Raw genomic sequence first — 176,363 nt, 5'->3', positions numbered from 1 at the left:
TGCCTGAGTGGCTGGAGTTGCTTGAGTTGCTTGAGTTGCTTGAGTTGCTTGAGTTGCTTGAGTTGCTTGAGTTGCTTGAGTTGCTTGAGTTGCTTGAGTTGCTTGAGTTGCCGAGGCGGTTGAGGCGGTCCTGTCGTTCACGTCGGCTGCGCCGGCGTCCGCATCGGCCGGCTGCGCGGCCATCTCCGCGTCGAACGCGGCGGCCTCCGCCGGCTGCGCGGCCGCATGGCCGGCCACATAGCCCGCCGCGCCGGCCCATACCCCGGCCGTCGCGAAGCGCCGCACCGCGTAGCCGTCCGCGACTTCGTCGGCCTCGCGCTCGACTCGCGCGGCGCGCGCGTGCAGCGCCTTCTCGCCGGCCTTCTCGAGCTTGTCCTCGGCGGCCTTCGCCTTGCGCGCGGCACGCTGCAGGTCGGCGAGCGTCGCCTCGTGGCCGCGATGCACGTGCGCGGCCTCGCTCACCGACGCGTTCGCGGTACCGATGTGCCGGTCGAACGTGCGCGTGTCGGCCGCCGCGTTCTGCAGCGCCCGCGCCTCGCGCACGTCGTCGGCGAGCCGCGTCTGGATCGCGGCCTTTGCGGCGACCTGCTGCGCGAGCTGCGCATGCGCGGCCTCGAGCGCACGGCGGCTCTGCGCGGCGATACCCTGCTGGCGCGCGGCCGCGACGCGCGCGATCTGGCTGCGCATCTCGCGCACGCGCTTCAGGCGCGCAAGCGTGGCGAGCACGAGGCGGTCGTCGGCTTCAGACATGATCGTTCGCCAGCTTCGTCAGCTTCGCGAGCAGCGCGTCGAAATGCACGTCCTCATGCGACGCCTGCGCGCAGAACGCGCCGATCGCGTCGCGCGCGCGCAGCGCGAGATCGCCGAGCCGGTCGCTGCCTTCGCGATACTCTCCGATCTGCACGAGCAGCTCGATCTCCTGGTACTTCGCGATCAGCTCGCGCACACGCGCGGCCGCATGCTGGTGCACGCGGCTCGCGACGAGCGGCATCACGCGCGACAGGCTCGCGAGCACGTCGATCGCCGGATAGCGGTTCGCGAGCGCGATCTTGCGCGACAGCACGATATGGCCGTCGAGGATCGAGCGCACTTCCTCGGCGATCGGGTCCGATTCCTCGTCGCCTTCGACGAGCACCGTGTAGAGCGCGGTGATCGATCCGTTCGCGCCCTGCCCCGCGCGTTCGAGCAGGCGCGGCAGCACCGCGAACGTCGACGGCGGGAAGCTGCGCCGCGTCGGCGGCTCGCCGCTCGCGAGGCCGACCTCGCGCTGCGCGCGCGCGAAGCGCGTCAGCGAATCGACCAGCAGCAGCACGCGCTTGCCCGCATCGCGGAAGTGCTCGGCAATCGCGGTGGCGACGAGCGCGGATTTCACGCGCTCCATCGCGGGGCGATCGGACGTCGACACGACGACGATCGAACGCGCCCGCACCTCGGGCGACAAACCGTGCTCGATGAATTCGCGCACCTCGCGACCGCGTTCGCCGACCAGCGCGATCACGTTCACGTCGGCCTGCGCGCCGCGCGCGATCATCCCGAGCAGCGTGCTCTTGCCGACGCCCGACGGCGCGAAGATGCCGACGCGCTGCCCGACGCCGAGCGTCATCAGCCCGTCGATCACGCGCACGCCGGTCGGAAACGGCGTGTCGATCATCTGGCGCGCGAGCGGGTTCGGCGGATCCTGCTGCGTCGACACCCACGCGGCGCCCGTCACCGGCCCGCGATCGTCGAGCGGCCGGCCGAGCCCGTCGAGCACGCGGCCGAACAGCCCTTCGCCCACCGGAAACACATGCTCGCGCCCGGACGGCACGACGGTCGTCTCCGGCGACAGCCCGGCCACGTCGCCGAGCGGCGTGAGCAGCGTCGTCTGCCGCGAAAACCCGACCACCTCGGCGAGCAGCGTCGGCTGGTTCGGCGTGCGAAGTTCGCAGATCTCGCCGAGCCGCGCGCGGATGCCCGTCGCATTCAGGATCTGCCCGACCGCGTGGTTGACGCGGCCCTGCACCGACACCGGCGAGAAAAACGCGAGCCCCGCGTCGAGTTCGCCGACGAGGCGGCCGCGATCGAACGGCGCGCCGTCGTCGTCGCCGCTTCCGAACGGCTGCGTATCGTCGAGTGGCGCGTTCATCGCGCGGCGCCCTTCAGCGCGTCGCGGCGGATCGCCTGGCGCAGCGCATCGATCTGCAGGTCGAGGCTCGCGTCGATGCGCCCGGACGGCGTCTCGACCGTGCACGCATGGCGTTCGAGCTGCGCATCCTCGACGATGCGGATCTTCTGCCGGTTCGATTGCCCCGCGAATGCGCCGTCGAGCGCGTCGCGCATCTCGTCCTTGCGGCCGGGCGCGACATGCACGACCAGGAACGCCTCGTCGCGCACGAGCGGCGCGATCCGCGCCAGCGCGGCCTCGTACAGCTTCTGCGTGCTCATCTCGCCGACGATCGCGCGCACGGCCTTCACGACGATATCGGCCATCGCGTCCTTCATCGTCTCCATCGTGCGCGCGGCGGCGAGCGCCTGCGTGTATGCGTGCGCGGCCTGCTCGCGCTGCGCGCGGCGCATCCCCTCGTCGTAGCCGGCCGCCTGCCGCTTGTCGAATTCGCGCTGCGCGTCGGCGACGATGCGCGCGGCCTCGTCGTGCGCGGTCGCGATCACCGCGGACGCGTCGAGCAGCGCCGCGTATTCGCGCTCCTTGAGCACCTTGCGCTCCGACAGCAGTTGCAGGTTGTCGCTCGTGATCAGAAAAGCCAATCCCATGACGCAAGCCTCTCGGGAATCAGAAACAGGAACATCAGTTCGCCGAACTGATCGCGCTGCGCGCGGTTCAGCCAGTACGGCGCTTCGTCGTCGATCGCGCGGTTGAACTTCAGGCGCGCGCGCCGCGCGACCGCGTCGCCCGCCACGCCGATGAAATCCGCGAGCAGCCGTCCGCCGCGTGCGCGGATCACGACGGGCAGCGCGGCGGGATCCGCGCGCCACGGTTCGAGCGTGTCGGCGAGCGCGCCGAATTCCGGCGCGCGTTCGAGCGCGAGTTCCAGCGCATCGCCGCCGAGCCGGGCCGCGACTTCCGCGCGAATGCGCCGCACGGTCAGCGCATCGCGCAGCCAGTTGCGATGCAGCAGCAGCCCCGCATACGACGCCAGTTGCTCGAGCGCCGCGCCGGGCAGCAGCGCGAGTCGTGCGCACGGGTTCGCGAGGTCGAAGTCGTGCCGGTCGGCCACGCCGTTCGCATCGAGCAGGTGCCGCGCGAGCAGCTTGCGGCCGGCCGCGCCGAATGCGTCCGGCGAGCGGTAGCGCGCGGGCCAGTCGGCCGGCACGCGCGTCACGTGCAGATAACGGTCGGGCCGCAGGTTGAAGTCGCAGACGAGCGCGTGAAACGCGGCACGGCGCGCGGCGGGCGGCGGCGCGAGCGGCTGCAGCCACGGCAGCGGTGCGGCGTCGGGCCCGTCGCCCGGCGGCAGCGCATACGGATCGCTCATGCGCCGTCGCGCGCGCCGTCCGGCGTGCGCAGACCTCCACCGGCCGGCTGCGCGGACGCCGGATGCCCGGATGCCGGATGCCCGGACGCTCCGCTTCCGCCATTCGCCCCGCACGGCGCGCCGAGCAGGCCGGCCAGCCGCGCGCCGAACATCCCGCGCCGCGCGGCCGACAGCGCGATCACCGCGCAGGTCAGCAGGACCAGCGCGAACACGAGCCAGCCGAGCGGCGAGCGCAGCCGCACGATGTCGGTCACGGCGCTGCCGATCCCGTCCACGCGCGTCGCTTGCGCGGCGGCCGGTTGCAGGAACAGCGATACGTTGTCGTACTGCAACCCTTCGATGCTGTGCGCGACGAGATCCTTGACCATCGGCGCCATCGCGCGCAGGTCGACACCCGGCCGATAGCGGATGTACACGGCCGCCGACGACGGCTTGATCTTGTCCGCGAGCGGGTCGTTCTCCGGAATCACGACCTGCACGCGCGCGACGACCACGCCCTCGATGTCCTGCAGCGTGCGCGACAGGTCCTGCGACACGCCGTACAGATAGCGCACGCGCTCCTCGGCCGGCGTCGACACGAGGCCCTGCTTCTGGAACAGCTCGCCGAGGCTCGCATAACTCGGCTTCGGCAGCCCGTTCGCCTGCAGCACCGTGAGCGCCGACTGCATGTCGCCGTCCGCGACGCTGACCAGCCATGCGTTGCGGTCCGACGTGTCGCGCGCGTCGTTGTCCTTCGACGCGCTGATGCCCGCGTCGCCGAGCACCGCGACCATCTGGTTCGCATCGCGCTCCGACAGGCCCGAGTACAGCTCCTTCTGGCACCCGGCCAACAGCACGAGCAGCCCCGCGAGCAGCGCGCGCGCCGCCCGGCTGCGCCACGCATGCGCGCGCGGCGTCGAATCGATCGTCGTCATCGTTTGTCCGCTTCAGGGTGCGTGAGGTTGAATTCAACCTGCACGCACGCTTTCACTCCTGCGTCTTCAGCACGGTGTGCGTGAAGCCGTTCGCCGCCTGCGCGACCGACAGGCTCAACTGGTATTCCGAAATCGTGGTGGTCGCCGTCCACTGGAAATCCATCGCCTTCACCATCGTCATCATCGGATCGCTGCGGCTGTCCGCCATCGACGTCAGCATTTCGCTGCGATGCTTGTCGATGTTCGCGTACCGCGTGTCGAGATCGTTGCCGTAGGTGCGCAACCGCTCGACGAGCGACGACTGGTTCGCCTGCGCGGGCGTCATCTGCACGGCCGGCGCCGCATCCGCCGGCGCGCGCGACATCGCGACGCCCGACGAAGACGCCGCGGCCGGCGATGCGCCCGGCTGCATCAGCGCATCGAACTGGCGCACCTGCGCCGGATCGGATGCCGAGCCCGTTTGCTGCGCGGCACCCGCGAGCGCGGCCGCGCCCGGCGGCGCCGCGCCTACGCCTGTCACTGACATATCCATGCCCTCCTTGGCTGGCAGGCGCCGGACCGGATCGGTCGGGCCCGCCCGGAACAAGCCGGCCGGCACGCGCGCGTCCGCGGCCGGGCGCCCTTCGCGGGCAAACCCGGCGCGCGCCGTCGCGCGGCGCGGCCGGCGACCGGCTTCATGCGCGGCCGGCCGAGCTCAGGTGTTGCGCGACCTGGGCGTTCGCCGTCCCCTCCTGCGCGGTCACTGCGTTGCTGGTTTCGAACGTCGCGGTCGACTGCTGGACCTGGAAGTTGATCTTCGTCAGTTCGAGCTGCGTCTTGGTCAGGTCGTCGGCCTGTTGCTGGACCTGGTTCGTGTTGGTTGCACCACCTGCTGCCGAGGCACCCATGTTTCGCTCCTTAACGTGAACTTCATTCACCTTCCGGCGGCAGCCCCATGCCCCGCCGGCGACGTGAGCCGCCACACCGATGCGACGCCCCGCGTAATGCGCGCATCGCCTGTCTGCGATGCGCATGACCTGTCGCGGCGCTAGTGCGCCGCCTCCTTCGTCGATGCACCGGCCGCCCTGGCGCCCGCTTGCGGTGCGTCCGGCAACAGCGTCGGCCCCGGCACCGGCTGCGCGACCCCGGCCGCCGCACCGCTCGCGAGCGGCGCCACGGGCGGCGCCGGCGCCTGCTCGGGCGCGTTCGCCGACGCGCCGCCGAGCGGCATCGTGATGCGCTGGCCGTTGCGTTCGAACACGACTTCGTCCGCGCCGATCGACACGACGGTCGGCCCGCCCTTCAGCCGCGCGCCCTCGAAATAGCGGCTGCCGTCGACCGTCTCGATATAGCGCTGGTCGCCGTCGCCGGCGAACACGGTCGTGATCTCCGGAATGCCGGCCATCCCGCCGAGCGTCGTCGTCGAGCGCGGCGCGGCCGGATCGGCATCGCGCACGTGATCGACCACCTCGAGCGCCGGGCGCGCGTCCTTCATGTAGTTGCGGATGCGCGGCTCGATCTGCGCGCGCGCGGCCGCGCCCGTCAGCTCGATCCGGCCGCGGCCGAGATACGCGACCGTCAGCGCCGTATCGCTGAAATAGGTCTGCGCGGTCGCCACCAGATCGCTGACCACGTAGATGTTGCCGAGCGCCGCGTTGTCGACGCCCGCGACGATCTGCGCGACGCGTTCGCGCGCGGCCGGGTCGCTCACGTAGCCGGACACGATCACGCCGTCGTCGCGCGGCGCGACGGCCAGCTCCGGATACGCGTGCAGCAGCTGCTGCAGCCGGTGCGTGCGCGCGAGCACCGATTCGTGCTGCCACGGCAGGCGCCCCGACCACGCGACGAAGCCGTAGCCGAGCGCGCCGAGCAGCACGCCGATCCACAGCGCGACCAGCGCGATCACGAGCCGCCGGCTGCCGAGGCGGCGCAGCCCGCCCGTGAGCCAGCCGAGCCACGCGGCCTCGCGCGCGGCGTCCGGCGCGTCGGTTTCGTCGGGCACCGCGACGCTCGCCTGCGCGTGCCGCGCGATGCCGAGCCGGATCGAGCCGACCGTCACGACGTCGTGCGGCGTCATCGAGCGGCGGCCCGCGCCGAGCGGTTCGTCGTTGAACAGCACCGGCGCACCGGCGTCGCCGCCGTGGTTCTGCACGGTCACCGCGAGCGCGCCGACCTGCAGGCACACCTGTTTCGCACCGATCTCGCGATCGGGCAGGATCACTTCGCAATCGGCCGCCGTGCCGACCCAGTTCGCGCCGCGCGCGAGCGACATCGTGCGGCCGTACATCGGCCCGCTCAGGAAACACAGGTTCCACGGCGACGCGAGCGCGGCCGCGCCTGCCCCCGCGCCTCCCGCGCCGCCGGGCAATGCGCCGTCGCCGTGCGGATCAATGATGGTCGTCGACATGGGTGGTAGCTCCTGCGGTCGTCGCCGCCGGCTGCGACGCCGCATCCTTCGGCGGCGGCAGTGCGGGCGGGCCGAACTTCGTGCCGGGCAGCGGCTTCGGCGTCAGCGGCACCGCGACGTCGTTGTCCGGCGGCCGATACATCGACATGCCTTCCTGGTTCGCCGGCCTGTCGGCGCCCGGGTTCACGGGCGAGCCGTCCGGCGCGTACATCGACGCGGTGGTCACCACGCGCGGCGTCAGCAGGTAGAACCGCTCCATGTGGTTGCCCGACTTGTCGGTGTACTTGAACAGGTTGCCGATCAACGGAATGTCGGACAGCCAGGGCACGCCGCTCTTGTTCAGCTTCACCTCGTCGTCGTTGAAACCGGCGATCAGCAGGCTCTTGCCTTCGTCGATCATCGACTTGGTGACGATATTGCGCTGCTGGATCACCGGAATGTTCGACACGGCCTGCCCCTGCACGACGTTGCCGTCCTGGATGTCGATCGACATCATCACGCTCTGCGGATTGCCGGATACGGCGGCCGCGTTGCGGATCGCCTCGTCGACGATCATCGGCGTCACCTTGATGCTCGTGCCGGTCGTCACGCTGTACAGCGACGAATCCTGGTAGCCCTGCACCTGCACGTAGAACTGCGTGAGGTTCTCGAGGATCGCCTCGGTGTTGTCGAGCGCGAGCACCTTCGGTTTCGAACGCAACTGCGCCTGCCCCTTCTGCGCGAGCGCGTTCACGCGCGTGAGCAGGTAGTTGCGCAGCGAGCCGCCGATCGATGCGGTCAGCGCGATGCCGGTCGGCAGGAAGGTGCCCGTCTGCCCGGTTTCCGACGTGCCGACGCCGAACGTCAGCGGCGGATTGCCCGAGCCGTTGTATTGCGTGTTGCCGTTCAGCGGGTTCTGGCCGTTGCCGATCTGCACGTCGCCGTGCGTCGTGTGCAGGCGCCAGTCGATCCCGAGACTGTCGAGCGAATCCTCGTTGATGTCGATGATCGTCACGTTGATCTCGACGATGCGCGGCCGCTCGTCGAGCTGGTTGATCAGCGACTGGTAGCGATACATGTTCTCCGGCAGGTCGCGCACGATCACCGCGTTGATCGCCGGATCGGCGACGATCTGCGGCAGCGCGTCGCCGCCGCCGGCGTTCGAGAACGGCGAGAACCCGCTGGTCGCGCTGCCGTCGCCGGCATAACCGCCCGAACGCGGGCCGCCGGAGATATCGGGGAAATCGAGGCGCGGCACCGCGATCGTCAGCCCCGAGCCGAGCTTCACCTGACGCGCGGCCTGCCCGAGCGACGTGCTCGACGGCAGCGCGTTCGTGCCGCCGCCCTTGCCGAACAGCCGGCTCAGGATCGTCGCGACACCCGGCACGGTCACTTCCTTGCCCGAGCGGTTGATCGTGAAATCCGACGCCCAGCCGTATTTCAGCCGGAATGCGCGGATGTCCGCATGCGCGCCGTTCGCCGACGGATCGCCGACCGAGCCGACCGCCTGCCGCACGAGCTCGACGTAGCGGCGCGGGCCGGCCACGTACACGCTGTTCGCGCGGTCGTTGATCACGAGCGTGTAGCGCTTGTCGGGAATCTGCATCGCCTGCAGCGCGCGGCCGATTTCGCCGGATGCATTCGGCGGGATCGGGATCATCTGCGTCTGCGACTGATCGGCCGGATCGACGTACAGGAACGAGCCGTCGTAGTACCACGTGAGCCCGTAGGTCGAGCAGATCGTGTCGAGCGTCTGCTGCGGCGTGCCCGAGAAGCGGCCGCTGATCACGCCGTCGACCTTCGGGTCGACCACCGCCGTCACGCCCTGCGACGATGCGAGTTCGCGAATGAAGTCGCCGATCTTCTTGCCGTTCGCGACGATCGTGAACGGCTTGTTGCGCCAGCGCAGGTCCGCGGCGCGGGCCGGCTGCGCGGGTGCCATGCACAGCGACGCCGTGAGCAGCGCGGTCGCGCACATGGCAAGCGCGGCCCGTTGCAGGCTGCGCGGTTGAAACCGGATCGAGGCGACGCGTCGACGCATCAAAGGACTCCTGTGGAAGAAACGAACATGCGTTCCAGCGCCTGCTGCGCGAAGCGCAGCACTTCGCCGCCGAGCCAGCCCGACAGCAGCACGAGTGCGACCATCACGGCGATCAACCGCACCGCGATGCCGATGTTGGCGTCCTGCACCTGCGTGACGGCCTGCAGGATCGCGACGATGAGGCCCGTGACGGTGGCGATCAGCACGATCGGCAGCGACAGCAGCAGCACGAGCATCAGCGCCTGGCGCGTCAGGTCGAGGATCGTCGAGCTCGTCATTGCACGGCTCCCGGCACGCGCACGTCGGCGCCCGCGCCGACCGTGCCGTCGTCCGGCGGGTTCTTCACCCAGCCGATCGTGTGCAGCTGCACGTCCTCCTCGACCTCCTGGTACGACAGCACCGCCAGCTCGGGCAGCATCGGTTGCAGGATCGTCTTCACGTAGCGACGCGCGCCGAGCGCGACCATCACCGCGAGCCGCGCCGCGCCCTGCGCGTTGCCGTGGCCGCCGGGGCCGGCCGCCTGCGCGGCCTGCACGATCGCGCGCACCTGTTCGCCGATGTCCTGCTTGATCGCGCTCGACAGCGCGAGGAAATTGCCCTGTTTCGTGCGCATCACCGCGCTCTCGATCCGCTCCTGCAGGTTCTGCTCGAACAGCACGACCCGCAGCTGGCGCGTCGTGCCCGCATGACGGTCGGTAATCATCCGGCGCAGGTCGACGCGCACGAGCTCGACCAGCGCGATCACGTCGTCGGGTTCGTTCGGCGCCCACGTGATCAGGCTCTCGAAAATCACGCGCAGGTTGCGGATCGGCACCTGTTCGGCGAGCAGCCGGCGCAGCACTTCGGTCACGCGCTGCAGCGGCACGAGCCGCGTCAGCTCGCCCACGAGTTCCGGGTGTTCGCGGCGCACGAGATGCACGAGCGCCTGCGTCTCCTGGATGCCCAGCAATTCGTCCGCATGCTGGCGCACGATCTGCTCGACGTGCGCGGCGAGCGCGCTTTCGCTCGACAGCCACTTGCCGTCCGGCGCGGCGCCGTCGGGCTTGATCCACAACGCGGTCGCGAACGGGCCGAACGCCTCCGCCGGCTGGCGCTCAGCACGCTCGGGCAGCGGCGCGACGCCGTCCCACAGCAGCCACCCCGGCTTCAGCGCGCCGTGCGCGGCGAGCACGTCCTGCAGGTAGATCCGGTAGGTGCCGGCCGCGGCACCCTCGTCGTCGTTCAGCGTGATGCGCGGGAACACCGTGCCGATATCCGCGTCGACGCGCGCCTTCGCGCTCGACAGCGCGGCCTGCAGCTGCGCGAGGTTCAGGCTCGTGCGCAGGTCGTCGGACAGCGACACCGCGATCAGCGACGTGACGCCCGCCGCGTGCGACACCTTCGCGGGCTGGCCGTCGTCGGCCGCGCCGACGCGCCCCGCGATCTGAATCAGGTTGAAGCTCGGCGCGGTCGTCTTGTGCCTGATCTGCGAGAACGCGAACGCGCCGAGGCCGAGCGCGATCAGCGCGAACGACCATTTCGGAAAGCCCGGTACGACGAGGAAGCCGGCCAGCACCAGCGCCGCGATCAGCAGCGCGCGCGGATGCGCACCCAGTTGCTCGCCGAGCTGTTCGCCGAGCTGGCGCTGCCGCGCATCGCGGGTCGCGACGCGCGTCGTCACGATGCCGGCCGCGATCGACACGAGCAGCGACGGAATCTGCGACGCCATGCCGTCGCCGACCGTCAGGATCGCGTAGCGTTGCAGCGCCGCGCCGATATCCATCCCGTGCATCAGCGTGCCGACCGCGATCCCCGCGACGATATTGATGAAAGCGATCACGAGGCCTGCGATCGCGTCGCCCTTCACGAACTTCATCGCGCCGTCCATCGCGCCGTGCATCTGCGATTCCTGCTCGAGCTTCTCGCGGCGCTCGCGCGCTTCGTCCGCGCTGATGATGCCCGCGCGCAGGTCCGCGTCGATGCTCATCTGCTTGCCCGGCATCGCGTCGAGCGAGAAGCGCGCGCCGACTTCGGCGACCCGCTCCGACCCTTTCGCGATCACGATGAACTGCACGACGGCGATCACGAGGAACACCACGCCGCCCACCACGACGTTGTTGCCGACGACGAGCCGCCCGAACGCGTCGATCACGTGGCCGGCGTTCGCGTGCAGCAGGATCAGCTTGCACGACGCGATGTTCAGCGCGAGCCGGAACAGCGTCGTGAACAGCAGCAGCGCGGGAAACGACGAGAAGCTGACCGCCGACGGCACGTAGGTCGACACCGTCAGCAGCACCACGCTCACGGCGAGATTCAGCGAGATCATCCCGTCGAGCGCGGCCTGCGGCAGCGGCAGGATGAACAGCGCGACGACCGCGACGATGAACACCGCGATGAACAGGTCGGCGCGCGGCGACGCGCCCCCGAGACGCCGTCCGGACACGCCGCGGCCAGCGGAAAACAACCGCTGCCAGTCGCGGGGGAGCGCCTTCGGTTCTGCCATCGTGCCGGTGTCCTGTCGTCGTTATCGCCGGCTGGCACGGGCAACCCTGCCCCGTGCCGCACGGACCGTTGAATGGGACGAGTGTAGCGACGCGAACCGATGGAAAAAGGGATGCACCTCGTAGCGCGAAAGCGCGTTTCCCGGCGGCGATCGGATCGGACTACGAAACCCGGCGACGCGTTCGGGCACGCACCGCCGGAACCGCTTCCATCGCTCGGCGGCCCGCCGGCGCGTGCGTCAGGTCAGGGCAGAAAGCGCCGCGCGGCGAGGTACGCGAGCTGCGCGCGATTCTGCACGTTGAAGAGTTTTTCTAGCGAACGGATGTGGTGGCCGACCTTGTGCAGCGACGTGCGCAGCGCGCTCGCGATCTCCTGGTCGGACAGCCCGTGCACGAGACGGTCGAGCACCTGCTGCTGCTCGTCGCCGAGCGCGAAGCCGCGCATGCGCGCGATGCGCGCCTCGAGGAACGGCAGCGCGACGCGATGCACGGCGAGGCTCACGGCCAGCGCGCCGCCGATCACGCGATCGTCGATCCATTCGGTGCCGTGCGTCTCGGACGTCACGTTCACCGCGACGCGCAGGTCGAGGCGCGGCGCCGACAGGCTGAAGATCACGCCGCTGTTCATCGCGTGCGCGCGCAGATGGCCGGCGAGCGCCAGCACCTTGCGGTCGCCGCTGCCCTGCGCGGCCGACTCGATCTCGTCGAGCCGCCACGCGACCGGAAAGCCGCTCTGCCGCACCTGCGCGAACCGCGGGTCGCTCTCGTACAGCATCCCTTCGATAAACGGCTGCATGAAGGTCGCCGGCGCGAGGTCGCGCAGCAGATGCGCGCACAGGATGCGGCGCCCGATCATTTCATAGGCGCCGTAACCGAGCGTACTGAAACCGATTTGCCGCAATCGCGCATGGCATTGCGCGAAATCGGCCGGAGCAAGGTCGGTTTTACCGGGTGCAATTTGAATACCGGTAAAAATATCGCGATCGATTGCCTGATATTCGTTCGAATAAGCGGCGGCGGCCGCTATATCGGCTTGTGAAAACCACTCGACGCGTGGTGCGCCGTCAGCATGTGTCATGAGGAGCCCGCCCTTTCCCAATATGTGAAACTGCGCCCCGTCACGATCTGGTCTTTTCTTTATGATTTTCTGGTCGTCGTTATATGCGTGCGAATATGAACCTTTCGCTGCATTTAGTATTACGGCATATTACGCGCACACCGGCATTTTTTGTACAATGCCCCCGCGTTTCGTCAGGGATGACGATCGGCGCATATCAAAAACTAAGCTCGATCGCACCGCCGCGAATGCCGTACAGATTACGGCCGCCGCCAGGCGATGCGCGTCGATTCCGAGGGATGGCTCATGTCCGATATTGCATTGCAAGAAGAAGCGGTCGCCCCAACCTTTTCCCGCCCGTCGCGCGGGCTGAGCGCATGCGCGGACGCGCTGCGGGAGCGTACCGTGCAGGTCGTCTGGTGCGACGACGCCAAGCGCGGCGAAGTCGCGCAGCCGCACGCGCCGACGCTCGGCGTCGCCGATACGCTCGCGCATGCGCAGAGCACGGCCGAGCGCAACCGGATCGTCACGAGCCTGCTGCACCTGACAGGCTTCTCGACGTTCGCGTACTTCGCGCTCGAATTCGCGCGCGAGCGCGTCGAAAGTCTCTACCTGCACGAAGCGTTCACGCCGGCCACCTATCGCGGCGACTACGTGCGGCACAACCATCACGACGTCGATCCGCGCACGCTCGGCGCGCGCGTGTGCAACATGCCGATCGTGTGGGACCTGCAGCAGTTGCGCCGCGAACACCGCGAGCGCGACACCGGCCCGTGCGTGACGCCGGCCGCGCTCGACGGTTTCCTGCAGACGATGCAGGACGACGGGATGTGCAGCGGCATCATGTATTCGATGGCCGTGCCCGGCACGCGGCTGCATGCGTTCATGAGCTTTACCGCGCCGCGCCGCACGCGCGAATGGATCACGCCGGCGACGATCGAGCAGGCGCTGTCGATCGGGCTGTCGGTGCACAAGTTCGCGTCGCCGCAGCTGATCGCGACGTCGCGCGAGCGTACGGTCAACGGGCTCACGCCGTTCGAGCAGGAACTGCTGCTCGGCATCGCCGAAGGCGCATCCGACAAGGAGATCGGCCGGCGCCTCGACACCAGCGCGCACAACGTCGACTATCACCTGCGCAAACTGCGCAAGCGCTTCGGCGTCGCGAACCGGATCCAGCTCACGTACCTGACGTCGAAGCTCGAGCTGATCTGACGGCAGCGCGGCGCTTCGCGTCACGTGAGCGAGCGTGTATACGCACATGCCGGCCTCAGGGGCCGGCATGTGCGGGTTGCGGCGCGGTGCCGGGTCCGGCGCCGCTTCCTGGCAGACGATCCGCGTTACTTCAGCAGCGTCATCTGCACGACCTTGACGATCACGAGACCGACCGCGATCACCAGATAACCGCGCAGTACGGCCATCCAGATCCGCGTCGCGAGCGTCATGTTCTGCGGCTCGAGCGTGTCGAGCGGCGGCATGCGCCACGTGTCGCGCAGCGAGCGATCGACGCCCGGCTCGACGACGCGCTTGTTGCGGCGGATCAGCACCGTCGCGAGATAACCGGCAATCGCGAGCACGGTGCCGCCCACCAGCACGTCGACGATCGCTTCGCCGCTGATGTCCGGATACATCACCGACGCGGTCAGGATGATCGACAGCAGCACGAGCACCCAGATCACCGCGCCCGTGAACACGTTGAGCTTCGTCGAGTTGACCCAGGGCCCAAGCACCTGGCGGTCGTTGCACAGCACGAGCAGGAACACCGTCGCGCTCGGCAGCAGCACGCCCGCGAGCGTCTGCACGGCTTCGGTCAGCAGGCCGAGCGGGCTGCCCGGGATCAGCACGAGCGTGGCCGCGGCCGCGACGATGCCGAAGTACACGAGATAGAAGCCCTTCGCGTCGGATACGCCGCGATGCAGCGAATGGCGGATCTTGAACACGTCGCCGATCGCATACGCGGTCGACAGCGACACGGCCGCCGCGCCGATGATGCACGCGTCGAGCAGCGCCACCGCGAACAGCGTCGCGCCCGTGCGGCCCGCATACTTCTCGAGGCCCGCGATGATGCCGCCCGCGTCGGTGAAGTTGCCGGCTTCCGGATGGCCGCCGAACAGCGCGGCGCTGAAGCCGATCATCGCGACCGCGCCGACCAGCACGAATGCGATGCCGATCCACAGGTCGACCTTTTCATACTTCATGAAGCGCGGCGTGATGCGCTTGTCGATCACGTAGCTCTGCTGGAAGAACAGCTGCCACGGCGCGACCGTCGTGCCGACGATGCCGATCACGAGCAGCATCACGTCCGACAGCTTCGCGTGCGCGGGCCAGTTCGGCACGAGGAAATCGCGCGTCATCTGCGCGACGGGCGGGTGGATCGACACGAGCACCGGCACCAGCAGCAGGCTCAGCACGCACAGCCCGATCGCAAACCGCTCGAAGCGCCTGAAATCGCCGGTACTCACCGCGGCCATCGTCAGCGCGGCGGCCACGCACACGCCGGCCACCTTCGGCAGCCCGAAGAAATCCAGCACGAACGTGATGCCGATGAACTCGGTGACGATCGTCAGCGCATTGAGCAGGAACAGGTCGATCACGCTGAACGCGCCCCAGAACTTGCCGAAGCGCTCGAAGATCAGGCGTGCATGGCCGACGCCCGTGACCGCGCCGAGGCGCAGCACCATTTCCTGGTTCACGTACAGCACGGGCACGAGCAGCAGCAGCGTCCACAGCAGCGTCGTGCCGTAGTTCTGGCCGGCCTGCGTGTAGGTGCCGAATGCGCCGGCGTCGTTGTCGCCCACCATCACGATAAGGCCCGGGCCGATGATTGCGAGCAGCGTGCGCAGCCGCGCCCACCATGTGCCGCGCGCGGCGGTGTCGTGATGCGCGATCGTGCCGAGCGCGCCGCGGATGTCGCCGACATGGGCTTCGTCGAGCACGGCGCTGCGTTCCGCGACGATCGGTGGAGAGACGTTGGATGGCGTGGACATGATTTATTCCGTACGGCTAATGGTTATCCGATGAGCGTGTGACCTTGGGATGCGTACGCGGGGCCTGCCCGCAGGCAGCCGCGCGTGCGCATGCCGAGGCGCGCTCGGCGCTGCTTCAGCGGATCAACGATTTCAGCTGGTTCAACAGGCGGGAGAACACCCGCGGACGGGCCTCGAGCGTCAGCATCGCGTCGTAGTGATTGCGCGATTCCGTGACGTGCGGAAGGTTCGACAGCAGAAGGCCGAAGTTCATGGTCTGGCTCCGTGCGGCGACGGCAGGCGTGCCGGCCGCGTGGTGGGCGCGGGGCCAGTCCGGGGCCTGAACGACGTGTCAGGCTAGTCGGCCGGAGTGTCCCTGCGACCCGGGTTCAAAAGGGTCGGTGCGTGCAACGGGCATATGGGACAACTGTCACTGTCGTTCACGGCGGCTCCTGTACGGTGTTCCGGGGAACACGGTTGACCGCCGTCCGGCTTGCGGGCCGCCGTTCGCGCGCATGAAAAACGCATACGCGAACGCGGCCGCATACCAGGCGGCGGCATTTCCGGACGGCGCATGCGAAAACGCATCACGCTAACCGGCGCGAATCAGGGTGCACGTAGGGAGTTACTGCGGAATACTGCTGCGCGCACCGTTTGCCTGGGAGACAAACGGCGGCTTCGATGAGGCGCGGACGTCGGTCGCTCAGGCGGAAATTTCGGTCGAAGATCGACTACTGCAGGCGTCCAAGGCGGCGGCCCCAAGAGTGAAGATGCCGAATTCTATGAACCGCCCGAAAGTGAAGTCAACCCCTCCAAACCCCATTTCCCGAAATAAATTTCCCGCCTTGCGGCGCTGAAAGATTTGCCCTTGAAATGACGTACCGAAACCTTTCAGCACCTCACGAAGCGGCCACGCGCCGATGCATTCGAACAACGGCGGGCGCCCCGCAGCGCCCTCTGCTTGCCGAGCGCGTGCCGGCGCGACTCGCATGCCACATGCATCGTCTTTTCTGCGTTTTTTACTTGCACCGCAGCAAAAGTCGCGACTACAATCCGCCCCAATTCATCAAGGGAGTCCCTCCGTGGACACATGCTCTAGTTGCAGTTCGATGCCGGTCCAGGCCGGCCAAGCCATCGCGAGATAGCAGCCAGACGCATGTCTTTCGCCGCTAGCTCGCATTCGCCGGGTTAGCGCGCCTCCCCCCGGGCCGGTCATCGCCGGTTCGTCAGTCGCACGCTCCGTTATGTTCCAACCTCCGATCGCAGGCCGCGTCATGCACCCGCGCTCGATCATGTCGTCCGGCATCCGCCGGACCGGACGGAGGCAGCGTCATGTTCTTTCAATCGTTCGCGGTCAGACTCAAGCACATCGTGCACGTCGCGTGCGACCGCTCGTTCGTTGCCGGCCTCTCGCCGCTCGCCCACGCGCTCGGCAACTGGCGCGGCGCGGCACTCGCCCACATGCCGGCGGCACCGCGCCCGCTCGACTGCGTACTGGTCGCCGCAATGGCGGCCGCGGTCGCGCTCGCCGCGCTGCTTTGCTCGGCTGCCTCGCGCCTCGGCTTCGCGCAAGTGTGGCGCGTCGGCGGCTGGCTGCCGTAAGCCCTCGACGCGCGGGGGCGCCACGCGCCCTGCGCCGCCGCGCGACTGCCTCGCCACGCGTCCCGCATCACGTATTCTTTTCTTCAGTCTAACTAATCAAATCGCCAACGGAATCCGCATGAAGAACCATCTCGAACCCGTTCCGCGCAAGCCGCGCGTCAATGCGCTCGCCGCGCTGCTGCTGTCGTTCGCCGCCGCGCCCGCGCTCGCGCAATCGTCGCCGCCGGCCGCGGCCGAACCGGCGGCCGGCGCGAGCGACGCCGCCGCGCCCGCACAACAGGCCGCCGATGCTGCCGCGCCCGCTCCCACCGGCCTGTGGGAGCGCTCGAACCTGCTCGGCAACATGGGCGGCCTGCGCGACCTGCTCGGCGATCACGGCGTCACGCTGAGCCTGCAGGAAACCAGCGAGTACCTGTACAACACGTCCGGCGGCACGAAGCGCGGCGGCGCCTACCAGGGGCTCACGCAATTCGGCTTCAACGTCGACACCGGCAAGGCGATCGGCCTGCCGGGCGGCACGTTCAACGTGTCGGCGCTGCAGATCCACGGCACCAACGCCACGCAGCGCTACCTGCAGACGCTGCAGACCGCGACCGGCATCGAGGCGAATTCGACCACGCGCCTGTGGGAGCTCTGGTACCAGCAGTCGTTGCTCGACGGCAAGGTCGACGTGAAGGTCGGCCAGCAGAGCGTCGACCAGGAGTTCATGGTGAGCCAGAACGCGGCGACGTTCATGAACGCCACGTTCGGCTGGCCCGTGCTGCCTTCCACCGACCTGCCGTCCGGCGGCCCCGCGTATCCGCTGTCGTCGCTCGGCGTGCGGCTGCGCGTGAAGCCGGCCGACGCATGGACCGCGATGGTCGGCGTATTCGACGGCAACCCGGCCGGCCGCACCGACGGCGACGCGCAGGTGCTGAACGCGCACGGCACCAACTTCAACCTGCGCAGCGGCGCGTTCGTGATCGGCGAAGTGCAGTACGCGCTGAACGCGCCGCCGGCCGACCCGAAGGCGCCGCAACCGGCCGGCCTGCCGGGCACCTACAAGCTCGGCTTCTGGTATCAGTCGCAGCATGCGAACGATCCGCGCTACGGCACCGACGGCCTGTCGCTCGCGAATCCGGCGAGCAACGGCATTCCCGCCACGCATCGCGGCAACTACGGGTTCTATGCAGTCGCGGACCAGATGGTCTGGCGGCCGTCGGACGACAGCCCGCGCTCGGTCGGCGTGTTCGCGCGCGTGATGGGCGCGCCGGGCGATCGCAATATCGTCGATTTCGCCGCCAATGCAGGCGTGACGCTGAAGGCGCCGTTCAAGGGGCGCGACAACGACGTCGCGGGCATCGCGGTGGGCTACGCGAAGATCGGCTCGCATGCGCGCGGCCTGGATGGCGACACCGGCACCTACACGACGCCCGGCTATCCGGTGCGCCGGGCGGAGACGGTCATCGAGGCGACCTACCAGTACCAGGTCGCGCCGTGGTGGCAACTGCAGGCCGACTTGCAGCACTTCTTCCGTCCGGGCGGCGGCATCCCGAACCCGAACGCGGCAGGTGCGCGCATCGGCGACGAAACGGTGGTCGGCGTGCGCACGACGATCACGTTCTGACGCAAGCCACATACGAAAGCGGAAACGAAAACGGGCCGGACGGCCGCTTGCGCGACAGTCCGGCCCGTGCGTTCGTTTGCAGCGCGCGGTGCGCCGCCGTGCGTCACTCGCCGTGCATCACTCCCCATACAGCCCGAGCAGTTTCAGCGTGACGCCGTTGGTCCAGCCGAAGCCGTCCTGCAGCGGATATTCGCCGCCACCGCCGCCGCCCGTGCCCGCGCCTTCGACCACGTACTTCTCGACCAGCTTGCCTTCGGTTGCATACACATGCTTCACGTCGGACAGGAAACGCGTGCCAATGTCCTTCGCGAGCGCCGGTTCGCCATAACGACGCAGCCCGTCGATCGCGATCCACTGCAGCGGCGCCCAGCCGTTCGGCGCGTCCCACTGCTGGCCGGTATTCTCGGTTGTCGTCGCGAGGCCGCCCGGTTTCAGCAGCGTCTTGCGCACCTCGCGCGCGGTCGCCTTCGCGCGCTCGGGCCATGCGACGCCCGCGAACAACGGATACAGCGTGGCCGCCGTCACGCCGTCGCGCGGCTTGCGCAACTGCCAGTCGTAATCGCCGTAATAGCCGCGACGGTTCCACAAATAGTGGTTGATCGCGGCCGCGCGCCGCGCCGCGCGCCCCGCGAAATCGGTCACGCACGCGACGTCGCGCGTCACCGTGCAACCCTTCACGATCGTCGTCTCGAGGTGGAACATCAGGCTGTTCAGGTCGACCGGCACGATCGACGTCGTGCGGATCGTCGCGAGCGTCTTGCCGTCGCCGAACCAGCGCGAGCTGTAGTCCCAGCCGCTTTCCGCGCCTGCGCGCAGGTCGCGGTACACGTCGTTCGCAGGACGGCCGGGCGCCGACTTCGCGGTCGTCACGTCCTCGAGATAGGACTCGTCGCGCGGCGTGTCCCTCGCATCCCAGTAGCGGTTCAGCACCGCGCCGTCGGGCATCGCGACCACGTTGCGCGCGGCCTGCCCGCGCGGCGTCGTGGTTTCGCCCTGCATCCAGTACGCATGCTCCTTGCGCAGTTGGGGCAGGTATTTCTGGTAGACCTTGTCGCCTTCGGCCTGCGCCGCGAGCGTGACCATGTACGCGAAGAACGGCGGCTGCGAACGGCTCACGTAGTACGTGCGGTTGCCGTTCGGGATGTGCCCGATCGTGTCGATCAGGTGCGCGAAGTTGTCGAGCATGTCGTCGACGAGATCCTCGCGCCCCGACACCTGCAGCCCGAGCATCGTGAAATAGGTATCCCAGTAGTAGCCTTCGCGGAAGCGGCCGCCCGGCACGACGTACGGCTTCGGCAGCGGAATCAGCGAACTGTACTGCGGCACCGTTACGCTGGTGCGCGTGAGCTGCGGCCACAGCCAGTCGATGTGCTGGCGCAGCGTCTGGTTCGGCGGCGGCGTCACGCCGCCTTCCGGGGGCGGCGTGAAGTGCTGGCCGACGAACGCCTTCAGCGAGAAGCCCGGCTGCGATTTCTGTTGCTGATACAACTGCACGATCGTCGCGGGATCGGTATCGGGCGTCGCGTCGACGAAGGTCTTCTGGTCGGGATAGATCTGTGCGGTCTGCACCGCGACGAACAGGTCGCCGTAGAGCTGGCTCGGCGGCGGCGGCAGCGTGCCCGATGCGGGGCCGGCAATCGCGGCCGCGGCCGGCACGGCCGACTGGCTGGCTGCCTGAGCGGCGGCCTGGTTCGCATTGTCGGCCTGCGCGGCGCAGCCGGCGACGGCGAGATATGCAACGGCCAGTGCGGCGGCCCAGCGAAGACGCGGCGCGGGCAGTGCGAGATGCGGTGCGTGATGACGCGGGAAGCGAGATGCAATCGATGCGGCACGACGTGACGTCATGGCGTGTCCCCTCCTTTCGATGGTGAGTGGCTCGGCACGAGGTCTCGTTCGCGCGCGCGCTCGTCTCGATGGCCGTCGATCGATGCGCGTCGTGTTGTGTTGCGAGTGGGTCCGACTGTCGCATGAAACGCGCACCGCACGCAAGTTTCGCGGTCGCTGCGACCGGGCGATGTCATGTGTCGTGTCATGCGCCGCGGTCGTCTCTTCTTTCGCGCGCGGGAACAGGAACGACTGTTGCAACATGCGGAACAACCGGTGTCGCGCGTGACGCAACGACCACATTGTGGGCATAATGGCGTCTTTACCGCGCGCCCAGCCCATGTCGCCCGTCTTTCTAGCACCGCTCATCGTTGCCTGTGCGTTGTTCATGGAAAGCGTCGACGCGAACATCATCGTCACCGCACTGCCCGCGATGGCGAGGGACTTCGGGCACAACCCCGTCACGCTGAACATCGCGATCACGGCCTACGTGGTCGGGCTCGGCGTGTTCATCCCGATCTGCGGCTGGCTCGCCGACCGCTTCGGCGCGCGCTCCGTCTTCCGCACCGCGATCGGCATCTTCGTCGTCGGCTCGCTGATGTGCGCGGCCTCCAATTCCCTCGGCGTGCTCACGTTCGCGCGCTTCATACAAGGTGTCGGCGGCGCGATGATGGTGCCCGTCGGCCGCATCATCATCTTCCGCGCGGTGCCGCGCTCGGATCTCGTGCGCGCGATGAACTATCTCGCGATTCCCGCGCTGTTCGGGCCCACGGTCGGGCCGCTCGTCGGCGGCTTCATCACGACCTACCTGCACTGGCGGATGATCTTCTTCATCAACGTGCCGATCGGCATCTACGGGATCTATCTCGCGAGCAAGCACATCGCGAACACGCACGAGCCCGATCCGGGCCCGCTCGACTGGTTCGGCTTCCTGCTGTCGGCAAGCGGCGCCGCGTCGCTGCTGATGGGCCTCACGCTGCTCGACGGCTCGCTCACCTCGCGCTCGAACGCGATCGTCATGTGCGTGGCGGGCATCGCACTGCTCGCGCTCTACGTGCCGTACGCGCGCCGCAAGGAGCGCCCGGTGCTCGATCTCAGCTTCCTGAAGATCCCGACCTACCATGCGAGCGTCGTAGGCGGGTCGCTGTTCCGCATCGGCCTCGGTGCGGTGCCGTTCCTGCTGCCGCTCGCGCTGCAGGAAGGGCTCGGCATGAGCGCGTTCCATTCGGGGCTCATCACGTGCGCGTCCGCGCTCGGCGGCGCGATGAGCCGCTCGACGGCCACGCATACGCTGCGCCGCTTCGGCTTTCGCACGGTGCTGATCTACAACGCGGCATTCGCGGGGCTCGCAATCGCCGCCTACGGCGTGTTCCATCCCGGCATGGCAACCTGGGCGATCTGGCTGATCGTGCTCGTCGGCGGCATCTTCCCCGCGCTGCAGTTCACGAGCCTGAACTCGATGATCTACGCGGACATCTCGCCGCGCGACGCGGGCCGCGCCACGAGCCTCGGCAGCGTGGTGCAGCAGATGTCGCTCGGGCTCGGCGTGACGGTGGCCGGCATCGTGCTGCACGTGTCCCACTGGCTGCAGGGCCACCAGACGATGGTGTGGTCGGATTTCTGGCCGGCGTTCGTCGTGGTCGGGCTGTGCTCGTTCGCATCGATTCCGATCACGCGGCGGCTGCCGCCCGGCGCCGGCGACGAAGTCGCGCGCGGCAAGCGGCAATAAGCGGGAAGCACTTCGGTTCGCCGCGTTGCGGCGCGGCAAGTCACGACGACCTGTTCCGCGCGTGCGGCCTGGGGAAACGCGCGCCGCGGCATCACACGTCGCGCGGCAGCCTGCGAAAAACCGGAAAAACAAAAAAATCAGCGGACATCCACACGGGGCCGGTGCTCAGCCGCATGGATGTCCGCTCAGGGCTCCGGGTCTCCCGATGGGGGTTGAGAATCCCGGATTCGCTTCCTGCGTGCCATGGACGTATGTGCGTCGGAAGCGGAATCGTTGCGCGCACTTGTCGTCGCGCCATGTCCTGCACTATAGGGAAACTTGCGAAACGCATCTGTCAAGCATTGTCAGATGCGTTGCATCGGTGCGTCGCACGCGCGCGCCGCTTTCGCGCTAAAGTGATCGCCGACCGCCACCACCGCCGCCATCCCGATGCTTACGCTCTCGCCCGCCGCCGCCCGCGCGCTGCATCTCGCCGCACAGGGCCTGCTGACGCCGCCCCGCCGCAAGGCGACCAAGGCCGACGTGCTCGACACGATCCGCCGGATGGCGCAGTTGCAGATCGATACGATCCACGTCGTCGCGCGCAGCCCGTATCTCGTGCTGTTCAGCCGTCTCGGCGATTTCTCGCCGCAGTGGCTCGACGAGCATCTCGCCGAAGCCCGCCTGTTCGAATACTGGTCGCACGAAGCGTGCTTCCTGCCGGTCGAGCAGTTCGGCCTGATGCGCTACAAGATGCTCGATCCGTCGGGGATGGGCTGGAAATACGCGGCCGAGTGGCACGCGCAGAATCGCGACGAGATCGAGCGGTTGCTCGCGCGGATTCGCGACGAAGGCCCGGTGCGATCGGCGGACTTCGTTCGCGAGGATGGCGCGAAAGGCAACGGCTGGTGGGACCGCAAGCCCGAGAAGCGTCACCTGGAAGTGCTGTTCACGACGGGCGACCTGATGGTGTCGGAGCGCCGCAATTTCCAGCGCGTGTACGACGTGCGCGAGCGCGTGCTGCCCGGCTGGGACGACACGCGCGACCTGCCGCCGCGCGACGCCGTGCTGCCCGCGCTGCTCGACTACACGTGCCGCGCGCTCGGCGTCGTGCGCGCGGACTGGGTGGCCGACTATTACCGGCTGCCGCGCCGTTCGTACCGCGCGGAGCTGGAGCGGCTCGCGGACGCGGGCGACCTGATTCCGGTGCAGATCGACGACTGGAACGAGCCTGCCTACGTGCACCGCTCGCTCGACGCATTGCTGCCGGCCGCCGCGGCCGACGCGCTGCGCTCGACGGTCACGACGCTGCTGTCGCCGTTCGATCCCGTCGTATGGGACCGGCGGCGCGCATCGACGCTGTTCGGTTTCGACTACACGATCGAGTGCTATACGCCCGAGCACAAGCGGCGCTACGGCTATTTCTGCCTGCCCGTGCTGCATCGCGGCCGGCTGGTCGGCCGCGTCGACGCGAAAGCGCATCGCACGCTCGGCACGTTCGAACTGAAGGCCGTGCATGTCGAGCCGGGCGTGCGGTTCGGCACGGGGCTCGCGGCCGACGTCGCGAAGGCCGTGAAGAAGCTCGCGGCGTGGCACGGCACGCCGGAGGTCACGGTCAGGCATGCGCCGCCGGCCCTCGTGCAGGCATTCGCGCAAACCTGACGCCGCATGCCGCCGGCGCACTAGCCGAGCATGTGCATGCCTGCGTCGATATAGTGCGTGCCGCCCGTGATCGCCCGTGCGCCGTCGCTCGCAAGGAACGCGCAGAACGCGCCGACGTCGTCGATGTCCAGCACGTGATGCAGCGGCGCCCGGCGTGCGGTGTCGTCGAGCAGCCGGTCGAAGTCCGGCAGGCCCGACGCCGCGCGCGTCGGCAGCGCGCCCGGCGAAATCGCGTTGACGCGAATGCCCGTGCCGCCGAGTTCGGCCGCCAGGTACCGCACGCTCGATTCGAGCGCGGCCTTGACCGGCCCCATCACCCCGTAGTTCGCGACGACCTGCTCCGCGCCGAGATAGCTCATCGCCATCAGGCTCCCGCCTCGCGCCATCAGCGGCTCGGCGAGCCTCGCCATCCGGATGAACGAATGGCACGAGATATCCATCGCCAACGAGAAGCCTTCCGGCGAACTGTCGACCACGCGGCCTTGAAGATCGGCCTTCGATGCATACGCAACCGAATGCAGCACGAAGTCGATCGCGCCCCATTGCTCCGCGATCGCGTCGAACACCGCCGCCATCTGGTCGGGCCGCCCGACGTCGAGCGGCATCCGGATCGGCGCGTCGAGTTGCGCGAACAGCGGCTCGACGTGCGGCAAGGTCTTCTCCGACTGCCAGGTCACCGCGAGCGTGGCCCCCGCCCGGCAAAACGCACGCGCGCATCCCCACGCGATGCTCTGCTCGTTCGCGATGCCGACGACGAGCCCCCGCTTGTATCGCAACGTCATGCCGCCCCCCGTGTCGATCCGCGCCGGACTAGCGCGGCGCCGCGATCCAGCGCGCGATGTCCGGCCACACCGTCTTCAGCGTGCGCGACCCCATGAACAGGCCGATATGGCCGCCCGGCACGAGCCGGCTCTCGATCCGCGACGCGGGCGTCCCGAGCCGGTCGCGCGCGCCGAACACCTGCTCCGGCGTCGTGATGTCGTCGGCCTCGCCGGCAAGCAGATAGGCCGGGCACGCGACGTCCTTCAGGTCGAGCGTGCGCCCGAGCGCGACGAACGTGCCCTTCGCGAGCCGGTTCTCCTTGAAGATCTGCACGATCGCCTGCAGGTACCAGCGTCCCGGCAGGTCGATCGGGCTTTCGTACCAGTTCGCGAACACCTCGCGCTTGCGCAGGTATTCGGGATCGTCGAGATGCTCGTACAGGTCGACGTGCTCGGCAAGATAGTGCTGGTCGGGATGCATGTTCTTCCAGCCGCGCAGCATGAAGCGCCCGCGCATCAGGCCGCCGCCCATCGCAACGAGTTCCTCGTAGAACGACGTCGGATACATGTGCACCATCCGCTTGATCGGGCCGTCGCCCGCGTCGGTGTCGATCGGCGAGCCCGCCAGCACGAGGCTCGCGACCTTGTGCGGGAAACGTGCCGCATACATCGCGGACATCCAGCCGCCCTGGCACAGCCCGACGAGATTCACGCGGCCGCCGAGTTCGTCGACGCACACGTTCAGCTCGGCCAGGTACTGGTCGATCTCGAGATCCTTCATGTCCTCGGTGGCCGAGCGCCAGTCGGTCAGGTACAGGCGCGTCACGCCGTGCTCGCGCAGCGTCTGCATCAGGCTCTGCCCCGGCTGGTAGTCGGCGATCATCGCGCTGTGCCCCGCGTACGGCGCATCGACGATCGTCGGCAGCCCGTGCGCCGGCGCGGCCGAATAATCGCGAAGCGTCATCGTCCGCAGTTCCAGCAACGGCCGGTTCGCCGATGCCAGCGCCGGATGCACTTCGAAATGCAGCTTCTCCTCTTCCGCGAGGAAACGGAGATTGCGCGCGGCGATCTCGGAGCCGGCCGCGAACATCGCCGTGGCGGCGGCCATCGGCCAGAACATCGGCAGCGCGGGGGCGCTGACGGCGGGGGAAGACGTGTCGCGTGCTGTCATCGAAGGTTTCACCGGGTCGAATACGGCGTGGAAGGGATCGCGTCGTCCAGCACGCGGCGCGTGTGCCGCGCGATCATCAGGTTCTCGTCGGTCGGGATCACGCGCACCGTCACGCGCGACGCGTCGCTCGAAATCACCGGCAGGCCGGCGGCGTTCGCCGCGTCGTCGAGCGCGATGCCGAGCCACGCCGCGCGGCTGCAGATCCGTTCACGCACGCGCGGCGCGTGCTCGCCGATGCCCGCCGTGAACACGAGCGTGTCGAGACCGCCGAGCACGCCGGCCAGCGCGGCGAGTTCGCGAGCCGCGCGGTACGCGAACAGCTCGACCGCGTGCGCGGCCGACGGTGCGTCGCTCGCGAGCAGCGTGCGCATGTCGCTCGACATCCCCGACACGCCGAGCAAGCCCGATTCCTCGTAGATCAGATGCTCGACCTCGTCGAGCGAGCGGCCCTCGTGACGCTGCAGGTACAGGATCACGCCCGGGTCCAGCGCGCCCGTGCGCGTGCCCATCGGCAACCCGTCCACGGCCGTGAACCCCATCGTCGTCGCCACGCTGCGGCCGTTCGCGAGCGCGCACAGGCTCGCGCCGTTGCCGAGGTGCGCGACGACGGTCCGGCGCTGCGCCCAAGACGGATCGAGTCCCGCGAGTGCAGTCGCGATGTATTCGTACGAGAGCCCGTGGAAACCGTAGCGCACGATCCCCTGTTCGGTCAGCGCGCGCGGCAACGCAAACTCCCGTTCGAGCGCCGGCATCGTCGAATGGAACGCCGTGTCGAAACACGCGACCTGCGGCAGGTTCGGCGCGACCGCGGCGACCGCGCGGATCGCGTCGACGTGATGCGGCTGGTGCAGCGGCGCGAGCGGCGAAAGCGACGCTATTGCATCGAGCACGCGCGTGTCGATCCGCACCGGCGCGGTGAAATACGGGCCGCCGTGCACGACCCGGTGCCCGACGCCGTCGAACGCCGCCTCCCGCCCGACGTGAGCCGAGAACCACGCGTGCAGCGCTTCGATCGCGCCTTGGTGCCCCGGTCGCGCGACGGGGCTGTCGGCGAGCGTCGCGCCGTGCGCGTCGGCCACGAACAGATGCGGGGTGCCGTGCAGGTTCTCGACCTGCCCGTGCAAGCCCGCGTCGAGCGAACGATCCTCGCGCGTGTCGTAGACCGAGAACTTGAGGCTCGATGAGCCGGCATTGAGTACCAGCACCGGATATCGCATCGCGGCCCCGTCAGTGTGCGTCGGCCGCAACGGCCGGCGCAGCTACGGATGCCACCGTGGCACGCGCCGCCTCCGCGACGAGCGCCGCGACCGCGCAGCTCGCGAGACGCGTGCGTTCGCTGTCGGCGCGACTCGTCAGGATCACCGGCACGCGCGCGCCGAGCACGATGCCGGCCGCATCGGCGTTCGCCAGGAACGTCAGCTCCTTCGCGAGCATGTTGCCCGCCTCGAGGTCGGGCGCGAGGAGAATGTCCGCATCGCCCGCGACCGCGGAACCGAGATGCTTGAGCCGCGCGGCTTCGGGGCTGATCGCGTTGTCGAGCGCGAGCGGCCCGTCGAGCAGCGCGCCGGCGATCTGGCCGCGCTCGGCCATCTTGCACAGCGCGGCCGCGTCGAGCGTCGACGGCAGCTTCGAGCTGACCGTCTCGATCGCCGACAGGATCGCGACCTTCGGCCGGGCGATGCCGAGCGCGTGCGCGAGATCGATCGCGTTCTGCGCGATGTCGGCCTTCTGCTCGAGCGTCGGACGGATATTGACCGCCGCGTCGGTAATGAACAACGGCTTGTGGTAAGTCGGCACGTCCATGATGAACACGTGGCTCAGGCGCCGCCCGGTGCGCAGCCCCGTATCGGCGCGCACCACTTCCTCCAGCAACTCGTCGGTATGCAGGCTGCCTTTCATCAGCGCCTGCGCGTCGCCCGAGCGCACCAGCTCGACGGCGCGCGCGGCCGACGCGTGACTGTGCGGCGCATCGACGAGCCGATAACCGGACAGGTCGACGCCGAGCGTCGCGGCAAGTGCGGTGATGCGCGCCACCGGGCCGACCAGCACGGGCACGACGACGCCGGCCCGAGCGGCGGCGACGGCCGCGTGCAGCGATACCTCGTCGCAAGGATGCGCGACCGCGACCGTCACCGGGCGTAATGCGCGGCAACGTGCAATCAGCGCGTCGTACTTCTGGTGCTGGCGGAAATCGGTCATCGAATACCCCTTCGCGAGGATCACGTGAACGGATTCTGGTGCGGGACCGGGCGAAATCGTTTGACGCTCGTCAATCGTTTCAGGTGAAGTCCCGATAGCATGAATCCACACGATGACATTCGGATGGCCGCGACGCCCACTCTGCCATGCACATACGCGAAATCCGCTCGAAGATCGCCAGTACGTCGTCCACGCGTACGATCACCAAGGCGATGGAAATGATGGCGCGCACCAAGATGGCGAGCGCGCAGCGGCGCGCGCGCGAGTTCCGCCCGTATGCGGCGCGCATCGGGGCGATGGCCGAACGCGTGCTGCGCGACCGGCCCGACCACGTGTCGGCGCTGATGGCGCGACGCGATCCCGTGCGCCGCATCGGCCTGATCGTCGTCAGCACCGATCGCGGGCTGTGCGGCCCGCTCAATGCGCGGCTGCTCGTCGCATGCGTGGATGCGCTCGAACGCTGGGACCAGGCCGGCGTCACCTGCGAACTGAGCGTGATCGGCGCGCGCGGCATCGCGCCGCTGATGCGCCACGGCGCGACCATCGCGGCGCGTGCGAGCGGCCTGGCCGCCGAGCCGCACTTCGACCAGTTGCTCGGTGCGCTGCTCGTGCCGCTGACCGCGTTCGTCAACGGCGAGCTCGACGAAGTGCACGTCGCCTACAACCGGCTGACGAGCCCGCTCGCGTATGAGCCGCGCATCGATGCGATGCTGCCGGTCGCGGGGCTCGACACCGGCGCGCCGGCCGTTGCCGCGGAAGCATCCGACTATCTTTACGAGCCCGCGCCCAAACCGGTCGTGGACACGTTGCTGCTGCGCTACGTCGAGGCAATGCTCTATCAGGCCGTCGTCGAGAACTACGCGTGCGAGCAATGCGCGCGGATGTTCAGCATGCAGACCGCGACGGACAACGCCGATCGCGTGCTGCGCGAACTGCGGCACCTGTACCAGAAGACGCGACAGGCGCAGATCACCACCGAGCTGTGCGAAATCGTCGCCGGCGCGGCGGCGGTCTGAAGGGGGCACGCATGACGACATCGATGAGGCTCGACATCCTGAGCGTGGAAGCGGTGCTGTATGCCGGCGACGCACATTTCGTCGTCGTCCCGGGGGAAAGCGGGGAACTGGGGATCTACCCGCACCACGCGCCGCTGCTCACGCGGATCCGGCCCGGCGTCGTGACGCTCGTCGATGCGCCGACCGGCGAGCATCGCCGCCTCCTCGTCGCGGGCGGCGTGCTGGAGGTCAGCCGCGACGGCGTGACGCTGATCGCCGATCACGCGCTGCGCACGCCCGAACTCGACGATCTGCGTGCACGCGAAGCGCGGCATGCGGCCGACGACTGGCGCCGGCGCTATGCGCACGAAAACCGGCGCGCGATCGATTTCGCGTCGGCCCGCGCGGAACTGATGGATGAAATCCGGCGCTTCTTCGCGATGGCGCTGCGGCAACACGCGTCGCACGAGAAACCGGGCGGCGCCGGCTAGACGCCGGCTCCCGTGTCGCCCGCTCAGTCGCGCAACTTGCGAAAACGCGGCGTGCCGTCTTCGAGGTTGCCGTTGAACATCGCTTCCGGCCGCACCCACAGCCCGCGCGCATGCGGCCACAGATGCTCGTACACGACCACCGATTCCTCGGTTTCGGAATGGCGGGCGACGCCGATGTAACGGTACAAACCGCCCTTGTAGTGGCGATGCGTCGCGAGTTGTTCGGCTTCCTGTTCGGTCATGATGTGCTTCTCTTCGGCAAAAACGGAAAGCGCATATTGTATGCGCTGCGCCGCGCGTCAGCGTTTCGCGTAGATGTCGGGGCGGCGGATCTCCATCAGCCGCTCGGGATTCGCGGACGGCCCGAAGCCGACCGGCCGGTACAGTTCGTGCGCGTCGGTCGTCACGAGCATGATGCGGCGCAGGCGCTGCACCATCTCCTGCGCGAACACGTGGTCGATCAGCGCGCGGCCGTAGCCGTTGCCGCGTTCGGCCGGCAGCACGAACACGTCGCACAGGTACGCGAACGTCGCGTAATCCGTGACGAGCCGCGCGAAGCCGACGAGCCGGTCGCCGACATACGCGCCGAAGCACAGCGAACCCTCGATCGCCCGCTCGACCACATCGCGCGGAATGCCCTGCGACCAGTATGCGTCGCGATGCAGGAAGTCGAAGATCGCGTCGATGTCGAGTTCGCGCTTGTCGGTGGAAAATCTCAGCGTGGCGGGGGTGGCTGCGGGCACGTCTGTTCTCCGGTGGGGGGCGGAAGGCGGAGCATCGACGATACCGCGCTGCGCGGCGGGCTACAAGCGGCACCAACACGCCGCTGCTGCACGACAGGTGAGAATCCTCTTGCCGGACGGTGCCGCGCAACCACATACACTCACCCGGCAACTTGTACGGTAACCCGTACATATTCATCAACCGCGCTATATTTGTACGGTTATATGTACAAGTGAGGCAAATCATGCGCACGATTCATTTCTCGGATGCCCGCGGTAATCTGAAGACCGTCATCGACCAGGTTGTCGACGATGCGGACGTGACGCTCATCACGCGCCGCGATGCACCGAACGCCGTCATCATGTCGCAGGATTACTACGACAGCCTGATGGAGACGGTTCACTTGCTGCGCTCGCCGGCCAACGTCGCCCATCTCGAACGTTCGATCGCGCAACTGCGCAAGGGCAAGGCGAAAGAACGCAAGCTCGCCGAGGATGGTGAATGAGCGTACGCCGCGTGCTCGTTACTTCCGACGCGTGGGACGACTATGTCTATTGGCAGGAGCGGGATCGCAAGACGCTCAAGCGCATCAACCAGCTCATTCGTGAAGCCCAGCGAACGCCGTTCGAAGGCATCGGCAAACCCGAACCTTTGAAGGCCAATCTCTCCGGCTTCTGGTCGCGCCGTATCGACGACACGAACCGCCTGGTCTACGAGGCTGACGACCTTCAGATCAGCATCGTGTCCTGTCGCTATCACTACGAGTAGCTCCCCCGAAGCACCACCCTCTCTGCCTGCCTCACGGCGCCGGCAGCGCCCGATCGGCCTTGCAACGCTTCAGCGGAAACGGCCGGGCTTTCGTGCGTCGCGCGCCGGCCGGTAACGCTCGCGGCACTCACCCGCTTAACGGCACACGCATTTCGGTGGATGATGTAGCCCGTGCCGGCCTTTCACAATCGCGCTCGCGTCCGCGACGCTGCCGGCCGAAGCGGACGATGCGAAGAAGCTGCTCGACTTTCTCGCGTCGCCGCAGGCGCAGCCGGTCGTGCAGGCGACGGGCCTCGATTCGGTGACAATGTCGCCTGCTCCATAAACTCGTCACGTCGTGTCATGCCCTACCGCCTCATCGCCTTCGACTTCGACGGCACGCTCGCCGATTCGCTCGACTGTTTTCTCGCGGCGCTGTCGGAAGCGTCGCGCCTGCACGGCTTTCGCGACGCCACGCCCGAGCTGCGCCCGGCGCTGCGCGGCATGTCGGCGCGCGACATCATCCGCTCGCTCGACGTGCCGATGTGGAAAGTGCCGCGCGTGACGATCGACATGCGCCGCCTGATGCGGCCGCGCGTCGCGCAAGTGATGCTGTTCCCCGGCGTCGACGAAACGTTCGCCGCGCTCGCCGCGCGCGGCATCCGCATCGCGATCGCGACGTCGAACAGCGAGGACATCGTGCGCGATCGGCTCGGCCCGCATGCCAGCGGCCGCGTCGATACCTTCGCGTGCGGCATTCCGCTGTTCGGCAAGGCACGGCGTCTGCGCGCGCTCGTTCGCGAGGCCGGCGTGCGCGCCGATGAAGTGCTGTACGTCGGCGACGAAATCCGCGATGCCGACGCGGCACGACGCGCGCACATCGCATTCCAGGGTGTCGCGTGGGGCTACACCGCACCCGACGCATTGCAGGCGCATTGCGCGACGCCGTTGCTGCCACGCCTCGATGCACTGCTCGATCGCGTGTGACGCTTTCGAGCGAATCGCACGCTCGAATCCGCACGTCGCTCGATGCACACGACACTACAACAACCGCACGACGATGAAATGCAGATGACACGCACGTGCATCCCACACGCCGCATCCACGCAAAAATTGCCGCCACTACGCGTGCACCAGGTACGCAATACCGGTACGCGCACCTGCCAATCGATGCGTCTTACCAACCGTTACACAAACCACAGCGCGGTTGCACCTGCTACCCGACCGCTCTCCTAGAATCAGTCGGGCCGGGAAACACTTCGACCGGCGCCGCGGCAGAGCGGCGGTCGAATCCGGCCCGGGCGCGCCCGGTCTCTCGCACAGCTACGGATCACGTCATCCGTTTTTTAACCAGAGCCCCGATCGAAAGGAGGTCCCATGAACCGCTTTCCCCACATCTCGCGCCTTGCCTTGTCTGCCGCCGGCCTGCTTCTCGTCGCCGTGACCGCGACCGCACAAACCGCGCAACCGGCGCCCGCAGCACCCGCCGCGCCGGCCGCTGCCGCGCCGCGCATCCACGAAGCCGACCAGGCCTTCATCACGGACGGCACGAAAACCGTGTCGACGCAGCACGACGCAGCACGCATCGCCGATTCGCGCACGTCGGACAGCCAGGTGAAGGCCTTCGCGCAACGCGTGTCGACCGAAGATGAAAAGATCATCCAGGCGATGCGCGCCGCAAGCCCGCGCGGCGTCGACGTGCCGGCCAACGACCCCGACACGGCCGTGCTGAACAGCATCAAGAGCCTGCGCGGCGCCGAGTTCGACAAGGCGTATATCGAGCAGGTCGCGCTCGCCGGCGAGCAAAAGGCGATCTCGGCCTTCCAGGCGGAAATCGCCGAGGGCCGCGACACGAAGCTGAAGGAAGTCGCACGCCAGGCGCTGCCGATCCTGCAGAAGCACTACGCGGACGCGCAGAAACTCGCGGAGCGTCACCACCTCGCATCGGCGCAGTAACGATGCAGCGCCGCGCCTCGTGCGCGGCGCACCGCTTCCCCTGTCGTCGCGCAGCCGCCTCCCCTGCCGGCAGCGCGATGCACGTCTGACCAGCCGACCCGCGAATACGCGCGCCGCACGTCACGCGTTATGCGTTACGTCGCGAGCTTCGCCATCAACCGCTCATGCACGTCCGGCCATTCTTCGTCGATGATGCTGAAGCGCACCGAATTGCGCTTGCGGCCGTCCGGCATGATCCGTTCGTGGCGCACGATCCCTTCCTGCTTCGCGCCGAGCCGCAGAATCGCCGCGCGCGATTTCTCGTTCAGCTCATCGGTCGTGAACTGCACGCGCACGCAGTGCAGCGTGTCGAACGCATAGGTCAATAGCAGCCACTTCGCCTCGGTATTCGCGCGCGTGCGCTGCGCCGATTCGCCCAGCCACGTATGGCCGATCTCGAGCTTGCGATTCTTGCGATCGATCTTCCAGAAACGCGTGCTGCCGATCACGCGGCCCGACGCGCGATCGACGATCGCAAACGGCATCACGGTGCCGGTCGCGCGCCCCTGCAATGCCATGTCGATATAGGCGTCGATCGTCTCCGCACTCGGCACGACCGTTACCTTCAGGTTCCACAACTGGCCGTCGGATGCGGCATCGAGCAGCGCCTGCCGGTCGGATGCTTCGAGCGGCCGCAGTTCGATGCGCTCGCCGGTGAGGGTCGGTTGTTCGATGGAAGGCGAGGCGTCGGTCATCACAGGGTTCCGAAAAGCAAGGACGATGGCGGCGAAACAGCCATCATACGGCGCCGCTAGCCGAGGTGCGCGGCGAGCCGGCGGCGGATCGCCTTCGCCTCGCCGCGCAGCGCGTCGGCGAACGCATCGACGAGCAGGTTCTTCGGCCGGTGCTCGGGCACGATCATGCTGACCCGATACGGGAACGACCGCGTGAGCGGCCGCACGTGCAGGTCGCGCCCGACGAAATCGAGCGCGGTCAGCGGATTGACGATCGCGGCGCCGAGCCCCTGCCGCACGAACGCGCACACCGACACGGCCGACGGCGTGTCGACCACCGAGCGCGGCGCGACGCCCAACTGCGCAAACGCCTCGTCGATCAGGATGCGGTACGGATCGTTCAGCGACAGGCTCACGAACGGGCGATCGGCGAGATCCAGCAGGTCGATCGCGTCCTGCGCGAGCAGCGGATGGCCGTCGGGCAGCACGCACACTTCATCGACTTCGAGCAGCGGCGTAAGCAGCGTGCCGGCCGGCGCAACGTCGTGCTCGGTCAGCCCGAGGTCGTAACGCTGCGCGGTCAGCCACTCCTCGAGCACCGGCGATTCCTGCGTCGCGACCGACACGCTGACGCCCGCGTGGGCCACGTGAAAGCGCCGGCATGCGCCGGGCAGGATCGCGTGCGAGAACGCCGGCAGCGCGATCACCGAAAGCTGGCCGTCGCGAAACTCGCGCAAGCGCGCGGCCGTCGCGGCGACGCGTTCAAGCCCCACATAGGCGAGCCGCACTTCGTCGAACAGCGCGAGCGCGGCCATCGTCGGCCGCAGCCGGCCGTGCGCGCGCTCGAACAGCGCGAAGCCGACGACCTGCTCCATCCGCGCGAGCTCGCGGCTGATCGTCGGCTGCGACGTATAGAGCATCTCGGCCGCGCGCGTCGTGCTGCCGGTGACCATCAGCGCGCGAAAGACCTCGATATGGCGGTGCGTGAGCATGATCGGCTATATCAGGAATGAATCGAATGTCGAATAACAGGCATTTTACCGTATAGCCGAACAGGCGCATCATTCACGTTATCCGTTCATTCGACCCGATTCATCCGCCATGTCCCTCGATTCCCGCCAACTCGCGACGCTCGCGCAGCAATACGGCACCCCGCTGTGGGTGTACGACGCCGACGTCATCCGCGACCGCATCGCCCAACTTCGCCAGTTCGACGTGATCCGCTACGCGCAGAAGGCGAATTCGAACATCCATATCCTGAAGCTGATGCGCGACGAAGGCGCGTGCGTCGATGCCGTGTCGCTCGGCGAGATCGAGCGCAGCCTCGCGGCCGGGTTCAGTCCGGCCGGCGAGCCGGAAGGCGTCGTGTTCACGGCCGACCTGATCGACCGTCCGACGCTCGCGGCCGTGCTGAAGCACGGCGTGACCGTGAACGCGGGTTCGCTCGACATGCTCGCGCGCATCGGCGAGCATGCGCCCGGCCACCGCGTGTGGCTGCGCGTCAACCCCGGTTTCGGGCACGGCCACAGCAACAAGACCAACACCGGCGGCCCGCAAAGCAAGCACGGAATCTGGATCGACGACGTGCCGCGCGCGATCGAGATCGTGCGCCAGTACGGGCTCAAGCTCGTCGGCATCCACATGCACATCGGCTCGGGCGTCGACTACGGCCACCTGTCGCAGGTGTGCGATGCGATGGTCGATCTCGTCACGTCGCTCGGCCACGACATCGACGCGATCTCGGCCGGCGGCGGCCTGTCGATTCCGTATCGCGACGGCGAGCCGCGTGTCGACGTCGGTCACTACTTCAGCCAGTGGGACGCCGCGCGCAAGCGGATCGAACGGCATCTCGGCCACCCGGTGCGCATCGAGATCGAACCGGGCCGCTTCCTCGTCGCCGAAGCCGGCACGCTCGTCACCGAAGTGCAGGCCGTCAACCGCCGGCCGAAGCACGATTTCGTGCTGATCGACGCGGGCTTCAACGACCTGATGCGCCCGTCGATGTACGGCAGCTACCACGCCGTGTCCGTGCACGCGCACGACGGCGCGCTGCCCGCCGGCCGGCCGCTCGTCGACCTCGCGATCGCAGGGCCGCTGTGCGAATCGGGCGACGTGTTCACGCAGGACGCGGGCGGCGTGGTCACGCACCGCAAGCTCGCGCAGCCGCAGATCGGCGACCTGCTGTTCCTGCACGACGCGGGCGCGTACGGTGCGTCGATGTCCTCGAACTACAACAGCCGGCCGCTCGCGCCGGAAGTGCTCGTCGATCGCGGCACGCCGCGGCTGATCCGCCGCCGGCAGACGATCGGCGAACTGCTCGCGCTCGAGACGTTCGAGTAACGCGCTTTCGGCGTGACGAAGGCCAACGGCCTGGCTTGCCGGTAGCGGCACGCCAGGCCGTTTTGCTTTTCGGCGTGCCGCCGGTTCACCCGGCCGCGGCCCGGAGCAACCGCACGATCGCACCGTAGCACCTGATGCTTCGCATCATGCGCAACCGCAGCAGATCGCTTGCGCCACCTTTCGCACGCAGAGAAAAACATTCCACGGCGCGTAGAAAGTGCGTGCATCTTTGGAAACACTTTCCTTTTTGACAAACCTAAGATTGCCCTCAGTCGCTCAGCATTCGTGTCACCGGATGCGCATCGTCGATGCACCCGGTCCACCACTCTCCCAAAGCCGCACGGGCAATCATGAACAACATGCTTGAACTCTTCGCCGCGCACCGGAACACGTTCGACACGTATGCCGCGCGGCCCGCTCACGCATCACCCTGCGAGCGCTCGCGCTTCTCGCTCCTCCATCCGCACGCGCGCCGATCCTCCGTCGCGCGCGAACGCATGCCGTAACGCACGGCATCACGCACGGCGGCTAACGACACACGCCGCCACGCGCTCCACCGATTTCCCGCCCACGGCGACGCCGCCCGTCGCCGCGGCTTCGCACATCCTGAATTTTCGACAACAACCAAGGAGACAACCATGAAGCACTTCACCCCGACGCTCAAGCAAGGCATCGCCGCCGCCCTCCTCTGCATCGCGGCCACGGCGTCGCACGCGGCAGACCTGCTCGACACCGTCAAGCAGGCCGGAGTCCTGAAGATCGCGCTGGAAGGCACCTACCCGCCGTTCGACTACCGCAACGCCGACGGCCAGCTCGAAGGCTTCGACGTCGACGTCGCGAAGGCCGTCGCCGCCCGCCTCGGCGTGAAGCCGCAGTTCGTCACGACCGAATGGAGCGGGATTCTCGCCGGCCTGCAGGCCGGCAAGTTCAACGTGATCGTCAACCAGGTCGCGATCACGCCGTCGCGCCAGCAGGCGCTCGACTTCAGCGCACCGTACGTGTATTCGTCCGCGCAACTGCTGCAACGGCAGAACGACACGCGCGCGTTCAAGTCGCTCGACGAACTGAAGGGCAAGAAGGTCGGCGTGACGATGGGCAGCAACTACGTCGATCTCGTCAAGACCGTGCCCGCGATCGACCTGCAGGTATATCCGGGCACGCCGGAAAACCTGCGCGACCTCGCGGCGGGCCGTATCGACGCGGCGGTCAACGATCGCCTGATGCTCAGCTACCTGATCAAGAACTCGCACCTGCCGCTGCGCCCCGGCTCCGTGCTCGCGGGCGGCGAGGACCGGATGGGCATCCCGTTCCGCAAGGGCAATCCGAAGTTCGCGAAGGCAATCGACGATGCGGTCGCGTCGCTGCAACAGGACGGCACGCTGAAGAAGATCTCGATGCAGTGGTTCGGCACGGACACGACCAAGCCGGTGACGCAATAACGCAGCCCGCCCCGAGCCCGCGCGCACGAACGCGCGGGCCGTCCCGCACACAATCAGGAGACACGTGATGGAAGCACTCGATCTGGTCGTTCATACGCTGCCCGTGATGGTCAAGGGCGCCGTGCTCACGCTGAAGTTCGCGGTGGCGTCGATGGCGCTCGGCCTCGTCGTCGGGCTCGTGATCGCGATCATGCGCATCGGCAGCAACCGGCTCGCGGCCGGGCTTGCGCAGGGCTACGTCAGCCTGATGCGCGGCACGCCGCTGCTCGTGCAGATGTTCGTCGTCTACTACGGGCTGCCCGATCTCGGCATCACGCTCGATCCGACGACGGCCGGCATCTTCACGCTGACGCTCAACGCGGGCGCCTATCTGTCGGAGAGCATGCGCGGCGCGATCCTCGGCATCGGCCGCGGGCAATGGGCGGCCGCGCACAGCCTCGGCCTCACGCACGTGCAGACGCTGCGCTACATCGTCTGCCCGCAAGCGCTGCGCCTCGCGGTGCCGAGCCTCGGCAACACGCTGATCAGCCTGATCAAGGACACGTCGCTGGTCTCGGTGATCACCGTCACCGAATTGCTGCGCTCGACGCAGGAAGTGATCGCCGCGACGTTCCAGCCGCTGCCGCTCTATCTCGCCGCCGCCGCGATCTACTGGGTGCTGAGCACGCTGCTCACGCGGCTTCAGGGCCGCGTCGAGACCCGCCTTGCGCTGCCGTCCACGCATTGAGCGCGTGCCGGACCTTCATCCCGAACCTCAACGACGGACAGAACATGATTACGCTCGACAACGTATCGAAATGGTATGGCAAGCATCAGGTCCTCTCGGCATGCAGCGCGGCGGTCTCGAAAGGCGAAGTGGTCGTCGTGTGCGGGCCGTCGGGCTCCGGCAAGTCGACACTGATCAAGACGATCAACGGTCTCGAGCCGTTCCAGAAAGGCAGCATCACCGTCGACGGCACGCGGCTCGGCGATCCCGGCGCGAAACTCGCGCAATTGCGCGCCCGCGTCGGCATGGTGTTCCAGCACTTCGAGCTGTTTCCGCACCTGTCGATCACCGAGAACCTGACGCTCGCGCAGATCAAGGTGCTCGGCCGCCGCAAGGACGAAGCCGTCGAGAACGGCATGAAGCTGCTCGATCGCGTCGGCCTGAAGGCGCACGCGCACAAGTATCCGGGGCAGTTGTCCGGCGGGCAGCAGCAGCGCGTCGCGATCGCGCGCGCATTGTCGATGAATCCGGTCGCGATGCTGTTCGACGAACCGACCTCGGCGCTCGACCCCGAGATGATCAACGAAGTGCTCGACGTGATGGTCGAGCTCGCGCGCGACGGGATGACGATGGTATGCGTCACGCATGAAATGGGCTTCGCGCGGAAGGTCGCGCATCGCGTGATCTTCATGGACCAGGGCGCGGTGGTCGAGGACGCGGCCAGCGACAGGTTCTTCGCCGCGCCACGCTCCGAACGCGCACGCGACTTCCTCGACAAGATCCTGCATTGACCGCGCGGCGACTGCTTCGCATCGCTTCGATTGACTGATTGATTGCCCCTCAAAGGACGACATCTTGAACCACCTGCATTCGACCGACACCGTACTCGCCCACGAAGGCCGCTCGCACGGCCAGCCCGGTTCGCCCGTGAACCCGCCCGTGTACCGCCAGTCGACGCTGCTCTTTCACGACACCGACGCGCTCGACGCGGTGCGCGGCACGCCGCTCGCGTATGGGCGTCACGGCAGCCCGACCACGCGCGCGCTCGAGAAAGCGCTCGCGCGCCTCGAAGGCGCACACGCCGCGCTGCTGACGCCGAGCGGCCTCAGTGCGATCACGACGGCGCTGCTCGCGGTGTTGATTCCCGGCGACCACCTGCTGATGGCCGATTCCGTATACGACCCGACCCGCTCGTTCTGCGACGAGACGCTCGCGCGCCTCGGCATCGAGACGACCTACTACGATCCGGCGATCGGCGCCGGCATCGCGTCGCTGATGCAGCCGAACACGCGCGCGGTATTCGCCGAATCGCCGGGTTCGCTGACCTTCGAAGTGCAGGACATCCCGGCCATCAGCCGCGTCGCGCACCGGCACGGCGCGGTCGTGCTGCTCGACAACACGTGGGGCACGCCGCTGAATTTCCGGTCGTTTTCGCATGGCGTCGACGTGTCGATTCATGCCGCCACGAAATACATTGCCGGACACTCCGACGTGCTGATGGGTGCGATCCTGACGACCGAGGCGCTCGCGCCGAAGGTCACGCGCTTCTACCGGCAACTCGGGATGACCGTCAGCGGCGACGATGCATATCTCGCGCTGCGCGGCTTGCGCACGCTGTCGGTGCGACTCGAGCGACACCAGCGCAACGCATACGCGCTGACCGAATGGCTCGCGAAACAGCCGGAGGTCGCGCAAATCCTGTATCCGGCGCGGCCCGGCGACCCCGGCCATGCGCTGTGGCAGCGCGACTTCACCGGCGCGTGCGGGCTGTTCGGCATCGTGCTGCATCCGCAGCCCGACGATGCGGTGCGCGCGCTGCTCGACGGAATGACGTGCTTCGGCATGGGGTATAGCTGGGGCGGCTTCGAAAGCCTGATCGTCCCGTCCGATCCGTCGCGCCATCGCACCGCCACGCAATGGGCGGCGGCCGGCCCGCTGCTGCGGATTCATGCAGGGCTCGAGCATCCCGACGACATGATCGCCGACCTCGCTGCCGGTTTCGCGAGAATGCGCGCCGTCGCGCTCGCGGAAGCGTGAAGTCCGGCGACGCAGTACACGCTGCCCCGCATCACGTTTTCTTCAACGTTCGTCACTCTCACATAGCGAGACAATCATGAAAGACACGCTGTTCATTCTTCGCCCCGGTTTTTTCAAGGACTCCGAAGGTCCGTTCTACTGCGGCGATTCCGTTTCCGTCGAAGGGTTGCTGAGCTTTTACCCGCAGCTTCGCGACGCCGTCGACGTCGAATACATCGACGCGCCGCGGCCGCGCCAGCCGATCGTCGCGCTGATCGGTGCGGACAACCAGTCGGCGCCCGTGCTCGTGCTCGGCGACGGGCACACGCCGAAGGACGGTGCACTCGCGATTCGCGAGCACAACGGCCGGCGCTTCATCGATTCGCCGGCCGATATCCGGCGGTATCTGTCTTCGCAGTATGGCGTAGCGCACGTCGCGTAAGCACGCCGCTCCGTGCCGTCGCTCGACGGCACGGAGCGGAACGCGAGTCACCCCGCGCGCTGCACCGGCGCCATTTTCGAGAAGTACTTCGCGCCGGCCACACAGCCAACCACGACGACCGTCACGACGACCATCGCCGGCGGCACCGTCTCGTGCAGCAGCCCGGCGGCCAGCAGGAAACCGAAGAACGGCTGCAGCAGCTGCAACTGGCCGACGCCCGCGATCCCGCCCAGCGCGAGCCCGCGATACCAGAACACGAAGCCGATCAGCATGCTGAACAGCGACACGTACGCGAGCCCCCACAGCGCGGCAGCATCGACACCGTCGAACGACGCGGGCCACGTAAGCCACGTGAGCGGCAGCATCAGCGGCAGCGACAGCACGAGCGCCCACGAGATCACCTGCCAGCCGCCGAGATCGCGCGACAGGCGCGCGCCTTCCGCGTAGCCGAGCCCGCACGCGACGATCGCGGCCAGCATCAGCGCATCGCCGACCACCGACGCCTGGCCGCCGTTGCGCAGCGCAAACGCAGCCACCGCGCCGCTGCCGACGATCGAGAAGATCCAGAACGGCAGCCGCGGCCGTTCGCCACCGCGCCACACGCCGAACAATGCGGTCGCAAGCGGCAGCAGCCCGACGAACACGATCGCGTGCGCGGACGTCACATGCTTCAGCGCGAGCGCCGTCAGCAACGGGAAACCGACCACGACCCCGAGCGCGACGATCGCCAGCGACACGGCCTCGGCCCGCGTCGGCCGCTTCTGCTTCAGCACGACGAGCAGCAGCAGGCCGAGCGCGCCGGCGATCGTCGCGCGCGCGAACGTGAGAAACAGCGGGTCGAGCCCCTGCACCGCGACACGCGTCGCTGGCAGCGAGCCACTGAAAATGATCACGCCCAGCAAGCCGCTGAGCCATCCGTCGGTCGTCTTTTGCACGGGAAATCCTGAACAGGGAAAGGTGGATGAACGATGATCCGCCGCCCGCGAAAAACGCGTAAGCTACACCCCAATACAATCCAGACAAACTGTACTGGACAACCGGCCGTACAGTTCATTCTTCGTCATGAGCCATTCCGCCCCGATTCCCGTTCCGCCCGCGCCGTCGCGCACGCGCGTCGAAACCGTGATGGACACCTTGCGCGCGCGGATCGCGAGCCGCGCGCTGATGCCCGGCGCGCGCGTGCCGTCGATCCGGATGATGGCCGACGCGCTCGGCGTGTCGAAATCGACGGTCGTCGATGCATACGAGCGGCTCGCGAGCGAAGGCGTGCTCGTCGCGCGGCGCGGCTCGGGCTTCTACGTGTCGGGCCACGCGCCGCCGCTCGCGCTCGCCGATCTCGGCCCGCGCCTCGACCGCGAACTCGATCCGCTGTGGCTGTCGCGCCAGTCGCTCGAGGCGGCGCCGACGACGGTGAAGCCCGGCTGCGGCTGGCTGCCGTCGTCGTGGCTGCCGGACGAGAGCCTGCGCCGCGCGCTGCGCGCCGTGTCGCGAGACGAATCCGACGCGCTGACCGACTACGCGACCCCGCTCGGCCTGCCCGCGCTGCGCCAGCAGCTCGCATGGCGGCTCGCGCAGCATGGTGTCCACGCGGAACCCGCGCAGATCATGCTGACCGACGGCGGCACGCACGCGCTCGACCTCGTGTGCCGCCTGCTGCTGGAGCCGGGCGACACGGTCGTGCTCGACGATCCGTGCTACTTCAACTTCCAGGCGTTGCTGCGCGCGCACCGCGCACGGATCGTCAGCGTCCCGTACACGCCGAACGGGCCCGATCTCGCGCGCTTCGAACAGGTGCTCGCCGAGCACCGGCCGCGCCTGTACATCACCAACGCGGCGCTGCACAACCCGACCGGCGCGACGCTCGCGCCGCCGGTCGCGCACCGGCTGCTGACGCTCGCGGCCGAGCACGGCCTGCTGATCGTCGAGGACGACATCTTCGCGGATTTCGAGAGCACGCCCGCGCCGCGCCTCGCGGCATTCGACGGGCTGTCGCGCGTCGTGTCGATCGGCAGCTTCTCGAAGACGCTGTCGGCCGCGATCCGCTGCGGCTACGTCGCCGCGCGCCCGGAATGGATCGAGGCGCTCGTCGACCTGAAGCTCGCGACGTCGTTCGGCAACGCGCAGATCGGCGCGAACGTCGTGCACCGGCTGCTGATCGACGGCACGTACCGGCGTCACCTCGACAGCCTGCGCGCGCGTCTTGCTGATGCGATGGGCGAGACGGCCCGGCGCCTCGCGCGCGCGGGGCTCGGGATCTGGACGGAGCCGCGCGGCGGCCTGTTCGTGTGGGCGCAGCTGCCCGACGGGCTCGACGCCGCGCGCGTCGCGCGCCACGCGCTGGACCACGACGTCGTGCTGGCACCCGGAAACGTGTTCAGCGTGTCGCGCAGCGCGACGTCGTACCTGCGCTTCAACGTGTCGCGCTGCAAGGGGCCGACGGTGTTCGATGCGCTTGCGCGGGCGATGGAGGCGGTGCGGGCGGCAGAGCACGCGCGCGTGCAGGCGGATGCGGGCGGACGCGTGTTGGCCGGTGAACGATGAAAGCCTGCAGCAGCGCGGCGGGATGCCACGCCGCCTGCCTCAAACCTCCCCCGCGTGCGCCCTCGCCCGCACCTCCGCAAACGTCGTATCGACCAGCAACCGCCCCGTATCGAACACCGTCTCGAGCGCCTCGTCCCATTCGCCTTCCAGCGCACGATCGTCCCACGCGACGGGCAGCGTCGTCGTCCGATACTCGCCGGTGCGGCGATTGCGCAGCAGCGTGAGCCGCCCCTTCTTCGAGCGCTTGCCCTGATCGGTGACGGGATCCTTGCGGACGTCGTGCCACACGCCGCCGCGCCGGATCGCCGAGCACTTCATCGCAAAGCGCTGCGTATCGCGGTTCACCTGCTGCAGCAACGCGCCCCCCATGCCGAACACGACATTGCCGGCCGCATAACCCGCGTCGTCGAGTGCCGAAAGAATCGCGTCGATCGACAGCTCGTCGACACCATCGCCCTGGATCACGCGCACGCGGTTCAGCACGCGCCGCCCCTTGCCGTTCAAGGTCGAGCCGAACGACGCGTCGAGCGCGTGCACGGTCTGCATCACGATCTTCACGGGGTCGCCCGAATCGGGACGCACGACCAGCGTCGCGCCGGAATCGATCACGGCCTGCCTCAGCTCGCCGCCCCACAGATCGAGCGCGGCGAACAGATTGTAGGAGTCCGACACGACCGACACGATCGCGCCGGGCAGCCCGAAGCGACGGATCATGTTCCGGTACGCATCGGCCTCGCCTTCTCTCCCCCACGACGTGATCGTGCTGTGCTCGGCCGCCGGCACCGAGTACGCCGCCATCGGCTCGCAATAGAAGCGGTTCGCGGCCAGCACGCCGAGCACCGTGTCCGAGCCCATGAAGTTCACGAGGTGCGCCGCGCCGCCGATCGCGGCCGACTCCGCGCTCGACACGCCGCGCGCGCCGAAGTCGTGCAGCTTGAACGGCAGTTGCGCGAGATCGTCGTCGGTCTTTTCGAGGAAACGGCGGATCGTCTGCCGCAGGTGCCAGCTTCGCGTCGCGACCGTGACCGGATACCAGACGCGCAGCAGCATCGTCTCGAGATACGACGCGAGCCAGAATACCTGCGGATCGTCGCATTCGACGGTCATCAGCACGTTGTGCACCGGCACGACCGAACCCTCCGGCACCGCGCGGATCTTCACCGGCAGGTAACCGTCGTAGCGTTCGACGATGTAGCGCCACCCTGCTTCGTTGAACGGCTCGCCATGCACCGTGAAGAAATCGCGTGCGTCGTCGATCATCGTGTGCGTGACCGGCTTGCACAGATATTCCTTCAGCAGCATCTGCAGGCCGAAGAACAGCGTGCGGTCGTAGCGGCCGCCGCGCGATTCGACGTACGAGAACATCGCCGACGCGTCGGGCGGATATTGCAGGAAGTGGGAAGCCTTGTACGAATCCGTATTGAGGATCGGATTGGCGAGAACCGCGGCAAAGCCGCCGGGATCGTTTTGCATGGCTAGAGCTCCTCTAGGCCGTTGAAGTGCCGCCGCGTCTGTCGCGGCGGACCGGAATGCGGGGAATCAGCGGATCACAGCTTCCCCAGGAAGTGATACGCGATGTCGAAGTGATCCTCGAACATCACGTTGCGCATCTGCGCGAATTCGTTGAGCGGCACCCAGCGCGCCTTGTCGGCGTCGTCGCTGCCCTTCACGCGCGGCAGCTCGCCGGTCGGGAAGTTGAACAGGCACGCGTGCGTGATCGTGCGGCCGCGCAGCGAGCGGGTCGGATGATCGAATACCTGGCGATCCTTGATCGAGCCGCGCAGCACGGGCTCCGGCAGCTTCAGGCCGGTCTCCTCGCGCAGCTCGCGAATGCACGCCGCATCGAGCCGCTCGTCCTGGTTCACGAACCCGCCCGGCAGCGCCCACAGGCCGCGGCCCGGTTCGCTGCGGCGGCGCACGAGCAGGATATGGCCCGAGTGCACGACCACCGCGTCGACCGTCACGAACGTGACGGGATACGGCGCGGCCGCCCATGCCTTGCGATACGCGGCGATGAATTCGGCTTCCGACTTCAGTTGCGCGAATTCCGGCTGCGTGCGAAAACGCTCGAGCCAGCCGAACACGGGTTCCGGCACGGCCCACTGCACGAAGCTGTTGGTGCGTTCTGCGAAATACTGGTCGCGGATCTCGGTGGCGGAAATGTCTTCGGTCGCATCGACGTCGACGAGCTCCCATTGCGGGAACATCCGCAGGTAGTACGACGTGGCGTCCTTCTCGTGGCCGATCAGCCCGACCTTGCGCTGCCCGACATCGCCGAGCGTGGACGCGACGGCGTCCTGCACCCAGCGCACCCAGTCGCCGTCGTTGTACGTCGAATCCTGCAACGGCGCGATCGTCACGCGGTCGCGCTCGGACGCGTCGAGCAGCGAAGCCAGCATCTGGCGGCGCTCGTCGAACGAGAACGGATCCTTGATGGTGCGGGGCTTGTCGGTCGACCCGATCAGCACGCACACGCGCTCGGCCCGGCTCAGTGCCGACTTCAGCACGTTCAGGTGACCACGATGCGGAGGCTGGAAACGACCAATGAAAACGAGCGCGTCGAAGCGCCGGTTCTGTTGCGTACTCATGAGGCTCCCTCAAGAGATTGAAACGCTTCGGGTCTTTCCCGAAGGGTTGGAACGAATCCTAGGTGAAATCCCGAAGTGCGTCAATCGAGCACACGCTCGACTTGACCAAGTCTGACGAAATGCGCGGCATTGGCGGGGTACACTCGATTTCATCCCAATCCGCGCCATTGCGCCCGCCATCATGAGGATCTCAGTCAGCCGGACCGTCGGCGTCGATCGCAGACGCCTCTTCACGTGGTCGCAGGATTACGCGCGGCGGCTCGTGTGGGACAGCTTCCTCACCGACGCCTATCTGCTCGACGAAACGACGGCCGACGTCGGCGTCGACGCGTTCTGCCGCAGCCAGTCGGGCGCGACGATGGTGTCGCGCTATATCTCGTACCGTCCGCCGCAAGTCGCCGCGGTCGAAATGGTCGAAGGGCCGAAGGTGCTCGAACGCTTCAGCGGCAGTTGGAACTTCACCGAACACAGGCCGGGTTCGACCGAAGTGAAGTTCACGTACAACTTCCGCGCTCAGCCGTCCTGGCTGCGCTGGCTGCTCGAACCGCTGATCGGCGCGTTCTATCTCGTGCAGACGCGCCGGCGTCTCGATTCGTTCAAGCGCTGGGCCGAAGCGGAAGCGCTGCCGCGCTGATACGCACTGCGGCGCGCGCCGCGGCATTCAGGCAACCGCGTTCTAACGTGCTCCGCCCCGGCCCATCGAAAACGTTTCCGCACCCGATTCGCGGCGCAACGTGACTTCCGTACCGGTCAGCCATCCTGATGATTTCAGGATCGGGCGCACCACTGCGTACAAGCGATCGCCGCTGGTGCCATACAGGTACAGATAACCGTCGTTGCCGTCGCGGTGCAGTTCGGTCTCGCCAAGTTCGCCCGCCCCTGCCTGCCTCACCGCGCGATCCAGCCGGCGTTCCAGTGCGTGAAGCCGTGCCAGGTCCTTCTCGTAGTAGTCGAAGTGGACCATCACGACGGGCCCGGGCGGCTTCGGCGGCAACTCCGCGGCAATGTTGCCGGTGAAGAACGCAACGCCGAGCAATGCGGTGATTCCTGTTCTTTTACGCATGTCGGTAACAGGTGAGCGATGCCCGCTCATGTCAATGCAGCACCGCGCGCCACCTGCTGCCGGACCTGCGCCTGCGTGCCGAGCGCGGCGGCGATCGCATCGACCGCATCGGCCGCACGCGCCGCGCCGCACATGAACGCGTCGACGGCCGCGAAGCGATGCTCGGGCCATGTATGGATCGTGATGTGAGATTCGGCAAGCAGCACGACACCCGTCACGCCATGCTCGCCGCCGAAATGATGGAAATGCGCGCCGATCACGCGCGCGCCTGCCCGTTGCGCCGCGTCGGTCAGGATCGCTTCGAGCCGCGCGGCGTCGCGCAGCAGCGCCGCATCGATGCGGGCCAGATCGGCCAGCACGTGCGAGCCGAGCGTCGCGCTCGGTGGCGCGATCCCGTCGCGCGCGGTCATTTGTGCGACCCGTACGACGAGTAGCCGCTGCGCGCCGACGAGCTGCCCCAGCCGCCGCCGCCCGAACCGCTGCCGCCGATCGATGCGCAACTGAACAGCGTGACAACGATCAGGCCGTAGATGCCGTAGAGGATGTACCGGATCACGAGTTGCCCCCGTCCGATGCGAAGCCCTTCCACAGCCATTCAGGCAGCCACAGCACCAGCAGGCCGACCAGCACGTAGACGGTGCGGCCGCTGAACGAGAACAGCGTGCCCATGTTGAAGATCACGAGCAGCGCGCTGAACACCCACGGCAGCGGTGCGAAACTGTGCGGGCTTTTGCCGCCGAACAGGCCCGTCGACGCGGTGGCGCCCGCTGCGGCCGCGGCCGTTGCGAGCGCCGGCGTGCCGAAGCGTTCGGCGAGCGCGCTGCCCGACAGCGGCCGCGCGCGCGACCACACGATCTCCGCGGCGCTGCGCTCGCGCGTCAGCTTGTCCTTCTGCCAGCCGTAGTCGATGATCGACGTGCGATCGCCCACCTGCACGCGCCAGTTGAACGCACCGACTACGTAGACGACTTCCGATTCGTATTCCTCACGCAGCCGGTAGGTCTTGCCGCCGTCGAGCACGTCGGATTCGCTGCCGATCGTCGGCCAATGGTCGAGCACCTGCACGCGTTCCCAGCGCCCTTCGCTCTGCACGAGCCACAGGAAGCCGCGCTTCGGGTTCAGCAGCAGGTATTCGTCCCACGTCTCTTCGTCGCCCGGCACGCGGCAGCGCATCATGCCGATCACCGTGTACTTCACGCCGTCGAACGTGCCGATTGCGCCGAGCTCCAGCGCCCCCTTCACCGATTCGAGCTTGCGCTGCGCCGCGAACACGGTCTGCTGCTCGGCCGTGCACTGCACGCCCGCGTGACAACTGCCGCACACCACATAGTCGGCCACGTTCGGCGCATACGACAACGGTGCACCGCAGCTCGGGCACGCGAACGGCACCATCTCCGCGCCGCGCTTCTCGCGCGTGTCGGCTTCGGTGTCGCGCAGCCCCGTAAACGCGAGCGCGTCGAACTCCAGCGCCTCGCCCGAATAGACGGCCGGGCTTCCGCCGTTCGATTCGGCATCCGAATAATCGTAGGTCGCGAACGCGTTGCCGGTCCGCAGGTCGACGACGCGCGCTTCCCAGCCGGCATCGACGCGGAACGGCAGCTCGCCGTCGCCACCCGTGCAGCGCGCGGTGCGCACGTCGGACACGAGATACGCGCGGCCGCCGTGGTCGATCCGCATGCCCGGTTCGAGCGTGCCGAATGCGGGCCACGCGCCGCCGGACGCATCGTCGGGCTCGCGCACCGTGACCGCGTAATGGCCCGACGCATCCGACAGCCAGCCGAATGCGCCGTCGTCGAACACGACATACCACTCGCTCCACGCGCCGGCGTCGTAGGTCATCTGGATGCGCCCGAGCACCGTGAACGTGCGCTTGCCATAGCGGCCGGCCGTGCCGATCTGGATCGGCGACGCATCGTCGAGCACCGTGGCCAGCTCGCCGATGCGCTCGACGTCGGTGCCGCGCTTGAGCAGCGTGCTGCGGCAGAACGCACAGACGGCCATCACCGCCGCCGCCGAGCGAAACTCGACCGGCGCGCCGCACTGGGGGCACGAAGTGCTGAACATGCGCGACGCTTACCGCGTGAGCTTCGCGAGGATCTCGGCCTTCGCGCGCGAATATTCGTCTTCGGTCACGAGGCCCTTGTCGAACAGCGCCTTCAACTGTTCGAGCCGCTGCACGTAATCGGTGCCGTCGGCCGGCGCGGCCGGCTGAGCCGCGGCCACCGGCTCTGCGGGCGCTGGTGCTGCGGGTGCGGGTGCTGGTGCTGGTGCTGGTGCTGGTGCTGCGGGTGGTGCAGCCGGCGCCGGTTGCGCGGCACCCGCGATCTGACCGGCCATCGCCTGCCCGATCGCCGCGCCCGCGGCGAGCCCCGCGCCGATACCGGCGATGCCGCCCGGGTTCTGCGCGGCCAGCGGAATCGCCTGCGCGGTCTGGTATTGCGTGGCGCGCGCAAGATCGCCGGCCATCCCCGCGCCGATCCGCAGGTCGAGCGCCTTCTGCAGCTCGGCCGGCAGCGACACGCTCTCGACCGCGAACGCGTCGAGCGCGAGGCCGTAGCGCGTGAACACCGGCACCAGCGCCTCGGCGATGCGCTGCGACAGCAGCGACTGGTTCGCAGCCATGTCGACGAACGGCACGTCGGCCGAGCCGAACGTCGTGCTCATCGCGGTCACGACCAGGTTGCGCAGTTGCTGTTCGAGATCGTCGACCGTGTACTGCGCGCGCGTGCCGCTGACCTCGCGGTGGAACGCGGCCGCGTCGACGATCCGGTACGAGTAGATGCCGAATGCGCGCACCTGCACGAAGCCGAATTCGCGGTCGCGGATCGTCACCGGCTGCGCGGTGCCCCAGCGCCGGCCGAGTTGCAGCCTCGTGCTGAAGAAATAGACATCCGACTTGAAAGGCGACTGAAAGAATTTGTCCCAGTTCTTCAGGTACGTGAGCACCGGCAGCGTGTTCGTTTCCAGCGTATACAGCCCCGGCTGGAACACGTCGGCGATCTTGCCTTCGTTCACGAAGATCGCGACCTGCGTTTCGCGCACGGTCAGCTTGCCGCCGTACTGGATTTCCTGGTCTTCCATCGGATAGCGCCATGCCAGCACGCCGTCGGTGTCTTCCGTCCATTGCAGGACGTCGATGAACTGCTTGCGGATGAATGAACCCAGACTCATGTCGGTCTCCTCGGACGCGTGGCGCGTCAGGTCAGGCAGGCGGCATTGATGATGCCGACGACGAGCGATGCGGTGCCCATCAGGCCGCCCATCGCGACGTTGCGATCCTCGATCGCATGATTCATGCCGCGTATCAGGCGGGTGAGCGCCGCATAGGTGATCAGTTGCACGACCATCGCGCCGACGGCCCAGATCACGACTTCGCCGAGCGTCGAGTTGTGCGCGATGCTGGACGCGAGCGTCAGGCAGAAACCGATCAGCGCGCCGCCGAACGACAGCGTCGCGGCCGCGTTGCCGTCGCGGATCAGAGCCAGTTCGTCGAACGGGGTGACCTTCAGGTACACTGCCGCGAACACAAGAAGCAGCACGAACGCCGACAGCAAATGAACCGCATAGAGATAGGCACTATTCATTCTTTCCCTCGGATTTTGTGCTCGGTTCACCGCCCCGTCGCCAGCCGGCCCACGCGGGGCCGGCAGACGGATGGCCGCCCCACGAAAATCCGCGCCAGTATATCCACATTGACGACCGCTGCACAACGGATGCTCCATGCTGCATAAACGTGCGCTCGTCCTGTCGATCCTCGTGCTCGCGTCGTGCGGGCTCGGCTACGAACTGATCAGCAGCGCGCTGTCGAGCTACCTGCTCGGCGATTCGATCCTGCAGTTCTCGTCGGTGATCGGTTGCTACCTGTTCGCGATGGGGATCGGCTCGTGGCTCGCGAAGTTCGTCGAGGACGACGACGTGCTCGACCGCTTCGTCGACATCGAGCTGCTCGTCGGCCTGCTCGGCGGCGTGTCGGCCGCGCTGCTGTTCGCGGTATTCGCATGGCTCGCCGCGCCGTTCCGCGCGGCGCTCTACGCGCTGGTGCTTGCGCTCGGCATGCTGATCGGGATGGAGATCCCGCTCGTGATGCGCGCGTTCCAGCAGCGGCGCCAGGCGTTCCGCCATACCGTCAGCGAAGTGCTGACCTTCGACTATCTCGGCTCGCTCGCCGTATCGCTGATCTTCCCGCTCGTGCTCGCGCCGCGTCTCGGCCTGCTGCGCACGAGCTTCCTGTTCGGGATCCTGAACGCATTCGTCGCACTGTGGACGACACATCTATTCCGCGACGAGATCCGCAACGTGCGCGGCAAGCTGATGCGCGCGGCGCTCGTGATCGGGCTGCTCGTCGCCGGCTTCGCGCTGTCGGACCGCATCACGCACTGGGCCGAACACGGCGTGTACGGCGACGAGACGATCTATTCGGAAACGACGCCGTACCAGCGCATCGTGCTCACGCAGTGGCACGACGACATGCGGCTGTACCTGAACGGCAACCTGCAGTTCTCGTCGCGCGACGAGCACCGTTATCACGAGGCGCTGATCCATCCGACGATCGACGCGCTGCCGTGGGCGAAACGCGTGCTCGTGCTCGGCGGCGGCGACGGCCTCGCGGTGCGCGAACTGCTCAAGCACCGCAACCTCGAACAGATCACGCTCGTCGATCTCGATCCCGCGATGACGAAGCTGTTCTCGACGTCCGCGCCGCTCGTCAAGCTGAACCAGGGCTCGCTGAAGGACCCGCGCGTGCACGTGATCAACGACGACGCAGTGCGCTGGCTCGAATCGAATGCCGACGTGTACGACGCGATCGTCGTCGACTTTCCCGATCCGACCAACTTCGGGCTCGGCCGCCTGTATTCGGTGCCGGTGTTCCGGCTGCTCGCGCGCCACCTGTCGGAAAACGGCTACGCGGTGATCCAGTCGACGTCGCCGTATTTTGCGCCGCACGCGTACTGGACCATCATCGCGACGCTGCACGAAGCCGGGCTCAACACCCGGCCGTACCACTGCTACGTGCCGTCGTTCGGCGACTGGGGTTTCGTGATCGCTGGCAAGCGCCGCGATTTCACGGTGCCGACGCACTACTCGGTGCCGACGCGCTGGCTCGACGCGCAGACGGCCGCCGAGATGTTCCACTTCCCGGCCGACATGCCGGCGCTGCCGATGTCGCCGAACGAACTCAACGACCAGCCGCTCGTGCGCCGCTTCGACGACGACTGGAAGCACGTGCTGCGCTGATGGACCGCCGCACGTTCCTCGTCGCGTCGGCGGCTGCGTCGCTCGCCGCGTGCGGCCGCACCGGCTGGATCGAGACGACGCCGCGCGTCGGTTACCCCGGCATGCGCGAAGGCCATGCGCTGCGCGACCATGCAACCCTGCCGCCGCCGTCCGGCACGGTCGAGACAGACGTCGCGATCCTCGGCGCGGGCGCGGCCGGGCTGTCCTGCGCATGGCAGCTCGCACGCGCGGGCCACACGCGCTTCGCGGTGCTCGCGGGCCCCGAATTCGGCGGCAATGCTGCCGGCGGCCGCTTCGGCGATCTCGGTTATCCGAAAGGCGCGCACTACCTGCCGCTGCCATCGCTCGAATCCGCGCATCTGCGCGACATGCTCGCCGATCTCGGCGTGATCGAATCCGCACCGCTTTCCGCGCGCCCCGTGTACGACGAGCGCGCGCTCGTGCACGCGCCCGACGAACGGCTCTTCATCGCCGGGCAGTGGCAGGACGGCATCGTGCCGACCGCCGGCCTCGGCGCCGACGAACTCGCGCAGCAGGCGCGCTTCTTCGCGTACACGGACGGGCTGCGCACCACGCGCGGCGCAGACGGCCGCAAGGCGTTCTGCATCCCGATCGCGGAATCGTCGCGCGACCCGCGCTGGCGCGCGCTCGACCGGCGCTCGTTCCGCCAGTGGCTGCTCGACGAGGGCTACACCGCGAAGGCGCTGCACTGGTACCTGAACTACTGCTGCCGCGACGACTACGGCGCGGGATACGAGCACGTGTCCGCATGGGCGGGGCTGCACTATTTCTCGTCGCGCGGCGGCCACGCAGGCGACGCGAGCGACGGCGCGGTGCTGACCTGGCCCGACGGGCTGCACACGATGGTGACGAAGCTGGCCGATTCGATCACCGCGCGCACCGGCTCGAATGCATGGTCGCGGGACGGCTTCGCGGTGCGCGCGACCGAACGCGCGGGCGGCGTCGACGTGCTGTGCGCGCGCATCGGCGACGACGGCGCGCTGTCGACGTTCACGCTGAAGGCGCGGCGCGTCGTGTGCGCGATGCCGCTGTTCGTCGCCGCGCGCGTGTTTCCGCAGCTTTCCGCGTACGGCTTCGAACCCGCGCGCGACCTGCCGCCGCGCGCGCCGTGGCTGGTGTCCAACTTCCTGCTCGACGGCATGCCGGCCGAAGAAGCGGGCGTGCCGCTCGCGTGGGACAACGTCGTCTACGACGGCGCGGGGCTCGGCTATGTGGTGTCCACCCACCAGTTGATCCGGATGTCGCCGCCGACGCGCTCGGTGTTCTCCGCATATCAGGCGCTGAGCACGCAAGCGCCGGACGATACGCGCCGCTGGCTCGCGCAGGCGAAGCCCGACGCGTTGCGCGAACAGGCGGCGATCGACCTGCAGGCCGTCTACGGGCGCGAGCTGTGGAAACACGCGACGGCGCTCGAGATCACCGTGCGCGGCCATGCGATGGCGACACCCGACGTCGGCTTCCTGAGCCGGCCGGGGCTGCTCGCGCTGCGCGATGCGGACGGCCCCGTCGTGTTCGCGCACGCTGACCTGTCCGGGCTGTCGCTGTTCGAGGAAGCGTCGTACTGGGGCATGCTCGCGGCCCGGCGCGTGCTCGCCTGACGGCCGCCATTCGTCATTGCGGCGCCGCCGCCAGCCGCTATAATCGCGCGACATTCCGACTGCATTGAGCAGGCCGGCGGTGCCGCGCGACGCGCCGCATGCCCTCCTCGACAACAACAATGACGAACCGAACCATCCGACGCCTTCGCCCGTTCGTGCGCGCCGCCGCGCGTGTGCTCGCGTGCGCCCCGCTGCTCGGCGCGCCGCCGGCGCTGCACGCGGCCGACGCCGCAGGCACCGAGCCCGCATCCGGGCGCTACGTCGTCGTCGACACCGGCCATACGCCGGCTCACCCGGGTTCCACCGGCGCGAGCGGCCGTGTCGAATACCTGTACAACCTCGATCTGTCCGCCGCAGTCGCGGAAAAGCTCGCCGCGCTCGGCGACCGCGTGCGGCGCACGTCGGCCGACGGCCGCGAGATCGCGCTCGACCAGCGTTCGACGCAGGCGCCCGACGCGAACCTGTTCGTGTCGATCCATCACGACTCGATGCAGCAGCAGTTCATCGACGCGGGCCGGCAGCGCGAATTCCGCGGCTTCTCGGTGTTCGTGTCGGAGCGCAATCCGCACTACGCGGAAAGCCTGCGTTGCGCGAAGGCGATCGCCGAGCGGCTGGTCGCGGCCGGCGAACGGCCGTCGCTGTATCACGCGCAGCCGATCCGCGGCGAGAACCGCCCGCTGATCGACCCGCAACTCGGCATCCACCGCTTCGACGATCTCGTCGTGCTGCGCACCGCGCCGATTCCGGCCGTGCTCGTCGAGGCCGGCGTGATCGTCAATCCCGACGAAGAAGCGCGGCTCGCGCAACGCGGGACGATCCAGCGCCTGTCCGCCGCGATCGCGGGCGGGATCGACGCATGCACGGCGCCGAAGTGACGGCATTGCCCATCGGGCTCAACGGTTTTCACCCAGTCAGGAGCATCAAAATGAAAAAGACGAATCTGTTCGCATCCTGCGCGCTGCTCGCGCTTGCCGTTCCGTTCGCCGCGCACGCGGCCGGCTGTGCGAAGCCGCACAGCGCGTTCGATCAGGTGTACTGCAGCAGCACGCAGTTCTCGCAGACCGATCGCGAACTCAACGACGAATACGGCCGCCTGCGCAAGCAACTGAGCGGCGATCAGCAGGCGACGCTGAAGGCCGGCCAGCTCGCGTGGATGAAGCAGCGCGACGCGCAGTGCAGCGAAACCCGCAACAACGGCTACCTCGTGGATCTTCAGTGCGCGACCGACATGACGGCGTCACGGCTGTCGTTCCTGCGCGAGCGCGAGCGTGAATGCACGAGCACGGGGTGCGTGGCGTCGAAGCTCGGCGAGTAAGCGCTTCGCAGGTGCCGTGTCGCGAAGCGGTTCGCGGCACGGCACGGCAATCAGGCTGAGCACGCATGACACCGAATACGACAACGATCGACATCCGCGCTGCCATATCCACCGACGCGGCGACCATCGCCGACATCCACGTCGCGTCTTGGCAAGCGACCTACATGGACATCATGCCGGCCACGTTCCTCGCCGGTCTCTCTGTCGAAAAACGCACGACCTTCTGGCGCTGTGCGCTCGACGCCGGCCGCCCGCGCGTCGCGCTTGCGTTCACGGGCAATGGCGCGGCAGGCTGGATCGCCCATGGTCCGACGCGCGACACCGACAAGGATCGCGCATGGGGAGAAATCGAAGCGATCTATCTGCATCCGTCGCATTGCGGGCAAGGAATCGGCGCGGCGCTGGTCGACCATGCGTGCCGATCGCTGCACGACGCGGGCCATGCATGGGTATCGCTCTGGGTACTCGTCGAAAACCGTCGTGCACGAGCATTCTACGAACGCGAAGGCTTCGTCGCCGAATACGACATCAAGACCTTCGAGATCGACGGTACGCCGATCGAGGAAGTGCGCTACTGGCGCGCACTTCCGTAGTTTGCTTCGTCGACGCGCGCGGCAATCACAGAAACCACCGATACTCCCGCGCGCCGATCTCGTTACGAAAATCCAGCTCCTCCTGCCGCTTGTTCTCGCAGTACACCATCACGAACTCGCTGCCGAGCCCTTCACGCACGGCCGGATGATCCTGCATCGCCGCGACGGCCGACAGCATCTCCTTCGGAAAATCGATCCCGCTGCCGCGATCCTCGTTGAGCCGCGCGATCGGTTCGATCCGTGCATCGAGCCCGTGCTCCATCCCGGCGAGAATCGCCGCGAGCACCAGGTACGGATTCGCATCCGCGCTCGCGAGCCGGTGTTCGATCCGCAGGTTGCGCGCATCCGACTCGGGAATCCGGATGCACGCATCGCGATCCTCGAAACCCCAGCTTGCGCGGCTCGCCGCGTTCACCATCGACCCGTAGCGCCGGAACGCGTTGTGATTCGGCGCGAACACGGGCATGCAATGCGGCAGCAGCGCGAGGCATCCGGCCACCGCGTGCCGCAGCGGGCGCTGCCCGTCCGCCGCGAGCAGGTTGCGCCCCGCGTCGTCGTACAGGCTCACGTGCACGTGCATCCCGCTGCCCGGTGCATGCAGGTAGGGCTTGCCCATGAAGCTCGCGCGATAGCCGTGCTGCAGCGCGACGCCGCGCGTGCTGCGGCAGAACAGCGCCGACCAGTCGGCCGCGCGCAGCCCGTCGTCGGTATGACCGAAATTGATCTCGAACTGGCCGGGCCCGAGCTCGGCGGTGATCACCGTCGCATCGACGCCCTGTTCGCACGCGGCCTCGACCATCTCGTGCAGCACGTCGGAGAAGCGCGACAGCCGCTCGATATGCATGTTCGGCTGATCGTCGCGGTCGTCGCTCAGGCGATCGCGCGGGTACTGCGGCATCCCTTGCGCGAGCTGCGCGGCGAACAGGTAGAACTCCAGCTCGAACGCGACGACCGGCCGGATGCCGCGCGCCGCGAAGCGCCGCAGCACGCGTGCGAGCACCTCGCGCGGCTCGAACTCGATCGGCGCATCGGTGCCGTCGGAGCTGATCAGCATCTGCGCGAGCGGCTGCCGCTCCCAGCGCACGGGCTTCAGCGTGCCGGGGATCAGGCGGCGCGGCGCGTCGGGGTCGCCGTCGTTGAAGCAGTAGTCGCCGATCTTGTAGAGGCCGCCTTGCGTGCCGAGCAGCACGCAGTTCTGCGGCAGCTTCAGCAGCGAACCCGACGCGACCTTCTCGAGCGCATCGATCGGGTAGCGCTTGCCGTAGAAGTGCCCGGGCAGGTCGAGGCAGATCAGGTCGACATAACGAATCTCGGGGTGCGCCTGCCGGAATGCGCGGACTTCACCGACCAGCGCGGGAACGACGTCATCCATGTCTCATCCTTTCCATGTCTTGTATGGCGGTGCCGCGGCGCGGCGAACCGGATTCATGCGACACACGGGACAACGCATGCCGCATTTAAATCAGTACTGCAAACATGCTGCGAGGCGCGATGGCCTGCGACACCGCCCGCCCCGCCGACCACTCAGGTGAACACCCAGATCACGCGCGTCGGCGCATCGGTCAGGTTGGCATAACGGAACCGCTTGTGCGCGGGAAGCTGGAACGCATCGTTCGGGCCGAGCGTGACGGGCGTTTCGTCGCCGTCGATCCAGATCGTCAGTTCTCCTTCGAGCACGAAACCGCCCTGCTCGTCGCTGTCGTCGACGGGCCGCTCGCCGCTGCTCGCGCCCGGCGCGAGATGGCTTTCGAGGATCGAGAAGCGCGAGCGCATGTTCGGCGACACGAGGATGTCGGTAATGCCGGCCGCGTAATACACGGTGCGCCGCTCGTCGGGCCGCGTGACCCACGGCACGCTGCGCGGCTTGCTCAGGCTGTAGAAATACGTGGTCGGCACGCCGAGCGCCTCGCCGATCGCGGTCAGATCCGCGACCGTCGGACGCGACAGCCCGCGCTCGACCTGCGACAGAAAGCCGACCGAGCGGCCGATCCGCTCGGCGAGGTCGTTCAGCGTGACCTTGCGATGCTTGCGCAAGTCGCGGATCAGGATCGCCAGACTTTCTATCTCTTCCTGTTCGTTCATGATGGGTTCCGAAACGGTCAGACGGTGTCGCGCAAACGGTACCAGGCCTTGCCGAGCGCTTCCAGCGGCGCGGCGAGCCGGTCGCCGCCGGGGAAGCGCGGGTTGCGGATGCGCCGGTATTGCGCGAGCAGGCACTCGTCGCCGAGCACGGCGTCGGCGACCGCGCGCGCACCCGCGAGCGTCGGCAGCACGCCGTGCCCCGAGAAGCCCTGCAGCCAGAAGCGCTGCCCGTCGCGGCCGATGTCCGGCGTGCGGCGCATGCTGATGTCGATGTGGCCGCCCCACGCGTAATCGAGCGGCACGCCGGTCAGTTGCGGGAACACGCGTTCCAGGTGCGGGCGCGTCGCCGCCGCGATATCGGCCGGGATGCCGCCGAGATACGTGCAGCCGCCGCCGAACAGCAACCGGGTGTCGGGGCTCAGGCGGAAGTAGTCGGGCACGAACTGGTTGTCGATCACGCAGCTGTTCTGCGGCAGCAGCGAACGCGCGACGTCGGGCGCGAGCGGCGCGGTCGCGACCTGGTACGTGCCGACCGGCAGCAGCCGGCGCGCCAGGTCGCGATCGAGCCGGTCGACGTATGCATTACAGGCAAGCACGAGCACGTCCGCGCGCACTTCGCCGCGCACCGTGCGGGCGATGTGGCCGCCGGCCGTCTCGCGACAGTCGAGCACGCGGCTCTGCTCGAAGATGCGGCCGCCCGCGCGCTCGATCGTTTGCGCGAGGCCGAGCGCGAGTTTCAGCGGATTCAGGTGGCCGGCTTCCGGATCGTGGAGCGCGGCGAGATAACGCGTGCCGCCGATCCATTCGGGCATCTCGTCACGCCCGATCACGCGCAGCCGGTCGTAGCCCCAGCGCTCGGCCGCCTCGTCGCGGGCCTGCGCGAGCATCGCGACGCGGCGCGGCCGCACCGCGGCCCACAGGCTGCCGGGCCGATAGTCGATGTCGAAACCGTGCCGCTCCGGCAGTTCGCGCACCTCGGCGGCAGCCCAGCGCATGCTGTCCCACAGCAGGCGCGCGCCGTCGCGGCCGAGCGAATCCTCGAGCGGCTGCATGTCGCACGACCAGCCGAGCAGCGCCTGCCCGCCGTTGCGGCCCGACGCGGCCCACGCGACGCGACTCGCCTCCAGCACGACGACGCGCTTGCCGGCGAGCGCGAGGCGCAATGCCGTATGCAGTCCGCTGAAGCCCGCGCCGACAACCAGCACGTCGGCGTCGATGCGCTCGCCCAGTTCCGGACGATGCGGGATCGGCGCCGGGTAGGTGCCGGCGTAGTAGCTTGCGACGTGACGGTCGGACTGCACGAACATGCGGACTCCCGTGAAATTCTCATCGAGAAATTTCATGAAAAATTAGCACGACAATTTCACGCAGGCAAGCGCGCGCGGAAAGCGGCGCATCGATGGGCTGGCGGGAAACCTGTCGAGATTCCTCGAGCCGCTACCGGCGGCGAAGCAGACAAGACATCGGCCGCTTCTGCCCGCTCGTTCGCGGTCGCCGACAATTCCTCGTCGTTTCGGCGTGGACATGTTTCCGCCGTTTTCGCCCGTCCGGACCCCGATGAACCGTATCGGCCGATCGGCCGACACACGTGACGCCTCGCGTGTGAACTGCACGGGTGCGGTGATTTTCCCGGCCGTCCGCCCGGCCCATATTTTTACCCTTGTCAAAATTTTGGCCAGAGAGAATATGCGCTGAAACAAGGCGTCATCTGTTCACACACGGCCCCGCAAACCCTTTCAGACCCAACCAATCGCTGACCGGGAGACAAGATGCCCACGAACCAGGATTCACGCCCTACGGACGGATCGGATCACGGAGAATTCTCGCTAAGCGAAGTTCCGCTCGAGAAACGCACCGGGTTCCTGTCCATCACGATGGTGTTGTTGAGTTTCACGTTCTTCACGGGAACGATGTTTGCAGGCGGCAAGATCGGTGTCGCGTTCGACGTCGTCAGCATGATCCAGATCGCCGTGATCGGAAACCTGTTGCTCGCCGCCTATGCGGCGTCGCTTGCGCTGATTGCCGCCCGCAGCGGCCTGAATGCCGTGCTGATGGGGCGATTCTGCTTCGGGGAAATCGGCAGCAAGCTGTCCGATTTCCTGCTGGGCTTCGCCGAACTCGGCTGGTACGCATGGGGAACCGCGACGGTGGCCATCGTATTGGTCAAGCTGCTGGGGTGGCCTGCCTCCGTTACCACGCCGCTGATGATCCTCTTCGGCTTCGGATTTTCGATCACGGCCATCATCGGCTATCGCGGCATGGATGTGCTGTCGCGCGTCTCCGTGCCGTTGATGTTCGTGCTCCTGATGACGTCGATGTGGATCGCCACCCGCGATATCGGCGGCTGGGCCGGCCTCACGCACGTCGTGCCGTCTCATCCGATGCAGTTCTCGGCGGCGGTGACCATGGTCATCGGCACCTTTGCCAGCGGCGCCACCCAGGCAACCAACTGGACGCGCCTCGCACGCAGCGCGCGCAGCGCCGTATCGGCAAGCATGATCGGGTTCTTCGCGGGCAACGGCCTGATGATCGTCGCGGGCGCATACTGCGCAATCGTCTATCAGCAAGCCGACATCGTCGAGGTGATGATGCTGCAGGGCCTGTCGATCGCAGCGGTCGTGATGCTGTGCCTCAATCTCTGGACCATCCAGGGGCCGACGATGTATAACGTGGCGGCCGCCGGATGCCATCTGCTGCGCACCGAGCGGCGCCGCACGCTCGTACTCGTGGGCGCGGCGATCGGCATCGTGCTCGCGGTCGGCGGGATGTACGAGTTGCTGATTCCGTTCCTGGTGCTGCTCGGCTCGATCATTCCGCCCGTCGGCGGTGTGATCATGGCGGACTACTGGTACCGCCATCGCGGGAAATACCCGTCGCTTGCCACCGCCCGCCTGCCGCGCTTCAATCCGGTCGGCCTGGCCGCGTATGCGATCGGCGCCATACTCGCCTATACGTCGCCGTGGATCGCGCCGATCGTCGGCATCGCGGCGTCCGCCGCCGCCTACGTCGTGCTGCTGCAGCTTGCCCGCGCCTTCTCGCGCGAACCGTCCGTCCAGGGTGAATGATTCCGCTGCGCCCCCTTCCGTTCCATCGAACAAAAGGAATCCTCATGAAAATCGTCAACGCCAGATTGCGCGGCCATAGCGGCCTCTTCACGATCGACATCGATGCGGACACGATTCGCGGCATCGACCTCCAGACGTCGCCGCCGGCGCTTCAAGGAGACGCCGTCATCGATGCAGGCGGCAATCTCGTCATCCCGCCGCTGGTCGAACCGCATATCCATCTGGATGCGACGCTGACCGCGGGCGACCCCGAGTGGAACATGAGCGGCACGCTGTTCGAAGGCATCGAGCGGTGGGGCCAGCGCAAGGCCACCATTACGCATGACGATACGAAAGCCCGCGCCCACACCACGATCGGGATGTTGCGCGACAACGGCATCCAGCACGTGCGCACGCATGTGGACGTCACCGATTGCACGCTTGCCGCATTGAAGGCGATGCTCGAGGTCAGGGACGAGGCGCGCGATCTCATCGACCTGCAGATCGTCGCCTTCCCTCAGGAAGGCATCGAGTCGTTCGAGAACGGACGTGAGCTGATGGAGCGCGCGATCGACATGGGCGCCGACGTCGTCGGCGGCATTCCGCATTTCGAGAACACTCGCGACCAGGGCGTGAGCTCCATCAAGTTCCTGATGGATCTCGCGGAACGCAAGGGCTGTCTCGTCGATGTCCATTGCGACGAAACCGACGATCCGCATTCGCGCTTCCTGGAGGTGCTCGCCGAGGAGGCGCGGGTTCGCGGGATGGGCGCGCGCGTCACCGCCAGCCACACGACCGCGATGGGTTCCTACGACAACGCTTATTGCTCGAAGCTGTTCCGCTTGCTGAAGCGGTCGGGAATCCATTTTGTTTCGTGTCCGACCGAAAGCATCCACCTGCAGGGGCGTTTCGACACCTACCCGAAACGACGCGGCATTACGCGGGTGGCGGAACTCGATCGCGCCGGCATCAACGTGTGCTTCGGACAGGATTCGATCAAGGATCCGTGGTATCCCGTCGGCAACGGAAACATCCTGCGCATCCTCGACGTCGGCCTGCACGTGTGTCACATGCTCGGTTATGACGACCTGCAGCGCTGCCTCGACTTCGTCACGGAGCACAGCGCACATGCGATGTCGCTGGGCGATCGCTACGGCATCGCCGTCGGGCGGCCGGCCAATCTGCTGATCCTCGACGCGGATTGCGACTATGAAGTGATCCGCAAACAGGCAAAGGTACAGTTGTCGCTCCGCGCCGGGAAGGTCATCATGCAGCGCGCGCCCGAACGCATCACCTATCCTGAAGCGGGCACGTATTGAGCGCGCGACGACGACGCTGGTCCGACATGCTTGTGGAAGAAAAGCGATGAACCCGTCCGGGCCGACTGCAGGAACGCCCGCCCGGCCCCACGGCCGGCGGGAAGCGCTGCGCGACACGCTGGAGGCGGCCATTCTCGCCGCTGCCGAAGAATCGTTTTCCACGTACGGATTCGACGGGAGTTCCGTTGCGACGATCGCGGCGGCCGCCGGCTTGTCGAAGCAGAACCTGATGTACTACTTCCCCACGAAGCTGGCGCTCTACAAACGCGTGCTGGACGACGTATTGCGCGACTGGCTCGGCAGGATGCGGGAGTTTGCTGCGCCCGATCGCGAGCCCGCGGAAGCGATGTCGGCCTATATCCGGGCCAAACTGGAATTCTCCAGAAGTCGCCCGCATGGATCGCGGGTTTTCGCGCTGGAGATCATCGGCGGCGCGAAGATCTATGGAAAGGAAATCCGCAAGCAACTGATTCCGGTGTTGCGCGACGACATCCGCATGCTCGAACGCTGGATCGACGCAGGCAAGGTCAGGCAGGTCGATGCGGAGCACCTGTTCTTCCTGATCTGGGCCGCCACGCAGGCGTATGCGGATTTCGCTCCCCAGATGCTGCTGGTGCTCGGCAAGCGCACGCTGGGAAGCGACGATTTCGACGCGGCTTACCGCACCATCTCGGGCCTGGTGCTCAAGGCGCTGATAACCGAAGACGGAACGACGGAATGACCGCTTGACCGCCTCGGTCGCCATTCATGCACGGCAATCACGAAGGCATGCGCGGCTGCCCGGCACGATCCGCATTCGCAGGGGAAGTGCGGGACGACATCGCGACGATGTGCGCTTCGTCGCCCGCTCCACTGCTGCTCGCCGGCGAACCGCCGATCAGTCGTCGTGCTTGTAGCGCTTCTTGTTCTTGTGCTTGTTGCCGCGGTAGTAATCGTTGGAACGCGAGTTGTTGCGCGACACGTGGCCGCCCAGCGCAGCACCCGCGCCGCCGCCCACCGCGGCGCCGACGAGGCTGCCGGCCGTGCCGCCCATCGCGTTGCCCGCGGCGGCACCCGCGCCACCGCCCAGTGCGCCGCCGACGACGGCGCCCGTGCGTTCGCGCTTGTTCGACGTCACCGCACCGCCCGCGCCACCGCCCACGGCGCCGCCGATGATCGCGCCCGTGCTCCCGCCGACTGCGTTGCCGACCGCCGCGCCCGCGACGCCACCCAGCGCGCCGCCCAGTGCATTGTTCGTGTCGCTTGCCACGGCCGGCAGCGACGCCACCGCCGTCACACCGACCACCACTGCCATCCCGGCCAATTTCTTCAGCATCTGTCTGCCCTTTCCAATTTCTGAGATATCGGTGGGCGAATTTAGCATCTTTCCGTTAAGCCCATCGTAATGGAGCGTTAAATCGGGCTTTCCTGACCGGAATCGCCGCCGTGCCGAATTCGGCACGCACGTTCGACCGCGCCACGACGCGACGGACGTTCCGCATCGGCTCCCCGCATGATCCCGGCGTTCTTCCTTCCCGCGCCCGCGATCCTGCATTACCATCGTGCGTCCGCCGCGCCTGCCTGCTTCCGGCAAGCGAGCCCAGTCACCTCCCCGTTCCCGCACCGATGCTCGCCCTCGTCATCCTCGCCGGCCTCTGGGCCGGCCTGCAGAACACCCTCGCGGGCGGCGGCTCGTTCATCACGCTGCCCGCGCTGATCGTGTCGGGCATGTCGCCGCTCGCGGCGAACATCACGTCGACGGTCGCGCTGTTTCCCGCGCAGGTCACGACGGGCTGGGCGAGCCGAAACATGGTGCGCGGCGCCGGCAAGCTGTCGTTTCGCGCGCTGTTCGCGATCAGCGTGGTCGGCGGCGCGCTCGGCGGGCTGCTGTTGCTGAAGACGCCTTCGTCGATCTTCTCGCGCCTCGTGCCGTGGCTCGTGCTGTTCGCGACGATCGTGTTCGCGTGGGGCAGCTTTTTCCGCAAGCCGAGCGAAGGCGCCGCGCACCTCGGCACGATTCCGGCCGCGGTCTCGCAGTTCATGATCGCGATCTACGGCGGTTACTTCGGCGGCGGGCTCGGCTTCCTGATGATGGCCACGCTGACGATGGCCGGCCTGTCGCCGCGTCACGCGATGTCGACGAAGAACGCGCTCGCGGGCGTGATGAACGCATCGGCCGTCGTGCTGTTCGTGACGTCGCCGCAGCTGCACTGGGGCGCGGCACTCGCGCTCGGCGGCGGCGCGATCGTCGGCGGGCTGCTCGGCACATGGGCGCTGCATCGCGTGAACGAACGCGTGCTGCGGATCGGGATCGTCTGCATCGGCGCGCTGCTCACCGTCGGGTTGTTCGTCAAGCCGATCTGACGCACGCACACCGCTGCCGCCGCCGCGGCAGTCATTCCGATTCACCGCCGGCAGCCCGGCACCAAGCGATGCTGCCCGGCGCGCTCCTCCACGATTTCCTGCCGTGGCTGCCGGTCCGGGCCGGCGTGCGCGTTCAGCCGAACGGCCGCACGCCGATCAGCGGGCCGTGCAGGAACAGCGCGAACACGGCCCACACGACGAGCCCGGCCGCGATCGCCACCGCGTCGCCCGGCAGCCCGCCGGCCGGATAACGAACGCCGTCGCGGCGATCGCGCGTACGCGACACGACGAAATCGACGAGCGACCACACGAGGAACGCGCCGAACAACACGACCGCGTGCACCGTGCCGTTGATCAGCAAGTGCGCGACGGCCCAGACCATCACGCCGGCCAGCATCGGATGCCCGACGAGCGTCTTGATCCGGTTGCGCGGCACATACGCCGCGGCGATCAGCACGAACGCGAACGCGGTCAGCATGCCGGTGAGGTGGCGCACGCCGACGGGCGACACCCACAGTAGCGTCGCACTCTCGCGCGCGATCCCGTAGCCACGGACGATCAGCACGAAGCCGACGATCGACGCGACCGCATAACCGGCCTTCCAGCCTTTCTCGCCGATTCGCGCGATCATCGCGGAGCGCCAGCCGTCGGCGACGATCCGGATCGAATGCACACCGAGGAAGATCGCTAAACCGAGAATCAGGACGAGCATCGGCTGTCTCCGTCTGGAATGATGAGTGGGGAAGCGTCGCGCGCGGCATACGATGCGCCGTTCGCGGAGCCGGTGGCGAGGCCGGCGCGGGTCGCACCGGGCACGGGCGCGATCCGCGCCGATCATAAACGCCGGGGCCGCCGTTGTGAAGCATGCAGAATGTGCGGTGTGGCAAGCTTTGCGCTTTCGTGCGTCGGATCTGCGGCCGCCCCGCTACCCTTTCGTACGCCGCCGGCGCCCCTGCCGCTTCGATATTCGACCCATTGGCGTGGATGCGACACGGTCGGTGCGGGCGAGCGCGCCCAACGCCGGTAGGCGGGATTGACTGGCTCGGGCTTGGCGCAAACATGCGTCGCGCATCCGTGCGTTGCGTACGGCAGCCACTGCGCGTCGCGCGCATCGGCCGGCGATCGAGTAGTCGGAAAGAAAGGAGAACAGACATCGCGAAGCTGGGGCTTCGCGTGATCGACACTAGGCTTTCTTACGTGTCGATGACGATTTCGAAGTCAATTTGGTTGCCATTTCCGGCGACGGCTTTGCAGTCCGTTGAGATGCCGACTTCGATTTCTGCCCTGCCGCCGGTTTTGGCGCGGGTTTCGGTGCGGGTTTCGGCGAAGATTTCGGCGAAGATTTCGGCACGGGTTTCGGCGAAGGCTTTGGCGAAAGTTTCGGCGCCGCCTTCGATGCCGGTTTCCGCACAAGCTTCGACGCCGTCCCGGATGCCGTCTTCGGCGCCGCCCTCGCCTTGCGCTTCGGCGGCCCCGCCAGCAGCGCTGCGCGATACGCGCCGCGACACCAGTCGAACAGCGCGCCCGCATCCTCCAGCACATCGGCCGGCGTCTCGTAGTAGCCCTCGAGCGCGATGGTGCGCGTACGCCCCGAATACGAAAACGGCCCCATCCCCGCCGCGATGAACGCCGGACGGTTCACGTCGTCGACACGCAGGAACATCGACCCGCGCGCCAGGAAGCCGAACATCACGCCGTCGAGCCGCAGCGCGGCGCCGCTGAAAAACCGCGTGACTTCGATATGGCCGAGGCTCGCGATCTGATACGCGATCTCCTCGCCGTGCGCCTTGTCCGCCTGCCAGCTCATCGGCCGCCCTTGTCCGTCAAGCGGCGCCGATACAGCGCTGCGTCCACGCATCGAGCGCCGCATCGTCGAAGCCGACGGCCGCCGCGCTGTCGCGAATCTGCCGCCACGTCGCGCGGTCGACCGGAATGCCGCCGGCGCCGCGCGCGGCGCGGCTCGCTTCCTCCGGCTCGCCGGGCACCTGCACCGGCACATCGCCCGTCTGCGGCGACGCCTTCGCCCATGCGACGAACGCATCGGCTTCGCGCTCGGCATCGGCCGCGTCGAACGCTTTCGGATCGATCAGCACCGACAGCATCCCGTTGACGATCGCGCTCGTCTTCTGCAGCGTGTCGCCGTACGTCGTATGCCCGCCGACGAGCGCGCCGCCGAAGATCTCGCACATCGCCGCGAGCGCATAACCCTTGTGCAGCCCGAACGGCAGCAGCGCGCCGAACGGCTGCTCGTGCATCACGGCCGGATCGTCGGTCGGCTGGCCGCGATGGTCGATCAGCGACCCGGCCGGCACGCGCTTGCCCTGGTTATGCGCGACGCGTGTCTTGCCATACGCGATCGCGCTCGTCGCGAAATCGAGCAGCAGCGGCGGCCGGCCCGCACGCGGATACGCGGCGCAGAACGGATTCGTGCCGAAGCGCGGATCGGTGCCGTGCAGCGGCGCGACCAGCAGGTCGCCCGGCACGTTGACGAAATGGAACGACACGAGCCCCGAGCGCGCGCACTGCTCGGCCCAGTGCCCGATGCGGCCGAGGTGATGCACGTCGCGCAACCCGATCGCGCAGATGCCCATGCGCCGCGCGCGCTCGATTCCCTCGACCATCGCCTCGAACGCGATCACCTGGCCGAAGCCGCGCCCGCCGTCGATCGTCAGCACCGCGCCGCCGTCGCGGACGATCGACGCGTGCCCGTTCAGCTGCAACTGCCCTTCCCGCCACGACGCGACGTAGTTCGGGATCATCCCGATCCCGTGCGAATCGTGGCCCGCGAGATTCGCGCCGACCAGGTGATCGGCGACGAGCCGCGCTTCGCGCTCGCTGCTGCCGGCCCGTTCCCAGAGTGCCGCGACGAATGCGTGCAGCGGTTCGGCGCGCATGCGCAGCGGTTCGGTGTCGGGTGTCGGCAGTGCGGTCATCGGCAGGGTTCCGTCAGGTCGGATCGGGTTGGGCAATCGGGACGTCGAACGGCCGCGGCGATCAGCGCGCGGTCGCGATCACGTCGGCAACCGCTGCGGTCAGCTTCTTCGCGTACGGCACGTGCAGGAACTCGTTCGGCCCGTGCGCGTTCGACTTCGGCCCGAGCACGCCGCACACCATGAACTGCGCGGACGGGAAGCCTTCCTGCAGCACGTTCATCAGCGGGATCGTGCCGCCGAGGCCCATGTACGCGCAGTCCGCGCCGAAGTGACGGCGCGACGCGGCGTCGAGCGACGACGCGAGCCACGGCGCGAGATCCGGCGCGCTCCAACCCGTCGCGGCGCCCGCGTCCGGCTTGAACGTGACCTTCGCGTTGTACGGCGGATCGAGTTCGAGCAGTTCCTTCAGCTGCTGCACGGCCTGCGCGGCGTCGACGAGCGGCGGCAGGCGCAGCGACAGCTTGAACGCGGTGCGCGGACGCAGCACGTTGCCCGCATCGGCGAGCGCCGGCATGCCGGCCGCGCCCGTCACCGACAGCGACGGACGCCACGTCGAATTCAGCAGCGCCTCGCGCGGATCGGTCGTGGTCGGCAGCACCGGCTTGCCGTCCGCGCCGCACGCCCACGGCAGCCCCTTCCATACTGCATCGCCGAGAATCGCGGCGGCCACGTCGGCTTCGCGCACGCGGCTCGACGGGATCTCGCAATGGAACACGCCAGGCAGCAGGTTGCCGTTCTTCGCGTCCTCGAGACGCTCGAACAACTGGCGCATCACGCGGAAGCTCGACGGCGCGATGCCGCCGTAGACGCCCGAATGGATGCCTTCTTCCAGCACCTCGACCTGCAGGTCGCCGGACACGAGGCCGCGCAGCGACGTGGTGAGCCACATCTGGTCGTAGTTGCCGGCGCCCGAATCGAGACACACGACGAGCGACACCTGGCCGAGCCGGTCGCGCAGCGCATCGACGTACGGCAACAGATCGTAGCTGCCCGATTCCTCGCAGGTCTCGATCAGGCCGACGCAGCGCGGCCGTTCGATGCCCTGCTCGTCGAGCGCGCCGAGCGCCGCAAGGCTCGCGTAGATCGCATAACCGTCGTCCGCGCCGCCGCGGCCGTACAGCTTGCCGTTCTCGAACTTCGGCGTCCACGGGCCGAGGTCCGCGCGCCAGCCGTCGAATTCGGGCTGCTTGTCGAGGTGGCCGTACAGCAGGATCGTGTCGGTGCTGCCCGAGCGCGTGGCGGGCGTCTCGAAGAAGATCACCGGCGTGCGGCCGGGCAGGCGCACGATTTCGAGCTTCAGGCCCTTCACGGGCTGGCGTTCGGCCCACTGCGCGGCATCGGTGACGACGCGCTCGAGATAACCGCGCTTCTCCCAGTCGGGATCGAACGCGGGGCTCTTCGCGGGGATCGCGATGTAGTCGGTCAGTGCGTGGAGGATTTCATCGTTCCACTTGCGCTCGATGAAGGTAACGAGCTTGTCATGGTCGAGGACGGGGGTAGTGTCGACGGAGGTCATGGTGGGGGGCCTGGATCGGGCTGACGAAAAACCAGATCATACGCCGTTGATCCGCCGTCCGCGCCCCCTTCCGCGCGCGTTCAGACCGCCCGCGGGAACGCGTCGCGCAGCCCTGCTGCGCACGCGAGCGCGTCGTCCCACAGCCGCCGCGTCAGTTCGCCGGCATCCTCTTCGCGCGCGAGCGCCGCGGCCTCGCCCGACCACAGCAGCGAGAAATCGTCGCGGCCCTGCCGCTCGAACGCGCCGCGCAGCGGATCGACCGCGGCCGTCGCGAGCGGGAACGCGGGTGCGAGCGCGCTCATCGGCCCCTGCTCGCGCATGAAGCGCGTCAGCAGCCCGCGCGCCGGGCGGCCCGTATACAGGTTGGTCACGCGCGTGCCGTCGTCGCGCGCGGCACGCACCGCCGCGCGATGCTGCGCCGAGCGGCCGGCCTGCGGCGTCAGCAGGTAGCCGGTGCCGATCTGCACCGCACGCGCGCCGAGCGCGAACGCGGCCGCGATGCCTCGCCCGTCGGCGATCGCGCCGGCCGCGATCACCGGCGCGCGCACCGCGTCGACGATCTGCGGCAGCAACGCGAACAGGCCTGGTTGCGCGTGGATGTCGTCGGTCAGGAACATCCCGCGATGGCCGCCGGCCTCCGCGCCTTGAGCAACGATCGCATCGACGCCGCGCGCATCGAGCCAGCGCGCTTCCTCGACGGTCGTTGCGGACGAAACGACCAGCGCGCCGGTGCGCCGCACGCGCTCGAGCAGCGTGTCGTCCGGCAGCCCGAAATGGAAGCTCACGACGGCTGGCCGCAACTCCTCGACGACCGCGCACATCGCTTCGTCGAACGGCGCGCGGCCGGGACCGCCCTTCACGTCGTCCGGATCGAGCCCGGCTTCCGCGTAGTAGCCGGCGAGCGATGCGCGCCAGCGCGCGTCGACCTCCGCGTCGGGCGCCGGCGGCGTATGGCAGAAGAAGTTCACGTTGAACGGCGCGGGCGTGCGCGCCCGGATCGCCGCGATCTCGTCGCGCAGTTGCTGCGGGCCGAGCGCCGCGCATGCGAGCGAACCGAGCCCGCCGGCTTCGCAAACCGCGATCGCGAGCGGGCTCAGCGAACCGACCATCGGTGCCTGGATCAGCGGCAAACGGGAAGGCAGCATCGTCATCGGAGTCCTTTTTCGGGATTTTCGGAATGCGTGGCCATCGCAAGCGTCGGCGGCCGTTCAGGCGGCCGGTTGCCCCGGCAACTGGCCGACCCACGCGGCAAGCTGCGCTTCGCCCTCTTCGTCGAGCCTGCCCGTGAGCACACCGTACCATGACGCGATCGCGTCGGCCGGCTGCGTGGCCTTCAGGACCTCCAGGCTCTTTTCCAGGAATGTCGGAAAGAACGGAATGCCGCGCATGTACAGGAACGTCGAATCGGTGATGCGCACCTGACCGTACACGTCGCGCATCCACGCAAGATGCGGCAGCGCCTCGTGAAGATGGCCGCTTTGCATCAGCGCGGAGATGAAGTTCACGCATGCGGCGACGTCCGACTGCTCGCGCGTTTCATGATTGACCTGGGCGGCTTTCTGCATCCACGCTTCGCCGCGCTCCACCTCGCCGCACATCACCGACGTCGTCGCGAGCTGCACCGCGTTGTGCGCGCTCGGCTCCTTGTCGAACAGCGCCAGCCAGTACTGGAACGCCTCCGGGTAGCGATCCATCGCCGAATACGCGAGCGCGCAAAGCCGTGCCGCATCGGCGAGACGTTCGGCGTGCGGCGCGGCACCCGCGATCGCGGCCTCGTGCCGGCCGGCCTGGTAGGCCGCCAGCGCAGGCGCTAGTTCGGGCGCGATGTCGGGGCCGTTTTGCTGCTCCGGCGCCTCCTGCTCGCCGGTCGAAGGCACTTGCGCCGCCGTCGACGCCTCGTCGCGCGGTTTCTTTCCGAACAGCTTTCCCAGCAAGCCCATGATGGTTTTCCTTTTCGTTGTTTTCGTTGTCGCACACGAACGGCTTCGTTCGCCGCACGCTATCTTCCGCCGCTATCTTTCGCCGCGATCCATTCCGCGCCGGTACGCGGCCGGGCTCGTCGCCGCGACGCGCCGGAAATGCCGGCGCAACGATTCCTCGGAGCCGAACCCCGCGCGCGCCGCGACCTGCGCGAGCGGCAGCGCGGGTTGCGCTTCGAGCATGTCCTTCGCGACGTTCACGCGTTCGCGGATCAGCCATGCGAGCGGCGACATCCCCGTCGCGTCCGCGAACTGGCGCTGCAGCGTGCGCGTGCTCATCGCGGCCTGCGCGGCGAGCGACGCGAGCGTGTGCGGCTCGGCCGCGTGCGCGCGCATCCAGTCGATCAGCTTCGCGAGCCGGTCGCTGCCGCCCGGCGCGACCGGACGCGGCACGAACTGCGCCTGGCCGCCGTCGCGATGCGGCGGCAGCACGAGGCGTTGCGCGACACGGTTCGCGACGGCGCCGCCGTGATCGCGGCGCACCAGATGCAGCAGCATGTCGAGCCCCGCCGCCGAACCGGCCGACGTGACGATCTGCCCTTCGTCGACGTACAGCGCATCGGGATTCACGCGCAGCGCCGGGTAACGCGCCTGCAGGCGCTCCGCGTAACGCCAGTGCGTCGTCACGGTGAGCCCGTCGAGCACGCCGGCCGCCGCCAGCACGAACACGCCGGAACAGATCGAACAAAGCCGCGCGCCGCGCCGATGCGCGGCCCGCAGCTTCTTCAGCAGCGGCTCCGGCGGCAGTTCTTCGGAATCGCGCCAGCCGGGAATCACGATGGTATCCGCGCGATCGAGCGTCGCGAGCCGGTACGGCGCGGCGACCGTGATGCCGCCCGCCGCGCGCACCGGCCCCGGCTCGCTCGCGCACACCGCGAAGCGATACCAGTCGACCCCGAGTTCGGGGCGTTCGAGCGCGAACAGTTCGACCACGCAGCCGAATTCGAACGTGCAGAGGCGATCGTAGGCGAGCGCGACGACGAGATGATTGTGCATGGCGCGATGTTACCGGAACTTGTCGATCGCGCCACTGCCGTGAAACGCGCCGAACCGCGATACTGCATTCCATCCCGGCGCATTCCGCGCCCGTTCATCCAGGAGAGCCTGCCCATGTCCTTCGTCACCGACGTGCCCGCCGCCGACAGCCCCGCCGCCCTCGCGCATTTCGAGGCATCGCTGCGATTCGAGACCGATTGCTGGGACGTGCACGACGCGCTCGCGTCCGGCGCACCGGATTTCGTGCTGCTCGACGTGCGCGGCCCCGACCAGTTCGCCGCCGGCCACGTGCCCGGCGCGCGCAACCTGCCGCGCCGCAAGATCGTCGCGGGCAAGCTCGCCGGCTATCCGGCCGACACGCTGTTCGTCGTCTACTGCGCGGGCCCGCACTGCAACGGCGCCGCGCGCGCGGCGATCGCACTCGCGCGCCTCGGCCGCCCCGTCAAGCTGATGATCGGCGGCGTAACGGGCTGGCTCGACGAAGGTTTCGCGTTGAGTAACGAACTGCAGCCGGCGGACGCCGAAGCCCACTGATCATTATTAAAAACGCAACAATCAATTGCCGGCACACAAACGGAAAAAGCGCGACAATCAGCCACATTGCAGTTCGGACGGAGCAGCACAATGAATGATGCAGTCCTGATTCAAGTGGCCGGTTCGGTCGTCGCGATCGCGCTCTATTTCCTGCCGGCCGTCGTTGCCGACCGGCGCGGCCGGCACGACAAGCTGACGATCGCGATGTTCAACGCGCTGTTCGGGTGGACCGGCATCGGCTGGCTGATGACGCTGTACTGGGCGTGCCAGCCGAACCCGCGCACCGATGTCGCGCAGACGATCCTCGCGAAACGCCGCGGCATCAGCATGCGGACCTTCTCGACCGGCCTCGTCGAACGCGTGCAGCGCCGCGTCGCCGCCCAGGAGCAATGGGCTGAGAAGCAAGGCTGCCGTTAAGTCCCTCTTTCCCCTTCACCGTGCCGCGTCGAACTTCGGCATCCTGACATTGGTCGACGCGCGGTAATTCCACTTCAGCTCGTCTTGCGGCGGCCAGCCGCGCGCGCGCAACCACGCCGCGAACGCCCCCGCCGTCACCGCCCGCGCGATCCGCTCGCCCGGGCACCCATGCGGCCCCGTGCCGAAGCCGAAATTCGGCCCGGCGGCGCGGCCGGGCACCAGCCGGTGCGGGTCGCGATGCACGGCCGGGTCGCGGTTCGCCGCGGCGAGCACGACGAGGATCGCGTCGCCGGCTTCGACGGTCACGCCTTCGATCGTCGTGCGCGACGCGACGAAGCGGCGCGTGTTCTGCACCGGCGCATCGAAGCGCCCGACTTCGGCAACGAAAGCGTCGAGCGCGGCGTCGTCCGGCGCGGCGCGCGCGGTTTCCGCCTCCCCGTTCCATGCCGCCAGCGAGTTGCCGAGCCACGCGGCCGTCGCCTCGCAGGTCTGCGACAACAACCCGACGAGATTCGCGACCAGCGCGCCGCCCGCCTGCCAGCCCGACGCGCGGGCCGCCTGCTGCACCGCGGCGACGAGCGTGCCGTCGTGCGCGTGCGTCTGCGCAACGCGCTCGGTCATCCGGTCGAGCAGTTGCCGCGCGCCGTCGCTCGCGCGGGCCAGCGCGGCCGCGTCCGACAGCGGCGACAGCGCGGCGACGAAGTCGACGACCCGCGCCGCGATGTCGTCGAGCTGCGTCTCGTCGAAGCCGAGCAGATCGGCAACCGCGCAGACGGGCACCGTCATGCACCACCCATTCAGCGCGCCGGCATCGCCCGGCGCCGGCAGCCGCCGCGCGGCAAGCTGCGCGGCACGGTCGCGCAGCTTGCCCGTGTCGACCGGCGCGAACGCCGTGCGCAGCGCCTGCTTCGGCACGTCGTGCCGCAACGCGCCGTCGTTCATGCGCACCAGCTCGCCGAACAGCGCGCCGGCCGTGGTGCCGCGCAACGCGGGCGGCACGGGCGCGTCCAGCGGACGCACACGGCAGGCGGGATGGCCGAGCACGGCCGTCACGGCCGCCGCGCGGCTCGCGACCCACAGGCCGAGCGTGGCGTCGAACGCGAGCGGCGGCCCGTCGACGAGCGCCGCATAGTAGGGATAGGGATCGCGGTGCGTCACCGCGGCAATGGGATCGGTCGGGTTCGGGTTCATGCGAGCAGTATCGGCGCAGCGCGCTGCCGCATGTTTCGGGTTCGCGTGAAATGTCGTCGCGCCGGCGCTGCGTATCGCTTGCATTGCCCGCATCGCCGCATCGCAACGCCGGGCTGGCTTCAGGCCGCCGACCGGTAGCGGTGCGACTGCATGCGCATCCGGACGCGCCCGGCCGAAATCGCGCGCGGCTCCGGCACCACCGTGTCGTGATGGAACATTTCCTGTCGGAACTCGCCGTGCTCGTCGAACCACTGGCAGATCAGCCAGTCGCCGTCGTCGAACACGACCGGCCCGGCATAGGTGACGGTCATGCGCGGCCCGCCGGTTTTCAGCGTCACGACATCCCCGACGCGAAACCCGACACGCCGATTTTCTCGGATCGTCATCGCTCTCTCGATATTTATATATTGATATTCCCGGCGGCCCGCACAACCGGTCATTTGAATATGACGCAGATTATCAATCAAATAAATAACCGGCAACTCCCGCGCACGAAAATTCGTCGATCGGAACAATGTAACAATGCGCGGCACCAGTGCGCGCGGCCGGCAATCCTCGCGGATCGGGCGCGGATTGTGCGCCGAGTCCGGCCGGGCCGGCGGCATGCGGAGAATAAACGATGGTTTTCGCATCGTCACCGGCGATTAAACCGGATGCGAAATCAGTTGATTATTGTCAATCAAATTGCCGGCTGGGAACGATCCCACGTTTATTTGTGCTCATTCTCCGAACGAAACCGGTGAATTATCCTGCGCCGCAAACCAGCGATTGATATCGCGCCCCGGCACAGCCGCCTGCGTGAACGTGAACGTGCCGTCGCGCGCCATCTCCGTGGCGGCGCGCAGGAACGCGCCGAGCGCGGCCCGCGCCAGCGCGCCGCCGACGCTGACGCGCTTCACGCCGAGCGCCGCCAACTCGTCGACGCTCAGCAACCCGCCCTGCAGCCCCATCACGACGTTGACGGGCGCGCCGACCGCCTGCGTCACCGCCGCGATCTCGGCGGCGTCGGTGATGCCCGGCGCATACAGCACGTCGGCGCCCGCGTCGCGATAGGCGACGAGCCGCGCGATCGTGTCGGCGAGGTCGCGACGGCCGTTCAGGTAGTTTTCGCAACGCGCGGTCAGCGTGAACGGAAACGGCAGCGCGCGCGCCGCGTCGACGGCCGCCGCGATACGCTCGACCGCCGCGTCGCGCGCGTAGATCGGCTCATCGGCACGGCCCGTCGCATCCTCGATCGAGCCGCCGACCGCGCCGGCCTCGGCCGCCAGCCGGATCGTTTCCGCCACCGTTGCGGGCGCGTCGCCGAAACCGTTCTCGAGATCGGCGCTCACCGGCAGGCCGCCCGCGGCGACGAGATCGGCGATGTGATCGAGCATCGCGTCGCGGTCGATCGCGTTGTCGGGCTTCCCTTTCGAAAACGCGTAGCCGGCGCTCGTGGTGGCGAGCGCCTCGAAACCGGCCATCGCGAGCAGGCGGGCGGTGCCGGCGTCCCACGGGTTCGGGATGATGAACGCGCCGGGGCGCGTATGCAGCGAGCGGAAAGCTTCGGCTTGGCGGGCCTGACGGTCGGAACGGTTCATCGCGGACTCCCGGAAAGTGTTGACGGGTGAGCTTACGCCGGTCGTGCGCGCGACGTTTCAGCAATGACCGAAATGTCGCCGCGCGACAGGAAGAAGTCGGAGGCGGGCCGGCGGCAGCGAGCGGGCAAACCCCCAACCCGCTTTCGTTCACTTCGATGCGGGCTGCGCGCCGTCGACGATCTGCTTGCGCACGTTCGCGTCGCCCGCGTCGGTCACCTCGTATGTGAACGTCATCGGTTGCGTCGGGTTGAATCGTAATCGTGAATGACGGACGGCCGAAGCCGCGCGTGCCGCGTCAGACGACGTAAGCGCCCTTCGCGTGCAGCTCCGCTTCGGTGCGCTCGAGCGCCGCGATCGCATCGCTGCCTTCGAGCGCGAGCAACTGCGCGACCAGCGCCTCGGCCATCGCATGCGCGGCCACCAGCGACGGAAAGAACGACGGGCTGTCGTGCGTGAAGATCAGTTGCGCGTCCGCGTGCAGCGCAATCGGCGACACCGCGCTGTCGGTGATCGCGACGATCCGGCTGCCCTGCGCCTTCGCGGCCTGCGCGACGCGCGTCGCCTCCGCCGAATACGGCGCGAAGCTGATGACTACGGTCACGCTCTGCTTCGCGATCGTCCGCAGCTCCATTTCGAGCGAACCGGCGACGCCGTTGAGCAGCGACACGGTCGGACGGAACAGCCGGTAGCCGTACACGAACCCGAACGCGACCGGATAACACGAGCGGAACCCCGCGACGTGCACGTGCGATGCCTTGCGGATCAGCCTGGCCGCATCTGCGAGCGCGTGCTCGTTCTGCGCGGCGGTGGCCGACAGGTTGTGCTGCTGCGCGGCGAGCAGGTCGTGCGCGAGCGACGCCTTCGCGTCGGGCCGCACGAGCGAGCGCGCACGCTGCGTCAGCGGCTCGGGGCGCGTGCGCACGCGCGCGACGCACAGGTCGCGCAGCTCGTTCCAGCCGGGGAAGCCGAATTGCTGCGCGAGCCGCACGAGCGACGCAGGCTGCACCTGCGCGCGCTGCGCGACCTTGCGCATCGACGAGGTGGCGACCTCGTCGGGATGATCGAGCAGGAATGCGGCGCCCGCCTGGAATTGCGGGCTCAGCTCGGAAAATTGCGCCCGGATCCGGGACGCGAGTTCGTCGAAATTGGCGGCCATCTTGGTGGGAACGGGAACCGGTCGTTCATGGTATCACCGGCCCCGCGCACACCGGTCAGCGCAGCACTTCGACGTGGTCGGCGTCGACCTTCACCTTGCCCGACCACTTGCGCTCGAACTCGCCGGTCAGCTTCACTTCGCTCTTGTCGCTGACGGGCTGGCCGGCCGCCCACAGCTTGTTGTCGATCTCGACGCGGATCGTGCCGGTCGCATCGGCGAACTCGTAATCCTCGCCGCCGGCATGCTTGACGATGCGCCCCTGCAATTGCACGTGCTGGTCGTCCTTGCCGTTCGCGAGCAGTTCCTTCACGGTCGTCGTGGTCACCGTGGACGGCCCCGTGTATTGCGCGTAGACGGCGGCAGGCAGCGTGGCGAGCGCGACCGTCAGGATTCTGGCCAGATGTTTCATGATGTCGATCCTCTTCTTCGATGTGATGCCGCGCCCCGTTGAACGCGACGGCGCCAGATTACGGACCGTAAGATTAAGCAAACCTGAAGGTCGTGCCGAAGCGACACGGTGCCGCATCGGGCGGGTTCGAAAGCCCGCGCCGAGCGCCGCCCGCATTTAAGCCTGGCCTAAGACGCGTGCGCTTATCATGGGAACCCCGGGCGCCGCGGCGCCCCGTTGAAGAGACACGAATCCATGCGCGTACTGCTCGTCGAGGACGATCCGCTGATCGGCAGCGGGCTCGAACAGGGCCTCAAACAGGAAGGCTTCGCGGTCGACTGGGTGAAGGACGGCGACGCCGCGTCGCTCGCGCTGCGCTCGACCGGCTACGGCCTGCTGCTGCTCGATCTCGGGCTGCCGAACCGCGACGGCCTGTCGGTGCTCGCCGCGCTGCGCCGCCGCGACGAAACCTTGCCCGCGATCATCATCACCGCGCGCGACGGCGTGCCGGACCGCATCGCCGGCCTCGACAGCGGCGCGGACGACTATCTCGTCAAGCCGTTCGAGCTCGACGAGCTGCTCGCCCGCATCCGCGCGGTCAATCGCCGCCATGCGGGCCGCGCGCAGACGACGCTCGCGATCGGCCCGCTGCGGCTCGATCCCGTCAAGCACCTCGTCTGGCTCGACGACGAGGAAGTGCCGCTGTCGCCGAAGGAGTTCGTACTGCTGCACGAGCTGATGCGCGAACCGGGCGCGGTGATTTCGCGCGAGCAGTTCGAGGAGCGGCTGTATAGCTGGGGCGAGGAAATCGAAAGCAACGCGGTGCAGGTACACATCCACAACCTGCGCAAGAAGCTCGGCCACGACATGATTCGCACGGTGCGCGGCGTCGGCTACCGGATCGGTGACGGCACATGACGGGCATGCAACGCGCGATCGCGCGCTGGCGCAACGCGTCGCTGCGGCGGCGCCTGCTGATGTGGCTGCTGCCGGCCGCGTGCGTGATCGGGCTGGTCGCGAGCGCGGGCACCTACTGGGGCGCGCTGCGCGAACTCGACGACCTGCTCGACGACCAGATGCGCAGCATGTCGAAGCAGATCGTCGTCGGCCCGAACGGCGAGCTGTCGTTCAGCAACCAGGCCAAAGGCAAGCACGGCTTCGAAGCCAGCGATCCCGACGCCGTACTGCTGCAGGTCTGGCGCAACGGCACGCTCATGTATTCGACCGACCGCGATTCGAAGCTGCCGCCGCCCGCGCAGACGGGCATCGCGAGCGTCGACGTCGACGGCCAGCCGTGGCGCACCTATGTGACCGAGCGCGGCGGCACGACGATCCGGCTCGCGCAGGCACGTCATGCGCGATGGGAAGCGATTGCGGGCATCGCCGTGCACCTGCTGTGGCCGGTGTTCTCGATGCTGCCGGTGCTGGCGATCGGCCTGTGGTTCGGCATCGGTGCCGGGCTGCGGCCGCTGCGCACGATCGCGTCGGGCCTGAAGCGCAGGAATGCGAACAATCTCGAACCGGTCGACGTCGCATCGATGCCGAACGAGGTCCGGCCGCTCGCCGAAGCGATCAACGACCTGCTCGCGCGACTCGACCGCTCGTTCACGCTGCAGCGGCACTTCATCGCCGATGCCGCGCACGAGTTGCGCACGCCGATCATGGGGCTGTCGATCCAGTCGAATCTGCTGCGGCGCGCGGCGACCGCCGAAGAGCGCGAGCGCATCCTTGCGCAAATCCATGCGGGCACGACGCGCCTCGGCCACCTCGCCGAACAGTTGCTGACGCTCGCGCGCCTCGAACCCGATGCGCAAGCGGCCACGTCCGCGTCGGCGCCCGTCGATCTCGCCGCGCTGTGCCGGTCGGTGGTCGCGGACCGCGCGCGCGTCGCCGACGCACACCGGATCGATCTCGGCGCGATCGTCGCAGCGCCCGTGATGGCCGCGGGCAATATCGACACACTGCGCGTGCTGCTGAACAACCTCGTCGACAACGCGATCCGCTATGCGGGCGACGGCGCGCGCGTCGACGTGTCCGCACGCGTCGACGGCACGACGCCCGTGCTCGAAGTCGCCGACGACGGCCCCGGGATCCCCGAAGCCGAGCGCACCGATGTGTGGGAGCGCTTCTATCGCGGCGAGGGCGCGCAGGCGGCCACGTCGTCGGGCAGCGGGCTCGGGCTGTCGATCGTCAAGCGGATCGCCGAACAGCATCGCGCGACGGTCGCACTCGGCACCACGCGCGGCGGGCGCGGGCTGACCGTCACGGTGCGCTTTCCTGCACCGGTCTGATGCGCGTGTGACAGGCAGCTTGTCCACAGATTATGTTGGCAAGCTTGTGGACAACCTTCCATTAACGGCACCAAGCCGTTGATCGGTAAGGGTTTGTCACGCGTGCGCGGCAAATGCGCCATGCAGTCGCGAATACGTGCATGTTTGCCGCCGACACCGCCTCAACCGCGCGTTATGCACCGCCCTTGGTCAACCACGCGCTCGACTCAATTGTCGTAGACGATCCGCTCGACCCGCAGGCCGGTCGAGGTTTCGAGGATGCTCGCGTGCTTCTCCACGTAGCAATACAGAAGGCCCTTCGGATAGTCGTCCTGCCTGGGTCGGGTTCAGTCCTCTCCATGAACGATAACGGCACCGCCCAACGGATACGCACCGACGTGTTCGCCATTAATAGAGCTGGCCGTTCGGCGACCCACACGCAAATTTGACAACCAGTTGTCGTTTACGTAAAGTAGTTGTCAATTCATGATGCGTATCAAATATGACGAAATCCGAGAAGTTGACCGCCGTCGCGTTGTCCGTATTCCGGTTGAACGGCCTGCTGATCGAATGGGGCAACGCCTTTGCCGGGCCGCACGGCTTGACCAGTGCGCGCTGGCAAGTGCTGGGCGTGATCTCGATGGCGCCGGAAGCGCCGAACATCCCGCAGATCGCCGACGCGATGGGCATCACCCGGCAGGCCGTGCTGAAACAGATCAACGTGCTCGTCGACGAAGGGCTGGCCCAGTCGCTGCCGAACCCGGCGCACAAGCGCTCGCCGCTGTATTCGCTGACACCGCGCGGCGAAACGGCCTATCAGGCCGTGGTCGGGCAATGGCAACAGCACGTTCGCGACATCGCCGGCGACTTCAGTTCAACCGACCTGGATGCGGCGATTCGCGTGCTGTCGGCGATGTCCGTCGCGCATGACCAGGATGCACACGCGTAACCGCACGATTGCCCCTTGACCCACAGGAGCTCCCATGCCTCAGTTCAAGCCGATGGATCCGGCCTTTCCGATCCAGCAACAGATCGCCATCGACGCGCAGCCCGTCGTCCTCGTCAACGTGTTCACGCTGGCCCCCGCGGACGAAGCGGACTTTCTGGCCGTGTGGAAGGACGATGCCGAGTTCATGAAACGGCAGCCGGGATTCATCTCGACGCAGCTTCATCGCGCGCTCGGCGACAGCCCGACCTACCTGAACTACGCGATCTGGGAATCGACGCACGCGTTTCGTGCGGCCTTCACGCATCCCGAGTTCGTCGCGAAACTGTCGGCCTATCCGTCGTCCGCCGTCGCCAGCCCGCACCTGTTCCAGAAAGTCGGTGTGGCCGGTATTTGCACCGCGTGAGCCCACGTGCGAATCGCGGCAGCGTGTGGCATTTGCCGGTGTCGTGCCCGCCGACCGCGAATGCGCAGTTCTCCACAGAAAATGTTGGCAAGCTTGTGGATATCCTGCGCACCGCAACGCTAAACCCTTGATCCGATGGACTTTGGCACGCGTGATGCAGACGAGGCGCATGCGATGACCTTCGCGCGCACCGCTTCGCCGCACTTCGCATCACGACGCCACGGCGACGCATAACGCAATGGCCGTGCGCATGCCACGCCACTTACCCACAGATTTTGTTGGCAAGCTTGTGGATATCCTGCGTAAGCCTGCGCTAACCCGTTGATCGGCCTACGGTTCATGCGCTGCGTCGTCATTTCGGCAACATGCGGCGCGAGCATGCGCGAATACGGAATAATCCGGCGCGACACCGGCGCACCACCCGCGCCTTGACGCTCGCGCCCGCCACGCGTCACTATCTCGCGAGCCGCACGCGGCCGCGCATCACCGGCTTCGCGCGTCGGCGCAACGTGCCGGCCGTTCCGCCGGCGCCGCACCACGACACATCACTCCGAGGAAGGCCATGGAACACTTCACCGCGTGGCAGTTGCTCGTCTCGCTCGTGCTTGTCGCCGTCGTCGTCTATCCGTACGTCCGCATCGTCCGACGCACCGGGCATTCGGGCTGGTGGATCCTGACGATGTTCGTCCCGGTCCTGAACTTCATCATGTTGTGGGTGTTCGCGTTCGCGCGCTGGCCCGCCGTCGACGATCGGCAGCGCTGAGCGCCGCGACGGCCGACGCTCGGGCTTGTCCACAGATTTTGTTGGCAAGCATGTGGATAGCCTGCGCATACCGCGACCAAGCGCTTGATCCGTAAGACTTTGTCCGCGCCGCTTCGAATGCGGCATGCGGCCGGCAAAACACCGCTCGTGCATCGCCTCGACGCGTGACGTGCAGCCTGCCGCGCGTGCGGACCGGCTTGTCCACAGATTTTGTTGGCAAGCGTGTGGATAGCCTGCGCATACCGCGGCCAAGCGCTTGATCCGTAAGACTTTGTCCGCGCCGCTTCAAACGCGGCACGGCGGCGTGCGTCACCACGAACGCGGCTGCTCGCGGGCTTGTCCACAATTTTTGTTGGCAAGCATGTGGATATCCTGAGCATGCGCGACCTAAGTCGTTGATCGCACAACGTTTGGCCGCGCAGGTCACGACAGCGGCACGGCGTGCATGCGCATCCCGTCGCGCACGCCGCACCGCCTGCTCAACCGAGCGCCGCGACCACGACGCGCGCGACATCGGCGATCACATCGTCCTTCGCCCGCGCATCGGCATGCGCCTGCGTGTAGTACACGGCCAGCACGATCGGTGCACGCGACGGCGACCACACGACACCCACGTCGTTCGTCGTTCCGTAGTCGCCGGTGCCCGTCTTGTCGCCGACCGCCCACCCGGCCGGCACGCCCGCGCGGATCCGCTTGTCGCCGACCTTGTTGCCGCGCAGCCAGGTCACCAGCCGCGCACGCTGCGCGGCCGGCAACGCATCGCCGAGCGTCAGCACGCGCATGCTCGCGGCCATCGCGGCCGGCGTCGTCGTGTCGCGCAAGTCGCCCGGCAGCGCGGTATTCAGTTCGGTCTCCCATCGATCGAGCCGGAACGTGTCGTCGCCGATCGAGCGCGCATATGCAGTCACCGCCGACGGACCGCCGAGCAGCTTCATCAGCAGGTTCGCGGCCGCGTTGTCGCTGTACTGGATCGTGGCCTCGCACAGTTCGGCGACCGTCATGCCCGCGCCGACATGCTTCTCCGTCACCGGCGAATAGTTGACGAGATCGGCCTTTCCGTAGGTCACGCGCTGTTGCAGCAATCCCGGACGCGCGACGCTCTGCGCGAGCACCGCCGCACTCAGCATCGCCTTGAAGGTGCTGCAGAACGGGAAGCGCTCGTCGGCGCGATGCTCCACGCGCCGGCCGCTCGCGGCGTCGATCGCGCACACACCGAGACGGCCGCCTGCGTCGCGTTCGAGCTCGGCAAGCGCCGCCGCGGCGGCGGCCGAGGAAGCCGAGGCCACGGCCGCCGCTGCCTCCGTGGCCTCGTCGGGCGCAGCGGCCCGCGACGACGCACACGCCGCGACGGTCAGGGCGAGCGGCGCCGTCGCGGCGGCCAGCAACAGGGTTCGACGTTTCGATGAGTAGGTCATGTCGGTTGTCTCGTGATGGAATGGACGCGAAATGGGGTTGAAAACGGCCGGCCGCCGAGACAGCACTATCGGGACTTTACGGTTGCCTGACAAGCAACGATAATTGAGCGCTGACAAAAGAAATTCTTATGACTAAGCTCCGCCCTCATCTCCCGCTCAATGCGCTGCGCGCGTTCGAATCGTCCGCGCGCCACCTGAACTTCACGCGCGCCGGCCTCGAGCTGAGCGTGACCCAGGCCGCGGTCAGCCAACAGGTGCGCTCGCTCGAGGAACGGCTCGGCTGCACGCTGTTCACGCGGCTACCGCGCGGCCTCGGGCTCACCGACGAGGGGCGCGCGCTGCTGCCCGTGCTGAGCGATGCGTTCAGCCGCATCGAGACGGTGCTCAAGCAATTCGACGGCGGGCGTTTCCGCGAGGTGCTGACGCTCGGTGTCGTCGGCACCTTTGCCATAGGCTGGCTAATGCCACGGCTGAAGCAGTTCGGCGACACGCACCCGTTCGTCGAGCTGCGGCTGCGGACCAACAACAACGTCGTCGACCTCGCCGCCGAGGGCCTCGATTTCGCGATCCGTTTCGGCGAAGGCAACTGGCCGGCGACGCGCAACGAGCGCCTGCTCGATGCGCCGCTCACCGCGCTATGCGCGCCGGAAATCGCGCGGCGCCTCGCGCAGCCGGCCGATCTCGCGAATGAAACGCTGCTGCGCTCGTACCGCACCGACGAATGGCTCGGCTGGTTCGACGCCGCGCAACTCGAACCGTGGGCGGTCAACGGGCCGGTGTTCGATTCGTCGCGGCTGATGGTCGAGGCCGCGATGCAGGGCGCGGGCGTCGCGCTCGCGCCGGCCTGCATGTTCGCACGCGAATTGCAGCTCGGCCTGCTCGCACGGCCGCTCGACATCGACGTGCGCGCGGGCGGCTACTGGCTCACGTCGCTGAAGTCGAAACCGCTCACGCCCGCGATGACGCTCTTTCGCGACTGGATCGCGGCCGAAGCGGCCGACTCGGCGCCGGCCGCGTAACGCGGCCGCGCTTGTCCACAGAAAGTGTTGGCAAGGATGTGGATATCCTGGGTACCCGGGACCTAAGCCCTTGATCGCGCACGAATTACCGTGCCTACGCAGACATCGGGCAGCCCGTGCGCACGGGCCTCGCAGGCCGATCGCGTTCAGGCCGGATCCTCAACCATTGCGACGCAATCGATTGCGAGTTGTCCACAGATTTTGTTGGCAAGCCTGTGGATATCCACCAGACCGGACGCGTAACATATTGATACACAAGGGGATTCGATGTACGGACCTTGACGGGTCAAGGATGCGGCAGCGCAAGGTCATTCGAACCGCGCACCGGGTACGCGCCGCGCGCCCGGCCGGAGGCCGGCAGGTTCTCCACAGATTATGTTGGCAAGCTTGTGGATATCCTGCGCATCGGCCGCCTAACTCATTGAGCGCAAGGGAATTTGTGCTTCGTCTGCAGAATCGGGCAGCGCCGGCGCCGCCCGCGAGGCGGGCGCCGGCGCAAGCCGTGCGTCAATGCCGGTCGAGCCCGCCGCGCAATTCGCTTGCCTTGTCGCGCAGCGCCTCGTAACCCGAGCGCGCATGCTCGGGCAGGTCGGGATCGCCGATCAGTGCGCCGAGCGTTTCGATCAGGCTGAACAGGATGCCCTTCGCCGCGCCGACCGCGATGCTCTGCGATTCGATCGACTTGTGCAGGTGGTCGACCGCCGCCTCCAGATTCTCGAGCTTCTGTTCGCCGTCGTCGGGCCGGTTGTCGGTCGTCATCGTCTACCTCCGCCATCGTTCAAGGGTCATGTCACGATTCTATGCCGCTGCGTGCAAACGTGGCGCGACATCGCTCAACGTTTGCACATCGCCGCACTACAGCACCGCGACCACCTTCACGCGGCCCGGCTGCTCGGCCGACGCGACGACCTGGCCGTCGACGCGGCGGAACGTCAGCGACACGGTTTCGTCGCCGACGCGCAGCGCATCGATCCGCAGCCAGTCGACACCTTCCGGCAGCGTCGGGCGCTCGACGCGCACCTCGTGGCGCGATGCATCGATGCTCACGCCGAGGCACGCCTGCAGCATCATGAACGGCGCACCGGCTGCCCACGCCTGCGGCAGGCACGCGACCGGATACGCGGTCGGCGGTTCGCCGCGCCGACGCGGGAACCCGCAGAACAGCTCGGGCAAGCGCATCTCGAAGCTCACCGCCGCCTCGAACAGCGCGCGCAGCAGGTTCACCGCGGCCGTCTTGTCGCCGTAGCGCGCGAGGCCGCGTGCGATGAGGGCATTGTCGTGCGGCCACACCGAACCGTTGTGATACGCCATCGGGTTGAAGCGCGGCTGGCCGGCCGCCAGCGTGCGGATGCCCCAGCCCGTCTGGAACAACGTCGAGCCGAGCACGCCGGCGACCGCCGCGCCGCGCTCGGCGTCGGGCAGCCCGAACGCGAGCAGGTGGCCCGCGTTCGATGCGAACACGCGGCACAGGTCGCCATGACCGTCGAGCGCGATCCCGTAGAAATCGCCTTCCGGCATCCAGAACAGTGCATCGACCTGCTCGCGCAGCGTCTTCGCGCGCAGCGCGTAGCGCGTGGCGTCGGCCGCGTGGCCGCGCCGGTGCGAGCATGCCGACATCGCATCGAGCGCCGCGCATGCATAGGCCTGCACTTCGACGAGCGCGATCGGCCCGTCCGGGAAGCGGCCGTCCGCATGGAACACCGAATCGTGGCTGTCCTTCCAGCCCTGGTTCGCGAGGCCGCGCTCCGACGTGCGCTGATAATCGAGCAGTCCGTAAGGATTGCGGTCGCACTTGTCGATCACCCATTGCGCGGCGCGCTCGAGCGCGGGCCACAGCTCGTCGATCAGCGCATCGTCGCCGGTGCGTTCGACATACGCGCCGGCCAGCACGATGAACAGCGGAGTCGTGTCGACGCCGCCGTAGTACAGCGCGAACGGCACCTCGCCCGTCGCGGCCATCTCGCTGCGGCGAAACTCGTGCATGATCTTGCCGGGCTCCGCGTCGCGGAACGCGGACGTTTCGCGCGCCTGATGCTCGGCCAAAAAACGCAGCACGCCGCGCGCGAGCGACGGCTGCAGCCACAGCATCTGCAGCGACGTGATCACCGCATCACGGCCGAACGGCGTCGAGAACCACGGGATGCCCGCATACGGGTACGGCCCCGTGTCGAGCTGCGTCGTGAGCAGCCCGAGATCCGCGAGCGAACGGTCGAGCCATGCGTCGAACAGCGGATTGCCGGTGTTCACGCGCGCCATCGACTCGCGCCGCGCACGCATCTCGCGGTGCACGCCGACCAGCGCGGTGCGCAGCGCGACGCGGCCGCACCCGGGCCCTTCGATGTGCGCCGGGCCGAGCGTCGCGTCGACGGTCAGGTAGATCGACACGCACGCCTGCGCGGCGATCGTCAGCGTGTAGTCGGCGCGATCGACCGACAGCGCGTCGGGCGCCGGCGAGAAATGCACGGTCACGTTGCGCTCGACGCCGTCGAGGCCGTCGTAGCGCAGCCGCACCGCGCCCGCGTCGACGCGCGGAGCAGCCACCGTGCCGCGCTTCGGGCGCTGCGTGCCGCGCACCTCGAACATGTCCTTGAAATCGGCCGCGAACGACAGCGACAGCGGCACCTCGGCTTCGCTCGCGCCGTAGTTCGTCAGCGTCAGCGCTTCGTACAGTATGTCGCCCGCGAGCACGCGCATCCGTTCGATATGGATCACGCCCTCGGGCGTCTCGTGGCCGCCGAGCGGCGGCAGCGGGCGGTTGGTCAGGTGTGCGGTGAACGATGCGTTGTCGGCGCTCGTCGCGCCCGACAGCAGCGACGGCGCGCGACCGCCGAACGTCAGGCGCCATTTCGACAGCACGCGCATGTCGTCGACGAACAGGCCGTCGTCGTGACCGCCGATGTCGCCGAGCGCATCGCTGACCACGAATGCGTCGCCGGATTTCAGCACGTACTGGTTGCCGCGCGCGAGCGCCTGCGGATCGGCTTCGGGCGCGATGAATGCGGGGCCCGGCGCTGGGGTCGGGGCAACAGGCGCGACTTGCGGCGCCTGCGTCGTCGTGGCTTCGGCGTGATTCGGCATCGATGCTCCTGTGTCGAGGCGCAACGCGCGGCGCGCGTCGCGTGTTTCGCACAGGATAGGCCAGAACGGCGGACGTGCGCAGCGACGGAACGGCCGCGACGCCATGCGACGTTTCCGTCGCCGCATGGCGTCGCGGGCCGGTGCCGAAGCCGGCGCCGACGTGGGCGCGTTACGCGCCGGTCAGAACTTCCACAGGATGTTGCCGAGCACCGCGTTGTCGCGCACGCCGCTGCCGTACTGGCCGCTGTACGTGAGGCCGAGCGTCAGGCGCTTCGTGATGTTCGCGTCGATGCCGGCCTCGAGCACTGCACTGTCGCGAGCAATCGGCACGCCCGACACCTGGAACGACGTGCCGCCGTTCGCGAACGTGAACGCCGACGACGGCCGCACGTTGCCGAACGCGTGGCGCCAGCCGACCGTCCCGCGCACGGTGAACGTGCCGCTCGCGATCGAGCCGAGCTGCGACGCCGCGCGCAGGCCGAGCGTCGAGAAGCCGACGTGGGTCGTCTCGCCGCCGGTTCGCAGCGCTGCCGCCCCGCCGTTTTCCGTATAGCCGTCGGTATGCAGGTTCACGTACGCGATGCCCGCGAACGGTTCGATCGCGACGGGGCCGACCGGCAGCGCGTAGCCGACTTCGCCGAACACCTGCGCCGAATTCGCGTTGTAGCCGGCCGAATCGTGATCGGAGAAGCCCGCGAAGCCCGGATAACGGTCGCTGTTGATCCGGTACCACGTATACGACGCGCCGCCGCGCACGCCGAGCGCGCCGTACTGCGCACCGCCGTACAGCGACAGGTAGTAGCTGTTCACCGACGCCGACGAGCTCTGGTCGTTGTCGAGCGAGCTATGCGTGACGCCCGCCGCCAGGCCCGCGCGCCACTTGTCGTTGAGCGCCATGTCGGCACCGGCGATGAAGCCCGTCATGCTGCGCTTGATCGTCGATGCGTTGCCGTCGCCGGTCAGCCGGCTGCGGCCGCCGAACGCCTGCCCCCATACGACCGGCTGGTAAGGCGTGCCGCCGTAGCAGCCGTCGCGCGAACCGATCCGGCGTTCCGGCGGCAGCGTCGGGTCGACCGCGCCGGCCGTGTTGTCGCCGCACAGCGCGGCACCGCCCGACGACAGCGCCGCGAGCGGGCCCGATCCGGGCGCGAGCCCCTGGCGGACGCGATCGGTCACCGCGTCGCGCACATAACGGCTGTCGAGCAGCAGCGTGCTCTTCAGGCTCGCCTGCAGTTCGCCGTCGAGCAGCCCGTACGCGCGGCGCGCGGTGCCCGCGTCGGTCGTCAGCACCGCGTCGTACAGCGGGTTGCCGGCGCCGAGCCCTTCGAGCGCGGCCGCGACCGCACGCTGGTTCGGCGTCGTCGCGACGTCGGGCAGCGCGGTGCCGTTCCCGACCAGTTGCAGGTACACGTGATCCGGATCGTAGCTGAGCGTCGGCATCAGGAATGCGTAGTTCGACTTCACCTGGCTGAATGCGCCCTGCACGCCCGACGAGGCGGTGAGGATCGTGTAGGTCGTGCCCGGCTGATAGCCGGTCTGGTTCGCGAGCACCTGCACGGTGCCGCCGTTCAGCGCCGCCGTGCCCGTCGCGGCGATGCTGCCGCTTTGCTGCGGCGTGGCCGCGACCTGGAACGTCGAACCCGGCTGGAACGTGACGTTGCCGGCCACGTTCAGCGCCGCGCCCGGCTGCGATGCGGCCGCCGTCGCGCCGCCCTGCACCACGAGGCCGCCGATCGTGCCGGTGCCCGTCAGCGTCGCGCCGTTCTGCACGGTCACGGCCGACTGGGCGAGCGAACCGTTGACGGCGAGCGTGCCCGCGCTGACCGTTGTCGGGCCGCTCAGCGTGTTCGTGCCCGTCAACGTCAGTTGCCCGCTGCCGGCCTGCGTCAGCGAACCGGTGCCGGACAGCACGCTTGCAACCGTCACACTGCCGGACTGATTGAACACCAGCGCGCCGTTGTCGATGACGTTGCCGGCGATGCTGCCCGACGTGCCGCCATTGCCGAGTTGCAGCGTGCCGCCAGCCGCGATCGTGGTGCCGCCCGTGTACGTGTTGCTGCCGGTCAGCACCTGCGTGCCGCTCGCCACCGTGACGCCGCCCGTGCCGGCGATCGTGCCGCCGAATGCGGTGCCGGCGCCGTTCAGCGTCAGCGCATTCGCGCCGAGGCTCACGTTCGTGCCGGCCGCGCCCGACAGCGTGCCGATCGTCTGCGCGCCTGTCGCGCCGCTCACGTCGAACGTCGCGCCCGTGCCGGCGAGGTTCACCGCACCCGTCGACGCGAGGCTGCCGCCCGCGCCGAGCGCCAGCGTGCCCGCATTGATCGTCGTGCCGCCGGTGTAGGTGTTCGCAGCGGTCAGCGTGGTGGTCGCCGCGCCGTTCTTCACGAGTGCGCCCGCGCCGGAAATCACGCCGCTCAGCCCGAGCGCGTTGCTGCCGCCCAGCGCGAGCGCCGCACCCGTGCCGAGATTGACCCCGTTGCTCACCGTCAGGCTCGCGTTCGTATCGAGCGTCGCCGCGCCGCCGACGTTCAGCGCGCCGGTGCCAAGTGCCGCGGCGTTGCCGAGCACGACGCTGCCGCTGTTCAGGTTCGTGCCGCCGGTATAGGTATTCGCACTGTTCAGCGTCTGCGTGCCGGTGCCGGCCAGCGTCACGCTGCCCGCGCCGCCGATCGTCCCGCTGAACGTGCCGCTGGCGGTCCCGCCGAGCGTCAGTGCGTTGCCGCCAAGGCTGATGTTCGTTCCCGCGACGCCCGACAGCGCGCCGAGCGACTGCGCACCCGTTGCACCGCTCAGGTCGAGCGCCGCGCCCGCGCCGGCCAGGTTCACCGCGCCGGTCGACGCGAAGCTGCCGCCCGCGCCGAGCGCGAGCGTGCCGCTGTTGATCGTCGTGGTGCCCGAGTACGTGTTTGCGCCGGTCAGCGTCGTCGTCGTCGTGCCGTTCTTCACGAGGCTGCCGGCGCCGCCGATCGAGCCGGCCAGCCCGAGAGCGTTGCTGCCGCCGAGTGTCAGCGTCGAGCCGGTGCCGGCGAGATTGACGGCGTTGGCGAGCGTCAGGTTCGTGGTCGTATCGAGCGTCGCCGCGCCGCCGACGTTCAGCGCGCCCGTGCCGAGCGCCGCGGCGTTGCCTAGCACGAGGCCGCCGCTGTTCAGGTTCGTGCCGCCCGTATAGGTGCTCGCGCCGTTCAGCGTCTGTGTGCCGGTGCCGGCCAGCGTCAGGCCGCCAGTGCCGGAAATCGCGCCGCTGAAGGTGCCGCTGGCCGCGCCGCCGAGCGTCAGCACGTTGCCGCCGAGGCTCACGTTCGTGCCCGCCACGCCCGACAGTGCGCCGATCGCCTGCGCGCCGCCCGTGCTGATGTCAAGCGCCGCACCGGCGTTGGCGAGATTCACCGTGCCCGTTGCCGCGAGACTGCCGCCCGCGCCGATCGCCAGCGTGCCCGCGTTGATCGTCGTGCCGCCTGTATACGTGTTCGCGCCCGTCAGCGTGGTGGTCGCCGCGCCGTCCTTCACGAGGCTGCCCGCACCGGAAATCGCACCGCTCAACCCGAGGGCGTTGCTGCCGCCCAACGTCAGCGTGGTAGCCGTTCCGAGATCGATCGCGTTGCCGACCGTCAGGCTCGTGGTCGTATCGAGCGTCGCCGTGCCGCCGACGGTCAGCGCGCCGGTGCCGAGCGCCGAGCCGTTGCTGAGCACCAGGCTGCCGGCGTTCAGCGTGGTGCCGCCCGTATAGGTGTTCGCGCCGGACAGCGTCACCGCCGCCGCGCCATTCTTCACGAGCCCGCCGCCGCCGGCGATCACGCCGCTCAGGCCGACACCGGTGTTGCCGACGAGCGTCAGCGTCGTGCCCGTCGCGATATTGACGTCGTTCGTGAGCGACACGTTGGCGGTCGCATCGAGCGTCGACGAACCGTTCACGTTCACCGCGCCGATGCCGAGCGACGTATTGCTGCCGACGGCGAGGTTGCCGCCATTCAGGTTCGTGCCGCCCGTATACGTGTTCGTGCCCGTCAGCGTTTGCGTGCCGGCGCCTGACAGCGTCAGGCTGCCCGCGCCGCTGATCGTGCCGGCGTAGGTCGCGTTGATGCTGCCGCCGAGCGTCAGCGTATTGCCGCCGAGGGTCACGTTCGTGCCGGCCGAGCCCGCCAGCGCGCCGATCGTCCGCGCGCCCGACGCGTTGCTCAGGTCGAACGTCGCGCCCGCGCCGGTCAGGTTGACCGTGCTGGTCGCCGCCAGGCTGCCGGCGCCGCTCAGCGCGAGCGTGCCGCTGTTGATCGTCGCGTCGCCCGTGAAGGTATTCACGCCCGTCAGCGTGGCCGTCGCCGCGCCGTTCTTCACGAGTGCGCCCGCGCCGGAAATCACGCCGCTCAGCCCGAGCGCGTTGCTGCCGCCGATCGTCAGTGTCGTGCCGGTGGCGAGATTGACCGCGTTGTTGAGCGTCACGTTTGCGCTCGTGTCGAGCGATGCGTTCGTGTTGACGTTCAGCGCGCCGGCGCCGAGCGATGCATTGTTGCCGACGACCAGGCCGCCGCCGTTCAGGTTCGTGCCGCCGGTGAACGTGTTCGCGCCCGACAGCGTCAGCGTGCCGCCGTCGTTCTTGGTCAGCGCGCCGGCGCCCGACACCGTGCCCGACACCGTGATTCCGGTCGCGCCCTGCACCGTCAGCCCGCCCACATCGAGCGTCACGTTGTTGGAGACGTTGAGCCCCGCCGTGCCGGCCTGCAGCGCGCCGCCGGCGCCCGTGACGGTGCCCGTGCCGAGCGACGCGTTGTCGCCGATGATCGCGACGCCGCCGTTCAGCGTCGCGTCCTGCGCGGTGGATGCACCGTTGATCGTCCAGTTGCCGCTGTTGACGTCGAGGTGGTTGAAATTGATGTAGTTGTTGACCGCGATCGTGCCGTTCGCGGAGGTGCCCTGCTGCAGATTGAGCGTGTTGTTGCCACCCGCGCCGCCGTCGACGGTGCCCGTCTGCGCCACGTTGAGCGTGTTCGGGCCAACCGTGATGTTGAACGCGCCGCCGGTGCCGCCCGCCGCGTTGACCGACGAGCCGGTGACCGCGTTGAACGTGTTGTTGCTGTTCGCGCCCATCGACACGCCGCCGTTGATCGTGCCCGAGTTGGTGAACGTATTGCCCTGCCCGGGCGTGCCGTTCGAGCCGAACGACACGCGGCCGTTGATCGTTCCGCTGTTCGACATATTGACCTGGCCGCCGCCGTACGCGGCAACCACGGGCGCATCCGCACCGCTCAGCGTCGCGCCGACCAGCGGATTCGACCCGATCGTGCCGGTGTTCGTGATGTGCGACGTGCCGCCCGTGCCGTTCTGGACCGACAGCGCCATGCCCGTCACGCCGCTGATCGCCACGCCGGTCGAGCCGTTCATCGTGCCGTTGTTGACGACGGTGGTGCTCGCGCTCGCCGATGCATTGCCGACGACCGCGCCGCTCGACAGCACGCCGAGCCCCGAGCCGAGCGCGGAAGGATCGATCGTGCCGTTGTTGGTCAGCGTGGTGTTGTTGCCGGTCAGCGACATCGCCGTACCGCCGACGCCGAGCAGCACGCCGACGCTCGCGCCGGGGTTGACCGTCGCGTTCACGTTGTTCGCGCTGTTCGCGTAACTGGGAGCCAGCGGGTTCGCGACACCGGAACAGGTCACCGTGGTGCCTGCCGTGCTGCAGGTTGCCTGGGCCGGAACGATGCCGGCGCCGGACAGCGCCAGGAAAACGCCCGTCGGCAACAGAAGTCTCGGAAACGACTCGCCGGATTTTTTCGAACGCGCAAGATTCATGCTTTCCCTCATTATTGGTTTTGGTATTGCAACTGCACCGGACGGCACGCAGCAGAAAATCGCGGACAAAAGTGTGCACACCGGCGGTCGCGATGCGACGTCGGCATATTCATGGATAAGTTTTTTAATCAGCCCCGGATTGCGGACGTGAAACTAATCGAATGACATGATGGCGGCCCCTGTTTCTCTGCAGCGAATTTTTGGTTGATTTGATTACTTCCCCGCTTTTGTCAGACAAGGCTATATCAAACTCCCACCATTTTCCAGTCGATGTTTACCCATCGGATCGGAGCCCAGGATGGATGTATTTTTTACCCGCCGCTGCATGCCCGCAGCAGGGCCCCGCATGTTTTTCGCCTTTTTGTTTTGATTTTTCGCAAAAACACCGGAGTCGCGGCACCAGTAAAAACACTGATACGCGGTTTCGATTCAATACGTACGAATTTTGCAGCGCAATATTTTCATGCGGATAATTTCAGATACAGATAATCAGCATCCGTTTAATAACCGGACAAAAACCGGGCTTTCAGGCAATCGTAAAATCGTTACGATTTCGGCCCCGCATCAAACCTGAAACGCGAATCGTTATCGCTTGTCCGGCACCGCTGACATCCGCGCGGCCGGCGAGAAACCAATGGAAAGAACGCCGCATCCGGCGTGAAACGGCAGGAAGCCCGAAGGAAGGAGAAAATCAGGCGCCGGACGCGTTTGCCCCCGTGCGCCGTCTTACGAGAACAGGCTCATCAGGTAGAGCATCGGCCGGAACGAGACCGGCCGCGCATCGGGATTCGCCCACAGACGCACCGTATACACCGCGTAGGCCGGCACTTCGCGCCAGCTCGAATAGACATCGCGCAACTGGAAGCGGCGCGGATACGCGGCGGAGATGTTCGCCCGCGCGATGCCGACGCGCTCGAACGCGAGGCGCGCCCTTGCAAGGTGGTAGTACTGGCTGACGATCAGCACGCGCGACAGGCGGTGCGCCTGCAGGTACGCAAGCGTGTGCTGCGCGGTCGCGAGCGTGTTGTCGCCCTGGTCGTCGACGGCGATCCGGTCGGCCGGCACGCCGCGCGCCACGAGATAGTCGCGCATGGCCGTCGCCTCGTTCAGCCCGGGGCCGTCGATTGCGCCGCTGACCAGAAACGCCGGGCACTGCCCCGAGCGGTAGCAGCGCACGCCGACGTCGAGCCGGGCCGCGAGCACGGGCTTCGGCGCGCCCGTATCGTCGAGCGCGTTGCCGAAGATCACGGCGACGTCGGCCGGCTCGCTCGGCATCCGCATCCCGTACGCGACGAGCGCGACGGCCGCGGCAACCCAGATGCACGCGACGACGGCCAGCAGGCGGCCCGCCCGGGCCGCAAAGCCCCGTTTGGATTGGTGGTTCAAGGTTTTCGGTCTCTCAGGTCGTCGGGCGTATCGGCTGGCCCGGCCCGGCATGGGCGCGTAACGCTAGCACGGCGCGCTCGCGCATGTCCACGCGGCGGGTCGATGCGGGACGGTTACCGGCCTGTCGGCGGGATGATCGACGAAGCGTGCCCGGAAAGGCAGGCCGGTCATACGGAGATCGAAGAAATGAGAATGACTGCGCCGCGCGGTGATGCCCAGCCCGGCCCGCGTCAATCGGCCGGACACATCGCCAGTCGCCCCATCGCCTCGCCGGCGCCGCGCACCGCGCAGGTGGCCGGCTCGTTGGCGATCCGGGCGATCACCCCCGTCTCGTCGTACAGCAGGCGTTCGAGATCCGCGAGCAGCGCACCGCCGCCCGTCAGCACCACGCCGCGATTCGCGATGTCGGTCACGAGTTCGGCCGGCGCGTTTTCCAGCACCGACTTCACCGCGCCGATCACCTGCTTGAGCGGCGCGGCCAGCGCGTCCGCGACGTCGTGGTTGGACAACTCGACCGAGCGCGGCAGGCCATCGCTGATGCTGCGCCCGACCGCGCGCGTCGTCGTGCGCGGCACCGCACTGGTGGCCGAGCCGATCGTCTTCTTCACGTGCTCGGCCGTCTGCTCGCCGAGCAGCACGCCGTACAGGTTGCGGACATGGTTCACGATCGCCGCGTCGAACTGGCTGCCGCCGACGCGGATCGCCTCACGGTAGACGATGCCGCCGAGCGCGATCACCGCGACTTCGGTCGTCCCGCCGCCGATGTCGATGACCATCGAGCCGACCGGTTCGGTCACCGGCAGGCCCGCGCCGAGCCCGGCTGCCAGCGATTCCTCGATCAGTTCGACCTCCGACACGCCAGCTGCGAACGCGGCCTCGCGGATCGCGCGGCGCTCGACGGCCGTCGCATCGGACGGCACGCACAGCGTGACCTCGACGCGACGGCTGAAGCGCGAACGCGTACACGACATGTCGATGAAGCTGCGGATCATCTGCTCGGCCGCGTGCGCGTCGGCGATCACGCCGTGCCGCATCGGCCGCACGGCTTCGAGATGCCCCGGTTCGCGGCCGAGCAGCGCCTTCGCGCGCTCGCCGACCGCCTCGAGCGTCGGCCGCGCGTCGTTCGCGCCGGCCTTGCGGAAGCAAACGACCGACGGCTGGTTCAGCACCACGCCGCGCGCGTGCGTATAGATCTGCGTACTCGCCGTTCCAGGGTCGATCGCAACGGGTTGCGCAAACAACTTTCCGAACAGCGGTGTCGACATATCAAGCCTTTTGTGAACGATCGGGCCGGGACGGCCCCGCCGCATCCCCGCGGCGCGCCTGCCGCCCCATCATGAAGTTAGCGGCAAATCGTGCCGATACTTTAGCCAATCCTGATGATTATTACGCGACGAAATTGCCGAAAACAGCGCTTCGAGGGTGTCGGACTCCGAAACGGTCTCTCGCGTCGCGCCTGTAAAACACGGTAATCTCTCGGTCTTGCCTGCTCCCGGCAGGCCTCAGACGCACGCTCACGCCAGGTATTTCCTCCATGACAGCGACCGTTTCCTTCCGCTGGGCGCGGGTACGCCCGCTCTGCACGACGCTCGTCGCCTTCTGGTGCTGCACGATCGCCGCGCAGCCGCTGCCGGCCACCGCCACCGCGCCCGCCCCCGCTGCGGCCGGCACGCCGGTGGCCGCTGCCCCCGCCGCCGCCACGCACGACTGCACCGCCGACGGCGGCCCGGCCGGCCGGCCGTCGATCGGCCTCGTGCTGTCCGGCGGCGGCGCGCGCGGCTACGCGCACCTCGGCGTGCTGAAGGTGCTCGAGGAAAACCGCATCCCGGTCGACTGCGTCGCGGGCACCAGCATGGGCGCGGTGGTCGGCGGCCTGTACGCGAGCGGGATGGCCGCCGCCGACATGCAGAAGCGCCTGTCGGAGGTCAACCTCGCGGATATCGCGTTCGACGTGACCGACCGCGCGGACCTGCCGCAAACCAGCCGGGAAGACGAACGCCTGTACATCAACGGCCTGACGCTCGGCTTCGGCAAAAGCGGCGTGAAGGTGCCGGTCGGCCTCGTGCAGGGCAACCGGCTGCAGGCGCTGCTCGCCGACTGGACCGCCTCCGTGCCGACCAACCAGCCGTTCGACCGGCTGCCGATTCCGTATCGCGCGGTCGCGACCGACCTGCAGACGGGCCAGATGGTCGTGCTCGACCACGGCTCGCTGCCGCTCGCGATCCGCGCGAGCATGGCGATGCCCGGCCTGTTCGCGCCGGCCGAGATCAACGGCCGCGCGCTGGTGGACGGCGGCCTCGTCAGCAACCTGCCGGTCGACACCGCGCGGCAGATGGGCGCGAACGTCGTGATCGCCGTCGACATCGGCTCGCAACTGCGCCCGCTCGACGCGCTCGCGTCGCCCGCCGACGTGATGCAGCAGATGGTCGGCATCCTGATTCGCCAGAACGTGTCGGCCCAGCGCCGGCAGATCACCGCGAACGACGTGCTGCTCACGCCCGAGCTCGGTTCGCTCGGCTTCACCGATTTCCAGAACGCGCGCCAGGCCATCTCCGCCGGCGAAGCGGCGGCAACCGCCGCGCTGCCGCGCCTGAAGCGCTACGCGCTCACCCCCGACGAATACGCCGCCTACCGCTCCGCGCACGCGCAGCCGCTGCCGCCGCCGGTCCGGATCACGCGCATCGAGATCAAGACGAGCGGCGGCGTGCCGAAGCGCGTCGTCAGCGACGCGCTGCACGTGAAGCCCGGCGACCTCTACGATCCGCAGGCCGTCAGCCAGGATCTGCTCGGGCTGACGACGGGCGGCAACTTCGAGAGCGTCACCCAGCAGGTCGTGAGCCACGGCAACGACAACGTGCTCGAGATCAACGCGCGCGAGAAATACTGGGGGCCGAATTTCCTGCTGTTCGGCCTGGGCATGTCGAGCAGTTCGACCGACGAGGGCGGCTTCCGCCTGCATGTCGGCTACCGGCGGCCCTGGCTCACCGAATCGGGCCTCGAGTTCCGCGCGGATACGACGATCGGCAGCGACCTGCAGTCGGCGCGCGTCGAATTGCGCCAGCCGCTGCCGATGGCATACGGCGTCTACATCTCGCCCTACGCCGAATACCAGCGTCGCTACGCGAACGTGTACGACAACAGCGGCGACGTGAAGCTCACGCAGTACCTGATGCAGACGGCGCGCGCCGGGGTCGATCTCGGCCTGCCGATCGCGCGGCTCGGCGATTTCCGGATCGGTCTCGGTTACGTGACCGGGCACGGCTCGCCGACCTACAACGTGCCGTTCGACGACGGCACCAGCCAGGCGCTGCTGTGGCCGAGCTTCACGTCGCAGGCGCTGACCGCGCGTGCGCGGCTCGTCATCGACCAGCTCGACGATCCGATGTTCCCGCGCAAGGGCTATTTCACCGAACTGCGCGTCGAACGCTCGCTGGTATCGCGCAACGGAGGATCGGCACAGGAATTCGACGACGGGATCAATGACGCGCCTTACACCGAGATCTACGGCAAGGCGATGGTCGCGCAGCAATTCGGCCGGCACAGCATCAGCGCGACGATCGAAGGCGGCAAGAGCATCGGCGGCACCAACCTGATCAACGCGTTCAATTTCACGCTCGGCGGCTTCCAGCATTTGTCCGCCTATGCGGCCGACCAGTTGAACGGCAACGAGCTTGCGTACGGCCAGATCACCTACATGAATCAGTTGATGACGTTCAACGCGTCGCCGGTCAAGGCGCTGTCGGTCGGCGCCAGCGCGGAAGTCGGCAACGTCTGGTCGAGCGGCCAGCAGATCGGCGGCGGCGCGCTCAAGCAGAGCTATACGTTCTTCACGAGCCTGTCGACCGCGTTCGGGCCCGTCTACATCGGCGTTGCGCTCGCGCCCGGCGGCCGCCGCAACTTCTATCTGCAGCTCGGCCGCACCTACTGACGCGCCGGCGCCGCGCGGGCCACCCCGGCGCGCGCGGCGTCAGTGCACGGAGCCGGCCGCGCTGCGCGCCGTGCCGATCGGCCAACTGATCTCGAAGCGCGCGCCGCCAAGCTCCACCGGATCGACAACCGCGATCCGGCCGTTGTGCGCGTGGAGCACCTGCCGCGTGATCGACAGGCCGAGCCCGTAGCCGCCGGTGCGGCGGTCGAGGCGCACGAACGCATCGAAGATCCGTTCGCGCTCCTGCTCCGGCACGCCGGGGCCGTCGTCCTCGACGAAGATCGCGATGTTGCCGTGCTCGATCGCGATGCCCACGACGATCCGCGATTGCGCATACTTGCTCGCGTTGCGCAGCAGGTTGCGCATCGCGTACGACATCAGCCGCCGGTCCATCTTCACGCGCAGGTCCGATGCGATCGCGATGCGCGACTCGATCGCGCGTTCCGGATACAGCAGCTGCGCGTCGTTGACCTGGTGCTCGAACCATGCGACAGGCGCGGTCATCTCGAGATTCGACTGCAGCGAACTGTATTCGAGCCGCGCGAACGTGAGGCTCATGTCGATCAATTCCTCGAGCTCGGTCACGTCCTGCGCGATGCTCTCGAGCGCCCCCTGGTATTCGGCCGCGGAAGCAGGCTCGCGCAGCATCTCCAGCGCGAAGCGCACGCGTGCGAGCGGCGTGCGCAGCTCGTGCGAGATGCCGTTCGTGAGATCGCGCTGCGCGGCGATCAGCCGCTCCATGCGCATCGCGAGCGCGTTCAGCGTCCGCGCGAGCGGGCCGATGATCACGCTGTGCGACTCGCGTGCACGCGTGTTGAAGCGCCCGCCCGTGAAATCGATCGCGCGTTCGCGCACCATCACGAGATCCGACCAGACCGGCCGCATCCACCGGTACGCGGCGAGCGCGGGCGCGGCGAATACGAACGCCAGCACGATCCAGATGTCGCCCGGCAGCGAGTCGAACGCATGCCACACGACCTGCGGCGACAATTCGACGCACAGCGCCAGCGCTGGCACCAGCGCGGTCAGCAGCACGAGGCCGAGCAGGTGCAGGTAGGTGCGCACGTAGAGGCGCGACCAGCTCGGAATGCGGTCGGCGCGCGTATCGGTCCACGCGCGGCGGAAATGCAGCCAGCGCCATCTGACATAACGCAGTGTCGACAGCGGCGGTGCATCGGGGTGCGAACGGGTTTGTCGGATCATCGCGGCTCCCGGCCGGCGGGCGGATTGCCCGCGCGGAACGTGACGGCGTCGCCTGACGGCGGCGTCATTCCCACGCGTGCTTGCTGAATTGGTAACCCTTGCTGCGGATCGTCTTGATCCGCTGCGGGTTGCTCGCGTCGTCGCGCAGCTTGCGGCGCAGCTTCGAAATGCGCCCGTCGATCGTGCGGTCGAGGCCGTCGAATTCGACGCCGCGCAACTGCAGCATCAGGTCGTCGCGGCTGACGACCTCGCCCGCATGGCACACGAGCGCCCACAGCAGGTCGAACTCGGCCGACGTCAGATCGGGCGTGCTGCCGTCCGGCAGCACCACGGTGCGGTCGGTGCGGTCGATCGAGAACTTGCCGAATGCGTAGCGCTCCGGCTGCAACGCGGCGCTCTCGGGCGCGCGCACGGGCGCGCGGCGAAGCTGCGCCTTGATCCGCGCCAGCAGGATGCGCGGTTCGACCGGCTTGTGCACGTAGTCGTCCGCGCCGAATTCCAGGCCGAGCAGTTCGTCGAACGGCTCGTCGCGCGCCGTCACCATGATGATCACGCCGTCGTACTGCTTGCGCGCCTCACGGCAGATTTCGAAACCGTCCTTGCCCGGCAGGTTCACGTCGAGAATCACGAGATCGGGGCGAATGGACAGGATCGCCGGCACCGCGGCGTCACCATGCAACACAGTGTCGACTTCATAGTCGTTCTTGCGCAGGTAGCCGGCAATCAGCGTGGACAGGCGGGTGTCGTCTTCGACGAGCAGGATGCGAAAAGACATGGGCAACGGTCGAGTCATCGGGGTAGCCGCGGCGGCGCCGGCAGGTGCCGGACGCCGGCCATCGGCCGAAACGTACCGCATGATACTGCGCCCGCCGCTTGCCCGTTTGCCGGTCTCAAAAATAAGGGCGCGATGCCGGTCACGCTTGACGAATCGGCGCCGGGACGGTTCCATACGGGCTCGCCGGAATCCGGGCCACGCATCCACCCTGCCTGACGTGATGAATTACCAGACGATCCTCGAACGCATCCACACCGAACTCGCCCCCTGGATTGGCCAGGGACGCGTTGCCGACTACATTCCCGAACTCGCGAAAATCCCTGCCGACAAGTTCGGAATGGCCGTCGTGACGCTCGACGGAAACGTTTACACGGTCGGCGACGCGTACGAGCGCTTCTCGATCCAGAGCATCTCGAAGCTGTTCGCGTGCACGCTCGCGTTCCAGTTGCTGGGCGATGCGCTGTGGGAGCGGGTCGGCCGCGAGCCGTCCGGCACCGCGTTCAATTCGCTGGTGCAGCTCGAAAGCGAGCGCGGCAAGCCGCGCAATCCGTTCATCAACGCCGGCGCGCTGGTCGTCACCGACGTGCTGTGCCGCCGTTTCGTGAGGGCCGAGACGGCGCTCGTCGAATTCGTGCGGCGGCTGATCGGCGCGGCCGATATCGACTACGATTCGCGCGTCGCGCTATCGGAGTTGCAGCACGCGGAGCGCAACCGCGCGATGGCGCACTTCATGGCGAGCTTCGGCAACATGCAGATGCCGCCCGACACGGTGGTCGACGCGTATTGCCGCCAGTGCGCGATCACGATGAACTGCGTCGAGCTGGCGCGCGCCGCGCTGTTCCTCGCGAACGGCGGCGTCGCGCCGGTGACCGGCGAGCGGATCGTCGATTCGAGTTCCGCGAAGCGGCTGTCGGCGCTGATGCTGACTTGCGGCACCTATGACGCGGCCGGCGATTTCGTGTATCGCGTCGGGCTGCCCGCGAAAAGCGGCGTCGGCGGCGGGATCGTGGCGGTGCTGCCTGGGGAGATGGCCGTGTGCGTGTGGGCGCCGGGGCTCGATGCTAATGGGAATTCGCTGGCGGGGACGTTGGCGCTGGAGTGGTTGACGACTTATACGGGGCGGTCGATCTTCTGAAACCCGAAAGTCAAGCGCGACGCATTCTGTGCGCTGGTACGTGGCCTATGAGCCGGGTCCGCGAAACCCGGAAGAGATGATGACTGTCCGCCATGCCCGATCGGCTATTCGTCGCCGCATCGCCACCTCGCCCGAGACGATCCGGGTGCCAACGGAAACGCCCGCCTCCGTCGCGACATCCAATTCCACGAGCGGCCACGAACCGCGTCCAGGCAGCGCCCCCTTCGCCGCCCGTCAAAGCTCGGAGGAAATCAGATGAAAGCGATCAGGAATACCGTCTTATGCGGCGCGCTTCTCGCCGCCGGCTTGCCGGTGTATGTGCAGCAAACCGGCCCGACCGATCCGCAGATCGCGGCAATCGTCGTGACAGCCAATCAGGTCGACATCGACGCAGGGAAGCTGGCTGAATCGAAAACGCAAAACAAGGACGTCAAGGCGTTCGCCGCACGCATGGTGCAAGACCACACCGGGGTCAACAAGGCGGCGGTCGACCTCGTGACCAAGCTGGGCGTGAAGCCCGAGGAAAATTCGACCAGCACGGATCTCAAGCACGGTGGCGACGCCAATCTGCAGAACCTCGGCAAGCTCGACGGCGCCCGTTTCGACCGTGCGTACGTCGATCACGAGGTGACCTATCATGAAGCGGTGCTCGATGCGATCAACCATACGCTGATTCCGTCTGCAAAAAACAGCGAACTGAAGGCACTGCTGATCAAGGTCGAGCCGGCGTTCGTCGCGCATCTCGAACATGCACGGCATCTACAGTCGACGCTGGGGAAAGGTAGTGGCGCGGGGCAATGACGATCGCACGGCGCTGACCCGCGTGGCATCGTGGCGGCGCCGTTTCGGCGCCCGATGCGCGCGCGCCGCCTGGGTGTGTGCGCTGGCCGCTTCGTCCGGCGTGTTCGCCGAATCGCACGTGGTCGTTGTCGAGCAGATGCGCTTCACGCCGGCCGAACTGACCGTACACCACGGCGACGAGGTGGTCTGGATCAATCGGGATCTGTTTCCCCACACGGCGAGCGCGGACGCGCACGCGTTCGACTCGGGCAGCATCGCGCCGCGGGCTTCGTGGCATTACGTCGCGCGCGAGCTCGGGCGGTTTCCGTACTCGTGCTCGTTCCACCCGACGATGCACGGCGTGTTGATCGTTCGATGACGCAAACCGGGAGCATGCGATGACGATCACTCTCAACACTCACGCGGCCGCCCCGGCCGCCGACGAGCGCGACGTCGCGCGCCGCGTCGTCGCCGGCGAGCAGGCAGCGTTCGAACTGCTGATGCGCCGCCACAACCGGCGTCTGTACCGGCTCGCGCGCGCGGTCCTGCGCGACGACGCGGAAGCCGAAGACGCGCTGCAGGCAGCGTACCTGTCCGCCTATCGGTCGATCGCGCAATTTCGCGGCGACGCGGCGCTCTCGACCTGGCTGTCCAGGCTGGTGCTCAATGAGTGCTTTGGTCGCATTCGGCGCGCGAGGCGGCGGGCGGACGCGCTACCGATCCTCGTTGCGGACGATTCATTCAATGAGGCGGACATGATCGACTTCTCGTCCGATTCACCCGAGCGGTCGGCGTCGCGCGCCGAACTGCGGGATTTGCTGGAACGCCGGATCGACGCGTTGCCGCCCGCGTTCCGGATCGTATTCGTCATGCGCTCGGTGGAAGAAATGACCGTCGAGGAAACCGCGCAGTGCCTCGCCCTGCCGGAGGCGACGGTGCGCAGCCGGCATCATCGCGCGCGGCGGATGCTGCGCGAGTTGCCGGTGCTCGATATCGATCTGGCCGAGCGCGACGCGTTCGATTTTTGCGGAGCACAGTGCGATCGGGTCGTCGCGCATGTGCTGTCCAGGTTGCTGGAGGACGACGAAGCGGGCGACAAGCGGGACACCTGAGCGCTCACGGCCGTTGCCGGAAGGCAACACGCGCCGGCGTTCGCGAACTTGGCGGGGCACGGTGCGGGAACACCCGACCGCTGGTCGCCGCGCCTTCTCGCCCTCGTGTGCCGGCAGGCTATGCGTGGCTTGAGGCGCCGGCGAACGCAGGTGCCGGTATCTGTCGTTTCGAGCTCGCGCGCAATTTTCGGCCCCCGGCGCGTTCCCTACTCAATATCGATTCCGGATACCCGAACCAGCCCCCTGCCGAATCGATTACTTGCCGGCACCGGTGGAGGGGACACAAGTCAGCACAAGAAATCCCCCGTCATTTGCGGCAGCCCTGGCTACCGCTCGATGGTAATCGCCCGGTCCGCAAGACCACTCGGCGACAAAATCGGCTCTGCAAGCATTTGGGGGACGAAAGCCCTCCGGCAAGGAGACCGGGTAACGGCAGGTATCGATGGAATTACAGCGTAGAGCCAGGAGGCGCGTCGCATTACCAGGATGCGCGCCGCAATTCGCACCATAGGTGCCGGATTCGATTCGGATGGGCTCAGCCAGCACGCCGATACCTGGTCCAAACAGGCCAGCAAGCGAAAGGAGCGTGCATATTGCTCGGACCATGGTCGCCTCCAACATCGGAATCGCAGAAGCCCCGCGCATACGGGGTGCTGGATGGGCGCTCGTCCACTACTTACGAGGTTCGTACAGGAGGCGCTGCGCCGCACTTACGGGTCAAGTTTAGGATATGGTCCTATTCGTTGACGATGGAGATTGGGCTTATCGAGCGGTCCTTTTTCGGATGCGGATTCAACCCAAACTAGCCCACGGGCTTTGACTACTGAGCGACCGCTCTTCGGTCGCACCACGGATGTAGATGTCCGTATAAGCACTGTTAGACTGCGGACGCCCGCCCCGCACATGTACTCAACCGTTCAAGACAGTGACATGACCGAATGCGTTCTAACATTTACCAGTCAGACCGAATGGGAAAGCTGGTTAGAGCAAAACGGCAGCACTTCGACCGAAGCATGGCTGCGTCTGGCGAAAAAAGGCACCGGGCCGCGAACCGTAACCTACGAACAGGCGTTAGAAAGCGCCCTCTGCCATGGCTGGATCGATGGTCAAAAGCAGGCCGAGAGCGAGCAATACTGGTTACAACGTTTCACCCCTCGCTCCGCAAAAAGCATCTGGTCCAAACTCAACAAAGACCGGGCTGAAGCGCTGATCGCCGCAGGCAGAATGCGCCCGGCCGGCATGTGCGAAATCGAGAAGGCCAGGAAGGACGGCCGCTGGAAGGCCGCTTATACGTCGGCCAGTAACTCTACAGTGCCGGACGACCTGCAGGCAGCTTTGGACGCAAATCCGGGAGCCAAGAAGTTCTTTGCAACACTGAACAGCCGCAACCGCTATGCCATCCTGTTTCGGGTACAGAATGCCAAAAAACCAGAAACAAGGGCGCGTAAAATCGCGGAATTCGTCGATATGCTGAACCGTGGCGAAACCTTCCATCCATAGATCTTGCGCTTCTGACGGAACGATCGATTTTCTGAAACCCGCAACGGTTACTGGAGAACGTCACACATGAATCCGGACAACGCATCGGATATCGCAACGACAACCCGCGCGAGCGCCTCCGCGCCGATTCCCGCCATCGTGCCGTCCCAAACCGCGCTGCTCGTCATGCATTACCAGACGGACATCCTCGGCCTCTTCCCGGCGGTCGCCCCCGAATTGCTCGCCAATACGCGCCGGCTCTGCGACGCGGCGCGGGCCGCGGGCGTCGGCGTCTGGTTCGCGAACCTCCGGTTCAGCCCCGGTTATCCGGAAATCAGCCCGCGCAACAAGAACGGCCAAGGGATCAAGCAGCTCGGCCTGTTCGTCGACGACGGCACGTGCCCGGAGCTGGCGCGGCAGAGCGACGAACCGCTGATCGTCGCGCATCGCGCGAGCGTGTTCTTCGGCACCGATCTGCAGGCGCGGCTGGTCGCGCAAGGCGTCGATTCGCTGATCATGGCCGGCATCGCATCGACCGGCGTGATGCTGTCGTCGATCGCCTACGCGAGTGACGCGGACTTCCGCCTGTATACGGTCAAGGACTGCTGCTACGACCCGGACCCGATCGTCCACGAGCATCTGTTCTCGACCGCGTTCGAATCGCGCACGACGGTGCTGTCGCTCGCAGACGCGCTGCGGCTGCTCGGGTAACGAACCGGTTGTTCGTCGCGCGGAGCGCGCTGCTGGCGGTAACGGCACCGACCACCGGCCAGCATCGCGTCGGGGATATCACATGGGGCGGCGCTGTGGCATGTGCTACCCAACACGGTCGACAAGCACGAGCACCCACTCGACGCGCCGGAACCGGCCCGGCTGCTGCGTGGTCAGTCATCCCGTCGAAACCGCAACGGGCGACGACGTGCGCGATATCACGCACGTCGACTACCTTCCCCTTACTTCGCGATATAAACGCCCGACGTCGGACACGTGCCCTGCGTATTCCCGTCCGTCACGAGCGACGCGGCGCTCGGGAACTGCGTGGTCGCATTCGTCTTCACCGCGATCCACGCTTCGGTGAAATAGCTGACGCCATTCGTCTTCGTGCATTTCAGCGACACCGCGCTGCGCGTATTGCTGCCGAACGCACCTTCGAACGCGGACAGCAACTGGTTACGCGTGACCGTACTGCCCGCGTTCGCCTGCAGGAATGCGTTGAACGACGTGTTGCCGAGCCGGCTGATCATGCCGGACGCCTGGTTCCAGTATGCATCGGGCGACGCCGAGTTCGAGCAGGTGCCGTGCTTGAACCATTCATGCTTGTCGAGGCACGACGCAACACCCGGCATGTACGTCGACAACGTGTTGCGGGTCGCGCTGCTGATCGGGTAGGCATCCATGCTGCACCACTGGTGCGCGTTGTCGAGGTCGACGTCGTTCTGCGGCACGCCGCAGTAGAACGGCTGGTTGCCGTCGTACCGGTTCGGCCACAGGCCGTGCAGCGACAGGCTCGTCGCCGCATACGAGCCGGCGAGGTTCGTGCATTCGGGCGTGTCGTGCGACGCGCAGAAGCCGGGCTCCCACGACGCGGCGAGCAACAGATAGTCGTAACTGGTCTGCGCGGTGGCGTGCAGCGAGGCGGAAGCGACGGCGAGTGCGGCAACGGCGCGGGCGAGCGTCTTGAGCATGGCGTTTCCTCGGAAAAGGCTTGCGGTCGCGGGATGCGCCGCAAGATTGTCGAATGTCTGCCCGCGATTGTTGCTGCCGCAACGTGGCACGAATGTGAAGGTGGACGAATTATGTGCGGTGGCACGGGCGCGCACCGTCATGTCGCGCGGAACCGTCGCGAAAAGCAGGCGCGGGCGCAGCCGCTCGCGCCGCACCCTGCCCGATCCCGCACACGGCCGACGCGTGCCGCCATTTCGGCGGCACGCCGTCGCTCACGATCCGGCGCCGAGTTGCGTGCATGCGCGCGCAACCGATTCGGGACCTTCGAGCACGAGGATCTGCCACACGCCGATGCTGACGCGCCGGCGCGCCGCCGTCGACGCATCCGCCAGCAACGCCTCGACGCGCGGCGCGGCATCCGGCGCCTGCTGCTTCAATGCCGCATGATGCCGCGCGCGCGACGCCGGCCCGGATTCGTAGACGTCGCACAGGCGCACCATGCCGGCGAGGCCGGCCACGTCGTCGTCCTTGTCGATCGCACCCGGCTCGACCGGTGCGAGCCCGTTGCGCTCCGCCTCCGGCAGCTTGCTGCGCGCGCCTTCGTCGATCGACGTGGCGGATACCGGCGGCAGGCCGCCCATCGCCGCGACGATCCGGCTGCCCGAGGCGATCATGTCGCCCTGGCACGCGATCTTCTCGGTGGCCGCGACTTTCGAGCAGAACGACACCGAAATCCGGTACACGTCGTTGCTCATGCGCGGCACTTCGTCCGTGCTCGCCTGCGCGAGGCCGGCGCTTGCCAGCGCCAGCGCGGCGGGAATCAGGATGCGGAAAACGCTCGTCTCGTTCATTGTTGTTTATCCGTGGGTTCTTATGACGGGCAACATCGCCGGGCCGCACGGTGGCAGCCCTGCGGCGCCGGGCCCTCGTCCGGCGCCACGCGATCACTTCATCGACGCAGCCTCCGATCCGCCGGACGACAGCGCAGCGCTGTCCTGCTCGCGCCACGCGCGGCGCGACGCCACGATCGCCTTCACCGCCGAGCGCGCGACCTTCCACCACGCGAACGGCCGCGGGTCGGCAAGCATGCTGAGCGCGCGCGCATAGTCGAGCGTGAGGCCGGGCGTCCACGCCATCGTCACCGCGCGCTTGCGGATCTGCGCGGCAACCCACAGCTCGGGCGTGAGCAGCAGCCGCGCGAACGCACCCCACCCGGCCCGCGCGCCCTTGAGCCGCCACACCGCGCCGTCGAGCGCGGCTTCGAGCGCGTTCGACACGGTGCTCGAGCAATTGCGGTGCGTGAGGTTGTACGTCACGTTCTGCCGGTACGATGACCAGAATGCGTCGAGCTTCGCCGGATCGTAGTTGCGGATGCGCACGCGCACGGTCGACGGGCACCACGCCTTCGACTCGGTCGCGTAGTCGGGCTGGAACAGGCCCGGCACGTCGTTCTCGCGCGTGGCGCGCAGGATGCGCGTGAATTCGTCCGGAGAACGATCGATTTCGACGCCCGGATACAGGCTGATATAGATACCCTCGGGCGACTCCAGCGCCGCATGCCCGGTCGAGATCACGCCGTTGACGTCCACCGCCGCGATATAGCGGTCGATCACCGGATAGCGTTGCGCTTCGGCCTTCGACGTACCGGTAGGCGTCCATACGTGCACGGTGAGCGCGCGCTCGCCGTCGGCCGGCGGGCCGTCCCATTCGGACTGCGCGAAACTCGGCTGGCAGCGCGCATCGTCGAGGTCGGGCGCGAGCGCCGGCGCGGGCGACGTCGCGAACGCGGGATTGCGCGTGAGCCGCCGCACACGCGCGGCGAGGCTCAGCATGTGCATCCCGCCGAATATCAGCAGCAGGCCGAGGCAGTACGGCACGGTGCCCACGTAGTGCGTCGGGTACGGCTGGAAGAAGAAGATCGCCAGCAGGATCTCGACGACACCCCACGCGAACGCGACGTTCCAGCGGCGGTAGCGCACCATCCATGCGGACGTGCACTGCAGCAGCCCGTCGACGAGGAACAGCGTGCCGAAGATCATCGACAGCAGGAAATGGCCATGGTGATGGCCCGCGAATACGAGCCCCGCGGCCACCACGACCACGATCCCCTTCACGTAGCGCAGGATGCGCTGCCCGCCGACGCCGCTGCCGGCCACCGCGAGCGTCGCGAGCCCCTCGATCAGGAACAGCCACGCAAACAGCTCGATCGGGAAATGCAGCGCGCCGTCGAGCGCGTCGACGAAGATGACGACGCCCGCGACGACCCACAGCCAGCCAAGCACGGTCAGCCCGCGCCAGCGGGTTCGCAGGTATTCGATGCCCAGCAGCAGCAAGACCAGTCGTACCATCGCGCCCTCGTGTCATTTTTCGGGAAACGCGCGGCCTCGCGTTTCCCATTATGTCGACCGTGCGTCGTGCGATGCGCCGGTCGGAAAGCGGTAATCGTTGCCGACGCGTCATGCCGTCGGCATGACCGATGGTGGCCGGCACGCGCCGCTCTGGCCGAATAATAAGACATGGCGGAGTCGGTTGAAAGCCTGCCGAAAACGTTTCCGGCCGGCCCGGGTATCCCGGCACGCCCCCGGATACGGCGCGATCGACAACGCTGCCATGGCAGGCTTCCCGTTCGACAACACGCGGCGGATGCGCCAGAATCCAGCTTCCGAGGGCGAAAGCCACTGAACTGAACTGAACCGCACCAGACGGGACAACAAGAATGAGCATATCGATCACGCGCCGGCGCCTGCTGGCCGCCGGCATGGCCGCGAGCAGCGTCGCGCTGTCGGGCTGTTTCACGCCGAAGCTGTACAAGGACGACGCATACAGCGAACACGTGTCCGGATTCATGATTACCGAGGACGGCAAGAAACTGGTCGTCCTCGGCGAGCGCTACCACTACATCTTCGATCTGCCGGCCCAATTGCGGCCGGTACTGCAGTCCGGCTACCGGAAATCGCTGCGCACGACGTTTGCGGGCTTTCATGCGAGCGGCGGCAGCGTCACCGGCCACTACCGGATCGTGTTGCCGAAGAACGCGTCGGAAGACGATCGACAGGCAGCCGCCGCCGACGGATTCGCCGCCGCGCCGGCCGGTCTCGTGCTCGAAGGCGACATCGACGGCAAGCGCTATTCGACGGAAGGCTTCGCCGCGCAGGACAAGGCGGCCGCGCAGCCGTTCAACCGGCCGTACTCGGTATCCATCAAGGAGTCGCCATCCGTTGTGGGCATGGGTCTGCGGATTCTCGCCACGCCGATCACGGTTGCCGCCGACGGCGTGCTTGTGCTGGGCGGCATCGTGCTCGTGCCGTTCGCGGCCATCGCAATCCAGGCAAGCGGCGGCATCCGGATCATGTAAAGGCGCGCGCAGCGCCGGCGGCAGCAACCCGCGACACGCGAGCGCACACAACGACCGCAACCGGAGCATCGCCATGATCGCCTCGCCACTACACACGCCACCGCTCGGCCCGCAACTCAAACGCTGGCGCGCACTGCACCGCGTGAAGCAAAGCCACGCCGCGGAACTGTTCGGCGTCGTGCAATCGACGATCTCGCGCTGGGAGGCCGGCATCCAGCAGATGTCGCCCGACGAGCGCGCGACGGCCGAGCGGCTGCTCGCCGCGCGCCTCGATTCCGCGGGCGACCACGCGCTCGCGCGGCTCATCGCGGGCAGCGCGGGCCGCATGCATCTCGTGTGCGACCTCACGCACCGCCTGCTCGCCAGTTCGCCGGCGCGCGCGGCCGAGTTCTCGCAGCCGCTTTCGATGCTGCTCGGCACGTCGCTGTGGCGCTACGCGACGCCAGAGATCGTCCGCATGGAAGCCGCGCTCGACACGCTCGGCTGGCGCGACCGCGCGGGGCCGCCGAGCGTCGAATTCGACACTGGCGCGAATGCGTCGCGCGTCGTGCCGATCCGCGGCAGCACGTGCCGGTGGACGCGGATGACGCTGTCGGACGGTTCGGCCGCGCGGCTCGTCGAAACGCTCTAGCGCACCGCGCATATTTCATGCGTGGACGAATCGCGCGCGGCCGCCTTACGCTTGGCGGCTCATCGCAAGGACGCCGACCATGAACCCCGACACGATCCACGCGCGGCTCGATTTCCTGCGCGAAGCCGAACGCCTGAAGGACGTGCTGCGCAGCGGCCACACGTCGGCCGGGCGCGCGGAAAGCACAGCCGAGCATAGCTGGCGGCTGTGCCTGATGGCGCTCGTGTTCGCCGACGCGCTGCCCGGCATCGATACGCAGAAGCTGCTGAAACTGTGCGTCGTCCACGATCTCGGCGAGGCGCTGCACGGCGACATTCCCGCGATCGAGCAGGCCGCGCACCCGGACAAAAGCGCGCACGAACGCGACGACCTGCTGACGCTGACGGCGTCGCTCGATCGCACGCTGCGCGACGAGATCGTCGCGCTGTGGGATGAATACGAGGCGGCCGCGTCGCCGGAAGCGCGCGCGGCAAAGGCGCTCGACAAGCTCGAGACGATCCTGCAGCACAACCAGGGCAGCAATCCGCCCGATTTCGACTACGCGTTCAATCTCGGCTACGGCCGGCGCTATACCGACGCCACGCCGCTGTTCAGCGCGATCCGCGACATCGTCGATGCCGATACGCAACGCAGGATCGACGCGGGCGGGCAGCGCGCGTAAGCTCGCGGTGTCGGGCACGCGGCACCGCGCGCCACTTTCACATATCCCAACAATGACGCCGCCCGGCCTCCGCGCCGGCACGGTGCTCGCACAATTCAGCACAATTTCCACACGAATTGTCGCGAAATCCTCGCTTACCATGAGCGCCTGATTCGATTCGGCACGCCCGCGCGATGCGTACGCGGATGCCGTCGCGGGCAACACGCCCGGCATGCGACGCCGACCGGATCGTCCCGCCCGGCCGCACGCATCGCCCGCGTCCGCTTCATCCTCGCCGCATTCTCATGACTCAGAAGACTCATCGCCGCCGGCGCATCGCACTGATCATCATCGCCGTCGTTGCGATCGTCACAGGCGTCTCGCTCACGGTATTCGCGCCCGACAAGCATCCGCAGTACCTGTCCGCACCCGTCACGCGCGGCGATCTCGAGAACGCGGTGCTCGCGACCGGCGCGCTGCAGGCGTTCAAGCAGGTCGACGTCGGCGCGCAGGTGTCGGGGCAGTTGAAGACGCTGAAGGTCAAGCTCGGCGACAAGGTCGCGAAGGGCCAGTGGCTCGCCGAGATCGATCCCGTGATCTCCGAAAACGCGCTGCGCCAGGCGCGCGCCAGCGAGGAAAGCCTGCGCGCGCAGCACCAGTCGACCGCCGCGCAACTGACGCAGGCGGAACTCGCATTCCGCCGCCAGCAGGCGATGCTGCCCGACGATGCGACGTCGCGCGAGTCGTTCGAGGCCGCGCGCGCGACGCTCGACGTGCAGCGCGCGACGCTCGCGTCGCTCGCCGCGCAGATCCGCTCGGCCCGCATCCAGATCGAGACCGCGCAGGCCAACCTCGGCTACACGCGCATCGTCGCGCCGATCGACGGCGAGGTCGTCGCGATCGTCACGCAGGAAGGCCAGACCGTGATCGCGCAGCAGCAGGCGCCGGTGATCCTGAAGCTCGCGGTTCTCGACACGATGACCGTGAAGGCGCAGGTGTCGGAAGCCGACGTGATCCGCGTGAGCGCCGGCCAGACCACGTATTTCACGATCCTCGGCGAACCGGACAAGCGCCACTACGGCAGGCTGCGCGCGATCGAGCCGGCGCCGCAGAACTTCGCCGATGCGCAAAGCACGCTCGGCGGCGGCACGGGCGGCGGCACGAAACCGAACTCCGCGGTGTTCTACAACGCGCTGTTCGACGTGCCGAATCCCGAGCACCGGCTGCGCATCGCGATGACCGCGCAGGTCAGCATCGTGCTCGGCAGCGCGCGCAATGCGCTCAGCATTCCGGCCGCCGCGCTCGGCGAGAAGCGCAAGGACGGCGCCTATGCGGTCCGCGTGCTGCGCGCCGACGGCAGCACGGTAACGCGCAACATCCGCATCGGCATCAACAACAACGTGCGCGTCGAGGTGCTGGCCGGCCTGAAGGACGGCGAGCGCGTCGTGATCGGCGAAGCCGCCGCGGACGAGCACGCGCCGCTGGCGGACGTGGTGTGACGATGAGCCGGCCCCTGCTGAAACTCTCGAGCGTCACGCGGCGCTTTCCGGCCGGCGACAAGGATGTCGTCGTCCTGAACAACGTCAATCTGTCGATCGACGCGGGCGAGATCGTCGCGATCGTCGGCGCGTCGGGCTCCGGCAAATCGACGCTGATGAACATCCTCGGCTGCCTCGATCATCCGAGCGAAGGCACCTACACGGTCGGCGGACGCGACACGCACATGCTCGACAGCGACGAGCTCGCGCAGCTGCGCCGCGAGCACTTCGGCTTCGTGTTCCAGCGCTATCACCTGCTGCCCCACGTCGACGCGATCGCGAACCTCGAAATGCCGGCGATCTATGCGGGCACCACGCGCGCGGAGCGGCACGAACGCGCCCGCGAGCTGCTCGCGCGGCTCGGGCTCGCGGATCGCGCGCACCACCGGCCCGGGCAACTGTCCGGCGGCCAGCAGCAGCGCGTGAGCATTGCGCGCGCGCTGATGAACGGCGGCCAGGTGATCCTCGCCGACGAACCGACCGGCGCGCTCGACACGAAAAGCGGCCTGGACGTGATCCGCATCCTGCACGAGCTGAACGCGCTCGGCCATACGATCGTCATCGTCACGCACGACAAGGACGTCGCGCGCCATGCGCGGCGCATCATCGAGATCAGCGACGGCGAGATCGTCGCCGACCGGCGCAATCGCCACTATGCGGAAGCGCTCGCGGAAGCCGGCATCCACGCGGCCGAAGCGACGGCCGGCGCGCCGGCCGCGCGCGATCGGCACGACGACCGGCCGCCCGCCGACGCCGACGCCGACGCCGACATCGACACCGACACCGTTACCGACGCGCACACCGATACCGGCACGCGCGCGCGCCGCTTCACGGCCGGCACCGGCCGCTTCGCCGAGGCGTGCCGGATGGCGTGGATCGCGCTCGTGTCGCACCGGCTGCGCACGCTGCTGACGATGCTCGGCATCATCATCGGCATCACGTCGGTCGTGTCGATCGTCGCGATCGGCGAAGGCGCGAAGCGCTACATGCTCGACGAGATCGGCAGCATCGGCACGAACACGATCAACGTCTATCCGGGCACCGACTGGGGCGACAGCCGCGCGGACGCGATCCAGACGCTCGTGCCCGCCGACGTCGCCGCGCTCGCCGAACAGCCGTACGTCGACAGCGCGACGCCCGAGACGTCGCGCACGCTGCTGCTGCGCTACCGCAACATCGACGTCAACGCGCTCGTGAGCGGCGTCGGCGACCGCTTCTTCCAGGCGCGCGGGATGCGTTTCGCGCTGGGCGTCGCGTTCGACGAGGACGCGGTGCGCCGCCAGGCACAGGTGGCCGTGATCGACCAGAACACGCGCCGCAAGCTGTTCGGCGCGACGCGCAATCCGGTCGGCGAAGCGATCCTGGTCGACAACGTGCCGTGCGTCGTGATCGGCGTCACGGCCGACAAGAAGAGCGCGTTCGGCAGCGTGAAGAGCCTGAACGTATGGGTGCCGTACACGACCGCGAGCGGGCGCCTGTTCGGCCAGCGCCATCTCGACAGCATCACCGTGCGCGTGCGCGACGGGCAGCCGAGCGCCGCCGCCGAGAAAAGCCTCGAAAAGCTGATGATCCAGCGCCACGGCCGCAAGGACTTCTTCACGTACAACATGGACAGCGTGGTCAAGACCGTCGAGAAGACCGGCCAGTCGCTGACGCTGCTGCTGTCGCTGATCGCGGTGATCTCGCTCGTCGTCGGCGGGATCGGCGTGATGAACATCATGCTCGTGTCGGTCACCGAGCGCACACGCGAAATCGGCATCCGGATGGCGGTCGGCGCGCGCCAGTCCGACATCCTGCAGCAGTTCCTCGTCGAAGCCGTGCTCGTCTGCCTGCTCGGCGGCACGATCGGCATCGTGCTGTCGTTCGGGCTCGGCGCGGTGTTCTCGATGTTCGTCACGCAATGGAAGATGGTGTTCTCCGTCGGCGCGATCGTGACGGCGTTCGCCTGCTCGACGCTCACCGGCGTGATATTCGGTTTCATGCCCGCGCGCAACGCGTCGCGGCTCGATCCGATCGATGCGCTCGCGCGCGACTGACGAAAGCCCTGCCATGACGCATTACTCACCGCTTCGCCACCTCGGCGCATTCGCATGCGCGGCCGCCCTGCTGGCCGGCTGCACGGCCGCGCGCCACGCGCCGCTGCCGGCCGTCGCGATGCCCGCGAACTGGGAAGCGCCGGTCGCGGCCGACGCGCCGGCCACCACGCGCGACTGGTGGCGCAGATTCGGCGATCCGCAACTCGACCGGCTGATCGACGATGCGCTGCGTGCCAACAACGACCTCGCGATCGCGGCGATCCGCGTGTACCGCGCGCAACTGCAGGCCGGGCTCGTCGACACCAACCTGACGCCCGCCGTATCGCTCGGCGCGAACGGCGCCGTGTCGCGTACGCTCGATACGCACCGGATGAGCCAGGCGAGCGGCATCAACAGTTCGCTGAGCTATGAAATCGACCTGTGGGGCCGGCTGGCCGCGCTGCGCGATGCCGCGCGCTGGGAAGCCGACGCAACGGCCGCCGATCTCGAGGCCGCGCGGCTGTCGCTGATCGGCACGACGGCGGCGCTGTACTGGCAGATCGGTTATCTGAACCGGCAGATCGCGCTCGGCGACGCGAACATCGCGTATGCGGTGCGCACGCTCGCGATCGTCCGGTCGCGGCACGCGGCCGGCGCCGTGTCGGGGCTCGATCTCGCGCAGGCCGAGCAGAGCCTGTCCGCGCAACGCGCCGCGCAGACGCAACTGATCCAGCAACGCACCGAGAAGCGCCACGCGCTCGCGCTCCTGTTCGACCGGCCGCCGCAGCAACTCGCGGCCGAACCGTCGGCGCTGCCCGACGCGCCGCCGCCGGAAGTAGCGGCCGGCCTGCCGGCCAGCCTGCTCGGCCGGCGCCCCGACCTGCGCGCGGCGGAATTCCGGCTGCGCGAATCGCTCGCGCAGGTCGACGCGACGCGCACGAGCTTCTACCCGACCTTCACGCTGACCGGCAACGCCGGCACGTCGAGCACGAGCCTCGAGCGCGTGCTGACGAATCCGGTCGGCACGCTCGGGCTCGGCCTTGCACTGCCGTTCATCCAGTGGAACACGATGCAATTGCAGATCAAGGTGTCGAAATCGCAGTACGAGGAAGCGGTGGTCGGGTTCCGCCAGCGGCTCTACACGGCGCTCGCGGAAGTCGAGAATGCGCTGTCCGCGCGCGTGCAGCTCGAACGGGAGGCCGAACAGAGGACGCTATCGCTGGCCCAGGCGCAGCGCGCCGAGCAGCTTGCCGCCGCGCGATTCGCGGCCGGCGCGACCGCCGTGCAGCCGTGGCTCGACCAGCAGCAGCGGCTGCGCGACGCGCAAAGCGCCGACGAGCTGACACGCTTGAACCGCCTCAACAACCAGATGACGCTGTACCGCGCGCTCGGCGGCGGGATGTCCTGACCGGCGTACAAACGCCGCAATAGGCACGCCGCGTCACTCGCACACGGCCGCCCTGCGCCGCGCCGGCGCGAATGCCACCGCGCTCGCGGTCGCGAGCACGGCCACGCCCGCCGCGCCGTACACCATCACCCAGCCGAACCCGTGCACGAGCGCCGCGTGCAGCGCCGCGCCGCTCGGGTCGGCCTGCGCGAGCGCCGGTGCGATCTGCTGCAGCCCGTCGGTGCGGCCCGACGCGATCTCCTGCGCGAGCCGGCGCAGCGCCGCATCGCCGATCGCGCCCGCAGCGCCGCCCTTCAGGCTCGCGACGATCCCCGCGACCAGCACGAAGCCCATCGCCGCGATGTTCAGCGCGAGCGAGATCATCCGCGCGCTCATGTCGATGCCCGACGCCATCCCGGCCCGCGAACTCGGCACCGCGCCCGTCGTCGTGTTGGTGACCGGCGTGTTCGTGAGCCCGAGCCCGATGCCGGCGATCACGCAGCCGGGCAGCATCGTGAGCCAGCTCGCGTGCTCGGCCGCGCTGCCGACCCGCATCAGCGCGAAACCGGCCGCGATCGTGAACAGGCCGCCCGGGATCACGACGCCCGGCCCGTAGCGCAGCGCGAGCCGTTCGCCGAACGGCGGCGCGACCAGCGTCGGCAGCGTATACGCGAGCAGCGCGAGGCCAGCCGTCACGCTGTCGTAGCCAAGCGCGACCTGGAACCAGATCGGCAGGTAGATCATGAACGGCCAGAAGCTGAAGTTCATCCCCATCGATCCGAAGATCGCGCCGGTGAACGCGCGAATCCGGAACACCGAGAAATCGAACATCGGCCGCGCGCTGGCGCGTTCCGCGACGAAGAAGCCCGCGAGCGCCAGCACGGTCGCGCCGAGCACGCCGAGGCCGGCGGCACTCGTCAGCCCGAGCGCCGCGCTCTGCGTGATGTAGAACGCGAGGCCGAGCACCGCCAGCGACAGCGTGACGATGCCCGCGACGTCGAGCGTGCCCGCATGCGGATCGCGCGACTCCTGCACCGCGCCGCCGATCAGCACGAGCGCGACGGCCGCGAGCGGCGCATGGACGAGGAACACCCACGGCCAGCTCGCCAGCGCGACGATCGCGCCGCCGACGATCGGCCCGAAGCCGAGCCCGATGCCGAACACGATCCCCCAGATCCCGAACGCGCGGCCGCGCTCACGGCCCTCGCGGAACTGGTGCGACAGCACGGCGATCTGGCAGATCAGCATCGCGCCGCCGCTGGCGCCCTGCAGCAGCCGGCCCGCGACGAGCACCGGCACGTTCGGCGCGAGCCCGCACAGCAGCGACGTCGCGCCGAACAGCACGGTGCCGATCACGTACACGCGCTTGCGGCCGAACCGGTCCGCGAGCGTGCCGGCGGCCATCAGCACCGTCGTACACGCGATCGTGTACGCGTTCATGATCCACTGCATGCCGTTGAAATCGCCATGCAGCACGTGTTCGAGCGTCGGCAGGATCACCGGCACGCTCGAGATTTCGAGGCCGAACATCAGCGACGTGAGACAGACGGCCGCGAGCGCGACCGCATTCCTGCGGGAGTCGGATAGCGTCATGCGTATTGCGCGGCGACCCTGCAACGGGCCGCGCGCCTCCAGGTGAGAAGGGTTCGCCGCGCGCGGCCGGCGACGCACGCTGAACGGGAATCGGTACTATAGTGAGAATTTCACTCCCCATTGACGCACGCATTTCCACGAACTGGGGAATCATAGGACCCAATCAGCACAACCAGCCATGACCGACAGACTCGACGGCGTGACGACCTTCGTCCAGGTGGTGGAATCGGGCAGTTTCGCGCTCGCCGCGGAGCGGCTCGACATGACGCGCTCGGCCGTCGGCAAGGCAATCGCACGGCTCGAAAAGCGGCTCGGTGCGCGGCTACTGCAGCGCACGACGCGCAGCCAGAGCCTGACCGACGACGGCCAGGCGTACTACGACCGCTGCGTGCGTGCGCTCGCGGAACTGGAAGCGGCGGAAGCCGATCTCGATTGCGGCCGCAACGAGGCACGCGGCAAGCTGCGGCTGAGCGTGCCGCTCGCGTTCGGGCACCACTGCGTGACGCCGATCGTGCTCGACCTCGCGCGCACCTATCCGCATCTGCGCATCGACGTGTCGATCACCGACCGCTTCGTCGATCTCGTCGAGGAAGGCATCGATCTCGCGGTGCGGATCGGCACGCTCGCGGACAGCACGAGCCTCGCGGTGCGCCGGCTCGGAACGCAATACGGCAGCCTCGGCGCAGCGCCGTCGTATCTCGCGCGCTACGGGATGCCGAAGACGCTCGACGATCTGAAGCACCACCGGACGATCGCGTATTCACGCTCGGGCGTGGTTCAACCGTGGGACTTGCGCGCGCCGGACGGCTCGACGGTGCGTATCGACATGCCGCATCAATTGAGTTTCGACGACGTGCAGGCGATCGCCGCGGCCGGTGCGGCGGGGTTCGGGATCGCATGGGTGCCGAGCTGGCTGCTCGACTACTACGTGAAGCGCGGCGAGATGGCGGTCGTGCTCGACCGCTGCTTCGTCTGCGAAGGCGACATTCATGCGCTCTGGCCGAAGACGCGTTACCTGCCGCGCAAGACGCGCTGCGTGATCGACGCGCTCGCGCAGGCGATTCCGCCGATGATCGAGCGCCCGGACTGATTGCCAGGCGCCGTACCGAACATGGCAGCGGCCTTCGAATATCGTTGGCTCGTTGAACGCACGCATGCCTGGCTGCATCGCTTCCGTCGTCTCCGCATTCGCTTCGAGCGCCGCGCCGACATTCATGGCGCGTTTCTCAAAACCGGCTGCTGCCTGATCTGCCGGAATACCCTTAGGCATACAGAGCATTCTTTATGAAACCGTCTCTTAGCGTAGCCATTCACCCACCCGGCCGCGATTCGATGCGATCCATCGCGCGACACCCTTCTGCGGATCGGATTCACCGGCGGCACGGATATCGTTCATCAGCGAGCCGAGCGTCTGGTCGTCCATCTTCCATGCACCGAGCCAGCGCGCGACATCCGGATGCGTCTGACTGAATCCGGCCTTCGAGATCGCATAGATCGCATCGGGTTGACCGAACACCTGCTTCGGGTCTTTCAGGTAGTGCATCGGATACTTCGCCCACACCCAGTGCGGATTCCACAGCGTGACGATGATCGGCTGGCGACGCTTTGTCGCGCGATCCAGCGCGAGCAACATCGCGGCCTCCGATGACGGCAGCACGGTTGCGTCGAGCGCATACGCGCTGCGCGCCTCGCCTGTCAGTTTCATCAAGCCGCTGCCAGGTTCGATGCCGAAAATCGTCGGCTTGCCGTCGTGGTTGAACTCTGCGGCATGTGCGTTCAACTGGTCGATGCTGTCGATCGCGACGTAATCGGGCACCGCCAGGCCCAGCTGTGCGCGGGGAAACCACGGGCCGATCTTCTCGACGCGCGATTTGATCGCGTCGTACGGCGGGCCGTCCGCAGATGGCAGCCAGACTTCGAACGTCAAATCGAGCTTGCCCTGCGCGACGCCGTTATAGATGATCGCCTTGTCGCCGGACTGCAGCGTGACGTCGTAGCCTTTTTCCGCGAGCAGCGCCTTCCACAGATTCGCGACCGCGATATTCTCGGCCCAGTTGTTCACTCCGATCACAACCGCTCCATTGCCGGCGGCGTGTGCCGACGCCGAAACCGATAGCGCGAAGAAAAGCATGAACCGCCCGAGTGCCGGGCGGCGCATGGCGACAGTAAACAAGCGGGCAAGTAACGACAGGATCATGGGAAAGGCTCCTATTGGATGGGGACGAACTTGGGCAGGACATCACGCGGCCGATGGAACCGGGCGGGCGCGATCGCGCGGACACCGGCATCCGGGGCAACGGTCATCCGTTCGCTCACCGATATATTTATTGCGCCAATTTCCCTTTGATAGCGAGGAATTCCGATATGAACCATCGGAGAGGCCGATCGATCGCGTCGTTCCGTGCGGCCCGGGTCACCCGAGGCTACCGGATGTGACGCGCGATCATTCAGGCGGGCGACAGCGCGCTCGCCGCGCGGCGGCGTTCCTCGACCATCGTCTCGATCAGCAGGGCCAGATCGTCGGCGGCAGGATCGCGATTGCCGGGTGAGCGGAGCAGCTCGAGATCGGCGGGCGGCAGCGCCGGCAAGCCGTCTTCCATGTTCAACACGCGCCAGTTCGCGGGCAGCGTGCAGCGGTCGATGATCGTCACCGCCGCACCGTGATTGACGGCGACCTTGATGCCGGTCGGGCTCTGGCTCGTGTAGACCACGTGATACGGCCGCCCGAGTGCCGCCAGTGCCGCGAGTCCGCGCTGACGGTAGCAGCATGTTTCCGGAAACAGCGCGAGCGGCACGGACGCGCCATCCGGTAATACGAAATCGCGATGCGCGGCCCACACCACGTCCTCGCGGCCGAGATGACGACCGCCGCTTTGCGTGTTGTGCCTGACGACCAGTGCCAGGTCGAGCTCGCCCGCCTGCAGGCGCTCGATCAGCTCCAGCGACATTCTGCAGTCGATATGCGGGCGCGCATCCGGCCGTAGGCGATAGAACTTTTCGAGCAGATCGGGCAACCAGAGCTCCGCGTAATCCTCAGGCAAGCCGAAGCGGATCACGCCATGACGGCCCGTGCGTTTGAGTGCGGCTATCGCTTCGTTCTGCACCTGAATGATGCGGCGCGCATGAATCAGGAAGTTTTCCCCGTCTCTCGACAATGCCAGACGGCGACTGTCGCGCAGAAACAGGTGCGTTTCCAGCCGCTCTTCGAGCGTACGGATGCGAAGGCTGATCGTCGATTGCGTCCGGTGCATCTGCCTGGCAGCGGCGGTCACGCTGCCACTGTCGACCACCGTGATGAACGCGCGCACGAGTTCTCCGTCGAGCGAGCTGAGTTGAGACCAATCGGGTTCGCTGATGGAAGTCATCGAAATTACTCGCTTTGCAAGGGAATTTGTCGATCGAATCATGGGCGCATCGATAGGCCGATTGTTGTCGAAAACAATTCAGGCCACAAACCCCTCATCCCTCGAAACTGGAGCCAACCGTGCAAGCAAGCCTGCCTCTCGCCGACGCAGAATGTACCGATCTGAGCGATATCGTCGACACCGACCGCTATCCGTTGCATGAACCCGGGCAATCGCGAATGCGCGACCTGCTCGCAACTTGCCGGGCCCAGCTGGCCGGCAGCGGCAGCGCGGTCCTGCGCGGCTTCCTGCGCCCCGCCGCACTGGAACAGGCGCGCGTCGAAGGGCTCGGCTTCGCGAAAAAAACCTATTTCTCGAGCCGCAAGGTCAATGCGTATTTCACCGCCGACGACCCGGCGCTGCCCCCCGATGACCCCCGCCGTATCTTCATGGATCGTACGAGCGGCTTCGTCACGCGCGACGTGATCCCGGCCGATGCAATCGTTCACCGGATTTACGTGGCGCGTGCGATGAAGCAATTCGTCGCCGCGTGTCTCGGCGAAACGCAGATCTGGGAATACGCGGACCCGTACGCCGGGCTGGTTCAGAACGTCATGCCGCCCGGCACCGAACAGCCGTGGCACTACGACACCAACGAATTCATCGTGTCGATGATGACGCAGCAGCCCACGGCAGGCGGCGATTTCGAGTACTGCCCGAACATCCGGTCGCCCGAGGGCGAAAACTACGATGCGGTCGGCGCCGTGGTGCGCGGAGAGACGCGCACGCCGATTAGCGTGATTACGCTGCAGCCGGGCGATCTGCAACTGTTCAAGGGCCGCTTCTCGCTGCACCGCGTAACCCAGGTACGCGGCGACATCGATCGTCACACCACGATCTTCGCCTATTCGAAAAGGCCCGGCGTGGTCGGCCGTCTCGAGCGAACCCGCCAGTTGTACGGCCGCGTATCCGAAATGCACCTGGAAGCCGAACAGAAACTGGTCCGCGCGGACACCCTGGTCGACTGACGATGTGAGTTCCCGATGGGCCAACCCATCGCATTATTTCGTTGTACTGATACCTATAACGCTCCCCCTACCATCATGACGATGCTTCGACCGACTCACCGCCCGGAAGATTGCGAGCCAACCGCCGACGAAGTCGCCCAGATCCAGCGCGACCGGCTTGCCGCGGTTCGCCGCGAACTGAAGAAACGCGACCTGACCGCCGCGATCCTGTTCGACCCTACCCACATGCGATATGCAACCGGCTCGCGCAACATGCAGGTGTATTCGATGCGTAATCCCGCACGCTATCTATTCGTGCCGGCCGAGGGAAAGGTGGTGCTGTTCGAATACGCGGGATGCGAATTCCTGGCCGACGGACTCGATACCGTGGATGAAGTCCGGCCGGCCACCGCGATCTCGTACTACTTTTGTGACGACATGCTGCGTCAGATCACCGAGCGCTGGGCGGACGAGATTGACGACCTGGTTCGCGCGTGCGGTGGCGGCAAGCGGATCGCGATCGAAAGTGCGACATCGGCGGCCGCATTTGCGTTGCAAGCGCGCGGCTACGAGATCTCGGACGCCCAGGAGCCGCTCGAGCGCGCCCGTGCAATCAAGGTGAAGAACGAGATCAAGATGATCCGCGCGTCACTGCGCGCGGCGGAAGCGGGCGTGCACAAGCTCGAGGCTGCCCTCGTGCCCGGCATCAGCGAGAACGAGCTGTGGTCGTACCTGCATCAGCATGTGATCGAGACCGACGGCGACTACGTCGAGACCCGCCTGATAAGCTCGGGCCCGCGCACGAATCCATGGTTCCAGGAAAGCAGCCCACGCAAGATCCAGGCGGGAGAACTGGTCGGGCTCGATACCGATGTGGTGGGCCGCTTCGGCTACTACGCGGATTTCTCGCGCACTTTTCTATGCGGCGACGGCCCCGCGTCCACCGCGCAAAAGACGCTATACCGCCTCGCCTATGACCAGATCCACACGAACATGGAGAACGTAAAGGCCGGCACCACATTCCAGGAATTCATCGCGAAGGCGTGGCAGATCCCGCAGCCGTACCGCGCACGCCGCTATTTCGCGCTGGCCCACGGCGTCGGGATGACAGGCGAATACCCGTACATCTGCCATCGCGAGGACAACGATGCAAAGGGCTATGACGGCGTGATCGAACCCGGCATGACGCTGTGCATCGAGAGCTACATCGGCCATGAGGACGGTGGCGAGGGTGTGAAGCTCGAGGAACAGGTGTACGTGCGCGACGACGGCCAGCTCGAGCTGCTGTCCGACTACCCGTTCGAGCACCGTCTGCTCGCCTGAACGCCGCGCGCGACCGATCCGGTTCGCATCAAAAGACCGACGGCAGAGTCCGGCGACGCCAATGTGGCCCTCATCCCCACACTACGAGCTTGCGATGAACGCCACCACACTCCACGCCACGCGCGAGTGCAGTCCGGTCTTGAGCGCGAACACGATTAGCGAGGCGCGATTCGAATCAGGCAGGCGGCCCGGGCTCTTCTCGCGCCGCGGCTTGCACGGGGCCTTTTTGAAACCGTCTCTTAGCGCGGCGAGATGAGTGGAAGCCGACGCGCCGCACGGCGCGTCGGGTACTTACGCCACGCCGAGATCGGCGAGCGGATGCGCGAACAGCTTCCACGGCGACGTCAGGAAATGCCGCACGCGTTCGGCTCGCACCTCGACGAGCGATGCGGGCGCCCAGCGCGGCTTGCGATCCTTGTCGACGAGATGCGCACGCACGCCTTCGCAGAAGTCGCCTTCCTCGATCGCGCGCGCAACGATGCCGAGCTCCATCCGGAACGATTCGGCAAGCGTCATCTGCCGGCCGCGCAGTAGCGCTTCGCGCGTCACGTGCAGCATCGTCGGCGAATGGCCGGCGAGCGCATCGAGGGTCGCCTGCAGCCATTGACGATGCTCGCGCGTCAGCTCGTCGCGCGCAAGATCCTGCGTCAGCGTCGCGACGATCCGCTCGACGGTCGAACGCTTGTCGAAGTGACGAACGATCCACGGCATCTGGCTGTCGAGCGCCGCATGCGGCACGACATTGCACGGCGGTTCGAACACCTTGCGCAGCGCCGGCAGCACGTCGCCGTCCCACTTGACGCTTTCGATGCGCGTCTCGAACGTATCGAGCCACGCGGACGGCACGCACAGGTCCGCGAGCTTCGCGGTCAGCGCGTCGGCGCCCGACAGCATCGCGCCGGTCAGCCCCACGTACAGCTCGAGCTCGACCGGCATGCGCGCCAGGAAATGCGTCGCGCCGACATCGGGCACGAGGCCGATGCGCGTTTCCGGCATCGCGATCTTGCTGCGCTCGGTCGCGACGCGCAGCGCCGCGCCTTGCGCGAGGCCCATGCCGCCGCCCATCGTCACGCCGTCCATCAGCGCGACCACCGGCTTCGGGAACGTGTGGATCGCATGGTCGAGCCGGTATTCGTCGACGAAGAACGGCAGCCAGGTGTCGCGCTGTGCGACCATCCGGTACAGCGCGCGCACGTCGCCGCCCGCGCAGAAGCCCTTCTCGCCCGCGCCGCGCAACACGACCGCGACGATCTGGTCGTCGTGACGGCAACGCTCGAAAAACGCGGCCAGCTCGCCGATCATCGCGTACGACAGCGCGTTGAGCGCGGCCGGACGGTTCAGCGTGATCAGCGCCACGCGGTTCACCACGCGGAACAGCACCTCGGGCGCGGCTTCCGCGAACGCGTCGTGATTCGTGACCGGCGTGCTCATCGTTGCGGCTCTCCGTCGGTGTTCCATTGCGGCGCGCGCTTGCCGAGAAACGCGGCCACGCCTTCGCGCGGATCGTTCGTGTCGAACAGGTCGACGAAGCGTTCGCGCTCGACCGCAAGCGCCGCGCTGCGCGGCACGCCGCGGCGCGCGAGGCCGATCAGCTCCTTGCTGTACGCAACCGCGTGCGGGCTTTGCCGCGCGACATTGCGCGCCAGCGCCAGCGCCGCATCGCGTGCCGTGCCGCTCTCGACCACGTCTTCGACGAGGCCGATCCTGAGCGCCGTCGCCGCGTCGACGCGCGCGCCGGTCAAGATGATCTTCTTCGCCCAGCCTTCGCCGACGAGCCAGGGCAGCGTCTGCGTGCCGAGCCCGCACGGCAGCAGGCCGACCGACGGCTCGGGCAGCGCCATCTGCGCATGCGTCTCGGCGATCCGCAGGTCGCACGCGAGCGCGCATTCGAGGCCGCCGCCCATCGCGTAACCGTTGATCGCCGCGATCGTCACGACGCGCACATCGTGCAGCGCCTCGAACGCCGCGCCGAAGCGCGACGCCATCGCGCGCGCGATGGCGCGATCGCCGTCGGCGAACGTGTTGAGGTCGGCGCCCGCGCTGAAGAACTTCGGGCCGTCGCCGGTGATCACCAGCGCGCGCACGCGCGGGTTCGCATTCAGTTCGGCGACGGTTTCCTGCAGTTGCTGCAGCCCGTCGGCGGTAAAGGCGTTCGCGGGCGGACGCTTGAGCGTCGCACACGCGATCGCGCCGTCGTCGACGTAGTCCAGTTCGATCATCACGCGTCCTTCTTCGTTGCCGGTTGGTACAGGCGGATCACCGCCGAGAAATCGAGCTGCCCGTCGCCGCGGCTGCTCATCGTCTGGTACAGCTGCTGCGCGAGCGCGCCGAGATAGACGGGCTGGCGCGCCTGCTTCGCCGCATCGTTCGCGAGGCCGAGATCCTTCAGCATCAGGTCGGTGCCGAAGCCGCCCGAGTAGCCGCGCGACGACGGCGCGGTGTCGATCACGCCCGGATACGGGTTGTACGTGTCCGAGCTCCAGCAGCGGCCCGTCGACGTGTTGACGATGCCGGCCAGCACCTTCGGGTCGATGCCGAGCGCGACGCCGAGCGACATCGCCTCCGACACGGCCGCCATCGAGATGCCGAGCACGAGGTTGTTGCAGACCTTCGCGACCTGCCCCATGCCCGTCGCGCCGCAATGGACGATGTTCTTGCCCATGCCGGCGAGCACCGGCTTCACGCGCTCGAAATCCACGTCGCTGCCGCCGACCATGAAGGTCAGCGTGCCGGCCGCCGCGCCGCCGGTGCCGCCCGATACCGGCGCATCGACGAACGCGCCGCCGTGCTCGCGCACCAGCGCGCCGAACGCCTGCGCGCTCGCCGGGTCGATCGTGCTCGAATCGATCACGGTCGCGCCCGCGTCGAGGCCGGCCAGCACGCCGTTCTCGCCGGACAGCACCGAACGCACGTGCGGCGCGGCCGGCAGCATCGTGATCACGAACGTCGCGCCCGACGCGGCGTCGCGTGGCGACGCGGCAACCTGCGCGCCGGCGTCCTGCAGCGCGCGCAATGCATCGGCGCTCAGGTCGAACGCATGCACTTCATGGCCGGCCTTCAACAGGTTCAGCGCCATCGGCGCACCCATGTGGCCCAGGCCGATAAATCCGATTTTCATGGTCGTGTCCTCCGCCGCTCAATGCAGCCGGATCGTCGTATTCACGGGGCCGGCCGTCGTGTCGTCGTCGAACCAGCGCGCGGTGACCGTCTTCGTCTGCGTGTAGAACTGCACGACCTGCTTGCCGTACGGGCCGAGGTCGCCGAGCTTCGAGCCGCGCGAACCGGTGAAGCTGAAGAACGGCACCGGCACCGGGATCGGGATGTTGATTCCGACCTGACCGACGTCGATTTCGCTCTGGAACTTGCGCGCGGCCGCGCCGCTTTGCGTGAACAACCCGACGCCGTTGCCCATCGGATTGCGGTTGACGAGCGCGATCGCGTCGTCGAGCGTGTCGGCTTCGAGCACGACGAGCACCGGGCCGAAGATTTCGTGCGTATAGATCGACATGTCGGTCTTCACGCCCGAGAAGATCGTCGGGCCGATGAAGTTGCCGCTTTCGTAGCCGGCCACCTTCACGTCGCGGCCGTCGAGCTCGAGCTTCGCGCCTTCGTTCACGCCCGCTTCGATCAGCGACAGGATGCGTTCCTTCGCGGTCTTCGACACGACCGGGCCGACGTCGGTGCCGGCTTCCGCGCCCGCATTCACCTTCAACAGCTTCGCCTTTGCGACGAGGTCGGGCAGCCAGTCGCGCGCTTCGCCGACCAGCACCGCGACCGACGTCGCCATGCAGCGCTGCCCGGCCGCGCCGAAGCCGGCGCCGACGAGTGCATTGATCGTCTGCTCGCGGTTCGCATCGGGCAGCACCACCGCGTGGTTCTTCGCGCCCATCATCGACTGCACGCGCTTGCCGTGCGCGCTGCCGAGGTTGTACACGTGCGTGCCGACGGTGGTCGAGCCGACGAACGAGATCGCCTTCACGAGCGGATGCGTGCAGATCGCATCGACGACTTCCTTGCCGCCGTGCACGACGTTCAGTATACCTTTGGGTACGCCGGCCTCGAGCGCGAGCTGGACGAGCTCCATCGTCGACATCGGGTCCTGCTCGGACGGCTTCAGCACGAACGTGTTGCCGCACACGATCGCCATCGGGAACATCCACAGCGGAATCATCGCGGGGAAGTTGAACGGCGTGATGCCCGCGCACACGCCGAGCGGCTGGCGCAGCGTGTAGGTGTCGACGCCGCCCGCGACGTTCTCCGCGAATTCGCCGAGCTGCAGCGAGCCGATCGAACACGCATGCTCGACCACTTCGAGGCCACGGAAGATGTCGCCCTCGGCATCGGGAATCGTCTTGCCCTGCTCGGCCGTCAGCGTCTTCGCGATGCGCTGCTGGTTCGTGCGCACGAGATCCTGGAACTTCAGCATGATGCGCATGCGCGTGGCGATCGGCGTGTTCTTCCACGTCGCATACGCGGCGTGCGCGGCCTGCACGGCCGCATCGACTTCCGCGACGGTCGCGAACGGCACGCGCGCGAGCACCTGCTGCGTGGCCGGGTTGACGATGTCGCGCCACTCTTTCGTGGCGGACTCGACGAAGGCGCCGTCGATCAGCAGCTTGACCGTCGGCACGTCTTGCCCCTTCTGGGGCGTCGGATTCGCGTTCATCGATCCTATCTCCTTGCAGAGGGCCGCGAAGCGCAATACCGCCGCGCGGCCGGTTCAATTCGGCTGCGGGCGGCGGCCACGGAATGCGGCGCGCGCGGCCCGCGGTCGGTCATTTCATTTCAATTCGGCGGCAAAATCTTCTTCCCAGTATTCGCCGGGCATCCGCGCGGCCGCGTCGTCGCCGCGCTCGATCTCGCGGCGGCGCAGCTCGACGCGGCGGATCTTCCCCGAGATCGTCTTCGGCAGCTCCGCGAACTGCAGGCGGCGGATGCGCTTGTACGCCGCGAGCTTGTCGCGCGAGAAACGGAAGATCTCCAGCGCGAGCGCGGGGCTTTCCTCGTAGCCCTGCCGCAGCGTGATGAAGGTCTTCGGCACCGACAGCCGCACGGGGTCGGGGCTCGGCACGACGGCCGCCTCGGCGATCGCCGGATGCTCGATCAGCACGCTCTCGAGTTCGAACGGGCTCAACCGGTAGTCGGACGACTTGAACACGTCGTCCGCGCGGCCGATATACACGTAATAGCCGTCGTCGCCGCGCATCGCGATGTCCGACGTGCGGTAATGGCCGTCGCGCATCGCGTAGGCGGTCGCGTCGGGGTTGTTCGCATAGCCGTTCATCAGCCCGACCGGGCGCGTGACGTCCGGGCCGATCGGCAGCGCAACCTCGCCTTCGGTCACGGGCGCGCCGTCCGGATCGAGCAGCGCGACGCGGTAGCCGGGCAGCGGCCGGCCCATCGAGCCTGCAACGACCGGCTGGCCCGGCGAGTTGCCGATCAGGCAGGTCGTCTCGGTCTGGCCGTAGCCGTCGCGGATCGTGATGCCCCACGCCTTCTTCACGCGCTCGATGATCTCGGGATTCAGCGGCTCGCCCGCGCCGACGATCTCGCGCAGCTTCACGTCGAACAACGCGAGCGGCTGCTGCACGAGCATGCGCCATACGGTCGGCGGCGCGCACAGCGTCGTCACCTGGTATTTGACGAGCGCATCGAGCACGACCTTCGGCTCGAAGCGCGCATAGTTGAACGCGAACACGCACGCCTGCGCGTTCCACGGCGCGAAGAAGCAGCTCCACGCGTGCTTCGCCCAGCCCGGCGAGCTGATGTTCCAGTGGATGTCGCCCGGCTGCAGGCCGACCCAGTACATCGTCGACAGATGGCCGACCGGATAAGTGCGGTGCGTATGCTCGACGAGCTTCGGCTTCGACGTCGTGCCCGACGTGAAATACAGCAGCATCGGATCGCTCGCGTGCGTGACGGCGTCCGGCTCGAACGCGGCGCTCGCCGCATAGCCGTCGTTCATCGCGAGCCAGCCCGCGCGCGGCGCGCCGGCGACGATCTTCCGCGCGAGGCCGAGGTCGGGCTGTTCGAATTTCGCGGTTTCGTTCTCGTCGACGATCGCGTATTTCGCGCCGCCGATCTGCACGCGGTCGCGCACGTCGTCGGCCGACAGTTGCGTGGTGGCGGGCAGCACGATCGCGCCGAGCTTCATCGCGGCGAGCATCGCGTCCCACAGTTCGACACGGTTCGGCAGCATCAGCAGGATGCGATCGCCGCGCACGACGCCGACCGAGCGCAGCCAGTTCGCGATCCGCGACGAACGTTCGGACATCTGCGCGAACGAATACGGATCGCCCGTGCCGGTCGCCGCGTCGACGATCCACAGCGCGGGCCGGTCGTTGCCGCGCGCCATCGGGTCGAAGTAGTCGAGCGCCCAGTTGAACGCATCGAGCACCGGCCACTCGAAATCGCGGTACGCGGTTTCGTAGTCGGTGCGATGGCGCAGCAGAAAGTCGCGTGCGTCCAGGAATGCCTGTACCGTCATCGTTTCCTCCAGTCTCCATGCGTCGCGGTCAACCGGCGCACGCGCTGCAGCACATGCCCGATTCCGTTTTGCACGGCGCACGGTCACGTCGTTGCGTGCCGCGTTCACCGCGCTGCCCTCGTGCCCTGCGTGATGCTTCCGTTCTGTCGACGCGACCGCCGCGACTCAAAGCTGCCGCGCGATCACCATCCGCTGCACTTCGCTGGTGCCTTCGTAAATCTGCGTGATGCGCGCGTCGCGATAATGACGCTCGACTTCGTAATCGACCAGGTAGCCGTAGCCGCCGTGGATCTGGATCGCGTCCGAGCACACGCGCTCGGCCATCTCGGACGCGAACAGCTTCGCCTGCGACGCTTCCGACAGGCACGGCAGCCCGGCCGTGCGCAGCTTCGCCGCGTGATGCACGAGCAGGCGCGCGGCGTTGATCTGCGTGGCCATGTCGGCGAGCTTCTGCTGGATCGCCTGATGCTCGGCGATCGGCTTGCCGAACTGCACGCGCTCGCCCGCATAACGGCGTGCCTTGTCGAACGCGGCGCGCGCGATGCCGAGCGCCTGCGCGGCAATGCCGATCCGGCCGCCCTCGAGATTCGACAACGCGATCTTCAGCCCTTCGCCGCGATTGCCGAGCAGGTTCTCTTCCGGAATCGCGCAGTTCTCGAACGTGATCGGGCACGTATCCGACGCGCGGATACCCATCTTCTTCTCGGGCTTGCCGACGATGAAGCCCGGCGTGTCGGTCGGCACCAGGAACGCGGAAATGCCGCGCTTGCCGGCTTCCGGGTCGGTCATGGCAAAAACGATCGCGACACCGGCGCGCCGGCCGTTGGTCACGAACTGTTTCGCGCCGTTCAGCACCCATTTACCGTCGCGCAGCTCCGCGCGCGTGCGCAGGTTGTGCGCCTCGGAACCGGCTTGCGGCTCGGTCAGGCAGAACGCGCCGATCACGCGGCCGGACGCCATGTCGGCCAGCCAGCGCTCTTTCTGCGCCGGCGTGCCGAAGCCGAGGATCGGGCCGCAGCCGACCGAGTTGTGCACGCTCATCAGCGTCGCGCACGCGGCGTCGCCGGCGGCGATTTCCTCCATCGCCAGCGCATACGCGACGTAGTCCGTATACGAGCCGCCCAGCTCCTGCGGCACGATCATCCCGAGCAGGCCAAGCTCGCCGAGCTGCGCGACGACGGCGTCGGGCAGTTGCGCATCGTGGTCCCACTGCGCGGCGTTCGGCGCCAGCATCTCGGTGGCAAAGGCGCGCGCGGCGTCGCGGATCATCCGCTGGTCTTCGGTGTAAAGCTCGTCCATGGTGCTGCTGTCTCCCGCGGCCGCCGGGCGCGACCGTCCTTGCGTTTCGATGCAACAAGTGTAGGCAAGCGCGCGCGACTGTTCGATGCTCGCGTCGCTCATTTACACTGAGCGTTTTTGCCACACCGGCGGCACGATGAAGCAGGAAGACAAGGGAACCGTCGCGATCAGCCTCGTCGCTTACAGCGTCGCGCTCGCGACCCGGCGCGGCGTCGCGGCCGAGCCGCTGCTCGCGCAGGCCGGCATCGCGCCCGCGCTGCTCGGGCAGCCGCGCGCACGCGTGTCCGCGCAGCAATACGGCGCGCTGTGGAACGCGATCGCGCGCGCGCTCGACGACGAGTTTTTCGGGCAGGATCGCCACCCGATGCGCAGCGGCAGCTTCATCGCGATGAGCCAGGCCGCGCTGTCCGCGCGCGACGGGCTGCACGCGATGGCGCGCGCGGTGAATTTCATGCACTGCGTGCTCGACGACCTGCACGCGGAGCTCGACGCGAACCCGCAGCGCGTGCGGCTGCGCTTCGTGCACCGCAACAACGGCGCGACGCCCGCGATGTTCACGTACGCGACCTATTTCATCATCGTCTACGGGCTGACCTGCTGGCTGATCGGGCGGCGTATCCCGCTGCTGCATGCGAGCTTCCGCTGCGACACGCCGCCCGCCGATCACGAATACCCGTCGATGTTCTGCGATGACATGCGTTTCAACGAGCCCGATTCGTATGTCGATTTCGATCCCGAATTCGCGACGCTGCCGGTCGTGCAGAACGTGAAGACGCTGAAGACGTTCCTGCGCAACGCGCCGGCGAGCTTCATCGTCAAGTACCGCAACCCGAACGCGCTCGCGCAGCGCGTGCGCGCGGTGCTGCGCGGGATGCCGCCCGCCGCGTGGCCGGGCGCGGGCGGGATGGCCGCGCGGCTGCACGTGGCCGAAGCCACGCTGCGCCGCAAGCTGCACCAGGAAGGCCAGGCATACCAGTCGATCAAGGATGCGCTGCGGCGCGATCTCGCGTTCGAGGCGCTGGCCGACCCCGCGCGCACGATCGCCGACGTCGCGGCCGCGACCGGCTTCGCGGAACCAAGCGCGTTCTATCGTGCGTTTCGCAAATGGAGCGGGCGCAGCCCGGCCGACTATCGCGACGAAGTGCTCGCGCGCGGCGGCGGCGCGGGCTGAATCCGGCCCCGCCTTCGCGCTTTCCGCCGAAACCGCCTAATCTTTAAGCATCGGGCCAACGCCCTTTCCGCGAGCCGGGCGGCGTGCGATTGTGCGCCGCCCGGACGCCCCGATGCGCCTCCACCGTCACGGGCCGCCGCCGGCGCCTGCCGCGCCAGACGGCCGCCCCCTTCACCCGCTGCCCGCGCGGGTCGCGCGCGCCGCGCTGTTCGCGGCGCTGCTCGTCGTATGCGCGGCCGTCGCTGCGGCGCTGCCCGCCGCTGCACCCGCAGCCGCGCGCCCGGTCATCGTGATCCCGATCAACGGTGCGATCGGGCCGGCCAGCGCCGACTTCATCGTTCGCTCGCTCGATCGCGCCGCGCACGAGCACGCGCCGCTCGCGATCCTGCAGCTCGACACGCCCGGCGGCCTCGACACGTCGATGCGGCAGATCATCAAGGCCATCCTCGGCTCGCCGGTGCCGGTCGCCGCGTTCGTCGCGCCGGGCGGCGCGCGGGCCGCGAGCGCGGGCACCTACATCGTCTATGCGAGCCACTTCGCGGCGATGGCGCCCGGCACCAATCTCGGCGCGGCGTCGCCCGTGCAGTTCGGCATCGGCGGCGCCGCACCGGCGCCGGGCACCAACCCCGCTGCGCCGCGAGCACCGCCGGCCGGGACGTCGGGTGCATCGGAAGCCTCCGGCACGTCGCCCGCCGCGCTGCCGACCGACACGCAATCGACCGAGATCCGCAAGGCGATGCAGGACTCCGCCGCCTACATCCGCGGCCTCGCGCAGTTGCGCGGGCGCAATGCCGAATGGGCCGAGCGTGCGGTGCGCGAAGCCGTCAGCCCGTCGGCGACCGAGGCGCGCGCGCAGCACGTCGTCGACCTGATCGCGCAGGATCCGGCCGACCTCGCGCGCCAGCTCGACGGCCACAGCGCGACGACCACCGCCGGCACGCTGCGGCTCGCGACCGCGCATGCGCCGCTCGTCGTGGTCCTACCCGACTGGCGCAGCCGCTTCCTGTCGATCATCACCGATCCGAATGTCGCGCTGATCCTGCTGACGATCGGCATCTACGGCCTCTTCTTCGAATTCGCGAACCCCGGCTTCGTGCTGCCGGGCGTCGCCGGCACGATCTGCCTGCTGATCGGGCTGTTCGCGATGCAGTTGCTGCCGATCAGCTATGCGGGCCTCGGCCTCGTGCTGCTCGGTCTCGGTTGCCTGGTGGCCGAAGCGTTCCTGCCGACCTTCGGCGTGCTCGGTTTCGGCGGGATCGTGTCGTTCACGATCGGCGCGCTGATGCTGATCGATACCGAAGTCCCCGGCTACGGGATTCCGTGGCCCGTGATCGCGAGCCTTGCGCTCGGCGGCGGGCTGCTCGTCGCGGGCGTGTCGAGCGTCGCGCTGCGCGCGCGGCGGCGGCCGGTCGTGACGGGCGCCGAAGCGATGGTCGGCAGCATCGGCGAAGTGCTCGACGACGGCCTGTGCACCGACCAGCCGCGCGGCGCGGCCGGCCCCGCGCCATCGGCCGCGGGCTGGGCGCGCGTGCATGGCGAGCGCTGGCGCGTCGCGAGCAGCGTGCCGCTCGCCGCGGGCTGCCGCGTGCGCGTCACCGGCCGCCAGGGATTGCTGCTCACCGTCGCCCCGCTGTACGACGTGCCGGCACACGAACAACAACACCACGGAGAACCAACATGATGGGCTACACCTTCGGCTTCAGCAGCGTCCTGATCGTCTTCGTCGTGGTGCTCGTCGCGTCGTCGATCCGCATCTTCCGCGAGTACGAGCGCGGCGTGGTGTTCATGCTCGGCCGGTTCTGGAAAGTGAAGGGCCCGGGGCTCGTGCTGATCATCCCGATCGTCCAGCAGGTCGTGCGGATCGACCTGCGCACCGTCGTGTTCGACGTGCCGCCGCAGGACGTGATCACGCGCGACAACGTGTCGGTGAAGGTGAATGCGGTGGTGTATTTCCGCGTCGTCGATCCGGAGAAGGCCGTGATCCAGGTCGCGCGCTTCTTCGATGCGACGAGCCAGCTTTCGCAGACGACGCTGCGCTCGGTGCTCGGCAAGCACGAGCTCGATGCGCTGCTGGCCGAGCGCGAGCAGTTGAACGCCGACATCCAGAAGACGCTCGACGCGCAGACCGATGCGTGGGGGATCAAGGTATCGACGGTCGAGATCAAGCACGTCGACCTGAACGAGACGATGGTGCGCGCGATCGCGCGGCAGGCCGAGGCCGAGCGCGAGCGGCGCGCGAAGGTGATTCATGCGGAAGGCGAATTGCAGGCGTCCGAGAAGCTGCTGCAGGCCGCGCAGCGGCTTGCGCTGCAGCCGCAGGCGATGCAGTTGCGTTACCTGCAGACGCTGACGACGATCGCGGCGGACAAGAACTCGACGATCGTATTTCCGCTGCCGATCGATCTGCTGGGGGCGTTGCTGGAGCGGCTGGGCATGCCACGCGAGCGCTGAAACGCTCGTTTCCGGCCCGCGCGACGCCACCGTCCATCCCGCTGGACGCAGGGCCGCGACGGCCCGGCGCCCGACACCCGGCGTACGTCAGGCCAGCAGCTTGCGCTCGGTCTTGCCGTACTTGATCGACTTCTCGTCCGGGATCATCAGGCCCGTGTGCTCGTCGCGGCCCTGCAGCAGGAAGCGCGCGTCCGGCTTGCCGATCTGCTCGGCCGCGAGCTTGCTGTCCGCGCCGATCTCGCCCTTCTTCATCCGGTTGACGATCACGCCGGCCGCGGTGTCCTTGAAGTCGCGCAGCATCCACGCGTCACCGTCGCTGTCGCCGAACACCAGCAGCGGGCCATAGCCCTTCTTCGATTCGAGGACGTTGCGGATGCCGACCGTCTTGCCCGGGCCGTAGTTGAAATGCCAGCCGTCCGGGTAGTGGCTGACGTACTTGCCGTCGCGCATGTCGAGACGCAGGCCGATCACGTTCTCCGGCGGCACGCCGTAGCCGTAGTTCGGGTGGCCGGCGAACACGCGCACGACATCGTCGATCGATGCGGTGCTCACGTACACGTCGATGCCGTTCGCGCGCAGCGTATGCATCACCGCGCGGATCTCCTCGTGAATGCGGATACCGTGGAAATGCGTCGCGGCGACGACGCCCGCCTTGCCCGGCAGCGTCTTCGGGCTTTCATACTTCACCTTGCGCAGCGCGTCGCCGATGCCATAGTTGTTCGACGCTTGCGCCATCGCCTGCAGCTCGGCCGTCGTCATGTTCCGGTAGAAGTAGATGATCCACTTGTAGCCGATCTCGAGCGGGTGCGTATCGCAGATCGCGTCGTACATGTAGTACAGCTTCGCGCGGAAATCCTTGAACTGATCGGTCTCGCGAATCTCGTCGAGGCTCTTGCTGCCGCCGAATCCCTGGTAGTTCGCGTAGAGCCAGCGATAGTCGGATTCGACGTCGGCGGCGAGGTCTTCCATCGTCACCGGCTTGCCGTCGATCGTCGTGTAGTCCTTCGCGAACGCGCCCTTCGGCACGTCCTTCCACATCACGTCGACGAATTCGTCCGGCGTCAGCTTGTACTGCAGATGGTTGATCTGGTACATCAGCAACGCCTCTTCGCAGTCGTTCATGATGCACGTGTTGTCCCAGTCGAACACCGCGTACGGGCGGCGCTTCTCGTCGTAGCGCGCACTCGCGACGCCATGCCGGTCGAGCACCGCCTGCAGGCGCGCGGCGTTGAACGGCGACCAGCGGCCCGGGTCCAGCGTGTCCGGCGCGGTGGCGCTCTTCGCGTCGGCCGTGCCGGCCTTGAGCATCAGCGACGTCGCGGCGGTCGCCGCGGCAAGGGTATTCATGAACTTGCGGCGTTGCATGGTCTCTCTCTCCGTGGGGTGTCGAATCGGTTTCGGTCGCTATCCCGCGCGGCGCACCGGCGGCTCATCGACGCAGCGAAGCCGGGACGGCTCCGAACTGGGGGCGGATGATGTGACGAAATTATTTCGGCAATATGACGGCGTCACGTCGCGACGCGACGGAGAGTTGATCCGGCGCGACATGCCGGGCCATCACATGCCGTGCCGTCGCCAAGGCGGCAGCACGCGCGGCCATCCACGCCGGCGCCGGAGCCGCTCGTGACAGCCTCCTGCCGGCGCCCGCGATCCGTCCGCGTGCGCGCCGGCGACCATCCGGCCCCAACCTCCGGAAACCTAGAGTCTCCCCTCCATTTCGGCTCCTCATTAGGACAAATCCTCACCCCCGGGGGCTGGCGCGCCACGCCGAACCGGCTATCATCGTTACATTACTCAATGGCACATTAAATGCTGACTGAATAATTCGCGACGGGAACACCGGCGGATGCATTCCGGATCAGCGCCCCGCTTTGCACCGGGCCGGAGCGCGCTTTGCGTGGGACCGGAGTCAGTGCCGAAGCACCAACACCGGTCGACAAGCGCTGAAGCGCCCACTCCGGCCGACATATGGAGACGCATCATGGCCGACCACCATCCGCTGCCGGAAGTCCACCTCGACGAGCTGCCGCAATTCCGCGCGGTCCAGCAGCTTGCCTACCGCTGTGTCGAAACCGTCGGCGCGATGCTGTACCCCGGCATTACCGAGAAGGAAGCCGCGCGGCTGCTGACCGAATGGCTGCAGGACAACGGCGTGCATGACTGGCTGCACAAGCCGTTCGCGTGGTTCGGCGATCGCACCGCGTTCGAGGGCTTCTCGGGCCTCAAGCACATGGGCGGCTTCAATCTCGCGTTCTTCCCGAGCAACCGTCAGCTCGAGACCGACATGCCGGTGATCCTCGACGTCGCGCCCGTGCTCGACGGCATCGTGGCCGACGTCGGCTACGCGCACTGCCTCGGCGAGAACCCGATCCTCGAGCAGTTGCAGGACGACCTGATGGACCACCGCGACATGATCGTGCGGCTCGTGAAAGAGCGCCGGCCGATGGCCGAGGTCGCGCAGGAAGTCGACGCGCTGTGCCGCCGCCAGGGCGTCGAGCCGCGCCACAAGGCCTATCCGTTCAAGGTGCTCGCGCATCGCGTCGCGAAGATCCACAAGCTGTCGAAGCCGCGCTTCGTCGCACGTTTCGGGCTGAACGCGACGCGCAACCTGCTGCTCGACCAGGGCCGCGCGGCGAAGCAGCAAGGCTGGTCGCCGCTGTGGTCGATCGACCGCCGCTCCGAGCATGCGCCCGTGCCGGGCCTGTGGGCCGTCGAGCCGCATCTCGGCTTCGCCGGCGTCGGCGCGAAATTCGAAGAGCTGCTCGTGATCACCGACGACGACGCGTACTGGCTCGACGACGACCTGCCGCACGTGCGCCGCTGGCAGCGCCGCCAGGCCGATCGCGCGCAGGCCGCCGCGACCGTGCCGGCTGCCGCCTGACGTGCCCGCGCCTTTCCTCCCGAATCCCTGAACGACGGACTCACGATGCAGCCTCTTTCCGACGAAGCGCCGCTGGCCCTGTTCGAATCGGTTCATAACGAGACGGCGGTCGCCTCGGGCGACCTGACGCTCGCGGTCAGAACCTGGGGCGACTCGGCCCGTTCGCCGGTCGTGCTCGTGCACGGTTATCCCGACGACAGCAGCGTCTGGCGGCACGTCGCGCCGCTGCTCGCGCGCAAGCACTACGTGATCGCATATGACGTGCGCGGCGCGGGCCTGTCCGGCGTGCCGAAGCGCACGGCCGACTACCATCTCGCGAAGCTGACCGACGATTTCGTCGCGGTGATCGATGCGCTCTGCCCCCGCCGCGCGGTACACCTGATCGCGCACGACTGGGGCTCGATCCAGGGCTGGGAATTCGTCACCGATCCGCGCCTTTCCGGCCGCATCGCGTCGTATACGTCGTGTTCGGGGCCGTGCCTCGACCACGTCGGCTTCTGGCTGCGCGAACGCGTGCTGCGCCCGACGCCCGCGTCGCTGGCCAAGCTTGGCGGCCAGCTCGTGCGGTCGTGGTACGTGTACCTGTTCCACCTGCCGTTCATCCCCGAGCTCGGCTGGCGGCTGTGGCTCGGCCGCGCATGGCCGCGCCTGCTGCGCCGGCTCGAGAAGACGCCCGCCGCGCCGCGCGCGACGCAGGCCGACGACGGCGCGCACGGCGTGCGCCTCTATCGCGCGAACTTCATCCGCTGCCTGTTCGCGCCGCGCGAACGCTACGCGCATGCGCCCGTGCAGACGATCGTGCCGCTCGGCGACAAATACGTGAGCCCCGCGCTGTCCGAGAACCTGTCGCGCTGGGTGCCGCAGTACTACCGCCGCGAGGTTGCGGCCGGCCACTGGCTGCCGCTCGCCGATCCCGCGCGCTTCGCGGATCTCGCCGGGCAACTGATCGACGCGGTCGAATCGGGCAACGAACCGCCCGCGCTCGCGAATGCACGCCGCCGCGCAACGAGCGGGCGCTTCAGCGGCAAGGTCGCGGTCGTCACCGGCGCGGGCAGCGGCATCGGCCGCTGCGCGGCCCTCGCGTTCGCCCGCGAAGGCGCGACGGTCGTCGCCTGCGACATCGATATCGCGAGCGCCGAGCGCACCGCGCTGCTGATCGGGCTGACCGGTGCGCGGGCGCATGCGAAACGCGTCGACGTCGGGTCCGCCGACGAGATGGAAGCGCTCGCGGCATGGGTCGGCAGCGAACTCGGCGGCGCGGACGTCGTGATCAACAACGCGGGCATCGGCATGGCCGGCGGCATCCTCGACACGAGCACGCGGCACTGGGAGCGCATCCTGCACGTGAATCTGTGGGGCGTGATCCACGGCTCGCGGCTGTTCGCGCAGCAGATGGCCGCGCGCGGCACCGGCGGCCACATCGTCAACACCGCGTCGGCGGCCGCGTTCGGGCCGTCGCGCGACCTGCCCGCGTATGCGACGACGAAGGCCGCCGTGCTGATGCTCAGCGAATGCATGCGCGCGGAACTCGCGGAGCAAGGCATCGGCGTGACGGCCGTGTGCCCCGGTTTCGCGGAAACCGGAATCATGGCGTCGACGCAATACGCGGGCGCCAACACGCAGGATGAAGCACGGCTGCGCAAGCGCGCGACGAAGCTGTACCAGATGCGCGGCCTGAAACCCGAAACCGTCGCACAGGCGATGGTCGACGGCGTGCTGCGCAACCGCCCCGTCGTCGCGATCGGCGGCGAGGCGCACGCGATGCGCTTGGTCGGCCGCTTCATGCCGTGGCTCGGCCGGATGATCGCCCGCGTCAGCATGGCATCGCATTGACGGCGCATGACGCCGCACACGGAGACACAGATGACCGACCCCGCCGACTACCACAAGATCAAGGCCCGACACGTGAAGTTCGACTTCAGCGACACGCCGATCACCTGGGTGCCGAACGATCCGGGCAGCACCCACATCATCAACACGCTGAACCTGCTGTTCCCGGAAGGCGAACTGTGGTTCTGCCGCGTGTACAACAAGGCGCTGCCGCTGATCGCCGATGCGCGCCTGCGCGACGAGGCCGAAGGCTTCCTGCGGCAGGAAGCCGTGCATTCGCGTTCGCACGGCGGCGTGCTCAAGCACTACTACGACCGGCACGGGATCGACACGAAACCGTTCACGCAGAAGCTCAACCGGCTGTTTACGCGCGTGCTCGGCGAACAGCCGCTCGGGCTGAAGATCGGCCATACGCGCTTCTGGCTGCGGCAGCAGCTCGCGGTGATCGCGTCGCTCGAGCATTTCTTCGGCTATCTCGGCAACTGGGTGCTCAACGCGCACGGGCTCGACGAAGGCAAGGCAGACCCGACGATGGTCGACCTGCTGCGCTGGCACGGCGCCGAGGAAGTCGAGCACCGCACCGTCGCGTTCGACATCTACCGGCACCTGGGCGGTGCCTATCCGGAACGCTGCGTGCACATGGCGTTCGTGATCCTGCTGCTGCTCTACTACATCACGACAGGCGCGAAGTTCATGTACAGGCGCGACCCGGATGCCGGCCGCTACCCGGGCTTCGTGCTCGCGTGGTGGCAGGGTTCGCGGCGCGGGCACCTGCCGTCGTTCTGGAAGGTGATCGGCGCGGCGCTGCGTTATTTCAAGCCGGGTTATACGCCGCACCACGAAGGCTCGACCGAGCAGGCGCTCGAATACCTAGCACGCTCGCCGGCCGCGCAGGCGGCCGCGCACGGCGGCAACTGGGGCACCACGAAGGGTGCGTAAACGGGTTTCCGGCGGGCGCGGCGGGCGGTGCCCGCCGAAATGCGTACAATCGCGGCTTCATTTCCCGGAGGTGCCGCGATGGCCATGAAGAAAACCGATCTAGAAAAGAACAAGGCGCTCAAGCTGACGCACGCGATGAAGCAGTCGGGCGCCACCCGTTTCGGCAAGGGCGCCGAAGACGCGGCAAAGCTCGACCGCCGCGCGCAGCGCAAGCTCGACCAGGAACAAGGGCTCGTGCCGTTCGCATGCAAGCTCAACGCCGAACTCGTCGAGCAGTTGAAGACGCGCGCCGCCACGCATCCCGAAGGGATGACGGGCCTGCTGTCCGAACTGCTCGTGAACGGGCTCGCGCAACGCGACGCGTAACCGCCACGCATGTCGAAAATGTCGTTGACAGCGCCGCGCTGTCACGACAAACTCGTTCGCATGCCTACGTTCAAGCTCATCGCCATCGCGAATCATTGCCCGGTGAACATTCGAAAGAATGGATCACGGGAGGCGCTTGTGCGTTAGCAATCGAGCAGTACCGCATGTCACACAAGGCCTCGCCGGAAACGGATGAGGCCTTTTTGTTCTGGTGCGCGTCATCCGTCCGGCTCACTGAATGGAGAAGACGATGGACCAGGCAAGCCAGCTGTTTGACCGCCCCGACCGGCGCCGCGCCGGCACGATCGCGTTACCGACCGTCGTGATCCGTTTCGCGGTCGCGCCGCGCACGACGATGACCTGGCGCGCGCCGCAAGATGCGCAGATCCGCGCACACGGCGCGGCGCTGTGGATCACGCGCCCGCCGAGCGTCGACGACTACTGGGTGCAGCCCGGCGACGTGCTGCGCATCGCACGCGGCGACCGCATCTGGCTCGGCACCGATGCCGACCGATCGGCCGAAGCGTCGATCACGACCACCTACGTGCAGCGCGGCGAGCGCTTCAGACGCATGCTCGCGCAAGTGCAACGTTTGCTCGCCGGGGTATGGAGAAGGAGTGGATGATTGACGCGCCGTCACGCACGCGAGACGCGGAACGGCCGCGACCGGAAACAGACGCACCCGCGGCGCTAACCGCCGCAGGTGCGCATCGAATGACGCGGCACGCCAATGCGTGCCGCGAGCGATCGCGCGCCGTGCGCAGCAACCGGATGCAGCAGGTGCATCAGGTGCTGGCGGCGAGACGCGGGCCCGTGCTTCGGGGAGTCGAATCGAGCTCGGGGCGTAGCGCAGCCTGCGAGGTCACCCACGGATCGATGCCCTGCTTCTGCACCTCCTCGAGGAATGACACACGTGTACGCCAGTAATCCGCCTGTAATTTCGCATCGATGACGCGCTGTTCCGCAGTGAACAGTTCCATGCGCGCCGTCACGAGCATCGACGCAGCGGTTTTTTCCGGCGTGGGGGCGTGTCGCATCGCCCAACGGCTGATCCAGTTCAACATGCTGACCTCCGTGATTACGGACGAACCCGCATCGGGCAATCGCAATCGGCCGTGCCTGCCCAAACGCGCAACGGCCTTGACCGCCATCCACCGCCTGGCCTGCACGGACTGCGACTCCCCCGCGTCGGCAATTACCGGCCGGCGTGTGCATGCGCGGTGTATCTATCCTAGAAAGACTTGCCGGTTTATGCGATGGAGTCTTGCAATCTTTTACACAGAAACCACAGTCGCCCACGCGTCGCGAAATGACAGTTGCAGGCGGGACGGCTTCGGCGCAGGATAGCTCGTTATCTGCAACTGCCCGGACCGATGAACGGCCGCTGCACGCCGCAGCGCTCTCGCACCGGCCATGCACGCGCGTTCGTACGCACGCGATGCCCGCACCGTGTTCGTGCAGCATGCGGGCGCTCCGCCCTGTCTCAGTCGAATGTCATCGCATACCGGCCGCGCGCAATGCGGCCGGCGTGCCGTTGCACACGCATCGGCGCGCCTCGCTTGTTGTTCGTCACGCTCCCGTTTTTACCCTTTCCGTCTGCCCGTTCCGCCCGAACCGGTAAAATGCGCGCCTTCATCGCGCGACCGGGCTGCCAGACCGTTCGCGCGCAGGCAGCCGATCGTGCCCTCCAACTATATCGTCCGAGCTATCCGCGCTATTACAATCCGCCGATAGCCGGGCAATAGTGGCTGGTTACATTAAGCCGGCCGCTGCCTTTACAACAATTCGGCACAACAAGCAACACGACAACCCGACCGGAGAAACGCCCTAATGGAATCCATCAAGCGGTATTTCGGCTTCGCTGAAGCCGGCACCGACTTCCGCACCGAAATACTCGCGGGCGTCACCACGTTCCTGACGATGGCCTACATCATCTTCGTCAACCCCGCGATCCTCGGCGACGCCGGCATGCCGAAGGAATCCGTGTTCGTCGCGACCTGCCTCGTCGCGGCGCTGGCTTCGATCATCATGGGGCTGTATGCGAACTACCCGATCGCATGTGCGCCGGGCATGGGCCTGAACGCGTATTTCGCGTACACGGTCGTCAAGGGCATGGGCTTCACGTGGCAGGCCGCGCTCGGCGCGGTGTTCATCTCCGGCTGCCTGTTCCTGCTCGTCACGCTGTTCCGCGTGCGCGAGGCGATCGTCAACGGCATTCCGAAATCGCTGCGGATCTCGATCACCGCGGGCATCGGCCTGTTCCTCGGCATCATCTCGCTGAAGACGTCGGGTGTGATCGTCGGCAGCCCGGCCACGCTCGTCACGCTCGGCGACCTGCACAAGCACGACACGATCCTCGCGATCGTCGGCTTCTTCACGATCGTCACGCTCGACCACCTGCGCGTGCGCGGCGCGATCCTGATCGGCATCATCGGCGTCACGATCCTGTCGTTCTTCTTCGGCGACAACCAGTTCCACGGCGTGTTCTCCGCGCCGCCGCCGATCGACGCGACGCTGTTCAAGCTCGACATCCGCGCCGCGCTGTCGACCGGCATCATCAACGTGATCCTGGTGTTCTTCCTCGTCGAGCTGTTCGACGCGACCGGCACGCTGATGGGTGTCGCGAACCGTGCGGGCCTGCTCGTCGAAGGCAAGATGAACCGCCTGAACAAGGCGCTGCTCGCCGACAGCACGGCGATCGTCGCGGGCTCGGTGCTCGGTACGTCGTCGACCACCGCGTATATCGAAAGCGCATCGGGCGTGCAGGCCGGCGGCCGCACGGGCATGACGGCGATCACCGTCGCGGTGCTGTTCCTCGCGTGCCTGTTCATCGCGCCGCTCGCCGGCGTCGTGCCGGGCTACGCGACGGCGCCGGCGCTGCTGTACGTGTCGTGCCTGATGCTGCGCGAGATGGTCGACGTGCCCTGGGACGATGCGACGGAAGCCGTGCCGGCCGCGCTGACCGCGCTGCTGATGCCGTTCACGTACTCGATCGCGAACGGCGTCGCGTTCGGCTTCATCGCGTACGGCGGCCTCAAGCTGCTGACGGGCCAGGCCCGCACGGTCAAGCCGATCGTGTGGATCATCGCGGCCGTGTTCCTGTTCCGCTACTTCTATCTCGGCAGCGAATGACGGATGCGCTTCGGCGCGATGCACGATGGGAAACGCCGCCTTCGGGCGGCGTTTTTGTTTGCGAATGATTTCTTCTGCGATCCTGACGAAGTGACGCGTCCGGTCATGCCGACGCACGCGCAGCCGGCGCGGCCCGCATACGAAAATGCCGCCCGGCCCTCGCCGAACGGCATTGCACGGACAGGCGACGTCTTTCCACGCGCGCACCGTCAGCGACGCGCACCGCAAGACGAGCGTCGTTTCGTCAGCGCCAGTTCGCCTCGTAGAAGCGAACGTAACCGCTGCGCAGCGTCACGCATTGCGCGCGCGTCTCCGACAGCAGGCGCCGTGCGGCCGCCTCGATGCGATCGCGGTGCTGGTCGAAGGCGCCGACCATGTCCTCGAAGCGCGGCGATGCCGCGCCGAAGTGGTCTTCCAGCGCCTCGGCGGTGATCTGACATTGGACGCGCTCGCCATTGACCAGCGCCGTGAACCCAAGCATCAGGTCACGCCCCGAATATTCAGGCTTCTCGTTCGTGAAATGGATCTGCATGAAGCCGCCTCGACCGGTAGAACACGAATGACCGCGTCCGTCGTCCGCTACCGGCCGGACGAAATCTACGCGGGCTCGCCAGCAGCGGCACCGTCCACGGGGGTATGGCGCGGACAATGCATGCCGGTTGCTTTCCACTTTAGACGGTTTCGCGCAGGAGACAAATTTTCCGGCATGCGTCGTTCCGACGCGCATTTCGTCAGATCAGCGCGGCATCCGGCACCGTTTCGGAAACGGACGTCAGTGCGGATCGGTGGGCCAGACGTTGAGAGCGATCGCGGCCGTCGTGATGCCCACCGCAATCGCGGCCGCCCCGTATCGCACCGCATCGTTCAGATCGAACAGCAACCCGTGGATCGCCACGGCAATGCCGCCCAGCATGATGAAAGTGGCGATGGCCGCCAGCACGACTCTCAGTTCCGTCCGAACCATGATGCGTCTCCCGAACGGATGCATGTCACGTCGCATGCATGTTGCAATGCGGAACACGGCGCGTGCGTGCTCCGTTTCCATCATTGCATGCGGGCATTTAAAAGCAAGTGGATTTTGTCCGCAGTCGCGCATCGCACGTGGCGCTTGTATGATGATGCGTACCCGGACGGTCGGCCTTCGTGCCCGATGGTGCGCCGCAAGCGGAATATGGAATTCGTCAGTGGTTTCGGCGATAGGGATTCGGCAAGTATCGAGGCACGGGATTGGCCGATCGAGGAGCATGGGGCCCGAGTAAGCGCTGAAGCGCTGACCGAGGCCGACCGCGAAGCATGGGTTCCGAGTGGGCGCTGAAGCGCTGACCGGGACCGACCGCGAAGCATGGGATCGCAGTAAGCGCTAAAGCGCTAACTGCGATCGACAGGAGACAAGTCATGCCGCAACCCTTCGTGCTGCCCGCCACCGCGGGTCGCACCGACCTGCTTGCGCAGGCGCATGCGCGTTCGACCGCGGTCGGCCTGCGCGCAGACGAGCGCCCCGATTTCTCGCCGCTGTCGCGCATCGCGCTGCGCGAACTGCTCGACACGAATCACGCACTGTTCTCGCACGCCCGCCCGGTGATGGAGAACCTCCACGCGCAAATCGCCGATACGCAAAGCCTCGTGCTGCTGACCGACGCCGACGGCGTGATCCTGCACAGCATCGGCGACGCGGACTTCATCGAGAAAGCCAACCGCGTCGCGCTGTGCACCGGCGTGTCGTGGGCCGAAGGCGCGCGCGGCACCAACGCGATCGGCACCGCGCTCGCATCGGGCCAGGCCGTCGCGGTGCACGGCGCAGAACACTTCCTGCGCGCCAACCACATCCTCACCTGCTCGTGCGCGCCGATCTTCGATCCGTTCGGCCGCACGCTCGGCACGCTCGACGTCAGCGGCGACCCGCGCGGCTCGAGCCCGCATACGCTCGCGCTCGTGCGGATGTCCGCGCAGCTGATCGAGAACCACCTGTTCGCGAACCAGTGTGCGGAAGCGTTGCGGCTGCGCTTTCACGCGCACGAGGATTGCGTCGACTCGCTGTTCGCGGGGCTCGTCGCGTTCGGCCCCGACGGTGGGCTGATCGCCGCGAACCGCAGCGCACAATTCCAGCTCGGCGCGCCGTTCGATGCATTGCAGCATCAAGGCTGCGATGCACTGTTCGGCATGCGCTTCGGCGAGCTCGCGCAGCAGGCGGCGCGCGCGCCCGGCGCGACGTTCCGTCTCACGCTGTCGACCGGCGTGCGCGTGCTCGCGCGCTGCGAATTCGCGGACGCGCAGCGCACGGCCGTCGCCGTCACACCGCCCGCACCGGCCGCACGCATGCGTGCGCCGGACCCCGACGCGATCACGTTCGCGACGCTCGACACCGGCGACACGCGCATGGCCGCCGTGCTCGAACGCGTCGCGAAGATCCGCGGGCGCGACCTGCCGCTGCTGATCCTCGGCCAGACCGGCACCGGCAAGGAATGGCTCGCCCGCGCGCTGCACCACGCGTCGCCTCGCGCGGACGGCCCGTTCGTCGCGGTCAACTGCGCGGCGCTGCCCGATTCGCTGATCGAGGCCGAACTGTTCGGTTATGAGGACGGCGCGTTCACCGGCGCGCGCAAGCGCGGCAGCCCCGGCAAGATCGCGCAGGCCGACGGCGGCACGCTGTTTCTCGACGAAATCGGCGACATGCCGCTCGCGCAGCAGGTCAGGCTGATGCGCGTGCTGCAGGAGCGCGCGGTGATGCCGCTCGGCGGCGCACGCGCGGTGCCGGTCGACGTGCGCGTGGTCTGCGCGACCCATCGCGACCTGCGCGCGATGATCGCGGAAGGCACGTTCCGCGAAGACCTGTTCTATCGGATCAACGGGCTCGCGGTCACGCTGCCGGCGCTCGCCGCGCGCACCGACCTGCCCGCGCTAGTGGACCGGATTCTCGCGCGGCTCGCCCGCAGCGAGCCGATGCCGCGCCGCATCGCGGCCGACGTGCTCGACGCGTTCACGCGGCATCGCTGGCCCGGCAACCTGCGGCAGATGACCAACGTGCTGCGCACGGCCGGCATGCTCGCCGAGGACGAAGCCGAAATCACGCTCGCGCATCTGCCCGACGATTTCTGGCTCGACTGCGACGATGCGCCGGCGGCACCCGCTGCAGCGGCCGCGACAACTCCGGCCGCCCCGCGCGAAGGAACGACGCTGCAAAGCCACCAGGCCGCGGTGATCGACGCGGTGCTCGCGCGGCACGGCGGCAACGTGTCGGCGGCCGCGCGCGAGCTCGGCCTCGCACGCAATACCGTGTACCGGTACCTGCGCCGGCACTGATACCCGCGGCCGGCGAGCGCCGGCCGCAAGCGGCTTCGGGTATGCTTGGCGCGTTGCCGCCGAACCGCCGCCTGTTTCAACCATGACCGATCCCGAACACCCTCCCCTCGTGCGCATCGAGCCGCTCGGCGCGACCTTCGATGCGCCCGATTCGCTGACGGTGCTCGAGGCCGCCGCGTTCGCGCGCGTGTCGCTGCCGCGCTCGTGCCGCAACGGCACGTGCCGAAGCTGCCTTTGCCGGATCGTCAGCGGCAGCGTACGCTACACGATCGAATGGCCGGGGCTGAGCCGCGAGGAAAAGGCCGACGGCTATACGCTGCCGTGCGTGGCCGTCGCGACGTCGGACCTCGTGCTCGACGTACCCGACGCGGTCATGCTCGACTAGACGCGGCGTGCGGCCGCGCGCACCGTCCTGCAACGGGTGATCGCGCGACACGAGCGATCAGGGCCTGGCCGCGCAGATGATGCCGATCACGCAATATCCGGCGAAGCACGCACAGCGTGCCGCGATGCCGCACGCCGCTGCCGACATGCGGATCGACGTGCGTGGCATAATCCGCCCCATCGTCGCCCATACGCCGCCGCGCATCGCATGCTGAGTCGTCGTCTCCGGAAGATCGGCAGTCTGATCGGGATGCTCGCCATCCTGATGACGGCGCTCGCGCCGACGATCTCGCAGGCGCTGACGACGCAAGGCCGCGTCGATGCATTGCTGGCCGGCTACTGCACGGCCGCGCCGGCCACCGGCGAGCGCTCCGCCGATTCGTCGTCGAAGAGCCTGCAGGTCCATCTCCAGGCATGCGGCTACTGCAGCCTGCTTGCCCATACGCCCGCACTGCCCGCGCCCGAACTGACGTTCGCCGCCAACGTGCGCGTCATCCAGCACCGCGAAGCAACCCGCTTCGACAGCCTGCGCCGCGCGCTGCCGCTCACGGCCGCGCAGCCGCGCGCCCCTCCGCTCGCGTCCTGAACCGTCGTCGTCACGCGTGATGCCGTAGCGCATCGCGCGATCCGCGCGCGCCACCGGCGCGCGTGACGTGTCACGTTTCGAAGGACGATCATGTCTCACCGTGTTGCGCGCGGCGTCGTGCCGTGCGTGCGGCTGGCCGCTTCCGGTTCGTACTGTCGCGCCGACCTTCGCTCGCATGCGAACGTCCGGCCGCACACGTTCGTGCCGGCCGCAGCCGGCATCGGTGCCGCTGCGATGCCGCTCGCACATCCGTCCGTCGAATCCGACTCTCTCCATCCGATTCGCCACTCGCACAACCAGCCATGAAAACTTCCACTTTCGTTCGCGGCGCACTCGCCGCACTCGGCTTCGTCGCCATCCAGGCCGCCCAGGCCCACGCGCTCCCGAAGACGCAGGAACCGGCCGCCGACGCCACGCTTTCGAGCGCCCCGCACGCGGTGACGATCGATTTCAGCGAAGCGCTCGAGCCGGCCTTCAGCTCGATCGCCGTCACCGACAGCCACGGGCAGTCGGTCGCCGACGGGAAATCGGCCGTCGACGCCGGCAACCGCAAGCGGATGCACGTCGCGCTGGCCAGCCTGACGGCCGGCACGTACACGGTCGCGTGGGTCGCGGCAGCCCGCGACGGCCATCGCACGAAAGGCCACTACACGTTCACGCTGAAGTGATGCACGCAATGCGCATCGGCATGCCGCACCGATCGCATTGCCGTCGATGCCCCATGCACCACACCCCATAAGGAGAACAAACGATGAAACGCTCGATTCCGACCAGCCTGCTCTTCGCGCTGCTGGCGCTGCAAGCCCGCGCCACGTTCGCCGCACCGGCCGTGCAGGCCGACAACTGCTGGATCCGCGCGATGCCGGCGACGGCGCCGTCGTCCGGTTACTTCACGCTGAAGAACGACGGCGATGCGCCTGCCACGCTGACAGGCATCGACACCCCCGCGTACGGGATGGCGATGGTGCATGAAACGCAGACGAACGGCAGCACCGCGAAGATGGTTCACGTCGACGCGGTCGAGGTGCCCGCGCACGGCACCGTGACGTTCAAGCCGAAGAGCTATCACGTGATGCTGGAGCAACCGCGCCAGCCCGTCGCGCCCGGCGCGAAGGTGCCGTTCCGGCTGCATTTCGCCGACGGCTCGACGGTGTCCGTGACCTGCGACGCGAAGGCGCCGTCGTATACCGGCCAGTAATCAGCAACGTTGCATGCGCAACTACCGATGGAGACGAACATGAAGAACCGCCTGCCGCTGGCCGACCTGATCGTCCGCTACCGGACGCCGCTGAATGTCGCCGTGCTGATCGCCTGCGGGTTATGGGCCGCATGGATCGCGTGGATGACACGGCCCGCCGCGATCGATACACCGCCGTCGATCCCCGCGTACTGCATGCGCGAAGCGGGCTGACGCGCCGCGCCGGTTCCGGCGGATGCCGGCGCCATTTTGGCGTGGCATCATCGCTTCACCCCGACCGCCGGAACCGCCTCTCGGAGCGACGCATGTCCATTCAGACCTGGATGCTGTTTGCCGCAGCCTATCTCGCCACGACGCTGTCGCCGGGGCCCAACGTGCTGCTCGTCATCCGCAACACGGTGCGCTACGGCACGCACGGCACCGCCGCGACCATCGCGGGCAACCTCGTCGCGCAGGGCGTGGTCGTGCTGCTCGTCGCGCTCGGCGTCGGCGCCGTGCTCGCCGCGATGCCGCCGCTGTTCGTCGCGATGAAGATCGTCGGCGCCGCGTACCTGATGGTGCTGGGCGTGAGGCAACTGCGCGGCGACCGCAAGGCCGCCGGGTCGACCGGCGCAGCGGAGATCGCCATGCCCGACCGCAGGAAGCTGTTCCGCGAAGCGCTGTTCGTGTCGGGCAGCAATCCGAAGACGATGATCTTCCTGTCGGCGTTCATGCCGCAGTTCATCGTGCACGACCGCCCGCTCGCGCTGCAGTTCGTCGTGATGTACGCGACGATCGCATGCACCGTCGTGGTCGTTCACAGCGTCTATTCGGCCGGCGTGCGCCGGTTCCACCGCGGTTTCGGCATGAGCCGCATGGTGCGCGTGCTCAAGCGCGCAAGCGGGCTGCTGTTCGTCGGGCTCGGGATCAAGCTGTTGACTGCGCGGCAGGCTTGACGAGCGTATGTGCGCCGGGCAACGAACGGCCCGCCAGGCAACCCATCCCCGTCAGACCTTCCACGCGGCCAGCGCGTCGACGATCCCGTCGAACGACGGCCGGGTGTCGATGTCCTCACTCACGCAAGCCGCCGCGAGCGCTTCCAGGTCACTCGCCCCACCCCATGGGCGCGGCGCGCAGTGCGCGAGCAGTTCGCCGAGCAGATGGCCGAACGCGCGGACTTCCAGCCGTTCGAGCCGGGCGCCATGCCGTGCGTCGCTCGTGTCGTAGAACGATGCCGCACCGAAATCGCCCAGCAGCGCGCCGCCTTCACCGTCGTGCAGGATGTTGTGCGCATACAGGTCGCCATGCATGATGCCGCGCGCGTGCAGATGGCGTGCGGCCGACGCGATACCGTGCGCGATCCGCACGGCTTCTTCCGGCTCGAATCGCGCATCGGCCGCATACACGTCGCGCGTGCAGGTTGCGAAGCTCGGCGGCCCGGCCAGGTTCGCGAGCGCCGGGTCGACCAGTTCCATCACGAGGCCGTGCGTGCCGTCCGGATGACCGCGCACCTTGCCGATCACCGGGATCACGTTCGGGTGGCGGCCGGCGGCCAGGCACGCGGCCATTTCACAGTCGGGCAGCCCGTCGCTCGTCACCGCGCCCTTGAACAGCTTGACCGCGACCGCGCGCGGCGCATGACCGTCCGCATGCCATTGCGCGCGGTAAATGACGCCCGACGCGCCTTCACCCAGCTTCTGCTCGCACGAGAGCGACGCCCAGTCGACGTCCGCGACCTCCGGCCCGGCCGACGCTGCGGCTTCCGGTGCGGCGCTGAACGGATTGCCGGAGTATGCGAGCCACGCAAGGCGCGGCAGGCGCGGCAACCAGCCGGGCAGTTCGTCCAGCCGGTTCGCCGACAGGCGGACCAGCTCGAGCGCACGGCACGCGGCCATTTCGGCCGGCAGCGCGCGCAGCCGGTTGCCCGCGAGCATCAGCTTCTGCAATCGCGAGCAGTCGCCGATCTCGGCGGGCAGCGCATCGATTTCGTTGTCGGTAAGAATCAGCCAGCGCAGCGCGCGCGGCAGCGATCCGCGCGGCACCGTGCGGATCCGGTTCGCCTTGAAGCCGATCATGTCGAGTTGCGGACACGCGCCGAGCACGTCGGGGAAGGCGGTGAAGCGGTTGCCGGACGCGAACAGGATGCGCAGGCGATGCAGCCGCGGCAGGTCGTCCGGCAGCGCGGTGAGCGCATTGCCGGACAGGTCGAGCACTTCGAGCGTGTCGGCGAGATCGAAAATCTCGCGCGGAAATTCGGTCAGCCCGCACGCGAGCTTGAGTTGCCGGGCGCCCGACAATTGTCCGGCCTGCAGTTGTTCGAGAGTGGTGGTCACTGGGAGAAAACGGGTTGCGGTTGCGATGGTCGTCGGACCGGTCGCCCGAATTCTACCGGCATCGCCTTCGCGCACACCGCAATCGTGTCATACCCCCTTCACAAACGCGCAATGTGACGCTAGAATTGCGCCCCTTGCAGTGCAGTGCCGACGTGGTGAAATTGGTAGACACGCTATCTTGAGGGGGTAGTGGCGAAAGCTGTGCGAGTTCGAGTCTCGCCGTCGGCACCAGATGATGCGGTTTCTCCGCGTTTCGAGCATTTTCAAAAACCCGCGACAGCACATGGCCTCGCGGGTTTTTTGTTTTTATCGCGTTCGACGACACGATGCCGATGCAAGCCCGGCGCGCACCGGGAGATTCAAGCGCGGGGCGGATCTGCCCCAAGCATCTCGGCACACCCCGCTAAGCCAGCAACAGAAAATTGCGAACGACCGCCGACGGCTCGTCGCATCGCGACGCAATGGCCAACCTTGCACGCAGCGCATTACCCGCGAACGGCCGATAGACGACCCCGGCAACCTGCACCTGCGTAATCGCCTTCGGCACGACAGACACGCCCAGCCCGGCAGCGACCAGCGTTACCGCGGACGTGATCTGCGGCGCGGGTTGCGCCATCCGCGGCTCGAATCCGGCTGCGTTGCATGCGGCGACGATATCGTCGAACAGCGCGCTGCCGGCCTCCCGCGGCACCTGCACGAACGACTCGTCGGCCAGCTCGGCCAGATCGATGCGCCGACGCTGCGCCAGCCGATGCGCGACGGGCAGCGCGACGAACATCGGTTCCTCGTCCCAGTCGGACACTCGCAACGTCGCGGCGACACGACGCTGCGGCCGCACGATCGCGACGTCGAGGCGCCCCGCATCCAACTCGTCCAGCAGGACGCCCGAGGTCGCTTCCTGCAACGTCAGCTCCGCATCCGGAAACGCCTCCCGAAAGCGGCGAATCAGATCCGACACTTTCGAATTGAACGCCGCCGTCCCGGTGAAGCCGACCCGCAGATGGCCGGTTTCCCCGCGCGCAGCCCGTCTTGCCGCCCGTGCCGCACGCTCGGCATCGTCGAGCACGCGACGCGCCTCTTCAGCGAAGACCTCGCCCGCCAGCGTCAGCTCGGCGCCGCGCGCGGTTCGCTTGAACAGCTCCACGCCGAGTTCGCTCTCGAGCGCCTTGATCTGCTGGCTCAACGGCGGCTGACCGATGCCGAGCGTTTCAGCGGCCTTGGTGAAATTCGACGTGGCCGCCACGGCCAGAAAGTATCGGAGATGCCTGAGTTCCATTCGCTATGTGACCTCACGGTGAGCCGGGCCGGCCTGTCAGCCAGTGGTAAAACATATCGCTATGGTTTCTTTCATATATTGGACATATACATGACGGTGCGCAAGAATTCGGGCATTCCGTCGCACATCGAGTGCTCCATGTCCTCCCCTTCGATTTCCCGGCCCATGCCCGGAACGCAGAACGCCGCGCCCGACGCACTGCCTGCCGGCGTTTCCCCGCGCTCGGCCGCGTACAAGCGCATCGCGCTGGCGCTTTTCCTCGCCGGCTTTTCCACGTTCTCGCTGCTGTACTGCGTCCAGCCGCTGCTTCCCGCGTTCGCACGGGAGTTCGGGCTGGGAGCGGCGTCGAGTTCGCTGTCGTTGTCGCTGTCGACCGGGATGCTGGCGGTCTCGATTTTGTGCGCCGGCGCACTGTCCGAACGCGTCGGACGACGCGGGCTGATGTTCGCGTCGATGACGCTGGCCGCACTGTTCAATGTGCTCGCCGCGCTGTCGCCGAACTGGAACCTGCTGCTGGTCTGGCGTGCGCTCGAAGGTTTCGCGCTGGGCGGCGTCCCGGCGGTCGCGATGGCCTATCTCGCGGAAGAAATCGCGTCCGAGGGGCTCGGTTTTTCGATGGGGCTCTATGTCGGCGGGACCGCGTTCGGCGGCATGATCGGACGGATCGGCATGAGCGCATTGGAAGAGCACTTCTCGTGGCGCACGGCGATGCTGACGATCGGCGTCGTCGATCTCGTCGCGGCGGTCGCCTTCGTGATGCTGCTGCCGCAATCGCGGCGCTTCGTGAAGCGCACCGATCTGACGCTGCGTCACCATCTTCGGCTGTGGAACGCGCAACTGCGTCACGCCCGGCTGCCGTTCGTGTTCGCGATCGGCTTCCTGGTGATGGGCGCGTTCGTGACGATATACAACTACGCAGGGTTCCGGCTCACGGCGGCCCCCTTCAACCTGAGCTCGACCGAATGCGGCCTGATCTTCGGCGCCTACCTGTTCGGGATGGTGTCTTCATCGAGCGCCGGCGCGCTCGCCGACCGCCTCGGACGCGCACCGGTGCTGGTCAGCGGCATTCTCGTATTCGCGGCGGGCCTCGCGCTGACGCTGTCGCATTCGCTCGCCGCGATCGTCGTCGGCATCGTGCTCGTCACGATCGGCTTCTTCGTCGCCCATGCGGTCGCGAGCGGCTGGGTCGGTCACCTCGCGGGATCGGCGAAGGGGCACGCCGCTTCGCTGTACCTGCTTGCGTACTATCTCGGGTCGAGCGTCCTCGGCTCGGTCGGCGGGTCGTTCTGGCAACACGGCGCATGGGCGAGCGTCGCCGCGTATGTCGCGGTGCTGCTCGCGCTCGGGTTGCTGGCTGCACGGCGATTGGCTCGCGTGTAACGGGTGCGGTGGGTACCCCTGCGTTTTCCGGTCAATCGCCGCGTGCTGCACGCGCCGCCGATTCCGAACCGGTCAACGAATATCAGGAAATCGAACTAAATCTGCCGGGCACGTGGGTGAAGATCCGGGTGCGCGATGTGGCGGTGGATGTGCGTGGCCGCGCACAAGTGTCGGCTTCGTCGATGGTCGGATAATTCGACACCGAGGCAAACGGCGGCGCGACAGTCACGCGCGCCGTCCGCACTGCCGCGCGTTGCGCGTTACAACAACGGCAGCGTCAACCGAATATGCTCGGCGAACGCCGCCGTCAGATGCGACGGCCGTTTCCGGTCGAACCTCAGCGTAATGCCCACGGCCGGCAACGGCGGCAACCGCGGATCGCCGTTGACGATCGCCAGGTCGGCCGGCACTGCCGTCTGCGTCATCACCGCGAACGCCTGCCCCGAGCGCACCAGCGCGATCAGCCCCGCGAGACTGCTGCTCGCATACGCGACGCGGTAATCGCGGCCGGCGCGATGCAACGCTTCGCAGGCTGCGATGTGATCGAGCGTATCGCGATCGGAAAGCGCGAGCGGCAGCGGATCGAAATGCGCGGGCTCCAGCCCCGGATAGCCAATCCAGACCAGTTGCTCGCGGCGAATGATGTCGTCGTTCTCCCCGTCGTCCGGCAATGAAATCATCGCGAGATCGACCGCGCGTTTCTCCAGCTGTTCGAGCAGCCGCGGCGTCGGTCCGCATACGATTTCGACAATCGCCTGCGGGTGCTGGCTCGAAAACTGCCTCAGCAGCGACGGCAGAAACACCTCCGCGTAATCGTCCGGGCACCCGAACCGGATGGTCCCCGACAACCCCGTGCCGCACAGGTCGGCCATCGCCTCGTCGTGCAGCCGCAGGATGCGCTGCGCATGCACGAGCAACCGCTCGCCCGGGTGGGTCAGCACCACGCCGCGGCCGGTGCGCTGGAACAGCGGCTGGTCGACGATATCCTCGAGCCGCTTCATCTGCTGGCTGAGCGCGGACTGGGTCCGGCCGATGCGCGCGGCCGCGCGGCTGAGCGCGCGCACCTCGGCGATCACGACGAACGAACGCAGCAGGTCGATTTCGAGCGAAAGTCCCAAGGTATTAGCCCCTTTTCTACCTTGCATAAGAACTATTCGTTTCCATCAAACCAGACGCGCGCCTAGACTGCAAGCGATCCCTGCCCCCTTGCCCGGAGAAGCCCGATGTCCCTGAACGACGACGCAACCTTCTGGCGCAACGCCAGGCAGCATCTGGTCCGCTACGGCGGCACGTTCGAGCCGATGATCATCGAGCGCGCGAAAGGCAGCTTCGTCTACGACGCGGACGGCCGCGCGATCCTCGATTTCACGTCGGGGCAGATGAGCGCGGTGCTCGGCCACTGCCATCCGGAGATCGTCTCCGTCATCGGCGAATACGCGGGCAAGCTCGACCATCTGTTCAGCGGGATGCTGTCGCGGCCGGTCGTCGATCTCGCGACGCGCCTCGCCGACATCACGCCCGACGGGCTCGACCGCGCGCTGCTGCTCAGCACCGGCGCGGAATCGAACGAAGCGGCAATCCGGATGGCGAAGCTCGTCACCGGCAAGTACGAGATCGTCGGCTTCGCGCAGTCGTGGCACGGGATGACGGGCGCGGCGGCATCGGCCACATACAGCGCCGGCCGCAAGGGTGTCGGCCCGGCCGCCGTCGGCTCGTTCGCGATTCCGGCGCCGTTCACGTACCGGCCGCGCTTCGAGCGCGACGGCACCTACGACTATCTCGCCGAACTCGACTACGCGTTCGACCTGATCGACCGCCAGTCGAGCGGCAACCTCGCCGCATTCATCGCGGAGCCGATCCTCAGTTCGGGCGGGATCATCGAACTGCCGGAAGGCTATATGGCGGCGCTCATGCGCAAGTGCGAGGAGCGCGGGATGCTGCTGATCCTCGACGAGGCGCAGACGGGCGTCGGGCGCACCGGCACGATGTTCGCGTGCCAGCACGACGGCGTGACGCCCGACATCCTGACGCTGTCGAAGACGCTCGGCGCCGGGCTGCCGCTCGCGGCCATCGTGACGTCCGCGGCGATCGAGGAACGCGCGCACGAGCTCGGTTACCTGTTCTACACGACGCACGTGTCCGACCCGCTGCCCGCGGCCGTCGGCCTGCGCGTGCTCGATGTGGTGCAGCGCGACGGGCTCGTCGCCCGGGCCAACGCGATGGGCGACCGGCTCAGGCGCGGCCTGCTCGACCTGATGGAACGGTTCGACTGCATCGGCGACGTGCGTGGGCGCGGGCTGCTGCTCGGCGTCGAGATCGTCAAGGATCGCCGGACGAAGGAACCGGCGGACGGGCTCGGCGCGAAGATCACGCGCGAGTGCATGAACCTCGGGCTCAGCATGAACATCGTACAGTTGGCGGGCATGGGCGGCGTGTTCCGGATCGCGCCGCCGCTGACCGTCAGCGACGAAGAGATCGATCTCGGCCTGTCGCTGCTCGGTCAGGCGATCGAACGCGCGGTGTAACGGCGCGCTGTAACGCACTTCCCCGCATCGCACAATCCGTCTCGCCGGTTCGACCGACCGGCGCGACGGACTCCCGATCGATCAGCGCGCTTGCGCCGCCCACGCTTCGGCGTCGGCACCGGCTGGAATGTGCATCGGGCTCGACGGATCGGTCGCCGCGCGCCATACCGCTTCGGCAACGTCCTGCGCATGAGTGATCGGCCCCGACGCATCGAGCATGCGCGCAACGGCCTTCCCGACGAATTCCGCATAAGCCTCGTGTTCGAAGCCGTGCATGTGCGCACGCGCGTTGTCGCCGAAACGCGTGTCGGGCGCTCGGCCCGGCAGCACGAGATGCGCGCGCACGCCGAACTGTTCGAGTTCGACCGCCATCGATTCGGTGAACGCATTGACCGCCGCCTTGCTGGCGCGATACGCGCCGACCAGCGGCAGCACCTTCAGCGTGACGCTCGACGTGACGTTCACGACCACGCCAGCCCTGCGCCGGCGAAACTGCGGCAGCACGGCCTGCGTGACCGCGATCGTGCCGATCGTGTTGGTCTCGAACAGCGCACGCACCGTGTCGAGCGGCGTGAGTTCGGCCGGCGCGGCCGCGCCGAAGCCCGCGTTGTTGACGAGCACGTCGATCGGGCCGGCCGCGTCGATCGCGGCGCGGATGCTGTCCGCGTTCGTCACGTCGAGCGCCAGCACGCGCAGGCGTTCCGACGGCGGCAGTATGTCCTCGCGCGGCGTGCGCATCGTCGCGACGACCTGCCAGTCGCGAGCCAGGAAATGGCGGGCAATCTCGAGGCCGAAGCCGGAGGAACAGCCGGTGATCAGTACGGTCTTCATGCGAACTCCTGAGGTGTGTTGGGCATGTGTCCGTACGATAGATGGCCGGATCCGTATTCGCTACAATCGGAAATCCGATTTTCTTTTGTGAGAGTCCGGCAATGATCGACCCGTTGACCGAAGTCGTGACGCTGCTGCAACCGGGTGCGCGGTACTCCAAGTCCGTTCACGGCGCGAGCCCGTGGTCGATCAACCGCACGGTCGCCGGCGAGCCGTTCTATTGCGCGATCCTCGACGGCGGGTGCCGGATCGCGATCGACGGGCACCCGCCGATCGCGCTGCTGCCCGGCGACTTCATGCTGATTCCAGCGGCCTACGGCGTCGCGATGTCCAGCCTCGAACCGCCGCCGCCGGGTGCCGAAACCGCGCCGCCTATCGCACTCGACAACGGCGAATACCGGATCGGCGATCCGGGCAACCCGGTCGACACGCGGATGATGGCCGGCAACTGCAGCTTCGGTTCGCCCGACGCATCGCTGCTGGTGTCGCTGCTGCCGCAATTCGTGCACGTGCGCGGCGAACCGCGGCTGACCACGCTCGTGCAACTGGTCCGCGACGAATCGCGCGCGCAGCGGCCCGCGCGCGAGATCGTGCTGGCGCGCCTGCTGGAAGTGCTGCTGATCGAGGCGCTGCGCTTCACGGCCGGCACGAATGCATCGCCCGGCCTCGTGCGCGGGCTCGCCGACAATCGACTCGCGGCCGCGATCCGCGGCATGCACGCACGTCCCGCCCATCCGTGGACGGTCGTCGAACTCGCCAAGGAAGCGGCGCTGTCGCGCTCGACCTTCTTCGAACGCTTCAGCCGCGCGGTCGGCATCGCGCCGATGGAATACCTGCTCACGTGGCGGATGGCGCTCGCGAAGAACCTGCTCCGCCGCAACGAAGGCCGCATCGCCGAGATTGCCGGACGCGTCGGCTACAGTTCCGCGAGCACCTTCAGCGTCGCGTTCGCGCGGCACGTCGGGCGGCCGCCGGCGCAATATGCGCGCGACGAACAAGCGGCGGCGCACGAGGAATGAACCGCGCCCGCACGCCATTCCGCGCATCGCGATGCACGCCGGGGTCCCGCCCCGCTTCCCGCGCGATCGCCGGACGAACGGCCCGTGCCTGCCACCGCCATCGCGCGACCTGCGTACACTACCGGTCACGCAACGACAACGCGCGAGGCATCCGATGACGACAGCGAAAACGGATATCTGCACGCCCGACCACTGGCTTGTTGCGCACCGCGATCAGGAAACCGGCATCGAAAGCCTGCATGCGCATTTCAACGGCCATGCATACGATGCGCACGATCACGACGACATGCTGGTCGGCTTCACCGAACAGGGCGTGCAGCGTTTCCAGTGCCACCGGTCGCTGCATACGAGCGTGCCGGGCCGCGCGATCCTGATCGAGCCGGGTGCGATGCACGACGGCCATGCGCCCGAAGCGGGCGGCTTCACCTACGGGATGCTGTACCTGCCCCAGGCATGGGTCGAGTACGCGGCGCGCCGGCTGGATCTGCCGGGCCTCGGCAGCGTCGAAGCCGCATTCGGCCATACGCTCGTCGACGACCGCGGCCTCGTCGACGCGATCCGGCAGGCGTTTCTCGCGATCCACGGCAACGAGGGCCGGCTTGCGCGCGACCAGACGCTCGATCGCCTGCTGACTCGGCTCGGCGGCGAACTGCGCGGCCCGCTCGCGCTGGAAAGCGGGGTCGTGCCGCCCGCGATCGCGCGCGTGCGCGATCTGCTGCATGCGCAGATGGACGGCAACCTCGGGCTCGACGAACTGGCCAGCGTCGCCGGGATCGACCGGTTCCGGCTGACCCGACTGTTTCAGCGCGCGTTCGGCACGTCGCCGCACGCGTATCTGGTGCGCTTGCGGCTGCGCGCCGCGAGGCGGCTGCTGGCAGCCGGCCGCACGCCCGCACAGGCGGCCGCGGACGTCGGCTTCGCCGACCAGAGTCATCTGGGCCGCTGGTTTCGCCGCGCGTACCGGATCACGCCGGCCGCGTACCGGCAAATGTGCACAAACGTTCCAGACTGATCGCGCGCGGCATCCGATCATGAGTGCCCCAATGAGGAGCAAGCATGTTCGATACGAAGGTGGCACTGATCGTGCGCGACGATCTCGCGGCGTGGCAGAAACTCAATGTCGTCGCGTTTCTCGCGACGGGCGTCGCGGCCGGCGCACCCGAAGCGCTCGGCGAGCCTTACGAGGATGCGGCCGGGCATCGCTACGGCCGCATGTTCGGCCAGCCGATGCTGGTGTTCGCGGCCGATTTGAACGGCCTGCAGGCCGCGCACCGGCAGGCGCTGTCGCGCGAACTCCGGATCGTGCCGTACGTACGCGCGATGTTTTCGACGGGGCACGATGCGGCCAACCGCGAAGTGTTTCGCGCCGGGGACGCGGCAAATCTCGATTTTGTCGGGTTGGCGCTGCACGGGCCGAAGAAGGCCGTGGACAAGGCGGTCAAGGGGCTGGCGTTGCATGCGTGACACATCGCGCACCGCCCCGCGCGAGAGGAACCGGTAGCGCGGACGACCGGAAATCCCGATAATTTAGCCCGATGGCGGCACACTCGCCATCACCGCATAGATAATGATCCGGATGGATGGCGACAGAGAGGGGGGCCTCGAATGCGCGATGAGAACGTCCGCACCCGCTGCTTTCACAGCAGAAGTGCCGAAGAAGTGTCCGAATACATCGGCAACATCTGCACCGGCAATCGTTTCGTTCCTCGTCACGCCACCGCGAACGACGTCGACATCGTCGGGCGCACCTGGAACGACGTCGGCATCTACGATTTCGACAGCCGCGCACCGTTCAGCTTTGAAACCGAGGAAATCCGCTCCAACTATCTGTTTGTGCTGTGCACGCACGGCAGCGCGCAACGCACAAGCGGTCACGACAAGACGATCTGCAAGATCGACGACGTCGTGCCGACTTCATCCGTCGGCGTCGCCAAAACCGAATCGGGCAGCGACGGCTTCGGACATCGCTCGATCGTCGTCAGCGCAGAGCGGCTTGGACGCTTTCTCGATCAATGGACCGGAAGGGAACTGGCTCAGCCGATTCGCTTCGCGCTGCGCCCGCTGGATCCGCATGTCGCGTCGGAATGGAAGATCGCCACACACTGCCTGTATCAGATGACGAGCATGGCACCGATGCCGGACACTGCGATCGAATCGTTGTTCGAGCACATGCTCAAGACGCTGGTGACCGGCCATTCCAGCAACTACAGCGCGTTGCTCACGCGTGAGCGCTATACCGCCGACCGGCTGACCCATTCCGCGATCGCTTTGATCCAAGCCGACCCGATGCGCTGGAAAACGCTGAGCGCCGTTGCACTCGCGCTCGGCTGCGCAGCCAGCGAACTGGAAAGCGGCATCGTGCGCGCGACCGGCAAGCCCGTCCGGGACCTGTTCTACGACGCGCGCATGCAGGCAGTCAACGGTGCACTGCGTGGTAAGCAGGATCTGCCGTTCGCCAGCACGCTTCGCCAATACGGTTTCTCGTTGTCGAAGCGCTTCGCTTATGCGTACTGGTTGCGTTTTGGCGAACTGCCCGATGCAACCTATCGACGCAACCCGAACGGAATGGGCCGCGTGTCTCCGTCACCGGCGTTGCGCGACGCGTTGTGCGAACGCACGATCAACCAGTTCATCGACGCGTCGCTGGACCAGTCGATCGACCTCTCCGACCTCGCACGGTTCGTCGGGCTCAGCGAAGCGGCAACGATTGCCGCGTTCAAGGCGTGCTTCTCGCGCACGCCGATCCAGTACGTCATCGAGCGCCGTCTCGAACGGGCCCGAAGGCTTCTGCAGGATACGCCGACCAGCATCGTGACGATTGCGCTCGAATGCGGATTCGGCTCCCAAAGCCATCTGACGACGACCATGAAGAAGCATTTCGGCGTCACGCCGCATCAGCTCCGGGTGTCTCGTTCGAAATCGCCGCATTGATCGGCCGGCACTGGATTGCACGACCGCGATCGCTGGCACGCGCATCAGGTCGCGTCGACCAGCAGCGAGACGATGTCGATCAGTTCCGCGACGAGCAGCGCCGTCGCGCCGATCACGATCGCGGCAAGCACGCCTCCGCGGCGGTCGATGCGCTTCATGGATCACTCCCGGTCGTCCGGTCGCCGACGCCCCGGCTTGCGGCCCGCGAAACTCGCCGACGGCCCGACAGACAACCGTCGCATCGCTCATGTCGCCAGGCAAACGCGTCGGATGTCATCGGAAGAATCGTCCGAGAAAGCGCACGAGGCCCCGCTCGCCCGACACGGCGACACGCGGCAACCGGAACGGGTCGTCGCGCTCGCTCGCATGCCCGCGCACGGTCGTCGTCGCATTCCGGAATCCCGCATCGACGACGAGCCGACGCACATTTGCGTTCCACGATCCGTACGGATAACAGAACGACACGACGGGCCGCCCGATAGCGACTTCGAGCTGCTGCTTCGAGTGCGCAATCTGCCGCCACGCGTCCGACACCGGCACATCGGGCAGCGCGACATGATCGATCGTGTGCGCGCCGACCTCGTGCCCGTGCGCAAGCCATTCGAGCATCGCATCGCGGTCCATCAGCGCCGCCTCGCAGGTCGCGAGATGGTGATCCCAGTCGTTGCTGCCGCCGAGCTTGCCCGACACGAAGTAACAGGTCGCGGTAAAACCGAGCTCGTCGAGCACCGGCATCGCGTGGTCAAGCACGTTGCGAAATCCGTCGTCGAACGTGATGCCGAACAGTCTGGCGCGCGACTCGCGCGGCCAGCGTTGCTGCAGTTCCGCAACCGACACACCGCGATAGCCCAGCGCCTTCAGCAGCCGCATCTGTCGGCGAAACGCGTGCGGCGCGACGCTCAGACTGCGCAGCACGTCCGTCTTCGCGGGTAACGCCCGGATCTGGTGATACATCAGGATCGGACACGTTGCGGCCCGCACCGACGGGCAGGCCGCGACGTCGGGGATGCCCTCGGCGCCGGTTTGTCGAATCGGCGTCGCGCTCATGACGTGACGGCCGGTTGCCGGATCGATTCCTGATACACGGACTTCGTTTCCTCGATGAATCTCGCGAAGCAGAACTCGCGCTCGCTCTTGAGTCGCGCCGCGCGCCCCATCGACCTAACGAGTTCGGGTCGTTCGGCGATTCCGCACAGAATCGCGGCAATCGCGTCGGGGGCCCGCGGCGGCACGATCCAGCCGTCGATGCGGTCGTCGACGTTTTCCGGCAATCCGCCGACGTTCGTCACGATTACCGGACACCCCATCGCCATCGCTTCGCGGCACGCGTACGAAAGACTCTCGTGGTACGACAGCACGAACGACACATCCGTCATCGCGAGCGTGTCGCGCGTGCAATCGATCGGCCCGACAAACGCGACCAGCGGATCGACGCCGCTACGTTCGACATAAGTGCGCTGCGCGGGCGTCGGCCAATCCCCGGCGAGCAGCACGCGAAACCTGCCGCGCACCGAGCCCGGCAATCGCGCGAGCGCATCGATCAGATCGCTCCAGCCTTTGTGCGGCGCCGTTCCCGCGACACTGCCCAGCACGATCACGTCGTCCGCCGCGTCGCCGAAGCACGCGATCCTGCTGCACCGGACTTCGTCCGGCGTCAACGCATGCGTGGCCGTGCTCACGCCGTGCTTGACAACCGTGATGTCACCGTACGGCGACTGCCGCTCGAGCATCTGGCGCACATAGTCGCTGACCGCGATCGTCCGGTCCGTAGCAAGCCGCGCACGCAGGAAATTCCCCATGCTGTCAGCCGCATAGGTGTTGTGTTTCGTGAAGACGATCGCGGGCCGCTGGCGGCAGCCAAGCAGCGCGAGCATGACCTGCCGGTGATCCGCGGATCCGTTCACATGCACGATATCGAACCGCGAGCGGGCAATCAGGTCGCGCAATCGTGCAAGTTCGGGCAGGAATTCGCGCCACTTCGGCTTGAACTGCAAGTCGACGACTGCGATCCCGGACTCCGCGCACACCAGCCGCGACAGGCGGCTTCCCGCCGGAGACGCGACCGTGATCCGATGCCGGCGACTCATCCCGACAGCGAGATCGCGAATATAAGTGTCGTGGCCTCCGCCGTTGCCGCCGTGGAAATTGGTGTACAGGATTCTCATGTCTTCTTTCATTTGACGGTCAACGCACGAGCGCCCTCTTCCCCGAATTTCCCGACTCCGGTTCGCAGTTCGTTCTTCCGGTCATGTATATCGATCTCGCAACAGCTCAATTCCAATAATTAAAATCCGGCAGCGACCTCCCCGAAAATCCGGGAAATTACGTTCCAGGGGAGATCCCAACAATAACTCCCCTTGCCAAAATAATTGTATTGAATTCGAAAGCGCGCCGCTTTCAATATATTTATCGAATATCCTGAAAGTAGAGAGTGTTGCACTCGCGGCGCCAAACATTCCGGACTGAAAACCACAAAGAACGAATTCAGAACAATTGAATTCGATTGCATCGCCAAGCAAATGCAATCGAAGGTAATTTGGTGCGCGGCCGGAGGAAAAAATATTCGACATCGACAATCCTGCCGAACAAGAATATTTAAACCTAAATATGATTCTTATATTTCATCGCCTATGAAATCAATGAAATATCAACAAAATCGATTTGACTTTAATCGAGAACCGTCAGGTCGTATCCGTAACGCATTGCCGCGATAAAAAGCGGCCCGACCTGCCCTCATCCGCGCGGGGCCTTCGCATCCTCCACGCGCCACGTGCGACGCTGCCGCGTCAGCCGGCCTGCCGCCAGTCTCGCGGCTTGCCACCACGCGAATGGCCGGGGATCGGCAAGCATGCTGAGTGCACGTGCATAGTCGAGCGTGAGACCTGGCGTCCACGCCATCGTGGTCGCGCGCTTGCGGATCTGGGCCGCGACCCACAACTCCGGCGTCACGAGCACGCGCACGAAACCTCCCCAGCCCGCACGATCGCCGCGCAGCCGGCCGATCGCGCCGTCAATCGCTGCTTCCAGCGCATGCGCAACCGTGCTCGAACAGTTCCGGTGCGTAAGGTTGTAGGTAGTGTCCGCCCGATAGTGTTCCCAAAACGCCGCCAGTTTCACCGGATCGTAATTGCGGATTCGGACGCGCGCCGTCGACGGACACCATGCGTTCGATTCCGTCGCGTAATCCGGCTGGAAGATGCCTGGCACATCGTTTTCGCGGGTCGCGCGCAGGATTCGGCCGAATTCGTCCGGCGACCGGTCGATCTCGACGCCCGGATAGAGACTGATATATATGCCCTCCGGCGATTCGAGCGCCGCGTGCCCGGTCGAGATCGTTCCGTTGACATCGACCGCCGCGATATAGCGATCGACGATCGGATGGTGCTGGGCCGGCGCTTTCGACGATCCGGTCGGCGTCCACACATGAACCGTCAGCGCGCGCTCGTGGTCGGCCGGCGGGCCGTCCCATTCGGTGCGGTCGAAGCGGCGCTCAATGTCCGCCGGGGCTGCGTCCGGCCATAGCGCGGATTGCCGTGAGCGGTTCAGTGCCGGATTGCGAACGAGTTGCCGCGCGCGCGACGCGAGCGACATCAGATTGGTTCCCCCGAAGATCAGGAACAACCCGAGGCAATACGGCAGTGTCCCAGCATAATGGGTCGGGTACGGCTGGTAGAAAAACAACGCAATCAGCATTTCGACGCTACCCCACGCGAAGGCGACCCGCCACCGTCGGTAGCGCACAAGCCATGCGGACACGCACTGAAGCAGGCCATCGACAAGGAACAGCGTGCCGAAGATCATCGACAGGATGAAGTTGCCGTGGTGATGCCCGGCAAAGATCAGCACTGCTGCCACCACGACCGCGGTCCCCTTCGCGTAGCGCAATATGCGTTGCCCGCCGACGCCTGTCCACGCGACGGCGAGCGTCGCCAGCCCCTCCGCGAGAAAGAGCCACGCGAACAGCGTGATCGGGAAATGCATCGCGCCGTCGAGCGCGTCGACAAACACGACGAGCCCGGCGACCGTCCAGGCGACGCCGATCCAGAAGATCGCGCGGGCACGCGTGCGCAGATAGTCGACGCCCAACAAAAGCAACACGAGTCTGACCATGTTTCCTTCCATCGCGCCGGGCTGCGCCGGCGTCGTTCAATCGTTTCCCATCATGCGTGTGATGTGCATGACGTGCGTGATGTGTCGTGCAACTGCGCGAACGGCAGCGACGCGCGGATCGCCGCCGAGTAGTCCCGATCGATCGTTGCATCCGATGCACGCTGGATCAGGCTGCGCGCCTTCAGCACGTCGAAGGGCATCGAGTTGTCCAGCAATCCGAGCTCGTGCCCATAGCGGTCCGCGTAGCCGCTCAGCAGGACCTTCCAGCTATAGCGAACGTCGGGCGTGATGGCGTGGATATGGCGCAGGATGTTCGTCGTGCAGTTGTTGAACAACGTGTTGTAAAACTCCGGATCCCGCTCGAGCACATGAATGCGGCGCAGATAGTCGACGAACAGCGCCCGCACGGTCGCACGCTCGACCGCCGCGCGGAACAGGTAAACGCGCTCCCTGCGCACGTCCGTTCGCACGCCGATCAGATCGCGCTCGTCGGCTACGACATATGCAAGGTCGTACAACGGCAGGAAACCGGCATACGGCGAATATCGTTGCCCGCGACGTCGGCGCGTCTCGATCGAGATCGCCAGATGACGGCCGTCGTCGAACCCGAAACTGACAAAGGCGTGCGCGATCGCCTCCGCGGTCCATCGGGATACGACGAGATCGACGGAGTTCACCTCGGCGAGCGCGTAGGTCGCGTCGTAATAGCCCGGCGTGCAGTCGTCGCGGGTGCGATACGCAAAATCGCGCACGTCGCGTACGGTGACGCGCGTTCCGCGCCATTCGACGCGGGCAGCGCGTTCGTATTCCGGGACCCAGACCGGCGCCGCGCGCTTGGCGCGGATCAGTGATGACAAATGGTTCATGTCGATCGTGTCACGCTGTTCAAGCGTCTTAACGTGTCGCGGATCGAGTGGGGCGCAGCGCGATCCGTTCGCCCACTCAGTGCGATGCCTCAGCGAACGCTCGCGATTGCGTCGGGCCGGCTTGCGAAGTCACGACAGAAATAGGTTTTGAGACATGCAGACGATTCGCGAAGTCTGCCACCGCGAACGACAACTCGTAGTTCGCCACCGGCACAGCGATTTTTTCAACGCTCATATTATTCTTATTCACCTTAACCGCCTGGCCGTCATTCGAAATCCACGCCCCGCCATACCATGCTTTTGGACACATTACCCATTTATCGTCAAATTTCTCCACGGGCGTCGCATAGCCTGCCGCCCCGCCCAAACTCGACACATAACCCGCGACAGCCATTCTGTGACTGGCACCGTTTTCAGTGACAAGCAAGAATCCATCCTCTGGCTTTCCGCATCCCCCTTCCCCCTTGCCCACGGGAATCACATACTTTCCGGGAAACTCGGTCGAAGGCGCTGTCGTCGGAATCAATGAAACCGGCACGCCGTCAATTGCATAAATTGAATCGACCGCATTTCTTTTGACCATCAGAGCAAAAGACGGATCAATATCGACACCATCGACCACCGCTGGCGATGCTGCATCGGTCGGGAGCATCGCATAGTATATCTTGCCTTTTTCATCCCAATACGATATCACCGCCAAAGGATTTTTATTATTCCAGATCTGCGGGAATGTAACGACCGAGGAGATTACTCCCTGATAGGCAACAGGATCAGCCAAATTGATAGCAACATCCAGGCTCAGGTTCAACGCCTCCGCATATTGCCCGACAAAGTCCTGGTAAGCTCCCATCCATTGTTTTGTCAAAGCATATTCTTTCAACAAGCTGGAATCGTATGCCGCGCCCGCCGGCATGAAAATGTTAAGCCCCCCGGTTTCGATTCGCGAAGTACCGGCGGACCGATGGATAACGACCTTATTAATCAGCGGCGTAATGACAGCATCAGTGGTAGCCAGGGGCGGCTCCAGACCATCGGTCAGCCCCCGGGACAACTGCATGAGGTCCACGACGTCCGTAGCGGTTGTCCAGTCAGTCGAAAAAGATTGGGCTTCCGATCTGATTTTCGCCATCTGAAGAGTCGAGTAATTTCCGGACTTCAGTTCCGCCCCTAAGTCATTGATTGCGGCAAGAAGCTGCGGCACCTGACTCAGATCCAACACCGAGAACGTGAAATCGGCGTTATACCGGGTATACGTGAAGTACGTATTCGCAATCAATTCCCCGAGCGCCTCTCCGTCCATGTCGGGTTTGCTTGCTATCCCGGCGACGATGCTTGCGTAATCCCAAGGGTGGTATTCCAGATCCTCGGAGGCTGCGAGATAACGGCCATAAGGCTGCAATGCCGCGGCCACCTCGACGCTTGCCATCATGCAGGCATCGAAGCCTATCAAGTCGAAGCTCGCGCCGGTGATTTTCTTCGCACCGTCGAAAGCGGAAACCAGATCCGTAAGAGACAGATGTGAATTTCCGACGAATCCGAATCCCCGATAGCTGCCGCCGTGATCGTTCAAAATGATCGTATAACGCTTGGCCGGATAATTCCGGATGCCCCAGACCAGGAAGTCACGCAACGTATCCGGCCTTGTCATATCCTGCTGGCCGAGATCGGCGAGCTTGGTTTTCTGCCCGTCCCGAAGCACCCAGCGTTGAGTATGCGACCAATCGACCCCGTCTACCACGCCGTTTCCTGCCCCCGTCGTCACTACGAGATTCAGTCTGGTGCCGGCCGTCGCCGCTGTCATCTGCCCCAGACTTTTCTGCGCATTGAGGGTCATCGTCGGATCGGCCCCGACCATATAAACCAGCAGCGTATGATCGGCAGACGTCGACGAATCGATGTCATCGCCCCCGCCGCCGCAGGCACTGAGGAAAACGATCAGAAAACCACCGACGATGGACAGCAAATGTCGGCGCACCTCTCTCAGAATGATTTTCATCTTCCCCTCGGACCGTCCGTTTCAGCGAATTATCGGGGGAGGTTAAATCATTTGTGCCGGCGTCTCTTTTACAAAAATCGCGAAATATATTGAAATTCGCGCCGTGTGAGGTGCCTTCAATCTCGTGCTTTCTGCGCACGGAACCGTGCGCTTTGCGGGTGCGGCAGTCAGCCATTCAAGATTCGATTGTGCGGTCAGCGATGCGCCAGCCCGTTGACGAGCTTGCCGAACGGATCGCGCACGTAGATGCGCCGCACACCCCACGGCTCGTCGGCCGGGCCGTATTCGACAGGGACGCCCGCCGCATGAACGCGCGCGCGCGCTTCGTCGAGATCGTCAACCTCGATCGACAGATCGGGCGTCGACGTGCCCGACCCGCCCTGCGATGCGAAGCTGATCTGCACGTCCATCTGTTCAGTATTGCCGTAGGTCGCGATCCAGCCATGATCCATCAACAGATCGAGACCGAAGATGTGCTGATAGAAGCGCTTTGCTTCGTCAACGGATCGCGTGTCGATATTGGCGACGATTCGTTTGACCTTCATCGGGTTTCTCTGCAAGGCGAGGATGTAGCTGATTTGACTACGATCGAAGCCAGATCGGCTACAGATTTCCCGCAGAAACAGGCAATGCACCTGTCGTACCGAAGCATCCGGGAAGGACGCAAAAAAGCTGCCGGCCCATTGCAGGCCGGCAGCTTCCTTCATCAACCGCCGAGATAAGCCTGCTTGATCCGATCATTAGCAAGCAAATTCGCGCCCGTATCCGCAAGCACCACGCGCCCCGTTTCGAGCACGTAGCCGCGATCGGCCACGCCGAGCGCCTTGTTCGCGTTCTGCTCGACGAGGAACACCGTAACGCCTTCGTCGCGAATCGTCCGGATGATGTCGAAGATCTGCGCGATCACGAGCGGCGCGAGGCCGAGCGTCGGCTCGTCGAGCAGCAGCAAGCGCGGCTTGCTCATCAGCGCCCGGCCGATCGCCAGCATCTGCTGCTCGCCGCCCGACATCGTGCCGGCCCGCTGCGTCGCACGCTCCTTCAAGCGCGGAAACAACTTGAACACGTGCTCGATGCCGTCGTCGATCTCATGACGGCTCGCGAAGAACCCGCCCATCTTCAGGTTCTCGAGCACCGTCAAACTCGGGAACACGCGACGCCCTTCCGGCGAAATCGCCATCCCCTGCCGCATGATCTGGTGCGTCGACATCGCGGTGATGTCGTTGCCCTCGAACAGCACGCGGCCCGACGATGCGCGCGGCGTGCCGCACACGGTCATCATCAGCGTCGTCTTGCCGGCGCCGTTGCTGCCGATCAGCGTGACGATCTCGCCCTTCTTCACCTCGATCGACACGCCCGCGAGCGCCTCGACCGCGCCGTAGTGCGTATGGACCTGTTCCAGCTTCAGCATCACTCTTCCCCCAGATACGCCTTGATCACGCGCGGGTCGTTGCGGACCGCTTCCGGCGTGCCGATCACGATCGGCCGGCCGTGCTCCATCACGAGGATGCGGTCCGACACGCCCATCACGAGGCTCATGTCGTGTTCGATCAGCAGCACCGACACGCCGAACTCGCGGCGCAGCTTGTCGATCAGGTGCTGCAGCTCGATCTTTTCCTGCGGGTTGAGACCGGCCGCCGGCTCGTCGAGCATCAGCAGGCGCGGCTCGGTGATCATGCAGCGCGCGATCTCGAGACGCCGCTGGTGCCCGTACGACAGCGTGCCGGCCGGCCGGTTGGCGACCGACTTCAGCCCCATCCGTTCGAGCCACACGGCCGCGCGTTCGAGCGCTTCCTTCTCGGCGCGGCGATACGCGGGCGTCGAGAACAGGCCGGGCAGCAGCCCCGCCTTCACCTTGCGATGCTGCGCGACGAGCAGGTTCTCGACGACCGTCAGCGACTTGAACAGGCGGATGTTCTGGAACGTGCGCACCAGGCCCTTCACCGCGATCTTGTGGCTCGGCAGCCCCGCGATCGGATGGCCGTCGAGCACGACGTCGCCGCCGGTCGGCTTGTAGAAGCCGCCGACGCAGTTGAACACCGTGGTCTTGCCCGCGCCGTTCGGCCCGATGATCGCGAACACCTCGTCGCGGCGCACGTCGAAATCGATGCCGTCCACCGCGAGCAACCCGCCGAAGCGCATCTGCAGCCCGGCGACCTTCAACAGTTCTGCATTCGTGCTCATTGGGGCAGCTCCACGTGGGGACGGCTCGCGGGCAGCAGGCCCTGCGGACGCCACATCATCATCAACACCATCACCAGACCGAAGATCAGCATCCGGTACTCGGCGAAGCCGCGCGCGACTTCCGGCAGCACGGTCAGCAGGATCGCCGCGAGAATCACGCCGAGCTGCGAGCCCATCCCGCCGAGCACGACGATCGCGAGGATCAGCGCCGATTCGATGAAGGTGAACGATTCAGGATTCACGAGGCCCTGACGCGCCGCGAAGAACGCACCGCCGATACCCGCGAACGATGCGCCGAGCGTGAACGCCGACAGCTTGATGCGCGTCGGGTTGAGGCCCAGCGACCGGCAGGCGATCTCGTCATCGCGCAGCGCTTCCCACGCACGGCCCATCGGCATGCGGATCAGGCGGCTCGTCACGAACAGCGTGAAGCCCACCAGCAGCAGCGCGATCAGGTACAGGAAGATCACCATGTGCTCGCCGCTGTATTCCAGCCCGATCAGTTCATGGAACGTCTTCGCGCCTTCGACGCTCGCCGAGCGCGCCATCTCGAAGCCGAACACCGTCGGCTTCGAGATGCCCGAGATGCCGTCCGGGCCGCCGGTGAGGCTCGTCAGGTTGTTCGCGAGCAGGCGGATGATTTCGCCGAAGCCGAGCGTGACGATCGCGAGATAGTCGCCGCGCAGCCGCAGCACCGGGAAGCCGAGCAGGAAGCCGAACGTCGCCGCCGCGATCGCGGCGAGCGGCAGGCATTCCCAGAACGACAGCCCGAAATACTGGTTCAGCATCGCGTACGTATAGCCGCCGACCGCGTAGAACCCGACATAACCGAGATCGAGCAGCCCCGCGAAGCCGACCACGATGTTCAGCCCGAGGCCGAGGATCACGTAGATCAGCGCGAGCGTCGCGACGTCCACCGCGCCGCGCGAGCCGAAGAACGGCCACACGAGCCCGACCGCGAGCAGCACCCACACGACCACGCGCTGCTGCTGCGCGCCCATCGCGGGCATCGCCGGCAACTTCACCGCCGATTTCGCACGCACGAGCCACGGCTTGAACAACTGGAACAGGAACACGGCCGCGACCGCGATCCACACCGGCCGCCAGTGCGGCGTGAGCACGACCTGGTAGCCGTCGAGCTTCAACTGCAGCCCGAGCACCGGAATCGTGAGGATCGCCGTCAGGAGCGCGGCGGCCATGGCATTCTTCAGCGCCTGGCCGAACGAAGCGTCGGCGGCCGGGCGGCGAACGGAAATGACTGTACTCATCTGCGTCTCCCTTAGACCTTTTCGATGTCCGACTTGCCGAGCAGGCCGGTCGGGCGGAAGAGCAGGATCAGCACGAGCAGGCCGAACGCGACGACGTCCTTGTACTCGGCCGGCATGTAGCCTGCGGCGAAGGTTTCTGCGAGGCCCAGCAGCACGCCGCCGAGCATCGCACCCGGGATGCTGCCGATCCCGCCGAGCACCGCGGCGGTGAACGCCTTGATGCCCGCGACGAAGCCGATATACGGATTCAGCTTGCCGATCGTCAGCCCGATCAGCACGCCGCCGACGGCGGCCAGCATCGCGCCAAGCACGAACGTGAACGAGATCACGCGGTTCGTGTCGATGCCGAGCAGGTTCGCCATCTTCATGTCCTCGGCGCACGCGCGGCACGCACGGCCCATCCGCGAATGCGAGATGAAAAGCGTGAGCGCGATCATGAGCACGATCGTCACGCAGACGATCAGCAGACGCGCATACGGAATCGTCACGTCGAAGTCGCCGCCGAGATGGATCTCGAACGCGCCGGAGATCAGCACGGGCACGGATACGTCACGTGCGCCCTGGCCGATCTGCACGTAGTTCTGCAGGAAGATCGACATGCCGATCGCGGAGATCAGCGGCACGAGGCGCGGACCGCCGCGCAGCGGCCGATATGCGACGCGCTCGACCGCGAAGCCGTACAGGCCGGTGACGATCACCGACACGATCAGTGCGGCGCCGAGCACGAGCGGCAGCGGATAGCCGGCGGAGATGCCGATGGCGGTCAGGGTCACGAGGCCCACGTACGCGCCGATCATGTAGATCTCGCCATGGGCGAAGTTGATCATGCCGATGATGCCGTAGACCATCGAATAGCCGATGGCGATCAGCGCATAGATCGCACCCAGCGTCAGGCCGTTGACCAGCTGCTGGGCGAATTGCGGAAAGAAGTCAGTCATGTGCGGGAAGCTCCCGTTGGCGCCGCGTCGCGCGCCGCGCCGGATCACGGCTGCGGCCGCGCGCAACGCACGGTGTCGTCTCGGGCCGCCCGTTAGCCGCGGAACGGCCAAATGCGCACGCGCCCCGCCCGGGTGACGGGCAGGGCGGGTGCGCGGGGCGGGTACTCCGTATTACTTGGCGGCGGTCTTCGTCGCGTCCTTGTGCCACGTGTACACGACGAACTTGAACGCCTTCAGGTCGCCCTGTGCGTCATACGACACCTTGCCGATCGGCGTGTCGAACGTCGTCTTGTGCATGTACGCGGCGACCTTGGTCGGATCGGTCGTCTTCGCGCCCGCGATCGCGTCGGCGATGATCTTCACCGCTGCGTACGACGGCATCTGGAACGGGCCGTTCGGGTCGCGCTTCTTGTCCGCGAACGCCTTCACGAGCGCCGCGTTGGCCGGGTCGGCCGAGAAGTCGGCCGGCAGCGTGACGAGCATGCCTTCCGAAGCAGGGCCGGCGATTGCCGTCACGTCCTTGTTGCCCACGCCTTCAGGCCCCATGAACGTTGCCTTCACGCCCTGCTCGCGCGCCTGGCGCATCAGCAGGCCCATTTCCGGGTGGTAGCCGCCGAAGTAGACGAAATCGACGCCTTGCGACTTCAGCTTCGTGATGATCGCCGAGTAGTCCGAATCGCCGGCGTTGATGCCTTCGAACAGCACGACCGGGATCTTCGCGGCTTCGAGGTCCTTCTTCACCGACGACGCGATGCCCTGGCCGTACGACTGCTTGTCGTGCAGGACGGCGACCTTCTTCGGCTTCACGTTGTTGATGATGTAGTGCGCGGCGGCCGGGCCTTGCTGGTCGTCACGGCCGATCGTACGGAAGATGAAGTGGCGCTTCTTGCCTTCGGTCAGCTGCGGCGCGGTGGCCGACGGCGTGACCATCACGATGCCTTCGTTCTCGTAGATGTCCGATGCGGGAATCGTCGAACCCGAGCACACGTGGCCGATCACGTACTTGATCTTCTGGCTGACGATCTTGTTCGCGACGGCGACGGCCTGCTTCGGTTCGCATGCGTCGTCCATCAGCACGACTTCGAACTTGTTGCCGCCCGCACCGCCAGCCGCGTTGATCTGCTCGATCGCGGTCAGCGCGCCGGCCTTCACCATGTCGCCATATTGGGCGACCGAGCCGCTCATCGGACCAGCGATGGCGATCTTCACGGTTTCCGCTTGCGCGGCGGCGGCGCCCGCGGCGAACAGCACGGCGGCGACGGAAATGGACGTAAGACGGGACAGCGTCATCTGGGAGCTCCTCGATGTTGTTTAGTCATACGGGCAAAGGCGGCATGACTTGCGCAATCGAACAGCACCCGGGGCGAGGACATGGGACACGCCCGAGACACATAGAAGACGGAACTCCGGCGGAATGTTGCGTAGCGGGGCCCGGCTCTTGCAGTCCCCGAAGGGGACGTCTGGTTCGGAAAGACATCGTGATGCGTCTTGCATTGCGCAAGCGTTTCGCCTGCCCCGCTTGCCAAATCGCTTGATCGGAGGGATGGTCCGACAGCTGTTGGCAAGGCAGTCGAAATTATATGGGGGTTTTTAAATCGTCTGTCAAAAATGCCGGTCGACCGAGGGAAAACACGTAGGGATGGGGTGGCGACCGGAGGGCAACCGGGCGAGAGCGAGAACGTTTGCTTTCGGTGCAATCGGGTTGCGCTGGAGGGTGTCGGGGTGGGTTGTTTCCTTGCTGGGTATGGTGTTTGGCGATCTCTGGTCGTGTGTGGAGCGTGTTTGGTCTGCTAAGGGTCCGATCGTTGGAAATCAATCAGCTGACGATTTGAAGGGGAAGCACCAATACGGGGCGCTCGGCGTGGGCGGTAAATCCTTCTGTTTGCTGACAGATCAGGGTGTTTAGAAAGCTCGTTGATATTTGTGTGAAATAATACGAATTCGCCTCTGCAATCCAGCCAGCCTTCCCGCGAGCCGCGCCCGCCGCGCCTCGCCGTCGCCTCAGGGCCGCTTCGACGCCCGTCCGTCGTTCAGTCTCGCCAGCCAGTGATCTGCCGTTTTTGCTCAATGCACATCACCTGATTGGGATCGCCGATGAATCATCCTTTTCGCTTGTCTTCCGCCGCCGCGCTTGCGTGGGCGCTTTCTGTTTCTGCTGCCGATGCTTCGGGGCGCGATACGCTGGCCGATCGGGCCGGCGGTGCCAATGTGTTTCGTTCGGAGCGGCGTGCTGCTGCTCGTGATGATGGGCATGCGGCACGTATGAGCCGTCGCCGCGTGCAGTACGCTGCGCCCGTGGAGCGTAGTCCGTTCGATACGCCTGATACGCGGCCGTTGCGTGCGTCGGGCGATAGGCTTGTGGCACCGCCGCCTTCGTCGGAGCACGAACCCGATTTGGTATTGCCCGCGAATCGCGTCGCGCTCGGCTCAGGTGGCAGCGATAGTCTTGGCCGCGCGTTGCCTGGATATGAACAGCGCGAGCAGAACTGGAACGAGTACCTGCGAGATAACGGCTCGCGACCAGCTGGTGGTGGCGGCTCGTATGCGCCGACACGGCCGTACGATGCCGCGCGCGGCCCGCACGGTACGCCGAATCCGTTCGATCCGTCCGTGCCGCAACCGGAGACGCGCACGTTCTATGACAACGGCGCGGGCACGCGTTGCACGGCTACCGGCGGTGCGAGGACGTCGCGGTCGTCTTGCAATATCGCCTGGTGATGCGTTGGAGCGGCTGGTAGCAGCAGCCCTACCCGGCGCGCTGCGCGACTTCGCGCAGCGCGGCCGCATCTTGCGGCGTTGCCTTTTACAACTGAGTGATGATCAGCCTGCCAGGCTCAATATCGATTCGCGCCTTTCGGCCCGGGACAAAACACGCATCGCTGATCAGCCACATTCCACCAATCTTCATGTACGGGTAGAACTTCTCCGGCTTGAGGTCCGTTTTCGGCGTACCCCACATTTCCTGGATCGTTACGAAACGTTCCGTCTTCGGTGGTCGTGCTTTATGATTCGGCTTAGCCATGGGCAACTCTCCATTAGTTGGCTGTGGTTAGCGGGTCGTGAGTGTTGGTAGCACTTGCGGCCCGCGCTCGTTTACTGCGGCGGTTTGATGGTTTGGATTCCTCCTTTGTTGGTGGTTCGACAGAAACGTTGCTGCGGCGTGTGAATCAGGACGTTCGGCATATCCGTCCACGCGCGCGATCATCATCAGCGGGACATTGCCTATTAGACAGTGTTCGTTGCTTGAGCACACGTTAGCCATTGGTTATAGGCAGACAATGAGGTCAATGCTCACGGCCATTGCGGGAGTTGATGGCGAACGTCGATCCGTCGCAGTGCGCGATTGATCGGAACTTGACGATTCGAAACAGTCCGATTGGATCGGACGAGCTGCATGAGTTTGTCTCGATACGGAGGCGATTGCTGCTCGATCTTTTTGTCGTGCGGGCGCACCGAAAATTGCTTACGGGTGATGTCCGGTTTCGGCATCTCGCTCGGACGGCTAGCGACCCACCGCGGGCGCTCACTCAAGATCCAGATCGGGGCGGATTCTGACGCAATAACGGATGCTCAACAAGTCTGCGGACAGAGGTGGCCTCACTCGTTCGGACAGTTTTCTGAGATTTCTAAGTGGAACGTCCGAGGCAATCATGCTGCCGATTTGATCGCAGGCAGCGTCGCGAAGTATGCCTCATCCGGCGTCCGATCCGCCAGGCTCGAATGGGGCCGTTTTCGGTTGTACAGCTCGATGTAGTCGCCGATGGAGCGCCGGGCATGGCGAACCTGTCCGCATTTTTGTGGGCGAGGCGGTTGAACAACGCGTTATCCACGCGCCTGGGTGAATCGTTCACCGAACAGGATAGCAAACTGGTTCATTGCTGATTTCCAGTCGAACGCTGCCCGCAC

The 176,363-nt window shown here is 67.1% G+C and carries 171 protein-coding genes, 1 tRNA gene and 3 pseudogenes; 84 read left to right on the top strand and 91 right to left on the bottom strand.

Annotated features, from left to right (window positions below):
• The 12 genes from GD429_RS10690 to GD429_RS10635 all read right to left on the bottom strand — a co-directional run.
• On the bottom strand, nt 1-750 hold a 750-nt coding region (locus tag GD429_RS10690), incomplete at its 3' end, for a hypothetical protein (RefSeq protein ID WP_227791611.1).
• Complete coding sequence (gene sctN / locus GD429_RS10685; protein WP_152856908.1) at nt 743-2,125, bottom strand: type III secretion system ATPase SctN; 1,383 nt, start codon at nt 2,123-2,125, stop codon at nt 743-745. The genes sctN and GD429_RS10690, both read right to left, overlap by 8 nt.
• Nucleotides 2,122-2,751, bottom strand: coding sequence for a type III secretion system stator protein SctL (gene sctL, locus GD429_RS10680; protein ID WP_047902779.1), 630 nt, complete (start codon nt 2,749-2,751; stop codon nt 2,122-2,124). Before sctL ends, sctN begins: the two co-directional genes overlap by 4 nt.
• Nucleotides 2,733-3,473 (bottom strand): SctK family type III secretion system sorting platform protein, encoded by a 741-nt coding sequence (locus tag GD429_RS10675; RefSeq protein ID WP_152856907.1) that lies wholly within the window; start codon nt 3,471-3,473, stop codon nt 2,733-2,735. Before GD429_RS10675 ends, sctL begins: the two co-directional genes overlap by 19 nt.
• Complete coding sequence (sctJ, locus tag GD429_RS10670; RefSeq protein ID WP_152856906.1) at nt 3,470-4,387, bottom strand: type III secretion system inner membrane ring lipoprotein SctJ; 918 nt, start codon at nt 4,385-4,387, stop codon at nt 3,470-3,472. Before sctJ ends, GD429_RS10675 begins: the two co-directional genes overlap by 4 nt.
• Before the next feature lie 52 nt (nt 4,388-4,439).
• Complete coding sequence (locus GD429_RS10665; protein ID WP_152856905.1) at nt 4,440-4,913, bottom strand: hypothetical protein; 474 nt, start codon at nt 4,911-4,913, stop codon at nt 4,440-4,442.
• Between the two features lie 148 nt (nt 4,914-5,061).
• Entirely contained in the window at nt 5,062-5,274 is a 213-nt protein-coding gene (locus GD429_RS10660) for a hypothetical protein (protein ID WP_152856904.1), read from the bottom strand.
• A 140-nt stretch (nt 5,275-5,414) separates the two neighbouring features.
• On the bottom strand, nt 5,415-6,773 hold the full coding sequence (gene sctD / locus GD429_RS10655; protein ID WP_152856903.1) for a type III secretion system inner membrane ring subunit SctD: 1,359 nt from the start codon (nt 6,771-6,773) through the stop codon (nt 5,415-5,417).
• Nucleotides 6,754-8,793 carry a type III secretion system outer membrane ring subunit SctC gene (gene sctC / locus GD429_RS10650; protein WP_152856902.1) on the bottom strand — a complete coding sequence of 680 codons (2,040 nt, stop codon included), beginning with the start codon at nt 8,791-8,793 and terminating at the stop codon, nt 6,754-6,756. The genes sctD and sctC overlap by 20 nt, the downstream gene beginning before the upstream one ends.
• Nucleotides 8,793-9,071 (bottom strand): type III secretion system export apparatus subunit SctS, encoded by a 279-nt coding sequence (gene sctS / locus GD429_RS10645; protein ID WP_152856901.1) that lies wholly within the window; start codon nt 9,069-9,071, stop codon nt 8,793-8,795. Before sctS ends, sctC begins: the two co-directional genes overlap by 1 nt.
• Nucleotides 9,068-11,275: a type III secretion system export apparatus subunit SctV gene (sctV, locus tag GD429_RS10640; protein ID WP_152856900.1), complete on the bottom strand. Its 2,208-nt coding sequence runs from the start codon at nt 11,273-11,275 to the stop codon at nt 9,068-9,070. Before sctV ends, sctS begins: the two co-directional genes overlap by 4 nt.
• Nucleotides 11,276-11,517: 242 nt before the next feature.
• The gene (locus tag GD429_RS10635; protein WP_152856899.1) at nt 11,518-12,351 is read right to left on the bottom strand and encodes a helix-turn-helix transcriptional regulator; all 834 of its coding nucleotides are present in this window, start codon (nt 12,349-12,351) and stop codon (nt 11,518-11,520) included.
• A 285-nt stretch (nt 12,352-12,636) separates the two neighbouring features.
• Here GD429_RS10635 and GD429_RS10630 point away from each other — a divergent pair, with 285 nt between their 5' ends.
• Nucleotides 12,637-13,542, top strand: coding sequence for a helix-turn-helix transcriptional regulator (locus GD429_RS10630; protein ID WP_152856898.1), 906 nt, complete (start codon nt 12,637-12,639; stop codon nt 13,540-13,542).
• Between the two features lie 125 nt (nt 13,543-13,667).
• Here the strand turns inward: GD429_RS10630 and GD429_RS10625 are convergent, their stop codons facing one another.
• The gene (locus tag GD429_RS10625; protein WP_152856897.1) at nt 13,668-15,314 is read right to left on the bottom strand and encodes an Nramp family divalent metal transporter; all 1,647 of its coding nucleotides are present in this window, start codon (nt 15,312-15,314) and stop codon (nt 13,668-13,670) included.
• A gap of 115 nt (nt 15,315-15,429) precedes the next feature.
• Nucleotides 15,430-15,567 (bottom strand): hypothetical protein, encoded by a 138-nt coding sequence (locus tag GD429_RS40400; RefSeq protein WP_193727094.1) that lies wholly within the window; start codon nt 15,565-15,567, stop codon nt 15,430-15,432.
• Between the two features lie 1,058 nt (nt 15,568-16,625).
• Between GD429_RS40400 and GD429_RS10615 the strand changes: the two genes are divergently transcribed.
• Both GD429_RS10615 and GD429_RS10610 read left to right on the top strand, forming a co-directional pair.
• Nucleotides 16,626-16,895: a hypothetical protein gene (locus tag GD429_RS10615; RefSeq protein WP_152856895.1), complete on the top strand. Its 270-nt coding sequence runs from the start codon at nt 16,626-16,628 to the stop codon at nt 16,893-16,895.
• Nucleotides 16,896-17,013: 118 nt separating this feature from the next.
• Nucleotides 17,014-18,501, top strand: a complete 1,488-nt coding sequence (locus tag GD429_RS10610) for a carbohydrate porin (RefSeq protein WP_152856894.1) — start codon at nt 17,014-17,016, stop codon at nt 18,499-18,501.
• Between the two features lie 117 nt (nt 18,502-18,618).
• Here the strand turns inward: GD429_RS10610 and treA are convergent, their stop codons facing one another.
• On the bottom strand, nt 18,619-20,346 hold the full coding sequence (treA, locus tag GD429_RS10605; protein ID WP_152856893.1) for an alpha,alpha-trehalase TreA: 1,728 nt from the start codon (nt 20,344-20,346) through the stop codon (nt 18,619-18,621).
• 319 nt (nt 20,347-20,665) lie between these two features.
• Between treA and GD429_RS10600 the strand changes: the two genes are divergently transcribed.
• Together GD429_RS10600 and GD429_RS10595 are read left to right on the top strand one after the other, a co-directional pair.
• On the top strand, nt 20,666-22,054 hold the full coding sequence (locus GD429_RS10600; RefSeq protein ID WP_152856892.1) for an MFS transporter: 1,389 nt from the start codon (nt 20,666-20,668) through the stop codon (nt 22,052-22,054).
• Between the two features lie 429 nt (nt 22,055-22,483).
• Complete coding sequence (locus GD429_RS10595; protein WP_152856891.1) at nt 22,484-23,695, top strand: winged helix-turn-helix domain-containing protein; 1,212 nt, start codon at nt 22,484-22,486, stop codon at nt 23,693-23,695.
• Nucleotides 23,696-23,715: 20 nt separating this feature from the next.
• On the opposite strand, the gene fabI is transcribed toward GD429_RS10595, so the two are convergent.
• The 4 genes from fabI to GD429_RS10575 are packed head-to-tail and all read right to left on the bottom strand — an operon-like array spanning nt 23,716 to nt 27,826.
• The gene (gene fabI, locus GD429_RS10590) at nt 23,716-24,477 is read right to left on the bottom strand and encodes an enoyl-ACP reductase FabI (protein WP_152856890.1); all 762 of its coding nucleotides are present in this window, start codon (nt 24,475-24,477) and stop codon (nt 23,716-23,718) included.
• A 28-nt stretch (nt 24,478-24,505) separates the two neighbouring features.
• Nucleotides 24,506-25,627 carry an alpha/beta fold hydrolase gene (locus GD429_RS10585; RefSeq protein WP_152856889.1) on the bottom strand — a complete coding sequence of 374 codons (1,122 nt, stop codon included), beginning with the start codon at nt 25,625-25,627 and terminating at the stop codon, nt 24,506-24,508.
• Nucleotides 25,628-25,635: 8 nt separating this feature from the next.
• The gene (locus GD429_RS10580; RefSeq protein ID WP_152856888.1) at nt 25,636-26,844 is read right to left on the bottom strand and encodes an acetate/propionate family kinase; all 1,209 of its coding nucleotides are present in this window, start codon (nt 26,842-26,844) and stop codon (nt 25,636-25,638) included.
• Between the two features lie 10 nt (nt 26,845-26,854).
• On the bottom strand, nt 26,855-27,826 hold the full coding sequence (locus GD429_RS10575; protein ID WP_152856887.1) for a phosphate acetyltransferase: 972 nt from the start codon (nt 27,824-27,826) through the stop codon (nt 26,855-26,857).
• Between the two features lie 146 nt (nt 27,827-27,972).
• Here GD429_RS10575 and atpG point away from each other — a divergent pair, with 146 nt between their 5' ends.
• Nucleotides 27,973-28,842 carry an ATP synthase F1 subunit gamma gene (gene atpG, locus GD429_RS10570; protein ID WP_152856886.1) on the top strand — a complete coding sequence of 290 codons (870 nt, stop codon included), beginning with the start codon at nt 27,973-27,975 and terminating at the stop codon, nt 28,840-28,842.
• A gap of 11 nt (nt 28,843-28,853) precedes the next feature.
• The gene (gene atpC / locus GD429_RS10565; protein WP_152856885.1) at nt 28,854-29,312 is read left to right on the top strand and encodes an ATP synthase F1 subunit epsilon; all 459 of its coding nucleotides are present in this window, start codon (nt 28,854-28,856) and stop codon (nt 29,310-29,312) included.
• Nucleotides 29,313-29,335: 23 nt separating this feature from the next.
• Here atpC and GD429_RS10560 read toward each other — a convergent pair whose 3' ends face one another.
• Both GD429_RS10560 and GD429_RS10555 read right to left on the bottom strand, forming a co-directional pair.
• Nucleotides 29,336-29,554, bottom strand: a complete 219-nt coding sequence (locus GD429_RS10560) for a DUF1653 domain-containing protein (protein ID WP_006480837.1) — start codon at nt 29,552-29,554, stop codon at nt 29,336-29,338.
• Nucleotides 29,555-29,611: 57 nt separating this feature from the next.
• Nucleotides 29,612-30,055 carry a GNAT family N-acetyltransferase gene (locus GD429_RS10555; RefSeq protein ID WP_321574514.1) on the bottom strand — a complete coding sequence of 148 codons (444 nt, stop codon included), beginning with the start codon at nt 30,053-30,055 and terminating at the stop codon, nt 29,612-29,614.
• A gap of 224 nt (nt 30,056-30,279) precedes the next feature.
• On the opposite strand from GD429_RS10555, the gene GD429_RS10550 reads away from it, so the two are divergent.
• The 4 genes from GD429_RS10550 to GD429_RS10530 all read left to right on the top strand — a co-directional run bounded on the left by GD429_RS10550 (nt 30,280) and on the right by GD429_RS10530 (nt 32,738).
• On the top strand, nt 30,280-30,540 hold the full coding sequence (locus GD429_RS10550; RefSeq protein ID WP_152856884.1) for a type II toxin-antitoxin system Phd/YefM family antitoxin: 261 nt from the start codon (nt 30,280-30,282) through the stop codon (nt 30,538-30,540).
• A complete protein-coding gene (locus tag GD429_RS10545) occupies nt 30,537-30,803 on the top strand; it encodes a Txe/YoeB family addiction module toxin (RefSeq protein ID WP_152856883.1) in 267 nt (88 codons plus the stop codon). Before GD429_RS10550 ends, GD429_RS10545 begins: the two co-directional genes overlap by 4 nt.
• Nucleotides 30,804-31,145: 342 nt before the next feature.
• Nucleotides 31,146-31,769 carry an HAD hydrolase-like protein gene (locus tag GD429_RS10535; RefSeq protein WP_152856882.1) on the top strand — a complete coding sequence of 208 codons (624 nt, stop codon included), beginning with the start codon at nt 31,146-31,148 and terminating at the stop codon, nt 31,767-31,769.
• Between the two features lie 390 nt (nt 31,770-32,159).
• A complete protein-coding gene (locus tag GD429_RS10530; RefSeq protein WP_152856881.1) occupies nt 32,160-32,738 on the top strand; it encodes a DUF4142 domain-containing protein in 579 nt (192 codons plus the stop codon).
• A 134-nt stretch (nt 32,739-32,872) separates the two neighbouring features.
• Here GD429_RS10530 and GD429_RS10525 read toward each other — a convergent pair whose 3' ends face one another.
• Together GD429_RS10525 and GD429_RS10520 are read right to left on the bottom strand one after the other, a co-directional pair.
• A complete protein-coding gene (locus GD429_RS10525; RefSeq protein WP_152856880.1) occupies nt 32,873-33,472 on the bottom strand; it encodes a GNAT family N-acetyltransferase in 600 nt (199 codons plus the stop codon).
• A 56-nt stretch (nt 33,473-33,528) separates the two neighbouring features.
• A complete protein-coding gene (locus GD429_RS10520) occupies nt 33,529-34,443 on the bottom strand; it encodes a LysR family transcriptional regulator (RefSeq protein ID WP_152856879.1) in 915 nt (304 codons plus the stop codon).
• Between the two features lie 109 nt (nt 34,444-34,552).
• Between GD429_RS10520 and lysA the strand changes: the two genes are divergently transcribed.
• From lysA to GD429_RS10490, 7 genes are all read left to right on the top strand, one after another.
• Nucleotides 34,553-35,791 carry a diaminopimelate decarboxylase gene (lysA, locus tag GD429_RS10515; RefSeq protein ID WP_152856878.1) on the top strand — a complete coding sequence of 413 codons (1,239 nt, stop codon included), beginning with the start codon at nt 34,553-34,555 and terminating at the stop codon, nt 35,789-35,791.
• Between the two features lie 350 nt (nt 35,792-36,141).
• A complete protein-coding gene (locus GD429_RS40395; protein ID WP_193727093.1) occupies nt 36,142-36,297 on the top strand; it encodes a hypothetical protein in 156 nt (51 codons plus the stop codon).
• A 132-nt stretch (nt 36,298-36,429) separates the two neighbouring features.
• Nucleotides 36,430-37,230: a transporter substrate-binding domain-containing protein gene (locus tag GD429_RS10510; RefSeq protein ID WP_152856877.1), complete on the top strand. Its 801-nt coding sequence runs from the start codon at nt 36,430-36,432 to the stop codon at nt 37,228-37,230.
• Between the two features lie 67 nt (nt 37,231-37,297).
• Nucleotides 37,298-37,957, top strand: coding sequence for an amino acid ABC transporter permease (locus GD429_RS10505; protein ID WP_131948438.1), 660 nt, complete (start codon nt 37,298-37,300; stop codon nt 37,955-37,957).
• A 44-nt stretch (nt 37,958-38,001) separates the two neighbouring features.
• Complete coding sequence (locus GD429_RS10500) at nt 38,002-38,727, top strand: amino acid ABC transporter ATP-binding protein (protein ID WP_034180538.1); 726 nt, start codon at nt 38,002-38,004, stop codon at nt 38,725-38,727.
• Nucleotides 38,728-38,791: 64 nt separating this feature from the next.
• On the top strand, nt 38,792-39,973 hold the full coding sequence (gene metC / locus GD429_RS10495; RefSeq protein ID WP_152856876.1) for a cystathionine beta-lyase: 1,182 nt from the start codon (nt 38,792-38,794) through the stop codon (nt 39,971-39,973).
• Nucleotides 39,974-40,049: 76 nt separating this feature from the next.
• Entirely contained in the window at nt 40,050-40,394 is a 345-nt protein-coding gene (locus GD429_RS10490) for a DUF3088 domain-containing protein (RefSeq protein ID WP_152856875.1), read from the top strand.
• A gap of 47 nt (nt 40,395-40,441) precedes the next feature.
• On the opposite strand, the gene GD429_RS10485 is transcribed toward GD429_RS10490, so the two are convergent.
• Entirely contained in the window at nt 40,442-41,329 is an 888-nt protein-coding gene (locus GD429_RS10485; protein ID WP_258284154.1) for a DMT family transporter, read from the bottom strand.
• 127 nt (nt 41,330-41,456) lie between these two features.
• Between GD429_RS10485 and GD429_RS10480 the strand changes: the two genes are divergently transcribed.
• Nucleotides 41,457-42,935 (top strand): PLP-dependent aminotransferase family protein, encoded by a 1,479-nt coding sequence (locus tag GD429_RS10480; protein WP_152856874.1) that lies wholly within the window; start codon nt 41,457-41,459, stop codon nt 42,933-42,935.
• Between the two features lie 39 nt (nt 42,936-42,974).
• On the opposite strand, the gene GD429_RS10475 is transcribed toward GD429_RS10480, so the two are convergent.
• Together GD429_RS10475 and GD429_RS10470 are read right to left on the bottom strand one after the other, a co-directional pair.
• Nucleotides 42,975-44,408 (bottom strand): nicotinate phosphoribosyltransferase, encoded by a 1,434-nt coding sequence (locus GD429_RS10475; protein ID WP_152856873.1) that lies wholly within the window; start codon nt 44,406-44,408, stop codon nt 42,975-42,977.
• A 74-nt stretch (nt 44,409-44,482) separates the two neighbouring features.
• Complete coding sequence (locus tag GD429_RS10470) at nt 44,483-45,523, bottom strand: bifunctional nicotinamide-nucleotide adenylyltransferase/Nudix hydroxylase (RefSeq protein WP_152856872.1); 1,041 nt, start codon at nt 45,521-45,523, stop codon at nt 44,483-44,485.
• 181 nt (nt 45,524-45,704) lie between these two features.
• Between GD429_RS10470 and GD429_RS10465 the strand changes: the two genes are divergently transcribed.
• Complete coding sequence (locus GD429_RS10465; RefSeq protein WP_152856871.1) at nt 45,705-46,157, top strand: type II toxin-antitoxin system RatA family toxin; 453 nt, start codon at nt 45,705-45,707, stop codon at nt 46,155-46,157.
• A 42-nt stretch (nt 46,158-46,199) separates the two neighbouring features.
• Here the strand turns inward: GD429_RS10465 and GD429_RS10460 are convergent, their stop codons facing one another.
• Genes GD429_RS10460 through GD429_RS10435 form a run of 6 tightly spaced genes read right to left on the bottom strand, consistent with a single transcriptional unit; the run spans nt 46,200 to nt 50,170 of the window.
• Nucleotides 46,200-46,616, bottom strand: coding sequence for a hypothetical protein (locus tag GD429_RS10460; protein ID WP_227791610.1), 417 nt, complete (start codon nt 46,614-46,616; stop codon nt 46,200-46,202).
• Complete coding sequence (gene speD, locus GD429_RS10455) at nt 46,613-46,996, bottom strand: adenosylmethionine decarboxylase (protein WP_152856870.1); 384 nt, start codon at nt 46,994-46,996, stop codon at nt 46,613-46,615. Before speD ends, GD429_RS10460 begins: the two co-directional genes overlap by 4 nt.
• Entirely contained in the window at nt 46,993-47,142 is a 150-nt protein-coding gene (locus tag GD429_RS10450) for a hypothetical protein (RefSeq protein ID WP_155630549.1), read from the bottom strand. The genes speD and GD429_RS10450 overlap by 4 nt, the downstream gene beginning before the upstream one ends.
• Nucleotides 47,139-48,650 (bottom strand): DUF4178 domain-containing protein, encoded by a 1,512-nt coding sequence (locus GD429_RS10445; protein ID WP_152856868.1) that lies wholly within the window; start codon nt 48,648-48,650, stop codon nt 47,139-47,141. The genes GD429_RS10450 and GD429_RS10445 overlap by 4 nt, the downstream gene beginning before the upstream one ends.
• 9 nt (nt 48,651-48,659) lie before the next feature.
• The gene (locus tag GD429_RS10440; RefSeq protein ID WP_152856867.1) at nt 48,660-49,757 is read right to left on the bottom strand and encodes an SPFH domain-containing protein; all 1,098 of its coding nucleotides are present in this window, start codon (nt 49,755-49,757) and stop codon (nt 48,660-48,662) included.
• Between the two features lie 26 nt (nt 49,758-49,783).
• Nucleotides 49,784-50,170 (bottom strand): DUF350 domain-containing protein, encoded by a 387-nt coding sequence (locus GD429_RS10435; protein WP_152856866.1) that lies wholly within the window; start codon nt 50,168-50,170, stop codon nt 49,784-49,786.
• A 136-nt stretch (nt 50,171-50,306) separates the two neighbouring features.
• Here GD429_RS10435 and GD429_RS10430 point away from each other — a divergent pair, with 136 nt between their 5' ends.
• The 5 genes from GD429_RS10430 (at nt 50,307) to GD429_RS10410 (ending at nt 55,348) form a co-directional block, all read left to right on the top strand.
• Nucleotides 50,307-51,821, top strand: a complete 1,515-nt coding sequence (locus GD429_RS10430) for a polyamine aminopropyltransferase (protein WP_152856865.1) — start codon at nt 50,307-50,309, stop codon at nt 51,819-51,821.
• Entirely contained in the window at nt 51,821-53,440 is a 1,620-nt protein-coding gene (locus tag GD429_RS10425) for an NAD(P)/FAD-dependent oxidoreductase (protein WP_152856864.1), read from the top strand. Before GD429_RS10430 ends, GD429_RS10425 begins: the two co-directional genes overlap by 1 nt.
• A 119-nt stretch (nt 53,441-53,559) precedes the next feature.
• On the top strand, nt 53,560-54,315 hold the full coding sequence (locus GD429_RS10420) for an N-acetylmuramoyl-L-alanine amidase family protein (protein ID WP_152856863.1): 756 nt from the start codon (nt 53,560-53,562) through the stop codon (nt 54,313-54,315).
• 50 nt (nt 54,316-54,365) lie between these two features.
• Complete coding sequence (locus GD429_RS10415) at nt 54,366-54,755, top strand: lysozyme inhibitor LprI family protein (protein ID WP_152856862.1); 390 nt, start codon at nt 54,366-54,368, stop codon at nt 54,753-54,755.
• A gap of 65 nt (nt 54,756-54,820) precedes the next feature.
• Nucleotides 54,821-55,348, top strand: a complete 528-nt coding sequence (locus tag GD429_RS10410; protein ID WP_152856861.1) for a GNAT family N-acetyltransferase — start codon at nt 54,821-54,823, stop codon at nt 55,346-55,348.
• A gap of 25 nt (nt 55,349-55,373) precedes the next feature.
• Here the strand turns inward: GD429_RS10410 and GD429_RS10405 are convergent, their stop codons facing one another.
• The 3 genes from GD429_RS10405 to GD429_RS10395 all read right to left on the bottom strand — a co-directional run bounded on the left by GD429_RS10405 (nt 55,374) and on the right by GD429_RS10395 (nt 58,737).
• Entirely contained in the window at nt 55,374-56,720 is a 1,347-nt protein-coding gene (locus GD429_RS10405; protein WP_152856860.1) for a glutamine synthetase family protein, read from the bottom strand.
• 152 nt (nt 56,721-56,872) lie between these two features.
• Entirely contained in the window at nt 56,873-57,430 is a 558-nt protein-coding gene (locus GD429_RS10400) for a helix-turn-helix domain-containing protein (protein ID WP_105391158.1), read from the bottom strand.
• A gap of 17 nt (nt 57,431-57,447) precedes the next feature.
• The gene (locus tag GD429_RS10395; RefSeq protein ID WP_152856859.1) at nt 57,448-58,737 is read right to left on the bottom strand and encodes an NAD(P)/FAD-dependent oxidoreductase; all 1,290 of its coding nucleotides are present in this window, start codon (nt 58,735-58,737) and stop codon (nt 57,448-57,450) included.
• Here GD429_RS10395 and GD429_RS10390 point away from each other — a divergent pair.
• The 4 genes from GD429_RS10390 (at nt 58,714) to GD429_RS10375 (ending at nt 62,514) form a co-directional block, all read left to right on the top strand.
• Complete coding sequence (locus GD429_RS10390; protein ID WP_152856858.1) at nt 58,714-59,022, top strand: hypothetical protein; 309 nt, start codon at nt 58,714-58,716, stop codon at nt 59,020-59,022. The two genes, GD429_RS10395 and GD429_RS10390, sit on opposite strands and share 24 nt — an antisense overlap.
• Nucleotides 59,023-59,199: 177 nt before the next feature.
• Nucleotides 59,200-60,495, top strand: coding sequence for a cytosine permease (gene codB, locus GD429_RS10385; protein WP_152856857.1), 1,296 nt, complete (start codon nt 59,200-59,202; stop codon nt 60,493-60,495).
• 44 nt (nt 60,496-60,539) lie between these two features.
• Nucleotides 60,540-61,793 carry a cytosine deaminase gene (gene codA, locus GD429_RS10380; RefSeq protein ID WP_152856856.1) on the top strand — a complete coding sequence of 418 codons (1,254 nt, stop codon included), beginning with the start codon at nt 60,540-60,542 and terminating at the stop codon, nt 61,791-61,793.
• A 46-nt stretch (nt 61,794-61,839) separates the two neighbouring features.
• Nucleotides 61,840-62,514, top strand: coding sequence for a TetR/AcrR family transcriptional regulator (locus GD429_RS10375; RefSeq protein ID WP_152856855.1), 675 nt, complete (start codon nt 61,840-61,842; stop codon nt 62,512-62,514).
• Between the two features lie 156 nt (nt 62,515-62,670).
• On the opposite strand, the gene GD429_RS10370 is transcribed toward GD429_RS10375, so the two are convergent.
• Complete coding sequence (locus tag GD429_RS10370; RefSeq protein ID WP_072444247.1) at nt 62,671-63,108, bottom strand: hypothetical protein; 438 nt, start codon at nt 63,106-63,108, stop codon at nt 62,671-62,673.
• 290 nt (nt 63,109-63,398) lie between these two features.
• On the opposite strand from GD429_RS10370, the gene GD429_RS10365 reads away from it, so the two are divergent.
• Complete coding sequence (locus GD429_RS10365; protein WP_152856854.1) at nt 63,399-64,136, top strand: sulfite exporter TauE/SafE family protein; 738 nt, start codon at nt 63,399-63,401, stop codon at nt 64,134-64,136.
• 133 nt (nt 64,137-64,269) lie between these two features.
• Here the strand turns inward: GD429_RS10365 and GD429_RS10360 are convergent, their stop codons facing one another.
• The 8 genes and pseudogenes from GD429_RS10360 to ftrA all read right to left on the bottom strand — a co-directional run bounded on the left by GD429_RS10360 (nt 64,270) and on the right by ftrA (nt 71,560).
• A complete protein-coding gene (locus GD429_RS10360) occupies nt 64,270-64,848 on the bottom strand; it encodes an NnrU family protein (protein ID WP_152856853.1) in 579 nt (192 codons plus the stop codon).
• A gap of 481 nt (nt 64,849-65,329) precedes the next feature.
• Nucleotides 65,330-65,644, bottom strand: a complete 315-nt coding sequence (locus GD429_RS42000) for a hypothetical protein (protein ID WP_415748932.1) — start codon at nt 65,642-65,644, stop codon at nt 65,330-65,332.
• A gap of 35 nt (nt 65,645-65,679) precedes the next feature.
• Nucleotides 65,680-65,943, bottom strand: a pseudogene (locus GD429_RS41995) (TfoX/Sxy family protein); the annotation flags it as partial.
• Nucleotides 65,944-65,959: 16 nt separating this feature from the next.
• Nucleotides 65,960-67,069 (bottom strand): malate/lactate/ureidoglycolate dehydrogenase, encoded by a 1,110-nt coding sequence (locus GD429_RS10350; RefSeq protein ID WP_152856851.1) that lies wholly within the window; start codon nt 67,067-67,069, stop codon nt 65,960-65,962.
• A 61-nt stretch (nt 67,070-67,130) separates the two neighbouring features.
• Complete coding sequence (locus tag GD429_RS10345; RefSeq protein WP_152856850.1) at nt 67,131-68,585, bottom strand: M20 family metallopeptidase; 1,455 nt, start codon at nt 68,583-68,585, stop codon at nt 67,131-67,133.
• 80 nt (nt 68,586-68,665) lie between these two features.
• Complete coding sequence (locus GD429_RS10340) at nt 68,666-69,736, bottom strand: NAD(P)H-dependent flavin oxidoreductase (protein WP_152856849.1); 1,071 nt, start codon at nt 69,734-69,736, stop codon at nt 68,666-68,668.
• A 57-nt stretch (nt 69,737-69,793) separates the two neighbouring features.
• Nucleotides 69,794-70,525, bottom strand: a complete 732-nt coding sequence (locus GD429_RS10335) for a hypothetical protein (RefSeq protein ID WP_152856848.1) — start codon at nt 70,523-70,525, stop codon at nt 69,794-69,796.
• Between the two features lie 72 nt (nt 70,526-70,597).
• Entirely contained in the window at nt 70,598-71,560 is a 963-nt protein-coding gene (ftrA, locus tag GD429_RS10330; protein WP_152856847.1) for a transcriptional regulator FtrA, read from the bottom strand.
• A 114-nt stretch (nt 71,561-71,674) separates the two neighbouring features.
• Here ftrA and GD429_RS10325 point away from each other — a divergent pair, with 114 nt between their 5' ends.
• Both GD429_RS10325 and GD429_RS10320 read left to right on the top strand, forming a co-directional pair.
• The gene (locus GD429_RS10325; protein ID WP_152856846.1) at nt 71,675-72,094 is read left to right on the top strand and encodes a rhodanese-like domain-containing protein; all 420 of its coding nucleotides are present in this window, start codon (nt 71,675-71,677) and stop codon (nt 72,092-72,094) included.
• 90 nt (nt 72,095-72,184) lie between these two features.
• On the top strand, nt 72,185-72,511 hold the full coding sequence (locus GD429_RS10320; RefSeq protein ID WP_152856845.1) for a superinfection immunity protein: 327 nt from the start codon (nt 72,185-72,187) through the stop codon (nt 72,509-72,511).
• 15 nt (nt 72,512-72,526) lie between these two features.
• Here GD429_RS10320 and GD429_RS10315 read toward each other — a convergent pair whose 3' ends face one another.
• The 5 genes from GD429_RS10315 to GD429_RS10295 form a co-directional block, all read right to left on the bottom strand.
• The gene (locus GD429_RS10315; protein ID WP_152856844.1) at nt 72,527-73,702 is read right to left on the bottom strand and encodes a cytochrome P450; all 1,176 of its coding nucleotides are present in this window, start codon (nt 73,700-73,702) and stop codon (nt 72,527-72,529) included.
• Nucleotides 73,703-73,821: 119 nt separating this feature from the next.
• Nucleotides 73,822-74,088 (bottom strand): YodC family protein, encoded by a 267-nt coding sequence (locus tag GD429_RS10310; protein ID WP_152856913.1) that lies wholly within the window; start codon nt 74,086-74,088, stop codon nt 73,822-73,824.
• A 333-nt stretch (nt 74,089-74,421) separates the two neighbouring features.
• Complete coding sequence (locus GD429_RS10305) at nt 74,422-75,282, bottom strand: isocitrate lyase/PEP mutase family protein (RefSeq protein ID WP_152856843.1); 861 nt, start codon at nt 75,280-75,282, stop codon at nt 74,422-74,424.
• 295 nt (nt 75,283-75,577) lie between these two features.
• Nucleotides 75,578-76,438 (bottom strand): MurR/RpiR family transcriptional regulator, encoded by an 861-nt coding sequence (locus tag GD429_RS10300; RefSeq protein ID WP_152856842.1) that lies wholly within the window; start codon nt 76,436-76,438, stop codon nt 75,578-75,580.
• A 55-nt stretch (nt 76,439-76,493) separates the two neighbouring features.
• Complete coding sequence (locus GD429_RS10295; protein WP_152856841.1) at nt 76,494-76,847, bottom strand: YgiW/YdeI family stress tolerance OB fold protein; 354 nt, start codon at nt 76,845-76,847, stop codon at nt 76,494-76,496.
• 234 nt (nt 76,848-77,081) lie between these two features.
• Here GD429_RS10295 and GD429_RS10290 point away from each other — a divergent pair, with 234 nt between their 5' ends.
• The 6 genes from GD429_RS10290 (at nt 77,082) to GD429_RS10265 (ending at nt 81,211) form a co-directional block, all read left to right on the top strand.
• Nucleotides 77,082-77,744, top strand: a complete 663-nt coding sequence (locus GD429_RS10290; RefSeq protein WP_152856840.1) for a response regulator — start codon at nt 77,082-77,084, stop codon at nt 77,742-77,744.
• Entirely contained in the window at nt 77,741-79,117 is a 1,377-nt protein-coding gene (locus tag GD429_RS10285; protein ID WP_152856839.1) for an ATP-binding protein, read from the top strand. The genes GD429_RS10290 and GD429_RS10285 overlap by 4 nt, the downstream gene beginning before the upstream one ends.
• 140 nt (nt 79,118-79,257) lie before the next feature.
• A complete protein-coding gene (locus GD429_RS10280; protein WP_152856838.1) occupies nt 79,258-79,545 on the top strand; it encodes a hypothetical protein in 288 nt (95 codons plus the stop codon).
• 53 nt (nt 79,546-79,598) lie between these two features.
• A complete protein-coding gene (locus GD429_RS10275; RefSeq protein ID WP_152856837.1) occupies nt 79,599-80,045 on the top strand; it encodes a MarR family winged helix-turn-helix transcriptional regulator in 447 nt (148 codons plus the stop codon).
• A gap of 34 nt (nt 80,046-80,079) precedes the next feature.
• Nucleotides 80,080-80,448, top strand: coding sequence for an antibiotic biosynthesis monooxygenase family protein (locus GD429_RS10270; protein ID WP_152856836.1), 369 nt, complete (start codon nt 80,080-80,082; stop codon nt 80,446-80,448).
• Between the two features lie 562 nt (nt 80,449-81,010).
• Nucleotides 81,011-81,211 carry a hypothetical protein gene (locus GD429_RS10265; protein ID WP_152856835.1) on the top strand — a complete coding sequence of 67 codons (201 nt, stop codon included), beginning with the start codon at nt 81,011-81,013 and terminating at the stop codon, nt 81,209-81,211.
• A 479-nt stretch (nt 81,212-81,690) separates the two neighbouring features.
• Here GD429_RS10265 and blaPEN-bcc read toward each other — a convergent pair whose 3' ends face one another.
• Nucleotides 81,691-82,626: a PEN family class A beta-lactamase, Bcc-type gene (blaPEN-bcc, locus tag GD429_RS10260; RefSeq protein WP_152856834.1), complete on the bottom strand. Its 936-nt coding sequence runs from the start codon at nt 82,624-82,626 to the stop codon at nt 81,691-81,693.
• A gap of 128 nt (nt 82,627-82,754) precedes the next feature.
• Here blaPEN-bcc and penR point away from each other — a divergent pair, with 128 nt between their 5' ends.
• The gene (gene penR / locus GD429_RS10255; protein ID WP_152856833.1) at nt 82,755-83,645 is read left to right on the top strand and encodes a beta-lactamase transcriptional regulator PenR; all 891 of its coding nucleotides are present in this window, start codon (nt 82,755-82,757) and stop codon (nt 83,643-83,645) included.
• Nucleotides 83,646-84,152: 507 nt separating this feature from the next.
• Here penR and GD429_RS10250 read toward each other — a convergent pair.
• From GD429_RS10250 to GD429_RS10240, 3 genes are all read right to left on the bottom strand, one after another.
• On the bottom strand, nt 84,153-84,404 hold the full coding sequence (locus GD429_RS10250; RefSeq protein ID WP_034180596.1) for a hypothetical protein: 252 nt from the start codon (nt 84,402-84,404) through the stop codon (nt 84,153-84,155).
• A gap of 96 nt (nt 84,405-84,500) precedes the next feature.
• Nucleotides 84,501-86,723, bottom strand: a complete 2,223-nt coding sequence (locus tag GD429_RS10245) for an amylo-alpha-1,6-glucosidase (protein ID WP_152856832.1) — start codon at nt 86,721-86,723, stop codon at nt 84,501-84,503.
• A 180-nt stretch (nt 86,724-86,903) separates the two neighbouring features.
• Nucleotides 86,904-92,504, bottom strand: a complete 5,601-nt coding sequence (locus GD429_RS10240; RefSeq protein ID WP_152856831.1) for an autotransporter domain-containing protein — start codon at nt 92,502-92,504, stop codon at nt 86,904-86,906.
• Between GD429_RS10240 and GD429_RS40390 the strand changes: the two genes are divergently transcribed.
• Nucleotides 92,503-92,655, top strand: a complete 153-nt coding sequence (locus GD429_RS40390; RefSeq protein WP_193727092.1) for a hypothetical protein — start codon at nt 92,503-92,505, stop codon at nt 92,653-92,655. The genes GD429_RS10240 and GD429_RS40390 overlap by 2 nt on opposite strands.
• Before the next feature lie 575 nt (nt 92,656-93,230).
• Here the strand turns inward: GD429_RS40390 and GD429_RS10235 are convergent.
• Both GD429_RS10235 and GD429_RS10230 read right to left on the bottom strand, forming a co-directional pair.
• Nucleotides 93,231-93,941, bottom strand: a complete 711-nt coding sequence (locus GD429_RS10235) for a YdcF family protein (protein ID WP_415748931.1) — start codon at nt 93,939-93,941, stop codon at nt 93,231-93,233.
• Nucleotides 93,942-94,120: 179 nt separating this feature from the next.
• Nucleotides 94,121-95,155 carry a rod shape-determining protein gene (locus GD429_RS10230; protein ID WP_152856829.1) on the bottom strand — a complete coding sequence of 345 codons (1,035 nt, stop codon included), beginning with the start codon at nt 95,153-95,155 and terminating at the stop codon, nt 94,121-94,123.
• A 269-nt stretch (nt 95,156-95,424) separates the two neighbouring features.
• Between GD429_RS10230 and GD429_RS10225 the strand changes: the two genes are divergently transcribed.
• Nucleotides 95,425-97,818, top strand: a complete 2,394-nt coding sequence (locus GD429_RS10225; protein WP_152856828.1) for a patatin-like phospholipase family protein — start codon at nt 95,425-95,427, stop codon at nt 97,816-97,818.
• Between the two features lie 39 nt (nt 97,819-97,857).
• On the opposite strand, the gene GD429_RS10220 is transcribed toward GD429_RS10225, so the two are convergent.
• Nucleotides 97,858-99,021: an ATP-binding protein gene (locus tag GD429_RS10220; protein ID WP_152856827.1), complete on the bottom strand. Its 1,164-nt coding sequence runs from the start codon at nt 99,019-99,021 to the stop codon at nt 97,858-97,860.
• A 64-nt stretch (nt 99,022-99,085) separates the two neighbouring features.
• Nucleotides 99,086-99,796 carry a response regulator gene (locus tag GD429_RS10215; protein ID WP_152856826.1) on the bottom strand — a complete coding sequence of 237 codons (711 nt, stop codon included), beginning with the start codon at nt 99,794-99,796 and terminating at the stop codon, nt 99,086-99,088.
• 220 nt (nt 99,797-100,016) lie between these two features.
• Between GD429_RS10215 and GD429_RS10210 the strand changes: the two genes are divergently transcribed.
• The 6 genes from GD429_RS10210 (at nt 100,017) to GD429_RS10180 (ending at nt 105,013) form a co-directional block, all read left to right on the top strand.
• Nucleotides 100,017-100,931 carry a glutaminase gene (locus tag GD429_RS10210; protein ID WP_152856825.1) on the top strand — a complete coding sequence of 305 codons (915 nt, stop codon included), beginning with the start codon at nt 100,017-100,019 and terminating at the stop codon, nt 100,929-100,931.
• Between the two features lie 255 nt (nt 100,932-101,186).
• Nucleotides 101,187-101,732 carry a DUF4142 domain-containing protein gene (locus GD429_RS10205; RefSeq protein WP_152856824.1) on the top strand — a complete coding sequence of 182 codons (546 nt, stop codon included), beginning with the start codon at nt 101,187-101,189 and terminating at the stop codon, nt 101,730-101,732.
• Nucleotides 101,733-101,805: 73 nt separating this feature from the next.
• Entirely contained in the window at nt 101,806-102,090 is a 285-nt protein-coding gene (locus GD429_RS10200) for a cupredoxin family copper-binding protein (protein ID WP_321574517.1), read from the top strand.
• Between the two features lie 19 nt (nt 102,091-102,109).
• A complete protein-coding gene (locus GD429_RS10195; RefSeq protein WP_152856822.1) occupies nt 102,110-102,823 on the top strand; it encodes an RNA polymerase sigma factor in 714 nt (237 codons plus the stop codon).
• 930 nt (nt 102,824-103,753) lie between these two features.
• Complete coding sequence (locus tag GD429_RS10185) at nt 103,754-104,323, top strand: YdeI/OmpD-associated family protein (protein WP_152856820.1); 570 nt, start codon at nt 103,754-103,756, stop codon at nt 104,321-104,323.
• A gap of 66 nt (nt 104,324-104,389) precedes the next feature.
• Nucleotides 104,390-105,013 (top strand): isochorismatase family cysteine hydrolase, encoded by a 624-nt coding sequence (locus GD429_RS10180; RefSeq protein WP_152856819.1) that lies wholly within the window; start codon nt 104,390-104,392, stop codon nt 105,011-105,013.
• A gap of 242 nt (nt 105,014-105,255) precedes the next feature.
• On the opposite strand, the gene GD429_RS10175 is transcribed toward GD429_RS10180, so the two are convergent.
• The 3 genes from GD429_RS10175 to GD429_RS10165 all read right to left on the bottom strand — a co-directional run bounded on the left by GD429_RS10175 (nt 105,256) and on the right by GD429_RS10165 (nt 108,315).
• Complete coding sequence (locus GD429_RS10175; protein ID WP_152856818.1) at nt 105,256-105,987, bottom strand: ribonuclease T2; 732 nt, start codon at nt 105,985-105,987, stop codon at nt 105,256-105,258.
• A 252-nt stretch (nt 105,988-106,239) separates the two neighbouring features.
• A complete protein-coding gene (locus GD429_RS10170; protein WP_152856817.1) occupies nt 106,240-106,818 on the bottom strand; it encodes a hypothetical protein in 579 nt (192 codons plus the stop codon).
• A gap of 93 nt (nt 106,819-106,911) precedes the next feature.
• A complete protein-coding gene (locus tag GD429_RS10165; protein ID WP_152856816.1) occupies nt 106,912-108,315 on the bottom strand; it encodes an HdeD family acid-resistance protein in 1,404 nt (467 codons plus the stop codon).
• Nucleotides 108,316-108,683: 368 nt separating this feature from the next.
• Between GD429_RS10165 and GD429_RS10160 the strand changes: the two genes are divergently transcribed.
• From GD429_RS10160 to GD429_RS10135, 6 genes are all read left to right on the top strand, one after another.
• Complete coding sequence (locus GD429_RS10160; RefSeq protein ID WP_152856815.1) at nt 108,684-109,322, top strand: hypothetical protein; 639 nt, start codon at nt 108,684-108,686, stop codon at nt 109,320-109,322.
• Between the two features lie 73 nt (nt 109,323-109,395).
• Nucleotides 109,396-109,953 (top strand): helix-turn-helix domain-containing protein, encoded by a 558-nt coding sequence (locus tag GD429_RS10155; protein WP_152856814.1) that lies wholly within the window; start codon nt 109,396-109,398, stop codon nt 109,951-109,953.
• Between the two features lie 79 nt (nt 109,954-110,032).
• The gene (locus GD429_RS10150; RefSeq protein ID WP_152856813.1) at nt 110,033-110,614 is read left to right on the top strand and encodes an HD domain-containing protein; all 582 of its coding nucleotides are present in this window, start codon (nt 110,033-110,035) and stop codon (nt 110,612-110,614) included.
• A gap of 284 nt (nt 110,615-110,898) precedes the next feature.
• Nucleotides 110,899-112,092, top strand: coding sequence for an efflux RND transporter periplasmic adaptor subunit (locus GD429_RS10145; protein ID WP_152856812.1), 1,194 nt, complete (start codon nt 110,899-110,901; stop codon nt 112,090-112,092).
• A gap of 2 nt (nt 112,093-112,094) precedes the next feature.
• Nucleotides 112,095-114,167 carry a MacB family efflux pump subunit gene (locus GD429_RS10140; RefSeq protein ID WP_152856811.1) on the top strand — a complete coding sequence of 691 codons (2,073 nt, stop codon included), beginning with the start codon at nt 112,095-112,097 and terminating at the stop codon, nt 114,165-114,167.
• Nucleotides 114,168-114,180: 13 nt separating this feature from the next.
• Nucleotides 114,181-115,554, top strand: coding sequence for an efflux transporter outer membrane subunit (locus GD429_RS10135; protein WP_152856810.1), 1,374 nt, complete (start codon nt 114,181-114,183; stop codon nt 115,552-115,554).
• Between the two features lie 33 nt (nt 115,555-115,587).
• Here GD429_RS10135 and GD429_RS10130 read toward each other — a convergent pair whose 3' ends face one another.
• Nucleotides 115,588-117,126: an MFS transporter gene (locus tag GD429_RS10130; RefSeq protein ID WP_152856809.1), complete on the bottom strand. Its 1,539-nt coding sequence runs from the start codon at nt 117,124-117,126 to the stop codon at nt 115,588-115,590.
• 178 nt (nt 117,127-117,304) lie between these two features.
• Between GD429_RS10130 and GD429_RS10125 the strand changes: the two genes are divergently transcribed.
• A complete protein-coding gene (locus GD429_RS10125; protein WP_152856808.1) occupies nt 117,305-118,216 on the top strand; it encodes a LysR family transcriptional regulator in 912 nt (303 codons plus the stop codon).
• Nucleotides 118,213-118,414, top strand: a pseudogene (locus GD429_RS10120) (transposase); the annotation flags it as partial. The gene GD429_RS10125 and the pseudogene GD429_RS10120, both read left to right, overlap by 4 nt.
• Before the next feature lie 9 nt (nt 118,415-118,423).
• On the opposite strand, the gene GD429_RS10115 reads toward GD429_RS10120, so the two are convergent.
• The gene (locus GD429_RS10115; protein ID WP_321574507.1) at nt 118,424-119,197 is read right to left on the bottom strand and encodes a glycine betaine ABC transporter substrate-binding protein; all 774 of its coding nucleotides are present in this window, start codon (nt 119,195-119,197) and stop codon (nt 118,424-118,426) included.
• A 376-nt stretch (nt 119,198-119,573) separates the two neighbouring features.
• Nucleotides 119,574-120,491, bottom strand: a complete 918-nt coding sequence (locus tag GD429_RS10110) for a LysR family transcriptional regulator (protein WP_152856807.1) — start codon at nt 120,489-120,491, stop codon at nt 119,574-119,576.
• 119 nt (nt 120,492-120,610) lie between these two features.
• Between GD429_RS10110 and GD429_RS10105 the strand changes: the two genes are divergently transcribed.
• Both GD429_RS10105 and GD429_RS10100 read left to right on the top strand, forming a co-directional pair.
• Complete coding sequence (locus GD429_RS10105; protein ID WP_227791609.1) at nt 120,611-121,498, top strand: hypothetical protein; 888 nt, start codon at nt 120,611-120,613, stop codon at nt 121,496-121,498.
• An 81-nt stretch (nt 121,499-121,579) separates the two neighbouring features.
• A complete protein-coding gene (locus tag GD429_RS10100) occupies nt 121,580-122,800 on the top strand; it encodes a M24 family metallopeptidase (RefSeq protein ID WP_227791608.1) in 1,221 nt (406 codons plus the stop codon).
• Nucleotides 122,801-123,091: 291 nt separating this feature from the next.
• Here GD429_RS10100 and GD429_RS10090 read toward each other — a convergent pair whose 3' ends face one another.
• The 6 genes from GD429_RS10090 to GD429_RS10060 all read right to left on the bottom strand — a co-directional run bounded on the left by GD429_RS10090 (nt 123,092) and on the right by GD429_RS10060 (nt 130,586).
• The gene (locus GD429_RS10090; RefSeq protein ID WP_152856804.1) at nt 123,092-124,231 is read right to left on the bottom strand and encodes an enoyl-CoA hydratase/isomerase family protein; all 1,140 of its coding nucleotides are present in this window, start codon (nt 124,229-124,231) and stop codon (nt 123,092-123,094) included.
• The gene (locus tag GD429_RS10085) at nt 124,228-125,019 is read right to left on the bottom strand and encodes an enoyl-CoA hydratase (RefSeq protein ID WP_152856911.1); all 792 of its coding nucleotides are present in this window, start codon (nt 125,017-125,019) and stop codon (nt 124,228-124,230) included. The genes GD429_RS10090 and GD429_RS10085 overlap by 4 nt, the downstream gene beginning before the upstream one ends.
• Nucleotides 125,019-125,918 (bottom strand): 3-hydroxyisobutyrate dehydrogenase, encoded by a 900-nt coding sequence (gene mmsB / locus GD429_RS10080; RefSeq protein ID WP_152856803.1) that lies wholly within the window; start codon nt 125,916-125,918, stop codon nt 125,019-125,021. The genes GD429_RS10085 and mmsB overlap by 1 nt, the downstream gene beginning before the upstream one ends.
• 18 nt (nt 125,919-125,936) lie before the next feature.
• Nucleotides 125,937-127,466, bottom strand: a complete 1,530-nt coding sequence (locus GD429_RS10075; protein WP_152856802.1) for a CoA-acylating methylmalonate-semialdehyde dehydrogenase — start codon at nt 127,464-127,466, stop codon at nt 125,937-125,939.
• Between the two features lie 114 nt (nt 127,467-127,580).
• Nucleotides 127,581-129,287, bottom strand: coding sequence for an AMP-binding protein (locus GD429_RS10070; protein WP_152856801.1), 1,707 nt, complete (start codon nt 129,285-129,287; stop codon nt 127,581-127,583).
• Between the two features lie 165 nt (nt 129,288-129,452).
• Nucleotides 129,453-130,586, bottom strand: coding sequence for an acyl-CoA dehydrogenase family protein (locus GD429_RS10060; RefSeq protein WP_152856800.1), 1,134 nt, complete (start codon nt 130,584-130,586; stop codon nt 129,453-129,455).
• Between the two features lie 136 nt (nt 130,587-130,722).
• Between GD429_RS10060 and GD429_RS10055 the strand changes: the two genes are divergently transcribed.
• The 3 genes from GD429_RS10055 to GD429_RS10045 all read left to right on the top strand — a co-directional run bounded on the left by GD429_RS10055 (nt 130,723) and on the right by GD429_RS10045 (nt 134,208).
• Nucleotides 130,723-131,757, top strand: coding sequence for an AraC family transcriptional regulator (locus tag GD429_RS10055; protein WP_227791607.1), 1,035 nt, complete (start codon nt 130,723-130,725; stop codon nt 131,755-131,757).
• Between the two features lie 112 nt (nt 131,758-131,869).
• Nucleotides 131,870-133,438, top strand: coding sequence for an NfeD family protein (locus tag GD429_RS10050; protein ID WP_152856798.1), 1,569 nt, complete (start codon nt 131,870-131,872; stop codon nt 133,436-133,438).
• Nucleotides 133,435-134,208 carry a slipin family protein gene (locus GD429_RS10045; RefSeq protein ID WP_152856797.1) on the top strand — a complete coding sequence of 258 codons (774 nt, stop codon included), beginning with the start codon at nt 133,435-133,437 and terminating at the stop codon, nt 134,206-134,208. Before GD429_RS10050 ends, GD429_RS10045 begins: the two co-directional genes overlap by 4 nt.
• A gap of 87 nt (nt 134,209-134,295) precedes the next feature.
• Here the strand turns inward: GD429_RS10045 and GD429_RS10040 are convergent, their stop codons facing one another.
• Nucleotides 134,296-135,573 carry an HAD family hydrolase gene (locus tag GD429_RS10040; RefSeq protein WP_152856796.1) on the bottom strand — a complete coding sequence of 426 codons (1,278 nt, stop codon included), beginning with the start codon at nt 135,571-135,573 and terminating at the stop codon, nt 134,296-134,298.
• Nucleotides 135,574-136,189: 616 nt separating this feature from the next.
• On the opposite strand from GD429_RS10040, the gene GD429_RS10035 reads away from it, so the two are divergent.
• The 5 genes from GD429_RS10035 to GD429_RS10015 all read left to right on the top strand — a co-directional run bounded on the left by GD429_RS10035 (nt 136,190) and on the right by GD429_RS10015 (nt 140,849).
• Nucleotides 136,190-137,089 (top strand): M24 family metallopeptidase, encoded by a 900-nt coding sequence (locus tag GD429_RS10035; RefSeq protein ID WP_152856795.1) that lies wholly within the window; start codon nt 136,190-136,192, stop codon nt 137,087-137,089.
• A gap of 45 nt (nt 137,090-137,134) precedes the next feature.
• Nucleotides 137,135-138,922, top strand: a complete 1,788-nt coding sequence (locus GD429_RS10030) for an SDR family oxidoreductase (RefSeq protein ID WP_152856794.1) — start codon at nt 137,135-137,137, stop codon at nt 138,920-138,922.
• A gap of 30 nt (nt 138,923-138,952) precedes the next feature.
• Nucleotides 138,953-139,858, top strand: coding sequence for a metal-dependent hydrolase (locus GD429_RS10025; protein WP_152856793.1), 906 nt, complete (start codon nt 138,953-138,955; stop codon nt 139,856-139,858).
• Nucleotides 139,859-139,936: 78 nt separating this feature from the next.
• Nucleotides 139,937-140,224: a hypothetical protein gene (locus GD429_RS10020; protein WP_152856792.1), complete on the top strand. Its 288-nt coding sequence runs from the start codon at nt 139,937-139,939 to the stop codon at nt 140,222-140,224.
• A 250-nt stretch (nt 140,225-140,474) separates the two neighbouring features.
• On the top strand, nt 140,475-140,849 hold the full coding sequence (locus tag GD429_RS10015) for a DUF2917 domain-containing protein (RefSeq protein WP_152856791.1): 375 nt from the start codon (nt 140,475-140,477) through the stop codon (nt 140,847-140,849).
• A gap of 160 nt (nt 140,850-141,009) precedes the next feature.
• Here the strand turns inward: GD429_RS10015 and GD429_RS10010 are convergent, their stop codons facing one another.
• Nucleotides 141,010-141,288: a hypothetical protein gene (locus GD429_RS10010; RefSeq protein WP_072441829.1), complete on the bottom strand. Its 279-nt coding sequence runs from the start codon at nt 141,286-141,288 to the stop codon at nt 141,010-141,012.
• Between the two features lie 766 nt (nt 141,289-142,054).
• Here GD429_RS10010 and GD429_RS10000 point away from each other — a divergent pair.
• Nucleotides 142,055-143,356: an NCS2 family permease gene (locus GD429_RS10000; RefSeq protein ID WP_152856790.1), complete on the top strand. Its 1,302-nt coding sequence runs from the start codon at nt 142,055-142,057 to the stop codon at nt 143,354-143,356.
• A 244-nt stretch (nt 143,357-143,600) separates the two neighbouring features.
• Here the strand turns inward: GD429_RS10000 and GD429_RS09995 are convergent, their stop codons facing one another.
• Both GD429_RS09995 and GD429_RS09990 read right to left on the bottom strand, forming a co-directional pair.
• A complete protein-coding gene (locus GD429_RS09995) occupies nt 143,601-143,888 on the bottom strand; it encodes a DUF1488 domain-containing protein (protein ID WP_034180648.1) in 288 nt (95 codons plus the stop codon).
• Nucleotides 143,889-144,128: 240 nt separating this feature from the next.
• Nucleotides 144,129-144,320, bottom strand: coding sequence for a DUF2964 family protein (locus GD429_RS09990; RefSeq protein ID WP_152856789.1), 192 nt, complete (start codon nt 144,318-144,320; stop codon nt 144,129-144,131).
• A gap of 431 nt (nt 144,321-144,751) precedes the next feature.
• Between GD429_RS09990 and GD429_RS09985 the strand changes: the two genes are divergently transcribed.
• The 9 genes from GD429_RS09985 (at nt 144,752) to GD429_RS09955 (ending at nt 149,759) form a co-directional block, all read left to right on the top strand.
• Nucleotides 144,752-146,656, top strand: a complete 1,905-nt coding sequence (locus GD429_RS09985) for a sigma-54-dependent Fis family transcriptional regulator (RefSeq protein ID WP_152856788.1) — start codon at nt 144,752-144,754, stop codon at nt 146,654-146,656.
• A gap of 82 nt (nt 146,657-146,738) precedes the next feature.
• Complete coding sequence (locus GD429_RS09980) at nt 146,739-147,041, top strand: 2Fe-2S iron-sulfur cluster-binding protein (RefSeq protein WP_152856787.1); 303 nt, start codon at nt 146,739-146,741, stop codon at nt 147,039-147,041.
• Between the two features lie 76 nt (nt 147,042-147,117).
• Entirely contained in the window at nt 147,118-147,255 is a 138-nt protein-coding gene (locus GD429_RS40385) for a hypothetical protein (protein WP_193727091.1), read from the top strand.
• Complete coding sequence (locus GD429_RS09975; protein ID WP_152856786.1) at nt 147,249-147,626, top strand: DUF2946 domain-containing protein; 378 nt, start codon at nt 147,249-147,251, stop codon at nt 147,624-147,626. Before GD429_RS40385 ends, GD429_RS09975 begins: the two co-directional genes overlap by 7 nt.
• 90 nt (nt 147,627-147,716) lie before the next feature.
• The gene (locus tag GD429_RS09970; RefSeq protein ID WP_152856785.1) at nt 147,717-147,932 is read left to right on the top strand and encodes a hypothetical protein; all 216 of its coding nucleotides are present in this window, start codon (nt 147,717-147,719) and stop codon (nt 147,930-147,932) included.
• On the top strand, nt 147,929-148,294 hold the full coding sequence (gene copC / locus GD429_RS09965) for a copper homeostasis periplasmic binding protein CopC (RefSeq protein WP_152856784.1): 366 nt from the start codon (nt 147,929-147,931) through the stop codon (nt 148,292-148,294). The genes GD429_RS09970 and copC overlap by 4 nt, the downstream gene beginning before the upstream one ends.
• An 83-nt stretch (nt 148,295-148,377) precedes the next feature.
• A complete protein-coding gene (locus GD429_RS09960; protein WP_152856783.1) occupies nt 148,378-148,824 on the top strand; it encodes a copper chaperone PCu(A)C in 447 nt (148 codons plus the stop codon).
• A 39-nt stretch (nt 148,825-148,863) separates the two neighbouring features.
• Complete coding sequence (locus GD429_RS40380) at nt 148,864-149,037, top strand: hypothetical protein (RefSeq protein ID WP_193727090.1); 174 nt, start codon at nt 148,864-148,866, stop codon at nt 149,035-149,037.
• Nucleotides 149,038-149,129: 92 nt separating this feature from the next.
• Complete coding sequence (locus GD429_RS09955) at nt 149,130-149,759, top strand: LysE family translocator (RefSeq protein ID WP_152856782.1); 630 nt, start codon at nt 149,130-149,132, stop codon at nt 149,757-149,759.
• Nucleotides 149,760-149,810: 51 nt separating this feature from the next.
• On the opposite strand, the gene GD429_RS09950 is transcribed toward GD429_RS09955, so the two are convergent.
• Complete coding sequence (locus GD429_RS09950; protein ID WP_321574505.1) at nt 149,811-151,136, bottom strand: protein kinase; 1,326 nt, start codon at nt 151,134-151,136, stop codon at nt 149,811-149,813.
• 146 nt (nt 151,137-151,282) lie between these two features.
• On the opposite strand from GD429_RS09950, the gene GD429_RS09945 reads away from it, so the two are divergent.
• Nucleotides 151,283-151,367: transfer RNA gene (locus tag GD429_RS09945), tRNA-Leu, on the top strand.
• Between the two features lie 172 nt (nt 151,368-151,539).
• Here GD429_RS09945 and GD429_RS09940 read toward each other — a convergent pair.
• Complete coding sequence (locus GD429_RS09940) at nt 151,540-152,412, bottom strand: LysR family transcriptional regulator (RefSeq protein WP_152856781.1); 873 nt, start codon at nt 152,410-152,412, stop codon at nt 151,540-151,542.
• A 138-nt stretch (nt 152,413-152,550) separates the two neighbouring features.
• Between GD429_RS09940 and GD429_RS09935 the strand changes: the two genes are divergently transcribed.
• Entirely contained in the window at nt 152,551-153,792 is a 1,242-nt protein-coding gene (locus tag GD429_RS09935) for an MFS transporter (protein ID WP_152856780.1), read from the top strand.
• An 8-nt stretch (nt 153,793-153,800) separates the two neighbouring features.
• Nucleotides 153,801-153,986 carry a hypothetical protein gene (locus tag GD429_RS09930; protein WP_152856779.1) on the top strand — a complete coding sequence of 62 codons (186 nt, stop codon included), beginning with the start codon at nt 153,801-153,803 and terminating at the stop codon, nt 153,984-153,986.
• 66 nt (nt 153,987-154,052) lie between these two features.
• On the opposite strand, the gene GD429_RS09925 is transcribed toward GD429_RS09930, so the two are convergent.
• The gene (locus tag GD429_RS09925) at nt 154,053-154,937 is read right to left on the bottom strand and encodes a LysR family transcriptional regulator (protein WP_152856778.1); all 885 of its coding nucleotides are present in this window, start codon (nt 154,935-154,937) and stop codon (nt 154,053-154,055) included.
• Nucleotides 154,938-155,015: 78 nt separating this feature from the next.
• Between GD429_RS09925 and GD429_RS09920 the strand changes: the two genes are divergently transcribed.
• Nucleotides 155,016-156,317 carry an aspartate aminotransferase family protein gene (locus GD429_RS09920; RefSeq protein ID WP_152856777.1) on the top strand — a complete coding sequence of 434 codons (1,302 nt, stop codon included), beginning with the start codon at nt 155,016-155,018 and terminating at the stop codon, nt 156,315-156,317.
• A gap of 81 nt (nt 156,318-156,398) precedes the next feature.
• On the opposite strand, the gene GD429_RS09915 is transcribed toward GD429_RS09920, so the two are convergent.
• Entirely contained in the window at nt 156,399-157,148 is a 750-nt protein-coding gene (locus tag GD429_RS09915) for an SDR family oxidoreductase (RefSeq protein WP_152856776.1), read from the bottom strand.
• A 41-nt stretch (nt 157,149-157,189) separates the two neighbouring features.
• Between GD429_RS09915 and GD429_RS09910 the strand changes: the two genes are divergently transcribed.
• The 4 genes from GD429_RS09910 to GD429_RS41810 all read left to right on the top strand — a co-directional run bounded on the left by GD429_RS09910 (nt 157,190) and on the right by GD429_RS41810 (nt 161,098).
• Nucleotides 157,190-158,167, top strand: coding sequence for an AraC family transcriptional regulator (locus GD429_RS09910; protein ID WP_152856775.1), 978 nt, complete (start codon nt 157,190-157,192; stop codon nt 158,165-158,167).
• A 154-nt stretch (nt 158,168-158,321) separates the two neighbouring features.
• Nucleotides 158,322-159,179, top strand: a complete 858-nt coding sequence (locus GD429_RS09905) for an AraC family transcriptional regulator (protein ID WP_152856774.1) — start codon at nt 158,322-158,324, stop codon at nt 159,177-159,179.
• A gap of 44 nt (nt 159,180-159,223) precedes the next feature.
• Nucleotides 159,224-159,631, top strand: a complete 408-nt coding sequence (locus tag GD429_RS09900) for a DUF2000 domain-containing protein (protein WP_152856773.1) — start codon at nt 159,224-159,226, stop codon at nt 159,629-159,631.
• A gap of 195 nt (nt 159,632-159,826) precedes the next feature.
• On the top strand, nt 159,827-161,098 hold the full coding sequence (locus GD429_RS41810) for a helix-turn-helix transcriptional regulator (protein ID WP_193727089.1): 1,272 nt from the start codon (nt 159,827-159,829) through the stop codon (nt 161,096-161,098).
• A 273-nt stretch (nt 161,099-161,371) separates the two neighbouring features.
• Here GD429_RS41810 and GD429_RS09890 read toward each other — a convergent pair whose 3' ends face one another.
• The 12 genes from GD429_RS09890 to GD429_RS09835 form a co-directional block, all read right to left on the bottom strand.
• Nucleotides 161,372-162,052, bottom strand: a complete 681-nt coding sequence (locus tag GD429_RS09890) for a polysaccharide deacetylase family protein (RefSeq protein ID WP_227791612.1) — start codon at nt 162,050-162,052, stop codon at nt 161,372-161,374.
• 89 nt (nt 162,053-162,141) lie between these two features.
• Entirely contained in the window at nt 162,142-163,263 is a 1,122-nt protein-coding gene (locus GD429_RS09885) for a glycosyltransferase (protein ID WP_152856770.1), read from the bottom strand.
• Between the two features lie 81 nt (nt 163,264-163,344).
• Nucleotides 163,345-163,668: a hypothetical protein gene (locus GD429_RS09880; protein ID WP_152856769.1), complete on the bottom strand. Its 324-nt coding sequence runs from the start codon at nt 163,666-163,668 to the stop codon at nt 163,345-163,347.
• Nucleotides 163,669-163,831: 163 nt separating this feature from the next.
• Nucleotides 163,832-165,208, bottom strand: a complete 1,377-nt coding sequence (locus GD429_RS09875) for an HdeD family acid-resistance protein (protein ID WP_152856768.1) — start codon at nt 165,206-165,208, stop codon at nt 163,832-163,834.
• A gap of 50 nt (nt 165,209-165,258) precedes the next feature.
• On the bottom strand, nt 165,259-166,074 hold the full coding sequence (locus GD429_RS09870; RefSeq protein WP_152856767.1) for a DUF4105 domain-containing protein: 816 nt from the start codon (nt 166,072-166,074) through the stop codon (nt 165,259-165,261).
• Between the two features lie 76 nt (nt 166,075-166,150).
• A complete protein-coding gene (locus GD429_RS09865) occupies nt 166,151-168,070 on the bottom strand; it encodes a clostripain-related cysteine peptidase (protein WP_152856766.1) in 1,920 nt (639 codons plus the stop codon).
• Nucleotides 168,071-168,264: 194 nt separating this feature from the next.
• Nucleotides 168,265-168,615: a VOC family protein gene (locus GD429_RS09860; protein ID WP_152856909.1), complete on the bottom strand. Its 351-nt coding sequence runs from the start codon at nt 168,613-168,615 to the stop codon at nt 168,265-168,267.
• A gap of 161 nt (nt 168,616-168,776) precedes the next feature.
• Complete coding sequence (locus GD429_RS09855; RefSeq protein WP_011659407.1) at nt 168,777-169,478, bottom strand: ABC transporter ATP-binding protein; 702 nt, start codon at nt 169,476-169,478, stop codon at nt 168,777-168,779.
• Entirely contained in the window at nt 169,478-170,251 is a 774-nt protein-coding gene (gene livG, locus GD429_RS09850) for a high-affinity branched-chain amino acid ABC transporter ATP-binding protein LivG (RefSeq protein ID WP_111018740.1), read from the bottom strand. The genes GD429_RS09855 and livG overlap by 1 nt, the downstream gene beginning before the upstream one ends.
• Nucleotides 170,248-171,519, bottom strand: coding sequence for a high-affinity branched-chain amino acid ABC transporter permease LivM (locus GD429_RS09845; protein WP_152856765.1), 1,272 nt, complete (start codon nt 171,517-171,519; stop codon nt 170,248-170,250). The genes livG and GD429_RS09845 overlap by 4 nt, the downstream gene beginning before the upstream one ends.
• 11 nt (nt 171,520-171,530) lie before the next feature.
• Complete coding sequence (livH, locus tag GD429_RS09840) at nt 171,531-172,457, bottom strand: high-affinity branched-chain amino acid ABC transporter permease LivH (RefSeq protein ID WP_124662888.1); 927 nt, start codon at nt 172,455-172,457, stop codon at nt 171,531-171,533.
• 171 nt (nt 172,458-172,628) lie between these two features.
• Nucleotides 172,629-173,747, bottom strand: coding sequence for a branched-chain amino acid ABC transporter substrate-binding protein (locus GD429_RS09835; protein ID WP_027781249.1), 1,119 nt, complete (start codon nt 173,745-173,747; stop codon nt 172,629-172,631).
• Nucleotides 173,748-174,857: 1,110 nt separating this feature from the next.
• Between GD429_RS09835 and GD429_RS41000 the strand changes: the two genes are divergently transcribed.
• Entirely contained in the window at nt 174,858-175,175 is a 318-nt protein-coding gene (locus GD429_RS41000; RefSeq protein WP_227791606.1) for a hypothetical protein, read from the top strand.
• Between the two features lie 85 nt (nt 175,176-175,260).
• Here GD429_RS41000 and GD429_RS09825 read toward each other — a convergent pair whose 3' ends face one another.
• Complete coding sequence (locus GD429_RS09825) at nt 175,261-175,479, bottom strand: hypothetical protein (protein WP_065501341.1); 219 nt, start codon at nt 175,477-175,479, stop codon at nt 175,261-175,263.
• 626 nt (nt 175,480-176,105) lie between these two features.
• Nucleotides 176,106-176,243 (bottom strand): annotated as a pseudogene (locus GD429_RS09820) (integrase core domain-containing protein); the annotation flags it as partial.
• Nucleotides 176,244-176,363 lie beyond the last annotated feature (120 nt).

The sequence above is a fragment of the Burkholderia sp. BE17 genome (genome assembly GCF_009362305.1).
In the GTDB taxonomy this organism is placed as follows: Bacteria; Pseudomonadota; Gammaproteobacteria; order Burkholderiales; family Burkholderiaceae; genus Burkholderia; species Burkholderia pyrrocinia_C.
Note: the sequence above shows the minus strand (reverse complement) of the source record. Positions and strands in the feature narration are given on the sequence as shown.

Excerpts from the sequence above, each read along its gene's own strand:
- sctN (WP_152856908.1), bottom strand. The coding sequence starts at position 2,125 with ATGAACGCGCCACTCGACGATACGCAGCCGTTCGGAAGCGGCGACGAC.
- sctL (WP_047902779.1), bottom strand. The coding sequence starts at position 2,751 with ATGGGATTGGCTTTTCTGATCACGAGCGACAACCTGCAACTGCTGTCG.
- GD429_RS10675 (WP_152856907.1), bottom strand. The coding sequence starts at position 3,473 with ATGAGCGATCCGTATGCGCTGCCGCCGGGCGACGGGCCCGACGCCGCA.
- sctJ (WP_152856906.1), bottom strand. The coding sequence starts at position 4,387 with ATGACGACGATCGATTCGACGCCGCGCGCGCATGCGTGGCGCAGCCGG.
- GD429_RS10665 (WP_152856905.1), bottom strand. The coding sequence starts at position 4,913 with ATGTCAGTGACAGGCGTAGGCGCGGCGCCGCCGGGCGCGGCCGCGCTC.
- GD429_RS10660 (WP_152856904.1), bottom strand. The coding sequence starts at position 5,274 with ATGGGTGCCTCGGCAGCAGGTGGTGCAACCAACACGAACCAGGTCCAG.
- sctD (WP_152856903.1), bottom strand. The coding sequence starts at position 6,773 with ATGTCGACGACCATCATTGATCCGCACGGCGACGGCGCATTGCCCGGC.
- sctC (WP_152856902.1), bottom strand. The coding sequence starts at position 8,793 with ATGCGTCGACGCGTCGCCTCGATCCGGTTTCAACCGCGCAGCCTGCAA.
- sctS (WP_152856901.1), bottom strand. The coding sequence starts at position 9,071 with ATGACGAGCTCGACGATCCTCGACCTGACGCGCCAGGCGCTGATGCTC.
- sctV (WP_152856900.1), bottom strand. The coding sequence starts at position 11,275 with ATGGCAGAACCGAAGGCGCTCCCCCGCGACTGGCAGCGGTTGTTTTCC.
- GD429_RS10635 (WP_152856899.1), bottom strand. The coding sequence starts at position 12,351 with ATGACACATGCTGACGGCGCACCACGCGTCGAGTGGTTTTCACAAGCC.
- GD429_RS10630 (WP_152856898.1), top strand. The coding sequence starts at position 12,637 with ATGTCCGATATTGCATTGCAAGAAGAAGCGGTCGCCCCAACCTTTTCC.
- GD429_RS10625 (WP_152856897.1), bottom strand. The coding sequence starts at position 15,314 with ATGTCCACGCCATCCAACGTCTCTCCACCGATCGTCGCGGAACGCAGC.
- GD429_RS40400 (WP_193727094.1), bottom strand. The coding sequence starts at position 15,567 with ATGAACTTCGGCCTTCTGCTGTCGAACCTTCCGCACGTCACGGAATCG.
- GD429_RS10615 (WP_152856895.1), top strand. The coding sequence starts at position 16,626 with ATGTTCTTTCAATCGTTCGCGGTCAGACTCAAGCACATCGTGCACGTC.
- GD429_RS10610 (WP_152856894.1), top strand. The coding sequence starts at position 17,014 with ATGAAGAACCATCTCGAACCCGTTCCGCGCAAGCCGCGCGTCAATGCG.
- treA (WP_152856893.1), bottom strand. The coding sequence starts at position 20,346 with ATGACGTCACGTCGTGCCGCATCGATTGCATCTCGCTTCCCGCGTCAT.
- GD429_RS10600 (WP_152856892.1), top strand. The coding sequence starts at position 20,666 with ATGTCGCCCGTCTTTCTAGCACCGCTCATCGTTGCCTGTGCGTTGTTC.
- GD429_RS10595 (WP_152856891.1), top strand. The coding sequence starts at position 22,484 with ATGCTTACGCTCTCGCCCGCCGCCGCCCGCGCGCTGCATCTCGCCGCA.
- fabI (WP_152856890.1), bottom strand. The coding sequence starts at position 24,477 with ATGACGTTGCGATACAAGCGGGGGCTCGTCGTCGGCATCGCGAACGAG.
- GD429_RS10585 (WP_152856889.1), bottom strand. The coding sequence starts at position 25,627 with ATGACAGCACGCGACACGTCTTCCCCCGCCGTCAGCGCCCCCGCGCTG.
- GD429_RS10580 (WP_152856888.1), bottom strand. The coding sequence starts at position 26,844 with ATGCGATATCCGGTGCTGGTACTCAATGCCGGCTCATCGAGCCTCAAG.
- GD429_RS10575 (WP_152856887.1), bottom strand. The coding sequence starts at position 27,826 with ATGACCGATTTCCGCCAGCACCAGAAGTACGACGCGCTGATTGCACGT.
- atpG (WP_152856886.1), top strand. The coding sequence starts at position 27,973 with ATGCACATACGCGAAATCCGCTCGAAGATCGCCAGTACGTCGTCCACG.
- atpC (WP_152856885.1), top strand. The coding sequence starts at position 28,854 with ATGACGACATCGATGAGGCTCGACATCCTGAGCGTGGAAGCGGTGCTG.
- GD429_RS10560 (WP_006480837.1), bottom strand. The coding sequence starts at position 29,554 with ATGACCGAACAGGAAGCCGAACAACTCGCGACGCATCGCCACTACAAG.
- GD429_RS10550 (WP_152856884.1), top strand. The coding sequence starts at position 30,280 with ATGCGCACGATTCATTTCTCGGATGCCCGCGGTAATCTGAAGACCGTC.
- GD429_RS10545 (WP_152856883.1), top strand. The coding sequence starts at position 30,537 with ATGAGCGTACGCCGCGTGCTCGTTACTTCCGACGCGTGGGACGACTAT.
- GD429_RS10535 (WP_152856882.1), top strand. The coding sequence starts at position 31,146 with ATGCCCTACCGCCTCATCGCCTTCGACTTCGACGGCACGCTCGCCGAT.
- GD429_RS10530 (WP_152856881.1), top strand. The coding sequence starts at position 32,160 with ATGAACCGCTTTCCCCACATCTCGCGCCTTGCCTTGTCTGCCGCCGGC.
- GD429_RS10525 (WP_152856880.1), bottom strand. The coding sequence starts at position 33,472 with ATGACCGACGCCTCGCCTTCCATCGAACAACCGACCCTCACCGGCGAG.
- GD429_RS10520 (WP_152856879.1), bottom strand. The coding sequence starts at position 34,443 with ATGCTCACGCACCGCCATATCGAGGTCTTTCGCGCGCTGATGGTCACC.
- lysA (WP_152856878.1), top strand. The coding sequence starts at position 34,553 with ATGTCCCTCGATTCCCGCCAACTCGCGACGCTCGCGCAGCAATACGGC.
- GD429_RS40395 (WP_193727093.1), top strand. The coding sequence starts at position 36,142 with ATGAACAACATGCTTGAACTCTTCGCCGCGCACCGGAACACGTTCGAC.
- GD429_RS10510 (WP_152856877.1), top strand. The coding sequence starts at position 36,430 with ATGAAGCACTTCACCCCGACGCTCAAGCAAGGCATCGCCGCCGCCCTC.
- GD429_RS10505 (WP_131948438.1), top strand. The coding sequence starts at position 37,298 with ATGGAAGCACTCGATCTGGTCGTTCATACGCTGCCCGTGATGGTCAAG.
- GD429_RS10500 (WP_034180538.1), top strand. The coding sequence starts at position 38,002 with ATGATTACGCTCGACAACGTATCGAAATGGTATGGCAAGCATCAGGTC.
- GD429_RS10490 (WP_152856875.1), top strand. The coding sequence starts at position 40,050 with ATGAAAGACACGCTGTTCATTCTTCGCCCCGGTTTTTTCAAGGACTCC.
- GD429_RS10480 (WP_152856874.1), top strand. The coding sequence starts at position 41,457 with ATGAGCCATTCCGCCCCGATTCCCGTTCCGCCCGCGCCGTCGCGCACG.
- GD429_RS10475 (WP_152856873.1), bottom strand. The coding sequence starts at position 44,408 with ATGCAAAACGATCCCGGCGGCTTTGCCGCGGTTCTCGCCAATCCGATC.
- GD429_RS10470 (WP_152856872.1), bottom strand. The coding sequence starts at position 45,523 with ATGAGTACGCAACAGAACCGGCGCTTCGACGCGCTCGTTTTCATTGGT.
- GD429_RS10465 (WP_152856871.1), top strand. The coding sequence starts at position 45,705 with ATGAGGATCTCAGTCAGCCGGACCGTCGGCGTCGATCGCAGACGCCTC.
- GD429_RS10460 (WP_227791610.1), bottom strand. The coding sequence starts at position 46,616 with ATGAGCGGGCATCGCTCACCTGTTACCGACATGCGTAAAAGAACAGGA.
- speD (WP_152856870.1), bottom strand. The coding sequence starts at position 46,996 with ATGACCGCGCGCGACGGGATCGCGCCACCGAGCGCGACGCTCGGCTCG.
- GD429_RS10445 (WP_152856868.1), bottom strand. The coding sequence starts at position 48,650 with ATGTTCAGCACTTCGTGCCCCCAGTGCGGCGCGCCGGTCGAGTTTCGC.
- GD429_RS10440 (WP_152856867.1), bottom strand. The coding sequence starts at position 49,757 with ATGAGTCTGGGTTCATTCATCCGCAAGCAGTTCATCGACGTCCTGCAA.
- GD429_RS10435 (WP_152856866.1), bottom strand. The coding sequence starts at position 50,170 with ATGAATAGTGCCTATCTCTATGCGGTTCATTTGCTGTCGGCGTTCGTG.
- GD429_RS10430 (WP_152856865.1), top strand. The coding sequence starts at position 50,307 with ATGCTGCATAAACGTGCGCTCGTCCTGTCGATCCTCGTGCTCGCGTCG.
- GD429_RS10425 (WP_152856864.1), top strand. The coding sequence starts at position 51,821 with ATGGACCGCCGCACGTTCCTCGTCGCGTCGGCGGCTGCGTCGCTCGCC.
- GD429_RS10420 (WP_152856863.1), top strand. The coding sequence starts at position 53,560 with ATGACGAACCGAACCATCCGACGCCTTCGCCCGTTCGTGCGCGCCGCC.
- GD429_RS10415 (WP_152856862.1), top strand. The coding sequence starts at position 54,366 with ATGAAAAAGACGAATCTGTTCGCATCCTGCGCGCTGCTCGCGCTTGCC.
- GD429_RS10410 (WP_152856861.1), top strand. The coding sequence starts at position 54,821 with ATGACACCGAATACGACAACGATCGACATCCGCGCTGCCATATCCACC.
- GD429_RS10405 (WP_152856860.1), bottom strand. The coding sequence starts at position 56,720 with ATGGATGACGTCGTTCCCGCGCTGGTCGGTGAAGTCCGCGCATTCCGG.
- GD429_RS10400 (WP_105391158.1), bottom strand. The coding sequence starts at position 57,430 with ATGAACGAACAGGAAGAGATAGAAAGTCTGGCGATCCTGATCCGCGAC.
- GD429_RS10395 (WP_152856859.1), bottom strand. The coding sequence starts at position 58,737 with ATGTTCGTGCAGTCCGACCGTCACGTCGCAAGCTACTACGCCGGCACC.
- codB (WP_152856857.1), top strand. The coding sequence starts at position 59,200 with ATGCCCACGAACCAGGATTCACGCCCTACGGACGGATCGGATCACGGA.
- codA (WP_152856856.1), top strand. The coding sequence starts at position 60,540 with ATGAAAATCGTCAACGCCAGATTGCGCGGCCATAGCGGCCTCTTCACG.
- GD429_RS10375 (WP_152856855.1), top strand. The coding sequence starts at position 61,840 with ATGAACCCGTCCGGGCCGACTGCAGGAACGCCCGCCCGGCCCCACGGC.
- GD429_RS10370 (WP_072444247.1), bottom strand. The coding sequence starts at position 63,108 with ATGCTGAAGAAATTGGCCGGGATGGCAGTGGTGGTCGGTGTGACGGCG.
- GD429_RS10365 (WP_152856854.1), top strand. The coding sequence starts at position 63,399 with ATGCTCGCCCTCGTCATCCTCGCCGGCCTCTGGGCCGGCCTGCAGAAC.
- GD429_RS10360 (WP_152856853.1), bottom strand. The coding sequence starts at position 64,848 with ATGCTCGTCCTGATTCTCGGTTTAGCGATCTTCCTCGGTGTGCATTCG.
- GD429_RS10350 (WP_152856851.1), bottom strand. The coding sequence starts at position 67,069 with ATGACCGCACTGCCGACACCCGACACCGAACCGCTGCGCATGCGCGCC.
- GD429_RS10345 (WP_152856850.1), bottom strand. The coding sequence starts at position 68,585 with ATGACCTCCGTCGACACTACCCCCGTCCTCGACCATGACAAGCTCGTT.
- GD429_RS10340 (WP_152856849.1), bottom strand. The coding sequence starts at position 69,736 with ATGACGATGCTGCCTTCCCGTTTGCCGCTGATCCAGGCACCGATGGTC.
- GD429_RS10335 (WP_152856848.1), bottom strand. The coding sequence starts at position 70,525 with ATGGGCTTGCTGGGAAAGCTGTTCGGAAAGAAACCGCGCGACGAGGCG.
- ftrA (WP_152856847.1), bottom strand. The coding sequence starts at position 71,560 with ATGCACAATCATCTCGTCGTCGCGCTCGCCTACGATCGCCTCTGCACG.
- GD429_RS10325 (WP_152856846.1), top strand. The coding sequence starts at position 71,675 with ATGTCCTTCGTCACCGACGTGCCCGCCGCCGACAGCCCCGCCGCCCTC.
- GD429_RS10320 (WP_152856845.1), top strand. The coding sequence starts at position 72,185 with ATGAATGATGCAGTCCTGATTCAAGTGGCCGGTTCGGTCGTCGCGATC.
- GD429_RS10315 (WP_152856844.1), bottom strand. The coding sequence starts at position 73,702 with ATGAACCCGAACCCGACCGATCCCATTGCCGCGGTGACGCACCGCGAT.
- GD429_RS10310 (WP_152856913.1), bottom strand. The coding sequence starts at position 74,088 with ATGACGATCCGAGAAAATCGGCGTGTCGGGTTTCGCGTCGGGGATGTC.
- GD429_RS10305 (WP_152856843.1), bottom strand. The coding sequence starts at position 75,282 with ATGAACCGTTCCGACCGTCAGGCCCGCCAAGCCGAAGCTTTCCGCTCG.
- GD429_RS10300 (WP_152856842.1), bottom strand. The coding sequence starts at position 76,438 with ATGGCCGCCAATTTCGACGAACTCGCGTCCCGGATCCGGGCGCAATTT.
- GD429_RS10295 (WP_152856841.1), bottom strand. The coding sequence starts at position 76,847 with ATGAAACATCTGGCCAGAATCCTGACGGTCGCGCTCGCCACGCTGCCT.
- GD429_RS10290 (WP_152856840.1), top strand. The coding sequence starts at position 77,082 with ATGCGCGTACTGCTCGTCGAGGACGATCCGCTGATCGGCAGCGGGCTC.
- GD429_RS10285 (WP_152856839.1), top strand. The coding sequence starts at position 77,741 with ATGACGGGCATGCAACGCGCGATCGCGCGCTGGCGCAACGCGTCGCTG.
- GD429_RS10280 (WP_152856838.1), top strand. The coding sequence starts at position 79,258 with ATGTTTGCCGCCGACACCGCCTCAACCGCGCGTTATGCACCGCCCTTG.
- GD429_RS10275 (WP_152856837.1), top strand. The coding sequence starts at position 79,599 with ATGACGAAATCCGAGAAGTTGACCGCCGTCGCGTTGTCCGTATTCCGG.
- GD429_RS10270 (WP_152856836.1), top strand. The coding sequence starts at position 80,080 with ATGCCTCAGTTCAAGCCGATGGATCCGGCCTTTCCGATCCAGCAACAG.
- GD429_RS10265 (WP_152856835.1), top strand. The coding sequence starts at position 81,011 with ATGGAACACTTCACCGCGTGGCAGTTGCTCGTCTCGCTCGTGCTTGTC.
- blaPEN-bcc (WP_152856834.1), bottom strand. The coding sequence starts at position 82,626 with ATGACCTACTCATCGAAACGTCGAACCCTGTTGCTGGCCGCCGCGACG.
- penR (WP_152856833.1), top strand. The coding sequence starts at position 82,755 with ATGACTAAGCTCCGCCCTCATCTCCCGCTCAATGCGCTGCGCGCGTTC.
- GD429_RS10250 (WP_034180596.1), bottom strand. The coding sequence starts at position 84,404 with ATGACGACCGACAACCGGCCCGACGACGGCGAACAGAAGCTCGAGAAT.
- GD429_RS10245 (WP_152856832.1), bottom strand. The coding sequence starts at position 86,723 with ATGCCGAATCACGCCGAAGCCACGACGACGCAGGCGCCGCAAGTCGCG.
- GD429_RS40390 (WP_193727092.1), top strand. The coding sequence starts at position 92,503 with ATGCTTTCCCTCATTATTGGTTTTGGTATTGCAACTGCACCGGACGGC.
- GD429_RS10240 (WP_152856831.1), bottom strand. The coding sequence starts at position 92,504 with ATGAATCTTGCGCGTTCGAAAAAATCCGGCGAGTCGTTTCCGAGACTT.
- GD429_RS10235 (WP_415748931.1), bottom strand. The coding sequence starts at position 93,941 with ATGCCGGGCCGGGCCAGCCGATACGCCCGACGACCTGAGAGACCGAAA.
- GD429_RS10230 (WP_152856829.1), bottom strand. The coding sequence starts at position 95,155 with ATGTCGACACCGCTGTTCGGAAAGTTGTTTGCGCAACCCGTTGCGATC.
- GD429_RS10225 (WP_152856828.1), top strand. The coding sequence starts at position 95,425 with ATGACAGCGACCGTTTCCTTCCGCTGGGCGCGGGTACGCCCGCTCTGC.
- GD429_RS10220 (WP_152856827.1), bottom strand. The coding sequence starts at position 99,021 with ATGATCCGACAAACCCGTTCGCACCCCGATGCACCGCCGCTGTCGACA.
- GD429_RS10215 (WP_152856826.1), bottom strand. The coding sequence starts at position 99,796 with ATGTCTTTTCGCATCCTGCTCGTCGAAGACGACACCCGCCTGTCCACG.
- GD429_RS10210 (WP_152856825.1), top strand. The coding sequence starts at position 100,017 with ATGAATTACCAGACGATCCTCGAACGCATCCACACCGAACTCGCCCCC.
- GD429_RS10205 (WP_152856824.1), top strand. The coding sequence starts at position 101,187 with ATGAAAGCGATCAGGAATACCGTCTTATGCGGCGCGCTTCTCGCCGCC.
- GD429_RS10195 (WP_152856822.1), top strand. The coding sequence starts at position 102,110 with ATGACGATCACTCTCAACACTCACGCGGCCGCCCCGGCCGCCGACGAG.
- GD429_RS10185 (WP_152856820.1), top strand. The coding sequence starts at position 103,754 with ATGACCGAATGCGTTCTAACATTTACCAGTCAGACCGAATGGGAAAGC.
- GD429_RS10180 (WP_152856819.1), top strand. The coding sequence starts at position 104,390 with ATGAATCCGGACAACGCATCGGATATCGCAACGACAACCCGCGCGAGC.
- GD429_RS10175 (WP_152856818.1), bottom strand. The coding sequence starts at position 105,987 with ATGCTCAAGACGCTCGCCCGCGCCGTTGCCGCACTCGCCGTCGCTTCC.
- GD429_RS10170 (WP_152856817.1), bottom strand. The coding sequence starts at position 106,818 with ATGAACGAGACGAGCGTTTTCCGCATCCTGATTCCCGCCGCGCTGGCG.
- GD429_RS10165 (WP_152856816.1), bottom strand. The coding sequence starts at position 108,315 with ATGGTACGACTGGTCTTGCTGCTGCTGGGCATCGAATACCTGCGAACC.
- GD429_RS10160 (WP_152856815.1), top strand. The coding sequence starts at position 108,684 with ATGAGCATATCGATCACGCGCCGGCGCCTGCTGGCCGCCGGCATGGCC.
- GD429_RS10155 (WP_152856814.1), top strand. The coding sequence starts at position 109,396 with ATGATCGCCTCGCCACTACACACGCCACCGCTCGGCCCGCAACTCAAA.
- GD429_RS10150 (WP_152856813.1), top strand. The coding sequence starts at position 110,033 with ATGAACCCCGACACGATCCACGCGCGGCTCGATTTCCTGCGCGAAGCC.
- GD429_RS10145 (WP_152856812.1), top strand. The coding sequence starts at position 110,899 with ATGACTCAGAAGACTCATCGCCGCCGGCGCATCGCACTGATCATCATC.
- GD429_RS10140 (WP_152856811.1), top strand. The coding sequence starts at position 112,095 with ATGAGCCGGCCCCTGCTGAAACTCTCGAGCGTCACGCGGCGCTTTCCG.
- GD429_RS10135 (WP_152856810.1), top strand. The coding sequence starts at position 114,181 with ATGACGCATTACTCACCGCTTCGCCACCTCGGCGCATTCGCATGCGCG.
- GD429_RS10130 (WP_152856809.1), bottom strand. The coding sequence starts at position 117,126 with ATGACGCTATCCGACTCCCGCAGGAATGCGGTCGCGCTCGCGGCCGTC.
- GD429_RS10125 (WP_152856808.1), top strand. The coding sequence starts at position 117,305 with ATGACCGACAGACTCGACGGCGTGACGACCTTCGTCCAGGTGGTGGAA.
- GD429_RS10110 (WP_152856807.1), bottom strand. The coding sequence starts at position 120,491 with ATGACTTCCATCAGCGAACCCGATTGGTCTCAACTCAGCTCGCTCGAC.
- GD429_RS10100 (WP_227791608.1), top strand. The coding sequence starts at position 121,580 with ATGCTTCGACCGACTCACCGCCCGGAAGATTGCGAGCCAACCGCCGAC.
- GD429_RS10090 (WP_152856804.1), bottom strand. The coding sequence starts at position 124,231 with ATGAGCACGCCGGTCACGAATCACGACGCGTTCGCGGAAGCCGCGCCC.
- GD429_RS10085 (WP_152856911.1), bottom strand. The coding sequence starts at position 125,019 with ATGATCGAACTGGACTACGTCGACGACGGCGCGATCGCGTGTGCGACG.
- mmsB (WP_152856803.1), bottom strand. The coding sequence starts at position 125,918 with ATGAAAATCGGATTTATCGGCCTGGGCCACATGGGTGCGCCGATGGCG.
- GD429_RS10075 (WP_152856802.1), bottom strand. The coding sequence starts at position 127,466 with ATGAACGCGAATCCGACGCCCCAGAAGGGGCAAGACGTGCCGACGGTC.
- GD429_RS10070 (WP_152856801.1), bottom strand. The coding sequence starts at position 129,287 with ATGACGGTACAGGCATTCCTGGACGCACGCGACTTTCTGCTGCGCCAT.
- GD429_RS10060 (WP_152856800.1), bottom strand. The coding sequence starts at position 130,586 with ATGGACGAGCTTTACACCGAAGACCAGCGGATGATCCGCGACGCCGCG.
- GD429_RS10055 (WP_227791607.1), top strand. The coding sequence starts at position 130,723 with ATGAAGCAGGAAGACAAGGGAACCGTCGCGATCAGCCTCGTCGCTTAC.
- GD429_RS10050 (WP_152856798.1), top strand. The coding sequence starts at position 131,870 with ATGCGCCTCCACCGTCACGGGCCGCCGCCGGCGCCTGCCGCGCCAGAC.
- GD429_RS10045 (WP_152856797.1), top strand. The coding sequence starts at position 133,435 with ATGATGGGCTACACCTTCGGCTTCAGCAGCGTCCTGATCGTCTTCGTC.
- GD429_RS10040 (WP_152856796.1), bottom strand. The coding sequence starts at position 135,573 with ATGCAACGCCGCAAGTTCATGAATACCCTTGCCGCGGCGACCGCCGCG.
- GD429_RS10035 (WP_152856795.1), top strand. The coding sequence starts at position 136,190 with ATGGCCGACCACCATCCGCTGCCGGAAGTCCACCTCGACGAGCTGCCG.
- GD429_RS10030 (WP_152856794.1), top strand. The coding sequence starts at position 137,135 with ATGCAGCCTCTTTCCGACGAAGCGCCGCTGGCCCTGTTCGAATCGGTT.
- GD429_RS10025 (WP_152856793.1), top strand. The coding sequence starts at position 138,953 with ATGACCGACCCCGCCGACTACCACAAGATCAAGGCCCGACACGTGAAG.
- GD429_RS10020 (WP_152856792.1), top strand. The coding sequence starts at position 139,937 with ATGGCCATGAAGAAAACCGATCTAGAAAAGAACAAGGCGCTCAAGCTG.
- GD429_RS10015 (WP_152856791.1), top strand. The coding sequence starts at position 140,475 with ATGGACCAGGCAAGCCAGCTGTTTGACCGCCCCGACCGGCGCCGCGCC.
- GD429_RS10010 (WP_072441829.1), bottom strand. The coding sequence starts at position 141,288 with ATGTTGAACTGGATCAGCCGTTGGGCGATGCGACACGCCCCCACGCCG.
- GD429_RS10000 (WP_152856790.1), top strand. The coding sequence starts at position 142,055 with ATGGAATCCATCAAGCGGTATTTCGGCTTCGCTGAAGCCGGCACCGAC.
- GD429_RS09995 (WP_034180648.1), bottom strand. The coding sequence starts at position 143,888 with ATGCAGATCCATTTCACGAACGAGAAGCCTGAATATTCGGGGCGTGAC.
- GD429_RS09990 (WP_152856789.1), bottom strand. The coding sequence starts at position 144,320 with ATGGTTCGGACGGAACTGAGAGTCGTGCTGGCGGCCATCGCCACTTTC.
- GD429_RS09985 (WP_152856788.1), top strand. The coding sequence starts at position 144,752 with ATGCCGCAACCCTTCGTGCTGCCCGCCACCGCGGGTCGCACCGACCTG.
- GD429_RS09980 (WP_152856787.1), top strand. The coding sequence starts at position 146,739 with ATGACCGATCCCGAACACCCTCCCCTCGTGCGCATCGAGCCGCTCGGC.
- GD429_RS40385 (WP_193727091.1), top strand. The coding sequence starts at position 147,118 with ATGATGCCGATCACGCAATATCCGGCGAAGCACGCACAGCGTGCCGCG.
- GD429_RS09975 (WP_152856786.1), top strand. The coding sequence starts at position 147,249 with ATGCTGAGTCGTCGTCTCCGGAAGATCGGCAGTCTGATCGGGATGCTC.
- GD429_RS09970 (WP_152856785.1), top strand. The coding sequence starts at position 147,717 with ATGTCTCACCGTGTTGCGCGCGGCGTCGTGCCGTGCGTGCGGCTGGCC.
- copC (WP_152856784.1), top strand. The coding sequence starts at position 147,929 with ATGAAAACTTCCACTTTCGTTCGCGGCGCACTCGCCGCACTCGGCTTC.
- GD429_RS09960 (WP_152856783.1), top strand. The coding sequence starts at position 148,378 with ATGAAACGCTCGATTCCGACCAGCCTGCTCTTCGCGCTGCTGGCGCTG.
- GD429_RS40380 (WP_193727090.1), top strand. The coding sequence starts at position 148,864 with ATGAAGAACCGCCTGCCGCTGGCCGACCTGATCGTCCGCTACCGGACG.
- GD429_RS09955 (WP_152856782.1), top strand. The coding sequence starts at position 149,130 with ATGTCCATTCAGACCTGGATGCTGTTTGCCGCAGCCTATCTCGCCACG.
- GD429_RS09940 (WP_152856781.1), bottom strand. The coding sequence starts at position 152,412 with ATGGAACTCAGGCATCTCCGATACTTTCTGGCCGTGGCGGCCACGTCG.
- GD429_RS09935 (WP_152856780.1), top strand. The coding sequence starts at position 152,551 with ATGTCCTCCCCTTCGATTTCCCGGCCCATGCCCGGAACGCAGAACGCC.
- GD429_RS09925 (WP_152856778.1), bottom strand. The coding sequence starts at position 154,937 with ATGCAAGGTAGAAAAGGGGCTAATACCTTGGGACTTTCGCTCGAAATC.
- GD429_RS09920 (WP_152856777.1), top strand. The coding sequence starts at position 155,016 with ATGTCCCTGAACGACGACGCAACCTTCTGGCGCAACGCCAGGCAGCAT.
- GD429_RS09915 (WP_152856776.1), bottom strand. The coding sequence starts at position 157,148 with ATGAAGACCGTACTGATCACCGGCTGTTCCTCCGGCTTCGGCCTCGAG.
- GD429_RS09910 (WP_152856775.1), top strand. The coding sequence starts at position 157,190 with ATGGCCGGATCCGTATTCGCTACAATCGGAAATCCGATTTTCTTTTGT.
- GD429_RS09905 (WP_152856774.1), top strand. The coding sequence starts at position 158,322 with ATGACGACAGCGAAAACGGATATCTGCACGCCCGACCACTGGCTTGTT.
- GD429_RS09900 (WP_152856773.1), top strand. The coding sequence starts at position 159,224 with ATGTTCGATACGAAGGTGGCACTGATCGTGCGCGACGATCTCGCGGCG.
- GD429_RS09890 (WP_227791612.1), bottom strand. The coding sequence starts at position 162,052 with ATGTATCACCAGATCCGGGCGTTACCCGCGAAGACGGACGTGCTGCGC.
- GD429_RS09885 (WP_152856770.1), bottom strand. The coding sequence starts at position 163,263 with ATGAGAATCCTGTACACCAATTTCCACGGCGGCAACGGCGGAGGCCAC.
- GD429_RS09880 (WP_152856769.1), bottom strand. The coding sequence starts at position 163,668 with ATGTCGAATATTTTTTCCTCCGGCCGCGCACCAAATTACCTTCGATTG.
- GD429_RS09875 (WP_152856768.1), bottom strand. The coding sequence starts at position 165,208 with ATGGTCAGACTCGTGTTGCTTTTGTTGGGCGTCGACTATCTGCGCACG.
- GD429_RS09870 (WP_152856767.1), bottom strand. The coding sequence starts at position 166,074 with ATGAACCATTTGTCATCACTGATCCGCGCCAAGCGCGCGGCGCCGGTC.
- GD429_RS09865 (WP_152856766.1), bottom strand. The coding sequence starts at position 168,070 with ATGAAAATCATTCTGAGAGAGGTGCGCCGACATTTGCTGTCCATCGTC.
- GD429_RS09860 (WP_152856909.1), bottom strand. The coding sequence starts at position 168,615 with ATGAAGGTCAAACGAATCGTCGCCAATATCGACACGCGATCCGTTGAC.
- GD429_RS09855 (WP_011659407.1), bottom strand. The coding sequence starts at position 169,478 with ATGCTGAAGCTGGAACAGGTCCATACGCACTACGGCGCGGTCGAGGCG.
- livG (WP_111018740.1), bottom strand. The coding sequence starts at position 170,251 with ATGAGCACGAATGCAGAACTGTTGAAGGTCGCCGGGCTGCAGATGCGC.
- GD429_RS09845 (WP_152856765.1), bottom strand. The coding sequence starts at position 171,519 with ATGAGTACAGTCATTTCCGTTCGCCGCCCGGCCGCCGACGCTTCGTTC.
- livH (WP_124662888.1), bottom strand. The coding sequence starts at position 172,457 with ATGACTGACTTCTTTCCGCAATTCGCCCAGCAGCTGGTCAACGGCCTG.
- GD429_RS09835 (WP_027781249.1), bottom strand. The coding sequence starts at position 173,747 with ATGACGCTGTCCCGTCTTACGTCCATTTCCGTCGCCGCCGTGCTGTTC.
- GD429_RS09825 (WP_065501341.1), bottom strand. The coding sequence starts at position 175,479 with ATGGCTAAGCCGAATCATAAAGCACGACCACCGAAGACGGAACGTTTC.